This window comes from Shewanella submarina, assembly GCF_042646185.1.
GTDB classification, from domain to species: Bacteria; Pseudomonadota; Gammaproteobacteria; order Enterobacterales; family Shewanellaceae; genus Shewanella; species Shewanella corallii.
Map to the genome: position 1 here is coordinate 172,596 of NZ_JBHRTD010000012.1, position 230,686 is coordinate 403,281.

At 50.4% G+C, this 230,686-nt stretch carries 199 protein-coding genes, 1 tRNA gene and 2 pseudogenes (2 of these 202 only partly in view); 95 read left to right on the forward strand and 107 right to left on the reverse strand.

Annotated elements, in window-relative coordinates; all coding sequences use genetic code 11:
* Both ACFOE0_RS09760 and ACFOE0_RS09765 read right to left on the reverse strand, forming a co-directional pair.
* Positions 1-750, reverse strand: the 5' portion of a protein-coding gene (locus ACFOE0_RS09760) for a CobW family GTP-binding protein (RefSeq protein ID WP_248935697.1). 336 nt of this gene lie to the left of the window's left edge; 750 of the gene's 1,086 nt are visible here — the first part of the coding sequence; it begins with the start codon at positions 748-750; its stop codon lies beyond the left edge, outside the window.
* A gap of 46 nt (positions 751-796) precedes the next feature.
* On the reverse strand, positions 797-2,125 hold the full coding sequence (locus ACFOE0_RS09765; RefSeq protein ID WP_248935698.1) for a DEAD/DEAH box helicase: 1,329 nt from the start codon (positions 2,123-2,125) through the stop codon (positions 797-799).
* Positions 2,126-2,362: 237 nt separating this feature from the next.
* Here ACFOE0_RS09765 and ACFOE0_RS09770 point away from each other — a divergent pair, with 237 nt between their 5' ends.
* Positions 2,363-3,043 (forward strand): glutathione S-transferase, encoded by a 681-nt coding sequence (locus ACFOE0_RS09770; RefSeq protein WP_248935699.1) that lies wholly within the window; start codon positions 2,363-2,365, stop codon positions 3,041-3,043.
* Positions 3,044-3,142: 99 nt separating this feature from the next.
* Here the strand turns inward: ACFOE0_RS09770 and ACFOE0_RS09775 are convergent, their stop codons facing one another.
* Positions 3,143-5,011 carry a choice-of-anchor I family protein gene (locus ACFOE0_RS09775; RefSeq protein WP_248935700.1) on the reverse strand — a complete coding sequence of 623 codons (1,869 nt, stop codon included), beginning with the start codon at positions 5,009-5,011 and terminating at the stop codon, positions 3,143-3,145.
* A 150-nt stretch (positions 5,012-5,161) separates the two neighbouring features.
* On the opposite strand from ACFOE0_RS09775, the gene ACFOE0_RS09780 reads away from it, so the two are divergent.
* Complete coding sequence (locus ACFOE0_RS09780; RefSeq protein WP_283106425.1) at positions 5,162-6,370, forward strand: multidrug effflux MFS transporter; 1,209 nt, start codon at positions 5,162-5,164, stop codon at positions 6,368-6,370.
* Between the two features lie 77 nt (positions 6,371-6,447).
* Here the strand turns inward: ACFOE0_RS09780 and ACFOE0_RS09785 are convergent, their stop codons facing one another.
* Positions 6,448-6,681 carry a hypothetical protein gene (locus tag ACFOE0_RS09785; protein ID WP_248935701.1) on the reverse strand — a complete coding sequence of 78 codons (234 nt, stop codon included), beginning with the start codon at positions 6,679-6,681 and terminating at the stop codon, positions 6,448-6,450.
* A gap of 271 nt (positions 6,682-6,952) precedes the next feature.
* Here ACFOE0_RS09785 and ACFOE0_RS09790 point away from each other — a divergent pair, with 271 nt between their 5' ends.
* Positions 6,953-7,366: an OsmC family peroxiredoxin gene (locus ACFOE0_RS09790; protein ID WP_248935702.1), complete on the forward strand. Its 414-nt coding sequence runs from the start codon at positions 6,953-6,955 to the stop codon at positions 7,364-7,366.
* Positions 7,367-7,418: 52 nt separating this feature from the next.
* The gene (locus tag ACFOE0_RS09795) at positions 7,419-8,780 is read left to right on the forward strand and encodes a tetratricopeptide repeat protein (protein WP_248935703.1); all 1,362 of its coding nucleotides are present in this window, start codon (positions 7,419-7,421) and stop codon (positions 8,778-8,780) included.
* A gap of 9 nt (positions 8,781-8,789) precedes the next feature.
* Here ACFOE0_RS09795 and purU read toward each other — a convergent pair whose 3' ends face one another.
* Positions 8,790-9,623 (reverse strand): formyltetrahydrofolate deformylase, encoded by an 834-nt coding sequence (purU, locus tag ACFOE0_RS09800; RefSeq protein WP_248935704.1) that lies wholly within the window; start codon positions 9,621-9,623, stop codon positions 8,790-8,792.
* A gap of 370 nt (positions 9,624-9,993) precedes the next feature.
* On the opposite strand from purU, the gene ACFOE0_RS09805 reads away from it, so the two are divergent.
* Positions 9,994-11,715, forward strand: a complete 1,722-nt coding sequence (locus ACFOE0_RS09805; protein WP_248935705.1) for an acetolactate synthase 3 large subunit — start codon at positions 9,994-9,996, stop codon at positions 11,713-11,715.
* Positions 11,715-12,212 carry an acetolactate synthase small subunit gene (gene ilvN / locus ACFOE0_RS09810; RefSeq protein ID WP_115139012.1) on the forward strand — a complete coding sequence of 166 codons (498 nt, stop codon included), beginning with the start codon at positions 11,715-11,717 and terminating at the stop codon, positions 12,210-12,212. Before ACFOE0_RS09805 ends, ilvN begins: the two co-directional genes overlap by 1 nt.
* Positions 12,213-12,279: 67 nt before the next feature.
* On the opposite strand, the gene ACFOE0_RS09815 is transcribed toward ilvN, so the two are convergent.
* From ACFOE0_RS09815 to ACFOE0_RS09825, 3 genes are all read right to left on the reverse strand, one after another.
* A complete protein-coding gene (locus tag ACFOE0_RS09815; RefSeq protein ID WP_115139013.1) occupies positions 12,280-12,729 on the reverse strand; it encodes an Hsp20 family protein in 450 nt (149 codons plus the stop codon).
* Between the two features lie 253 nt (positions 12,730-12,982).
* Positions 12,983-14,698: a bifunctional UDP-sugar hydrolase/5'-nucleotidase UshA gene (ushA, locus tag ACFOE0_RS09820; protein ID WP_248935706.1), complete on the reverse strand. Its 1,716-nt coding sequence runs from the start codon at positions 14,696-14,698 to the stop codon at positions 12,983-12,985.
* 490 nt (positions 14,699-15,188) lie between these two features.
* Entirely contained in the window at positions 15,189-16,286 is a 1,098-nt protein-coding gene (locus ACFOE0_RS09825) for a hypothetical protein (protein WP_248935707.1), read from the reverse strand.
* A 362-nt stretch (positions 16,287-16,648) separates the two neighbouring features.
* Here ACFOE0_RS09825 and ACFOE0_RS09830 point away from each other — a divergent pair, with 362 nt between their 5' ends.
* The gene (locus ACFOE0_RS09830) at positions 16,649-17,308 is read left to right on the forward strand and encodes a response regulator transcription factor (protein ID WP_115139016.1); all 660 of its coding nucleotides are present in this window, start codon (positions 16,649-16,651) and stop codon (positions 17,306-17,308) included.
* Positions 17,309-17,371: 63 nt separating this feature from the next.
* On the opposite strand, the gene ACFOE0_RS09835 is transcribed toward ACFOE0_RS09830, so the two are convergent.
* Positions 17,372-18,322, reverse strand: a complete 951-nt coding sequence (locus tag ACFOE0_RS09835) for a hypothetical protein (RefSeq protein ID WP_248935708.1) — start codon at positions 18,320-18,322, stop codon at positions 17,372-17,374.
* A gap of 389 nt (positions 18,323-18,711) precedes the next feature.
* On the opposite strand from ACFOE0_RS09835, the gene ACFOE0_RS09840 reads away from it, so the two are divergent.
* The 3 genes from ACFOE0_RS09840 to ACFOE0_RS09850 all read left to right on the forward strand — a co-directional run bounded on the left by ACFOE0_RS09840 (position 18,712) and on the right by ACFOE0_RS09850 (position 20,619).
* Entirely contained in the window at positions 18,712-19,062 is a 351-nt protein-coding gene (locus tag ACFOE0_RS09840; RefSeq protein ID WP_248935709.1) for a hypothetical protein, read from the forward strand.
* A gap of 85 nt (positions 19,063-19,147) precedes the next feature.
* A complete protein-coding gene (locus tag ACFOE0_RS09845; protein WP_248935710.1) occupies positions 19,148-19,603 on the forward strand; it encodes a GyrI-like domain-containing protein in 456 nt (151 codons plus the stop codon).
* A 620-nt stretch (positions 19,604-20,223) separates the two neighbouring features.
* Positions 20,224-20,619: a VOC family protein gene (locus ACFOE0_RS09850; protein ID WP_248935711.1), complete on the forward strand. Its 396-nt coding sequence runs from the start codon at positions 20,224-20,226 to the stop codon at positions 20,617-20,619.
* 8 nt (positions 20,620-20,627) lie between these two features.
* Here ACFOE0_RS09850 and ACFOE0_RS09855 read toward each other — a convergent pair whose 3' ends face one another.
* A complete protein-coding gene (locus ACFOE0_RS09855) occupies positions 20,628-21,788 on the reverse strand; it encodes a GNAT family N-acetyltransferase (protein ID WP_248935712.1) in 1,161 nt (386 codons plus the stop codon).
* A gap of 129 nt (positions 21,789-21,917) precedes the next feature.
* Here ACFOE0_RS09855 and ggt point away from each other — a divergent pair, with 129 nt between their 5' ends.
* A complete protein-coding gene (gene ggt / locus ACFOE0_RS09860; RefSeq protein WP_248935713.1) occupies positions 21,918-23,702 on the forward strand; it encodes a gamma-glutamyltransferase in 1,785 nt (594 codons plus the stop codon).
* A gap of 215 nt (positions 23,703-23,917) precedes the next feature.
* On the forward strand, positions 23,918-26,110 hold the full coding sequence (locus ACFOE0_RS09865) for a M3 family metallopeptidase (RefSeq protein WP_248935714.1): 2,193 nt from the start codon (positions 23,918-23,920) through the stop codon (positions 26,108-26,110).
* 71 nt (positions 26,111-26,181) lie between these two features.
* On the opposite strand, the gene ACFOE0_RS09870 is transcribed toward ACFOE0_RS09865, so the two are convergent.
* Positions 26,182-27,036: a M23 family metallopeptidase gene (locus tag ACFOE0_RS09870; RefSeq protein WP_248935715.1), complete on the reverse strand. Its 855-nt coding sequence runs from the start codon at positions 27,034-27,036 to the stop codon at positions 26,182-26,184.
* Positions 27,037-27,126: 90 nt separating this feature from the next.
* Complete coding sequence (locus ACFOE0_RS09875) at positions 27,127-28,014, reverse strand: 6-carboxytetrahydropterin synthase (RefSeq protein ID WP_115138502.1); 888 nt, start codon at positions 28,012-28,014, stop codon at positions 27,127-27,129.
* Positions 28,015-28,536: 522 nt separating this feature from the next.
* On the opposite strand from ACFOE0_RS09875, the gene ACFOE0_RS09880 reads away from it, so the two are divergent.
* Entirely contained in the window at positions 28,537-29,622 is a 1,086-nt protein-coding gene (locus tag ACFOE0_RS09880; RefSeq protein WP_248935717.1) for an AI-2E family transporter, read from the forward strand.
* Positions 29,623-29,674: 52 nt separating this feature from the next.
* Here the strand turns inward: ACFOE0_RS09880 and ACFOE0_RS09885 are convergent, their stop codons facing one another.
* A complete protein-coding gene (locus ACFOE0_RS09885) occupies positions 29,675-30,256 on the reverse strand; it encodes a GNAT family N-acetyltransferase (protein ID WP_248935718.1) in 582 nt (193 codons plus the stop codon).
* 122 nt (positions 30,257-30,378) lie between these two features.
* Complete coding sequence (gene yejK / locus ACFOE0_RS09890) at positions 30,379-31,407, reverse strand: nucleoid-associated protein YejK (RefSeq protein WP_115138504.1); 1,029 nt, start codon at positions 31,405-31,407, stop codon at positions 30,379-30,381.
* 75 nt (positions 31,408-31,482) lie between these two features.
* Between yejK and ACFOE0_RS09895 the strand changes: the two genes are divergently transcribed.
* The 12 genes from ACFOE0_RS09895 to ACFOE0_RS09950 all read left to right on the forward strand — a co-directional run bounded on the left by ACFOE0_RS09895 (position 31,483) and on the right by ACFOE0_RS09950 (position 39,535).
* Positions 31,483-31,698: a YejL family protein gene (locus ACFOE0_RS09895; RefSeq protein WP_248935719.1), complete on the forward strand. Its 216-nt coding sequence runs from the start codon at positions 31,483-31,485 to the stop codon at positions 31,696-31,698.
* A 68-nt stretch (positions 31,699-31,766) separates the two neighbouring features.
* On the forward strand, positions 31,767-33,551 hold the full coding sequence (locus ACFOE0_RS09900) for a DUF3413 domain-containing protein (protein WP_248935720.1): 1,785 nt from the start codon (positions 31,767-31,769) through the stop codon (positions 33,549-33,551).
* Between the two features lie 154 nt (positions 33,552-33,705).
* Positions 33,706-33,782, forward strand: a tRNA-Pro gene (locus tag ACFOE0_RS09905).
* A 520-nt stretch (positions 33,783-34,302) separates the two neighbouring features.
* Positions 34,303-34,518, forward strand: a complete 216-nt coding sequence (locus ACFOE0_RS09910; RefSeq protein WP_248935721.1) for a hypothetical protein — start codon at positions 34,303-34,305, stop codon at positions 34,516-34,518.
* A gap of 764 nt (positions 34,519-35,282) precedes the next feature.
* On the forward strand, positions 35,283-35,888 hold the full coding sequence (locus ACFOE0_RS09915) for a hypothetical protein (RefSeq protein WP_248935722.1): 606 nt from the start codon (positions 35,283-35,285) through the stop codon (positions 35,886-35,888).
* 110 nt (positions 35,889-35,998) lie between these two features.
* Positions 35,999-36,514: a DUF695 domain-containing protein gene (locus ACFOE0_RS09920; protein ID WP_248935723.1), complete on the forward strand. Its 516-nt coding sequence runs from the start codon at positions 35,999-36,001 to the stop codon at positions 36,512-36,514.
* A 234-nt stretch (positions 36,515-36,748) separates the two neighbouring features.
* Positions 36,749-37,018: a barstar family protein gene (locus ACFOE0_RS09925; RefSeq protein WP_248935724.1), complete on the forward strand. Its 270-nt coding sequence runs from the start codon at positions 36,749-36,751 to the stop codon at positions 37,016-37,018.
* A 291-nt stretch (positions 37,019-37,309) separates the two neighbouring features.
* Entirely contained in the window at positions 37,310-37,579 is a 270-nt protein-coding gene (locus ACFOE0_RS09930; protein ID WP_248935725.1) for a M13 family metallopeptidase, read from the forward strand.
* A 77-nt stretch (positions 37,580-37,656) separates the two neighbouring features.
* Positions 37,657-37,878 (forward strand): hypothetical protein, encoded by a 222-nt coding sequence (locus tag ACFOE0_RS09935; protein ID WP_248935726.1) that lies wholly within the window; start codon positions 37,657-37,659, stop codon positions 37,876-37,878.
* Between the two features lie 214 nt (positions 37,879-38,092).
* The gene (locus ACFOE0_RS09940; RefSeq protein WP_248935727.1) at positions 38,093-38,488 is read left to right on the forward strand and encodes a hypothetical protein; all 396 of its coding nucleotides are present in this window, start codon (positions 38,093-38,095) and stop codon (positions 38,486-38,488) included.
* A gap of 112 nt (positions 38,489-38,600) precedes the next feature.
* The gene (locus tag ACFOE0_RS09945) at positions 38,601-39,050 is read left to right on the forward strand and encodes a hypothetical protein (RefSeq protein ID WP_248935728.1); all 450 of its coding nucleotides are present in this window, start codon (positions 38,601-38,603) and stop codon (positions 39,048-39,050) included.
* Between the two features lie 158 nt (positions 39,051-39,208).
* Positions 39,209-39,535, forward strand: coding sequence for a hypothetical protein (locus tag ACFOE0_RS09950; RefSeq protein WP_248935729.1), 327 nt, complete (start codon positions 39,209-39,211; stop codon positions 39,533-39,535).
* Positions 39,536-39,631: 96 nt separating this feature from the next.
* Here the strand turns inward: ACFOE0_RS09950 and ACFOE0_RS09955 are convergent, their stop codons facing one another.
* Positions 39,632-39,811 (reverse strand): hypothetical protein, encoded by a 180-nt coding sequence (locus ACFOE0_RS09955; protein WP_248935730.1) that lies wholly within the window; start codon positions 39,809-39,811, stop codon positions 39,632-39,634.
* Positions 39,812-40,298: 487 nt separating this feature from the next.
* Here ACFOE0_RS09955 and ACFOE0_RS09960 point away from each other — a divergent pair, with 487 nt between their 5' ends.
* On the forward strand, positions 40,299-40,574 hold the full coding sequence (locus ACFOE0_RS09960) for a hypothetical protein (protein ID WP_248935731.1): 276 nt from the start codon (positions 40,299-40,301) through the stop codon (positions 40,572-40,574).
* A 52-nt stretch (positions 40,575-40,626) separates the two neighbouring features.
* The gene (locus tag ACFOE0_RS09965; RefSeq protein WP_248935732.1) at positions 40,627-40,965 is read left to right on the forward strand and encodes a hypothetical protein; all 339 of its coding nucleotides are present in this window, start codon (positions 40,627-40,629) and stop codon (positions 40,963-40,965) included.
* A 288-nt stretch (positions 40,966-41,253) separates the two neighbouring features.
* Here the strand turns inward: ACFOE0_RS09965 and ACFOE0_RS09970 are convergent, their stop codons facing one another.
* Complete coding sequence (locus ACFOE0_RS09970; protein ID WP_248935733.1) at positions 41,254-43,248, reverse strand: PKD domain-containing protein; 1,995 nt, start codon at positions 43,246-43,248, stop codon at positions 41,254-41,256.
* 1,130 nt (positions 43,249-44,378) lie between these two features.
* Here ACFOE0_RS09970 and ACFOE0_RS09975 point away from each other — a divergent pair.
* Together ACFOE0_RS09975 and ACFOE0_RS09980 are read left to right on the forward strand one after the other, a co-directional pair.
* Positions 44,379-44,783, forward strand: a complete 405-nt coding sequence (locus ACFOE0_RS09975; RefSeq protein ID WP_248935734.1) for a VOC family protein — start codon at positions 44,379-44,381, stop codon at positions 44,781-44,783.
* Positions 44,784-44,928: 145 nt separating this feature from the next.
* Entirely contained in the window at positions 44,929-47,091 is a 2,163-nt protein-coding gene (locus ACFOE0_RS09980) for a sensor domain-containing diguanylate cyclase (RefSeq protein WP_248935735.1), read from the forward strand.
* Between the two features lie 21 nt (positions 47,092-47,112).
* On the opposite strand, the gene ACFOE0_RS09985 is transcribed toward ACFOE0_RS09980, so the two are convergent.
* On the reverse strand, positions 47,113-47,946 hold the full coding sequence (locus ACFOE0_RS09985) for an alpha/beta hydrolase-fold protein (protein ID WP_248935736.1): 834 nt from the start codon (positions 47,944-47,946) through the stop codon (positions 47,113-47,115).
* Positions 47,947-48,007: 61 nt separating this feature from the next.
* On the reverse strand, positions 48,008-51,436 hold the full coding sequence (locus tag ACFOE0_RS09990) for a hybrid sensor histidine kinase/response regulator (RefSeq protein ID WP_248935737.1): 3,429 nt from the start codon (positions 51,434-51,436) through the stop codon (positions 48,008-48,010).
* A gap of 189 nt (positions 51,437-51,625) precedes the next feature.
* On the opposite strand from ACFOE0_RS09990, the gene acs reads away from it, so the two are divergent.
* The 3 genes from acs to ACFOE0_RS10005 all read left to right on the forward strand — a co-directional run bounded on the left by acs (position 51,626) and on the right by ACFOE0_RS10005 (position 55,988).
* A complete protein-coding gene (gene acs, locus ACFOE0_RS09995; protein WP_248935738.1) occupies positions 51,626-53,575 on the forward strand; it encodes an acetate--CoA ligase in 1,950 nt (649 codons plus the stop codon).
* Positions 53,576-53,944: 369 nt separating this feature from the next.
* Positions 53,945-55,681 carry a DEAD/DEAH box helicase family protein gene (locus ACFOE0_RS10000; RefSeq protein WP_248935967.1) on the forward strand — a complete coding sequence of 579 codons (1,737 nt, stop codon included), beginning with the start codon at positions 53,945-53,947 and terminating at the stop codon, positions 55,679-55,681.
* A gap of 46 nt (positions 55,682-55,727) precedes the next feature.
* Complete coding sequence (locus ACFOE0_RS10005; protein ID WP_115138522.1) at positions 55,728-55,988, forward strand: GrxA family glutaredoxin; 261 nt, start codon at positions 55,728-55,730, stop codon at positions 55,986-55,988.
* A gap of 92 nt (positions 55,989-56,080) precedes the next feature.
* Here ACFOE0_RS10005 and nadE read toward each other — a convergent pair whose 3' ends face one another.
* Positions 56,081-56,911, reverse strand: coding sequence for an ammonia-dependent NAD(+) synthetase (gene nadE / locus ACFOE0_RS10010; protein WP_115138523.1), 831 nt, complete (start codon positions 56,909-56,911; stop codon positions 56,081-56,083).
* A gap of 249 nt (positions 56,912-57,160) precedes the next feature.
* Here nadE and ACFOE0_RS10015 point away from each other — a divergent pair, with 249 nt between their 5' ends.
* From ACFOE0_RS10015 to ACFOE0_RS10025, 3 genes are all read left to right on the forward strand, one after another.
* Entirely contained in the window at positions 57,161-57,964 is an 804-nt protein-coding gene (locus ACFOE0_RS10015; RefSeq protein ID WP_248935739.1) for an AraC family transcriptional regulator, read from the forward strand.
* Positions 57,965-57,993: 29 nt separating this feature from the next.
* Positions 57,994-58,626, forward strand: coding sequence for a LysE family translocator (locus tag ACFOE0_RS10020; RefSeq protein WP_248935740.1), 633 nt, complete (start codon positions 57,994-57,996; stop codon positions 58,624-58,626).
* A gap of 81 nt (positions 58,627-58,707) precedes the next feature.
* On the forward strand, positions 58,708-59,043 hold the full coding sequence (locus ACFOE0_RS10025) for a hypothetical protein (RefSeq protein WP_248935741.1): 336 nt from the start codon (positions 58,708-58,710) through the stop codon (positions 59,041-59,043).
* Between the two features lie 76 nt (positions 59,044-59,119).
* Here ACFOE0_RS10025 and ACFOE0_RS10030 read toward each other — a convergent pair whose 3' ends face one another.
* Together ACFOE0_RS10030 and ACFOE0_RS10035 are read right to left on the reverse strand one after the other, a co-directional pair.
* On the reverse strand, positions 59,120-60,466 hold the full coding sequence (locus ACFOE0_RS10030; protein ID WP_248935968.1) for a sigma-54-dependent transcriptional regulator: 1,347 nt from the start codon (positions 60,464-60,466) through the stop codon (positions 59,120-59,122).
* Between the two features lie 35 nt (positions 60,467-60,501).
* Positions 60,502-62,079, reverse strand: coding sequence for a sensor histidine kinase (locus ACFOE0_RS10035; RefSeq protein ID WP_248935742.1), 1,578 nt, complete (start codon positions 62,077-62,079; stop codon positions 60,502-60,504).
* A 319-nt stretch (positions 62,080-62,398) separates the two neighbouring features.
* Here ACFOE0_RS10035 and ACFOE0_RS10040 point away from each other — a divergent pair, with 319 nt between their 5' ends.
* Entirely contained in the window at positions 62,399-63,088 is a 690-nt protein-coding gene (locus tag ACFOE0_RS10040; RefSeq protein ID WP_248935743.1) for a hypothetical protein, read from the forward strand.
* Between the two features lie 22 nt (positions 63,089-63,110).
* Here ACFOE0_RS10040 and ACFOE0_RS10045 read toward each other — a convergent pair whose 3' ends face one another.
* The 3 genes from ACFOE0_RS10045 to ACFOE0_RS10055 are packed head-to-tail and all read right to left on the reverse strand — an operon-like array spanning position 63,111 to position 66,125.
* A complete protein-coding gene (locus ACFOE0_RS10045) occupies positions 63,111-64,598 on the reverse strand; it encodes an ABC transporter permease subunit (RefSeq protein ID WP_248935744.1) in 1,488 nt (495 codons plus the stop codon).
* Positions 64,591-65,271, reverse strand: coding sequence for an ATP-binding cassette domain-containing protein (locus tag ACFOE0_RS10050; protein ID WP_248935745.1), 681 nt, complete (start codon positions 65,269-65,271; stop codon positions 64,591-64,593). Before ACFOE0_RS10050 ends, ACFOE0_RS10045 begins: the two co-directional genes overlap by 8 nt.
* A complete protein-coding gene (locus ACFOE0_RS10055) occupies positions 65,271-66,125 on the reverse strand; it encodes a putative selenate ABC transporter substrate-binding protein (protein ID WP_248935746.1) in 855 nt (284 codons plus the stop codon). The genes ACFOE0_RS10050 and ACFOE0_RS10055 overlap by 1 nt, the downstream gene beginning before the upstream one ends.
* A 195-nt stretch (positions 66,126-66,320) precedes the next feature.
* On the opposite strand from ACFOE0_RS10055, the gene ACFOE0_RS10060 reads away from it, so the two are divergent.
* Both ACFOE0_RS10060 and ACFOE0_RS10065 read left to right on the forward strand, forming a co-directional pair.
* Positions 66,321-66,995 carry a response regulator gene (locus tag ACFOE0_RS10060; RefSeq protein ID WP_248935969.1) on the forward strand — a complete coding sequence of 225 codons (675 nt, stop codon included), beginning with the start codon at positions 66,321-66,323 and terminating at the stop codon, positions 66,993-66,995.
* A gap of 27 nt (positions 66,996-67,022) precedes the next feature.
* A complete protein-coding gene (locus ACFOE0_RS10065; protein ID WP_248935747.1) occupies positions 67,023-68,363 on the forward strand; it encodes an ATP-binding protein in 1,341 nt (446 codons plus the stop codon).
* A gap of 4 nt (positions 68,364-68,367) precedes the next feature.
* On the opposite strand, the gene ACFOE0_RS10070 is transcribed toward ACFOE0_RS10065, so the two are convergent.
* The 10 genes from ACFOE0_RS10070 to sdhC form a co-directional block, all read right to left on the reverse strand.
* A complete protein-coding gene (locus tag ACFOE0_RS10070; protein ID WP_248935748.1) occupies positions 68,368-69,066 on the reverse strand; it encodes a 2OG-Fe(II) oxygenase in 699 nt (232 codons plus the stop codon).
* 67 nt (positions 69,067-69,133) lie between these two features.
* Positions 69,134-70,033, reverse strand: coding sequence for an AEC family transporter (locus ACFOE0_RS10075; protein WP_248935749.1), 900 nt, complete (start codon positions 70,031-70,033; stop codon positions 69,134-69,136).
* A 62-nt stretch (positions 70,034-70,095) separates the two neighbouring features.
* Positions 70,096-70,968, reverse strand: coding sequence for a succinate--CoA ligase subunit alpha (sucD, locus tag ACFOE0_RS10080; protein WP_115138536.1), 873 nt, complete (start codon positions 70,966-70,968; stop codon positions 70,096-70,098).
* Positions 70,968-72,134: an ADP-forming succinate--CoA ligase subunit beta gene (sucC, locus tag ACFOE0_RS10085; RefSeq protein ID WP_248935750.1), complete on the reverse strand. Its 1,167-nt coding sequence runs from the start codon at positions 72,132-72,134 to the stop codon at positions 70,968-70,970. Before sucC ends, sucD begins: the two co-directional genes overlap by 1 nt.
* Before the next feature lie 97 nt (positions 72,135-72,231).
* Positions 72,232-73,428: a 2-oxoglutarate dehydrogenase complex dihydrolipoyllysine-residue succinyltransferase gene (odhB, locus tag ACFOE0_RS10090; RefSeq protein ID WP_115138538.1), complete on the reverse strand. Its 1,197-nt coding sequence runs from the start codon at positions 73,426-73,428 to the stop codon at positions 72,232-72,234.
* Positions 73,429-73,456: 28 nt separating this feature from the next.
* Positions 73,457-76,279, reverse strand: coding sequence for a 2-oxoglutarate dehydrogenase E1 component (sucA, locus tag ACFOE0_RS10095; protein WP_248935751.1), 2,823 nt, complete (start codon positions 76,277-76,279; stop codon positions 73,457-73,459).
* A gap of 187 nt (positions 76,280-76,466) precedes the next feature.
* Positions 76,467-77,174: a succinate dehydrogenase iron-sulfur subunit gene (locus tag ACFOE0_RS10100; protein ID WP_248935752.1), complete on the reverse strand. Its 708-nt coding sequence runs from the start codon at positions 77,172-77,174 to the stop codon at positions 76,467-76,469.
* 15 nt (positions 77,175-77,189) lie between these two features.
* Positions 77,190-78,956: a succinate dehydrogenase flavoprotein subunit gene (gene sdhA, locus ACFOE0_RS10105; RefSeq protein WP_248935753.1), complete on the reverse strand. Its 1,767-nt coding sequence runs from the start codon at positions 78,954-78,956 to the stop codon at positions 77,190-77,192.
* Entirely contained in the window at positions 78,957-79,304 is a 348-nt protein-coding gene (sdhD, locus tag ACFOE0_RS10110) for a succinate dehydrogenase, hydrophobic membrane anchor protein (RefSeq protein WP_115138542.1), read from the reverse strand. It lies immediately after the preceding gene.
* Complete coding sequence (gene sdhC, locus ACFOE0_RS10115) at positions 79,298-79,693, reverse strand: succinate dehydrogenase cytochrome b556 subunit (protein ID WP_248935754.1); 396 nt, start codon at positions 79,691-79,693, stop codon at positions 79,298-79,300. Before sdhC ends, sdhD begins: the two co-directional genes overlap by 7 nt.
* Before the next feature lie 412 nt (positions 79,694-80,105).
* On the opposite strand from sdhC, the gene ACFOE0_RS10120 reads away from it, so the two are divergent.
* The 6 genes from ACFOE0_RS10120 (at position 80,106) to ACFOE0_RS10145 (ending at position 93,776) form a co-directional block, all read left to right on the forward strand.
* Complete coding sequence (locus ACFOE0_RS10120; RefSeq protein ID WP_115138544.1) at positions 80,106-81,395, forward strand: citrate synthase; 1,290 nt, start codon at positions 80,106-80,108, stop codon at positions 81,393-81,395.
* A gap of 159 nt (positions 81,396-81,554) precedes the next feature.
* Positions 81,555-82,433 (forward strand): ABC transporter ATP-binding protein, encoded by an 879-nt coding sequence (locus ACFOE0_RS10125; RefSeq protein ID WP_248935755.1) that lies wholly within the window; start codon positions 81,555-81,557, stop codon positions 82,431-82,433.
* 11 nt (positions 82,434-82,444) lie between these two features.
* Entirely contained in the window at positions 82,445-86,005 is a 3,561-nt protein-coding gene (locus ACFOE0_RS10130) for an ABC transporter permease/M1 family aminopeptidase (RefSeq protein WP_248935756.1), read from the forward strand.
* A gap of 340 nt (positions 86,006-86,345) precedes the next feature.
* Entirely contained in the window at positions 86,346-87,452 is a 1,107-nt protein-coding gene (locus ACFOE0_RS10135; protein WP_248935757.1) for an efflux RND transporter periplasmic adaptor subunit, read from the forward strand.
* 13 nt (positions 87,453-87,465) lie between these two features.
* Positions 87,466-90,723 (forward strand): efflux RND transporter permease subunit, encoded by a 3,258-nt coding sequence (locus ACFOE0_RS10140; protein WP_248935758.1) that lies wholly within the window; start codon positions 87,466-87,468, stop codon positions 90,721-90,723.
* Positions 90,720-93,776 carry an efflux RND transporter permease subunit gene (locus ACFOE0_RS10145; protein WP_248935759.1) on the forward strand — a complete coding sequence of 1,019 codons (3,057 nt, stop codon included), beginning with the start codon at positions 90,720-90,722 and terminating at the stop codon, positions 93,774-93,776. Before ACFOE0_RS10140 ends, ACFOE0_RS10145 begins: the two co-directional genes overlap by 4 nt.
* Before the next feature lie 50 nt (positions 93,777-93,826).
* On the opposite strand, the gene yfcC is transcribed toward ACFOE0_RS10145, so the two are convergent.
* From yfcC to ACFOE0_RS10180, 7 genes are all read right to left on the reverse strand, one after another.
* Entirely contained in the window at positions 93,827-95,362 is a 1,536-nt protein-coding gene (gene yfcC, locus ACFOE0_RS10150) for a putative basic amino acid antiporter YfcC (RefSeq protein WP_248935760.1), read from the reverse strand.
* Positions 95,363-95,482: 120 nt separating this feature from the next.
* Positions 95,483-96,928, reverse strand: coding sequence for a sodium/pantothenate symporter (panF, locus tag ACFOE0_RS10155; protein WP_248935761.1), 1,446 nt, complete (start codon positions 96,926-96,928; stop codon positions 95,483-95,485).
* Entirely contained in the window at positions 96,925-97,116 is a 192-nt protein-coding gene (locus ACFOE0_RS10160; RefSeq protein ID WP_248935762.1) for a hypothetical protein, read from the reverse strand. Before ACFOE0_RS10160 ends, panF begins: the two co-directional genes overlap by 4 nt.
* A 191-nt stretch (positions 97,117-97,307) precedes the next feature.
* Complete coding sequence (locus ACFOE0_RS10165) at positions 97,308-97,487, reverse strand: Trm112 family protein (protein WP_248935763.1); 180 nt, start codon at positions 97,485-97,487, stop codon at positions 97,308-97,310.
* Entirely contained in the window at positions 97,474-98,487 is a 1,014-nt protein-coding gene (lpxK, locus tag ACFOE0_RS10170) for a tetraacyldisaccharide 4'-kinase (RefSeq protein WP_248935764.1), read from the reverse strand. Before lpxK ends, ACFOE0_RS10165 begins: the two co-directional genes overlap by 14 nt.
* Positions 98,488-100,311, reverse strand: a complete 1,824-nt coding sequence (msbA, locus tag ACFOE0_RS10175) for a lipid A export permease/ATP-binding protein MsbA (RefSeq protein ID WP_248935765.1) — start codon at positions 100,309-100,311, stop codon at positions 98,488-98,490. It lies immediately after the preceding gene.
* Positions 100,312-100,346: 35 nt separating this feature from the next.
* Complete coding sequence (locus tag ACFOE0_RS10180) at positions 100,347-102,662, reverse strand: DNA internalization-related competence protein ComEC/Rec2 (RefSeq protein WP_248935766.1); 2,316 nt, start codon at positions 102,660-102,662, stop codon at positions 100,347-100,349.
* A gap of 32 nt (positions 102,663-102,694) precedes the next feature.
* Here ACFOE0_RS10180 and ACFOE0_RS10185 point away from each other — a divergent pair, with 32 nt between their 5' ends.
* Positions 102,695-103,219 (forward strand): DUF2062 domain-containing protein, encoded by a 525-nt coding sequence (locus ACFOE0_RS10185; protein WP_248935767.1) that lies wholly within the window; start codon positions 102,695-102,697, stop codon positions 103,217-103,219.
* Between the two features lie 57 nt (positions 103,220-103,276).
* Here ACFOE0_RS10185 and lolE read toward each other — a convergent pair whose 3' ends face one another.
* From lolE to ACFOE0_RS10200, 3 genes are read right to left on the reverse strand one after another with little or no spacing between them, the layout of a single operon-like run.
* A complete protein-coding gene (lolE, locus tag ACFOE0_RS10190) occupies positions 103,277-104,527 on the reverse strand; it encodes a lipoprotein-releasing ABC transporter permease subunit LolE (protein WP_248935768.1) in 1,251 nt (416 codons plus the stop codon).
* Positions 104,524-105,216, reverse strand: a complete 693-nt coding sequence (gene lolD, locus ACFOE0_RS10195; protein ID WP_248935971.1) for a lipoprotein-releasing ABC transporter ATP-binding protein LolD — start codon at positions 105,214-105,216, stop codon at positions 104,524-104,526. The genes lolE and lolD overlap by 4 nt, the downstream gene beginning before the upstream one ends.
* 10 nt (positions 105,217-105,226) lie before the next feature.
* Complete coding sequence (locus ACFOE0_RS10200) at positions 105,227-106,459, reverse strand: lipoprotein-releasing ABC transporter permease subunit (RefSeq protein ID WP_248935769.1); 1,233 nt, start codon at positions 106,457-106,459, stop codon at positions 105,227-105,229.
* An 83-nt stretch (positions 106,460-106,542) separates the two neighbouring features.
* On the opposite strand from ACFOE0_RS10200, the gene ACFOE0_RS10205 reads away from it, so the two are divergent.
* Positions 106,543-107,112, forward strand: a complete 570-nt coding sequence (locus ACFOE0_RS10205) for a hypothetical protein (protein ID WP_248935770.1) — start codon at positions 106,543-106,545, stop codon at positions 107,110-107,112.
* On the opposite strand, the gene ACFOE0_RS10210 is transcribed toward ACFOE0_RS10205, so the two are convergent.
* On the reverse strand, positions 107,109-107,660 hold the full coding sequence (locus ACFOE0_RS10210; RefSeq protein ID WP_248935771.1) for a GNAT family N-acetyltransferase: 552 nt from the start codon (positions 107,658-107,660) through the stop codon (positions 107,109-107,111). The two genes, ACFOE0_RS10205 and ACFOE0_RS10210, sit on opposite strands and share 4 nt — an antisense overlap.
* Before the next feature lie 137 nt (positions 107,661-107,797).
* On the opposite strand from ACFOE0_RS10210, the gene mfd reads away from it, so the two are divergent.
* Both mfd and ACFOE0_RS10220 read left to right on the forward strand, forming a co-directional pair.
* On the forward strand, positions 107,798-111,274 hold the full coding sequence (gene mfd, locus ACFOE0_RS10215) for a transcription-repair coupling factor (RefSeq protein WP_248935772.1): 3,477 nt from the start codon (positions 107,798-107,800) through the stop codon (positions 111,272-111,274).
* Positions 111,275-111,276: 2 nt separating this feature from the next.
* A complete protein-coding gene (locus ACFOE0_RS10220) occupies positions 111,277-112,245 on the forward strand; it encodes a peptidoglycan binding protein CsiV (protein WP_248935773.1) in 969 nt (322 codons plus the stop codon).
* A gap of 68 nt (positions 112,246-112,313) precedes the next feature.
* Here ACFOE0_RS10220 and ACFOE0_RS10225 read toward each other — a convergent pair whose 3' ends face one another.
* The 3 genes from ACFOE0_RS10225 to nagZ all read right to left on the reverse strand — a co-directional run bounded on the left by ACFOE0_RS10225 (position 112,314) and on the right by nagZ (position 114,820).
* On the reverse strand, positions 112,314-112,589 hold the full coding sequence (locus tag ACFOE0_RS10225) for an acylphosphatase (protein ID WP_248935774.1): 276 nt from the start codon (positions 112,587-112,589) through the stop codon (positions 112,314-112,316).
* Positions 112,590-113,243: 654 nt separating this feature from the next.
* Entirely contained in the window at positions 113,244-113,786 is a 543-nt protein-coding gene (gene ycfP, locus ACFOE0_RS10230; RefSeq protein WP_248935775.1) for an alpha/beta hydrolase YcfP, read from the reverse strand.
* Between the two features lie 11 nt (positions 113,787-113,797).
* Entirely contained in the window at positions 113,798-114,820 is a 1,023-nt protein-coding gene (gene nagZ, locus ACFOE0_RS10235; protein WP_248935776.1) for a beta-N-acetylhexosaminidase, read from the reverse strand.
* 321 nt (positions 114,821-115,141) lie between these two features.
* On the opposite strand from nagZ, the gene ACFOE0_RS10240 reads away from it, so the two are divergent.
* A complete protein-coding gene (locus tag ACFOE0_RS10240) occupies positions 115,142-116,518 on the forward strand; it encodes an L-serine ammonia-lyase (protein WP_248935777.1) in 1,377 nt (458 codons plus the stop codon).
* A 64-nt stretch (positions 116,519-116,582) separates the two neighbouring features.
* Here ACFOE0_RS10240 and cysB read toward each other — a convergent pair whose 3' ends face one another.
* A complete protein-coding gene (gene cysB / locus ACFOE0_RS10245) occupies positions 116,583-117,557 on the reverse strand; it encodes an HTH-type transcriptional regulator CysB (protein ID WP_248935778.1) in 975 nt (324 codons plus the stop codon).
* 230 nt (positions 117,558-117,787) lie between these two features.
* Between cysB and ACFOE0_RS10250 the strand changes: the two genes are divergently transcribed.
* Entirely contained in the window at positions 117,788-118,567 is a 780-nt protein-coding gene (locus ACFOE0_RS10250) for a hypothetical protein (RefSeq protein ID WP_248935779.1), read from the forward strand.
* 227 nt (positions 118,568-118,794) lie between these two features.
* Here the strand turns inward: ACFOE0_RS10250 and topA are convergent, their stop codons facing one another.
* Positions 118,795-121,458: a type I DNA topoisomerase gene (gene topA, locus ACFOE0_RS10255; RefSeq protein ID WP_248935780.1), complete on the reverse strand. Its 2,664-nt coding sequence runs from the start codon at positions 121,456-121,458 to the stop codon at positions 118,795-118,797.
* A 382-nt stretch (positions 121,459-121,840) separates the two neighbouring features.
* Between topA and astB the strand changes: the two genes are divergently transcribed.
* A complete protein-coding gene (astB, locus tag ACFOE0_RS10260; protein ID WP_248935781.1) occupies positions 121,841-123,175 on the forward strand; it encodes an N-succinylarginine dihydrolase in 1,335 nt (444 codons plus the stop codon).
* Positions 123,176-123,228: 53 nt separating this feature from the next.
* Here astB and ACFOE0_RS10265 read toward each other — a convergent pair whose 3' ends face one another.
* A complete protein-coding gene (locus ACFOE0_RS10265; RefSeq protein ID WP_248935782.1) occupies positions 123,229-125,706 on the reverse strand; it encodes a hypothetical protein in 2,478 nt (825 codons plus the stop codon).
* 225 nt (positions 125,707-125,931) lie between these two features.
* Here ACFOE0_RS10265 and ACFOE0_RS10270 point away from each other — a divergent pair, with 225 nt between their 5' ends.
* Positions 125,932-127,248, forward strand: coding sequence for a dicarboxylate/amino acid:cation symporter (locus ACFOE0_RS10270; protein WP_248935783.1), 1,317 nt, complete (start codon positions 125,932-125,934; stop codon positions 127,246-127,248).
* 65 nt (positions 127,249-127,313) lie between these two features.
* Here the strand turns inward: ACFOE0_RS10270 and ACFOE0_RS10275 are convergent, their stop codons facing one another.
* From ACFOE0_RS10275 to ACFOE0_RS10340, 14 genes are all read right to left on the reverse strand, one after another.
* Positions 127,314-128,618 carry an inosine/guanosine kinase gene (locus ACFOE0_RS10275; RefSeq protein ID WP_248935784.1) on the reverse strand — a complete coding sequence of 435 codons (1,305 nt, stop codon included), beginning with the start codon at positions 128,616-128,618 and terminating at the stop codon, positions 127,314-127,316.
* Positions 128,619-128,887: 269 nt separating this feature from the next.
* Positions 128,888-129,532: an adenylate kinase gene (adk, locus tag ACFOE0_RS10280; protein WP_115138193.1), complete on the reverse strand. Its 645-nt coding sequence runs from the start codon at positions 129,530-129,532 to the stop codon at positions 128,888-128,890.
* A gap of 153 nt (positions 129,533-129,685) precedes the next feature.
* Entirely contained in the window at positions 129,686-130,534 is an 849-nt protein-coding gene (locus ACFOE0_RS10285; RefSeq protein WP_248935785.1) for a tetratricopeptide repeat protein, read from the reverse strand.
* Positions 130,535-130,626: 92 nt separating this feature from the next.
* Positions 130,627-132,540, reverse strand: a complete 1,914-nt coding sequence (gene htpG, locus ACFOE0_RS10290) for a molecular chaperone HtpG (protein WP_248935786.1) — start codon at positions 132,538-132,540, stop codon at positions 130,627-130,629.
* Between the two features lie 151 nt (positions 132,541-132,691).
* Positions 132,692-133,291 carry a recombination mediator RecR gene (gene recR / locus ACFOE0_RS10295; protein ID WP_115138190.1) on the reverse strand — a complete coding sequence of 200 codons (600 nt, stop codon included), beginning with the start codon at positions 133,289-133,291 and terminating at the stop codon, positions 132,692-132,694.
* 12 nt (positions 133,292-133,303) lie between these two features.
* Positions 133,304-133,633 (reverse strand): YbaB/EbfC family nucleoid-associated protein, encoded by a 330-nt coding sequence (locus ACFOE0_RS10300; protein ID WP_115138189.1) that lies wholly within the window; start codon positions 133,631-133,633, stop codon positions 133,304-133,306.
* A 134-nt stretch (positions 133,634-133,767) separates the two neighbouring features.
* Entirely contained in the window at positions 133,768-136,731 is a 2,964-nt protein-coding gene (dnaX, locus tag ACFOE0_RS10305; protein ID WP_248935787.1) for a DNA polymerase III subunit gamma/tau, read from the reverse strand.
* 116 nt (positions 136,732-136,847) lie between these two features.
* Entirely contained in the window at positions 136,848-137,399 is a 552-nt protein-coding gene (gene apt / locus ACFOE0_RS10310) for an adenine phosphoribosyltransferase (RefSeq protein WP_115138187.1), read from the reverse strand.
* Between the two features lie 145 nt (positions 137,400-137,544).
* Positions 137,545-137,940 carry a response regulator gene (locus ACFOE0_RS10315; protein WP_248935788.1) on the reverse strand — a complete coding sequence of 132 codons (396 nt, stop codon included), beginning with the start codon at positions 137,938-137,940 and terminating at the stop codon, positions 137,545-137,547.
* A 135-nt stretch (positions 137,941-138,075) separates the two neighbouring features.
* Complete coding sequence (locus tag ACFOE0_RS10320; protein WP_248935789.1) at positions 138,076-138,450, reverse strand: YbaN family protein; 375 nt, start codon at positions 138,448-138,450, stop codon at positions 138,076-138,078.
* Positions 138,451-138,528: 78 nt separating this feature from the next.
* Positions 138,529-138,651 carry a hypothetical protein gene (locus tag ACFOE0_RS10325; RefSeq protein ID WP_283106427.1) on the reverse strand — a complete coding sequence of 41 codons (123 nt, stop codon included), beginning with the start codon at positions 138,649-138,651 and terminating at the stop codon, positions 138,529-138,531.
* 99 nt (positions 138,652-138,750) lie between these two features.
* On the reverse strand, positions 138,751-139,494 hold the full coding sequence (locus tag ACFOE0_RS10330) for an HvfC family RiPP maturation protein (protein WP_248935790.1): 744 nt from the start codon (positions 139,492-139,494) through the stop codon (positions 138,751-138,753).
* Positions 139,494-140,321, reverse strand: coding sequence for an HvfB family MNIO-type RiPP peptide maturase (locus ACFOE0_RS10335; RefSeq protein ID WP_248935791.1), 828 nt, complete (start codon positions 140,319-140,321; stop codon positions 139,494-139,496). The genes ACFOE0_RS10330 and ACFOE0_RS10335 overlap by 1 nt, the downstream gene beginning before the upstream one ends.
* A 69-nt stretch (positions 140,322-140,390) precedes the next feature.
* Positions 140,391-140,813 (reverse strand): HvfA family oxazolone/thioamide-modified RiPP metallophore, encoded by a 423-nt coding sequence (locus ACFOE0_RS10340; protein WP_248935792.1) that lies wholly within the window; start codon positions 140,811-140,813, stop codon positions 140,391-140,393.
* A gap of 337 nt (positions 140,814-141,150) precedes the next feature.
* Between ACFOE0_RS10340 and dusC the strand changes: the two genes are divergently transcribed.
* On the forward strand, positions 141,151-142,110 hold the full coding sequence (gene dusC / locus ACFOE0_RS10345) for a tRNA dihydrouridine(16) synthase DusC (protein ID WP_248935793.1): 960 nt from the start codon (positions 141,151-141,153) through the stop codon (positions 142,108-142,110).
* Between the two features lie 101 nt (positions 142,111-142,211).
* Positions 142,212-142,553 carry a TraR/DksA C4-type zinc finger protein gene (locus tag ACFOE0_RS10350; RefSeq protein WP_248935794.1) on the forward strand — a complete coding sequence of 114 codons (342 nt, stop codon included), beginning with the start codon at positions 142,212-142,214 and terminating at the stop codon, positions 142,551-142,553.
* Positions 142,554-142,646: 93 nt separating this feature from the next.
* Here the strand turns inward: ACFOE0_RS10350 and ACFOE0_RS10355 are convergent, their stop codons facing one another.
* From ACFOE0_RS10355 to trmJ, 13 genes are all read right to left on the reverse strand, one after another.
* Positions 142,647-145,295 carry a TonB-dependent receptor gene (locus ACFOE0_RS10355; protein ID WP_248935795.1) on the reverse strand — a complete coding sequence of 883 codons (2,649 nt, stop codon included), beginning with the start codon at positions 145,293-145,295 and terminating at the stop codon, positions 142,647-142,649.
* A 420-nt stretch (positions 145,296-145,715) separates the two neighbouring features.
* Positions 145,716-148,337 carry a TonB-dependent receptor plug domain-containing protein gene (locus tag ACFOE0_RS10360; RefSeq protein ID WP_248935796.1) on the reverse strand — a complete coding sequence of 874 codons (2,622 nt, stop codon included), beginning with the start codon at positions 148,335-148,337 and terminating at the stop codon, positions 145,716-145,718.
* A gap of 432 nt (positions 148,338-148,769) precedes the next feature.
* Positions 148,770-151,427, reverse strand: a complete 2,658-nt coding sequence (locus ACFOE0_RS10365) for a TonB-dependent receptor plug domain-containing protein (protein WP_248935797.1) — start codon at positions 151,425-151,427, stop codon at positions 148,770-148,772.
* Positions 151,428-151,863: 436 nt separating this feature from the next.
* Complete coding sequence (gene ndk, locus ACFOE0_RS10370; RefSeq protein WP_115138177.1) at positions 151,864-152,295, reverse strand: nucleoside-diphosphate kinase; 432 nt, start codon at positions 152,293-152,295, stop codon at positions 151,864-151,866.
* 296 nt (positions 152,296-152,591) lie between these two features.
* Positions 152,592-152,927: an ISC system 2Fe-2S type ferredoxin gene (fdx, locus tag ACFOE0_RS10375; protein WP_115138173.1), complete on the reverse strand. Its 336-nt coding sequence runs from the start codon at positions 152,925-152,927 to the stop codon at positions 152,592-152,594.
* A 12-nt stretch (positions 152,928-152,939) separates the two neighbouring features.
* A complete protein-coding gene (hscA, locus tag ACFOE0_RS10380; RefSeq protein ID WP_248935798.1) occupies positions 152,940-154,802 on the reverse strand; it encodes a Fe-S protein assembly chaperone HscA in 1,863 nt (620 codons plus the stop codon).
* 70 nt (positions 154,803-154,872) lie between these two features.
* Positions 154,873-155,397, reverse strand: coding sequence for a co-chaperone HscB (gene hscB, locus ACFOE0_RS10385; RefSeq protein ID WP_248935799.1), 525 nt, complete (start codon positions 155,395-155,397; stop codon positions 154,873-154,875).
* 5 nt (positions 155,398-155,402) lie between these two features.
* Entirely contained in the window at positions 155,403-155,726 is a 324-nt protein-coding gene (iscA, locus tag ACFOE0_RS10390; protein WP_248935800.1) for an iron-sulfur cluster assembly protein IscA, read from the reverse strand.
* An 11-nt stretch (positions 155,727-155,737) separates the two neighbouring features.
* On the reverse strand, positions 155,738-156,121 hold the full coding sequence (gene iscU, locus ACFOE0_RS10395) for a Fe-S cluster assembly scaffold IscU (RefSeq protein WP_115138169.1): 384 nt from the start codon (positions 156,119-156,121) through the stop codon (positions 155,738-155,740).
* A 33-nt stretch (positions 156,122-156,154) separates the two neighbouring features.
* On the reverse strand, positions 156,155-157,369 hold the full coding sequence (locus ACFOE0_RS10400; protein WP_248935801.1) for an IscS subfamily cysteine desulfurase: 1,215 nt from the start codon (positions 157,367-157,369) through the stop codon (positions 156,155-156,157).
* An 80-nt stretch (positions 157,370-157,449) separates the two neighbouring features.
* A complete protein-coding gene (gene iscR / locus ACFOE0_RS10405; protein ID WP_115138167.1) occupies positions 157,450-157,911 on the reverse strand; it encodes a Fe-S cluster assembly transcriptional regulator IscR in 462 nt (153 codons plus the stop codon).
* A 476-nt stretch (positions 157,912-158,387) separates the two neighbouring features.
* On the reverse strand, positions 158,388-159,230 hold the full coding sequence (gene cysE / locus ACFOE0_RS10410; protein ID WP_248935802.1) for a serine O-acetyltransferase: 843 nt from the start codon (positions 159,228-159,230) through the stop codon (positions 158,388-158,390).
* 241 nt (positions 159,231-159,471) lie between these two features.
* Entirely contained in the window at positions 159,472-160,194 is a 723-nt protein-coding gene (gene trmJ, locus ACFOE0_RS10415; protein ID WP_248935803.1) for a tRNA (cytosine(32)/uridine(32)-2'-O)-methyltransferase TrmJ, read from the reverse strand.
* Between the two features lie 154 nt (positions 160,195-160,348).
* On the opposite strand from trmJ, the gene suhB reads away from it, so the two are divergent.
* The 4 genes from suhB to ACFOE0_RS10435 all read left to right on the forward strand — a co-directional run bounded on the left by suhB (position 160,349) and on the right by ACFOE0_RS10435 (position 163,399).
* A complete protein-coding gene (suhB, locus tag ACFOE0_RS10420; protein WP_248935804.1) occupies positions 160,349-161,152 on the forward strand; it encodes an inositol-1-monophosphatase in 804 nt (267 codons plus the stop codon).
* Positions 161,153-161,301: 149 nt separating this feature from the next.
* Positions 161,302-162,474: an NnrS family protein gene (locus ACFOE0_RS10425; protein WP_248935805.1), complete on the forward strand. Its 1,173-nt coding sequence runs from the start codon at positions 161,302-161,304 to the stop codon at positions 162,472-162,474.
* A gap of 107 nt (positions 162,475-162,581) precedes the next feature.
* A complete protein-coding gene (locus ACFOE0_RS10430) occupies positions 162,582-162,983 on the forward strand; it encodes a phosphate-starvation-inducible protein PsiE (protein WP_115138162.1) in 402 nt (133 codons plus the stop codon).
* A gap of 113 nt (positions 162,984-163,096) precedes the next feature.
* Positions 163,097-163,399, forward strand: coding sequence for a PilZ domain-containing protein (locus ACFOE0_RS10435; RefSeq protein ID WP_248935806.1), 303 nt, complete (start codon positions 163,097-163,099; stop codon positions 163,397-163,399).
* Here ACFOE0_RS10435 and ACFOE0_RS10440 read toward each other — a convergent pair.
* Complete coding sequence (locus ACFOE0_RS10440; RefSeq protein ID WP_248935807.1) at positions 163,393-163,635, reverse strand: YecH family metal-binding protein; 243 nt, start codon at positions 163,633-163,635, stop codon at positions 163,393-163,395. The two genes, ACFOE0_RS10435 and ACFOE0_RS10440, sit on opposite strands and share 7 nt — an antisense overlap.
* Positions 163,636-163,753: 118 nt before the next feature.
* On the opposite strand from ACFOE0_RS10440, the gene ACFOE0_RS10445 reads away from it, so the two are divergent.
* The 7 genes from ACFOE0_RS10445 (at position 163,754) to ACFOE0_RS10475 (ending at position 170,040) form a co-directional block, all read left to right on the forward strand.
* Complete coding sequence (locus ACFOE0_RS10445) at positions 163,754-165,436, forward strand: sensor histidine kinase (RefSeq protein WP_248935808.1); 1,683 nt, start codon at positions 163,754-163,756, stop codon at positions 165,434-165,436.
* A gap of 2 nt (positions 165,437-165,438) precedes the next feature.
* Positions 165,439-166,149 carry a two-component system response regulator BtsR gene (gene btsR / locus ACFOE0_RS10450; protein ID WP_248935809.1) on the forward strand — a complete coding sequence of 237 codons (711 nt, stop codon included), beginning with the start codon at positions 165,439-165,441 and terminating at the stop codon, positions 166,147-166,149.
* 249 nt (positions 166,150-166,398) lie between these two features.
* Positions 166,399-167,835, forward strand: coding sequence for a carbon starvation CstA family protein (locus tag ACFOE0_RS10455; RefSeq protein ID WP_248935810.1), 1,437 nt, complete (start codon positions 166,399-166,401; stop codon positions 167,833-167,835).
* Positions 167,836-168,016: 181 nt separating this feature from the next.
* Positions 168,017-168,301, forward strand: coding sequence for a DUF3861 domain-containing protein (locus tag ACFOE0_RS10460; protein WP_248935811.1), 285 nt, complete (start codon positions 168,017-168,019; stop codon positions 168,299-168,301).
* Between the two features lie 244 nt (positions 168,302-168,545).
* A complete protein-coding gene (locus tag ACFOE0_RS10465) occupies positions 168,546-168,944 on the forward strand; it encodes a MerC domain-containing protein (RefSeq protein WP_248935812.1) in 399 nt (132 codons plus the stop codon).
* 71 nt (positions 168,945-169,015) lie between these two features.
* A complete protein-coding gene (locus ACFOE0_RS10470) occupies positions 169,016-169,597 on the forward strand; it encodes a DUF6151 family protein (protein WP_248935813.1) in 582 nt (193 codons plus the stop codon).
* Positions 169,598-169,683: 86 nt separating this feature from the next.
* Positions 169,684-170,040, forward strand: coding sequence for a VF530 family protein (locus ACFOE0_RS10475; protein WP_248935814.1), 357 nt, complete (start codon positions 169,684-169,686; stop codon positions 170,038-170,040).
* 70 nt (positions 170,041-170,110) lie between these two features.
* Here ACFOE0_RS10475 and ribA read toward each other — a convergent pair whose 3' ends face one another.
* The 5 genes from ribA to rssA form a co-directional block, all read right to left on the reverse strand.
* The gene (gene ribA, locus ACFOE0_RS10480) at positions 170,111-170,725 is read right to left on the reverse strand and encodes a GTP cyclohydrolase II (protein ID WP_248935815.1); all 615 of its coding nucleotides are present in this window, start codon (positions 170,723-170,725) and stop codon (positions 170,111-170,113) included.
* A gap of 305 nt (positions 170,726-171,030) precedes the next feature.
* Positions 171,031-171,387 carry a YibL family ribosome-associated protein gene (locus ACFOE0_RS10485; protein ID WP_248935816.1) on the reverse strand — a complete coding sequence of 119 codons (357 nt, stop codon included), beginning with the start codon at positions 171,385-171,387 and terminating at the stop codon, positions 171,031-171,033.
* Positions 171,388-171,549: 162 nt separating this feature from the next.
* Complete coding sequence (gene nrdG / locus ACFOE0_RS10490) at positions 171,550-172,023, reverse strand: anaerobic ribonucleoside-triphosphate reductase-activating protein (protein WP_248935817.1); 474 nt, start codon at positions 172,021-172,023, stop codon at positions 171,550-171,552.
* A gap of 85 nt (positions 172,024-172,108) precedes the next feature.
* On the reverse strand, positions 172,109-174,226 hold the full coding sequence (gene nrdD, locus ACFOE0_RS10495) for an anaerobic ribonucleoside-triphosphate reductase (RefSeq protein WP_248935818.1): 2,118 nt from the start codon (positions 174,224-174,226) through the stop codon (positions 172,109-172,111).
* A gap of 396 nt (positions 174,227-174,622) precedes the next feature.
* Complete coding sequence (rssA, locus tag ACFOE0_RS10500; RefSeq protein WP_115138150.1) at positions 174,623-175,570, reverse strand: patatin-like phospholipase RssA; 948 nt, start codon at positions 175,568-175,570, stop codon at positions 174,623-174,625.
* A 180-nt stretch (positions 175,571-175,750) separates the two neighbouring features.
* Between rssA and ACFOE0_RS10505 the strand changes: the two genes are divergently transcribed.
* Together ACFOE0_RS10505 and ACFOE0_RS10510 are read left to right on the forward strand one after the other, a co-directional pair.
* Positions 175,751-177,097 carry a DEAD/DEAH box helicase gene (locus tag ACFOE0_RS10505; protein WP_248935819.1) on the forward strand — a complete coding sequence of 449 codons (1,347 nt, stop codon included), beginning with the start codon at positions 175,751-175,753 and terminating at the stop codon, positions 177,095-177,097.
* 146 nt (positions 177,098-177,243) lie between these two features.
* Positions 177,244-178,113: pseudogene (locus ACFOE0_RS10510) on the forward strand (alpha/beta hydrolase).
* A gap of 41 nt (positions 178,114-178,154) precedes the next feature.
* On the opposite strand, the gene ACFOE0_RS10515 reads toward ACFOE0_RS10510, so the two are convergent.
* The 6 genes from ACFOE0_RS10515 to rnm form a co-directional block, all read right to left on the reverse strand.
* Positions 178,155-179,081: an exo-alpha-sialidase gene (locus tag ACFOE0_RS10515; protein WP_248935820.1), complete on the reverse strand. Its 927-nt coding sequence runs from the start codon at positions 179,079-179,081 to the stop codon at positions 178,155-178,157.
* Positions 179,082-179,212: 131 nt separating this feature from the next.
* On the reverse strand, positions 179,213-180,091 hold the full coding sequence (gene rluB / locus ACFOE0_RS10520) for a 23S rRNA pseudouridine(2605) synthase RluB (protein WP_248935821.1): 879 nt from the start codon (positions 180,089-180,091) through the stop codon (positions 179,213-179,215).
* Positions 180,084-180,677, reverse strand: coding sequence for an SMC-Scp complex subunit ScpB (scpB, locus tag ACFOE0_RS10525; protein ID WP_115137938.1), 594 nt, complete (start codon positions 180,675-180,677; stop codon positions 180,084-180,086). Before scpB ends, rluB begins: the two co-directional genes overlap by 8 nt.
* Positions 180,677-181,465, reverse strand: coding sequence for a segregation and condensation protein A (locus ACFOE0_RS10530; protein ID WP_248935822.1), 789 nt, complete (start codon positions 181,463-181,465; stop codon positions 180,677-180,679). Before ACFOE0_RS10530 ends, scpB begins: the two co-directional genes overlap by 1 nt.
* 70 nt (positions 181,466-181,535) lie before the next feature.
* Positions 181,536-182,156 carry an L-threonylcarbamoyladenylate synthase gene (locus tag ACFOE0_RS10535; RefSeq protein WP_248935823.1) on the reverse strand — a complete coding sequence of 207 codons (621 nt, stop codon included), beginning with the start codon at positions 182,154-182,156 and terminating at the stop codon, positions 181,536-181,538.
* The gene (gene rnm, locus ACFOE0_RS10540) at positions 182,153-183,013 is read right to left on the reverse strand and encodes an RNase RNM (RefSeq protein WP_248935824.1); all 861 of its coding nucleotides are present in this window, start codon (positions 183,011-183,013) and stop codon (positions 182,153-182,155) included. Before rnm ends, ACFOE0_RS10535 begins: the two co-directional genes overlap by 4 nt.
* Positions 183,014-183,529: 516 nt before the next feature.
* Between rnm and ACFOE0_RS10545 the strand changes: the two genes are divergently transcribed.
* The 12 genes from ACFOE0_RS10545 to xthA all read left to right on the forward strand — a co-directional run bounded on the left by ACFOE0_RS10545 (position 183,530) and on the right by xthA (position 199,049).
* Entirely contained in the window at positions 183,530-185,110 is a 1,581-nt protein-coding gene (locus ACFOE0_RS10545; protein ID WP_248935825.1) for an anthranilate synthase component 1, read from the forward strand.
* Complete coding sequence (locus ACFOE0_RS10550; RefSeq protein ID WP_248935826.1) at positions 185,107-185,709, forward strand: aminodeoxychorismate/anthranilate synthase component II; 603 nt, start codon at positions 185,107-185,109, stop codon at positions 185,707-185,709. Before ACFOE0_RS10545 ends, ACFOE0_RS10550 begins: the two co-directional genes overlap by 4 nt.
* Positions 185,709-186,785, forward strand: coding sequence for an anthranilate phosphoribosyltransferase (gene trpD / locus ACFOE0_RS10555; RefSeq protein WP_248935827.1), 1,077 nt, complete (start codon positions 185,709-185,711; stop codon positions 186,783-186,785). The genes ACFOE0_RS10550 and trpD overlap by 1 nt, the downstream gene beginning before the upstream one ends.
* Entirely contained in the window at positions 186,782-188,173 is a 1,392-nt protein-coding gene (gene trpCF, locus ACFOE0_RS10560; RefSeq protein WP_248935828.1) for a bifunctional indole-3-glycerol-phosphate synthase TrpC/phosphoribosylanthranilate isomerase TrpF, read from the forward strand. Before trpD ends, trpCF begins: the two co-directional genes overlap by 4 nt.
* A 242-nt stretch (positions 188,174-188,415) precedes the next feature.
* A complete protein-coding gene (gene trpB / locus ACFOE0_RS10565) occupies positions 188,416-189,639 on the forward strand; it encodes a tryptophan synthase subunit beta (RefSeq protein ID WP_248935829.1) in 1,224 nt (407 codons plus the stop codon).
* Between the two features lie 17 nt (positions 189,640-189,656).
* Complete coding sequence (trpA, locus tag ACFOE0_RS10570) at positions 189,657-190,457, forward strand: tryptophan synthase subunit alpha (protein ID WP_248935830.1); 801 nt, start codon at positions 189,657-189,659, stop codon at positions 190,455-190,457.
* 293 nt (positions 190,458-190,750) lie between these two features.
* Positions 190,751-192,799 carry a right-handed parallel beta-helix repeat-containing protein gene (locus ACFOE0_RS10575; protein ID WP_248935831.1) on the forward strand — a complete coding sequence of 683 codons (2,049 nt, stop codon included), beginning with the start codon at positions 190,751-190,753 and terminating at the stop codon, positions 192,797-192,799.
* A 170-nt stretch (positions 192,800-192,969) separates the two neighbouring features.
* Positions 192,970-194,871 carry a monovalent cation:proton antiporter-2 (CPA2) family protein gene (locus tag ACFOE0_RS10580; RefSeq protein WP_248935832.1) on the forward strand — a complete coding sequence of 634 codons (1,902 nt, stop codon included), beginning with the start codon at positions 192,970-192,972 and terminating at the stop codon, positions 194,869-194,871.
* 674 nt (positions 194,872-195,545) lie between these two features.
* The gene (locus ACFOE0_RS10585; protein WP_283106428.1) at positions 195,546-197,240 is read left to right on the forward strand and encodes a methyl-accepting chemotaxis protein; all 1,695 of its coding nucleotides are present in this window, start codon (positions 195,546-195,548) and stop codon (positions 197,238-197,240) included.
* Positions 197,241-197,389: 149 nt separating this feature from the next.
* The gene (locus tag ACFOE0_RS10590; protein ID WP_115137926.1) at positions 197,390-197,935 is read left to right on the forward strand and encodes a septation protein A; all 546 of its coding nucleotides are present in this window, start codon (positions 197,390-197,392) and stop codon (positions 197,933-197,935) included.
* Positions 197,935-198,234, forward strand: coding sequence for a YciI family protein (locus ACFOE0_RS10595; RefSeq protein ID WP_248935833.1), 300 nt, complete (start codon positions 197,935-197,937; stop codon positions 198,232-198,234). Before ACFOE0_RS10590 ends, ACFOE0_RS10595 begins: the two co-directional genes overlap by 1 nt.
* 8 nt (positions 198,235-198,242) lie before the next feature.
* Positions 198,243-199,049 (forward strand): exodeoxyribonuclease III, encoded by an 807-nt coding sequence (gene xthA, locus ACFOE0_RS10600; protein WP_248935834.1) that lies wholly within the window; start codon positions 198,243-198,245, stop codon positions 199,047-199,049.
* Positions 199,050-199,133: 84 nt separating this feature from the next.
* Here the strand turns inward: xthA and ACFOE0_RS10605 are convergent, their stop codons facing one another.
* From ACFOE0_RS10605 to ACFOE0_RS10615, 3 genes are all read right to left on the reverse strand, one after another.
* Positions 199,134-199,406: a hypothetical protein gene (locus ACFOE0_RS10605; protein WP_248935835.1), complete on the reverse strand. Its 273-nt coding sequence runs from the start codon at positions 199,404-199,406 to the stop codon at positions 199,134-199,136.
* Positions 199,407-199,629: 223 nt separating this feature from the next.
* Complete coding sequence (locus ACFOE0_RS10610) at positions 199,630-200,181, reverse strand: J domain-containing protein (protein WP_248935836.1); 552 nt, start codon at positions 200,179-200,181, stop codon at positions 199,630-199,632.
* A 426-nt stretch (positions 200,182-200,607) separates the two neighbouring features.
* Positions 200,608-202,422 (reverse strand): PKD domain-containing protein, encoded by a 1,815-nt coding sequence (locus ACFOE0_RS10615; RefSeq protein ID WP_248935837.1) that lies wholly within the window; start codon positions 202,420-202,422, stop codon positions 200,608-200,610.
* A gap of 531 nt (positions 202,423-202,953) precedes the next feature.
* Between ACFOE0_RS10615 and ACFOE0_RS10620 the strand changes: the two genes are divergently transcribed.
* On the forward strand, positions 202,954-203,649 hold the full coding sequence (locus tag ACFOE0_RS10620; RefSeq protein ID WP_248935838.1) for a helix-turn-helix domain-containing protein: 696 nt from the start codon (positions 202,954-202,956) through the stop codon (positions 203,647-203,649).
* An 86-nt stretch (positions 203,650-203,735) separates the two neighbouring features.
* On the opposite strand, the gene ACFOE0_RS10625 is transcribed toward ACFOE0_RS10620, so the two are convergent.
* On the reverse strand, positions 203,736-205,604 hold the full coding sequence (locus ACFOE0_RS10625) for a peptidase U32 family protein (RefSeq protein WP_248935973.1): 1,869 nt from the start codon (positions 205,602-205,604) through the stop codon (positions 203,736-203,738).
* A gap of 264 nt (positions 205,605-205,868) precedes the next feature.
* Positions 205,869-208,619, reverse strand: coding sequence for a heavy metal translocating P-type ATPase (locus ACFOE0_RS10630; protein ID WP_248935839.1), 2,751 nt, complete (start codon positions 208,617-208,619; stop codon positions 205,869-205,871).
* 147 nt (positions 208,620-208,766) lie between these two features.
* On the opposite strand from ACFOE0_RS10630, the gene cueR reads away from it, so the two are divergent.
* Complete coding sequence (gene cueR / locus ACFOE0_RS10635) at positions 208,767-209,174, forward strand: Cu(I)-responsive transcriptional regulator (RefSeq protein ID WP_248935840.1); 408 nt, start codon at positions 208,767-208,769, stop codon at positions 209,172-209,174.
* 12 nt (positions 209,175-209,186) lie between these two features.
* Here cueR and ACFOE0_RS10640 read toward each other — a convergent pair whose 3' ends face one another.
* The 3 genes and pseudogenes from ACFOE0_RS10640 to ACFOE0_RS10650 form a co-directional block, all read right to left on the reverse strand.
* Positions 209,187-209,381 carry a hypothetical protein gene (locus tag ACFOE0_RS10640; protein ID WP_115137916.1) on the reverse strand — a complete coding sequence of 65 codons (195 nt, stop codon included), beginning with the start codon at positions 209,379-209,381 and terminating at the stop codon, positions 209,187-209,189.
* A 138-nt stretch (positions 209,382-209,519) separates the two neighbouring features.
* Entirely contained in the window at positions 209,520-210,008 is a 489-nt protein-coding gene (locus ACFOE0_RS10645) for a toxin-antitoxin system YwqK family antitoxin (RefSeq protein WP_248935841.1), read from the reverse strand.
* 482 nt (positions 210,009-210,490) lie between these two features.
* Positions 210,491-211,289: pseudogene (locus ACFOE0_RS10650) on the reverse strand (phage integrase N-terminal SAM-like domain-containing protein).
* Between the two features lie 327 nt (positions 211,290-211,616).
* On the opposite strand from ACFOE0_RS10650, the gene ACFOE0_RS10655 reads away from it, so the two are divergent.
* The 9 genes from ACFOE0_RS10655 (at position 211,617) to ACFOE0_RS10695 (ending at position 216,570) form a co-directional block, all read left to right on the forward strand.
* Positions 211,617-211,985, forward strand: a complete 369-nt coding sequence (locus ACFOE0_RS10655) for a hypothetical protein (RefSeq protein ID WP_248935842.1) — start codon at positions 211,617-211,619, stop codon at positions 211,983-211,985.
* 118 nt (positions 211,986-212,103) lie between these two features.
* Entirely contained in the window at positions 212,104-212,460 is a 357-nt protein-coding gene (locus ACFOE0_RS10660) for a hypothetical protein (protein WP_248935843.1), read from the forward strand.
* On the forward strand, positions 212,461-212,793 hold the full coding sequence (locus ACFOE0_RS10665) for a DUF5076 domain-containing protein (RefSeq protein WP_380711946.1): 333 nt from the start codon (positions 212,461-212,463) through the stop codon (positions 212,791-212,793).
* Between the two features lie 94 nt (positions 212,794-212,887).
* Complete coding sequence (locus ACFOE0_RS10670; protein ID WP_248935844.1) at positions 212,888-213,361, forward strand: hypothetical protein; 474 nt, start codon at positions 212,888-212,890, stop codon at positions 213,359-213,361.
* 93 nt (positions 213,362-213,454) lie between these two features.
* Positions 213,455-213,748, forward strand: coding sequence for a hypothetical protein (locus tag ACFOE0_RS10675; protein ID WP_248935845.1), 294 nt, complete (start codon positions 213,455-213,457; stop codon positions 213,746-213,748).
* A gap of 115 nt (positions 213,749-213,863) precedes the next feature.
* The gene (locus tag ACFOE0_RS10680) at positions 213,864-214,520 is read left to right on the forward strand and encodes a hypothetical protein (protein ID WP_248935846.1); all 657 of its coding nucleotides are present in this window, start codon (positions 213,864-213,866) and stop codon (positions 214,518-214,520) included.
* Positions 214,521-214,653: 133 nt separating this feature from the next.
* Positions 214,654-214,866 carry a beta-lactamase family protein gene (locus tag ACFOE0_RS10685; RefSeq protein WP_248935847.1) on the forward strand — a complete coding sequence of 71 codons (213 nt, stop codon included), beginning with the start codon at positions 214,654-214,656 and terminating at the stop codon, positions 214,864-214,866.
* A 12-nt stretch (positions 214,867-214,878) separates the two neighbouring features.
* Positions 214,879-216,024 carry a serine hydrolase domain-containing protein gene (locus ACFOE0_RS10690; protein ID WP_346347857.1) on the forward strand — a complete coding sequence of 382 codons (1,146 nt, stop codon included), beginning with the start codon at positions 214,879-214,881 and terminating at the stop codon, positions 216,022-216,024.
* A gap of 69 nt (positions 216,025-216,093) precedes the next feature.
* Complete coding sequence (locus ACFOE0_RS10695; protein WP_248935849.1) at positions 216,094-216,570, forward strand: DUF4265 domain-containing protein; 477 nt, start codon at positions 216,094-216,096, stop codon at positions 216,568-216,570.
* 216 nt (positions 216,571-216,786) lie between these two features.
* Here ACFOE0_RS10695 and ACFOE0_RS10700 read toward each other — a convergent pair whose 3' ends face one another.
* From ACFOE0_RS10700 to ACFOE0_RS10730, 7 genes are all read right to left on the reverse strand, one after another.
* Positions 216,787-217,554 (reverse strand): SDR family oxidoreductase, encoded by a 768-nt coding sequence (locus ACFOE0_RS10700; protein ID WP_248935850.1) that lies wholly within the window; start codon positions 217,552-217,554, stop codon positions 216,787-216,789.
* A gap of 33 nt (positions 217,555-217,587) precedes the next feature.
* A complete protein-coding gene (mmsB, locus tag ACFOE0_RS10705; RefSeq protein WP_248935851.1) occupies positions 217,588-218,508 on the reverse strand; it encodes a 3-hydroxyisobutyrate dehydrogenase in 921 nt (306 codons plus the stop codon).
* A 90-nt stretch (positions 218,509-218,598) separates the two neighbouring features.
* A complete protein-coding gene (locus tag ACFOE0_RS10710) occupies positions 218,599-219,723 on the reverse strand; it encodes an enoyl-CoA hydratase/isomerase family protein (RefSeq protein ID WP_248935852.1) in 1,125 nt (374 codons plus the stop codon).
* Between the two features lie 10 nt (positions 219,724-219,733).
* Complete coding sequence (locus ACFOE0_RS10715; protein ID WP_248935853.1) at positions 219,734-220,507, reverse strand: enoyl-CoA hydratase; 774 nt, start codon at positions 220,505-220,507, stop codon at positions 219,734-219,736.
* Between the two features lie 159 nt (positions 220,508-220,666).
* A complete protein-coding gene (locus tag ACFOE0_RS10720; RefSeq protein WP_248935854.1) occupies positions 220,667-221,824 on the reverse strand; it encodes an acyl-CoA dehydrogenase family protein in 1,158 nt (385 codons plus the stop codon).
* A gap of 151 nt (positions 221,825-221,975) precedes the next feature.
* On the reverse strand, positions 221,976-223,469 hold the full coding sequence (locus ACFOE0_RS10725; RefSeq protein ID WP_248935855.1) for a CoA-acylating methylmalonate-semialdehyde dehydrogenase: 1,494 nt from the start codon (positions 223,467-223,469) through the stop codon (positions 221,976-221,978).
* Positions 223,470-223,641: 172 nt separating this feature from the next.
* A complete protein-coding gene (locus tag ACFOE0_RS10730) occupies positions 223,642-224,826 on the reverse strand; it encodes a thiolase family protein (RefSeq protein ID WP_248935856.1) in 1,185 nt (394 codons plus the stop codon).
* A gap of 357 nt (positions 224,827-225,183) precedes the next feature.
* Here ACFOE0_RS10730 and ACFOE0_RS10735 point away from each other — a divergent pair, with 357 nt between their 5' ends.
* From ACFOE0_RS10735 to ACFOE0_RS10750, 4 genes are all read left to right on the forward strand, one after another.
* Positions 225,184-226,356, forward strand: a complete 1,173-nt coding sequence (locus ACFOE0_RS10735; RefSeq protein ID WP_248935857.1) for a serine hydrolase domain-containing protein — start codon at positions 225,184-225,186, stop codon at positions 226,354-226,356.
* Between the two features lie 230 nt (positions 226,357-226,586).
* Positions 226,587-227,213 (forward strand): hypothetical protein, encoded by a 627-nt coding sequence (locus tag ACFOE0_RS10740; RefSeq protein ID WP_248935858.1) that lies wholly within the window; start codon positions 226,587-226,589, stop codon positions 227,211-227,213.
* Positions 227,214-227,268: 55 nt separating this feature from the next.
* Entirely contained in the window at positions 227,269-227,715 is a 447-nt protein-coding gene (locus ACFOE0_RS10745; RefSeq protein WP_248935859.1) for a hypothetical protein, read from the forward strand.
* 56 nt (positions 227,716-227,771) lie between these two features.
* Positions 227,772-228,410, forward strand: coding sequence for a LysE family translocator (locus tag ACFOE0_RS10750; protein ID WP_248935860.1), 639 nt, complete (start codon positions 227,772-227,774; stop codon positions 228,408-228,410).
* 81 nt (positions 228,411-228,491) lie between these two features.
* Here the strand turns inward: ACFOE0_RS10750 and metA are convergent, their stop codons facing one another.
* Positions 228,492-229,430: a homoserine O-acetyltransferase MetA gene (metA, locus tag ACFOE0_RS10755; protein ID WP_248935861.1), complete on the reverse strand. Its 939-nt coding sequence runs from the start codon at positions 229,428-229,430 to the stop codon at positions 228,492-228,494.
* A 48-nt stretch (positions 229,431-229,478) separates the two neighbouring features.
* A complete protein-coding gene (locus ACFOE0_RS10760; protein WP_115137888.1) occupies positions 229,479-229,883 on the reverse strand; it encodes a YbaY family lipoprotein in 405 nt (134 codons plus the stop codon).
* Positions 229,884-230,024: 141 nt separating this feature from the next.
* Between ACFOE0_RS10760 and ACFOE0_RS10765 the strand changes: the two genes are divergently transcribed.
* Positions 230,025-230,686: the 5' portion of an SDR family NAD(P)-dependent oxidoreductase gene (locus ACFOE0_RS10765; protein WP_248935862.1), read on the forward strand. It continues 91 nt past the right edge of the window; only the first 662 of its 753 coding nucleotides appear in the window; the start codon lies at positions 230,025-230,027; its stop codon lies beyond the right edge, outside the window.

The window sequence follows — 230,686 nt, forward strand, 5'->3', positions numbered from 1 at the left end:
AGCAGCCTGAGTCTGTCCCCAGCCATTGTGCTGATTAGCGGGCGGAAACAGTAAAGAAGTAGAAGCTGACAGCATGCCAGTTTGAGCCTGTTTTGCCGCTTTTATGGACGCAGGTTTCTTTGCCGTAATATTCAGCGCCTCAGTAATCCGGTCGTCCAACTCATACTGATTATCCAAGGGCAGACACATTTGAGGATTCACCCCCTGTCCAGCCAGAAAGTCGGTTAACTGTGCCATTTGTTGTGGCGAAGACTCATAGGTATCCGCTTTGCTGGCCAGCACCACATCAGCGACACTCAGCTGCTGACGGAATATTTCATGCTCAGAATAGCGGCTGTCTGCCAGCTTGCGGGCATCCACCAGACAGAAAGTGGATTTAATAGACAAGGCATTGCTCAGGAAGTCGCTGCCCAGCATTTTGAGGATTTCGGCTGGATGTCCAAGCCCTGTAGGCTCAATCAGCAGCCGATCCGGATTTACCCGACTCAACAATTGGGTAACCGCAACTTGTGTTGGTACCCCGGCAGCACAGCACATACAGCCACCCGGCACCTCTTTAATGGTCACCTTCCCTGGGCTATCTTCATCAGAGAGAAGCGCGGCATCCAGTCCAATTTCACCAAATTCATTCACCAGCACGGCCCACTTCTCACCTTCAGGACGGCTGGCCAACAGGCGTTTGATAAAGCTGGTTTTTCCGCTGCCAAGAAAACCGGTAATTACATTCACCGGAACGGATTGAATCAACATGTCGTTTCCTTACTCTCGCCTCTGATGATATCTGTCTTCCCGCGAGCTATCGTTTCCAGCCGGATTGCTGTCCGGACTTGCGGTTTGAGCTGGATTTAGCCCCACTTTTCTGGCTGCCTCTTTGACTGGCTCCACGACCAGAGGCTCTGTGCTTGTCACCGTTATGGCGTTTTTTGTGACCACTGCCAGTGTGGGCGGAATGCTTGCTGTCCATCATCTCATAACGGGCTGGCAGAGGCGCCCCCGGCTCGTAGCCCTCAGCATGAGTAATATTCAGCTTCTCTCCCATATGAGACTCAATCGCTTTAAACGCCAGGCGCTCAGAGGGTGACAGCAAGGTTAGCGCCTCACCTGAGTGTCCTGCACGGCCGGTACGGCCAATCCGGTGCAAATAGTCTTCCGGGTTCATTGGCAAATCGAAGTTCACCACCAATGGCAGTGCAGCAATATCCAGTCCCCGGGCGGCGACATCTGTGGCCACCAATGCGCGAATTGCACCGGATTTAAAGTCTTCCAGCGCCTGAGAACGTCTGGCCTGAGTTCTGTCGCCATGGAGCACAGCACAAGCGATGCCATCCAGCTGCAGCTCACGCAACACCTGATCTGCCAGCTGTTTGCTGCCGGTAAATACCAGCACCTGTTTCAGGTTCTGCTTGCCTATCATCTCTGCCAGATATTCTGACTTACGGCGTGGATCCAACAACACACCACGCTGAGTAATTTGCTGGTTGGCTTTATTGGCTTCCAGGTTAACCTGGACAGGCTCAGCCAACATGGTTTTGGCCAATACGCCGATCTCAGGTGTGAGAGTTGCTGAGAACATGGCACTTTGATGCTCCAGCGGCAGATTACGCTTTACCCTTTGAATATCTTTGACAAAGCCCATATCCAGCATGCGGTCGGCTTCATCGATAACCAGATATTCAACCTGAGACAGAGACACATATTCCTGATACATCAAGTCAAACAGACGCCCCGGCGTGGCAATTAATATATCCACGCCCTGGGCCAATAACTTGCGTTGGGGGGAGATATTCACGCCGCCAAACACCATAGCCACATTCAAAGGCTTATCGCCGATAAATAGCTTAAAAGCCTCGCCAACCTGAATGGCCAACTCGCGGGTTGGGGTCAATACCAATACAGTGGGTGCATTGGCTTGCTTGCTGTCGCGCCCAGAGGGGTCAGACTGGAGCAACTTTTCCACCAGAGGCAATGCAAAGGCACCGGTTTTACCTGTACCAGTCTGAGCACAGGCCAGCAGATCCCGCCCCTTCAGCAACAGAGGAATGGCCTCCCGCTGCACAGGTGTTGGCTCACTGTAACCAGAGTGAGAAATGAGTTCAGGACTTAGCCCCAAAGTGGAAAAAGACATGGTGAATACCGCCGAAAAAAGAGGGACGAGAGTGTAGCAGAGAAGCGCGGACGAACCCAGTCAAACCCGCTGAGTTTACACACAGAGACAATGCAGCAATATGCGACTGGCTTGACTGGTATCATCTGGGTTTTCACAATGCCTTCTGCTGGCATATCAAGCTACGACAATCTGAGCAAATTAACAGTGCCAGCCAATCAAGAACACATACCTGAAGGCCATAGATTAAGGAAAACCATGACCAATAGCCTGCCGCTACTCTACAGCTTTCGTCGTTGCCCCTATGCCATGCGTGCCAGACTGGCCCTGCTGACCTGTGGTATTCAGGTAGAGCTAAGAGAGATACTGCTGAAAAACAAGCCTGAACACATGCTGGAGCTGTCTCCCAAAGGTACAGTACCCGTAATGCTGTTGGCTGATGGTAAAGTATTGGAAGAAAGTCAGGATATCCTTTTCTACGCCCTTAACCATATGGCGCTGGAACATCTGCCCGCCTCCGACGACAAACTTTGGCTGGAAAGTCATAGAAGCTCCACTCAAAGTTGGCTGTGCGCCTGTGATCAGGAGTTCAAACCCTGGCTGGATAAATACAAGTATGCAGACAGGTTTCCGGAGCAAGCTGAGACATGGTATCGGGAGCAAGCCTGCAGGTTTCTCACTAAACTGGAGAGCGGGTTGACCACACAAGCCTACCTTGATGGTGATAAACCCAGCCTGTCTGATTGGGGCGTAATGCCCTTTGTCCGCCAATTTGCCGGTGTTGATAAAAACTGGTGGCAAACACGCCCTCTGCCTCACCTGGCCGATTGGCTGCAACGACTCATTGATACCCATACATTCAGACAGTGCATGCAAAAATATCCGGAATATATAGAGACAGGCGAAACCTTTGAGTTTCCTCCCTGTACCAGCAAGTAAGACAGACCAAGGATATATAAGAAAACGGCGTGCCTGTTGCAGACACACCGTTTTGCGTTAAGCCAATTCAGTACAATGTCATTGGCCTGGTATCAAATATTACTCCAGCACCAACTGATACACCGAAGTGGTACCACTGACCTCATTGCTAATAATCAGCAAAGGTTTGCCATTCGGGCTGTCGACCGCGTCGACAAACTTCATTCCCTCCGGGCCAAGATCGCCAGCCAGTCCGGGCTGGCCGGTAATGGTGTCGCCATCAATCTCAAAATCCACACTGAAATCACGATTCACCACATAATCCACGTACCTGACAGCAAACGGGTTTGATATGTCGTAAATCATAAAACCTGAGGTACGCTCCAACCCGATAAAGGCGAAGGTTTTACCTCCGATGGTGCCGACGGCCAGCGCCTCAGGTTCAGGGCCTTTATCATCACTGCGACTGTCGCCCTTATTCTGCTCGTTGTGGTTATTGAAGTCACTGCCCAGCAAAGCTGCTGTAATCCGTTCAAAGTCGCTGCCGCTGTCATAGACAAGATTGCCGTTGGCATCACGAATAGAGAAAGACCGCCCACCATAAGAAACGATAGTGTCGTAATCTCCGTCACCATCCGTGTCGCCCATTGAGGTCGTCACCTTCAAACGGCCCAACTGGGTCTTATCCTGAGCAGCTGCAAGCTGGGGGTGGTTAGGGTCCAGAGTCAGATCATCGGCTCTCACCTCTTCCGAGAAGCCAGCATAGTCACGGGCATCTCCTTCATTGGCGGTAATGTAAAAATCAGCGCCTTTGTAGCTGAATGACACCAAAGTATCAGGTTGATACATACCGACCACCTGCTCCCAGCTTTGAAAGCTAATGGCGTCATCCTTATCACTGGCATCAAGGGCATTGTCCGGCAGGCTGAAATCCTTAAACCCCAATGGCTGGAGTGCGACCACTGAGCTATCGGTCAGATCCAGTTTGGCCACAGCGTTATTTTCCTGCAGGCTGACCCATGCGGTTTTACTGTCGCGGCTGACGGCGATGTACTCAGGCTCCAGATCCTGAGCCACGCTGCTGCCGGGACCATTAATCTTTATAAGCTCGGAGACTTCATCCGCGCGGCTGCCATCGAGATTAAAGTAGGTAAAACCAATATTTAATGCGGTATCTACAGGTATCCCATCGGTAATGGCAATCACAGACACACTGCCCTCGGGGTCAAGGGTATAGGCGTTATTGGGTTCACCTTCATTGGCCACCAGCAACTTACTGCCATCCGGCGTAAAAGCAAGATTGTCCGGCAAAGCGCCAACTTCAACCGCCTTTAAATACGTGGCCTCCCCTGCATCGCTCAGGGTGTAAAAGGCGGCATAGCCATTGGACTGCTTGCTGTTGGTGCCATCGCCGCGCTCAATCGCTGCCGCCAACAGATTGCCTGAAATAGCGACACTGTTAACCCCACCCAGATTCGGCAAATCAATGTCGGCAGCCACATCCAATGAATCGAGTTTATTGATGTTATCAAGGTCAATGCCGTTGTCGTCAGCGACTGCAGCATTGGCCAGCACCTCAGCATTCAGTATATCGAGCTGACCACTGGCAGCATTAACTACAAAAATACGTCTGGAAGCGGGGTGATAAGCGACAATCTCCGCAGCGCTGGTGCCATACTCACCGGACTGATAACGACCAATCAGCTGAGCATTCAGCTCAGGTGACGCGCCGTTACAGATGACCTGAGTCGCATCCGCATTCACTTCATCATCTTCAAGAGTATCGTTGCGGTTGGCATCCAGCCCGGTTTCGATTAACTGCCCGCCCAGAGCACACTGCTGATGCCCTGCAGGCAAAGCAGTTGTGCTAATAAGCGCATTCAAACCATCATTGCCACTCTGCCCATCGGTGCCATCACGACCGTCATCCCCATCACAGCCCATCAACAAGGCGGTCAGCACACCGATCACTATCACTTTATTGTTCATTGTTATCTCCCTGTATTCATTTAGCTCCAGCAAACTAAGGAATAGAGAAGACAAAAAGGTGACAGACAGATGACCAAACAGTGACAGCGTGACAACTTATGACGGCAAAGCTACCATAGCGCCACTCCCCTAACCTCCCAGGGATATAAATTGAACTCAAGCGCTGTTCCAGCTTCGCCCCACGCCAGTTTGAAAATTCTGCTGCCCATGCTGGCAGCCGTTATCGCCATTAGTCCTCTGGCAATTGATATGTACCTGCCCGCCATGTCCAACATCGCAGCGGCATTTCAGACTGAGCTGCCTTTAGTACAGCAGTCTATGAGTGTCTATCTGGCGGGTTATGCGGCGGGTATGCTGCTGTTTGGTCCATTAGCCGACAAGCTGGGCCGCAGAGTGATGATGCGCGTGGGACTGACAGGTTTTATGCTGGCCAGCGCAGCATTGGCTATGGCTCCGGATATCGGCAGCTTTTTGGTTGCCCGCGCTGTTCAGGCATTCTTTGGCTCGGCAGCCACTGTGGTGGTGCCAGGTTATGTGCGTCAGCTTTATGGGCAGGAGACCGCCAAAGGGATGTCCTACGTGTCCCTGATTATGATGCTCGCGCCGTTAATTGCGCCAACGTTGGGCAGCGGCATTATGCACCTGTGGCACTGGCAGGGTATTTTTGTACTGCTGACGGTTTATGCAGCCATTCTGATATCCATGAGCTGGCTGATACGTATGCCAGCGGAACCTCAGCGGGATCCCAACCAGGCACCGGTCAGCTTCTTTGGCCGCTATAAAAGAGTATTTGGCAGAGAGCATATTGGACCCAAAATCGGCGCAAGTATGCTGACATCCTTTGCGTTTTTCACTTATCTCACCGGCGCTCCCATGCTCTACATGGAAGTATTTGGGCTGAGTAGCAGCACCTTTGCAATTATTTTCGGCTGCAATGTTGGCGCACTTATGCTGGCAAACCTTATCAACACCCGATTGGTGTCACGGCTGGGTTCCAAATGCATTTTAAAACTCGCTTCAATGCTGGCCTGCAGCCTGGCGATATTACTGCTGCTCAGTGCCTGGCAATCCTGGCATATCTGGCTGCAGATGATACTGGTCGCCAGTCTGATTGGCGCAGGCGCTGTTGCCTCGGTCAATGCCGATGCCTTGATTCTGATGCAGTTCAGTGAAGAAACCGGTACAGCGACAGCGGTAATGAGCACCCTTAAGTTTGGCGGTGGTGCGCTGGCAGGCCCCATTCTGGCGGCGTTTCACAGTACCAATGCAATGCCATTCGCTGCAATGATGATGACAACCCAATTACTGGTACTAAGCTGCTACTTCCTCGGGTACAGCAAGCATAATCCTGCGAAATAAATAACCCCCTGCAATACAAAAAAGCCTGACCAGGTCAGGCTTTGTTCTGTTACCCAAAGAGCTTGAGCTTTAAAGCATCAGGCTTCAAATTCCAGTTCAATATCAGTGCACTTCTTCGGGCAGTATATGCCGTACTTCTGCTCTCCTGATTTGTTCTCTTCAGCAGCCTGCTGCTTACCGGGCACTCTCAATTGCAGTGACTGACCACATTCAGGGCAGCTCACCCTTTGCCCCTTACCCATACGTTTAATCAGATTCTTCTGCTCATTAAACGACCTGGCACTGTCTTTATTGATTTGAGTGAAGTCCATCATAGGCTCTTTATACCAGTCATATTCTCATACAGTTCGCTGGCAGCAGCTTCAAGTCAAACAGCTCGCGCTCCTGCCCCCAAGATAGAAAACCTATTTCGGGAATCAATTTATTCTGCTTCGTCACAGACGTTAAGGCTGGCTATTCTAGGTCATCAATAACGCTCAAGCCAGTAAAACAAGCCTTTGCCCGACAGGGTACTCAGCGGTTTTATCTGATCAGCTTGATGAGAGATTTGTCATTAGCGACCTCGAAACCAAGGAGCACAATATGCCAGTACAACAAGCACAGTCGAAGTGGGAAGGCACTCTTAAACAAGGTAAAGGTGTGATGCAATATGGTGACGTCACAGGCCCCTTTACGTTCGCCTCACGTTTTGAACATGGCCCGGGTACCAACCCTGAACAGCTTTTAGGCGCTGCCCACTCAGGTTGTTTTTCTATGTTTCTGTCAGCATTGCTGTCTGAACAAGGGTTTGTCCCCTCGATAACCACCACGGCAAAAGTTCACCTTGGTGAAGATGATGGTCCCAAAATCACCAAAATTGAACTCCTTTCCTCAGTGTCTGCCGATGGTCTGACAGATGATGTTCTGCAAGTTCATGGTGCGACAGCCAAACAAAGGTGTCCTGTTTCCAGGCTATTTGCCGGTACAGAGATCACCCTGTCACTGACCCTGGCGTGAATATGATCAGCATGGAATAACCCGGACACAGCAATATTAAGTGAGGATGCAAATGGAAACGGATATAAGGGGCCTGGCCCTTACAGGCCTGGATGTTGATGGCGTGTCAAAATATGACGCTATGATTCAGGCGCTTTTCGACTACAGGCCAAACATAGCCTCTTATCTGCAACCCATTATCGATAGCTATCCTGAATGCGTTATGCCCGGCGTGATTCTGGGCTACAGCATGGCTTCTGAAGGCAGATTTTCCACTCTGCCCAGGGTCGCCATCATCGCCGCGGATCTCTGTGAACGTTATGGCACAGTCACCAGGCGGGAGCAGATGCACATAGATGCGGTTTCATCTCTGGCAAAAGGTAATCTCAAGCAGGCGATTGAAATCTGGGACAGTCTGCTGGCGCTGTGGCCTCTTGATCTGGTGGCGTTCAGGCAGATGAGCCTGAATCTGTTCTGGTTAGGGCAAAGGCGCAGGCTCGCAGATCTCTGCGCCAGATTAATGCCGGCCTGGGGCAAAGACACGCCACAGTATGGTTTTTTTATCGGACCATTGGGTTTTGCCCTGGAGGAAATCGGGCAGTACGCCAGAGCCGAAGAGTATGCCCGTGAAGCCGTTGAATTGAATCCGTCAGATATGTGGGCAGTGCATGCCGTTGCCCATGTGCTGGAAATGCAGGGGCGCAACCGGGAAGGAATTACATGGCTCCAGCCCAAAAGTAAGCAGTTTCATCAGCACAACGCTTTTGTGGGGCACCTATGGTGGCACCTTGCACTGTTTCACCTGGAGTCTGGCGATATTGATCAGGTACAGTCCCTGTTCGATGATCAAATCTACCCACAACATTCAGACTTCTATCTGGATATCCAGAACGCCGCATCACTGCTGACTCGCCTCGATTTCCTCGGCGTCAATACAGAAACCCGATGGGCCCAAATGGCTGATGCCGTGATTAAGGCCCATGGCGACTATCTCTATGGGTTTACCGAGCTTCACTCCGCTATCGTCCTCGCCCGCAATGGTGAGTTTGGCCGACTTGGGCAGCTTAACGATGACCTGGAACAGCGACTCAGCCCATCAGCCAGCGAACCCTGGCTCACAGCTCAATTGACCAGAGCGATTACTGAATTCCACTCGGGGCAATCATCCAATGCGGCAAAGCGGATGGCACCGCTACGATATGATCAATTGGCACTGGGGGGCAGCCATGCCCAGCAGGATCTGTTACTGCAATACCGGATAATGGCGTACCGGCAAGCATCGGATTTAGCAGGCATGAAATCCGCATTAAAAGAGCGGCTGTCCAAACGTATGCCGCTGGATGATATGACTGAGTTCAGGAGCAGATTGAGCGAGATAGATAAGCTCACACTGAACAGTGATATCAGGCAGTATCTGCAAAAAGTATCAGCATAAAAGCGCTTATTACAGGATCACAGTTCTGTTGCCATAAACAAATACCCTATCTTCCAATACCAGATTAAGGGCTTTGGAGAGCACGGTTTTCTCAACATCCCGCCCGGCCCGGGCCATATCTGCAGCACTGAAGTTATGGTCCACCGGGATCACTTGCTGATGGATAATCGGACCTTCATCCAAATCATCTGTCACAAAATGGGCGGTGGCACCGATAATCTTCACACCACGCTCAAACGCCTGCCGGTAAGGGTTAGCACCTATAAACGCCGGTAAAAAGCTATGGTGAATATTGATGATGCGGCTGGCATAGCGGCTCACAAATGTCGGCGTTAAAATCCGCATAAACTTGGCCAGCACCAGATAATCAGGTTCGAAACCGTCCACCACCTCGGCGATCGCCAGTTCGTGTTCATCACGACTCATATTTTCGTGGGATACCGTCACATAGGGAATACCAAACTTTTCGGTCAGCTCGCCGAGATCCGGATAGTTACCCACCACAGCGGCAATCTCCACGTTCAGGCTGCCATCAAAGGTTTTAATCAGCAGATCGCCCAAACAGTGGGCCTCTTTCGTCACCAGCACCACAATGCGCTTACGCTCTGCCCCAACCAATTGTCTGTGGCTCCCGTTGGGCAGAACCCGGTCAAGATCCAGCATCAGGGTATGGTCGTTAAAAATACCTTCCAGTTCAGTCCGCATATAAAACTGACCACTGGCATGGTCCACATACTCGCGGTTGTTGATGATATTCAACTGATGCTTGTAACAGATATTGGTGATCTGAGCGATCAGGCCGGTGGAGTCCGGGCAATCGGTCAGCAGAATTTTGCGCTCCATGGGTCATCCTTAAGATTTTATTTGCTTCTTTGTATCTCAGAAGGTCATCTGTGGTCAAAAATCCTGCGGGCAGAAAATCGACGCAATTTACTGAAACTGTGGCTTTCTGAATATTTTTCATACTCAGGTATTTCCTGCCAATTGCGGCTTGTAAATTAATCCCCCCAAAGGTACGGTTAATTTTCGCCCACAACGCGCAAAACGTAAGCACTCGGTGCGGCGAATAGAGCCTGGACGCAAAATACCTTTTGCCAACAGGTTCACACGGATAACGGGAGTTTGTTTACCGACAGGTTCCTTTGGCTATGGCGACTACCGTCGTTGTAACACATTGCTGGTTTACCAACACGGTGATGACAAGGAGATACAGATGGAGATGCTTTCCGGCGCCAGTATGATTGTGCGCTCTCTTATCGATGAAGGTGTAAAACACATCTTCGGCTACCCGGGCGGGTCGGTTCTCGACATATATGATGCCCTGCATGAAACTTCTGGTGTTGAACATATTCTTGTACGCCATGAGCAGGCCGCAGTGCATATGGCTGATGGCTATGCACGCGCAACCGGCGAGGTTGGCGTGGTGCTGGTTACCTCAGGCCCAGGCGCAACCAATGCCATAACCGGTATCGCCACTGCTTATATGGACTCGATTCCTCTGGTGGTGCTGTCTGGCCAGGTGCCCTCCAACCTGATTGGCAACGACGCCTTTCAGGAATGCGACATGATAGGTATCTCCCGTCCAGTGGTGAAACACAGCTTTCTGGTGACAGATCCAAAAGATATTCCCGAGATTATCAAAAAGGCATTTTATATCGCCGCCTCCGGTCGTCCCGGCCCGGTAGTCGTGGATCTGCCCAAGGACTGTCTCAGTCCTCAGCAGAAGTATGAGTATCAATACCCTGAGTCCATCAGCATGCGCTCCTACAACCCGACGGTTAACGGCCATAAAGGCCAGATCCGCCGCGGCCTTAAAGCCCTGGTCAACGCCAAGCAGCCTGTGCTCTACATAGGTGGCGGTGCCATTATGGCCAACTGTGGCGAACAAATTAAACAGTTGTCGGAAAAACTTAATATCCCGGTTGTGTCCACCCTGATGGGGCTTGGAGCTTTCCCCGGCACCCACAAAAACGCCGTCGGCATGCTGGGTATGCATGGCAGTTATGAAGCCAATATGACCATGCACAACAGCGACCTTATTTTTGGTATTGGCGTGCGCTTTGACGACAGAACCACCAACAATCTGGAAAAGTACTGTCCCAATGCCACAGTGCTTCACATTGATATTGACCCTTCATCCATTTCCAAAACCGTGGCGGTGGATATTCCCATCGTAGGCAGCGCTGACAATGTGCTGGATGAGATGCTGGCTCTGCTCAATGATCAGGGATTAGGCGACAGAAGCCCCAATGCGCTGGAAGAGTGGTGGCAAGACATTGACAGCTGGCGTGAACGCAAGAGCCTGGCCTATGACACCAGCGGCGAACGCATTAAGCCACAGCAGGTGATTGAGACGCTGTACAAGCTGACCCATGGTGATGCTTACGTCACCTCGGATGTTGGCCAGCACCAGATGTTTGCTGCCCTTTACTACCCCTTTGACAAGCCCCGCCGCTGGATTAACTCTGGTGGTCTGGGCACCATGGGCTTCGGTCTGCCTGCCGCCATGGGCGTGAAGATGGCCCTGCCCGATGAAACCGTGGTGTGCGTGACAGGTGATGGGTCTATTCAGATGAATATTCAGGAGTTGTCCACGGCCCTGCAATACGACACGCCGGTTAAAATTATCAACCTCAACAACCGTTTCCTGGGGATGGTAAAACAGTGGCAGGACATTATCTATGCCGGTCGTCACTCCCATTCCTACATGGACTCAGTACCCAACTTTGCCAAGATCGCTGAAGCCTATGGCCATGTTGGTATCACCATCAGTTCACCGGATGAGCTGGAACCACAGCTGAAAAAGGCACTGGAGATGAAAGACAAACTGGTGTTTGTCGATATCAGTGTCGATGAGACAGAGCACGTTTACCCCATGCAGATCCGCGGTGGTGGTATGAACGAAATGTGGTTGAGCAAAACGGAGAAAAGCTGATGCGTCGGATTATTAGTTTATTGTTGGAAAACCAGCCAGGCGCACTTTCCCGGGTTGTGGGCCTGTTTTCCCAGCGGGGATATAACATTGAAAGCCTGTGTGTGGCTCCCACTGATGATGCCACCCTGTCACGGCTGAATATTACTGTAGAAGCGGACAACTCAGTGCTTGAGCAAATAGAGAAGCAGCTGCACAAGTTGATTGATGTGCTCAAGGTATCGAACATTACCGATGGCGAACATATCGAGCGGGAGTTGGCACTGGTCAAGGTCAAAGCCCGTGGTGAAATGAGGGAAGAGATCAAGCGGATGTCTGATATCTTCCGCGGCCAGATAGTGGATGTCACTGCAAACCTTTACACCATTCAGATAGCTGGCACCACAGAAAAGCTGGATGCCTTTGTCCGTAATCTGGGTGAAAGTACCAAGGTGGTGGAAGTGTCCCGCTCCGGAGTGGTGGGTCTGTCCCGTGGTGAGAAAGCCATGAAGGCAAGCTGAGACCTGAGCAAAAAACGACAAAGGGAGCCGAATGGCTCCCTTTTTAGATTCTTAGTTGATGACCGCCTTATTCGGCAGCTTCAGACTCCAGCATGCGGCCGCTGGCAATCTCAATTTTGCGGGCTTTCATCGCCTCAGGAATTTCACGTACCAGCTCAATGTTCAGCAGGCCATTTTCCAGATTGGCACCGGTTACAATCACATGGTCCGCCAGTTGGAAAGTGCGCTCAAAACCACGCTCAGCAATACCCTGATGCAGGTACTTGCGTTCAGTATCAGATTCTTTACGAACGCCTTTAATCAGCAGCTTTTCGCCTTCGCTGATGATATCCAACTCTTCCATTGAAAAACCGGCTACGGCCATAGTGATTCGGTAGCGGTTCTCGCCCAGCAGCTCGATATTGTATGGAGGGTAGCTGGAGTTACCATTGTTGGCTGCTGCATGCTCGGCGATACGTGCTAAACGATCAAAACCAATGGCGCTACGGAAAAGTGGAGAAAAATCATAATTACGCATAGTCATATCCTTTTATAAAGCAATATGTTGGAAACCTTTTTCGGTTTCAGAACCCGGGCCGAACCATTTCGCACCCGCTAAATTGACTGCCCCGAAGGCACAGTCGGTTGAGCCTCTCGCTCAATATAATAGATGAGGTCGCAGAATCAGCTTTCAAGAGAAAAGCCAAAATATTTTTATCGTGACCAGGTAACTGATTGAATAAATAGCATAAAAAAAGCAGCCCTGAGGCTGCTTCAAGTTTTATTGCTGTTTAGTTAGCAGCACAGGAGTTTACCTCAGCCCCATTCAGGGTGTAGGTCAGCTTGCCGGGGACAGGCTCAAAGTCAGCGGCATGAATATTCGGGTGCTTCACAAAGTATTCGCGCAGCACATCTGCGTCAGTGCGCTGGGTATCCATCACCTGAATTTTCGGATAGTCATCACCACCGGCAGCAGAGAAACTGATCACCGCAAAGCTGTAGCTGGCTTCCGGGTCGAATCCCTTGCCGGCAATGTCACTGATCTCCACCGACTGGGCATCACAGTCAACCGCCATGCTGATATTATTCAGCTGAGCATAACCGCCACCTGTCTTGGTTGCGACCACACTCAGGTACTCCTGTACTTCAGCACCTGTCATCGTCGCCTTGGTCACAAAGTTGCCAAATGGCTGTACTGTCAGTACATCACGGTAGGTTACGTCACCGGCCTGAATCGAAGCGCGTAAGCCGCCGGAGTTCATCACAGCAAAGTCAGCATTAACCAAATCAAAACTGCGATAGGCAGTGCCCAGCAGATGGCCAAGATTGGTTTGCTGAGTGCGTACCACATTGCGCTCACCATTCAGCAGGCCATCAGTGTGAGAAATCACCTCATCCAGCAACTCCTGGCCTTTGTTCTGATACTGGCTCAGGACTTCCTTCACCATAGGATCAGGCGCAATTGCCTCGCCCACAAGAACCTTATCACCGGCTTCATTTTTAACTTTGAGGTTAACCGGGATCAGTTCATAGCTGGCGAGATGCAGCTTACCGTTAAAGTATTCAAAGTCAGCACGACCCACATACTTGCCCCACTCATAGGCCTGCATGATCCAGGTGCCATTTTGCTGATCCGGAGTACAGTCATCTCCCGGGTTGAACTCAGCATAATCATTGGTGCCCGGCTCCATACAAACAGGGTTTTGCGAGTGTCCACCAAAGATAGCCTGGAGTTCACCCTGCTTCAGACCACGTGCCAGCTTAACGTCTCCCGGAGCTTCACTGCCGTGGTTACCGTCAGCGTAGTGCCCCATATGCGTCGTCGCGAATACCAGATCAACCTGCTCTTTAGCTTCAATCTCAGCCAGGGCTTTGGTGATCTCCTGCTGAGGATCGGCGAAGTGGATGCTCTGGATATTGTCCGGATTAACCAGATGAGCTGTATCCTTGGTGGTCAGACCGATAACAGCAATCTTTAGGCCATTAACCTCAAAAACACGGTAGGCATCAAACAGACGCTTGTCTGTCACCTTGCCATCACTGTCTTTCAGGTAAATGTTGGCGGCCAGCATAGGGAAGTCAGCCAAACCTGCCTGCATCTCGAGTACATCAAGAGCGTTATCAAACTCATGGTTACCCACTGCCATGGCGTCGTACCCAATCAGGTTCATACCGATAAAGTCAGGCACAGCATCCTGCATATCTGACTCAGGTACGCCGGTATTGATGTCACCGCCGGATAGCAGCAGAGTATCGCCACCCTGGGCAGCCACTTCATCACGAATGGAGTCGATCAGGGTTTTACGGGCAGCCATACCATATTCGCCGTCCTTGTTTTCCCAGAAGCGACCATGGTTGTCATTGGTGTGGAGAATGGTAAAACGGGTGCAGGCTTCGCCAGCTTCAGCACAAGTTGCCGGAGTGATTACGGTTTCAGATTCGCTGCAACCGGCTAATGCTGCCAGAACAGCAGACGCGATCAGGCCTTTGGCCAATTTGTTGGTCATATCCAACTCCATTTTATTATGGTACCAACGCCATTAATGGTCTGAACGATTCAGAACACTTCAAAAAGTGAGTTGAAGTACAGGGCGTCGCTGAACGGATAATGCCGATTAACAGTGACATACGCTCTGCGCGGGCCTCAAAGCTCCCGCTGAACCAAATCAACCACTAAATGAACTTGGTACAGGTAGGTATTTATTCCATCATCTTTTATTGCGACTGAAAGTCGCGGGTCGGAGTGTATCAATCAGTGGGATGATCACCTGCTTAATTAGTCCGCAGTTAACCAGTAGATCTTGATATATGGAGCTCAGTCACAGGATTGGGCCTGTCATCCTTGTGACCGGATGGCAAAACAGGAGTGAAATGTCCGACAGAAAAAGCGGCCAGGCAAACGTTAAAACGCGGATGAAGTCTTACGCAGTACAGTGCATGGAGCAAGTGTCGGTCTTCGCCCCTTCGTCTCCCGGGAGAGCATCAATATGGGAGCATTCAAGGAGCAATATTTACTGAAGCGCCAAGCACCAGGGGTTGAATAACCCGTTCACCACTATCAAGCAACAACTGCAGATGAATGGTCTCTCTGGCATGCTGCTGTTGATAATTCACCACGGGTCCAAAGTCATCCGGAGTGTTATCCAGATCAAAGTCCCATGACCAGGCATCAACCTGAATACCTTTTACAAAATAGGTCAGTTGATGAGCGTCCAGAGTCACGATACCACCAGGTACCTGTTCGCCCTGAACGCTGATACTTGCCAGCACCTTGTGTTGATGTGTCTCCTTAATCTCACGGTTAAGTTCATCCACAAACACCGTCAGCCCTTCAACCAATGCCTCCATCATCCAGACATGGCCCCCTGTCGCCAGCGCCACCAGAGAATATTCTGACCTGATGGCAACCGCTTTGGTGGGGTTTCGTTTTGTCGTCGCCAGAGATTCAGATTCTCCACTGACATCCAGCACCATCAAAGACTGTGGGCTGTAAGCATCCTTCACACTGTGTTTGTCGAACATGTCATCAGCAACAAAGTAAGCCAGCCTCGTAGACGTTTGAGAAGGGTTTCGGTAGGAAATTGAGGTATCCCGTCGCTCGACTACTGTGTGGATCACCACTCTTTGCTGTAACGCCCTGGCAGCCACATCCCGCCAATTCAGGAGCTGCTGCTCTGTCCTGAGCTCATCGGTTATCAGCAGTATATGAGCATTGGCCACTCCCCTGTCCAGCAACTCACTAATAGCGGCCAAACCATCTTCTTCATTGCCGCCGACGGGCAGTTGTGAGGCAGGCTCACTGAATGCAGTACCGAGAACGATTGATTGCTCCGACTCAGATGGGAAAGGCACCAATATGCTCCTGGATGGATAAATTCGTTGGGTATCTGCGGGAAATGAACGGTAAAACTGCTCCAGCAGAGCATCAAAAGGAGCGGCGATGCTGTCATAATTGGAGTTCATGGATGAAGAGGTATCCAGAATAATGTAGAGATTACCCGACTCTTCAGCCGCCGAAGGGGGAGAAGCCAAAGCCTGACTCCCGGAACTACCGGAAAATATCAAGGCCAGAATTACCGCAATCGCTCTGAACATATTCAGACTGCTCTCATTATCGATGCAAATACCCTGATCCAAGTTTCCCCACTTTGACTGGTGGAGCAATTACACTTTCAGGTGATATTCGTTCAATGGTCCGCTCACATTTTTTCCACTCCTGCACGAGCAAAATATTATGCGCAGGAGATAGTACTTTAGTCGAACCCCAATAATGCGCCCGAATTATCAAATCCAGAATTTAAGGTTATGAAACAGTAAATTTCATCAATTTCGGCTTCATCACAATTTTGCTAACTATCGCATTCCCCGAGATTTTTATTCATTTCCAATAGGAATGGCGGTCACTTTTCTGTTACATTGTCGACATCTTCACGTGCAACCATAATCACTATTAAGCCATGAAGCTGGAAAACCTGAATATAATCATCGCCGATGATCATCCCCTGTTCCGGAACGCACTTCGGCAGGCTCTGACCACCACATTTGGTGATACCCGTTGGTATGAGGCCGACTGTGCCGATGCCCTGCAGCAACTTCTGGATGCTGCAACAGACTATGATCTTGTGCTGTTGGATCTGCAAATGCCGGGCTCTCACGGTTACTCCACTCTTATCCATTTACGTGCCCACTACCCTGAGCTGCCTGTCGTTGTGGTCTCTGCCCATGAGGATGCCGCCACCATAAGTCGCGCCCTGCATTATGGCAGTGCCGGTTTTATCCCTAAATCAGCTTCGATGGAAACTCTGGCAGAAGCCCTTCACGCTGTGCTCTATGGTGATATCTGGCACCCGGAAGGGATTGAACTGCTTGAGATCGATGATAACAACCACGAGCAAATGGCCAACAAGCTGGCGGAGTTAACACCGCAACAATATAAAGTGCTGCAGATGTTCGCCGAGGGATTGCTCAACAAACAGATCGCCTATGATCTCGGCGTATCTGAGGCCACGATTAAGGCCCATGCCACTGCAATTTTCCGTAAACTTGGGGTACGCAACCGCACACAGGCAGTCATCGCCCTGCAGCAGTTGGAAATGGAAAAAACTGATATCAGCTGAGTTGAACCCTTTTCAGAAAAAACCGGCCACATCAGGCCGGTTTTTCATTGGATGATACCCAGCTCAATGCCAGATGATGTATGGCTCAACCCAATAGCTGCCCCAGCCAACCCGGCGACCTTTTTTGTTGTACCAATTGCTATCGCCCTCGGCCCATGCGGTCTCCTCACCAATAAAGAAGTTATAGGCTGGCACTGCGACCACGGTAATCTGCTGAGCAACTGCGCCGGCTTCATTTCGGCACAAGAGCACCAGGCCTTCAAAGCTGTCAGCTTGATAATCGCCGCCGTTGGCAATGGCCAACGCTACAATGGCAAGCGCATTGGCTTCATTCCAGCTGATGCCTCCGGCACCGCCTACAGGATTGGTGTCATCAGTCAGTTTCCATATCGCCCCCTGAATATCCTGCCAGGAGTACTGAGGGTACAGACTCCATTCCTGGTTCAATATCCAGGATACATAGCCAAGGTTTTGCTCCTGATCCACTATGCCCAGGTCAGGGTCATTGAGCGATCTCAGCTCACAATTGGTATAAGTAGTACCTGAGCGAATGGTGCGCCCCAAATCCATACACCAGGCGTTATAGGGGCCATCACCGTCAATGGTGGCATCAAAATAGGAATTATCCCCCGGGAAGTTAACCTCATAGGAGACTGTGCCGCCGATTGGAAAGCTGGATTGCTTACTTTCAGCGTGATACGCCACGTAATGATCAACAGCATTGACATCAATGGTGTAGGTATCACTCAGTGCGCAACCCAGCTCATGGGAATAAGGAAACTGTCCGGGTGCCGATGATGCGGGTTCAGTTTCACCAACATAAAGGTGAGATCTCGCCAAACACCAACCCACTTCTGTCACTGTCGCATTGACCACCAACTGTGTTCCCTGATAGTAGGTTTCAACCTCCCCGATTTGGTGGTGTTGACCTGCAAACAGTGGGCGTGTCGATGCCTCAGCCCATCCCACCAGCACACTGGTCAGCAATATCATTAATCCGATAATCGACTTCATTTTTTACCCCGTATTCTTGTCCGAAAGCAAAATGAACCTACGAGGAAGCAATTCCAATGCCGTTGCTAACTATCTGATTTTATTAAGCTGGCCAGTTTCTTTGTCTCACTTTTAAAACTCAATATCAGCCAATTGCTACACCAACTGATCTAACCTTCTGATTCCGTGCTTATTAAGCCAGTCTCAACATTGAGACAAACAAGATAATGAGCACTCCCACTAACCCGCCAAATGTCCTACAGACAAGAGCTGGTCAGCTTGTTAGCCTGCATCCAAGGCTTGGGTTCCGGCTGTTAAAAAAGACTGGCTTATACTGGAAAGAACCTGAGCGCGACCTGAATCAAATCATGCTTTGGCACTGGCGAATTCGACAAGACAAGGAACATACAATGAAGTCTTTTCTCCCCCTGATACTTTTCCTATTGATGTTGACCAGCTTTGCTGGCTGCGCCGAAACGCCTGCCAGGGAAACTCCTGCAGCGCCGGTTTGGAGTGAAGACACAGATATCGAAAGCTTCTGGCAGGGTTATGCTGACAGCAAAGGTGGGCTCACCTGGGGAATGTCGACTGAATATCCTGAGTACGACAAGGTCAGCGAAGGAGATACCCTGTTGATTCTGTTACCTCAGGGGCCTTGTTTAATGGAGTTTTTTCACAGTCGCTGGCGTCGGGCCAATGATGTCAGAAGATGGCATCCCTCAGTCAATGAGTTCGGTGGCTGCCCATATGTTTTTGATTGACAGGCAACCACATTTAAATGAGCCCTGCGTCATCGAAGCGACAAAAAAATTGCAAAGCAACAAACCTCAAAATACAGGAACCACTATGGACGTTCAGTCACTTGGACCATTAACCATTACCGGGCTTAAAACCCGCACTACGAACGCCAATGAAACCAATCCCCAGACAGCTGCCATTAAACCACTTTGGGAACGATTTTTTATGCAGGCCGGACAACAAATGGCGCCGAGTGACACATTTTACGGCATATACACTCACTATGAGTCTGACGTAAATGGTGAGTACGACCTGATAGTAGGCAGCCCATCCCTTTCCTCTTCATTTGCTGAAGATTCGGTTACCCATGAGATACCTCAGGGCAGATATCTGGTGTTCTCTGCCTGCGGCGAAATGCCCCAGACAGTAATCACACTGTGGCAGCAGATCTGGCAGTACTTCAGCGCAGCGGACTGCCCTCACACCCGGGCCTATACATCTGACTTCGAGTCTTATGTTATGAATGAAAGTCGGGTAGATATCGCCATCGCGCTGAAAGATTAACCCATCACATGCCAGGCCGCCCTATCTCCTTCATCAGTCAGGTTCGGGCTCATCCCTATCGGTTGTGCTGGCTGTTGGCGGGCATTCTCGCACTGACGGTATCGATGCTGATGTTATACGCAGCCTGGCAACATAATCCTCAGCAGGAGTTTCATAGCCCTGACCATATTAACTGGCGCTACTTATCTGTCCTGTTCGGTGCCTGGTATCTAGTGTGCTTAATAATCCTTGGGATGCTGTTTTCTGCCCTGACGCTTTTGCTGAGGCGGTTATTATGAATGAAAGCAAGTGATTGGCTATCCGGCAATACTTTAGCGCCGCGGACGGCCCTCACACCCGAGCCCATACCTCTGACTTCGGGTCTTATGTTATGAATGAAAGTCGGGTAGATATCGCCATCGCGCTGAAATCGTGAACCTGGGCGAAGCAGGGTTAAATCTGAGGCTTTCACTTCAGCCAGATTGTCATGTGAATTATCCTTCGCAGCCGGAACAGAAGATAAACGGACAACCATGAAGTTGTCGATTCGGTGAAAAGATATTCAATCTCGCAAGCCGAAACCAATGTCTTTCAGTCTTTATATCCAAGCCTGCTGACATATAAATATAAGGATGGGAAAAATGCACAAAAGCAGACTCTCTACTCTAGTCATTGATTGTCAGGTTGAAGATATAGAGCAAGCTAACCTGTTTTGGGAAGCCGCATTGGGGATGGCTTGTAACCGCTCTGAAGAGGAGTGGGCTGATCGATATTCAAGCCTTCAAACCAATGAAAGTCAGCCCCATATACTCATTCAAAAAGTCTCCCATGAGAGCCGTGTCCATCTGGATATTGAAACAGATAATATCGATGCTGAAGTAAAACGGTTGACTGAGTTGGGGGCTCAGGTGGTTAAACGCCTGGAGCGATGGGTCGTGATGCAGGCCCCCACAGGACACAGATTTTGCGTGGTGAACCCTCAACGGACTGATTTTGACACAGCTTCCGATGTGAACCAGTGGCCAGATAACGACTGAAGCTACCTTCAGCACTTAAAGGGAAGATGTGCTCTGGCCTTATCCAGATAGCGTTGAGTCATCTCCCCCTCCTGCTGACAAAAGCCCTCTACGGCATCCCTGAATTCAGCGCGGGCAATCCAGTGGGATGAGTGCACGGCTACCGGCTCAAAGCCACGGGTCAGCTTGTGCTCGCCCTGAGCACCGGCATTAAACACTTGCAGGCCATTGGCAATACAGTATTCGATTCCCTGGTAATAGCAGAGCTCAAAGTGCAGGCCCGGAATATCCTCCAGCGCGCCCCAATAACGACCATAGAGATGAGTACTGTCTTTAAAGTAAAGCGCCGATGCCACCACCTCTCCATCACGACTGGCCTGCAAGATAAGCGTGTTGTCTGGGCACGCGTCACTTAGCCCTGCGAAAAACTCCCGGGACAAATAGCCCTGATGCCCGGAGCGCTTTAAATAGGTAACCCGATAACAGTCCCACATCAATTGCCAGTCCCGGGCACTCATCTGTTCGGGGCAAAGCCAACGGCACTCAATACCGGCCTGAGTGACGGACAACCGTTCTTTGCGCAGTGTTTTTCGGCGAGATGAGCGAAATCGCGACAGGAAATGTTCAAAGCTGGAGTAGCGATCTCCTTCATTGTCACGGTTAAACCAGTGAAACTGTGGGGTGATACGGCAGGATATCGAGTCACCGGACAAGGGTTCGGAATGGCAAAGGAGGTGCCAGGATGAACATTGATGTTCAAGGCTCCACTGACTGAGAAAGTGAAATATCTCCCCTTGAATTTGTTCCTTTATCTCCTCACTTACGTCTGCCGAGATAGCTTTCCTCGGACCGGAAACCGGTGTAAAAGGTACGGCTGAGACCAACTTGGGGTAGTAATCCAGACCGTAACGCTCATAGGCTTCGGCCCAGCTCCAGTCGAAGATATATTCACCATAGGAGTGGTATTTCAGGTACAAAGGCATTGCGGCCAGCACCCGTCCCTCTTGCTCCACCAGCAGATGCCTGGGGAGCCAACCGAATTGCCCGCCGACGCTGCCGCTGTCTTCCAGTAATTTTAAAAAGGCATGGCTCACAAATGGGTTGTCCGCTGAGCCTGAATTAAAAAGCGCATCCCAGATTTCAGCATCTACTTCACCCATTGATTCTACCAGCCTGATACTGAAAGACATTTTCCCTTTCCCTGTGTTCCTGATGACCATCACTGTCTGCCCCACTCTATCGAGCTATTGCATTTACGAAGGGACAGCGGCACATTGTTCAAAAATATTACAAAATTAAAGCAAGCATAAGGAATCTGTGTGCCTACTCTCAATCACTTCTTGCCCAAACACCTGGGCCGTAAATCTCTGTTGAGCCTGCTCAGCCTGTCTATTCCCTTTGCTGCCAGCGCCAATACCGGCTCGGTATCAGTCTTACCTCTGAGCCTGGGCAATCAAGCCATCTTCAGCTATCAGGCAACGGCTCAACCCGAGTGGGCCCAAAATGGCATGGTCGCCAGCCAGGAAGCGGTCGCCACTCAGGTTGGGGTAGACATACTGAAGCAGGGAGGCAATGCAGTGGATGCGGCAGTAGCCGTTGGTTTTGCCTTGGCAGTCACCCTGCCCAGAGCCGGCAACATTGGTGGTGGTGGCTTTATGCTGTATCACTCACCGGACAAAGCGGTTAGCACGGCCATTGATTACAGGGAGATGGCACCAGCAAAAGCCCATAAAGACATTTTTCTGAATGACAATGGTGACGTTAACCCCAGGCTGTCCAAGTTTCACGGGCTGGCCGTTGGAGTACCGGGCACAGTTGCAGGGTTTGAGCTGGCGCTGGATAAGTATGGCACCATGAGTCTGGCTGAAGTGATCGCACCGGCTATCAAGCTGGCAGAAGATGGCATCATCGTCACCCCGGATCTCGCCAGTTCCCTTGCCGGTTTAAGTAAACGTATGCAGCAGTGGCCAAGTACTGCCCGTATTTTCTACAAAGCTGATGGCAGTAACTATCAGCCGGGCGATCTGCTTAAGCAGCCTGAATTGGCAGAGTCACTAAAACGTATCGCCAAACAGGGCAGTAAAGGTTTCTATGAAGGAGAAACCGCACAGAAACTGGTGACCGCAGTCAATCAGGCCGGTGGCATCATGTCTCTGGATGATATGAAGAACTACAGGGCAGTAGAGCGCACACCAGTGTCCGGCACTTACAGAGGTCGCACCGTGCTGTCCATGCCACCGCCATCATCCGGCGGCGTCCATATCGTGCAGATGCTGAACATTCTGGAAAATTTCCCGCTGGCAGAATCCGGACATAACAGTGCCGAAACCCTGCACCTGATGGCGGAAACCATGAAGCTGGCCTATGCCGATCGCAGTGAGTATCTGGGCGACCCGGACTTCTACCCTGTGCCAGTGACAAAACTCACAGATAAATCCTACGCCGCGCGCCTGGCCGCCTCCATTAACCCGGATAAAGCAAGACCCAGCGCGGATATTAAGCCCGGCGCTCTGCTGGATAAAGAAAGCCCGCAAACCACCCACTACTCAGTGGTGGACAAATGGGGCAATGCTGTTTCCAACACCTATACATTGAACTTCAGCTATGGCTCGGGCCTGGTTGCTGAAGGAACCGGTATTCTGCTGAACAACGAGATGGATGACTTTTCAGCCAAACCTGGCGTGCCCAACGGCTTTGGCCTGGTTGGTGGTGAAGCCAATGCTGTCGAGGGTGGCAAACGTCCGCTGAGTTCAATGAGTCCAACCATAGTGCTGGAAGGTAACCAGCCCTGGTTGGTTACCGGCAGTCCGGGGGGCTCCCGCATTATCAATACCACGCTGCAGATGATTCTGGGCACTGTGGATTTTGACCTGAATGTTGCGGAAGCTACCAATGCGCCCAGAGTGCATCACCAGTGGCTGCCGGGTCAGCTGAGGGTTGAGCGCAGCCTGAGTCCGGACACCATCAGGTTACTGAAAGAGAAAGGCCATAACGTTGAGGTGAAAAACGCCATCGGCTCCACCCAGAGCATAATGAAAACCGAATCAGGGCTTTACGGCGAGTCAGATCCAAGACGTTCCGGCTCAGCAACTCTGGGTTACTAACCGGGATTTTCCCCAACTGAAATCAACAGGGTCGGCGTGTCCGGCCCTTTTGTTTTGTTACATTTCCCTGGTTGCCATTTAGTGATCTCATTGGCGTTGCAGTGCCATTTTGTGATAAATAACACAACCTAAGCATGACTTCAGCGGAGCCAATGCAACATAGCTGGCGTCAATGCAACAGAAAACAATATGGAAGCAAGCAAGGGAAAACGACTATGAAGGGATTAACCCTCAAACCACTGGTGTCTGCAATGGCACTGGCTCTTACCCTCAGCGCCTGTGGCGGTGATGAAAAACCTCAAACTCAGGCAGCTGCCGAAACCAAAAAGCCAGCGGCTGAGCAGCAAGCAGAGAATGTTCAGGTAGCTGCAGCTAACCCATTCTTTGAAGAGTACAACACCACCCACGGCATTCCTGATTTTGCCGTTATCAAAACTGAGCACTATCTGCCAGCATTTAAAGAGGGGATTGCCCTTCAAAGGCAGGAAGTACAGGCGATCGCCGATAACCCAGAAGCCCCAACTTTTGCCAATACCATCGAAGCGCTTGAGCGCAGCGGTCAACTGGTAAGCAAAGTGGCCAGCGTGTTTTATAACCTGACCAGCGCAGACACCAACGAAGAACTGCAGGCTATTTCCAAGGAAGTGGGCCCAATGCTCTCTTCCGCCCGTGACGATGTCATGCTGAATGACAAACTCTTCCAGCGTGTTAAAGCCGTTTACGATCAGCAGGACAAGCTGGATTTGAACACTGCCCAGGCCAAACTGCTGGAAGACACCTACAAGTCTTTCACCCGTGGCGGCGCAAACCTGAACGAAGAGCAAAAAGCCAAACTGCGTGACCTGAACGAAAAGCTCGGCAAGCTGAGCCTGGAATTCGGTGACAACCTGTTGGCTGAAACCAATGCATTTGAACTGGTTATCGACAACAAAGAAAATCTGGCCGGTCTGCCCCAGGACGTGATTGATCAGGCTGCAGCGACTGCTGCCAAGCGTGGCCATGAAGGCAAGTGGGTCTTTACCACTCACCGCCCTTCTATCACACCTTTCCTGACCTATGCAGAAAACCGTGACCTGCGTGAACAGCTGTTCAATGGCTATATTGAGCGCGGTAACAATGGTAATGCCAACGACAACAAAGAGATCCTGGCCAAGATGGCGGCCCTGCGCGCCGAAAAAGCTGCGCTGATGGGTTACCCAACCCACGCTCACTTCGTGCTGGAAGAGCGCACCGCCAAGACGCCTGAAAATGTCTATGAGCTGCTGAACAAGGTTTGGCCCGCAGCATTGGATCAGGCCCGCGCCGAAGTGGCTGAAATGCAGAAGCTGATTGATGCCGAAGGCAAAGACTTTAAACTGCAGGCATGGGACTGGTGGTATTACGCCGACAAGATCCGTGTCGCCAAGTACTCCTTTAACGAGCAGGACACCCGTCCTTACTTCTCACTGGAAAACACCATTGAAGGCGTGTTCTACACAGCCAACAAGCTGTTTGGTATCACTGCCAAGGAGCGCACTGATCTGCCCAAGTACCACGAAGATGTCCGCACCTGGGAAATCTACGACAAAGACGGCAGCCTGATGGCAATCTTCTTCGGTGATTACTTTGTTCGCGACAGCAAGCGTGGTGGCGCCTGGATGAACGACTATCGTTCCCAGGAAAAAGTCGACGGTGAGAATGTTATCCCTGTCGTGGTTAACGTACTTAACTACACCCGTGCCCCTGAAGGTGAGCCAACACTGCTGACCTTTGACGAAGCCAGCACCCTGTTCCACGAATTCGGTCACGCCCTGCACGGCATGATGTCTGATGTGACTTACCGTTCTCAGTCCGGTACTTCTGTCCCCCGCGACTATGTGGAGTTCCCATCTCAGGTGATGGAGAACTGGATGACTGAGCCGGAAGTACTGGCCCAGTTTGCCAAGCATCATGAAACAGGTGAAGTGATCCCACAGGAGCTGGTTAAGAAGATTCAGGCTGCCAGCAAGTTCAATCAGGGCTTTGCCACTGTAGAATACCTGGCTGCAACCAAGCTGGATCTGGACTGGCACACTCTGACAGACACCAAGCCACAGGATGCTGCCAAATTTGAAGCTGAATCCCTGGCCAACATGGGTCTGATTGAGGAGATCGCACCACGCTATCGCAGCACCTATTTCGCGCACATCTTCTCAGGCGGATACTCAGCCGGTTACTACAGCTATATCTGGTCTGATATTCTCGGTGCCGACGCCTATGAAGCCTTTAAAGAAAAAGGCATCTTTGACAAGGCCACTGCTGATGCCTTCAGAAGCACGGTACTGTCTCAGGGTGGTAGTCAGGACCCGATGCAGCTCTACAAAGAGTTCCGTGGCAAAGAAGCAGGCATTGAGCCTCTGCTGCGTGCCAAAGGTCTGCTGAAAGACTAATCCCTGCTCCACAAAAAAGCCGGCATGTTTGCCGGCTTTTTTATTTTCAATAACAGTGCGTTAAAACGTATTCATTTGGCAGCCTGTTGCTGCTTTATGTAACTCTTCATGGAAGGCACTACAGTGGCTGGGTCCAATCGCATCTGATACCAGTTAATCCGCCAGTCCAGATGTGGTCCTGTTGAACGACCGGTACTGCCCACCTCAGCCACAACCTCACCCTGTTTCACCTCAGTTCCTACGGGCACCAATAGCTTACTCAGGTGCAGGAAAGTGGAGCTGACACCAAAACCGTGATCAATGATCACAGTGCCGCCGGAATAAAACATATCCGGAACCGACAGCGTGATCACACCGTCTGCCGGCGCGACCACCTTGGTGCCCCTGGGCGCGGCGATATCTATACCGTAATGGGGACGGCCCGACACATCGTTATATACCCGCTGGCTGCCATAAACTCCGCTGATGCGGCCTGTCACCGGCCAGATAAAGTCCTGACTGAAGTCCAGACGCTGTGAATCCGTGTCTCTGGCAGCCCTGACCTGAGCAGAGTCCTGTTTGGCGCGGGCAACATCTTCAGGCTTGGGCTGCATAATCTTTTTGGCAATGCCTTCAATACGCTGAATGCGATAGTCCTGCTTACCTATCGCCAGCTTCACTGTTTCCCTGCTGCCATCGGCATGGGTCAACTGCAGGATCTGCTCACCTGTCGCATCCCTGTCAAAACCAAAGGCCAGCTTTCCCTCTTTACTGACATTCAAAGGTTTTCCATCCAGAGATACCTGAGTGCCTGCCGCAACCTGAGCCCGGATTAAAGCCCCTTGTTTCAGCTCACCCTGAAGCTTAATCCCTGCCGTGTCCGCAACACTGACCTGAGACACACCAGCCAGCAGACAAAGGCCCAGTATCGACCATCTTTTATCCATTCTACTTTCCTGCAGCTATTCACGTGCAGCCCTTGCTGCACATCCCCAAAAGAAAAGGCCCTCACCCAATGGTGAAGGCCTGAATTCAATTTAATCGGCGACGGCCACTTTGGCTGAGGCGATTGCCCCTTTGCCAACACCTTCATAGGCTATGACCTTGAACTCGACGCCAGGTTCCGCTTTGGCCAGCTCACCGGAAATATATCCAGCCAACAACTCGACCGTAGTGTCATGGGGGATCATCTCAGTAACGGCCCTGGGAATGGCCAGCTGAAAGCGTCCCTGAGGCGCGGTGTAATCAAATCCCCAATGGCTGTCAGCGCTGATATTCAGGCCCGCAGACAGGTTCAGGCTCTCCAGTTCGGCCTGATCTTCTGCGGTGCCCAGGTAAATATCCTGCCAGCGCTTTGCCCATGTGGCTTCAAGCTCAGGGGCTGGCGCCGAATCGCGGAAAATCTTAATTGGACTGCGGTGACCATGGGCGATTCGCTGGCAATTACCATCATGCTTTTTCAGCCCATGGCTGTAATGGTAATAAGGGGTTTCCAGCTGCTCATTGCGCAATGTCAGGCTGATATGCTCCACATTGCCCGGCAACACATGGGTCAGGGCATCAATCAAAAAACGATTAACGCTGTCAAAATCTATGGTTTGGGTATCGATAAGCGCAAACGCCTGCTCAGGGCAGTACATGTGCATAGAGCCAACGCGGGAATCAAAATCCAGCCGGACCATCTCATCCTGGGACTCCAGGCTTACGGCGTCATTAAGTACTGGCACCAGCAAACGATGATCACAAACCTCATCTATGGTGTGCTTAATGGAACGTTTCACCTTGGCGAAATCCAGCACCATGTTCTGATCGTCAAGTCCGCCATCCAGCAGTACATCAACAATCCAGCTCTCACCAACCATGCCGCGGATCGGGCACAAATAGGAAAAATCTATGACGGTTAAATCATTGACAAAGAGTTGCATTTTTACTCCAGTGCAGAGAAACAGTCTGCATCATTAAATGTCTGTCCCCGGCCCCGGCTGACATCCGGCGGGGTAGTTGTCGGCTATTCTAATTCATTGTTCCCATTGGGGCGACCTGAGACGGGAAAAAGCTTGATAGTTAGGGTCTGTTGACCTTTGAAGATGGTTTTTACAGCACTTTGTCGTTGTTTTATACAAAGCAATGCGATTGCGGTGTAGTTGTTCTACATAAATGAGCGTTAATGCAGTAGAAAGCGACGACAAACGCTGCCCGAAGGGCTCGGCTATACGCGCTTTACTCTTTGTTGCAAGGTATTTGCTTAGGCCCGCTAGGCGGCACACCTTGCGTCGCGATTAAAACACGTCTATCTCGAGCAAAATTCAACCATGAAAGGTCAATAGACCCTAGTCAGTTTATGACATTGGCCGTCTCTTTGACCTTATTGTCACAGTAAAGCCATGACCACTGATGTTACTTAAGTTATTCTGTTCGGGCTTATTTAATTCCCAAGGATAAATTGCGTGACCAAACCTTTTAAAGCTGAGCCGAGACACTGGATCCTCATCTTTGCTCTGTTTGTTGCGGCCTATGCCTGTTACCTGCTGATTGCCCCCTATCTGGGTTCTATTGTGCTGGGCTTTATTGTGTCCCTGCTGTTTTTGCCGATTCACAATCTGATTCAAAAGCGTATGCCAAACAGCCCGAATATGGCCTCAGTGCTCTCCTGCACCCTACTGACCTTTATTGTGCTTATTCCTCTGTTTGTAGTGTTTATTGCTATTGCCAATCAGGGACTCACTTTCTTCAACAGCGCCTACCAATGGCTGGTCAGCGGCGAAGCCAAAGAGTTGCTGCATCACCCCTGGGTGCACAGCCTGATCGCCTTTGTCGATAAGTGGCTGCCCTTCGACAGTATCAACCCACAGGAGCTGATCCAGAAAGCGGCGACGGCCGCCACCAATATCAGTACCGAACTGGTCGCCCTCAGCACCCAGTTCCTGGGGGATATTACCGGGGTCATGGTGGACTTCTCTCTGATGCTGTTCGTGCTGTTTTTCTTCCTGCGGGATAACGACAAGCTGATTGATGCCCTGCGTCATGTGGTGCCACTGTCCCGCAGTCAGGAAGATCAGATATTTCATGAAATCGAGCAAGTGGCCAAATCAGCGGTATTGGGCTCCTTCCTGACCGCAGTCGCTCAAGGCATCGCAGGTGGTATTGCCATGGCGCTGGCTGGATTCCCAGGCCTGTTCTGGGGCTCTATGATGGCCTTCGCCTCCTTCATTCCATTCGTGGGCACAGCGCTGATCTGGTTGCCTGCGGCGCTTTACCTCGCATTGACCGGAGATTGGGGCTGGGCTGCCTTCCTGGCTATCTGGGGGGTTGTAGTGGTGGGTTCCATTGATAACTTCCTCAGACCTTTGCTGATGCAGGGCGACTCTGGCATGAATACCCTGATGCTGTTCTTCTCTTTGCTGGGAGGTCTGCAGCTGTTCGGTCTTATCGGTTTGATTTACGGCCCGATTATCTTTGCCGTCACTCTGGTGCTGTTCCGTCTTTATGAGGCTGAATTCAAGGACTTCCTTGAACAACAGGACAGTCAGTAACAGCCACAAGCTAAAAAGCCCTGCAATGCAGGGCTTTTATATCTGGGTCACATTACACTGACATACCGTAAATAACCAACTCCTCCTCAAACAGAGGGTCTTTCACGACATCTTTGCGAATAAACTTCATCCCCAACTTTTCCATAATCCGGGTAGACGCCTGGTTTTCTTCCTCAGCAATAGCGCACAGTGTTGTGACTTCAACCTGTCTGGAAAGCGCATCAGCGACAGCCCGGGCGGCCTCGGTTGCTATTCCTTTCCCCCAGCTTGAGCGCTTGAAGCGCCAACCCAGTTCAAGATTATGATGCTCAGGATTGTCACTGAAAAACGCCCAGGGACGCACCAGTATCCAACCATAGTATTCGCCGGAGGCAGTGTCGGTGACCTTCCAGATCCCCCAGCCTTTTTCAGGATTGCGGTACTTCGCCATCCTCGGCATCAATACCTCTTCAATCATCTGCATGCTGGAGGTCTTCCCCCCTGTGATATAGCGCATCACTTCAGGGTCCTGATCCAGGTCATACATATCCTGCTTATGCTCTTGGTTATGCTCCGGATCAAACAGTTCAAAACTCAATCTGTCTGATGGAGGTACAACCAAGCCTTGCTGTTCAGACATCTCCCTATCGGCCATATAACCTCCCTTTATGATTCGCTTTGTTACTTATCGTTCGTATTTTCCCTGATTAAGGAGTTCTAATTTAGCCCACAAAAAAGCCGCTGACTACAGCGGCTTTTCGTTACTGGCTGACCGAGTTACTCGCCTTTCAGGCGACGGTCCAGTTGATCTTTCAGGTTGGCAGGAACGCCTTTAATCAACAGAGTGTCAGACACAGGGTCGTAGATCACACGCTCACCCAGGTGACCACCGTCAAAGCTCACTGTCACCCCACCACCAGTGCCTGAAAACTTCTTCAGTTGGCGCAGTGTGGACTTGTCTGCAGGGAACTCTTCATCCAGCTCATAATCACCGCCGGTGGCAAAGTCATAGAAAGAGTCCATCCCTGAATCGGCCAGCTCATCAGCCAGGTCTTTCAGTTGGATATCATTGCCCGAGTCAAATTTTTCAGAGCAGAACTCAAACACCTTGTCACGACACTGCTGGCGTTCCTCTTTGGTCAGCTCGCTGCCGGCAACAAAGTCTTCTACGGCATTCATCAGACTTTTGTTCTGAACCTTGGGGTTTACACCCTCAACACACCCCATAAAGTCCAGGAAGAAATCGGCCACTTTACGACCAGCACGACCACGGATAAAGGAGATATATTTACGGGACTCTTTGTCCTGTTGCCACTCGGTCAAATCGATACGGGCAGCCAGCTGCATATTGGACAGATCCAACGAGTTCACCTGGGTCAGTTCCATATCATCCAGTACTGTCATAGATGACTTGGCGTTCAGCAGTGCCACAAACAGATAGTCAGAGGCCAGTGCTGTGTAGCTGGCCAGCAGCAGAAAACCACCCTGACTGAAGTCATATTTACCCAGCTCTTCCTGCAGCAATTTACCCGCTTCGGCCGAAAACTCAACAAAGCCCATTTCATTGCTGCGGTAGCGGTTCAGCGCCTCTGAAAATGCCGGATTGGCTTCACCGTCATCGCCATGAACCCCAAAGAAACCAAAGCCCTTGCCGCCTTTACTTGTGTATGTGCTGTGCAGCTCTTCCAGCATGGCCTCAACTGCGGCCCCATTCAGCAGAGGCTGCGGACGCAGACGACAGTTCAGCTGACCGTCGCTGTTTTGTGCGATTTCATGAATAATCGCCTGGTCTATTTGAATACTCATAAGCCCTGATAGTGATACTGTAGGAAATCCGCTATTATATGCCGCTAATCCTTTCCTTTGTGAATCATTTTTTATATGGCTATCCAATCAAAATACACTAACACCCAAGTTGAATCCCTGATCGCTGAGTTATTGATGGTACTGGAAAAACACCAGGCACCGACTGACCTGAGCCTGATGGTACTGGGCAACTGTGTGTCTCACCTGCTGGAAACCAAAGTAGGCGACAAATCCCGTGCTGACGTTGCAGCCCAATTTGCCCGCGCACTGGAGCAATCTGTTAAAAAATAACGCCTCTCTGTATAACAGGGAAGAATAAAAGTAAGATACACAGGAACTTCGGGAAACAACGCGACAATATGGTAGAGCGACAAAAGCAGATGAGCCGGGACAAGATCTCCCGCTTGGTGAACTGGGGCCACTGGTTTGCTTTCTTCAATGGTATTTTGGCCATGTTGATAGGCAGCCGTTATCTGGACAGCATAGGTTATCCCGACTCCGTCATAGGCTGGGGTTATCTGGCTATCAGCACCATAGGTCACTTCAGTTTTCTTGCCTTTATGGTGTATCTGGTTTTTCTGTTTCCTATCAGTACCCTGCTGCCCTACTCCAAAATTTTGCGGGGCTATGCGGCACTGGTGGCAACCGCCAGCCTGTGTATCTTGCTTTATGACACCATAGTCTTTGACGACTATGGTATGCACCTCAGCCCCTTTGCCTTCGACCTGGCCTGGGCTGACTTGAGTGCGCTGCTGCACGGCACCTCTTATATAGCCACTCCAATTGCCATACTGGCGATTGAGCTCACCGCAGCCAATTTCATTTGGAAACGAATCGACAAAATCCAGAAAAAGCACTGGGGCCCGAAAGTCGTTGCCTTTGTGGGACTCTGTTTTGTTTCCAGCCACCTTATCCATATCTGGGCCGATGCCAAAGATATCACCCAAATCACCCGATTCGACGACACTTATCCTTTGTCCTATCCGGCCACAGCGAAAACCTTTATCGCCCGACATGGCCTGGAAACCCAAAAGCCAAAGGCTGAGATCAGCAATGTGACCACACTGCATTACCCCAAGTCACCATTGCAATGCAGTGCAGATGAGCACCCTAATGTGCTGATAATCGCCATCGACAGTCTGAGATATGACATGGTGACCAAAGAGACCATGCCATTCCTGACCCAGTATGCTGCGCAAAATCAGCAGTTCAGCCATCACCTGAGTGGGGGTAACCACTATGCATCCGGAATGTTCTCTTTGCTTTATGGCTTACAGGGCAGCTATCAAGACGCAGTAGACTTTAACGTCACCTCGCCACTGCTGACACAGACATTCAAACAATCCGGCTATGAAATGGGACTGTTTATCAGTCAGTCCGATCTGGACGAAGTGCAACCAGCAGCCATGATGCAGGACTTTACCCCGACCACAGCCAACGACAAAGACAGCAACGCCGGGGCAGATATTCAGTTAACCGGCGCATTTGAGCAGTGGCAACAAACGCAAACTGCGCCTTGGTTTGCCCTGTTGGATCTTAAATCCCCTGAAAACTATGACACCCCAATTGGCTTTCTGGGTGTTGAAACCATTAAGGCGCCGGAAGGCATGAAACCGGCAGAGCGAGTGCTGTTCAACCAGTACCGTCAGTCCCTTAACTTTATCGATAAGTTGCTGGCAGAGACCCTGGCTAACTTGCCTGAAGATACTCTGGTGGTCATTACCGGTATCAAGGGTAAGGTATTTACCAGTAACAGCTCTGAAGCGCGTCAGGACCTCTCCCCTGCCAATGTCCGTGTGCCTATGATTATTCACTGGCCTGAGGGCAAACAGGGCAATATTCAGTACCGAACCACTCATGCGGGATTGGTACCAACCCTGATGACTCAGGTACTTGGCTGTACCAATCCACCCACAGACTACAGTGCCGGTCGTCACCTGCTGCATCCGGACGACCAGAAATGGAACTATGTGGGTGACAACAAGGTGTTTGCCATCTATCAGCCTGACGAAATTACCGTGATCAATCGTCATGGCCAGTACTATATCTATGATGTGGACTATCAGCAGAAGTTAAAGAAAAAGCTGAGCGCGCCTGAGTTAATCCAGGTGATGCGTGAAAGCCGACGCCTTTATAAAGAGTAAGGCTGCAAGCCTGTAGATGAGCCAAAGTTAACTTGCACGATTAGAAACTAATCAAACAGTTAACTTTATCTATCAGAGCACTTGCCATGCCCACCTCAGCTTGTTAAAGTTCGCCACATCGGAACGGCAATTGATGTTGTCGACCGGTTTGTCTCGGTATGTAGCGCAGCCTGGTAGCGCACTGTCATGGGGTGTCAGGGGTCGGAGGTTCGAATCCTCTCATACCGACCAAATTCAGCGGAAAGGCCTAATCGTAAGATTAGGCCTTTTTGTCATTTGTAGATTTGAAAGCCCAAGAGCGGATGGGGTATCAGGGGCCATCGGCCGAGTGTCGGACCATCGCATCCCTCACACCGACCCAATTCAACGGAAAAGCTCAGCAGAAATGCTGAGCTTTTTTGTTATGGTTGCCTTTAAAATCAAAAGCGAATGGGGTGTCAGCGGCCATCGGCCGGAATCCCGGACGATCGAATCCCACATACCGACCAAATTCTAGAACGGAAAAGCCCGTAGTCTTAAAGACTTACGGGCTTTTTTGTTTCTACCCATTTTTATCCACAGGGTCAAAAGGGGGTCAAAAGGGGGTCAAACCCTGTCGCAAAACACCCCGACCTATCACCCTAATTCTGCCCTTCTTCTATTAGAAAATCTCATAACCATTTCTTCCAATAGATCGCGGTAAAACTTCCCGTATCCTAAGAGGTTAGCCCGAGATCAGTCCATCCCCCTCGAAAACCGTCAGGAGAGCTCCATGCATATCATCATTATGCTTGTTCTGATCATCGTTGGTTACATGGCCGGTACCAAAATCAGCTGGCTACTAGGGTTGCCAATCATGGCCCTGGGCGCTTTAGCAGCAACGCTTATGGGCTCTACCCGATGGCGACATGAACAGGAGGACATTTGGATATTGCTGGGGTTGCTGTCGATGGTTGGTGTCGTGGTCGCGGCGATCTTTGGGCTGTGATGGTGATGAAAGTATCCCTTGCCTCAAAGTTGCTTTCGCTGTGCATGGCACGGTTTCTTTGAGTGGAAATATTTAATAACCCATAAACTCAGTGTCTTAGGGCGCTTTGAAATGTAGATAACAGGCGACAGGCAGGCAGATAATGTGCTGGCACGCTTTTGCTCAAAGTTTAATCTGGACTTATGTTGCCAAATTGCTAAATAATCATTCAAAACAGTGGCACGGTTTTCACTGGTCTGATGTGACAAACGAGCATGCACACTATACAAATGTTATATGCTTTAGGGAAGTCTGCGAATGAGAATAGTGGAGAGGATTTGGAAGTGGCTTCTAATTCTAGGAGCACCTTTTTTCTTTTGCTCGGTTTTTGAAATACTAATTCTAACAGCGATTAACGGACCTCAAATGCTGTTCTTTTCCCTTATGCACGGAGCGTATGGGCCGCTTACCTATATAATTTTGCCATCGGCACTTTTTTATGCATTGTCACTTATCGCGTCTATCCTCGCGATTATAATGCTAGCAATTCCAAAATTTCGTCCAACTGTTACTCTCGGCAAGCACTTATACGCGGGATCGGTGTATATTATTAATGGCGTGCTTTTGGCCACATACAATGATTGGGCATACTTCATATTGCCAAAAAGCACATAACAAGCGGCAGCAGTCGGATTCGGCAAAAGCTGTCACTAAATTTGCATTCGCAAATTTACCGCCAGTTTTACCTCGCCGCTGTGCCGGGCGTTAGCTTCAACGGAGGATAAATGGACTATTCACGTTACTCTATACAGGAATTACAAGAAAGCTTAAACAGCATTGATGAAGATGCGTATCCTGACAGGTATCAAAAACTACTGGCAGAATTTGAAGCTAGAAAAGAAGAAGTTGAACAGCACCGGGAGGATGAAGAAGAGAAGTTCTATGTCACTGTAAATAGTCGACTAAATATTCTTGCTTGGCTCCAGATTATCACGTGTCTCGGGTTTATATATGCTGGAGTGACTAACCTATTTGACCAATTTACATTCTTTAACCTTGCGATATTTTTGGGAACATCCGTACTAAATGGGCTGGCTGGTTATTTACTGCTCAAACGAATTAAGCTAGGCTTTCACTTATCTTTTTTCAATCAGATAGCTCAGTTGTTTGCGTTTAATTTGGGTTTCATATATTACTCATATTCAGGTTTAGGGTATTTGATGGTTGTTATACAGGATGGTATTGCACTAAAAGCTTCAACTCTCAGCCCTTCATTCCAATTTTTATGGGGGAGTAATCTAGGTCTTGGTGTCGGCCTAGATTTAGTGGCACTTTTCTTTATTTACTTGTTGAACACCTGTCGTAATGACGATCAAATATGGAAAAGCTAACAAACAAAGTCATCGGAAAACCACTCGCTGGGCGTCGCCCAGAACGCTTGCGTTTTCCGTTGCTTTGAAGCGTTAGGCTCTGAATGAGGCGTTAGACTCTTGGGAGAACAATGAGAAAAATAGCAACCTTGGCACTTTTATTACTAATCACCATGAATGGTAATGCTCGAGAAACTAAAGACATGTATGCATTTGATCGCAAGGCTTTAGAAATTGAAGATAATTGGAGCGCAAAAGAAATTGGCTATAAAGACTCTGAATTAATCACATTATTCAGAAAAAATATCGGTGCATCAGAGATTTCTGGACATCCCAAACTCAATAATTTGATATATCTTACCGTTTCTTATATCCCGGATAACGAACAAGGATTCCCTTCAAAAGAAGATTACAAAAAAATAAGTAATTTTGAAGATATCGCTGTTCTAAATATAGAGCTTGAGTCCGATTCGATTCATGTGGCCAGCGTTCTAAAAAATGGGATATATGACTTTCTATTCTACGTTAGTAATCCAGATAGATTCGTTGAATCTGTAAACAATAATAACTCCAAAATTAAGTCATTTAGGATTGATCTAGAGCTGGCTAACGATCCCAAATGGGAAACCTATCATGACTTCCCCTAATAGAGAAAATAAGCCTAACAAGCAGCAACGGACTGTCAATCCGTGACTCTCCGACCATGCCCCAGCTCTCCCCCAAACCTTGCAACCAAACCTTGCAACCAAACCTTGCAACCAAACTAGACTGGACAACATCGCCCACCCCGAGCAATACTTAGTGAAAAATTAAGCGCGCATATCGTCGGTACCAGGTGAACAAGGCTCATGCACACTATACAAATGTTATAGCAATAGGCCATGAAGATAAACTTAGAATCAGTGGAAACTGAAAAGGACCTCCATAAAATCTTAGCGAGCAGCTTTGAATTTCCCGATTTTTATGGAAATAATTGGGATGCATTTTGGGATGCAATAACGGGTCTGGTAGAAATCCCAAAGGAAGTTGAATTTGTTGGATCACTACATCTTCAGGCTACGATCCCTGATGCATATGAGCACCTAAAGAAATGCCTAACGGAGCTTAATCAAGAATATCCGGAATTAGGGTGTAGCGTACAGTGGCGCTAAAAAGCGATAACAAGCGCAGGCTGTCGGAACGCCTTTCCGCTACTTCGTCGCTACAAGTCGTCCGCAGCTGCGGGCGTTGCATCACCACGAGTCCAAAGTAACTATCGTCCCTGCCCCAACCACTCCCCGATACAAACTCCCCGCTCTCCCCCCACCTTGCAACCAAACCAGCCTGGACAACATCGCCCACCCCGAGCGATACTTGGTGAAAAATCAAGCGCGCATATCGTCGGTACTAAGTGAACAACGAGCATGCGCACGATACAAATCGTTAAGTGTTTCGGATAAATCGTGAGTATTGAGAGTGTAAAAAGCCTTGCCACTGAAATGGTAAGTGATATTAGAAACAATCAAATGAACAGGTATGCAGACTCGCTGTCGGCAGCCGTTGTAATGCTCGATGATCCAGCAACAAAAATTAAAGCATTAGAAAAAATAGAGAGTATGTGCCATGTCAAAGCATATGGAGACCTCTTTTTAGAAACACTGCCTGGTTTTGAGTGGCCAACAAAGGTTAGCAAGCTACGTTCGCTATGCCAAAAACAGCTTTCAGGTGGCTAAATGCAGTCAATACTTAACAAGGTTCAGCAACGGACATCCGGCCGCTGTGCGCGGCGTTTATATGCACAAGGAATCTGATGAAACAATTTTCGGTTGTGAAAATTAAGTCTCTTCATCGAGAATTTAAGCATAGCGAAAATAGCTTTGGCTCTAGGGTTCCACGCGTAGGTGACGTTGCAACAATAATCGATGTTTATGATGGTGCCTTTGACTTAGAGTGCAGCGACCAAAATGGTTTAACTCTTTGGTTAGAGTTGTTTGAAGCCAAGGATGCTGATTTAGAGTTAGTATGCACATAACAAACAATGATAGGCCGCACGCAGCCGCCTATCCATGCCCTGCCACACCCAATACCCCCCCCACTCTCCCACACACCTTACAATCATACCCGCCTGGACAACATCGTCCATCCCGAGCGATACTTGGCGAAAAATTAAGCGCTAATATCATCGATACTAGGCGACCAATGAGTATGCGCACGATACAAATGTTAGCTGCCACTAGGAGAAAAGTTTGGGTTTCAATATCAATGGAAAAGAGCCGAATATTGTTGGTAAATTATGTAAATCGTTGTATTTAATTCAGCAACAAGAAGGTGATACTGTTACTGACCCAGCTAACATGGCTTACTTTAACTTTGATGGCAAATGGTTCAAGTTGTGTTTCGATGGTGAAACCATTTTCTGGAGAGAAAACGAATCACCTAGTGAACCAATAAATCAGGATCTGGCTTGCTGTCTTGTTTTGCTAAATCTTAGCGAACTCCAAGGCGTAGTAGGCCAAAGATTAGAGAGAATTGAATATAGTTGTGATCATGAGTCCGTTTCAGCAAAACTAACATTCAACAGCGGCAAGTTTTTGAGATTAACACATAACGGATTCGATGATTATACCAGCATCAGCAGCTAACGAGGCGCAGTAACGGACTGTCAATCCCTAACACTCTTGCACCACCCCAAGTAGACCAGGCTTTAGAGTTTAGGTACCTTGTAAGACCGCAATATATAAATGTCAGGGCTTTATGAAGATTATCCAAGATTCCCGGCTTGATGAATTCAAGCGAATTGAGCATCTTCTATATGGTATTAATTATGAAGTTTGGTTCAATCTCTATGGCCCCACCGACCCAGATATATCACTAGAGCTAGCTTTAAAATGTCTAATCTCAAAGAACTGTGAGATATCGGATGTAATACCTTCATCTCCGCAGCAAGCCATATCTGACATTATGAAAATGGTACTGCATGAAGGTGATATCGGGTCAGGTCCCTTGGCTCTTAAATCTAAAAAGTCCGAGATTATCGGCTTAATAGGGGCCGTATTCACTCGCATAAGTCTTGAGCAAGCTGATATGGTCTCAGAGTTTGGTTTTAAAGAAGGATTTCCCTCACACTCCGTTTTTTGGGATTTCGCATACGATATACATTCAAATGGCCAGCGCTGGATATTTGTAGGCTCTAGCAGTGATTAGCCCATACAAGCCCCTAAACCAAGAACACAAAACAGCATGCTTGTGCTCCTTTGTCGCTTAGTTTTCGGCAACTGTATTTTTCTCATTAATAGTGTTTCACTGCGCTATGGTGTTTTAGGTTGTATCCGGAGGTAGTTATTAACTCAAATTCAAAACGTGTGAACGCCAGATTGGCCAATTATCCTTTGGGCTTACTGACATTGTCAGTCGTGACTCTTGGTACAGGATTGTGGGAGATAGGCCTGATAGCCTCCCTGTTTTTTATTCTGTCATTTTATCTGGATCCTGTGTTTAGGTTCTATAGAGTCAAAGTGGAAGGATTCCATAGATTCATGCTGACTGCCTTTGGGGCTGGACTGGGGATCGCAGTCCTGGCACTGCTAAACCCTGAGCATTACGGTAAGTTGCTGGCGGTTTGGGGCATTCCAACTTTTGTCATCAGCTTCAAAAATATCCCAAAATTTAAAAAGCTTGAGTACAAGTGAGGCGAGCCGAACTATTGAATAAAGGAAACACCACAACGCCCCCCTATCAAACTAAATTCTGTACCACAGTCGTGCTGACAACCTTTAGCACGACAGCTAATACTCCACCAAACTCAATCTCAGATAGCCAGCTTGGTACAGCCGGTTCTTTTCACTCGTAATCTCATCCAGCAGTTGGCGCTTTCTGGCGCCACTGATGCTATGCCCTGCAACCCGTTTGGCCTTCTTATTCAACGCAGAGAGCTGCCGCTGAATACGTCCAGGCGCAAGTCTCATGTTGAGCTTGTGACCATGGCTTTCTAACAACTCACGCGCTCGAGAGTTGTCCCCTTCCTCCGTCGCCCTTTTATTAAATTCCATAAGCTTGAGAACTCACCTCCAGCGCATCATGAAACTCCTGCTGAAACTTGATGCCCAACTTAGGTGCTGAGCCTCCGTAAACGGTTCTGAGGACTGGGTATCAGTTCTGTGATGCGTAAGCTAGTGTTGGACACACGTCTGACTACCAATCACATCCCTCACACCGACAAAATTCTTCAAGGTACAAGTCGCTGGATACTAGACATACCAGCTCTACTGGTTCTGCAAGTTTCCCTCCACAGGATTAGAAAAGGGGTCAAACTCTGACGCTTAACATCCCTTCCAGCTTTTCATAAAAAGCCTAATAACCTTTTCTTCCAATAGATTACGGTAAAACTATCGGTATCCTAATAGGTTAGCTCTAGATCAGTCCTTTCATATCCCAAACTGGCAGGAAAAATCCATGCACATTGTCATCATGCTTGTTCTGATCATTGTCGGCTACATGGCCGGCAGTAAAATCAGCTGGTTACAGGGGTTGCCTATTATGGCGCTGGGCGCTTTAGCTGCCACACTCATGGGTTCAACCAGATGGAAACACCAACAAGAGGATGTTTGGATACTTCTGGGCTTACTTTCAACCGTAGCGGTCATAGTGGATTTGGGTTGTGATGATGAAAGTCGCCAGAAGACTATTGCTAAGCTTCGGGTCTTGGTGCGCGCAGCAACTCAATACTAAACTCGATTTGATAACAGCTCGGTAGTGCCAGTCATCGACATTGGGAGGGGCAATGAGGGACCAACTTCTAAAATTAAATTCACTGACGGGTTGGGACTGCCACTTCTCTTCATTTGATGGGTACAGGTTGGTATTGAGCTCTGGTAGCAGTAACGAGTATGCCACTCCTCTCGTTGCATTTTTAGGCGTCTCATATATGCATTGCCCTTTCGAGTTTAGCCACCCAGTATTTAGACTTGGCACCGAAAAAGAAAGTTTACAGGTTGAACAGCTATCGACAATCGAGGAAGGTGAGAGACTTTTTGTTATAGAAGCAGAGACTCAGGCTACCCTTGATAAGCAGCTGTTTTTCATTGTCGCAGAGGGGCTTGACCTTATTGGCATGGCTTAAAAAGTCACAGCAACTTCACACGTTGGTTTATTCCTGAAGTCGTACGATGAGCTTATCAAAGAAGAAGCGCCGACCCGACACCGTAAATGGAGATGCCCCCAAACTTCAGGTTCCTGCGTCTAAATTAGGTGAGGCTCTTTAAGCCCCAGCTCTGGGTGCAGGAATATCAGGCCTGACGGGAATCCCTGATGCGAGCACATCAGAAGCGCGGAGCTTTATCTTTCAAACTGATTGCCATTACACATAAAAAAGCGCCGGAAGCGTCCGGCGCTTGAGACATGTTGAAATTTAGATGATACCGCCGTCTCCCTGGAGATATTGATTACATCTCACGGTGATGTATCTGAAATCACTCCAGCCAACGCTGTTCTTAGCCCGGGCTTTGAGGTTCACATAGCTTGGGCTGTAATCGAAGTTACGGTAGAAGTGTTGGCTCGAACCTGAGTAGATCAGTGAGCTTCCCATATAAACTTCATATTGGGTTGGAGAGTTGCTTGCGTACACTGAACCGGAAAGCCACATTCCCTCTTGCGGAATTCTCTTCAGCTCCAATTCACTTTTCTCAGCACCAAGCGGTATTTCACCATCTGCGTAACACTCTGCCACTGCGGTGAAATTGGTCACCACAGGAACGGCAGTAGAACCAGTCACATTCACACTGCGATTGGTGGCTGCGCCATTGCGGTGCCTAACAGAAATCTGATAAGTACCTGAAGAAGAATAATTATGGCTCAGTGTTCTGGTACCGCTCAGGTTATGGATGCTGGAAGAACTGCCGTCACCCCAATAAACAGTGAAATCCTGATACCCCTGATCTGCTGATTGAATACAGGAGCGCAGACTAACCGGTAAAGTCACGGTTTGGTTGCTTACCGAAGGACGGATAATGGGTGAAAATGCGGTGCTGTATGGATTCACCAGGTCAGCAAAATAGACATCGGTGCGGTAAATCTCCCAGTATCTTTCATTGAAGTACTTAACCTGCGCAACAACCCCTGCCCGGAAGTCGATATCCAGTACACCTGCCGCTACCGTTTCATTACCGCTTAAGCCATCACCGTTACCACACATATTGCCGTAGTAACCTGACAGCTTGATCGGCAGTGAAGGTTTGATACCAACCTTGGCCCAGATAAGTCCCCAATAAATCCGGCCCTTAATGGCAACTTCCGCCCAAGGCTCAATAGTGGCTGATGCCAGCAATTGATATTGGATATTGTCCATCCTCAAGGTGCCGTTATCATTGAATGAACTGGAAACTTTGGCACAGTTATTTTTGTCACAGGCATATTCATAATGACCAGTGATATCGAGCATTTTTTCCAGCCCTACATCACCACTGGCACTGAGGGTCAGATCACCGGTACCCGCACGGATTGGCAGTTTAACGTCATATTGAACCGGTATAACACCGATCATAAACCAGCCGTTGGCAATATTGGGCTCAGCGATATTCCAGGTGTATCCGGTAAAGGTGTGAGTTGCTTCACCATGGATTTCTATGTCACCCGTCACACTATAATCAGCCCGGGCGTTGAGCTTTTTCATACGTACTTTGTAAGGGACACAAAAGGCGCTCTTATATTTGTAATCAAGCGTAGCTTTACCGGAACCGGCAGTGGTTGCATTAATTTCCACTTCAACAAAAGCGTTGTCATTACCAAAACGCTTGGACTTATTGAAGGTTTCATTAAATGATTTCTGCCAGTTTTTACTTCTATGGGTCCAGCCAAAACAGCCTTTGGTCTCGTAGTCAGCCTTACTGAGATCAACGCCTTCGATCTTCAGCGAGCTATATTGCTCTTGCTGAATCCCCTTCCAGCCACGCTTTTCTATCAATGCTTCCATTTGACTATAGGTGCTGGCGTTTGCAGCATCCCGGTCAACAACAATAACATCGAACTCATCATCAGCTACTGCGGCCTCCGGCTCAGGAAAACAAGGCTCCTCAGCTTTGCCACATGGAGTGGGTGAGCTTCCCTCAAACTCAGATACGATATCATCTCGCTCGCTAAGCGGCAGCCCAGCATAAAGGTATGCATTATTGGCACCTTGAGCAGAATAGAGGAAATAGAAATCTGACTGCTGTGGAATGCCTCGTCCATCGGTATAACTTAGCTGTTTTAACTCATAATCCTCCCCTGCCATTAATACCAAGGTTTGGACATCGCTTCCCTTCGCCGGGCCATATAAATCCGCAGCGGTCGTATTTGCCAGGCTCATAGGTGAGGCCACCACAAGCCCCGCCAAGCTGACTCGTTTAAAAACGTTTATCAAATTCATTGTATTATCCTTATACGAGTTCATCCTCTGCTGGATTTAGCGCCGGGAAATTAAACCTTATTGTTTATTCACTGTATTCAATTGCATTCAGCATCAACAATTGAAGTTAATGAGAAACTCCGTCGTTTCTCAACCAATAAAAAAACTCAATAACATAACGCCTATATCCCAGACCTTGAACCAAAGATAGAGATATATAAATTCTCTGAACTTATGAAAACAAAGTCACGCTCACAATTACAAACACGGTCAAACATAAAAACCTGCAGTTATGAACTTCCGCAATTAGAACGCTCATAAAAATCTTGAGAACTACATTGATTTTCTGAGTATTCATAACGAACTCAGTATTTGAAAGTTAATTAATTGGGTTATAACGCGGTTACTATTTATTTCTGATACTTAGTTCAGGAAACAGGACCATCTGCAGATACCCGCACCACACAGGTCGAGTTGAACGTTATCTGCACCTGCTACGCCACCCGAAAGCTAAGTTGGTGGAGCCTTTATCTTTTCAACTTTGCATTGAGTATTCACAATGAAATCCTCATTAGTTCATTTACAGAATTTGGAGTTAAGCTTTATCGTTTCAGCCTTAAGGTTGCCCTGCCAGCTGAGTCTATTTAGCGGATATTAGATTTTTAATAACAGGTTATTTTCGGGATAGACAGGGGCATTTGGAGGGAAAATCCAGCGGTAGCTTTAACATGCAAGACATTGTATTGGATGAGCTATTTGACAAACTTCCCCCCAAAACACCCCAGACTTTGAAAGCATTTTTGGCAAGTATTTGAGGAACAGAGCGTTATGGTTTCTACAGTAGGTCCCATACAGGTAACAACCTGTCTGTTGTTGGGAAACACCCATCAATTTAGAACAGAATCAACGAGGGATTTTAAATCCCTTACAACATTCAACATTTTTAATAAGTTAGACAATATCCGCCTAATACAACCAGTTTTCTGCCAGGCTATCTCTCCAAGCGGCTCCGACTTGCTGTTGAGATTGACCTAAGAGACGGGCTTTCCTACTCAACCCCAAAAGCGCTCCGGCAGCCTGAAAATATCACTTCTTCTCACTCATAAAGGTTGCTAGTCTCCCCCTTATTCCCTTCTGACAAGCCCTAAAAAATGAACAAGATAAAACAGAATATCGCGCAAGTTGCCCTGGTCGTCCGTGACTATGACGAGGCAATTAGCTTTTATGTGTCTTCCCTTGGTTTTACCTTGATTGAAGATACAGACCTTGGTGATGGTAAACGCTGGGTGATTGTCTCTCCTACTGGGTCAACCGGCACCGCATTACTGCTGGCCAAAGCGGATGGCGAGGAGCAACTGGCTGCTGTCGGGAATCAGGCTGGAGGACGGGTATTTTTGTTCCTGCAAACTGACAACTTCTGGCGGGACTATCACAGTATGGCGGATAAAGGCGTCAGTTTCTGCGAAACACCCAGGGAGGAAGTCTATGGCACGGTGGTCGTATTTGAAGATCTCTACGGCAACCAGTGGGATTTAGTCGAGCGTAAGAACGCCTGAGATAGCTTGAGAAAAGTTGCTGGCGCGAGATTTAGTCCTTGAGATACACAAGCCTCAGGAGTTAACATTTATTAAACAAATCGCAACCAATGTTAGAACAGCAGCTTCGTCCGGTTTTCGGACGTTCCTATAAAAAGGTCGTTGATTGCAAAATATAAAGTTCAATTCCATTTTGTTACAGCTGTCATTGCTGTTTGGGCTTATAGGATACCTGATTAATCTGTATCCCATACCGCTGTTTGCCAATGTCGAGCTGATTGTGGGCAATGTCTGTTTGGTCATAGTAGCCGCTATTGCCGGTCCTTATTATGCCCTGCTGACGGCGTTGATGTGCGCCACAGGCCTTTACGTCAGTTGGGGGTCCTGGTATCCGTTTCTGATCTTTATGATAGAAGCTCTCTGGCTGGGGCTTGCTGTTCGCCGCGGCTATTATCTGTTCTACTCTGCTATCGCATTTTGGTTCTTAATCAGCCCTGCGCTGTTTATTCTCTACGCCTCGTTATTTACCGAACTCAACGAAGAACACATACTGTTTATCGTCATCAAGCAGGCAATCAATGGTATGCTCTATGCCAGTGTTGCCTGTCTGCTGGTCATGCTGATTCGGCCGCTGTCAAAACTGTCGCTGAAGCAAAATACGCGTAAGCGCAGCTTCAAACAGCAACTTAATTACCTGTTTGCACTGCTTATTACTTCAGCCATGCTGATCTCATCCCTACTGTACAACCATACTTACCTGAGCGACCAGCAAGTGATGGTGCAAAACAACTTGCAGGACTCAATGGGGTCGATGAGCAAGGCTGCTGAGCGCTACCTCAAGACCCACCAGCAAGCTATACGCAATGCTGCTCGTTGGCTGAGTCTGGCCAATACAGATAAAGATCACTGGCAATCGATGTTGACCCGGTTGAATCAAACTTATCCCAACTTCCTGACCATGCTGATCGCCGACCACAAAGGAAATATCCTCCACGCGAGCCCGGCATCTATGCTGGCCGACAAGCCAGTGCATAAATTGAATGTGAGCGATCGGGATTACTTCCGGGAAGCCCTGTACAACCAGAACGACTATATTTCTGATGTGTTCCTTGGCCGTGGCTTCGGTAATGATGTGATAGTGGCCATGAGCTCCCCGATTTACCTGAATGAGAATTATCAAAGACCTCAGGCAATTATTGAAGGCTCGCTGGATCTCAGTGGGTTTGCCCAGATAGAACATGGGGCGATGCAAAGAGAATCCATGAGCATTGTGCTGACCGATGCCAAAGGAAATATCATCTACGCCTCTGACAATCTCGGACTCCCCCCCCTTTCCACCTTCCTGTTCAGCCGCAGCGGCAGCTACTACAGCATGTCCATGCCGATGATGAACCTGAAAAATACCGCCAGTGAAGTGCCCGAGTATCTATACAGCCAGCAAGAGCTCAGCAACCAGTGGCAACTTTATCTGCTCAAGCCATTTGCCCCTATGGTCACCATGGCACAGCGTCAGTACCTTACCTCTGTGGCAATGCTGGCGCTGTCATTGCTGGTCACTCTCGGCCTTTCCTCACTGCTTGCAAAGACCCAAACCAGGCCGCTGGAGCTGATTGCCCAGCAGTTCAAGTATTCAGATAAAGACAGGGCAAGACCCGAGTGGAATGAAGAACAGATATCCACAGAGGTGGAGCAGCTTTATGACCAGCTCAAGTTGTCACAGCAAGAGCTGATCCGGCAACAATTGCAGCTTGAAGAGCAAGTAGCCCTGCGCACCTTTGAACTTGAAAAAGCCAATGGTGAACTGCAGAAACTGGCGGAAAGAGACTCTCTGACCAGCCTGTATAATCGCAGATACGCTGAGAATCAGTTCAAACAGGCTCAAACGCTTTGTCAAAGGGGCGAACAGGCAATGGCCGTGGTACTGCTTGATCTTGATCACTTTAAGATGGTGAATGACGAGTTTGGCCATCTTGGCGGAGATGCCAGCCTCAAGACTGTAGCAGGCCTGCTATCCAATCATTTCGTCCGGGAGACAGACATTGTTTCCCGTTATGGCGGCGAAGAGTTTTTGCTTATTCTGCCTATGTGCAATCCGCTGAAAGTCGAAGCGCACCTGAAGGATTTTACCGCCAAGCTGAGAAACACCCAGATCACCAACCCGGAAGATGGCAGGCTGTTTTCGCTGTCAGTGAGCGTAGGTGCAGTTATCGCCAATGCAGGTTATTCCAGCAGGATAGATACCTGGATAAAACGGGCTGATGACAACCTTTACCGTGCCAAGAGTGCCGGGCGGGATAAGGTGATTGCCACCATTATTGAGGATATCTGAAGCCAGCCCGGATCTGAGAGGTCAGAGGTACAGGCTGTGGAACTTCAGTTGTTGACCGATAAAGCTGGCCACAAAACCAGTAGAGGCTGTGTATTCCCGTAATCCCACCAACTCCAGAGGGTAGCCCCGCGCTTTAGCGGCTTCCAGAACCTGTTTTTGTCCTGCCGCCAGCGCCGGAGTCAATGCGGTTTCTGCCTGATGTAAAAGCACCGGAAGCTGCGCTATCCCCAGAGTCAGCAACTCAGCAATATCGTACTGACGCCTGGCATCCTGACTCTCCCCCATCAACAGCTCCAGCATAGCGGCCACATGGGAATCAGCCTGAGGCGCAAACTCAGGATTAAAGCCAGATATGCTGGCATATTTCTGCGGCTGGCTCAGGGCCAGTACCATAGCACCATGAGCCCCCAGCCCGAGACCACTGATTGCTTTGCGATCACTTACCGGAAAGTGGGATTCAATTAAGGCCGGCAGTTCAGACTGCAGATAGTCGAACATTCTGAAATGACGTTGCCATGGCATACAGGTGGCATTGAGATATAAAGAGGGGACAGTGTCACAGCCAAGGCGGGATGCCAGATCCGGTACATATTCCCCTCTGGGCAGCACATCCGGACAGATTAACGCAAGCCCCAGTGATGCCGCATGGGATTGAGCCACGTATGCATCAAACAAACTGGTATCTGTCTGTCCTGAGTCCCCAAGCCAATACACAGCAGGAACAGACTCAAGATCAGCCTGTGGAGGCAAATACAGGCTGAAGGACATGTCACAATTCAATACTGAGGAGCGGTGGGAAAAACGCTTAACCCAGCCTCCGAAACACTTCTCGGCAGACAGCTTGGCAGTAATCATTATCCCTCCATCCTTGAACGACGACTCTATTGGCAAGTATAGCCAGACTGGTGTCCGGTTTTCAGCCCGCTTTCAATAAACTGGACATCAAAGCCCTCAGCGCTGCCGGTTTCACCATTTTCGCCATATAGTGATAGCCACGTTGCTGAACATCTTCTATCAGGGTTTTACGGGTATTGGCGGTAATTAAAATACCCGGGATATGTTCCCCGTACAGACTGCGTATCCCGTCCATGGCATCTACACCATTCTGGCCATCATCCAATTGATAATCTGCCAGCACTATGTCCGGAGCCATTCCCTTGAGGCCCAGCTTAATACGGGCGTCAGCCAAATCTTTTGCACAGACGACTTCGCAGTGCCATCGACTGAGCAGACTTTCCAATCCTGCCAGAATTGCTTCTTCATTGTCGATACAAAGCACCTTGACGCCGGACAGAGGCTGCAAGTTACCGGGACGGCTGCGCTGGGCAATATAGGCCTGCTTTTCGCCCAGAGGCACCCGTACTGAAAATACCGACCCTTTGCCCAATACCGAGCTGACACCAATAGGATGATGCAGCACACGACTTATTCTGTCGGCAATAGCAAGCCCCAGTCCCAGGCCTCCCGCCTCTTTTGAGCTGGGGGTATCAAGGCGACGAAACTCTTTGAAAATCTCCTGAGTTTGCTTTTCATCGATACCACATCCGGTATCCAATACCTGGATCTCCAACTCTTTACCCCGGCGACGACAGCCCAGCAGCACGTTACCACCTTTGGCGTAACGATAGGCATTGGTCAGGAAGTTCTGCAGCACTCTGCGCAGCAATGAAGGATCGGTGTACAGGGTGGAACCACACTGCTGATAACGGAAACTGATTTTGTGGTCCTCGGCCATGGCATCAAACTCGACCGCCAGACTGTCCAGCACTTCAGATACCGCCACCTGCCTGAGATTAACATCCACCATGCCGGAATCCAGCTTGGATATATCCAGTAAGTCCGTCAGCAGTTCACCGGCCGTTTTCAGCGAGCTGTTGATATGGGAAAGCGTGGTTTGAGACTCATTGTCCAGCGCCGGATATTGGGACAGCGAGGCGGTAAACAGGCGCGCAGCGTTCAATGGTTGCATTAAGTCATGCCCCACGGCCGCCAGAAAGCGACTCTTGGAGGCGTTGGCAATCTCCTCTTGCGCCTTGGCCTCCAGCAGTTCGCTGTTTAACTTGGCCAGCTCGAAGGTACGCTCTTTGACCCGGGTTTCCAGCATTTCATTGGCTTCCCGCAGCGCCTGCTCCTGCTGCCGATACTGGGTAATATCGGTAAAGGTCATCACAAAGCCGCCTCCGGGCATGGGATTGCCCTGAATCTTGATCACCTTGCCATCGTGGCGATAACGCTCGGACACATGTGGGGTTCCCCGGCGCATATGTTCCAGACGGCGGCTGACCTTCTCTTCCACCTCGCCGTCGCCGCAATAACCCCGTTTGGCATTAAAGCGAATCACATCAGCAATAGGCATACCCGGCTGCAGGAAGTTATCTGGGTACTGGTAAAGCTCGATATAGCGATTATTCCAGGCAACCAGATTCAGGTCCTGATCCACCACGCTCATGCCCTCATAGGCATGTTCAATGGCTGCTCTCAACATATCCTGGCTGAGAATAATCTTGGACGAGGCCTCATCCACCAAAGAGAACACTTCATCCAGAGCCAGATCCCTGCCCCGCAGCACTGAGTCCATCACGAGTGCAGCACTGGACGCCCCCAATACACCTGCCAACAAGTGCTCGGTATGGGCAACCAGTTCCGGTGTCGCCGCCCGGTTACGGTTATCCGCGCCCACCGCTTCAGGCATAAAGCGACTGAAACTTTCGTAAGCGCGTCCGGGAGACACGAAGCGACTGGCCAGAATCAGCAAATCCTGCTGACTCACACCGCCGGTTTTACGGTTGCTGTTATCCTTAAGGTCGCCCGGGCTGACAAAGCTGCTGGCCTGAATACGCTCTGCCACGCCCGCCCTGAACCAAAGTGAACCCAACACATAACAAAGGCTGTTCACCAACAACGCCAGCAGGGCATCATTCACGTCGGGATTGATAAACTCCAGCACCATCACGCCATCAGGAAGCAGTCGTCCGCTGGCCATCACATCCTGCGCCAGAATGTAGCACCAGAGCCCAAAACCGACTACAAGCCCCAGGTATACCCCGCCCCGGTTGCCATGCTTCCAGTAAAGGCCCCCCACCAGCGCGGGAGCCAACTGGGCAAAAGCCCCAAAAGACAACATGCCCAGATGGGCCAGTGAGTCGCTGTCAGCGAAGATCAGATAACTTAAATAACCCAACCCGAGAATAATGACGATGGAGAGGCGTCGGGCATTGAGCAGGAAATTGGAAAACTGATTGAAGTTCTTACGGCGTATTTTGCCTGAGCGCAGCAATACAGGTACCAGCCACTCATTACTCACCATAATACTGATGGTCACCACGGCGACTATGACCATACCAGTGGCCGCCGACAAGGTTCCCAGCAAGGCAATGACCGCCACCACAGGCATATCCAACATCAGCGGCATGTTAATGACATAGGTATCTGCCGGTACTGTGTCACCCAGCATGAGTCTGCCCGCCTGCCCCAGGGGTACAACAAACAGCGTAAACAGTGCCAGATAGATGGGCAGCATCCAGCGCCCTTTGCGCAATGTCTTCTCATCGGCGCACTCCACCACCATGACGTGGAACTGCCTTGGCATACACAAAAAGGCGGCAATACCTACAATCAACTCAGGCAGCAGTGACGCCCACCTGAGCTCAGCGCCCTGGATTAAATCCGCCTGCTGCGCCTTTGACCAGATATCACCAAAGCCATCATATACGCCGAAGCTGATCACCAGCCCCACCAGCAAAAATGCCCCTATCTTCACCAAAGATTCGAAAGCAATGGCCACCATCATGCCGGGATTATGTTCAGTGGCGTCCAGCTTACGGGTACCAAACAAAATGGCGAACACCGCCAGAATACAGCTGATAAGAAGGGGAAGCGTAGTATCGCCGAGGGAGCTTTCAGGAGTTTCAAACAGTCCAAGGGCCATTACCATGGCTTTTAGCTGCAGTGCGATATAGGGCATGATGCCAAACAGCGCGATCAGGGTAACCAGCGCAGCCAGAAGCTGGGACTTGCCGTAACGGGCGGCAATAAAGTCAGCCACAGAGGTGATGTTCTGACTCTTGGACACCACCACCATTTTGCGCAGCATGCCAAAGCCCAGAGTAAATATCAGTATCGGGCCAACAAATATCGGCAGATAGGACCAGAGATCGGTAGAGGATTGACCGACTGTTCCCAGAAAACTCCATGATGAGCAGTAAACCGCCAGACTCAGGCCATAAATGATCACCTGCAGGCCCGGCTTGATACGGCTGACATAACGTTCAGCTCCCCAGGCAAGCAGAAACAGCAAAAACACATAGCCGATGGCAATCACAGCCACCAAAAGGGTCAGATTCATGAAGGTTCCGATTTTTTGATTTTATTGTGCGTTATTTCGGCAATATGATCCAGCCTAGATAACTCGTGCAACCCATTAATCCATAAAGCAATTTATGACATATACCAAGGTCTAATGGAGGCAAGTGGCTTTTCCCACGCATACTCATGCAACGCATTGTAATTATTTTCAAAGAAAGGGAAGCCACCCATGAGCACGCAGTCTCTCTATAAAGTATCGGATTCCATCGCTGCCGATGCCCATATCAATAATGAAAAGTACAAGCGCATGTATCAGGAGTCCATCGTTAATCCCGAGGGTTTCTGGCGTGAACATGCACAGCGCATCGACTGGATGACGCCTTTCACCAAGGTTAAAGACACCTCTTTTGATGACCACAATCTGTATATCAAGTGGTTCTACGACGGCACACTCAATGCCTCAGCCAACTGTCTCGACCGCCACCTGGAAACCCGTGGCGACAAGCCCGCCATTATCTGGGAAGGTGATGATGCCAGCGAGCAGCGTACCCTCACCTACGCTGAGCTGCACAAAGAAGTGTGTCAGTTTGCCAATGCCCTGAAGAGCCAGGGCGTGCGCCGCGGTGATGTCGTCACCCTGTATATGCCTATGGTGCCTGAAGCCGCCGTCGCCATGCTGGCCTGTGCCCGTATCGGTGCCGTCCATTCAGTGGTGTTTGGTGGTTTCTCCCCCGACTCTATTGCATCGCGCATTATCGATGGTAAATCCAAGGTGGTAATCACTGCCGATGAAGGTGTTCGCGGCGGACGTATCATTCCACTTAAGGACAACATAGATCAGGCCCTGAATAACCCCAATGTGACCACTGTAGAGCGGGTTATCGTACTCAAGCGCACCGGTGGTGATATCAAGTGGGAAGATAACCGTGATGTTTGGTGGCACGATGTTGCTGCCACTGCGTCCGAGCACTGCGTGGCCGAAGAGATGAACGCGGAAGACCCACTCTTCCTGCTGTATACCTCAGGTTCTACCGGCAACCCTAAAGGTGTGTTGCACACAACCGGCGGTTACATGGTGTACGCCTCCATGACCCATGAGTATGTGTTCGACTACAAAGAAGATGAAATTTACTGGTGTACTGCCGATGTAGGTTGGATTACCGGTCACTCCTATATGGTTTATGGCCCACTGGCCAATGGTGCCACCATTCTGGTACATGAAGGTGTTCCAAACTATCCAAGCCCTGCCCGTCTGGGCGAGATGATCGACCGCCATAAAGTCAACATCCTTTATACCGCTCCGACTCTTATCCGCGCCCTGATGGCGGAAGGTAAAGAGCAGTTTGAAGGTTTTGATGGCAGCTCCCTGCGTGTGATGGGTTCTGTGGGTGAACCAATCAATCCTGAAGCATGGCGTTGGTACCATGAGGTGATCGGTCATGAAAACTGCCCGATTGTCGATACCTGGTGGCAAACCGAAACCGGTGGCATTCTGATTACCCCACTGCCGGGCGCGACAGATACCAAACCCGGCTCTGCCACCCGCCCATTCTTTGGTGTTCAGCCGGCTCTGGTGGACAACATGGGCAATATTCTGGAAGGTGCCACCGAAGGTAATCTGGTGATGCTGGACTCCTGGCCCGGACAGATGCGCAGCGTATACGGCGACCATGAACGCTTTGTGCTGACCTACTTTAAAACCTTCCGTGGCATGTACTTTACCGGTGACGGTGCCCGCCGTGACGAGGATGGCTACTATTGGATTACCGGGCGTGTGGATGACGTCATCAATGTGTCTGGCCACAGACTCGGCACAGCAGAAGTAGAGAGTGCGCTGGTTGCCCATGATCTGGTTGCTGAAGCCGCAGTGGTGGGTTACCCCCATGACATCAAGGGTCAGGGGATTTATGCTTACGTCACTCTGACCAAAGATGCCCAGCAGTCTGAAGAACTTCGTCAGGAACTGCGTCAATGGGTTCGTAAAGAGATTGGCGCACTGGCAACGCCGGATCTTATCCAGTTCGCCGGTGGCCTGCCAAAGACACGCTCCGGCAAGATTATGCGCCGCTTCCTGCGTAAGATTGCTGCCAACGAGATCACCAATCTGGGTGATGCCTCTACCCTGGCAGATCCTGCGGTTATCGATGTGCTGATTGAAAGCCGTCTGAACCGTAGCTAACCACAACCTGCTTCCCAGCCGGGGGGATAACACAGATAAGTGTTATCCCCTTTTTTCTGACTGAACCCCCAAATAAAGTTGCGAATGACTGACGACTCTCAACCTCTGGACTGAATCTGGCCAAATCCAACCAATGGACCATTGGACCGGGCCATTAACCCGGTAGAGTGGAATGTGGAAGCCGGGTTATACCTGCCACGTTGACCGGCCTCTTAAGAGTTAGAACTACAAGTCTCTTATGTTTCAATGTTTTGGCCTTAGGACAGGGATGCAGTCCTCCCGGGTTCAACCCCACCCTGTCCGGGGCCGTTTTCTTTTAGTACACTCCCCGCAATAGATTTCCCCGTCATCCAAACCACAGTGACCAAAATACAGCTTAGAGATTATCAACAGCAGGCAGTCGATGCCGCGGTCAGCCACTTTCGCCAATCCAGCGAATCTGCCGTACTTGTGCTGCCTACAGGAGCAGGAAAGAGCCTGGTTATTGCTGAACTTGCCCGGGTTGCAAGGGGTCGGGTATTGGTGCTGACTCATGTCAAAGAGCTGGTTGCCCAAAATGCGGAAAAGGTTGGACTACTCACTGAACAAGCAGGTATTTACTCTGCCGGGCTTGGGCAGAAAGCCACTGATGACAAAACCCTGGTGGCCAGTATCCAATCGGCGGCCAGAGCACCGGAAAAATTCGACAAGCCTTTCTCACTGGTGGTCATCGATGAGTGCCACAGGGTCAGTAATGAGACCGCGAGTCAGTATCAGCAACTGCTGTCACACTTGAAGAGCATCAACCCCGGAATCAAAGTGCTGGGGCTGACAGCGACGCCCTACCGGCTGGGGACAGGTTGGATATTCAGAACTCACTATCATGGCAAGGTGGGTAACACTGAAAAGCCTGTATTTGATAAATGTATTTTTGAGCTGCCGTTGAGGCCGCTTATCCGCAGAGGTTACCTGACTGAGCCAAGACTTTATGATGGTTTGGCGGCACAGTATGACTTTGACCTTCTCAGCCGCGACGCGTCCGGCCACATCACTGAAGCTCAGATTGACTCCCTGCTGTCCCAATCCGGCCGGGCCACCAAATCGATTGTCAAACAGATACGTCACCTCGCAGAAAACCGTCAGGGCGTCATTATCTTTGCGGCCACAGTCAGACACGCCAAAGAGATTATGGATCTGCTGGATGAAGAATCATGTGCCCTTATCACAGCCGATACGCCGGGAGATGAGCGGGACAGCTTAATTGCCGGGTTCAAGGCTCAGCAGATTAAATTTCTGGTGAACGTGGCGGTACTGACCACGGGCTTTGACGCTCCCCATGTGGATTTCATTGCCATATTAAGGCCCACAGAGTCTGTCAGCCTGTATCAGCAAATGGTGGGACGCGGCCTGCGTCTGGCTGAAGGTAAGACCGAATGCCTGGTGATTGACTATGCAGCCAACGGCTTTGACCTCTACTACCCTGAAGTGGGCCACCCCAAGCCCAGCTCAAAGTCAGTACCAGTACAGGTGCACTGTCCTGTCTGTGACTTTGCCAATATTTTCTGGGGCCTCACCGATGAAGATGGCGACATTATTGAGCACTTTGGCCGCCGCTGTCAGGGCCTTGATGACCATAACCAACAGTGCAGCTTTCGCTTTCGTGCCCGTCTGTGTCCAGATTGTGGCGCTGAAAATGATATTGCCGCCAGAGTCTGCCAAAGTTGCAGTTCGACTCTGGTCGACCCTGACACCCGGCTAAAGCAGGTGCTCAAGCAGCAACACCATCACCTGTTCCGCTGTCAGGATATGCTGCTGACGGTGGATAAGGGCATGCTGAAAGTCAGCTATCTGGATATTGAAGGCAACGACTATGTTCAGCGTTTCCGTATGGACACCCAGGCGCAAATTCGGGCTTTGTATGCCCTGTTTATCCATACCCACAGCAAAACGCCCGGATTAAAGTTGCCAAAAATCAACAAAGCTGAGGATATATTGGCCATCGCAGACCACTTCCGGCACCCGGATCTCATCTTGCTTAAGAAGGGAAAAAAGGGCTGGGATATGGTGCAGCAATTCTTCGACTATCAAGGCCGGTATCAGACTGATAATCGTGAGTATGTTTCTTAGAAAGTGTGTGGTATAACATCGGCCATGCCAACGTAAAGGAGCAATTATGCACGTAGTAATTTTTGGCCGTCCTGGCTGTCCATATTGTGTTCGCGCCGTACAACTATCAGAACAACTGGCGGAAAAGCGCGACGATTTCAAATTCAAGTATGTGGACATTCATGCTGAAGGCATCAGCAAGGCAGATCTGGAAAAAACCGTCGGCAAGCCGGTTGAAACTGTTCCTCAGATCTTCGTAGACAAAGCCCACGTAGGCGGCTGCACTGAGTTTGAACAGTACGTTCGTGATAACGAGCTGCTGGGTTAATTCCAATTCAACATCAGACTTATCAAGACCGATTTGGGATTAGAAATGAAAAGGCTGCCATTGGCAGCCTTTTCTTATTGCGATACAAACGCTCAGTCATAAATGGTCGGTATTGCCTGACGCTTATGCTGGGTCGCCAGATAGATACTCACCAGGCGCTTTTCAACTTCAGGCGCCACATCTTTACCTTCCAGGAAATCATCAATCTGGTCATAGGTCAGCCCCAAAGCCACTTCATCTTCCAGTTGAGGCTTATCATCTTCGAGATCTGCTGTCGGCGCTTTATGCACCAGAACTTCCGGCGCGCCCAGATGTGAAGCCAGCTGTCTGACCTGACGCTTATTAAGACCAAACAGGGGGGCCAAATCACAGGCTCCATCGCCCCACTTGGTGTAAAAACCGGTAATGTTCTCAGCACTGTGGTCTGTTCCCACCACCAGGCCACCAACCAGTCCACCAATCTCATACTGGGCAACCATACGCATGCGGGCCTTAACATTGCCTTTGACGAAGTCCACATTGGCGTTGGCCGCCAGATCAACTCCGGCATCTGCCAGCGCATTCAGAGTTTCAAAGTGAATGCCATCCACTCCGGCATGAACGTTCACGGTCACCTGACGGCTGGGTTGGATAAAGCGACAGGCCAGCTGGGCTTCATCTTCATCTTTCTGCACGTCATAGGGCAGACGTACCGCAATAAACTGGTACTCTGTGGTTTGCTGCTCACTGTTGAGCTCATCCACGGCCAATTGGCACAGTTTACCCGTTACCGAAGAGTCAACACCGCCGCTGATCCCCAGCACCAGTGACTTACAGTTTGCCTGCTGTAATTTACTCTTGATAAAACTCACCCGACGTTGCACCTCCAACTGAGGGTCTATCGTCGGCTGTACCTTCATTTCACTGAGAATATGTCCTTTCACGGGCAAAGCTCCAAAGTGGTTTCCGCTAATATTCGCTGAGGCTATTATGGGATAAAAGCCGATGAAACATAAGTCTTTATCGAGTATTACCGGCATGCTGTTACGTTTTGCTCAATTCAAAGGCGATTAATTTGTTAATGTGATAATTCAGCACGGTGCAACCATTTACTGGTCGCAGAATAATGAATCACAGTAACATTTGACCCAGATTCAGGTTATAAGGAAAACAGCTTGGCGATACAGGAGACCATGGAATACAGACATCTGCCGCAACTGCCGGATGTTGAACTTAGCCTGGGCAAGTTTAAACACTTCAGCTTTGCGCCTCATGTGCACCTGGATTTCCACATAGGAGTGGTAACCCGGGGTGCCCAGCGCTTTGCGCACAAGGGCGAACAGTTGCTGCTGAGCCCGGGATCACTGGCCACCATGAATCCGGATATGGTGCACACAGGTCAAAGTGCCGATGCATCGGACTATGTCACCCGGGTCTTGTCTGTGCCAGTAACCCTGGTTGAAGAGCTGGCCAATAATCATGGACACAGTGAGTGGTTCTTCGGCTCGGGCCTGTTACAGGATGAGCAGCTATTCAAGGATTTCGTTCAGTTGCACCAGCAACTGAGTCTGCCCGGAACAGCCACGCTGGACGGTGAATCGGGACTGCTGGGATTTGTCGACACCCTGATGCAACAGCACGGCGAGCGTTGCAGTCAGCCAAAAGAGTACAGGCTCTCTTCTGACGCGCAGGGCAGGATACATGAGCTGTTTCATCATGCCCCCGGCGACGATTACAGCCTGCAAACCCTGGCGGATCTTGTTGGACTGGGTAAATACCAATTGCTGCGACAGTTTAAACAGGCCACAGGCATGCCGCCATTCGCCTATCTGCAGCGTATCCGACTTGAGTATGCCAAGAAGGCACTGCACAACGGACAAAGGTTGTCCGATCTGGCCTGCTCACTGGGCTTTTTTGACGAGGCCCACCTTAATAAAGCCTTTAAGCAGGCTTATACTCTGTCGCCCTCTGCCTATCGGCAGACGCTGGCCAGCTAACTCCCATCTTCCAACAATAAAAAGAGACTATGGAAACTCAGTTATTTATTACACTTGCGGGTATCCACCTGCTCGCCCTGATGAGCCCTGGACCAGACTTCGCGCTAATGCTGACCAAAGCCACAGGGCCAAGGGCTACCGCAGTGGCAGCTGCCGCCGGGATCAGTGCTGCAATCCTGGTGCATACCCTGCTCAGCCTCAGTGGTATCAGTTTGTTGATCCAAAGCAGTCCAGCTCTGTTTACTTTGGTCAAAGTCGCAGGCTCCCTTTATCTGGGCTGGATGGGGATCAGTATGCTCAGGGCCGGGATGGCACCGTCAGCAGCCGCCACAGACGACCCGGCTCCCGCCCCCGAGATATCGGGTCGCAGCGGCTTTATGCAGGGCTTTTATACCAATATGCTCAACCCCAAGGCACTGGTGTTCTTCCTGACCCTGTTCTCCTCACTGGTCAGCGTCGATGCCGGTTGGGATGATAAATTGATTATCTGCATTATCATGTTCGGCCTGTCGTTTGCCTGGTTTGGACTGCTGGCGTTTGGGCTTACCAGTGGCGGCCTGCATACCTGGCTTAAACGCAAAGCCTGCTGGCTCAACAACCTGTCGGGTATCCTCTTTGTGGTTGTCGCCATCAGCATACTCGCCAATCTTCTTTATTACTGATTTACAGAAATGTGAACTTGCAAACTAAATACTGCTTTAAGCTTTGTTAATCTGCCGCCATATAACAAAGGAGACAGATTTATGTGGTGGCGAGTCATTTTGACGGTTTTGGCATTCTGGCTAATTGGAGCCCACTTCCTGCGATATGGTGACACCCTGCTGTGCGCAGCTGCAGCCGCGCTGCCATTGCTGATGTTGTTCAAGCACTCAATGGCACTGAGGTTTTTACAACTGGCTCTGGTCATTTCGGCTATTGGGGTATGGGGGATCAGTGGCTTCGATTATGTGCAGATGCGTTTGGCGGTCGATGCCCCCTGGATGCGACTGGCAGCCATTATGACAGGTGTCGCCCTTTACACTCTGGCAGCCGCTTACTGGGTTGAAGGCATAGGCCGTCGTCGTAAGCTGTTTGCATAAACCGATATCAGAAAAATGCCCCGAGTAATTCCGGGGCATTTTTTATGGTGACAAGCTAGAACGGTGAAGCCGTCAGTTACACCAAAGCATGCTTCTCCAGTCGATACAGGAACGCCTTATAACTCATACCCAGCCATTTGGCAGCCTGGGTTCGGTTGGAATCACACCTTTGCATTGCCTGCTGTAAGCATTGCTTTTCAAATTCGTCCCAATTCACCCCTACATCCGGTAACTGCAATTGACCCGATACTGCCAGCGTCGATTGCGCCGACAATTTAAGTTCGTGAAGCAGTTCCTGCTCATCTCCCAGCAATACAAAACGTTCGATGCGATTTGACAGCTCCCTGACATTGCCTGGCCAGTGAAAATCCAACAGCTGTTTCATTACTGGCTTGTCCAGAACCGGAACCTCAAGGGAATAGGCTCTGGAGTGTAGCTTAAGGAAATACTCAATCAGCCTGCCGATATCCTCCCGACGCTCTCTTAAGGCCGGCATTCTCAAGGGAACAACATTCAGTCTGTAGTAAAGATCCTCTCTGAATCTGCCTTCCGCCACTTCAAGCTGCAGGTCCTTGTGAGTCGCCGCAATCACCCTGACATCAACAGACATTTCACCATGCTGACCCAGTCGGCTAATCACGCCTTCCTGCAAAAACCTGAGCAACTTGGTCTGCTGCAGCTGAGGTAATTCAGCGACCTCATCCAAAAACAGCGTACCGCCATTGGCGGCTTCGAGTTTGCCGATTTTTAAACTGGTGGCGCCGGTAAAGGCCCCTTTCTCAGCACCAAAAAGTTCAGCCTCAGCCAAAGACTCGGGAATTGCACCACAGTTAATGGCAATAAACGGCTGCTCATGTCTGTCTGACAACTGATGCAGGGCTCTGGCTGCCAGCTCTTTACCTGTACCGCTCTCGCCGCCAATCAGCACGGTCACATCAGTGGCGCTGACCCGCTTAATCCTTTCATAGACCTTCTGCATGCAGGGCGCCTTACCCACCAGCCCCACCAACTCCCTTTGTTCACTCAAAGCACTGGACAAAGCTTTGTTCTGCCGCCTCAGCTCCTGAGTTTTAGCCACCTTGTCTATCGCCAACAGCAGCGCCTGTCTTTGGTAAGGCTTGGCCAGATAGTCATCAGCACCAGCCCTGATCGCCTCAACAGCGTGACTGATGGTGCCGTAGGCCGTTGCAATAATAAACCCAATATCTCCCTGCTCCCGCCGCACATAATTGAGCAGATCCATGCCTGACAACTGTCCCAGCTTCCAATCTGAAAAAATCAGATCCGGCTTCGATTGTTTGATTGCCAAAATCGCCTCTTCCACACTGCCACAGTCCGACACCTGGTAGCCTTCACCGGAAAGCATGGCGCAGATCAACTCCCGCTGCTCCTGTTCGTCCTCCACCACCAAAATGTGGGGCATCCGTTCCTGTTGCGGGGATTTCACCGACGTTTTACTCACTGACTTTCCTCCCTGAATTTGATAATTGCCACTGTGCCGCCTTCCGGGTTATCTGCAAACTCTATCTTTCCGCCATAGTGGGTTTCCAGCAAACGCAGGGCAATATATAGCCCCATACCTGTGCCTTCAGCCTTGGTGGTAAAGTGCGGTTCTCCCAGGTGTTGTTTCTGTTCGGCTGTCAGGCCTTTGCCCCAGTCCGTTACCCTAAGTTCCAACCCGGTTGTTGTCCGCTTGCCCTCCACCTTTATCCGGGTGTTATCCTCAGGGCTCGCCTCACAGGCGTTGACTATCACGGCGTGGAGAATACTGCGAAGTTCTGACTCGGCACCTGTCAGAGTCAACCCGGCCTCCAGTTCAAGTTCTGATGAGACTTTTCGCCCGGTCACCGACAGCTCCAACAAGATATCCTGCACTATCGCCTGTACAGGTAAGGCATCGGTGCGAGACAACCCATTGGCAGAGAGCGTCAACAGGGATTGGATCTGCTTATCCATCATCTCGATTTTTTTGCGCATCTTCTCCATCAGCCTGGCTTTGTCCTGCTGGGTGTCACATTGCTCAACCGAGTCAGACAGCATTCCCAGGGTCTGCAATGGATTCCGCAGGCTGTGAGCGATCCCCCGGGTGATTTGCCCAAGCTCAGCAAGATGCTGCTGCCCTGCCATCAGTTGCTCTTTCTGGCTCAACTCAGCCAGCTTGCGACTCATACTGTTGAACCCTGCCAACATACGTTTGAGCTCTCTGACACCTTGCTCACGGATCTGAACCCCCAAATTGCCATCCCCCAACTGTTTATGGCCATCAGCCAACTCCGTCAGCGGCCGACTGACCCAGGTGATCACCCATGAGGCAAGCAAGATAGCGCCAACACCCGTGACTGAAATCAGCACCAACATCCACTCAACATAACGACTGAGCAGATCATCAGTATGGCGGCTGGTCAAATCGACCTGATGCACCACCCCGGGTGAAGCAATAAACTCCACCCGGCCTTTGCTCATATTGACCTCCTCCAGGCGCGCCAGCACTTCATCGGCTTTTTCGCGGTAACGCTCGGCTGTAGCCCTTTGTACTTCTTCTGCCCAAAGCTGTTGTAACTCCTCCAGCTCCCGCTCTTTCTCCCTGAGCGTGTCCACCTGAGAGGACCTTGCCTGCAGCAGCGCTTCCTCTATCTCCTTTTGAGCCTTGGCTATCGCCGCTTTTTGCTCAGCCAACGCCTTGGTACTGGCATCTGCTGAATCAAGATTAATTGAATACTGATCACCTCCCGCGCCCTGAACTATGGTGAACACTTCACTGAGCTCACCATATTGCTCCCCCAGCTTTTCCAGCTCCATCACCAAAGCACGGTTCTCCTCCCGTGCTATCCAATCCAGTTCGGGAGCCGGTGGCGGACCAAACTCAACTGTGGAGTCAAACACCACACTCACCAGTTCCCGCGATAACGCTCTGGAGTCAGCCTGTACCTCTTGCTCCAGCTGCCCCTTAAAAAACCAGGCCAGGAACAGCTGGCTGATACTCAACAGAACAATCACTGCACTGAGCAGTAAAAACAGGTATCTCCTGATCGACATTGATTTCCCTCGATTCCACACTTGGACTCCTGCATTGACCAATTCAATTTTCAGGCCACAAATCAATTACCGCCATCAAACCAAATAACAAGGAGTTAGCCCTAACTGCAGGCAACATTTCATTAACCTTCAACGCTAAGCGGCAGATCTGTCAAGGGAATTTCCGCATATGGGGAATCCCGACTGCTGATTTCAGTAAGACATTGTGGAACACCACCAGGCACAACCAACCAAACCTTTATATTTCAACAGCTTAAATTATTGGCACGCTTCTGGCTCTACCCTGATTGACCTACAACTCGATGATAAGGAAACCACAATGAAAAATTTAGCTATGGCCATGGGCCTGACTGTCGCCACCGCATTAAGCATGGGATCTGCTGCAGCCGTTGATGTTCGCACCCTGCATATTCAATCGCTGGCTGATGAGCAAAGCGGTGGGACTACCAGGGTGAAGGTTAGTCATGAAGGAATTGAGGTGGACGAGAAGTTTACCGAAGAGGAGCTGAAAGACAGGGACCTGCTTGAAAATCGTCTGGCGGCACTGCCTGAAGATAAGCGCAATAAAATCATTGATATGCTCCAAAGAGCCAGCGACGGCAATTTAATGTTTAACTTCGATTTTGACCCCGAACTCCACAAAGAGATGATTTTCCTCACTGATGAATTTCACCGTGAACATGCCGACAAGCTGCGCGACATGGATGTGCTGACTGAAGAGATGGAAGCCAGAACAGAAGAGATGGAGCTCAGGGCCAAAGAGCTGGAAGAAAAAGCCCGTGAAATGGCAGGTAAAATTGAGCAACACGTGGAATTTGTTACTGCCGGGGTCGACGATGGCTTCATTATAGAAATGAATCAGGATGATGATGGCAAAGTAATGATTATCAAAGAGATTGAAACGCCTTCCATGTCCAATCACATTGTCAGAATGCTTGAAAGCAGCAAACTGACCGATGAGGAAAAACAGGCGATACAGGACGCTCTGGACAAAGCGGACGAAAAGTGACGGCCAGGTAAAGTTCTTCCTGTCAGCAGTGTAAAGGCTTGTCGGTTCGGGTAAGGAACGCCCTGCCGACAGCATCCACCACAATATTCAGGGCCGCCACAGCCAGTAAGAGTATCAGGGCATTGCCATACCTGAGTTCTGAAAACGCGCTGTCGACATAAAAGCCCAGTGTTGCCACACCAATAATGCCAAGGATGGCGCTCTCTCTGAGTATCACTTCAAACCTATAAAACAATAGTGCCATGGCATTGGGATAAATCGCTGGCAGCACTCTGAAATACCAGTCATCCATTGCCCTGATCTGAGTCACCTCAGCAGGCAAGGTATCGGCCTGACGGGATGAAAGAAATACCAACAGGGCTGCATTGTGCAGAGCCAGCGCCAAAATTCCGGGCAGCATTGACGGCCCAAACAGAAGCACAAAAATAAATGCCAACAGATATTCAGGCGTCGATCTCAGCGCCAGAGACATTCCGCGACCAACAAACCAAAGTCGCCAAAAACGGCGACATGCCAAAGGCATTGCCAGTAGAGAAAGCAAATGTGTCAGCACCAAAGCCGCCAACGCGAGCAGCAAAGTTGCCATTAACCCGGGCCAAATCTGCTCGTTAAACAGGGGCAACAGCCAGGCTTGCAGCGCAATCAACACCCCTTCTCCCCCGCTGGCGTTAACTACCGCCGAAGGCAGCAGATCTGAGATAAAACCGGCGAGCAATGTCAGACTGTCCAGTTGCGGGGCCTGGGGCAACCAGATCAACGCCAGTAACAGCATCAGCGGAATAAGCATGCGGCGGCACCAGTATTTCAAGGTCCCAATCAGCAGAATAAACAACAGCAATAAGGCGCCACCAAGATGATAGTGCCCCTGGGAATAAGCAGACTCAAGATAGAAACCCAGAGTAGGCAGACCAATAAATCCCAGCACGGCACTGCTTCTGAGAGCACACTCAAATCGGTACCGGATATAACTTTCCATTTGCGGCCACACATTGGCCATCTGGCCATAAACGTAGCGGCTGAGCCTGTCACCTGGGATAGACTGCTCCAGTGATGAGGGTGTCAGCCTTAACATGTCATGAAAAACCCGGGCAAAGGTCACGGCAAAAGGCAGGGTTATTGCCAAAATCCCGGTTAATGGAGATAAGCCAAAAACCTGCATCAACAACAGCGCCCAGAAGAGCTCATGTATGGCCCGAACAAAAGCACACACAGCCGCAACCAAGGGGTGATGGTAAATCAGCGCCAGAGGTAAACCGATAAGCAGAGAAAGGGCTACACCCAGCAGCGCAAAAGCCACTGTCTGCCAAATCGCAGTCAGCAGATACTCCATTTTGCCAAGCTCGGGTGTCAACAACCCCGCAGCCATCAACTTCAGTTCGTGCCAGGGATCGATGACAAGCACGGCAATATCCGCCAGCCACCAGGCAAGCATGCCAATCAGATAGAGCCACATTGCCTGCTTTTGCCAAAAGCCGGGGCGCCATCCGGCGGGTTTGACTGTCTCAGCCATCAAAGCACTCTAACTTGTTTTCCTGCTTATACAGCCTCGCCAACACAGATTCATTCACCTCAGCAGCCGGCAGATCAAACAGAACCCTTCCCTGAGCTATCCCCACTACCCGGTCAAACGCCTCACGGGCCAGGTTGGCGTCATGCATCACCACGACTTGCGTTGAAAATGATGCTTTGAGCGTCGCCAATAGGCGACGACTCATCTCACCGTCCAGAGCTGAGAAAGGTTCATCGGCCAGCAGAACAGGCGCCTTTTGATAAAGGGCTCTGCCGATGGCGACACGCTGACGCTGGCCGCCGGAAAGTTGGGTTACCGGTTTATGGAGCGGAAGGTCCAGCTCCAATTCCTGACACAGCAGACTGATTGCGGAACCTTGTTTGGGGAATGGCCAAACCAGATTAAGCAGGTTGTAAAGCCATAAATGGCGGTCCAGCGCGCCCATATAGATGTTATGAAACACACTCAGGTTATCTACCAGCGCTTTGGATTGAACACACAGTGCGGTGCTGCTTTTGGGCAGGCTTTGATAGATGTGGTGCAGCAGAGTGGTTTTACCACCACCGGAAGGCCCAAGGATAGCCAGCTTCTCTCCCTGTCTGAGCTTAAGGTTAACGCCTGTCACTACAGGCGTATCACCATAACTCAGCTTAAGATCAACCAGCTCAAGCATTAATCCAGCAGGCCTATGCTCTGGGCCAGCTCTTCGATGGGCAGGTAGTCCTGATTGACTGCAGGGACAAATGATTTACGCGGGAAACTGGCCAGCAGCTCAGGGTCATTCATATCCAACAGGGTTTGAGTCAGCCTGGTTTTAAAACCCTCACCATAAACATCATTAACGCCCGCCCTGACTGTCCACTGATAATCCGGGTAGGAAGGGGTTTCCCACACAATCTCCACCTTGTTGGTATCGACTTTGCCTTTGGCTACTGCGGTTTCCCATACCTTATAGTTCACCGCCCCGACCTGATAAACACCAGACTGCACCAAAGCGATAGTGCGACTGTGATCACCGGAAAAACCTATACGACTGAATATCTCTTTCGGCCTTTTACCCAGATTACGCTCGATATAAAACTGCGGCATCAGGCGACCTGAAGTTGAGTCTTTGGAGCCAAAGGTGAAAGTTAGCCCACTCATACCGGGGAAACCCGTGGTTGGCGTGAGTCCTGCACTTTTGTGGGCGATAAAGTAGCTTTTAAAGAACTGATCTTCGAAACCCTGAGCAATCGCGTCGGAACCCGGCACCAAACGTCTGGCCTGCACGCCCGACAATCCCCCGAACCAGGCGAGTTGCACCTGATTATTACGAAACGCGGTGACAGCTGCAGAGTAGGATTTCACCGGGAGATACTTAACCTCTACCCCGAGTTCTTTTTCCAGATAACGTGCCACCTTTTCAAAACGCAGTTTCAGCTGTGTTTCGTCCTCATCCGGAATGGCAGTAAAGGTAAACACCTCTCCCCGGGCGATTGAAGCAAAAGCAATCAAAGCTATAAAAAGACAGTGTTTAAACAGTTTCATCACATGTTAGCCGTATAATTTTTTACGCAACTTTAACCACCACGCCATCAAACTCAAGCAATTTTTTCTCAACTTGGCTGTTTATTCTCGATTCAGCCCGGGTTCAGCCCTTGTACATTAAGCTAACAACTTGTTTTTACAGCGTCTTGTTCAAGATGTAAGATGACGGCTAACTAGAAGGCGTGGAGTATGACAATGAGAATCCTGGTAGTAGAAGACGATCCTATTTTGTCTCATCATCTGAAGGTGCAGCTCAGTGAATTGGGCAATCAGGTTCAGGTTGCGCCAACAGCCACAGAAGGCCTGTATCAGGCATCCGATTACCCCATAGATGTCGCCATTGTCGATCTTGGCCTGCCTGATGGCGACGGCGTGCAGCTAATTCAACAGATGCGGGCTCAGGGAGTTAAAGCGCCTGTGCTGGTATTGACCGCCAGGGTTAACTGGCAGGATAAGGTGACCGCCCTTAACGCCGGTGCCGACGATTATCTGGTTAAGCCTTTTCAGAAAGAGGAGCTGGTCGCCAGACTCGATGCCCTGGTACGCAGAAGCTCCGGCTTTGTCCGCCCTGTCATCATCAGTGGCGCGATAAAGTTGGATCTGGCAGCCAAACAGGTGTTCTGGCAAGAAGATGAACTGGAAGTCACCGCCTTTGAGTATCAGATCCTGGAATACCTGATGCGCCATCATGGCGAAGTAGTGGCCAAGCAGCGTCTGCTGGATGTCCTGTATGGCGACAAAGAAGGTGATCCCAACACCATTGAGGTGATGATAAGCCGCCTGCGTAAGAAGCTGACCCGGGATGATATTGAATGCCCTATCGTCACCATACGCGGACAGGGCTACCGATTTACTCAAACTGTTGAGTAAACTCCTGCCATTTAAGCGACAGCCACTATGCCATTGAAAATGAAAAAGCGCCTGATGGCGCGCATGTTCTTCACCTCTTTAACCATCATAGCTTTGGTTGGCCTTGGCCTGGCTGTCCTTATCAATGTGCTCCATGAGCAGAATGCCTATAACGAAGAGACAGCCGAGCTTATCGCCGAGATCCCCTCAGTGGCAGCAGAACTCAGGGAGAGTAAACAACTCCCCCCCAATGTGGATTGGCTGGAGCGAAACCGGTTACCCAAACGCTATGTGATGGCGGCCTGTGGGCCTGACTTCTCCCAACTTTGGACGTCAGCCAAAGCCACAGAATTAAAGCTTTTTGATGCCTGCGAGAAGTTTGACGAAATACGGAGTGACTCTCCCCCCTACTTTATCGAACCGGCCGGTGGCAAGGGCTACTACGCCTATCTATTGGCTGTTGAGCTGGGTGGTAAGAAATACAGTCTGCTGGTGATGAAAGATGCCGCCAAGATCCAGCAGGAGAACCGGGAGTTCAGTGAACGCACCTATTGGCGACTGGCGCTGGTTATGGGGGCTGCTTTTATCCTGCTGGCCAGCGCTGGCTATTGGGGGCTTAGACCTCTGGTCACCATGCGCAATGAACTGCTGGCCATTAATCAGGGCAAATCCAGCGAACTGTCAGCGGACTACCCTACCGAACTGGAGGGAGTCAGTGCAGCCCTGAACCAGCTGCTCAGGCAGGCAAGCGATCAGCAGCAACGGGTTGAACATTCCATGAATGATCTGGCCCACAGCCTTAAAACACGGTTGGCAGCTGTGCATGCGATTACCGACGATAAAAGCCTATCCCGTGAAGAAGCTAATGACAGGATTATGGCGCAAATTGGCCAGATGGATCAGTTGGTGAAGTATCAGTTGAAGCGAGCCACCATGGGCCGCAAAGGTCTCAAGCAGGAGGCGGTTCTGCTCACGCCTATGCTGTCTCAAATCACAATGATGCTGGACAAGGTCTACCGTGAGAAGCAGGTAAAGCTGACCAGCTGTGTGAGCGAGGATGTGATGTTTCCCGGTGGTCAGGAGGATTTGATGGAGCTGCTGGGCAACCTGATGGAAAACGCCTATCGTCTTTGTATCAGTGAAGTCAGAGTCAGCGCAGTCAGCCGTGATGGTCAGTTTGAACTCGTGGTCGAAGATGATGGCCCCGGCATTGAAGAGAGCCTGAGAGATAAGGTACTGCAGCGAGGTGTCAGGGCTGACAGTCGCTCACCGGGCCAGGGCATTGGGTTGGCGGTGTGTGATGAGATTGTCTCCAGCTACCAGGGCACCCTGACCATTGAAAATTCAGTACTGGAAGGCGCCCTGTTCAGAGTCAGACTACCGGTATAACCCACTATTTTCCTGGCTGACCATATAACTGCTCAGCCCGGTTAAACATAATCCAGGAGGTGGCAATATACTTGTCACCGCTCAGGGGCTTGTTACCTCTGTGGGAGTGGGTAAATGCCGCAGGGGCAATCACCATGGTGCCTTTGGTAGGACGTACTTTACGGCCCTGATAAAAAAACTCTGTCTCGCCGCCCTCTTCCACATCGTTGAGATAGAACATATAGAGCACCACTCTGTGCAGAGCTTCGTTATGGCCTGCCTGGGGAAACTGCTCTGAGTGCCAGTGAGGGTAACCGCCCTTTGCCTGCTCATACTTCTGAATATTAATGGTGCCACTGCGATACAGGTAGCGGATTAGCGCCTCAGTTCTGGGTCGTCCCAACTGCTCAAAGTTCTCCGGCGTAAGGGTTACCGGCTTTCCCGCTTCATCCGCGACCTGAACCGCCACAGCTCCCATCATGGCCAGCGGATATTTATTGAAATAGTCTACTGATGTGGCAAGGGTGTATTGCAGCAGCTCATTTCGAACACCATCCAGCTCACGGTGCGCATCCAACATCAGATCCATACTGAGCTTCTTTTCCGGATCGACGCCGTGACCCGTATGTCCCGGCGTCACCCCCTGATGCTTGTCAAAGGTCTCAATCAAGCGATCACAAAATTCATCCGGCAGCGCGTTGGGGTAAACTTCAATAAAATCCATGGTGTTACCTGTTTGTTATAGTCCCTGTCTGGCTCCACTATAATGAGACAACCCCACAGCTGCAATCTCAGGTCAGTACCCAAAGCCAAAAACTGACGCTCACAACGGCCAGCGTGCTTGACAGTACCACAGCACCGGCGATCTCTTTCTCATGCTGTTTGACCTGGACCGCTATCAAATAAGCATTCACTCCCAATGGACTGGCGGCCAACAGCACGGTGACAGCCCGCTCAAGCGAACTCAGCTCAAGGCTACTGCCAAGCCAGTAGACCATAGCGGGCAACAGCATCAACTTAACCATCGACAAAGATACAACCGACGTCATGGCACCGGACAATCGATATTGATTCAGATTGGCGCCGAGCACAAACAGGGCACAGGGAATAGCAGGCTTGGCAAGCATCTCGAGGGCTGCGTCCAGCGTCACAGGTAAGCTCAGTCCCAACACATTCCCAAGTAAGCCCAACCCTATGCTGGACACCACAGGGTTAAACACCAGGCTTTTAATCAGCTCCAGCGGCTTACCAAAGCCACTTATCACAAAAGTCAGCCCAAACAGCACAGCGCTGTGAAACGGAATAATCAGGAACACATTGGCCATCTGCGCCTCGCCGTACGCGGCGATAATCACAGGCAAACCTACGAGCAGTGTGTTGGAATAACTGCCCCCCAACCCCAGCACTGCACTTTGTTTAACGCCCCTTGTGCCAATCAGCGCAGCAACCGCAAGAGTCACCAGAAACACGCTGACCACAGGCAGATAAAACGCCATCAACACAGCGGGATTGAGGCTGGACTCAAGCGGCACCTTGAGCATGGCTGAAAATAACAGCGCAGGAATACAGATGTAAAAGGCCAGTACACTGACGCCTTTGACCATCTCAGCAGAAAACCAGCGACTGCGGGACGCGCCATATCCGCAGGCAGCCACCAGCAGTAAGGGAAGAATTATCTCGACTATCGACATAGGTCTAAAAATCCCACAAAAAAGGCGCTCATCACAGAGCGCCTTTCTCTATTCCGGTTGGATTACCAACCAGTCTTCTCTCGCAGTGCGCGACCAATGTCAGCCAAAGAGCGAACAGTGGTTACACCGGCAGCTTCCAGCGCCGCAAACTTCTCGTCTGCAGTACCTTTACCACCGGCAATGATGGCACCGGCGTGGCCCATACGCTTACCGGCTGGCGCAGTAACACCCGCGATATAAGATACCACTGGCTTGGTTACGTTAGCCTTGATGTACTCGGCTGCTTCTTCTTCAGCAGTACCACCGATTTCACCAATCATTACGATAGCTTCAGTCAGTGGGTCGTTCTGGAACATTTCCAGTACATCGATAAAGTTGGTACCTGGAATTGGGTCACCACCAATACCGACACAGGTAGACTGACCGAAACCTTCGTCAGTGGTCTGCTTAACCGCTTCATAGGTCAGAGTACCAGAGCGGGAGACAATGCCCACTTTACCTGGCTTGTGAATGTGACCTGGCATAATGCCAATCTTACATTCACCTGGAGTGATAACACCCGGACAGTTAGGGCCAATCATGCGAACGCCGGTTTCTTCCAGCTTAACCTTCACGTCCAGCATATCCAGCGTTGGAATACCTTCGGTGATACATACGATCAGCTCAATACCACCGTCGATAGCTTCGAAGATGGCATCTTTACAGAAAGGTGCAGGCACATAGATAACAGTGGCAGTTGCACCAGTCGCTGCAACAGCTTCTTTTACTGTGTTGAATACAGGCAGGTCCAGATGAGTCTGGCCACCTTTACCCGGAGAAACGCCACCAACCATTTGAGTACCGTAGGCGATCGCCTGCTCAGAATGGAAAGTACCCTGTCCGCCGGTGAATCCCTGACAAATGACTTTGGTATCTTTGTTAATTAATACAGACATTATTTGCCCTCCGCAGCTTTTACAACTTGCTCGGCCGCGTCAGTCAGACTGGTTGCCGCAATGATATCAAGACCTGAACCCGCCAATACTTCACGACCCAGCTCAGCGTTGGTACCTTCCAGACGAACAACCACTGGAACGTTAACACCAACTTCTTTCACTGCACCGATAATGCCTTCAGCAATCATGTCACAACGCACGATACCACCGAAGATGTTAACCAAAACCGCCTTCACATTGTCATCAGACAGAATGATCTTAAACGCTTCAGCAACACGCTCTTTAGTTGCACCACCACCTACGTCAAGGAAGTTGGCTGGCTTGCCACCATGCAAGTTAACAATGTCCATGGTACCCATGGCCAGACCCGCACCGTTCACCATACAACCAACGTTACCGTCCAGCGCAACATAGTTCAGTTCGAACTTGGCTGCATGGGCTTCGCGTGGGTCATCCTGAGAAGGGTCGTGCATTTCTTTGATTTTAGGCTGACGGAACAGAGCGTTACCATCAACACCAATTTTGCCGTCCAGACAGTGCAGGTTACCTTCGTCGGTAATCACCAGAGGGTTAATCTCCAGCAGTGCAAAGTCATAGGCGTTAAACATGTTCGCCAGACCCATGAAGATCTTGGTGAACTGCTTCATTTGAACTGGATTCAGGCCCAGTTTGAAGCCAAGGTCGCGAGCCTGGTATGGCTGAGGGCCTACCAGTGGATCGATAATGGCTTTGTGGATCAGCTCAGGTGTCTCTTCAGCCACCTTTTCAATCTCTACACCGCCTTCGGTGGAAGCCATAAATACAACGCGGCGAGTACCACGGTCAACGACCGCACCCAGGTACAGCTCATTGGCAATGTCCGTGCAGCTTTCTACCAGGATCTTGGCAACAGGCTGACCATTCTCATCTGTCTGATAAGTCACCAGGTTCTTGCCCAACCAATGCTCGGCAAATGCTCTGATCTCTTCCTTGTCGCCAGTCACTTTCACACCACCAGCCTTACCACGGCCACCGGCATGAACCTGACACTTAACAACCCACATATTTCCGCCAATCCGGCCCGCTGCTTCTACCGCTTCTTGAGGGGTATCACAGGCGAAACCTTCTGACACAGGTAATCCATATTCGGCAAACAGGGCTTTTGCCTGATACTCATGCAAATTCATGATGATCTATCCATATACTACTTTGTCAGTTCCAACTGGCCCTGGGGACCAATCACGAGGGTTGGCCCGCCGCTTACGGCAGGCCTTGTCGGCTTGCTTAGAGGTCAAGCAGCAGACGGGTTGGGTCTTCCAGGAATTCCTTAATGGTTACCAGGAAGCCCACAGACTCACGACCATCGATAATGCGGTGGTCGTAGGAAAGTGCCAGGTACATCATAGGCAGAATTTCTACCTGGCCATTTACTGCCATAGGACGGTCCTTGATGGCGTGCATGCCAAGGATCGCACTCTGGGGCAAATTCAAAATTGGGGTGGACATCAGCGAGCCAAATACGCCGCCGTTGGTCACTGTGAAGTTACCGCCAGTCATATCATCAACAGTCAGCTTACCGTCACGGCCTTTAATCGCCAGTTCACGGACTGCTTTCTCGATTTCAGCCAGGGTCATGGTATCGGTATCACGCAGAACCGGAGTCACCAGGCCACGTGGAGTCGATACAGCGATGCTCACATCGAAGTAGTTGTGATAAACCAGATCGTCGCCGTCGATTGACGCGTTAACTTCAGGGAAGCGCTTCAGTGCTTCGGTCACAGCCTTCACGTAGAAAGACATAAAGCCCAGACGGATACCGTGCTTCTTCTCGAACTCTTCCTGATACTGCTTACGGATGTTCATAATCGGCTTCATGTTCACCTCATTAAAGGTGGTGAGCATGGCAGTCGAGTTCTTGGCTTCCAGCAGGCGGTTAGCGATGGTCTTACGCAGACGCGTCATAGGCACACGCTTCTGACTGCGCTCACCCAGAGGTGCAACCGCTGGAGCTGCTGCAGGTGCAGCACCTTTGTTCTTCACAAAGCTTTCTACATCTTCTTTGGTGATGCGACCGCCTACACCTGTACCCTTGATCTGGCTGGCGTCAACCCCGTGCTCGGCAATCAGACGACGTACAGATGGGCTCAGAGCATCATTGCTTTCATCGCTTGCAGCTTCTTCAGCAGCTGGCGCCGGTGCGGCAGCCTGAGCTTCGGCTTTGGTCACTTCCTGACCGGCAACGGCACCTGGCGCAAAGGCAGCAATCACTTGCTCCGCCAGTACTGTGTCACCTTCCTGGGCCAGGAATTCTGTGATTTGGCCATCTTCAGGGGCAACCACTTCCAGAACCACTTTGTCAGTTTCAATATCAACCAGGTTTTGATCACGGGAAACCTGCTCGCCGGGCTGTACATGCCAGGTTGCGATGGTGGCATCGGCAACAGATTCTGGCAGGACGGGTACCTTAATTTCGATACTCATGGATCAATATCCTTTTTATAAATGTCTATTACTTTAGATTCAGTGCGTCATTGACGAGCTGCTGCTGTTGCATATTGTGCAGCTCAGGGTAACCACAGGCCGGGGCGGCAGAGGCTTCACGCCCTGCATAGGTCAAAGTTGCGCCCTTGGGAATGGCTGTCCAGAAATGGTGCTGACTACAGTACCAGGCGCCCTGATTCTGAGGCTCCTCCTGACACCAGACGAACTCCTTCACGTGCTGGTATTTCTCCAGCTCGGCGTCCATTTCTGCATGTGGGAATGGATATAACTGCTCCACCCTGACAATGGCGATATTATTCAGACCTTCCTTGCGGCGACGTTCCAGCAGTTCGAAATAAACCTTACCGCTACAGAACACCACACGATCCACTTTGCTCGGATCTTGCTCATCAATCTCGCCAATCACATTCTGGAAGGTACCGTTTGCCAGTTCTTCCATGCTTGATACCGCCAGCGGGTGACGCAGCAGAGATTTTGGTGACATCACAATCAGTGGACGACGCATAGGACGCACCACCTGACGACGCAGCATGTGGTATACCTGCGCCGGAGTCGACGGCACACACACCTGCATATTGTGGTCGGCACACAGCTGCAGGAAGCGCTCGAGACGGGCACTGGAGTGCTCTGGTCCCTGACCTTCATAACCGTGTGGCAGCAGCATGGTCAGGCCACACAAACGGCCCCACTTCTGCTCGCCTGATGAAACAAACTGATCGATAACAACCTGAGCACAGTTTACAAAGTCACCGAACTGAGCTTCCCAGATAGTCAGACCACCTGGCTCTGCAGTGGCATAACCGTACTCAAACGCCAGCACGGAAGCTTCAGACAACACAGAGTCAGTAATGTCGATTGGCCCCTGCTCATCCGCCACATTACGCAGAGGCAAATAGGTAGTGCCATCATTCTGGTTATGCAGCACAGCGTGACGATGGAAGAAGGTACCACGGCCGGAATCCTGACCTGTGATACGAACCCGCTTTTTATCTTCCAGAATAGTGGCGTAAGCCAGTGTCTCGGCAAAACCCCAGTCCAACAGCTTTTCGCCGCTTGCCATGGCAGAACGGTCTTTGTACAACTTGGCGACGCGGGACTGCAACTTGTGGCTTTCAGGCACGTCGGTCAGACGGCTGGCCAGACTCTGCAGGCGCTCCATCGGTAACGTAGGCTCATAAGCGACATCCCAGTCATGACCGATAAAGGGAGACCAGTCCACTGAGTGCAGCGTCATTGGACGCCACTCTTTAACCACGCACTCGCCCTGGTCCAGAGCTTCACGATAGTCATTAATCATGCCGGTAACGTCATCTGCGCCCAGGGAGCCTTCAGCGATCAACTGATCCGCATACAGCTTGCGCGGGGTTGGGTGCTTTTTGATCTTGGCATACATCAACGGCTGGGTTGCGCTTGGCTCATCAGCTTCGTTGTGACCATGACGACGGTAACAAACCAGATCAATCACTACGTCACGACGGAAAGTATTGCGATAGTCCACAGCCAGACGTGAAACAAAGGCAACCGCTTCAGGGTCGTCTGCATTCACGTGGAAAATAGGCGCCTGTACCATCTTGGCAATATCGGTACAGTATTCAGTAGAGCGAACATCCTGATGCAATGAAGTGGTAAAGCCCACCTGATTGTTCACCACGATGCGGATGCTGCCACCAATTTTAAAGCCACGGGTCTGAGACATGTTGAATGTCTCCTGCACAATACCCTGACCGGTAATGGCGCTGTCACCATGGATAGTAATTGGCATCACCTGCAGGCCAGAATCACACTTGCGGCGATCCTGACGGGCACGCACAGAGCCCATCACTACTGGGTTTACAATCTCCAGGTGAGATGGGTTAAAGGCCAGTGCCAGGTGCAGGTTACCGCCGGGTGTTTCGAAGTCGGATGAGAAGCCCTGATGATACTTCACATCACCTGAGCCCAATTCCGCTTTGTGCTTACCGGCAAATTCATCAAACAGTTCGCCCGGACGCTTACCCAGTACGTTAACCAGGAGGTTCAGACGGCCACGGTGAGCCATACCGATAACAATTTCTTTAGTGCCGGCTTCACCAGCCTGATACAGGATTTCCCGCATCATAGGCACAAGTGCATCACCACCTTCCAGCGAGAAACGCTTGGCACCGGGGAACTTGGCACCCAGGTACTTTTCCATACCTTCAGCGGCGTTCAGACCTTCAAGAATGCGGGTCTTCTCTTCTTTGGAAAGTTGGGCTTTGCCCATGGTCGGTTCGAGACGTTGCTGGATCCAACGCTTCTCTTCCGTATCAGTGATGTGCATGTACTCGGCGCCGATGGAGCCGCAGTAGGTAGCCTTCAGAGCGTTAATCAGCTCGGAAAGCTTCATGGTCTCGCCGCCGTGAGCGAATGAACCCGTGTTAAATTCACGGTCCATATCGTCGGCGTCAAGGCCGTGGAATGCTGGATTCAGTTCTTTGACAGGTTCACGCTTCCACAGGCCCAAGGGGTCAAGGTTAGCGTTCTGGTGACCACGGAAACGGTGTGCGTTGATCATCTGCAGCACCTTAACCTGTTTGGCATCCAATTCTGGATCCGATACCCGGCTTGCGCCGCCTCGGCGAGTATCCAGTGCCAAACTACGGAAGTAGTCGCGAACTTTGGAATGTGCGGCTTCCGGGGCATCTACAGCTGACCCGTTAACCACTGGGAGATTATCGAATACCGCCCGCCAGTCGTCAGTGACCGATGAGGGATCGTCCTGATAGGCCTCATACATCTCTTCGACATAGGTCGAATTAGCACCACTCAGGTGAGATGAATCGAGCCAGGCTTTCATAGTGCCTTGGTGCATTGCTATTCCTTTCAAACTTGATACACGTGCTTAGCTTTTTGGCCCAGCGTAATACTATATTCTGCCGCCCCGGATTCCCGTCCAATGGCGCGTGTCATCCCTGACACAAAAGAGTCACTTTCCCATAATGAGGAAAGTGACTCTCAATGAGCTACCTGATTATAGGTTGTTGCTCAGTATCTTGCATCTATACCGCCCGGTTTAACAGCATTGATCTGATATGACCAATCGCTTTGGTAGGATTCAGTCCCTTTGGACATACATCCACACAGTTCATGATGCTGTGGCAACGGAATACACTGTAGGCGTCGTCCAGATCAGCAAGACGCTCATCAGTCGCAGTATCACGGCTGTCGATCAGGAAGCGATACGCGTGCAGCAAACCACTTGGGCCCACGAACTTGTCCGGGTTCCACCAGAAGGATGGACAGGCGGTAGAACAGCAGGCACACATGATGCATTCATACAGACCATCAAGATGCGCACGCTCTTCAGGGCTTTGCAGGTGCTCACGGGCAGGCTTCTTCTCATCGTTAATCAGGTACGGCTTGATACGCTCGTACTGCTGGTAGAACTGAGACAGGTCCACTACCAGGTCACGCACTACCGGCATACCGGGCAGTGGGCGAATCACCACCTTCTTACCTTTGAAGGTAGAGATAGGCGTGATACAAGCCAGACCGTTCTTACCGTTCATGTTCATGCCATCAGAGCCACAAACCCCTTCACGACAAGAGCGACGGAAAACCAGGCTGGTATCCTGCTCTTTCAGCAGTAGCAGAGCATCCAGCACCATCATGTCGACGCCTTCGTCCACTTCCAGGGTGTAGTCCTGCATACGTGGCTTGGTATCCACATCCGGGTTGTAACGATAGATAGAAAATTCAAGTTTCATCGTTTCATCCCCTCCTTAGTAGGTGCGCTTCTTGGGTGGGAAGGCTTCGCGGGTCTTGGGTGACATATTCACTGCGCGGCGATCCATCTCTTCGCTGACTGGGTCAAACAAAGAGTGGCACAGCCAGTTGTCATCATCACGCTCAGGGAAGTCTTCACGGGAGTGAGCACCACGACTTTCAGTACGGAAGTTAGCCGCATAAGCAGTAGCAATCGCCGTTGCCATCAGGTTGTCCAGCTCCAGACACTCAATACGCTGAGTGTTGAATTCACGGGAGTTGTCAGACAGCTTGGCGTTGTTCAGACGCTCACGGATCTTCTGCAGCTCCTGCAGACCTTCCTTCATGGCACCGCCGCTGCGGAATACAGAGAAGTTCAACTGCATGCACATCTGCAGGTCTTTACGGATAACCGCCGGGTCTTCACCGTCTTTGTTGCTTTCCCAACGCTTAAGGCGCTCAAGAGATTTTTCAACTTCTTCAGTGGAAGCCGCTTTCGGGTCTGGCGTCTCATCAAGTGCCTTACCCAGGTGCTGACCGGCCGCACGACCGAATACCACCAAATCCAGCAGAGAGTTACCGCCAAGACGGTTGGCGCCGTGTACAGACACACAGGCAATCTCGCCCACTGCAAACAGGCCAACGACATCAGATTCACTGCCGTCATTATTCTTGCGAACAACCTGACCGCTGACTTTGGCAGGCAGACCACCCATCATATAGTGACAGGTTGGGATAACCGGAATTGGGCCATCGGCCGGGTCAATGTGAGCAAAGGTACGGGACAGCTCACATACGCCTGGCAGACGTGCTTCCAGGGTTTCTTTACCCAGATGGTCCAGCTTCAGCTTGATGTGTGGACCCATAGGACCATCACAGCCGCGACCTTCACGAATTTCAGTCATCATTGAGCGAGCAACCACGTCACGACCCGCCAAATCTTTGGCATTCGGTGCATAACGCTCCATAAAGCGCTCGCCATCTTTATTCAGCAGATAACCACCCTCACCACGGCAACCTTCAGTTACCAGTACACCGGCGCCTGCAATACCTGTTGGGTGGAACTGCCACATTTCCATGTCCTGCAGCTGCACACCGGCACGGGCCGCCATACCAACACCGTCACCGGTATTGATGTGAGCATTGGTGGTCGAAGCGTAGATACGACCTGCACCGCCTGTGGCCAGTACAGTCGCTTTCGCTTTGAAGTAAACAATTTCACCGGTTTCGATATCGATAGCAGTACAGCCTACCATGGCACCGTCTTCGTTCTTTACCAGATCCAGGGCGTACCACTCAGAGAACACCTGGGTTTTGTTTTTAACGTTTTGCTGGTACAGACAGTGCAGCAGTGCGTGGCCGGTACGGTCAGCGGCAGCAGCGGTACGGGCCGCCTGCTCACCACCAAAGTTCTTGGACTGACCACCGAATGGACGCTGATAGATAGTGCCATTATCAAAACGGGAGAATGGCAGGCCCATGTTTTCCAGCTCGATGATGGCCTCAGGGCCGGTCTGGCACATGTACTCAATGGCGTCCTGGTCACCGATAAAGTCGGAACCTTTTACCGTGTCATACATGTGGTATTCCCAGTTGTCTTCGTGGGCATTGCCCAGTGCAACTGTGATACCACCCTGTGCAGACACAGTGTGAGAACGGGTTGGGAATACTTTAGACAGGAGCGCACAGCTCTTGCCTTCCTTGGAGATTTGCAGTGCAGCGCGCATACCCGCACCACCTGCGCCGATTACCACGGCATCAAATTCGCGAACTGGAATACTCACTTAAACACCCCACACGATAATCAAGCCTGCAGCCAGGTAAGAAAGGGCTGCTACAACAAAGGCGAATTGCAATACGCCGCGCAGTGCAATGTTCTTTACGTAATCGGTGAGCACTTGCCAGATACCGATCCAGGCGTGGATCAGCAAGGCAACCAAAGCTACCAGGGTGTAAATCTTCATCGGCAGCGAGGCAAACAGACCACTCCAGACTTCATAAGTCAGCGGAGAGCTCAGTGCAATAAAAGCAACCAGAAAGATGGCGTAGGAAGCCAGCACCACGGCACTGGCACGTATCAGAATAAAATCATGGACGCCGCTGCGACCAAAGCTTGCTGCATTCGTTACCATACCCAGATCCCCACGATAACTGAGAACACAATCGCCAGAACCATAGCGGCTTTGGCACTTGCTGCACCCGATTCCAGTTCTTCCCAACGACCAGTGTCCATCACGATATGACGGAGGCCCGCCAGAATGTGATAGCCCAGTGCGGTGAGAATACCCCAGACGATGAACTTCACCAGTAGAGTATCAAACAGCGCCTGCACCTCGGCGAATCCCTGAGGGGATGACAAGGATGTGTTAAGCAACCAGATAAGGATGCCTACAGCAAACAACATGATGACACCGGAGATACGGTGAAGAATGGATGCGATTGCAGTCGCAGGGAAACGAATAGTCTGCAGATCTAAATGGACAGGTCTTTGCTTTTTCACGTTCTGCTCACTCAGCTCCATTGAGCACTATTTTTGTTATTTGAATCGTTAGTAAAACTACTTTCCATGACGAACGTCACGAACACTGGCTTTAGATACGATGTTTTTAAACAAACGGTTTACCAATCGGAATATCATCGCCTTCGCTTGTAAAAAAAATGATATTCAGATAAGTGCGTTTGCAACCCTAGATGGGCGCTCAAAGTATACAAGTGCTAAATGTCAAATACAAACATCACATTATCGAAATATTGTTTTTTTTGAGGCATTAACCCGATAAGTCTAGACTGGGTATAGTAATCCTCAAGCTTTCAGACCAAGGTCTAATCAATTTAAACGCTTATTTAAATTGAAATGTGATCTGTGTTGCCTGTAAAGTATGGCTGGTTTGATATGCCGCACTCACATAAGAATGAAGTAAGGAGAACGGGGTATGGCTGATTTGAAAGCCAAATTGGAATTGCCTGAAAATGGCTCAATTGAACTACCGGTAAAACAAGGGACCGCTGGACACGATGTCATTGATATCAGCAAGTTAGGAAGCTCAGGTTACTTCACTTTTGACCCAGGCTTTTTGGCGACAGCATCCTGTGAATCAGCAATTACCTACATTGACGGCGACAAAGGTGTACTGTTACACCGAGGTTACCCGATTGACCAACTGGCTGAAGAGTCCAACTATCTGGACCTTTGTTATTTGCTGTTTTACGGCGAACTGCCTAATAAAGAGCAATATGCCCAGTTTGTCGAAACGGTAAAGACCCACACCATGGTCCACGAGCAGTTGGCATTTTTCTTCCGTGGCTTCCGTCGTGACGCTCACCCAATGGCCATGCTTTGTGGCGTAACGGGAGCACTGTCTGCTTTCTACCAGGATTCGCTGGATGTAAATGATCCCAAGCACCGCCGTATTGCTGCTTTCCGTCTGGTATCCAAGATGCCGACCATTGCGGCCATGTGCTACAAGTACTCTCAGGGTCAACCCTTTATCTATCCGCGTAACGAGCTCAGCTATGCAGGTAACTTCCTGCAGATGATGTTTGCTGTGCCGTGCGAAGACTACAAGGTTAACCCAATCGTTGAACGTGCTATGGACCGCATCTTTGTATTGCACGCGGACCATGAGCAGAACGCATCAACGTCTACTGTTCGTCTGGCCGGCTCTTCCGGCGCCAACCCATTTGCCTGTATCGCAGCAGGTATTGCGTCCCTGTGGGGACCTGCACATGGTGGTGCTAATGAAGCCTGTCTGAACATGCTGGAAGAGATTGGTACTGTTGATCGCATTCCTGAGTTTATCGAACGCGCCAAAGACAAGGATGATCCTTTCCGTCTGATGGGCTTCGGTCACAGGGTTTACAAGAACTTCGACCCACGCGCCAAAGTGATGCGTGAAACCTGTCATGAAGTTCTGGAAGAGCTGAAAATTGATGATCCTCTGCTGGATGTTGCTATGGAGCTTGAGCGTATCGCGCTGAACGATGAGTACTTCATCTCCAAGAAGCTGTATCCAAACGTAGATTTCTACTCTGGCATCATCATGAAGGCCATTGGTATCCCAACCAGTATGTTTACCGTAATCTTTGCCCTGGCACGTACCTCGGGCTGGATTGCACACTGGAAAGAGATGCTGGATCAGCCTGGTCACAAGATCAGTCGTCCACGTCAGCTCTACACAGGTAAAGACTCCCGTAACTTTGTTGAACTGAAAGACAGAGATTAATCCGGGGTTAAACCTTAACGAAAAGCGCCTTCGGGCGCTTTTTTATTGTCTTTTCTCAGGCTAACCATCACCAATACAAACAGTTACATTTATTACATTTAAGAAACATGGCAATTTGGTAACTTCGGATAAATTTAATTCTAATAGCCGGATACCAGCATGCTCAGCATAAAAAACCTCAATAAAACCTATGATAACGGTGTAAAAGCGCTAAACGACGTCAATCTTGAGATCCCCACCGGGCTGTTTGGCCTGCTCGGCCCCAACGGCGCAGGTAAGTCCAGCTTGATGCGCACCATCGCCACGCTTCAATCCGCTGATAGCGGCAGCATCACCTTCGACGGCATTGATGTATTTGCCGATCCCATGGCCATTCGTAAAACTCTCGGTTACCTGCCACAGGATTTCAACGTCTACCCGCGGGTTACCGCTATCGACTTACTTGACCATCTGGCAGTACTCAAGGGCATAAACAACACCAAAGAGCGTAAAGAGATTGTCGAGGGGTTGCTGGCACACACCAACCTCTATCAACACAGATTAAAGTCTGTCAGCGGCTACTCAGGTGGTATGCGCCAAAGGTTCGGTATTGCCCAGGCACTGTTGGGGGACCCCAAGCTGCTTATTGTTGATGAGCCCACTGCGGGTCTGGACCCGGAAGAACGCAACCGTTTTCACAATCTGCTGGTCAGCCTGGGGGAAGAGCGAGTGGTAATCCTGTCAACTCATATTGTGGATGACGTTGCCGAACTGTGCCCAAATATGGCGGTATTGGCATCCGGCAGCATCTTGCTCCAGGGCAACCCACAACAACTGGTGAGCCAGCTTGAAGGCAAAATCTGGCAACGTACCGTGTCCCAGCAGGATGCGGCAGAACTTGAGAATCAGTTGCCGGTTATCTCAAAACGCCTGTTTGCCGGTCGCACTGTGTTGAATGTGATGGCCGATACCTGCCCGGATCAATTTGAAGCTACCGATGCCGGACTTGAGGATCTTTACTTCTCGACGCTACACAATCATCGTCAACAAGTGGCATAAGGAGCGGCATCATGTTCTTACATACCCTGTCGTTTGAGTGGCGTTACTATCTGCGTCAGCCCTCATTCTATGTCGTTGGCCTGCTGCTGTTTCTGGTGTGCTTCTTTGCGACAGCATCAGATACAGTGCAAATAGGCAGCGGCGGCGAAGTACTGAAAAACAGTCCCTTCGCCATCGGCCAAACCTTGTTGATTACCGGCATCATCGCCATGTTTGCTGTAGTGAATTTTGTCGGCAGCTCCGCCGTGCGTAATCAGCAATCCATGATGGAGGAGCTTCTTTATGTAAAGCCTCTGTCTCCACTGCAATACCAACTTGGACGCTTTTTCGGTAGCTTTCTGGTGGTACTGACTTTGTTCTCTCTGGCCCCCCTGGGGCACCTGCTGGGCTCATTAATGCCCTGGGTTGACTCCAGTCGCTTCGGGGAAATCTCGTTGTGGTTCTATATCAAGCCACTGCTCCTATTGGTTACCCCTACCCTGTTTTTCCTGTCGGTGCTGTTTTATGCCATGGCACAGAAGTTCCGTTCCATGATGGCGCTTTACCTCACAGCAGTCGCCTTGTTTGTGCTCTATGGCTTTGCCGGACAGCTTGCCAGTCAACCTCAATACCGTGAGATTGCCGCGCTGCTGGACCCATTTGGTCTGCGAACCTTTGCTCAGGTCGCTCGCTACTGGACCATAGAGGAGAAAAACACCATCAGCATGGGGCTGGAAGGGCTTATGCTGCAAAACCGACTGCTTTGGCTGGGATTGTCTTTGACTGTATTGGCGTTGAGCGGCGTTCACCGCCAACCGGCGATGACACGTAAGACTGAAGCTAAAAAGAGCCGGGCCTACAAAAATCCAACGATGCCGCCACTGCAGGAGCTGGCAAGACAGCCGGTAATCAGCGGCAGCAAACAGTTCTGGACCCGGGTGGGTTTTGAGATCAAACAGGTGTTTTTCAGCGCGCCTTTCTACATTCTTGGCGCACTCACAGTGATCAACCTGATTGGCCCCATGCTTACCGGAGATTTGGATTGGTATGGCACCAGTAACTGGCCACTGACCCAGGATATGGTAAGCCTGATTGTCGGCTCCACCGGTCTGCTGATGGTCATCGTGCTGGTTTACTATTGTGGTGAAATTGTCTGGCGCGAGCGAAATACCGGGATTGGCGACATCATTGATGCCATGCCTGTGTCCAACAACATCTTTCTCAGCTCAAAATTTGTTGCCCTGAGTCTGGTGATGTTACTCCTGTACCTGTTTGCCATGGCCACCACAATCAGTTTCCAGTTAATCAAAGGGCAGATGGAGCTGGAGTTAACCCAGTACGCTATCAGTCTCGGCTTTTTAATCCTGCTTCCTCTAATGATGTCTGTGGTGCTGGCTTTCTTTCTGCAGGTACTGGCGCCCAACAAATATGCCGGGATGGGGCTGTTCGTTGGCTACTACATCATCAGCCTGGTACTGGCCACCTGGGGTTATGGTCACAGTCTCAATAATTTCGCCGCATCACCCTATATGCCGTATTCAGATATGAACGGCTATGGCTGGCAGCTTGAAACCCATGGACTCTATATGATCTATTGGGGAGCCTTTACTGTCCTCATGTTTGTAATCGCCTATGGCCTGTATCGTCGCGGCCCGGAAGTTGGCCTCAAAGCCAGGCTAAAACTTCTGGGTTACCAGTTGGGGAATGGTGGCAAATTGCTGGCAATTAGTGCCTCTCTGGTATTTGTTTGCATGGGGGGTTATCTCTTCTACCAAACCACCATACTGAACCATTACCTGACAGATGAAGCCCGATTGGAACGGCAGGCCAATTACGAGAAACGATATCGTCAGTATCAGGATATGCCCGAACTGTCTCCCAGGAGTGTCACCGGGTACTTCGATATTTTCCCCGAAGATCGACAGATACGAGCCAGAGTCGAAATGCGTTGGCAGAATAATACCGACGAAAACATTTCCCGTGTACTGGTCGCCTTACCTGATCATACAGACCCTGAAAGCATCAGCTTTGATATAGCCGGAGCCAGATTCGGCGAGTTGGACCCGGATCTTCCTGTGGGCTGGCTCAGCTTCGATTCACCAGTAGCACCGGGTGCAGAAGTCTCAGGGGAAATCTCTCTGGTCCGGGACTCCAATGGCATAGCGGAAACAGACTTCGACTGGGAAGTTGTCGACAATGGCACTTTTATCAATAACTTCTCGCTGTTGCCCATATTTGGCTATCAACCAAACTCTGAACTGCTTGACCGTCATGAGCGTGAAAAGCGTGGGCTCGAGCCTAAAGACAGAGCCAACAAACTGGAGGATACCCAGTTCCATAATGAGAACTTCTTCGGTGCTCAGGGTACATTTATCGACTTTGAAGCCACAGTCAGTACCGCTGCAGATCAAACAGCCATAGTGCCAGGCTACCTTATCAACGAGTGGCAACAGGATGGTCGCAACTATTTTCACTACAAAATGGACAGCCCTATGGTGAACTTCTTCTCCATAGTATCGGGCCGGTTCGCAGTGAAGAAAGAGGAGTACAAAGGCATAAACATTGAAGTTTACTACCATGCTGCACATCCCTGGAACGTAGACCGAATGATGGAGTCTGTGCGCGATTCAATCGATTACTTCAGTGAAGCCTTCGGCCCCTATCAGCACCGCCAAATGCGTATCATGGAGTTCCCGGGATACCGCAGCTTTGCCCAAAGCTTCGCCAATACAGTCCCCTACTCCGAGCGTATCGGCTTTATTACCGATCTGCGTGACCCGGACAAAATTGACCCTGTCTACTATGTCACTGCACATGAAGTTGCTCACCAGTGGTGGGGACATCAGGTAGGTGCGGCAAATGTTCAGGGCAGTGCTGTCATTTCTGAATCCCTGTCGCAATACTCGGCCCTGATGGTCATGGAGCGTCAATACGGTGAGCATATGCTGCGCCGCTTCCTGAGGTATGAGCTGGACCGCTATCTCAGTGGTCGTGCGTCAGAGCGAATTGCTGAAATGCCTCTGCTTCGCAGCGAAAACCAGCAATACATTCACTATCAAAAAGGCTCTGTGATCATGATGGCAATTAAGGATGCCATCGGCGAAGCCCAGCTCAATGCCAACCTGGGTGCATTTGCCGAGCGCTTCCGCTATCGCAGTGATCCCTTCCCGACCACAATGGATTTGGTGGACTACCTCAAGCGGGGACTGAATGCCGAGCAACAGGCCTTTATCGATAGTTCATTCAAGGAGATAACCCTTTATGACCTGCGTCTGGAAGATGCAACCCTGACCACTCTGGAGAATGGTAAGGTGCGGGTAGATCTGATCATCCACGCAGGCAAGCTGAAGGCTGATGACGAGGGTAAAGAAAAACAAGCCGAGCTCAGCGAGCGGGTTGACATAGGCCTGTTTGCAGCCGACCCGGATACCCTGTCCAATGCGGAAGATGTGCTTCTGCTCGAAAAGCACCTACTGCAAAGTGGCGAGAATAAACTGTCATTCGAGCTGGATGCGGCCCCGACCTACGTCGGTGTTGATCCGTTTGTGAAGCTGGTCGACAGAGACAGTAAAGATAATATTTTCAAACTCTGACCCTGAAAATACAGGCGCTGATTAGCGGCGCCTGTATTCCTTCCCTGCCGGAAAATCTGTCTTACACAACAACCAACTACCACTTCTATCCCATCCCGGCCCAAGGCATTTTTTACGGGCACATGAATTGTTGCAATTACGCCGTGCGCTCAACTTGCGTTTTTAGCCATGTGGGTATTTAGTCATATTCATCACTTAATCAACATTTAAGCTACATATTTTGCACAGGCAACACAGATAGCACAAACACAACAACAGTAAGCAACTGTATTAAAACGATTTTCACATTTGGCACACTACCTGCTAGATGTTCCTCAATCGGAACATACAGGTAATCAAGATGGAATTACGAACTATGCGCAAATCACTACTGCCCCTCACCGTTTCATTGGCACTGCTGGGAGGGTTGACAGGATGTCAGCAGGAAGAAGCCAAAAAAGAAGAAAAGGAATATGCCATTCCGGTTGAAACAGCTTCTGTCGCCCGCGGTGATATCACCTCTTTTTACAGTACTACAGCTACGCTTGAAGCCCCTGAAGAGGCCAAAGTGGTGACCCGTATTGCAGGCATGATTGAATACCTGCCGGTCGAGGAAGGGATGAAAGTGAAAAAAGGGGATCTGCTGGCTGTGATCGATGCAGACCGCCAGCAGTATTCACTGGACGCCAAAATTGCAGAAGTGTCCATTATTGAGCAGGAATTGGACCGCCTGAAAAAGATCAGTAACAAGAACTTTGTCAGCGCCGAGCAGATAGCTAAGTTGGAGTACAACCTGCAGGCAGCCAAGGCTCAGCGAGATCTGGCTGCACTTCAGGTTGAAGAAAGCCGGGTACTCTCCCCTATCGACGGCACCATTGCTGTTCGCTATGTCAAACAGGGCAATATGGCCAAAGAGTTTGACCCGCTTTTCCACATTGTGAATCAGGAAGAGTTGCACGGCATTGTGCACCTGCCGGAAAAGCAGCTACAAAGCTTAAAACAGGGGCAAACTGCTGATATCTACACCAGCCGCGATCCTAATCGTGCCTATGCTGCCAGTGTCCTGAGGATAAGCCCTGTGGTGGATGCCTCCAGCGGCACCTTTAAAGTGACCCTGAGTGTTCCCAATAGTTCGCGAGAGCTGAAAGCCGGTATGTTTACCCGGGTTGAGCTCAAATATGATACCCATGAAGACGTGATTACCGTGCCCTATCAGGCGGTGATTAATCAGGACAACCGCCAGGCCCTGTATGTAGTAAGTGAAGGCAATGCCGAGCGCCGAGAAGTTGAGCTGGGCTACCGCAATGGCGACACAGTTGAGATCCGCAGTGGACTGGAAGCGGGAGAGCAACTGGTTATCCGTGGTCAACAAAACCTGAAAGACCAATCTTTGGTAGAGATCATTAATCCGCAGGGCATGGCCGCTGTCGCCACTCCTGTTGTTGCCAACAGCGCCGGCAACCAGTAAAGGAGAGGCGGATATGTCAATGATTGAAACGGCTGTAAAAAGACCGGTCGCCGTGTGGATGATGATGTTGGCCATTATGCTGTTCGGCATGGTCAGCTTCTCCCGCCTGGCTATTAAACTGCTGCCAGACCTCAGCTACCCCACCCTCACGATTCGCACCATGTACGACGGTGCCGCACCTGTGGAGGTGGAGCAACTGGTGTCCAAGCCCGTTGAAGAGGCGGTAGGCATAGTTAAGGGACTTCGTAAAATCAGCTCAGTATCGCGCTCCGGGATGTCCGATGTCGTGCTCGAGTTTGAATGGGGCACCAATATGGATATGGCCAGTCTCGATGTGCGGGAAAAGCTGGACACCATCATCCTGCCTCTGGATATCGATAAGCCACTGCTGCTGAGATTCAACCCAAACCTTGACCCCATCATGCGTCTTGCCCTGTCTCGGGAGGAAGCGTCAGGTTCTGACCTGAAACAGATGAGAACCTACGCAGATGAGGAACTAAAGCGCCGTTTGGAAGCTCTCACCGGCGTGGCAGCGGTTCGTTTGTCAGGTGGTCTGGAGCAAGAAGTGCATATCTTGCTGGATCAGCAAAAGCTGAGTCAGCTCAATATCAGCGCCGATGACATTAAACAGCGTATCGCCCGGGAAAACGTCAATATCTCTGCCGGTAAAGTGGTACAGGGTAAGAAAGAGTACCTGGTACGCACCGTCAACCAGTTCAAGACTCTGGATGAGCTGGGTCAGGTGATCGTATATCGGGACAACCAGCGTCAGGTACGACTGTTTGAAGTGGCGTCCATCGTAGATGGTTTCAAGGAACGCACGGATATCACCCGCATCGGAGACCGTGAGTCCATTGAGTTAGCTATCTACAAAGAGGGCGACGCCAATACCGTTGCGGTAGCCAAAAAGCTCAAACAGGCGATCAATCAGCTTAACGAGCGTAATAATGGCGATCAGCTTGAAGTGATTTACGATCAGTCTGAATTTATTGAAAGTGCCGTCAGTGAAGTCACCTCCGCCGCGATTCTCGGCAGTCTGCTGGCAATGCTGGTGATCTACCTGTTCCTGCGAGACATTATCCCAACCCTGATTATCTCTGTGTCTATCCCCTTTTCTGTGATAGCCACCTTTAACATGATGCATTTCTCGGACATCAGTCTGAATATCATGTCCCTGGGGGGCATCGCCCTGGCGGTAGGCCTCCTGGTGGATAATGCCATTGTGGTGCTGGAGAACATCGACAGATGCCGTAAACAGGGGCTCAGTAAGGTTGAAGCCGCCATTCAGGGAAGTAAAGAGGTATCCGGTGCCATTTTCGCCTCGACACTGACCACCCTGGCTGTGTTTGTCCCACTGATTTTTGTCGATGGCATTGCAGGGGCCCTGTTTGCCGATCAGGCGTTAACCGTCACCTTCGCCTTGCTCTCCTCTTTGCTGGTGGCACTGACTGCCATCCCTATGCTGGCCTCCAGAAAAGGCTTTCAGTCTCTGCCGGCACCGACGGCCAGGGCTCCCAAACCCAAGCCGACCACTCTGGGTGGAAAGTTCAAGCGATATGGCGCCACGGTATTCAGCTTCCCCTTTGTATTACTGCTGAACTATATCCCAAGCGCCCTGCTCACTATTGTCGTCACTCTGGGTAAGCTGCTTGCCTGGCTTGCGGGCCTGGTGATGCGTCCCCTCAGCAGCGCATTTAACTGGGTTTATGCGTTACTGGAAAAGCTCTACCACGGCCTGCTTGAACTGGCACTGGCTCACAAGATGGGCGCACTGATATTGGCAATTGCCGTCAGTGCAGGCAGCGCCAGCCTGCTGCCGCGGCTGGGGATGGAACTGATCCCACCGATGAATCAGGGTGAGTTCTACACTGAAATCCTGATGCAACCCGGTACAGAGGTGTCTGAGACAGACAGAGTACTGCAGGCACTGGCTCGCTCTATCAGCGACCGTGAAGATGTGAAGCATGTGTATTCACAAGCAGGCAGTGGTGGCCTGATGACCTCAGATACCAACCGTGGTGGCGAGAACTGGGGCCGTTTGCAAGTCGTGCTGGCGGATGCCAACGCCTACGATGCGGTCACCACAGAGCTGAGACGCGCTATCAATCGAGTACCTGAACTGGAAGCCAATATCAAACACCCAGAGCTGTTCAGCTTTAAAACTCCTCTGGAGATTGAACTGTCGGGCTATGACCTTGAAGTACTGAAACGTACCGGCGAGCAGTTGGTTAATGCCCTGGACCGCTCAGACCGCTTTACCGACGTTAACACCAGTCTTAAAGATGGTCAGCCTGAGTTGACTATACGTTTTGATAACGCGCGTATCGCAGCGCTGGGACTGGATGCTCCGGCTATTGCCAACCGAATTGCCCAGCGGGTAGGCGGTACTGTTGCCAGTAAATACACAGTTCGTGACCGCAAGATCGACATCCTTATTCGCAGCGAAGAGGATGAACGGGATCAGGTGACTGATATCGAACAGATGATTATCAACCCAGGTAGCAACCAACCTCTGCCGCTACTGGCAATTGCCGATGTGGAACTGGCAACAGGTCCATCTGCCATTAACCGTATCAGTCAGCAGCGTGTGGCCTTGGTTACCGCTAATCTGGGCTGGGGAGATCTGAGTGATGCCGTCGCCGAAGCCAGGCAGATACTCGCTCAGGAACAACTGCCAAGTTCAGTGCAGGCACGCTTTGGCGGTCAGAACGAAGAGATGGAAGCCTCCTTCCTGTCCCTGAAAATCGCACTGGCACTGGCTGTCTGTCTGGTGTATCTGGTGATGGCCAGTCAGTTTGAGTCCCTGCTGCACCCGCTGTTTATTCTGATAGCTGTGCCTATGGCGATGAGTGGCAGTGTGCTGGGCTTGTTCCTGACACAGACCCACCTGAGTGTGGTGGTATTTATCGGCCTGATCATGCTGGCGGGTATTGTGGTCAACAACGCGATTGTGTTGGTGGACAGGATTAATCAACTCAGAGCCGCCGGTGAAGATAAAATCAGTGCAATTCGAGACGCGGCCCATTCCCGTCTGCGCCCCATCATTATGACGACAATGACCACAACTCTGGGCCTGTTGCCCATGGCCATTGGTGTGGGAGATGGCAGCGAAGTACGTGCCCCTATGGCAATTACCGTGATTGCGGGTCTGTCGTTGGCCACTCTGTTAACCCTGGTGGTAATCCCTGTGCTTTACGGTCTGTTTGACCGCAAACAGTTTGAGCCGGAAGATCCGGGCTCAAATCACCAGACACAGGAGGTGACCCAATGAGTCTGACTAAACTGGCTATTAAACGGCCTGTCACCACCAGCATGTTCTTTCTGGCCATAGTGCTGTTTGGCATGGTTTCCAGCCGACTGCTGCCGCTGGAGCTGTTTCCCGGGATTGATATCCCCCGGGTGTTTATCGAGGTGCCCTACCCGGGCTCCACCCCTGCTGAAGTAGAGCGCGAAGTCACTGAAGTATTGGAAGAAGCCCTGGCGACCATGAGTGGAATCGATGAAATGCGCTCCAACTCAAGCCAGAACGGCGCCAATGTACAGTTGCGTATGAAGTGGGGGGAAAACGTTGCCACCAAGGCGCTGGAAGCCAGGGAGAAGATAGACTCGGTTCGGCACCTGCTGCCGGATGATCTTGAACGTATCTTTATCCGTCAGTTCTCCACCTCTGACATGCCGATTTTGACCCTGCGACTGTCCAGTGAGCGGGAACTGTCCGGTGCATTTGATCTGCTGGATAAACAGCTGAAAAAGCCGCTTGAGCGGGTTGCCGGTGTATCTCAGGTTACCCTTTACGGCGTTGACCAAAAGCAGATTGAGATACGTGTCGACGCCAACAAACTGGCTGCCAGTGGCATCACGGCACAGGAGCTGAACCAGTTGATGCGCAGGGCCAATTTTATTGTCAGCGGCGGTACCATGAGGACCGGTGGTACGGTTTATCAGGTTTCTCCCAAGGGAGAATATCGTTCAATCGATGAAGTCGCTGCTCAGGTACTGCGACCGGGATTGAACCTGGAAGATATTGCAAGCGTGACCTTTTCCCTGCCGGAGCCGGTCGAGGGCAGACATCTGGATCGTAAGTATGCTGTCGGGCTGGATGTCTTCAAGGAGTCCGGTGCCAATCTGGTCGAGGTTTCCGAAAGAGTCATGAAGGTGGTTGAGGAGATTAAACAGGACCCTCAGTTTACCGGTATTCGCCTCTATGTGATGGATAACTCGGCAGATGGCGTGAAATCCTCCCTGCAGGACTTGCTGGCAGCGGGGCTTATCGGCGCTCTGATGTCATTCGCCGTGCTCTACCTGTTCCTGAGGGATATTCGTATGACCCTGGTGGTGGTTAGCTCAGTGCCTATCGCTATCAGCATGACACTGGCAGCCATGTACCTTCTCGGGTACAGCCTGAATGTACTGTCCATGATGGGACTGCTGCTCGCCGTAGGTATGCTGATTGATAATGCCGTGGTAGTGACAGAAAGCGTGTTGCAGGAAAAGCAAAAGCCCCATGCCCATGACACTGAAAGCGAGAAAGATGCGGTAATCAAAGGCGTGGATAAGGTGTCACTGGCCGTGCTGGCCGGAACCCTGACCACAGCCATAGTGTTCCTGCCCAATATTTTTGGGGTTAAGGTTCAGCTGACCATCTTCCTTGAACATGTGGCTATAGCTATCTGTATTTCGTTGCTGGCGTCACTTCTGGTGGCTAAAACTCTGATCCCTTTGATGCTGAGCAGGCTTAATATTCAGCCCAAGGCCAGCGCCGAATATCCAAAACTCATCGCCTTTTATCGTAAAACTCTGGGATGGATCCTTTACCATCCCTGGAAAAGTGCAATTGGCGCCGTGGTCATTCTTGCTTCCACAGCCTTCCCGCTGAGTAATGTCAAAGAAGACCAAAATGAGGGTCAGTCGGACAATCGCCTGTTTATCAATTATCAAATTGAAGGACGTCATACTGTTGCCACAACAGAAGCGATGATCGACAGAATGGAGGAGTATCTGTATGCCAACAAAGACGCCTTTTACATAGACTCTGTTTACAGCTATTACAGCCCTGATGATGGTCAATCAACTCTGATCCTGCAAAAGGACCTCCCAGTCAGCATGACTGAGCTGAAAGAGAAAATACGTGAGGGCTTTCCGAAGTTTGCCTATGCCAAGCCGCAGTTTGGCTGGGGGAATGATGACAATGGCGTTCGTATCACCCTGATTGGGCGCTCCACCTCAGAGCTGATCCGTATCAGTGAGCAAGTATTGCCACTGCTGGAAACCATCGAAGGGCTTGAAGACGTGCGCTCTGAGTATAACGGTGGACAGCAGGAGGTGATTGTCAGACTGGATCCCCAACTGGCTTCCCGCCTTGGGATAGATACTCAAACTCTGGCAAGCACCATTTCACTGGCTTTGCGGGGAAATGCTCTGCGCTCTTTCCGTCATGATCCCAATGGTGAACTGAGAATCGAGCTGGGCTATGACAAGCTGTGGCGTGAATCCCTTGAGCAGCTTAAAGCCTTACCGGTTATCAGGTTCGATGACAGGGTGTACAGTCTGGAAAGCCTGGCAGATATCTCCATTCAGCCAAGATTCGACACCATACGCCACTATGACAGACAAACCTCATTGCAGATTGGTGCCAACCTCAATGAGCTGACCACAGAAGAAGCCCGGGAACAGATCACCGCGGTGATGGATGCAGTCTCCTTTCCTCCCGGATATCGCTACTCTCTGACCGGTGGCTTCCAGCGCCAGGATCAGGAGCAGCAGATTATGATCACCAATATGATTCTGGCCATTGCCATGATCTACATTGTGATGGCGGCCCTGTTTGAATCCCTGCTGTTGCCAAGTGCCATTATCACTTCAATTCTGTTCGCAATCACGGGCGTATTCTGGGCGCTGCTGTTCACTGGCACCCCAATGGAAGTGATGGCGATGATCGGCATACTGGTACTGATGGGGGTTGTAGTGAACAACGGGATTGTCCTTGTGGATCAGATCAACCAGATGACCCCCGAGCTCGACCAGCTGTCAGACACTATTCTGGAAGTCTGTCTGACCCGCCTGCGTCCGGTACTGATGACAGTGGGCACAACAGTATTGGGGCTTATCCCACTGGCCATGGGTGAAACTCAGATAGGAGGCGGCGGTCCACAGTACGCGCCAATGGCAATTGCCATTATTGGTGGCCTCACCTTCTCGACTGTGACCAGTCTGTATCTGGTCCCACTCTGCTATCAGGGGCTTTTCCATATGCGCCACGCCAGTGCAGTGAGGCTTGGTCAGGCAGAGCGCTTCTCAAGACGTGCCCTGCCCTGGATAAGCTGATAAAGACGAAAAAGGCGCCATCCGGCGCCTTTTTTATTCAGTCCTTGCTATCAGGCAAAGCCCAACACATGACCGCCAATCACCATCACACTGGAGCCTGCCACCAACATCAGCATAAAGCGCCAGATAAACTTCACCCAGTCGCCCCAGTCAACGCGGCACACACCCAGAGTCGCCATCAAAGAGGCAGAGGTTGGTACCAGAATATTGGTAAAACCATCACCCAGCTGGAATGCCAGTACAGCCACCTGACGGCTGACACCCACGATATCGGCCAGTGGCGCCATCAATGGCATAGTCAGTGCGGCCTGGCCGGTGCCTGAGGTCACAAAGAAGTTAAATACTGACTGGAACAGATACATAAACCAGGCTGAAACCACATCCGGCAACTGACCAATCCCCTGACCGGCAGCGTTCAATATGGTGTTCAGCACACTTGGTTCTGTCGCCTTGCCACCACCGAGCAGCAGCAAAATACCGGATGCACAGCCAACCAGCACGGCAGGTTCAATCATGGTTGCTGCGCCCTGCTTAAAGCTGCGGGCGATGGTATTCATGTTCATTCCATTTAAGCGGAATACCACACCGATAATACCGACGATAATACCCATGGTGAAAAACTGGCTGGCAATTTCAGGGATAAACCAGGCATGGGCCACCACTCCCCAAACCACCCAGAAAATGGTTCCGGCAATGGCCGCCAGTACCAACCAGTCACCCAGATTAAAGCGGCTTTCCAGGCTGGAATTGGATTGTTGCTCTCTGAAATGCGCATCGGAGTGATAGCTGTATGACAGCTCGGGAGTTTTCTGGATCCTGGATGCATAACGCATAGTGAAAAGAATACCCATCAGGGTGAATCCCATCCACATAGGCAGACGCACTTCGGTACCTGACAGCACAGGTACACCGGCAATCCCCTGCGCGATAGCCACGCCAAAAGGGTTCATCCAGCTACTGGCAAAACCAACCTGGGTTGCGACATAGGTCACCATCACTGTGGTCATGCCGTCATAGCCCATACGTATCATCAAAGGGCAGATAATAATGGCAAAAGCGATGGCTTCTTCGCCCATCCCAAAGACGGCGCCCCCAAGAGAGAACAGGGTAAACAAGGCGGGAATAAACAGCTTCTCGTTGCCGCGGGTTTTGTCAATCAAACGCAAAATGCCGTTGTCTATGGTACCTGTGGCCATCACCACACCGAAGGAACCACCAATCACCAACATAAACATAATTACGCCGATGGCGCTGCCCCACTTGGAGCCCGAGGTCAGGCCTTCAAACGCAAAGTTAAGAAAGCCAACGCCGCCACCGCCCTCGAACAAGCCTACAGGCTGCGTCAGCGGTTCCCCGGCGTCATCGAGGGCAAATTGGAAGGAGTCCGGGTTAACCACATCCCGGCTTTTCTCGACACCATCGACCACATAGGTGATCTCCTGAGTCTGAAATGACCCAATGGGAACAAAATAGGTCAGCAGTGCAGCGGCAAAAGCCACAAAAAAGATAATCACCAGAGTATCTGGCATTTGCCATCCGCGGGATGGCGCCTGACTCGGGGCAGCAGTTTGTTGATGCAAGGACATTTATATTGCCGATTATTATTTTAAAAAACGGCAATATAAACCAAAGCTGCGGCCCCGCCCAGAGTGAAAGGTACAATTCTTTGACTTTCTGCGCATAAACAATCAAAGAATGTGCATAGTCTACAGTGAAGCTGGGCGACGGGTTCGTCTGCGCTCTATCCAGACAACCGATATCATGGCCATGGCAGACAATAAAAGCGCAGGCACGATCGGATGAACCTTCGCTGGCAATGGCGCCAACTGCAACATCGCCAGATACCCCACCAAACCTGTGACCATGGCGGCAAAGGCAGCATTACCCGATACATTTTTCATAAAGAGTCCGGCAATGACCGGCCACAGGAATACCGCCTGCAAGGCGCCGAATGCCGCCAGATTCAACCACACAATCATATCCGGTGGTTTCAGCGCCCACCAGGCAGCCAGAGCAGTAATCACCACCATAGCCCCACGGGTCAACAGCAGCTGGCGCTCCGCGGATAAAGCCTTGGCTCCGGATTGTTCACGCTCTCTCACCAGGGCATCACGTATCATGGTCACTGCAGATTGCAGCAGCATGGAATCCACCGAGGACATAACAGCGGCAATGGGCGCCGCCAGTAGGATACCTGCCACCCAGGGAGAAAACAGATTACTGATAAGAGTCGGCATAATGGTGTCAGGTACCTGAAGCTCAGGATATAACGCCCTGCCAAAGAAGCCGCACAAATGAGGTACAAGGGTCATAAAGGCGCTGATTAACGTCCCCCATAAAATTCCCCTCCCCAGCGCACTTTTGTCTTTCACCGCCAGCAGACGAACCAGAGTGTGAGGCAGGCCCATGGTGCCGAAGCAGATAAGCACCCAGAACGAAAGCATCATGGGCCAACCCAATTGCTGCTCTCCTCCCATGGGAGAAAACAACGCAGGTTTTTCTGTGGCCAGCAAGGTCAACTTGTCGCCAAAACCAGGCGCTGACACAGTAGCGAACAGCAGCAGCAACACGCCGGCCAGCATGACTACGCCCTGCACTGCATCCGTTGTCGCGACAGCCCGAAAACCACCTGTCAGCGTGTAGGCCAGTACTGTCAGCACAAAAATCGCCAATCCGATTTCATAACTGATGCCACTGACACCGGCAAACAGGCGGGCCCCGCCTATAAACTGAACTGTGATCATGGCGATAAAACCCAGTACCAGTGACCCTATGGCAAGCCGGCTCAACCAGGGGTGATTAAACCTGGCATCCAGCCATTCCAGCAAAGTACTGTGCTGGCTTTTCATCGCCACAAACTTAGGCCCAAGCACCCCCATGGTCAACATGGCGACCGGCACCTGTATCAGGGCTAGCCAAACCCAGCCCAGACCTATGTTGTAAGCCGCACCCGGACCACCGATAAAAGAGCTGGCGCTGGTATAAGTGGCGACCAGAGTCAGCGCCAACATGGGCCCATTCAGAAAACGCCCGCCGATAAAAAACTGTTTGGCTTTGTCCTGATGTAACCCTGCTGAAAAACGGCGACTGAGTACCCTGCTGATAAGCAAACTGAGCACCAGATAAAGCAAAATAGGGATAAGTGTGGTCATAGCTTGTTGCCCGCTCTCAAGCCAATCAATGCCAACAGCAGGATTGCTGGCGCCATCAAACAGGAAAACCAGAACCAGACAGGCAAGCCATGCCAAAGAGGAAGGTCGCTGAGCAGCAAAGGCCCGGCGCACCAAAGCAGAAAGTAGCCCAGGGTCAGTAAAAGAGTAAGTCTGGGAAGCGAAAACATATTATCCCCGAATATTCATCCTGCATTGCACCGGAAACTGACTCAAAGATCAGACAATGACCTCTGATACAGCAGGATTTCCTTAAAGGACGCGGATTCTAGATCACATCTGGGTTGTGAGCAACGTCATCACGTCCCCTGAAAACGACAAACGCTCCCATGGGAGCGTTTGTGACTCAGCGTACGGCTTATCAGGCTTGTTCCTGATACTCCTCAGCACGGTTTTCCAGCAGGACCGGAATGCCATCCTCGATTGGATAGGCCAGCTTATCCACTTTACAGATCAGCTTCTGAGCTTCTTTTTGGTACTCCAGTTTGCCCTTGCACACAGGGCAAGCCACGATTTCCAGTAGTTTTTTATCGAACGCCATGGGTGGTTCCTTGTTTTCCCGCTTTTGCTGCCGCGACTTTTTGCAGCAGCTGTGTATCAAATTCTGGCGCTAGCTTGGCATCAACAGCCAGATACCACCAGTTTTGTTTTGCAAAACCGCGACACTTGATCGCATCTTTTTCTGTCATCAGTATCGGCAGCTCCTGTGACAGGGTATCAATATCCCCGGCGGTGAACGCCTGATGGTCGTTAAATGCTCTGGTCTTTGCCAGCTCAAACCCCTGTTGCCTCAACGTGGTAAAGAAGCGTTCCGGATTGCCTATCCCCGCCATGGCGGCAACTTTATCGCCGGCGACAGGAGCGTGGGAATTGTCACCCGCAGCCAACTCAATCAAGCCTGAGGGTTCCAAGGTCATGGCAAACTCACCGGTTTGCGCAGTGCCGCCATTGCACAGGCGAAAATCCACACTGTCCAGACGCCATGGTCCCTCACGCAGCGGACCTGCCGGGATCAGCATACCGTTGCCAAATCGTCTTTCACCATCGATAAGGGTGATTTCGATATCCCGCCCCAGAGCATAGTGCTGCAGACCATCATCGCAGATAACCAAGTCCACATCGCCCTGCTCCAGTAAGGTTTCCAAAGCGGCTACCCGATTAGGTCCCACTACCATAGGCACCTGGGTACGAGCAAAGATCATCGCAGGTTCATCACCGACATCTTTACTTGAGTGTTCAGGTGTGACGCGCAAAGGGGATTCAATCTCAGCGCCATAGCCCCGGCTGATCACCCCGGGCTTATATCCGGAGCGACGCAGAAGCTCAATCAGGTACAGGACTGTCGGCGTTTTACCGCTGCCACCAGCAGTAATATTGCCCACCACAATCACGGGAACCGGGCTGCGGTAGACGGGCTTAATGCCAAGGCGAAACAGGCTGCGGCGAACCGAAGATATCAGGGCAAACAGCCAGGACAAAGGCCAGAAAACCCATTTCAGCCAATGTCCTTGGTACCAGATTTTATGAACGAACTGCTGCATTTAGCTTCCAAATTGCATCTGATACAGCTTGGCGTACATACCACCGTGTTCCAGCAGGGATGCATGGTTACCGGCTTCAACTATCTTGCCCTGCTCCACCACCAGAATCTTGTCGGCGCTTTCAATAGTCGACAGTCTGTGCGCAATAACCACAGAGGTACGGTTATGACGCAGATTATCCAGCCCCTGTTGAATTGCCTTTTCAGACTCAGTATCCAGAGCAGAGGTTGCCTCATCGAGGATCAGTACAGGTGCATCTCGCAATATCGCACGTGCGATAGCGATACGCTGACGCTGCCCGCCGGACAGCAGTACACCGTTCTCACCCACCATGGTGTCCAGCCCTTCCGGCAACTGCTCAATAAACTCCATGGCGTGAGCAAGTTTGGCGGCATTAACTATCTGCTCACGGGTTACATCGCCTGGATAGGCATAGGCAATATTGTTAGCAATGGTATCGTTAAACAGGGTCACCTGCTGAGACACCAGCGCCACCTGCGAACGCAGATTCTTAAGGTCGTAATCGTAGATGCTTGCGCCATCCAGTTTGATACTGCCCTGTTCCAAACCTATATAGAAACGGGTGATCAGACTGGCAATGGTTGACTTTCCTGAGCCGGAACGTCCCACCAGCGCCAGGGTTTCACCGGGCTTAACCTCGAAATCTATATGCTCGAGGGCAAGCCTGTCCTGCTCTGGGTAGCGGAAGGAGACATCCTGGAACTGCAACAGACCTTTGACACGGTCAGCCTTATGGGTACCAAAATCTGGCTCAGGCTCAGTATCCAGCAGCTCAAAAACTGCGGTACAGGCAGCAATACCACGCTGGAACTCGGCATTGACCCGGGTCAGGTTTTTGATGGGTTGCAACATGGCCAGCATGGCACCCAGGATGGTAGCGAAAGTACCGGCAGTCAGCTCAGTTTTCATGCTGTCCAGGCTGGCAGCATAAAGCACAAAGGCCAGCGCGAAGGAACCGATAATCATAATGGTTGGCTGGCTTATTGCCTGAGCCACAGCCAGCTTCATATTCTGCTGGCGGTTACGATTATTGATCTGGGCAAAGCGGTTAGATTCAGTTTCCTGGCCACCAAAGGCCAGCACGTTTTTGTGTCCTTTCACCATCTGCTCTGTGGTGGCGGTTACCCCGCCCATGGCAGACTGAATTTCCCGGGAAACCTTGCGGAAGCGGCGGCTCACCACTGTCATCACCAGCCCCATCATAGGACCGATCACCAAAATGCACAGGGACAGTTTCCAGGAATACCAGAACATCAGAGCCAACATGCCGATTACGGTAACACTGTCGCGCACAATAGAGATCAAGGCACTGCCCGATGCACGGGCGATCTGTTCGGTATCAAAGGTCACCCGGGAGATCAGGTTACCCGAGTTTTCACGGTCGATGTAGCTGACCGGTAAGCTCAGGTAATGCTCAAACACCTGCTGACGCATCTTCATGATCAGCTGAGCACTCATATAAGAGATGCTGTAGGTCGAGACAAAGTTAGCCAGTCCACGAAGAGTGAACAGACCTATCACAACGAAAGGAGCCAGAGTCAACACATCACTACTGGCCTGGAAACCACCGTTTGAGACCACATCCATGGCACCGCCCATACCGGGCATACTGGATGCGGAGCTTGCCTGACCGGCAAAACCTTCGTCGATAAATGGTTTGATAAAGGCAATAAAGGTCGCGTCGACAAGGCCATAGGTGATAAGTCCGGCAACCGCCATGGCAAACATACCTTTCATAGGAGTGATGTACCCCATCAGGCGTTTAAATACGGTCCAGACTTCATTTTTCTCAGCAGTGCTCATGAGGAAATCATACTGTTGACAACAAAGGCGCCATTCTACCCCCCTTTTTTTGCCACTCCAAACTCAAACCGTCTGTTGTACCAAAAAGGCGCCATATCTGCTCGATAACTGAACACCTGCCAGGTTTTTTCAGCGGGCTCAATCACAAAGCTGATCTGCCCCAAATCACCGGAAGTCAGCGTTCGCACACCCGCCTGCTGGTATCGGGCGACAATATCCGGCTTGGGAAACCCATACTGATTGCGATAACCCGCGGCGAACAGCGTAATATCCGGACTGACAGACTCAATAAACTCCCGGGATGAAGAGGTTCTGCTGCCATGGTGAGGTGCTACCAAAATATTGCTGCTTAACGCGACGCCAGCGCCCAACAAACTGGTCTCAGCTTTAGCCTCAATATCCCCGGGCAGTAACACACTGAATTGGCCGTCACTGATTCTGAGTACGCAGGAACCATCATTATCATCCGACGGTGTAGACGGCCCCAGAATATCAATATCCAGATGCTGCCAACTCAAGTGTTGAGGGCGGCAATTGATGGCGGCATTGGGCCAGCTGTCGCTGATAACGCTGGCGTCAGGAAATCTATGCAATATCTTGTCTGCACCGCCGGCATGGTCGTTATCACCATGACTCACTACCAGGTAATCAAGATGGGTCAATCCGCGGTCGTCGATAAAGGGCAATATGGTGCGGGCCGCATAGGTAAAGTCACCGTAGGCAGCCCCGGTGTCGTACAAGATAAACCTGTCATTTCGGGATACCAGCACAGACAAGCCCTGCCCCACATCAAGCAGGTGTACCTGCCAGCTCGAGCTTGATTGCATCTGTGGAGTCAGTTGGATGAGCAGCCATTGGGCTGCTGCAACAACCACCGGCAGTGCAGGGATAAATGCCAACATTCGCCACCCGGGCGCCCGCCACCATATGACAGCAGCGCATACTATGACGGGTAATGCCCACTGCCATTGTCCCGGGACATTCAGCAGCACAGCAGGCCAGCTATTACTTTGTTCCAGTAACCAGGTGAAAGGGGTAAGTCCCCACTGCGCGGGAAACAGTGGCCAAACCGCATCAACACCAATTAACGCCAGCAGATAGGCCACAATCCCCCCAAGCAAAGCAGCTGGAATTACCAGCAAACTGAACCAGGGCACCATCAGCAGATTGACTACCATACTGTAAGGACTGAGAGAGCCAAAAATCAGTGCCTGTACGATACCAAGCCCCAACGAAAGCAGCAGTTGCAACCTGATAAACCCCAGTACCAGCTGTTTTATCCCGGACTTCCTCTCCAGCGGCGACTCGCCTTTCGCTCCCAGAGCCAACAAAATGATAGCCAGCGCACTGAAGGATAACCAAAACCCTGCACCCAATGGCGACACAGGGTCGACCAATAACACCAGAGCCATAGCATAGAGCAACCTTTCCCAGGCCGAGGCGTAGCGGGTACTCACCATCAACAGCAGCACCATGAGTAACATCACCAGCGCCCGGGTTGTGGGCAAAGCAAAACCGGCAAGCGCGGCATATACGGCAGCGCCGCAGGCCGCCAAAGAGATAGCAACGACTTGATTTCGCCGGGACTCTGAGGGCAGCAAACGATTTAACGTCAGGCTGGCCAACAGATAAATCCAGCCGCTGACCACACTCAGGTGCAAACCGGAAATCGCAATCAGGTGACTTGTGCCCGTCTGCCTTAACTCTTGCCATCTCTCATCTGATATCAGGCTTCTGTCCCCCAGAAGCAGGGCCAGCAAAATATCCCCCGATGCCATGGACGAGATATCGGACTTGAGATGCGCCAACACAGACTCAGGGGCATCGCTTATCAGAGTGGCTTCAGTAACCCGACCTTTGGCTATAATGTGGCGGCTGATAAAGTACTTCTGTTGATTGAATCCTCCCTGATTCATCACAGAGGTAATCGCCTTGGGTTTGACCTCCAGCAGCCATACCTGACCGGGTTTCACGTTTGGAGGTTTGGGCCAGCTCAGGCGCATCCCTGGTCGTAATGGCCAATAGCTTTCAGGTCCAATCAGGCGGATATTCGCCCCTATCCAGTCGCCCTCACCCGATACAAGTGATATGATCTCGCCCCGCACCTGCACCCGGCCTGACTGCTGATATTGATTTTGGTCAGCCAGTGTCTGTATTGGCAGGTCAAACAGCAAAGTGATATACCCGCTAAAATAGATGACAGCGAAGAGCGAACCTGAAATCAGGGGCTGTCGTTTACATGTCAACAAAACAAGGCAGAATAGTCCGGGCAACCAGACAAGCCCGGGGAGATCAGGCCACAGGACAGTGGAAATAAGGGTGAGACAAAACCCGAACAGGAAATAGTTCATACGAGATACAGTAAAGACAGTAAATTCAGCCTATGCCAAAAAAACTGCTCGAACGATTTATCCCCAAACCGGAAACACTGAAGCAACACAAGCATTTAAAAATGTTTGGTAGCCTTCTGCACAACACTAATCTGTGGGTGCTCAACCGCAAGTCTGTACCGGGCGCGTTTGCAGTTGGTCTGTTCAGTGCCTGGATGCCCATTCCGTTCCAAATGGTGCTGGCTGCGGCGCTGGCGATTTTCTTCAGGGTTAATGTCCCTGTCTCTGTGGCGCTGGTATGGATTACCAACCCTATCACCATGCCAGTAATGTTCTATCTGGCTTATCTTGTTGGCGCCAGCCTCCTGGGGATAGATGCCAGCACTTTTCACTTTGAAGCCTCATGGGCCTGGCTTAAAGCCTCTTTGACCACTATTGGCCCAAGCTTCCTGCTGGGATGCGCCGTCATGGCTATTACCTGGGCTGCTGTCGGTTATTTTATCCTGCGCAGCCTGTGGAAATACGCCACCATGCTCAAATGGCAAAACAGGCGTAACAAGGCAGCCGCAAACAAATAATGACCATCAAAAAGCCGGGATTAACCCGGCTTTTTGATGTTTGAATTTATGTTGTGATTACCGACCGGACAAGGCCCTTGCCGGCATTATCTTACTGGCTTTAAACGCCGGATAAAGTGTTGCAATCAGGCTCATCAACAATGCCATTCCCAACACCAGGGCCACATCTGACAGCTCAAGCTGTGATGGCAGGAAATCAATAAAATAGATGTCTCCCGCCAGCAACTGCACAGAAAACAGGGATTCAATCCCCTTGGCAATGCTGCTCAGGTTCATGGCGACCAAAGTACCTATTGTCCCACCCAGCAAGCACCCCAGAATTCCGTTAAGCGCCCCCTGAACCACAAAAATAGTCATCACTGCGCCCCGGCGTACACCCATTGTCATCAGGATGGCAATTTCTGATGCTTTGTCTCTGACAGCCATCACCAGAGTAGACACGATATTGAAACAGGCCACCGCAATGACCAGAGCCAGCACCAGATACATCACCACGCGCACCAGCTGAATATCCTGATACAGGTGCCCCTGCGTCCGGGTCCAGTCATTCATATACAGGTATTGATCCTGCTTAAAGCCCAGCTCGCGGATCAGCGAAGGGGCCATAAACACGTCGTCGACCTTAATGCGCAACCCGGTCACAGTATCTCCCATATTCAGCAGACCTGCTGCATACGCCATGGGGATATAAGCATTGGCAAGCTCAAGCTCACCACCGAGTTTAAAGGTCCCTGTGATCACAAATCTGTGGCTTTTGGCGCCCCCCAACCGAGTACTCTGACCATTGCTGACACTGGGCACATAAAGGGACAACTTGTCGCCTATCTTTAACCCCAACTTACGCATCAGCCCTTCACCAAGCACAATATGATTTTTATCACTCTCAAGAGATTGCCAGGCCTGGGGAGACATATAATCGCGGATAACGGAGACTTCAGGCTCAAATCTGGTATCAATGCCGGTCACCGCCAATCCCTGAAAACCACCGGGCTTCTGCACCAAGCCTTCGATTCGGATAAATGGGGCGGCGCCAGAGATCCCCGGAATCACCAGCGCAGACTGGAGCATGCCAGGCCAGTTATGAACAGGTTCAGCCGCGCCAATCAATTCACCATGGGGAACCACGCCGAGAAAACGATTTTGCAACTCACGCTCAAAACCATTCATGGCGGAAAGCACGATAATCAGAACCGCTACGCCCAGAGCAATACCCGCCGTGGAGGCAAAAGAGATAAAACTGATAAAACCGTTGGCCTGCCGGGCACGGTAAAAACGCCAACCAATCCAAAAGCCCATTAAGGATTTCATGCACTCGCCTCATCAGGCACGATCAGGCCATCATGCATTCGAACCCGGCGGTCCATTCTGGCAGCCAGTTGGTTGTCATGGGTCACTACCACAAAGGCGATCCCCAGTTGTGATGCCAGATCCCGAATGAGCTGATAAACAGCTTCACCACTGACGGCGTCCAGGTTACCGGTTGGCTCATCGGCCAGCACCACCCGGGGTTGATTGATCAAGGCCCTGGCAATCGCAACACGCTGACGTTCACCACCTGAAAGTTCAGATGGCGCATGTTTACCCCTGTGTCCAAGCCCAACTTTTTCAAGCAACTCCTGAGCCTTTTCCATCGCCAGCCTGCGCTTGGTACCGGCTATCAGCGCTGGCATCGCCACATTCTCCAAAGCCGAGAATTCAGGCAACAAATGATGAAACTGATAAATAAATCCAAGCTCAAGGTTACGAACCTGAGCCTGTCTTGCTGCATCCAGGCTGAACAGCTCCTCTTCACCCAGATAAACCTCACCACCACAGGGTGTATCCAGGGTGCCGAGAATATGCAGCAAAGTACTTTTGCCTGAGCCCGAACTGCCGACAATGGCCAGCTGTTCCCCCTGGCGCACCTCAAGGGTGACACCTTTAAGCACGGGAGTTTCTGCCGCACCATCACGATAGGTTTTGGTTATATTGCTGCAGCGCAGCACAACTTCCTGCATTTTCTCTTCTCTATTCATATCTCAGGGCTCCGGCCGGCTGTACTCTGGCGGCTCGCAACGCCGGATAAAGTGTCGCCAGCAGGCTGACTACCAGGGTGCCCACGGCAATCCAAACCAATTGAGGGACGCTCAACTGAGCGGGCAACATGGTGCCGGCACCAAGAATCGCTATCCCCAGAGAGCTGAGCACAGTATTGATATTCAGGGTCACCAGTACCCCGGCTCCGAGACCGAGTATCAGGCCAATCATGGCGTTCAGGCTTCCCTGAAACATAAAGATCGCCATCACCTGACCATGGGTCATGCCCTGGGTCTTAAGCACGGCGACATCAGAGGTCTTGTCCACCACCATCATCACCAGTGCGGAAACGATATTAAAGGCGGCCACGGCAATGATCAGACTCAGCATCAGGGACATCATATTCTTTTCCATCTTCACCGCACTGAACAGGTGGCCATAGTCCTGTCGCCAGTCACTGACCTGCACTTTAATGCCCAACTTGTCCGCTACCGCGCTGACTTCTGCTGCCAGCGCGGGCGCATTGAAAGGATCGGCCAGATACAGCCTTAACTTATCGACACCATCCGCAGACTTGCGCATGAGTCGTCGTGCATCCTGATATTGAACATAAGCCACGGAAGCATCCACCTGAGAGCCCATCTCAAACAGGCCACTGACAGTGAATTTTCTTTGACTGGGCACCGGCCCCAAAGGCGAATAAACCACGCCCTCGCCACTGAGAATACGCACCTTATCTCCCGGGACCACTCCCAGAGTTTGAGCCAGTTGGCTGCCGAGGATGACGTGATACTCCCCGGCCTCAAGGCTGGAGAATGAACCGGCATAGGTATGACGGGCAACGTCTGAGACAGTGCGTATCTGTTCCGGATAGACCCCATACAGTTGCACGGCCGCGATATTGGATGGTGACTGCAACATGGCCTGGGTCGATGCGCTGTCAACCACAGCCTTGACCCCCTGTATCTCTGACAAGGCTTTGCGCAATGATTCAGGTTGGCTGAAGCCTTCAGCAGCAGAGACAGTCAACTGAGGCACAGCCCCGAGGATACGTTGCTTCAGCTGTCCCTCCAGACCGTTCATGACGCTGGATACGATAATCAGGGCGGCTACACCCAGAAAGATGCCACTGACGGCAAAAAAGGTAATAAAAGAGGCAAAGGCATTGGCCTTGCGGGCGCGCCAGTAGCGATAACCGATAAAAAATGGTGTGGAGAAGTTCATTGGCCCCTGGCGGCTAAACTTGCTAAATCAAAGGAATGGGCACGATAATAGGTGGAATACCGGCATAAATAAAGAGGCAAGCCTTGATATCCTCAGACAATTCATACTTTAACGTGCCTCACGAATTCACGGCCTACCTGGAACCCTGGCAGCAGGAGTCGCTGCCGGACGAAACCGCTCTGAAAGAGATGCAGTCAGTGGGTTTGAAACTGATCACTGAAGTTAAAGAGTTGGAAAACGCCTGCCTTCTGCAATTGCGGAATCTGGATAATGAAGCCAAAGCTGTGGTGGATTTTCTTAAACTACAGTCCCGTAAAGTGGATCTGGTTCTGCAATACGTACTGGAGAAAGAGACTCAGCATGGACAGAAGCATCCGGGTCTGAGCTTCGGTGGCAGCGGGTTTACCATCTCATCGGCAACACCTTTGACTGTCGGCCAGCAGTTTAAAACCACACTCTATATCCGCGAAGAGCTGATCAACATTCTGTGTATCGCGACAGTCACAGCAACCAGCAGTGAAGATGGCATCCACCGAGGCCAGCTTGAGTACAGTGCCATTCTGGAGTCAGATATCGAGCAATTGGTACAGGCAAGCCTGAGAGTGCAGCAGAAACAACTCAGAGCCAGAAAACAGGCTCAGGCGGGCAGCTAAACTGACGAGCTGTGCCACTCTTGGGCCAGCAAACCATAAACGGCATGGTCCACCACCCTGCCGTCAATATTTTCAGCCCTGCGGATAACCCCCTCCAGAGTAAAACCCAATCTCTGTGCCACCTTCCGGCTGGCAAGATTCTCCACTGCTGCCGCAATTTCCACCTTCTCTAACTTGAGCTCGTCAAAAGCAATATGCAACAACTCAGATACGGCGCGGGTGACCAGCCCCTGGCCCTGGCATTGTTCGCTAAGCCAGTAACCTATATCCGTCTTGCTCAACTGTCTGTCAATTTTGTTTAAACTGACATTCCCCACCAACTCCCCCTGGTATAGAATGCCGCAGGTCAGTGACTGGCCAGCTGAATACCCCTGCAGCGCATTGGTAATAAAGCTCATAAAGAACTCACGGTTATGAGCGTTATGGGGCCATGCCAGCCAGCGTCCCAGGTATTCTCTTTCAGCGTCCACTATTTCCAGATAGCGAGCAGCAAATCCCGGCTCTACCAGCGCCAGCATCAAAGACTCGTCCACTTCTCTTACGAACATAATTTTCCCTTCTCATCCCTAACAAACCAATAAACGGCGGGCAAACTCTGCCCGAAGGCCGCTAAAAACTGGCACAGGTCACGCCAAAACTCTACAATGTCGGCAACTTGCCGTGATAACAACAGTAAAGCATTTCAATGACTGAGTTTTCCGTCCTTACGCCACCCGGCCAACTAAAAAACGCAAGAATTCAAGCTCTAAGCGCCCCGACCAGTGTGGCCAAAGCCATGACGCTGGCCAGTATCAGCCGTCAACACCCGGGCACGACCCTGATTGTCACCCACGATACCCCAAGTGCACTGGCGCTGGAGGCAGAGCTCAGTTATCTGCTCAAAGGAACTGAACTGCCGGTACGACTGTTTCCGGACAGAGAAACCCTGCCCTACGACAATTTTTCCCCGCATCAGGACCTGATCTCCGCCAGACTGGAAACCCTGTCAAGATTGGGGGGCGAAAGCCACTCTGTGCTAATCGTGCCGATTTCAACCCTGATGGTCCGTCTGCCCCCCCAGTCTTTTATGGCTGGCAATGTGCTGGTACTGAAAAAAGGTGATAAGTACGACCTGCAAACCATGCGGCAAACCCTGACGGATACAGGTTACCATCTGGTTGACCAGGTCTACGAGCACGGCGAATTTGCCATTCGCGGCTCGATTCTGGATATCTTCCCCAGCGGCAGCAACAAACCCGTACGAATTGAGTTATTCGATGACGAAATTGAGTCATTGCGTTTCTTTGACCCTGAGACTCAGCGCTCCAGCATTGAGATGCCACAACTGAGGATGCTGCCTGCAAGGGAGTTCCCAACCGATAATCAGGCTATCGAAGGTTTCCGTCAGCGATATCGCCGCCGCTTTGAAACCATCTCCAAAGAGCCGGAATCTATTTATCAGCAGGTGAGCCGTAAGTTGATGCCAGCGGGCATAGAAAACTATCTGCCACTGTTTTTCGACACCACTGCCACCCTGTTTGATTACCTTCCGCCGGATACTCAAATTGTCACCTGTGGCGATATTGAAGCGGCCGCCAGAAACCATCTGACAGAAGTGGAACAAAGATACGAAGACAGACGTATCGATCCTTTGCGTCCGCTGCTTGAGCCGAAAGAGCTTTACCTGCTGACTGAGCAACTGTTTGGCGCATTCAAACCTTTGCCCCGGTTTGTGGTCACCCTTGATGCCAGTGATGAAAAGTATAAGTACAAGTTTGCCAAGGCAGCAGCCCTGCCGGATATCACGGCCAACCATAAGCTAAGACAGCCGTTAATCTCGCTCGCTCAGTACCATACAGACCACCCCAAAGTTCGCCTGCTCTTTTGTGCGGAATCTGAGGGGCGTCGTGAAGCACTGCTTGAACTGCTGGCCAGGATTGATATTCGCCCCAGGGTGCTTGAGCACCTCAATGACTTTATCGACAGTGATGACCCCCTTGGTCTGATAGTCTCTCCCTTGTCTCAGGGGTGCCTGCTGTCCGACAGCAAAGTTGCCATTATTTGTGAGACTGAACTCTTTGGTCAGCGCATTGCTCAGCAACGCCGCCGGGACAAAGAACGTCAGATCAGCAGCGACCTGTTGATTAAGAATCTGGCAGAGCTGAAAGTGGGTCAACCCATTGTCCATCTGGAACACGGTGTGGCCCTGTATCAGGGGCTGGAAACTCTGGATACCGGAGGCCTGGTCGCTGAGTACCTCAAGCTGGAGTATGCCGGCGGAGACAAACTTTATGTGCCTGTCTCCTCTTTGCATCTGATCAGCCGCTACAGCGCAGGGACAGAGGAGTCGTTGCACCTCAATAAACTGGGCAATGAAACCTGGGCCAAAGCCAAGCGTAAAGCCATTGAGAAGATACGTGACGTTGCCGCTGAGTTGCTGGATGTCTATGCCCGTCGGCAGGCCCGCCCCGGTGATGCCTGTCAATTGGATGAAGAGGAGTATGCACTCTTCTCCCAGGGCTTCCCATTTGAAGAAACCGTGGATCAGGAAACCGCCATTCACGCCGTACTGGCAGATATGCGCTCCTCTATCGCCATGGATCGTTTGGTCTGTGGTGATGTGGGCTTTGGTAAGACAGAAGTCGCTATGCGTGCCGCTTTCGTTGCGGTCAACGATGGCAAACAGGTTGTGGTATTGGTTCCCACCACACTGTTGGCCCAGCAGCATTATGAAAACTTCAAGGACAGATTCGCCGATTGGCCGGTTAGCATTGAAGTCATGAGCCGATTCCGCACCGCCAAAGAGCAAAATCAGGTGCTGGACAACCTGGCAGCAGGCAAAGTGGATATTGTGATCGGGACTCACAAATTACTGCAATCCGGCGCTCAGTTTGAAAACCTTGGATTACTTGTCATCGATGAGGAGCACAGATTCGGCGTTCGTCAGAAAGAGAAAATCAAAGCGCTCAGAGCCAACGTAGATATCCTGACGCTGACCGCAACTCCTATCCCGCGGACACTGAATATGGCTATGTCAGGTATGCGGGATCTGTCCATTATCGCCACGCCTCCGGCCAAGCGACTGGCAGTGAAGACCTTTGTGCGAGAGTATGACAAAGCCACTGTTCGCGAAGCCATCATGCGTGAAATCCTTCGTGGTGGTCAGGTCTATTTCCTCCACAATGCGGTAGAAACCATAGAGAAGTGTGCGGCAGACATTCGCGAACTGGTTCCGGAAGCCCGTGTCGTTACCGCCCATGGGCAGATGCGTGAGCGGGAACTGGAACAGGTCATGTCGGACTTTTATCACCAGAGATTCAATGTGCTGGTTTGCACCACCATTATTGAAACCGGTATCGATGTTCCCAGTGCCAACACCATCATTATCGACAGGGCCGATCACTTTGGACTGGCTCAGCTACACCAGTTACGTGGTCGGGTTGGGCGTTCGCATCACCAGGCCTATGCTTATCTGATGACGCCTCATCCCAAGCGCATGACCAGTGACGCCCGCAAACGTCTTGAGGCTCTGGAAGCACTGGAAGACCTTGGTGCAGGGTTTATGCTGGCCACTCAGGATTTGGAGATCCGGGGAGCCGGTGAACTGCTGGGGGATGAGCAAAGTGGTCATATCTCAAAAATCGGCTTCAGCCTGTATATGGAGATGCTGGAGGGAGCGGTTAAAGCTCTGAAAGAAGGTAAAGAGCCATCACTGCAGCAGATGTTGAAACAACAGTGTGAAATCGACCTTCGAATCCCTGCCCTGCTGCCGGAAGACTATGTGGGCGACGTAAATATGCGTCTGTCGCTGTATAAGCGCATCGCCAGCTGCGAGACAGATTCAGCCCTGGATGAACTCAGGGTCGAGCTTATTGACCGTTTTGGGATGCTGCCCGATGCCGCCAAAAACCTGCTGACGCTGACTTTGTTCAAGCACAAAGCCACTGAGCTGGGTATCAGCAAAATTGAGATGCATGCCAAAGGCGGCAGCATGGAATTCGCTGACAATCACTGCATAGATCCGGGATTTATCATTGGTTTATTGCAAAGTCAGCCACAAATCTATCGTATGGATGGGCCTAATAAGTTAAAGTTCCTAATCCCGGCTGAAACGCCGAAAGACAGGCTGGAATTGGTCAAAACCATACTGGACCAGCTGTCACAAAATCGTCTTGGAGAGTAAACGTGTTTCGTTTAATTGGGGTTTCCCTGCTGCTTGCCACTCTGGGTTTAAGCCAGAATGTCTCAGCCAGTGAAGAGAACTGGTTTGAAGTTGAAGTCTATGTGTTCAGTCGCCAGGCTGCGGACAGTGAACAATGGCCTGAACAGGCTGTGCCCGCTGACACCCGCAAAGCGATAGACCTGATCACTCCAGTGGTATCTACCGATGTGTCAGGGTTGAATTCAGCGCTGAACGGCTGTACCGCCGCCGACTGGGCCACCAGACCCGATTGGTGTAATCAGCAGATGTTGCAAACCAGCCGAACCCACCCGGAACAAGTTCCTGTGACCATAGGTGCGGCACAAGAGACCTATGCCAACACAGATGAATCAGCGGTGCTGCTGGCAGACAGTCAAAGCCAGTTTCAGGAGCTGATCAGCAAAGTTTCCCGGGAGCCTGGCGTGACAGGTCTGTTGCATATGACCTGGCAGGAAAATATGAAACCCCGCCGTCAGGCCAAGCCTATCCGTCTATATGCCGGCAAAGATTTTGGCAAAAATTACCGCGCCGACGGGTCTGTCATCGAAGCTGATAATGATCTGGTACAACACTTCACCTATCTTAACGATTTTCTCACCCAGGATAGTGAAGACCCTGTGTGGCAATTGGATGGCACTCTCAACATCTATCTGAATCACTGGCTCTACATTGAAACCGATTTGGTACTGCGTGAAGAGGGAGACAAAACCCTGGCGAAACCGGAGCCGGAACTGACAGAGCAAAGCGTCGTTGCTGATGACACAGCTGAAGAAGCCAAACAGGTTCCCTATCTGTACGCGATTCACATGAAGCAGAATCGGCGGGTAAGAAGTAATGAAATGCACTATTTTGATCACCCGAAACTGGGGCTGCTGATTCAGATCCGAAAAATGGAACAGCCATCGGAGAGGGAAGTTAATCAGGAAAGTGAAGCCAGCGTCACTGGGCAGTAACCCATCAACATTCAGGGCGGTCGTGACCGCCCTTTTTTACGCCTGTTTGCCAGCCAAAAGAGAGGAACCTAAAGTGCAATGATTGAAAAATCCAGATAGATATCATTGTCCTGATCTTCATCAACCAGAACCTGCTCGACTTCTGCCGCCGGCGCTCCCTGATGGCACCAGTCAATCAGCTGAGCCACCGCACCATCGCCCCCCTGCACCAGAATCTCGACGCTGCCATCATCCCGGTTACCCACGTACCCGGTCAACCTCAGCTCATTGGCTTTTTCCAGGGTATAGCGACGAAAACACACGCCCTGCACCTTGCCGATAACCTTTATCCGAACCCTTTTCATTGCAGACTCCTGCAACACAGTGTTAACGGAAACATATACCAAGGTTGGGAAACAGGCAAAAAAAACAGCTAGCGAAACTGCTGCTAGCTGTTATCGGGCGACATACGCAAACTACATCAAAACCGGCAACATCCGCATCAGGATGTAACACGGCTCTGACGGTCGTCACTCTACAGAGATTATAAAAATCCGCAACCATTTTTTAGTGCATTTACACGTTTTATTAACCCTTTATCAGCACAATATTCCACACAAAGATCTTGCGGCAGTAAGTTGAAATACATAAGGCTTTGATAATTTGAGGAAGTGTTGTCGCCTGCAGCAAACAATCCGGCTATTTAACGAACAGAAAAATTTAAAATTAATATCATGACTTGTTCTGCCAATATGCGCTCAGCCCGGCTCAAGCGGCGATTTTTTAAGCAGTTAATATGCTTTCTGGAGTGGCTTAAAAATGACTGAAAATAATGGGTGGGGCTGTCTCACAATATAAACAATCACCCTGACAGATTGTTAATTGACCATCTTATAGCAGGGGAAAAGGAACCGTTTCCCTTGCCATCAACAGGTTTTATCCGGTTAAGCAAATGTAAAAATGCCACTGGCGATAAGCGAGTGGCATTGTCTGTTTCTTCGGGCCGTTTTCGGTCAGTATCAGGTCAAATCCCGGAAGGCTTTTATCGCCATAAGATGGGGTCCCAAAGAGGGAAACTTATGCAGCTGCTCCTCATCCCAGATAACCTCGTAAAACTCCCCAAGAGCATCTGAGATCGGTTTTTGATCGAAGACTTCATCCTTGCGTGACAGTATCACCAGGCTCTTGCCACGATTTTTATCTCTGAACTGGCTGACACACTTACTGGCAATATCTGCGTACTCTTCAGGTCTGTCTATCTTGCCCAGCATATTTTGCTCAGGCCAGAGATTGGGGTTGATCAATACACTGCGAAGCCCTGACAAAAATCCGATACGCTCACACCAATAGGCCCCTAAACCAACCCCAATCATAATGGGATTTGGGTCGTCACTCAGCTTCAGTTGCTTGTCCACCTCATTAAGCAGGTGCTGCATATCATGTCTTGGGTGCTGAGTACTGTAACTGACCAGCCTGACGTCATCATCAATAAAAGTAAGCTGGCGAATTTTGTCATGATTCCCGGGACTGGTAGCATCATATCCATGCAGATAAAGGATCATTATTCCTCCTGTTACTGACGAGAAAAATCATTAATCAATTTGGCAAGCTCCCTTCCCCGCTGCCAGCGGGCTTCATTATCAAGAGCTTTGATTGCATCCATCGCATTGGCTTTCAAACGATTGGCGGGCCTTATTGAGGCCTGCTCCGGCCAGGGAAAATCCTCCAATACTTCGGATACGCCATCAGGGTTATTGCACAGCAGAATCATGTCACAACCTGCATCCAGCGCCGCTTTTGCTCTCTGGCGGAATCCTCCGGCAAAGGAAGCCCCATGCATACCCAAATCATCGGAGAAGATCACCCCATCAAACTTAAGTTCTGTCCTCAGGATTTCCTGCAGCCAAAAACGGGAGAAACCGGCAGGGTTGGGATCGACCTTACTATAGACCACATGGGCGGGCATCATGCCATCCAGCATTTGTTCACCACACAGGGTCACGAATGGCGGCATATCTTTGGCGCGGATATCGGCAAGCGGTCTGTCATCAACCGGCATGGCAACGTGGGAGTCAGCCTGCACGCTGCCATGACCCGGGAAGTGTTTACCCACACTGGCCATCCCCGCAGAGCGCATCCCTTTGATCCAGGCTCTGGCAAGCTGTGTGACTTCTTCAGGCTTTGAGCTGAAACTACGCTTGCCTATCACTTCACTGATACCGTTTAGATCCAGCACGGGCGCGAAGCTTAAGTCGATATCACAGGCCATTAATTCAACCGCCATAACAAACGCCAGGTCTCCGGCCCACTGACAGGCCAGCTCCATATCGCCCCGGGCGGCGGCAAGAATATCACCCATGGCAGGAATTTCAGTAAAACCCTCTTTGAAACGTTGAACCCGACCACCTTCATGATCCACAGCGATCAGTAACTCTTTGTTCGCCGCACGGATCTGCGCGACCAGTTCACACAACTGTTGCCGGCTTTCAAAATTGCGGCTAAAGAGTATCACGCCGCCAACCGCCTCATGCTGCAGTTGAGGCACTTCGGTTTCACCGACGCTCAGGCCGGCAACATCCATCATCAGGTAACTCATCCATTCCCCTGTTACAGGCCAATATCAACAAACCTTGGGATTAAAATAAGCGATAGTGAAAAAATGCTTTTCCCGGATAAGCTTATCTGACTTGGCTCATCAAAAAATCTAATGCTAAAAAACGGTAAAACTTGTGGGATACTGACAACTCACGGTTCACATTGAATAACACAATGCCTGTCCCACGGTGCATTTCAGCCCAAGAGTAACCCGAAGCGCCGGGCAGCGCGAGTGATACAGTTCAGTTAGGTCAGCTTTAGTCCAAACATTCATCTGACATACAGCGACCTTTCACCGAAGCAACAAAACAAGGCGAGTCTCATGATTAGTGTTTTTGATATGTTCAAGATCGGCATAGGCCCTTCCAGCTCCCACACCGTAGGCCCCATGAAAGCGGCCAAGGTCTTTGTCGATATTCTCCAGGAGAAAGGATTACTTGCCCAAACCGATGAGTTGCGCTCAGAACTCTTTGGCTCTCTGGGTCAAACAGGCAAAGGACACGGCACAGGTAAAGCTGTGATCCTGGGCTTAATGGGTGAAGACCCTGAAACCGTTGATACAGATAGTGTTGATGCCACATTATTACGGGTCGAAAAAGAGCAGCAGATGGTAGTGACCGGTGGTCATATCGTGAAATTTACCCGGGAAAACGGCATTACCTATCACAGACGCAAGTCTCTGCCCGCTCACGCCAACGCCATGACACTCTACGCCTACAAGGACGGCGAATTATTGTATGAGCGTACCTACTACTCAGTTGGCGGCGGTTTTGTACTGGATGAAGATGAGATTCAAGCCAAAGATGCCTCTCCCGCTACTCCCATCACAGCCGCCCCCTATGACTTTGACTCCGCGGCGCAACTGCTCAACCTGTGCAATGAAAATGGCCTGAGCATTTCATCTTTGATGATGGCCAACGAGCGAGCAGTTGCCTCTGATGAGGAGATTAACGCCGGGCTTTGGCGTATTTGGGAAACCATGAAATCCTGCATTGAGCGGGGTTACCTCAGAGAGGGGTTGTTGCCTGGAGGCCTGAAGCTCAGACGCCGCGCCCCGGGACTTTACCGCAGGTTGAAAGCCGAAGGTAAAAATAACGTAGACCCACTCAATGCGATGGATTGGGTCGACCTGTTTGCCCTGTCGGTCAATGAGCAGAACGCCGCCGGTGACCGGGTTGTCACTGCACCGACCAATGGTGCCGCCGGTATTATTCCCGCCGTACTTTGCTACTACCACACCTTTGTACAGCCGGTTGATGAAGATATCTGTGCCCGTTTTTTGCTGACAGCGGCCGCTATCGGCATTCTGTACAAGAAGAACGCGTCAATTTCGGGTGCAGAAGTAGGCTGTCAGGGTGAAGTCGGTGTGGCCTGCTCTATGGCTGCCGCAGGTCTTACTGAGATTATGGGTGGCACAGTTGTACAGGTGGAGAATGCGGCAGAGATCGGGATGGAGCACAACCTTGGCCTGACCTGTGATCCGGTTGGCGGCCTGGTGCAGGTTCCCTGTATCGAACGTAACGCCATGGGTGCAGTTAAAGCCATTAATGCTTCACGTATGGCCCTCAGAGGTGATGGTCACCACAAAGTATCACTCGACAAGGTGATCAAGACCATGATGGATACAGGCAAAGATATGCGCTCCAAGTACAAGGAAACCGCCAAGGGTGGCCTGGCAGTGAATATCGTGGAATGCTGATTCCACGATAAGCAGAAATAAAAAATCCCGCGACCGTGGGATTTTTTTATTTAACCTAGGTGCATCAACGCACCGGCAGATCAAAGTCTGCAAACAGTTTTTCAATCGCCTGTGGATCACGCAGCGCTACGGCTTTTTCCACCACATCGCGGGTCAAGTGTGGGGCGAAACGTTCCATAAAGTCATACATATAACTGCGCAGGAAACTGCCTTTGCGGAAACCGATTTTAGTGGTGCTGTAATTGAACAGATGGCTGGCATCAATCACTGTCAGGTCACTGTCCAGCTGCTTGTCGATAGCCATAGTAGCAATAACACCAACCCCAAGCCCCAAACGCACATAGGTTTTAAGTACTTCCGCACTGGTTGCACTGAACACCACTCTGGGCTCGAGTCCTGCCCGATTAAAGGCTCGCTCAATCTCTGATGCTTTATCAAAACCGAACACATAGGTCACCAGAGGGAAGCGAGCGAGATCTTCTATGGTTAAGTGACTGACATTGGCCAGCGGGTGATCTTTGGGAACCACTATGCTGCGATTCCAGTGATAACAGGGCAACATGATCAGGTCGCTGTATAGATGCATAGCCTCAGTCGCAATAGCAAAATCAGCATCCCCCCTCGCAGCTAACTCACTGATCTGGGATGGTGTCCCCTGATGCATATGCAAATTGACCTTGGGGTAGCGCTCAATAAATTGACGGATGATAGGTGGCAATGCGTATCTGGCCTGGGTATCCGTGGTCGCAATATTCAGCTCACCCTGATCCGGGCGGGTGTACTCTTCCGCCACGCGCTTGATGCTGTCTACCTTGCCAAGGATATCATTGGCAATGGCAATGACCTGCTCTCCAGCAGGAGTCACATGAGTTAAATGTTTGCCGCTGCGACCAAAAATCTGAATTCCCAACTCATCTTCCAGCATGCGTACCTGTTTGCTGATCCCCGGCTGTGAGGTGTAAAGGTTCTCCGCGGTAGCCGAGACATTGAGGTTGTGGTTCACGACCTCGGCAATATACCTGAGTTGTTGCAGCTTCATAGTCTTTCCTTTGAGCTCCGGCCTGTATAAACATCCTGCCTTACAGGTGAAATTGGGATAGGCATCTATAATTACTGGTTATAGTACACGTGAAATATTAAATCAAACTGGAATAAAGAAACAAGAGCTGCACACAAATGGGACAAGTTGGCAGGCTTAGACTAAGATAACTATGCTAGATTATTGATTTATTGTAGCATTGGCACAATTACGCAAACTCTGGATAACCTATGATTTTTTACTTGGTTCTCGCACTCATAGGTGCGCTACTCCTGCTGGTCATTGGGATAAACATTATTCAGCAGCAAAAAGACCGCATGGAGACAGATCGTCGTAACGAATTGATCCGTCAAAGGGCGATTCTCGAAGAGACGGAAACCATACTGTCCAACTCTGCTATGCTGCCCTGCTCCAATCAGATTATTCTGGTGCTATACCGGCGTATGAATGATGCCCTTATCGCTGCTGTGGCCTGTGCCAATGATAAGCAGAAGGGTGAATATGAACGTCGCCAGAAAGATCTGGCAGCCCAAATCGAAAACCTTGCCAAAAATGCAGCCGCAGCACCACCGCTGGAGAATTTCCGCCTGCCGGACAACGACAAACAGATACTGCTGCTGGTTCAGTCGCTGAAGAAATTGAAGGCAATATTACGGGCAGAAAATAATAAAGGCCGGGTTGACCCCAATGTGTTTTCTCAGGAAGAGAAGCGTATTGATAACCTGCAACTGCGGATCAATGTGGATTCCATGCTGAACCGTGCCCGCAGTGCCGTTGGTATTAAGCAGTATGGCAGCGCCAAGCAGATGGTGACCAAGGCACTGACCACCCTGAATGCCCTGAAAGCCCAGTCTCCCAATGACCCATTTATCAGCAAGAAAGCCGACGAAGCTAAAATGTTGTTGGATGAGGTGATGGGCGCTCAGAAGCGTGACGATCCGGCCCCACAGGCCAAAGAGAAGTCAGAAGACGATCTCGATGTGCTGTTTCAGCAGAAAAAGAAGTGGTAACCAGCCACGTGAACTCACAAAGGAGCCTCAGGGCTCCTTTTTTGTTTCGCCATCATTGCGTTGGGAGAAGCAGTTCTCCCACGCAAAACCGTCTATCACTGTTTTTATAACAAGCGTCGTGAATTCGCTTCAGGCCAAAGCTAACCACCAGCCCTATATTGCGGTATCAACCAAAAACAAAGAACCCGGCCTGAGCCGGGTTCTTTTAGTACTTTATAAAATCTGGCTTACTTGGCCTTGGCTTTCGCCTTGGCAGGTGCCTTTTTCTTGGCAGGGATCTCTTCAACCCACTTGCCATCGACGAATTTCGCCACCCATCCAGTTGCTTTGCCGTTAACTTCACTGGCCACATACTGCTCTTTGGTCTTGCGACTGAATTTCACTATCGTTGGATTGCCCTCATGGTCTTTAACCGGAGCATCCGCCAGATACTGATATTTTGGCCACAACTGGTCGCGGTAAGTCACCAGCTCTTCAATCAATGGCGCACGGGTTTCCCGTGATTTAGGGAAAGTGCTGGCCGCCAGGAAGATACCGGCTGCTCCATCTCTGAGCACAAAGTAAGCGTCAGACTTGCTGCACTTCAGCTCCGGAAGATGGATAGGGTCCTCTTTCGGCGGTGCCACTTCACCATTTTTCAGGAGCTTACGGGTGTTCTTACATTCGCTGTTGGTACAGCCAAAGTACTTACCGAAGCGACCGTTCTTGAGCTCCATATCTGAGCCACAGCGATCACACTCAATAAGGGGACCTTCATAGCCCTTGATCTTGAACTGACCCGATTCCACTTCATAGCCGGAACAACTTGGGTTGTTACCACAGACATGCAGCTTACGGGACTCGTCAATCAGATAAGAGTCCATGGCAGTACCACAAATACCACAACGATGTTTGGCACGCAGCGCTTCGGTTTCAGCATCTTCGCTGAGCTGACTCACAGCCTCTTCGCCAGGTGTCAGGTTCATTGTGGTCTTACAGCGCTCTTTTGGTGGCAGAGCATAGCCGCTACACCCCAGGAATACCCCTGTGGTACCGGTACGAATACCCATAGGACGACCACAGGTAGGACAGCTGATATCTGTCAGTACCATCTGGTTAGGCTTCATTCCGCCTTCATCAGGCTCCTGCTCTGCCTTTTCCAACTGGCCGACAAAATCCTGATAGAAACCATCCAGCACCTGCTTCCACTGTTTGCCGCCCTTGGCGACATCGTCCAGCGTCTGCTCCATACCCGCGGTGAAATCGTAACTCATCAGCTCTTTGAAGGATTGCTCCAAACGCTCGCTGACAATCTCACCCATCTTCTCGGCATAGAAGCGACGGTTCTCTACCTTGACGTAACCTCTATCCTGAATGGTAGAGATAATGGTTGCATAGGTGGATGGACGACCAATACCACGCTTCTCCAGCTCTTTAACCAGCGAGGCTTCACTGAAACGCGCAGGCGGTTTGGTAAAGTGCTGCTTGGGATCCAGTCCCTGCAGAGACAAACCTTCGCCGACTTCAACCACCGGCAAGGTGTTGTCTTCTTCGTTTTTCTTTTTCAGTGCTGGCTGAACCCGGGTCCAACCGTCAAAACGCAGCGTACGGCCGTTGGCACGCAAGGTGTAATCACCGGCAGCCACAGTCAGACGAGTCGCGTCATAACGGGCTGGCGTCATCTGACAGGCCACAAACTGACGCCAGATAAGCTCATACAGGCGCTGAGCGTCACGCTCCATGTCGTTCATAAAGGCAGCTTCCAACTTCACATTGGAAGGACGAATCGCTTCGTGTGCCTCCTGAGCGCCCTCTTTGCTGCCATAACGAATTGGCGAATCAGGCAGATAAGCGTCACCAAAATCTTTACCAATCAATTCACGAACGCTGTCGACAGCTTCTTTACTCAGATTGGTGGAGTCGGTACGCATATAAGTGATGTGACCGGCTTCGTAGAGACGCTGGGCCAACATCATGGTCTTTTTCACCCCAAAGCCCAAACGGGTACTGGCCGCTTGCTGCAGAGTTGACGTAATAAATGGTGCAGATGGCTTGCTGGAAGTCGCTTTGTCTTCACGCTCAACAATCTTGTATTGAGCGTTATTGAGCACAGCAACCGCGGCTTCAGCTTCAGCCTTGTTCCTGGGCTCAAAGGCTTTGCCCAGATACTTAACCACTTCCATTCGCAGGTTAGCCTGGCCTTGGGTCAGCAAGTCGGCATGAACATCCCAGAACTCTTCGGGAACAAAAGCTTTAATTTCCCCTTCGCGCTCAACCACCAAACGCACAGCCACAGACTGAACGCGACCGGCAGACAAACCTCGGGCGACTTTCTTCCACAGCAGTGGCGACACCATAAAGCCAACAACCCGGTCGAGGAATCGACGGGCTTGCTGAGCATTAACCATGTTAGTGTTCAGCTCAGAAGGATGGCTGAACGCCTCCTGAATTGCTGTTTTGGTAATTTCGTTGAACACAACTCGCTTATACCGTGAAGGTTCGCCGCCGATCACCTCTTGCAGGTGCCAGGCAATAGCTTCCCCTTCACGGTCCAAATCCGTTGCCAGATAGATCTGGTCAGCGGAGTTAGCCAGAGTTTGCAGTTCTTTAACCACCTTTTCCTTGCCTGGCAGAACCTGATAGTTGGCTTGCCAGCCATGTTCCGGGTCGACCCCCATGCGGGCCACCAGGGATTGTTTCTCTTTCTGTTTCTTGTAGATGGCCTTCTCTTCGGCAGACATCTTGCGAACTTCAGCTGGAGATTTGGACGCGGTCTTTCCTTCAGAGGAGGAAGAAGTTGGCAGGTCACGTATGTGGCCCACACTGGATTTAACAATGAAGTCTTTACCAAGATACTTATTAATCGTCTTGGCTTTGGCCGGCGATTCGACGATAACTAGCGATTTACCCATAGTGTGATTTGCGCCAAAAAGTCTCAGGAAGGTGGAAAATGGCTCCATATATAGAGGGTTGTCAGACGAGTTTCAAGTCTGAGGCCTCTTTAAATGCGCCAGCGACTCACTTTTTAATCAAGCATGAAAAAAATGTAAAAAATAATATTGCGTAATTAAAAACTATTCTTTCATGTTTTACCACAGATACCCCCATACTTATGCAAATCACTGTGTAGATGCAAGTTCTCTGTCCATCCACTGACTTGTTAAGCCTCTTGGCTCCAGTATACTGAGGCCAATATTTCGCCCCGTGAATAGCGTCATAACAGGAATTTTAGCGCTGTTGCAGCCAGGGGCAGTCCCCTTAAAACAATAAAACTTAACCCTACAAGGAAAGACAATGAAGCAATTTGAAGCAAACTTCGACGGGCTTGTTGGACCTACCCACAATTATGCAGGACTGTCTTTCGGCAACGTCGCTTCTTTAAATAATGCAGCACAAAAATCAAACCCTAAAGCTGCCGCCAAACAAGGATTAAAAAAAGCCAAGGCTCTGGCTGATTTGGGTATGGTGCAGGGAATGTTGGCACCTCAGGAACGCCCGGATATCTATACACTAAGACGTATTGGATTCAGTGGCAGTGACGCGCAGGTGCTGGAACAGGCCTATAAGCAAGCTCCTGCCCTGCTCAATGCCTGTTGCAGTGCATCGAGCATGTGGACCGCCAACGCCGCTACAATCTCTCCCAGCGCCGACACAGCTGATGGCAAATTACACTTCACACCAGCCAATCTGGTGGACAAACTGCATCGCAGCATTGAGCCGGAAACCACCGGAAATATTCTTAAAGCGATATTCAACAATGAGCAGTACTTCAGTCATCACCAGCATTTGCCTGAGCACGCCAGCTTCGGCGACGAAGGCGCAGCTAATCATACCCGCCTGTGTCAGGCCTATGGTGATAAAGGACTGGAACTGTTCGTTTACGGACAACATGCAACAAACCCGGATGCCATAAAACCAAAACGCTTCCCCGCCAGACAAACCCTGGAAGCCTCACAGGCAGTTGCCCGCCTGCATGGCCTGGATGAGAGCACCACAGTATTTATGCAGCAAAACCCCGATGTCATTGACCAGGGGGTGTTCCATAACGATGTGATCTCAGTGGGTAACCAGAATGTACTCTTTTATCATGAGCAGGCATTCCTCAATACCGAAAGCGCGTTCGATGAAATTCGCCGCAAACTGGACGGTGATATTCACTTTGTAAAAGTACCTACTGCCCAGGTCGGTATTCTGGACGCAGTGAAAAGCTACCTGTTCAACACTCAGATCATTACACTTCCCAGTGGAGAGATGGCCATTGTTGCGCCTACCGACTGTCAGGAGAATCCTGCAGTACATGCTTATCTACAGGAACTGGTGACACTGGGTACTCCGATTAAAGAAGTTAAGTACTTTGATGTTAAGCAGAGTATGCAAAATGGCGGTGGCCCTGCCTGTCTGCGCCTGCGGGTTGCAATGAATGAGCAGGAACTGGCCGCCGTTAATCCGGGAGCATTGCTCACAGACGAGCTATTCACCTCTCTGAACACCTGGGTCGATAAGCATTATCGTGACGAGCTGTCCAATGCAGATCTTGCAGATCCTCAACTGCTGATTGAATCCCGCACCGCGCTGGATGAACTAACTCAGATTATGAAGCTGGGCAGCGTGTATCGCTTCCAGAAATAAGCGACTGCGAATATAAAAAAGGCGCCAGATGGCGCCTTTTTTGTAACTCATGACTAGATAATGTTAATAGGAATCGTCGCCACTATCGTCTTTAAGCCAAGCGGCGTTTCCACTTCTATGATTAGGGAGCCAGCGTTAGGCTGATCCTCACCTTTCACAATAGCCGAGAATGAGCTTCCTCCATTGTGATTGCTTGAAGGCCACTCAAATGTACTGGAACTGGCAACAGAACCGGCAGTAGCGGTGAAAGTCACTGTACTGCCAGCAGGCATCTGTTGATTATGTAAATCTGAAATAATCACTGAAACTCGACCAGTACTCTTGCCAACTATGGTCATGGTTCCGTCACCGTTATCATTGCCATCACTATCGACCACTTCAGTAATGTTGCCATAAGCCGAACTTCCTGACATCACAATGACTAAACTGCCACGCACATACAATGACTTTTCTTCATTAACTCCATCTGCACAACCATCATGAGCAGGAGCACTGCACAATACACCGTTGTATACAGCATCAGGAACATCAAACAGCCCGTCGGAATCAAAGTCGATCAGTTCTTCATTGTCACCACTGGCTAGACACCTTGAATTATCGTTTGCAGGGTCACCGTCCGTGGTCGCACAACTATAAGTATTACCGTACCCCTGTTGTGGATTAAACAAGCCATCCTCATTGAAATCTTCATAAGCATCAGCAAGATCGTAAGGTTCACCACTGATGTTTTTGCCATTCAGAAACTGGTCATATTCCTCTGCATCAAAACGGCCATTACCATTAGAATCGGGAAACGACTCTTCACCAATAGCGTAAGCAGACACGGTTGCACGTCCGCCAAAAGGTTGTCCCATGAAGGGAATCACCTGAGGCTCGTGACCGTGATAAGTATGGCCATCACCAAAAAAGTGTCCTTCAGGACGAGGCTGCTGGCTTTCCCAGCGCACACTACAGGCGCCATTCAAGGTAGTACATGAATCCTCAATATCGCCGCCTTCAGTAATAAAGTTCACCGCTGTACCATCACGCACCGGGTTATTGAAGGCATCTGCCAGTCTGGCAGTAACGAGCACCTCAACCCCGTCAGTTGTCCAACCTTCAGCGTTCAATATCTCTGCTGACAAGGAAAAACTGTCCTGATCTGCAATACCGGTTGAAACCACCAATTGACTGGACTGACTGGAGATAACTGGATCGCTACCATTAACCACTGCGGTCACCCGGACAGAAGTTGAGACAGTACCGCTGTTAACCACTGTCTGAACAACCCCCAATTCATTAGTCGTTGCAGAAGTTGGATTCAATACTATCCCACCAACATTGGTATTCAGACTGAAATCCACCAGTTTATTGCTGACTGGGTTACCATTGGTATCAAGCACTTTAAACTTAACAATTGAAGATTCATCAGAGCCGGTGCCAAGAATCCCGATTAATTCAGGCTCCGCTGATTGAAACACAATGCTGCCTACGTCAGCCGAAAGCACTGTGATGGCACCTGTTGCAGAAAGGTTTTGCCCCCCGGCATTGGCTGTTACATTAATTGGGTCTTCCCCCTGGCATCCTTTAGCCAGGTAAGTACTGGTTGCGACACCATTGACAGCGACAACCGGAGAGCTAATTTCAGCTTTTGGGGTGCTTGCACTACTGCATGTGGAGGCAAAATTTACTTCGACGGGTTGATTGAAAGGATTACCTTCCTCATCCTGAATCAGCACTGTCACAGTCGCAGTTCCACCAGCAGACAAAGTTCCGATACTTACCGCTGCCTTACCTGACTCAAATGGCTCACCACTGCCCATCAGCACATTAGTGGCACCGATAACGACAATGGCCTCACCTTTTTCGCCGGAAGACAACTCTGCCGAGACTGTTCCTGCTCCCAGGCTATTTCCTGCGTAAATATCGACTGTCGCTACGCCGTCACGGGTAACCGCTGTATCAATTGGCAACTCACCTTTAGTAGTAGAAAAGGTCACGATAACGGGCTTGCTGATACCGGTGACCTGAGCTGTCAGCTTACCGGGAGTAATTGAATTGATTGATTCAATGAGGTTGCCGTTTGAATCTGTGAGATTCAACACCACCTGAGCACCGCCAGTGGCATCACCTCCATCACCGGCCATATTAAAACCTATGGTGTCGCTCTCACCTGTACTGATAGAACCGCTGACAGAACCAGCCCCCTCTACTGAAGCCGTTCTGAGAAGAATTGTGGCAACACCACTACTATCGGTAAGCGCAGTCCCCACGGCTGGGTCAAATGTCCCCATTTGGGCATCATTAAGGTTGAAAGTCACCAGCTCGCCAGCTTTCACAGCCCCGGTGGAATCTGCAACGGTCGCAGTCAGGGTTGCCGGCGCAGCTGCCGTTATATCGGTGTTGGAAATTGCCAGTGAAACTTCAATTGTTGGATCGGGTGGCGTGGTGCCGCCTCCGCCACCATCCTCTGAAATACTTCCCCCGCCACTACATGCGACCAAAACCAGGCTGGCCAAACCAGCCAGAAAGACGTTAAACGCTGACTTCATGTCAGACTCCCTGTCGTTCAAAAATAATATCCAAGCCACAGCTTTTTTACTTATAGGCTAACTCTACACAATTTTCACCCAACAGATCCATGTATATAACAACTTACGTTTCATTAATTCATAGGTTTTCACCACAAACAGACATTTCCTGTTGCGGCGTTTCCTGCTAGTCTCTATCCGCTTACATAAATATAAGAAACGCATAATAAATATACAGGAAGTGCTATGAGTGCGACTGAAAACAGCAAATTTGGATTAACCAGTAAGATATTAATCGGTATGGGTGCCGGTATTTTACTCGGCCTGATTTTGCGCAACCTATTTCCTGGCAGTGAATTTGTTCAGGACTATATTACCGAGGGCGTACTGCATATTGTTGGTACCATCTTTATTGCCAGTTTAAAAATGCTGGTCGTGCCTTTGGTGTTTGTTTCTCTGGTATGTGGAACCTGCTCACTGAGCGAACCATCAAAACTTGGACGCCTCGGTGGTAAAACGTTAGCGTTCTACCTGTTCACTACAGCGATAGCGCTGACTGTTGCCATTCTTACCGCCGTCGCCATTCACCCCGGCAGTGCGTCGCTGGCTTCCCAGAGCATGGAGTATGTCGCCAAAGAAGCTCCAAGCCTGGCCAATGTATTGATCAACATAGTGCCTTCCAACCCGGTCAAAGCCATGACCGAAGGTAACATGCTGCAGATCATCCTGTTTGCCGTGATTTTCGGCTTTGCCATTGCCCATATCGGCGAACGTGGCAAGCGTGTGGCTGCGCTGTTTGAAGACCTGAATGAAGTGATTATGCGAGTGGTCACTCTGGTGATGCAGCTGGCTCCATACGGCGTCTTTGCCCTCATGGGTAAACTGGCGCTGTCTTTGGGCACTGAAACCTTTGGCAGTGTCGTTAAGTACTTCTTTGTGGTTCTGGGCGTATTGCTGCTGCATGGATTTGTTGTGTATCCGGTGCTGCTTAAGCTGTTCTCCGGCTTAAGCCCCTTCACCTTTATCCGCAAGATGCGCGATGTTCAGCTGTTCGCCTTCTCCACTGCCAGCTCTAACGCCACCCTGCCTGTAACCATCGAAACGGCAGAACACAGATTGGGTGCAGACAATAAAGTGGCCTCTTTCACCCTGCCCCTTGGCGCCACCATCAATATGGATGGCACCGCGATTATGCAAGGCGTGGCAACCGTATTCATCGCTCAGGTGTATGGCATTGACCTGTCCATCACTGATTATGTGACTGTCGTCGTCACAGCAACCCTTGCATCCATAGGGACTGCAGGTGTGCCGGGTGTAGGTCTGATTATGCTGGCCATGGTATTGAATCAGGTGGGTCTGCCGGTTGAAGGTATTGCACTTATCATAGGCGTCGACCGTTTGCTGGACATGGTTCGTACCGCGGTCAACGTCACCGGCGATACCGTGGCAACCCTGGTGATTGCCAAGTCCGAAGGCGAGTTTGACGAGCAGGTATTCAACGACACCCAGGCAGGCAAAACCTCTGGTAGTTTTGACAGAGAAGTACACAAAGCCGGTCGATAAAGACTAAGAATGTAAAAAGGCGCCAATTGGCGCCTTTTCTGTTTCTGATCTCGAATTAAAGAGTATTAACGTTCCCAGTAGCTCTCTTCCAGGCTGTCTTCACGCTCCGGCAGGCCACGGGACAAACGTGGGCTGTGCTGTGCCAGCACTTCATAAGCTACGCGGTTGGCGTACTTACAGATCTGGGAGAATGAGGAGTAACACAGACCATCACGCTTGTGCTTGCTTGAACCAGGGACATTCGCCTTATGGAAGGTATTGGCCGAAAGATCATGCAGCAAAGCAGACAGAGCACCATCACCTGCACCATTGGTGTTACGGATACGCTCAGGACCGCCCATGTATGGAGAGATGTGAGCGTATACTTTCAGTGGGTTCTCGCAATCCGCCTTGTTCTTTGGACGGGAGAATTCGTAACGGTTGAACTCAGGGATCGAGCCTGGCAGCAGCTGATGAGAGGTCTCACGCTTTTCGGCATCATCCGCATATCCAGCCGTGTACAAACCAACCGGGCCTGCCGTCAGCAGAATCATATCGCACCACTCCAGCGCCGCTTCACAGGCCAGCAGAGGGTCTTTATGACCTGTCAAAGCCTCAGCTTCATCTTCGTTCATGGCCAGAATAGTCACATGCTCGGAGATAAAGTTTTGCCACCAAACCGGGTCTTCAGCAATCAGGAAACGGGTACCCAGAGTCAGCACAACCGGCACATCGGCCTCTTTGGCGAACTGAATCGCTGTCATGGCTGCATCGGTAATGCCATCGCCTTCGCTGGCACGCATCAGATAAGCAGTTAACACCAAAGCTGAGCCACCCTGTACGACTTCTTTATTGATGTAGTCAGGGGTCAACTTGTCCATGGCGCCTTTACTGATGGCAAAAGTACGCTCACCACACTCAGAGATCAGGGTGAAACAACGCCCGATAGGACCATCAACAGGCTGCAGGTAGTTCAGATCAACTTTGGATGAAGTATGACACAGGTAACGATAGGAGTAGCTGCCTACTTCGATATTCTTTGACATCACGCCAAACAGCACAGAGCGATCGTCGGCCAGAATTGAGTAGTTGTGAACTGTATTGCCAATGGTTCCACCGGCAAACTCATCACTGATGAGGCCATTGGCTTGCAATTCAGTATACAGCGCATGGGCCTGTTCATCATTGATGAGTGTAGAGTTACCCTTGGGCAACTGATAGCGGGTCAGCAGTTCATCTTCTACCTTGGCTTCAATATCAACCAGAGTCTGGTCAATACCGCTGATGTAGGTAGTAAAAGGCTCGGGTAACTGAGTCAGCTGAGCCAACAGAGGATCACGGGTTTTGACTGGAAAGTAGTGCTTGGATTTGCGCTGACCGGGAAACTTCATATCTCATTCTCTGTTGCGGCTTCCTTGCACTACGGATAACGACTCGCTCCTGCCGCCATCTGGAAAATTTAGCTTACGCCAGAATTGAACTGTGCTGCAATCTGCAACCCGTTCTGTGGGGGTCTGGCGTAAAGGCCGCAGATTCTATCACAAAATCCTCAGCGCACCAGTCACCCAGAAGTGATTTATCCCAGAGGCCAGAGATGATATTTGTCAGCCCATAGATACAAAAAAGCCCGCAAATGCGGGCTTTTTGAGCAAAGTAAAACTTACTTCAGTGCTTCTACAACAGCTGCGGTTACGTCAGAAACAGACTGAGTACCATCAAACTTGCTGTACTTGGTGTTACCTTCAGCAGCCATCTTGCCATAGTAGTCAACCAGTGGCTTGGTCTGCTCATGGTAAATATCCAGACGCTTGCGAACAGTTGCTTCTTCGTCATCCGGACGGATAACCAGCTCTTCACCGGTCACGTCATCTTTACCTTCCACTTTAGGTGGATTGAATACCACGTGGTAGGTACGACCAGAACCTGGGTGAACACGACGGCCGCTCATACGCTTAACGATCTCTTCATCTGGCACGTCGATTTCAATCACGTGATCAATGGCGATACCGTTGGCAACCATGGCATCTGCCTGTGGAATGGTACGTGGGAAACCGTCCAGCAGGAAGCCCTTGGCACAGTCGTCCTGGGCAATGCGCTCTTTAACCAGACCGATGATCAGGTCGTCAGATACGAGCTGACCTGCATCCATCACCTTCTTGGCTTCCAGACCCAGTGGAGTACCAGCTTTCACGGCTGCGCGCAGCATGTCACCGGTGGAGATCTGTGGAATACCAAAGTGCTCCATAATAAATTGAGCCTGGGTTCCTTTACCGGCACCCGGGGCGCCCAATAGGATAATGCGCATCTCTGAAATCCTCTCGTTTCGCATTCGTATATGTTTTCGGGCAGCGATCTTCGCACATATAGCTGCCATATAGAAGGGGTTTTACTAAGACCTTAGACTAAGCTCGCTTAATATTTCATCGTCTTATCGAATTAGTTCTGCCCCGACTTTAGATCAGTAAAGCAATGAGTACAGCTTACGGCGATATTGATTGGCCAGCGCGTTGCCTTGCCCTATCGCGGTCAGGATATCCAGAAATGCCTGCTTGACCTCACCATTGCCTGCCGACAGGTCTTTTTGTAGCACTTCAAACAACAGCTCCAGCGCTTCTTCATCGCGGCGAGCCTGGTGCAGCGCTTTAGCTAACGCCTGTCTCACCTGCAGATTTTCCGGTTGCGCTTCAAATTTCTGTTGCAGGTCACGTATCTCCGGCGTATCAGCCGCTTCTTCAGCCAATTGCAGCTTGGCCATCAGGTTTTGATAAAAACTGTCCTGACCGGCAAGACCCACAGATTCGAGCTGAGCCTTGGCGGCAACCAGATCATGGTTTTGCAGATAAGCATCCGCCAACGCCAGGCTGATATCATCACCCGGCTTTTCCTGCTGAGCCTCAATTAACAGGGAAATGGCATTAGTCAGCGCCTGCGCATCTGGCTGTTCGGCCAGAATCTGTCTGGCTTCGTTGAGCTTCAATTCCCAGGCTGCCGGCAAGTGTTTTTCCAGCATAGCGGTCAGCGAAGCCGCATCCTGAGGTCCCACCACGCCATCTACCGGCTGCCCTTTACTCAGCACCATAATGGTAGGCAGCGACTGAATACGAAAATAGGAGACTATCTCCATTTCAGTTTCACAGTTCACCTTGGCCAGGATATAGCGTCCCTGACACATCTGTTCCAGCAAGGCGGTCACACTGAGACTTTCAGGTTGTTGCTGGGCCCAGAATGCCAACACCACCACTTTTTCCATACTGGCGTTGACGACGTCCTGAATATTCTCTTTGGTAAGGTTAACAATGGTTTCCATATTATTCCCCAGCCCCTGTAACCAAGCGATATTTGCTCGGCCATACGGTCTTATTCAACAAAACGGGGCCAAGAGGCCCCGTTAATTCCAGCTTACTTCAGGCCGGCAACCAGCATCTTATTCATCAGTTTAATAAAACTTGATGGGTCTGCCAGATTCCCTTTCTCGGACAACTGCGCCTGCTGCAGGATCAGGTTGGCCCAATCTCCAAATGCCTGCTCATCCTGTTCGTCGTTCAGGCGTTGTACCAGAGGATGGTTCGGGTTCACCTCAAATACCGGTTTGGACTCAGGGATCTGCTGACCTGCGGCCTGCATCAGCTTGATCATCTGGGAAGACATTTCGCCCTCTCCGGCAACCACACAGGCAGGAGTGTCGGTCAGACGAGTTGTCACCTTAACCTCTTTGACCTGCTCGCCCAGCGCAGTTTTAAAGCGTTCCACCAAAGATTCACTCTCTTTGGCCAGCTTTTCCTGCTCCTGCTTTTCCGCATCATCTTCCAACTCACCCAGGTCAAGATCGCCCTGAGTCACGCTGTGCAGTTGCTTCTCTTTGAAATCGCTCAGATGATTAACCAGCCACTCGTCTATACGCTCACTCATCAGCAGCACTTCTACGCCTTTCTTGCGCAGCAGCTCAAGGTGTGGGCTGTTGGCTGCGGCTTCGTAGCTGTCGGCAACAATGTAGTAAATGTGCTTCTGGCCCTCTTTCATGCGACCGATATAGTCGTCCAGAGAGACAGTTGTCGCCGCTGATTCAGTGTGCGTAGAAGCAAAACGCAGCAGGCCTGCAATACGTTCTTTGTTGGCAGCATCTTCTGCCGGGCCTTCTTTCATCACCTGGCCAAATTCGGTCCAGAACTGCTGGTACTTGTCGGCGTCATCTTTGGCCAGCTTTTCCAACATGCTCAGTACACGCTTGGTCAATGCATTGCGCAGAGTACGGGTCACTTTGTTGTCCTGCAGGATCTCGCGGGACACGTTAAGTGGCAGATCATTGGAGTCAATCAGGCCCTGAACAAAACGCAGGTATGACGGCATAAACTGCTCTGCGTCATCCATAATAAATACGCGCTGTACAAAGAGTTTCAGGCCATGTTTACGGTCACGATTCCACATATCCCATGGGGCTTTGGCCGGGATATACAGCAAGCTTGTGTATTCCTGATTGCCTTCCACTTTGTTGTGAGACCAGGTCAGAGGGTCGGAATAGTCGTGGGAGATATGCTTATAGAACTCCTGATACTCTTCATCAGACACTTCTGACTTGGCACGCATCCACAATGCGGTCGCCTTGTTCATGGCTTTCCACTGGCCTTCAGTCGCCGGGATTTTTTCGCCATCAGGACCTTCGCTTTCAGGGCTGCCCTCTTCCCACATTTCTACCGGAATCGAGATATGATCTGAATACTTGGTGATGATAGAGCGCAGACGCCAGTCATCGGCAAACTCTTTCTCTTCTTCACGCAAATGCAGAGTAATCTCGGTACCACGGCTGTTTTTGGTAATGCTTTCCACGGTGAAGTTACCCTCACCCTCTGACTCCCACTTAACCCCTTCATCAACACCATGACCGGCTGCACGGGTGCGTACAGTCACCTTGTCCGCTACGATAAAGGCGGAGTAGAAGCCCACACCAAACTGGCCGATCAGCTGAGAGTCACGGGCCGCATCACCGGACAGATTTTTGAAAAATTCAGCGGTACCGGACTTGGCAATGGTACCCAGGTGCTCAATCACACCATCACGGGTCATACCAATACCATTGTCTTCGATAGTAATGGTGCGCTTCTCGCTGTCAGTGCTGATGCGAACCCGCAGCTGACCATCACCTTCATACAGGGCGTCATTGGTCAATGCCATATAGCGCAGTTTGTCGGCGGCATCGGCAGCATTGGACACCAGCTCACGCAAAAAGATCTCTTTGTTGGAGTACAAAGAGTGAATCATCAAATGCAGCAGCTGTTTTACTTCGGTCTGAAAACCATGAGTTTCCTGATGTGACATGAATATTTCCCTTGTTGTTACACAATGAATTTCGTTGTTGATAAAGAAATGGGGCCTGGATACAACATTTCAAGGGGAAAAATTAACTGAACAAACAAGCGGCTAAAAAAAAACCAGACACAAGGTCTGGTTTTTGGATTCAAGTTTGATGTTACAAAGACTGTCTGCCGGTAAATGCCAGTGCCAGCGTAGTGCTGTCGACATACTCCAGCTCGCCGCCAACGGGAACCCCATGGGCAATACGGCTGATGTTTATCTGATAACGTCTGGCGATATCGGCAATGTAATGCGCTGTGGCATCCCCTTCTACTGTCGGGTTGGTGGCGAGGATCAGTTCTGACACTTCTCCTCCGGCCAGATGCTCCTCCAGCAATGACAATCCCAGTTCTTCAGGCCCGACACCATCCAGCGGTGACAGGTGGCCCAGCAGTACAAAGTAACGACCGCTGAAATGCCCACCCGCTTCAATTGCCAGCACGTCTGCCGGCGTTTCTACCACACAAATGGTATCGGATTTCCCCCGGCGACTGCTGTCGCAAATAGGACACAGTTCCTGTTCGGTAAAAGTTCGGCAGGAACGACAATGACCCACTTCGCTCATTGCTCTACCCATTACATCGGCCAATGCCTTACCCGCAGGTCTTCCACGCTCGAGCAGGTGGAATGCCATACGCTGGGCAGATTTTGGGCCGACACCGGGTAAGCAACGCAAAGATTGGATCAACTCATCCACCAGAGGAGAAAACTTCATTACACCCCCTGCTTAGAATGGCATCTTCATGCCAGGTGGCAGCTGCATACCACCGGTCACCTCAGCCATCTTGGCCTTCTGGTTTTCTTCAATGCGGCGCGCTGCATCGTTACAGGCGGCAGCAATCAAATCTTCCAGCATCTCTTTGTCATCTTCCAGCAGGCTTGGGTCAATCTCGACCTTGCGAACGTTATGAGTGCCGGTCATGGTTACTTTAACCAGGCCTGCACCAGCTTCACCGGTCATCTCCATACGGGCGATCTCTTCCTGCACGCGGGCCATTTTTTCCTGCATCATCTGGGCCTGCTTCATCAGGTTGCCCATTCCGCCTTTTCCAAACATAGTCTACTTCTCTAAAGTTAATGTTAAGCTGGCTAATCTTACTCAAATCATGCAGATTAGCAATCTCGTGCCTGAGGCTGGCGACAGCCGCAGGACAAATCTTTGCGCTTTGAGTCCCGGCGCACAGTCCGCACTCAGGCTGAGGTTAACCCCTGAATACTTCGTCCTCGCAAAGCCAACAACTCCTGAGGGTAAGCGACTGAATCTTCATCCAGCTGAGCCCCCATAAAACTGCTGAGCCAACGAATATTCTCGTCGCTGACCAGTGAGCTTCTTGCCTGTTGCAACAATTCCAGATGGAACCTTGCCCGCACCTCTCTGGGGGTTTCTCTTTGGGGATCACTACCGACCTGAATTTGCAGTGTAAGCTCTCTCCCTGCCAGTTCGACCAGAGCAACCCTGAGTTGTTCAACGGCGGAGGCGGCTGCCAGGTGTTTTTGATCAGGTTTAAGCAGGAGGTCAATCTGATCGCCCCACTCCATACAGATGGAGTTCACCGCCAACTGTCTTACCCGTCCACCTATTTTCAGGCCTGACATCTGCTTATACCAATGCAGATCCAGTTCGTTACCGGTAACAGGTAACAGTTCTGCCGGCAGCATAATGCCAGCTTCTGCATCACAACTTTGCTCAGGAGCAATCTCCTCAGCTTTGGTTACACCTTGCTGTTCAGCGCTTTGCTGTGCCTCATCATGACTGAACTGCACCTGCGCCATCGCCGACTCTGCCGCCATCACATTGGTATCAGCGTTGTCAGACTCATTATCATCTGCATCATCAGCCATAAACTCAGCCGAAAAACTATCACTTGGCGGCGGCATGGCTGCGACAGCCTGAGATTCTTCCCAGGGCGGCCTGTCTTCTTCTGCTTGAGAGACTTCTTCCGCTTGAGAAACCTCAGGCTGAGGTTTTGGTGCTTCAGGTTGCAAAGCAACTTGCTGCGGCTGGTTATCAGTGGTGTCGGTGAATATCTGCTCACCAGCAGTGTTGGCACCAGCAGACTCTTCAGTTGACTCAAGCACATCCTGGAGCTCAGATAATTTCTCATCTGTTTGAGTCTCTGGCGCGTTAGGCTTCTTGTCGGTAGAGCCAGGTCCGGCGACCTTAACACCGGGAGTTTCCTCCTGAGACTCTTCACCGCCAAGCCCCGACATCAGCAGATCTCTGGCAGCCAGCACAGCATCGAGAAAATCATCATCCAGTGGTTTCGCTGCCGGTGGCGTAACCACTGGTGCAGCGGGCACAGGAGTGGCAGGCTCGAACATCAGCCCCGACATATCCTGGGTATCTTCGCTGTCGCTATCGCCGGTGAAGTACTGTTCGTAGGATGAAAGGTCATCCTCACCAAATGATGGAGGAGTAAATTGGGGCTCGGAGCTATCGCTTACCGTGTCAGCAGTCACTGCTGGAGTATCGCTCTCAGTTACTGGAATATCCCCGGTGGTCTCAGCGTCGCCCTGCTTGTCCTCAACCTGGACATTCCCTGCCTGGGTATCGGCAGTGGTTTGTGACCGCTCATCAACACTGTTCAGAGCGCTCTCTTTCTGCACCACTGGCTTTACTGGAGTGACATTTGCACCAGATTCCGGGGCCCTGAATTCAGCAGCTATCGGGGCTGACTCGCCCGGCAAGTCTGATGGGGCTTGAGCATTGGCATAGCCCATGGACTCAGCCTGACTGAGCAGCAGTGTTTGCTCAGCCAGCAGCGCATCTTCCTCATCATCAGAATCGTCAGCTTGCTCAGGCTCTTGAGACGCGCCCGGATTTGAAAGCCCACGGCTTTCAGCTATCACCGGCGTTTGAGCAGCAACCTGCCCAGTCGGCTGAGATTCGAGCTCCTTCGCAGGGCTTTCATCAAGCTTCTCAGGTGCGTTGCTTTCGGTTGAAGACGGGGGCTGAACAGTAGCAGCCGACGTTAAGGTTTCGCTGCCCTCAGTACCGGTCGCCCCACCGGCAGGCTCATCCTTTCCCGGCGTATCACCGCCTCCCTGGGCTGGAGTCCAGTGACCGGCGACAGATTCGGGTAAAAACGCAATGGCTCTAAGCAGTGCCATTTCAAGTCCCGACTTGGGATCCGGCGCATGGGGTAGGTCTTTACGGCCAGTCAATAATATCTGGTAATAAAGTTGGATCTGCTCGGGCTTCAGCACAGAGGCAAATTGCTTGATTTGGTCGCTGTACAATGACATTTGCGCCGCAGCTGGAGCAAACTGGGTCAAAGTAACCTGATGAAGCAGTTCCAGCAGACTGCGCAGCACTTCGTCGGCATCAGCTCCATAGCTGAGGATTTGCGCGGTGAGATGCATCAAGTGGGCCACATCACCTTTCAGCAACGCGTCCAGCAAGGCGACTACCTGCTGCTCATCTATGGTCCCCAGCATAGTTTGCACTTGCTGCAACATGACCTGACCCGCACCGAAAGCGATAGCCTGATCAGTCAGGCTGAGCGCGTCACGCATAGAGCCATTGGCAGATTTGGCCAGCAGCGTCAATGCCTGGGGCTCAAAAGGCAACTGCTCCTGAGTCAACACATGGTTCAGCTGACCGGCGATATCATCCTGAGTCAGACTCTTGAGGTTAAATTGCAAACAGCGCGACAGTACAGTGACCGGCAGTTTTTGAGGATCGGTTGTCGCCAGCAGAAACTTCACATGCTCAGGCGGCTCTTCCAATGTCTTCAACAAGGCGTTGAAGCTGGAGCGCGACAGCATGTGAACTTCATCGATAAGGTACACCTTAAAGCGCCCACGGGTAGGACGATACTGGACGTTATCCAGCAGCTCGCGGGTATCATCGACTTTGGTGCGGGAGGCCGCATCCACTTCAATCAGATCAACAAATCTGCCTTCGGCAATTTCGACACAGCTGGGGCACTTACCGCATGGGTTGGCGGTGACACCGGTTTCACAGTTCAGACCTTTGGCAAACAAACGGGCAAGACTGGTTTTACCCACCCCCCGGGTGCCGGTAAACAGATAAGCGTGGTGAAGACGTTGTTGGCTGAGCGCATTGGTCAGCGCGTGCAGTACATGGGATTGACCAACAACCTGATCAAAGTTGGCAGGGCGCCATTTTCTGGCCAACACCTGGTAAGACATGAAACTCCCCAAAAGTTAATTAGTTCCGGGAGCAAGCTCCGCGTAGTCTGGGCACAATAGCACGCTATTTATGGACATGCTATATGGTGACTACGCCGAGCTTTGGGTGCGCTGGATTATTCGCCTTCAAACTCGCAAAGTTTGAACAATTCCAGGCCCTGAGCCTGCAAACGCTGCTCACCGCCCAGTTCAGGCAGAGAGATAACGAAAGCGGCATGATTAACATCACCGCCCAGTGCGCGGATCAGCTTAACAGTGGCTTCGATAGTGCCACCGGTCGCCAACAGATCATCAACAACCAGCACCTTGTCACCGGCAGAGATGGCATCTTTATGGATTTCCAGCGTATCGTGACCATACTCCAGCTCATAGCTTTCAGCGATGGTTTCGCGAGGCAGTTTACCTGGCTTGCGAACAGGTACAAATCCTACTCCCAACTCCAACGCCAAAGGTGCGCCAAACAGGAAGCCGCGGGCTTCAGTACCCACAACTTTGGTGAATCCCATACCCTGATACTGGGCAACCAACTCAGCAATGGTAGCTTGATAGGCTTTTGCATCTTCCAGCAGACTGGTGACATCGCGGAACATGATTCCCTGCTTAGGATAATCGGGAATGGTTTTAATGCTCTGCTTGATGAGGGTTAAGCTTTCACTGTTCATAGACATATTCAATTACTTAACTCGCCGGGAACAAAAGGAAATTTTGTGCCGGGCGTAAACAACAAAAAAGTCCACACGAGGTGGACTCATACATGCCTTCACCACATTCAAGTCAGGAGAACAAAGTGAAGGTCGCTAATCCGGGACAAGCTTAAGCCGCTTTTTCTTTGGTTGCAACTACAACCGCAGTCAGGCGTTCCACCAGCTGCTGTCTGGCATCACAATTCAGAGGTTTATTCATGAAAAACGCCAATTGTTCTGCATTGGCATGACGACTGACTTCATCAAAACTGCGGGTCGAAAGCATCACCACGGGCATGGATTGATGACGGGGATTGGATTTAAGCAGCCCCAACAAATGAGGGCCGTCAATGATAGGCATAAAAAAGCCGGTGATAACTGCATCGAACGTCTGCTGTTCACAGGCTTGCAGAGCCTGAATGCCATTGTCTCGGACCTCGGTTTCCCAACCGGCCGAAGTCAACAAGTCTTGAAGTGTATCCCGACTGATCCTGTTGTCATCTACGATCAAAACTCTGTGAGTCATCCTGAATTCTCTGCTCCTGTCTCGAAAGGCGCGGGGATCCTATACTAAATAGATGACAATTTCATGAGAAAAGACCAAAAAATCGATACAAATCGGAAAAGTATACTGTATCCAAATTTAACTATTTGATGCAGTTCAACTTTCATCGGGGATTACGGGCAGTCGCCACAGATAGATCATCAGGGTCACGCAAAAGCAACTGAGCATAATTTTGACCCAAACCAAAGGCACCACATAGATACTGAGGCTAAAGCTGATTAAGCTGACAATCATAGCCCTGCGCTTCAGCCCGGGTCTGACTGCTCGTTGTTGTTCCCAGTCCTTCAGGCTTTGGGCAAACCAGGGATGCTGATGCAGCCAGTTATGCAGTCTCTCGCTGGAGCGGGCAAAGCAATAAGCAGACAAAAGAATAAAAGGCACGGTTGGCAAGAGTGGTAAAACAATACCCAGCACGCCCAGTCCCAAACTGGTCAAGCCGACAAACAGAAAAAAACCACGTTTTACAATCATCCGTATTCCCAGAAAAGCAAACAGCCACATGAGTGGCTGCTGAGTATAACGATTTCCATCTCCGGGTAAACCTGAGTATCAGAGTACACCGGCTAATTTCAACCAGGAGAGGGTCGCGGGCAAGGTTGGAATCAACAGGGTCAACAAAAACACCGCAACATACAATCCGTTAAATGGCTCTTTAAACTCGGTATCACTCATAACATTCGTCCTTTCGCTACAACTCATTGTGACTTACATCACATTTTAGACGAGATATTATCAGGGAGTCATACTTTCAACTTACCAAGCGAACAAACTTCAACCAATCTTGGCCTGAATGATGCCTTTTTGAGCCATTTGAGTAAGTAAAGGTAAAATCCCCTGCTCTATCGCACTGTCCTCCAGCTGAGGAAAAGTACTTTTGCACCACTCGATGATACTGTCCAATGTCATACCTTCACTCTGCTGCAGCATACCCAGCACCTGGGCAGTCAAAGGTGCCAACGCCAGAAACTGGACTTCATCTTCTTCATCCCGGTAAACGCAGAAACACTGGGGACGCGATGCAGGCTCATCGGGTTGATATTCGGCGCTGATGTGCTGCACCTCAAACGCGTATTGAGCCACCCGGGCACAATCGGATAACAGCAGGAGATCATCCTGGTTGATTAACTCCAGCGTTTGATGGTTGTCTGACTCTTGTGCCACAGCCACCTGAAGTTCCAGATACTCGTAGTGAGCAAGCTCCAGCAAAAATGGAGGATCTGTATCCTGTGGCTGATATTCCGCGACCAGAAACTGAAGAAATTCACCGGCTATCTCAACAAAAATCGGTGTCTGGCAATCATGGATTACAAAGAACTGCTGCACCAAGGCCTGCCACTGCTCATCCCGGTACAGACTTCTCAGCACCGGAAAACCGTTACTGACAAACCCTTCAACGTTATTGAAAAACAGTTCCCGGTATACCTTCATCCGACGGGCATCGGTATCGACAGGCAATGGCCTGCTCGGGTCCCGGATATAATCGATAAAGCTGGACTGAACTTCACGAAACGACATCAGGCCCTCCACTGAGCAGGTTGCGCCAACTGCTGCAACTTATGAATCCTGTCTATCTCCTGCATCAGCACCTCGGTAGCCGGGATATTAAAGTCACGCTCCAGTAATGTCGGATGGACACCATGGATGGCATAACAATCCGCCAGCAATTGCCACACAGGGTCAATCACATCGGCGCCATGGGTATCCACGATTAAGTCTTTATCTTCCTCATAGTGCCCAGCGATATGAATATAGCTGATACGCTCGGTAGGCATGGCCTGCAGGAAGGCTCTTGGGTCATATTGATGATTAACCGAGTTAACATAGATGTTGTTAACGTCCAGCAACAGCTGACAGTCGGCCTCGTCCAGCACAGCATTAACAAATTCAAGTTCGCTCATCTCCGCGCCGGGGGCGGCGTAAAAGGAAACATTTTCGAGGATCAGCGGACGCTCCAGAATATCTTCTACCTGCCTGACCCGGTCTGCCACATAGCGGACCGCTTCCTGGGTGAAAGGAATAGGCATCAGGTCGTACATATGACCGGTTCCGGAGCAGTAACTCAGGTGTTCTGAGTACCTGTCGATATTATGCTCCTCGAGGAACTTCTTTACCCCTTTCACAAATCCGGTATCCAGGGGCTCAGGTCCACCTATAGACAAGGACAGGCCGTGGGCAAAAAAGCGATTGGCCTCTGTGAGCTGACGAAATTGACGACCATACTTGCCTCCAAGGGTCATCCAGTTTTCCGGCGCAACCTCAAAAAAGTTAATCCCTTCGGGCACACGCTCGCAAAACTCATCCAGCATTTCACGTCGTAAACCGAGTCCAGCCAGTTTATTCATGCTATTTCTCCTTGTCAGACAAAACAGGGCCAGCAATGCCGGCCCTGTTTTCAGCAGGTCATTTAAGTATTAGTGAGCGCCACCGCACTTACCTTCACCACACTTACCTTCTTTGCCTTTCTTGTCGCCGCCGCACTTGCCTTCGCCACATTTACCTTCTTTCTTGGCTTTATGATCGCCGCCGCACTTACCTTCACCGCACTTGCCTTCTTTGCCTTTTTTGTCGCCGCCGCACTTACCTTCGCCACATTTACCTTCTTTCTTGGCCTTGTGGTCGCCGCCGCACTTACCTTCACCGCACTTGCCTTCTTTGCCTTTCTTGTCGCCGCCGCACTTGCCTTCGCCACATTTACCTTCCCCGCCAACCAGCTGGTAACCGGCTGACATCTGCTCAAATCCAAATGGGCTGGCTTCAACTTCAGACGCATATACACTGCCAACAGCAACGGCACCCAAAGCAGCTGCAACTACGGTTTTTTTAACTGAACTCATACTCTATCCCTCGCAAAATTTGCTGATTGTGTTTTTGGGGTCAGCGCTTTTGGTTAACGCCGACTTGTTCAAACAGACCCGAACAACTACGGATATATTTCACTTTTTGCCCAACTTCACAAAAAATCATCGCGATTTTTGATAGGCATGCATTCTGTTATCTCACATTTAGCTGCAAAATCAAGCCTCAAAGTGTATAGATCCCCCTTGATATCCACCCTCATTCGCCGCCAGCCCCATACTCAGGTAAGGCCAGCACCAGTATTCCTCAGGTACTTTGTCTGTGGCCTGTGATGGAGTAAAATTGCCGCCCTTTAACGGCAACAACGACAATCTAATGACCCCAAAAGTAGTACTGGCCCCCATGGAGGGTGTGGTCGATAACCTGATGCGAGACCTGCTTTCCACTATCAATCCTTATGATCTGCTGGTGACAGAGTTTGTGCGTGTCGTTGACCTGCCTCTGCCGGACAAAGTGTTTTACCGCCTGTGTCCGGAACTGGAAAACGGCGGCAAGACGCCCTCCGGTACACCTGTAAGAGTTCAGCTGCTGGGACAGAATGAAGAGATGCTTGCCTGGAACGCCAACCGTGCCATCGAGTTGGGTTCCCACGGCGTGGATATCAATTTCGGCTGCCCGGCTAAATTGGTTAACCGCAGTAAGGGGGGCGCGGCGCTGCTGCAATATCCTGAGCAGATGTACCGTATTGTTAAAGCAATGCGAGACGCAGTGCCGGCCGAGCACCTGGTGACGGCCAAGGTTCGCCTGGGTTACGAAGATAAATCCATGTATATGGAGATCGCAGATGCCGTGGCCCAGGGGGGAGCGAGTGAAATTGCCGTGCACGCCCGCAGTAAAGTCGATGGCTACAAACCCCCGGCATACTGGGAATATATTGCCGATATTCGCAATAAACTGAATATTCCGGTGATTGCCAACGGTGAAATCTGGTCTGCGCAGGACGCCAAACGCTGCGTTGAGGTAACAGGCTGTGAGACAGTCATGATAGGTCGCGGTGCCATATCCCTGCCCAATCTGGCCGCCAGCATTAAAACCGGAGAAGCGCCATACGACTGGCGCCAGACTCTGCAACTGATGCTGGATTACAGTGAGCGGGAGTTGAGTGGGCGCAAGAGTACCTACTACCCGGCGCGCATCAAGCAGTGGTTCAGCTACCTGAACAGGCAATATGCTGAAGCCAGTGAGCTGTTCAGAGAGCTTAGAGTCCATAAAGACACCCAGAGCATAGTGTCATGCCTTGGCCATGCGATGGATAATTTGTCGGCAAAAGACTGATCTTCAGATTAGTTAGTTGGGAGTTGATCTCTATCATGGTTAGGCAGGAGTCAACTCGTAGACTGTCGACATCCGCCCTTTTCAGATAAGCGCCCAACAAAGTGAACGATTCTGATATTCATCATCGCCTGAACGCGTTGGCTCTTGAATTGGAGCAGCAGGCAATCGCACTCTTGCCATCAACGTCATCAGAGTACAATCTACAGCAGCTCATCAACGCCCTGGTTCAACATAAGCTGACTCAGCACAGTGTATACGTGCAACTGCTTAAACTTGACGCAGCAAGGTGTCAGCTGGAGCTGGGGCTGTTTGGTCTTTGTGCCGACTGTGAAGAAGAAATCCCCCAGCATTTACTGGATGCAGATATTACCGTGCAGCGGTGCCATCAGTGTCAGCTCAAATATGACAAAGAGCAAAGACATGAGTTAAGGCTGGCACTATAGCAGCCGGTGGTACCGGAGATGATTCTCCTGAAACCGAACTGGAAACAAAAAACCCCGCGATGCGGGGCTTTTTCATTCAGATTCCTGTGATTATCAGAACTTCTGGTTCACACTCAGGAACCAGGTACGACCCAGTACGTCGTACAGACCAATGTTCACGTCACGATAGTCGTAGAAACCGTCATACCAGGTTGGAGCCTGCTTATCAAAGGCGTTGTTAACACCCATGGTGATAGAGCCGTCCCAATCGTGGGTATAGGTAAACTGAACGTTGTGCTTGAAGTAGTTAGGAATATCGGCCAGATAAGTCACGCCGTATTCTTCGTTACCTGATTCCTGAGCACCAATCCAGTATGTTGCCCATGCCGCACTCCAGTTATCCATGTCCCAACGCAGGGTGGCGTTACCACGCCAGTCAGGACGATCCTGCAGACCGGACTCTTCAAACCAGTCAGACTCTGGAGTTGACTTGCTCTTGTACTCCAGTACATGAGACAGCTCAACCTTCAGGCTGAAGTCACCAATACCGGTTTCCTGGCTGTAGCGGGACACAAAGTCGAAGCCTGAAGTTTCCAGACCACCCAGGTTACGGTACTCAGAGTGGATAACATCGATGCGACCGTCAGCATCACGCTCGATAATATCAGGGTTGTAGCCGTTAGCTGCTTCTTCAGCGATCAGACGGTTAACACCAACTACTTCAATCTTGTTGTCATAGGTGATCTGATAGTAAGAAGTCTCGATGCTCCAGTTATCCAGCGCATCCCACACAAAACCAGCGGTCAGAGACTCACCCTCTTCGGCTTCCAGATCCGGGTTTCCACCGTACAGAGTTTTGTGCTGGTTGCTTGGCTGACAGTAGTTTTCATCAGCGCCTGGGTTAGCGTCACACCATACAGTATCCAGTGCACGTTCAAAGCTCAGGGCTTCACCGGCGAACATCTCACCCATGTTTGGTGCACGGAAGGATTGACCCCAGCTTGCACGCAACAGCAGGCTGTCTACTGGACGCCAGCTGGCACCCAGCTTAGGTACGACTTTGTCAAAGGTTGATGAAGCGTAACCAGAGGCAATATTACCGTCCTGTTCATAACGCTCATAACGCAGTGCGGCAGACAGGTCTACATTACCTGGCAAAGTAGACTGCAGCTCAATATAAGCACTGCTGCGGTCACGCTCAGCGTTCACATCATCACCACCTGAACCACCAGAAATGATACCCAGAGCAGATTGAGGGTCGCTGGTTTGAGTAAATTCAATCATCTCGTACTCAACACCACCCACTGCGGCCAGCAAGAAGTCACCATCATCAATCAGAGTGCCGGATACCAGACCGTCAAACTGAGTACTGTTGAACTGCGCCTGATAAACACCAGTGTGAGCAGCCTGACTGTACATATCAGTCATCATGCTGTTCCACGCATCCAGGCTCATACCTGTGGTGTTGAAAATATCGTATTGCTCAGAATCAATCAGATCCTGGACGATATCGTCATTGATCAGATTGTAGTTGAAGGAGTTAGTGGTTGAACGGGTATGCTGGGCATTGATTTCCCAGTCAAGACCGTGACCGATATCCGCGTAACCCACCAGGCCCATCAGGAAATCAATCGCATTATTTTCGGTCAGAGTATCACGCTCACCGATATGCACGGAGCGCATGCGGATTTCACTGATGTCGGTATCAACCGGGTTGTACTTGTTGTCTGCTGACATGGTCGGCATGTTGGTCGACACCGGAGTACCAGCGTAACGGGTGTTGGTTTCACTCAGGTTGGCAGACGCACGACCTCTGAACTTGATGTCATCGGTCAGGTCATAACTGAAGTTAGACAGAATACTGTTCTTGTTGACGTTACCAAACAATTTGGTTACTTCACCAAAGCTGTAGTAGCAGCTGCCGTTGTTGTTGCCATCGGTACCGTCAACGACGTTGTCAGATGCCGCACACAGGTCGCTGTTGGTAAAGTACTGAGTCTTGCCGTCAGCATCCTTGTATTTACCGCGGGGAACTACGCTGAATGAGCTATAGCCTGAGTAAGTTGGATCATCCAGGCGCCATACGTCGCGATCGTAGATTGAAGCGGAATCGTAATGTTCAAAGGTAAAGGTGATGTTACCTTTCTCTGAGTTAAAGCCAGCAGTAACGGCAAAACGATTGGACTCACCACCCTCAACATCTGGGGTTTCACCGGTATAGTTGATCTCTACACCGTCGAAATCTTTCTTGGTAATGATGTTGATTACACCGGCAACCGCATCAGAACCATAAACAGCTGACGCGCCGTCGCGCAGAATTTCAATGCGCTCAACAATGGACATAGGAATGCTGGAGGTATCCGCAACAGTACCGGAGCTGGAGCTGGTACCTGGCATACGACGGCCGTCCAACAGGATCAGGGTTGCCTGAGAACCCAGACCACGCAGGTTTACGTCACTGGTAGCACTTGCACCGGCACCATAACCGGACACACCACGCCATGAACCGAAGCTGTTCATACTGGCGTTGTTCAGTACGTCTGCAACAGAGGTTTCACCGGTTACTTTAATATCAGCAGCGCTGATCACAGTCACAGGTGAAGAAGTTTCCATATCAACCTGCTTGATACGGGAACCTGTTACTTCAATACGTTCTACGTTCTTGTCTTCTTCAGCGAATGCTGCACCAGAAAATGCAACACTGGCAGAAGCAGCCAATAATGATACTCGAATAGCTGATGCTGTTTTGGTCAACGAACTCATATCTGTCTCCCAATTTTGACTCAATGTGTCAAAACAATGCTTTTTTATAATTTGTATGTAGTCGAGACGTTAATCTCTGAGATAGATACTGTTAAACGCCGTGATAACCGTCAACGTCATTTACATAACAAAATAATGCGCAACTCAAAACAAACACAAAAATCGTGACACAAGTCAGCAAAACCCACACACACCAAGGTTCACAAAGAGACATGAGCAAATTTCAACCTGTTGATACACAAGCTAAAAAACCCCAAAATAACAGACATTGAACACACAACATAAAAACACCATTAACACAACAGCTCAATATGTATCATTATATATCGACATCACTGTTTAATAATTAATCACCGGTAATCCGTATTTCTCTCAAATAAAAAAAGCCGGCATGAATGCCGGCTTTTTATTTATTTTAATTTACATACTCAAATTAAACTGCAGGTAGAAGTATCTGCCCATAGTGTCGAATGAGTAAGGGTCAGTGTTGGAGTCGTTATAACCTGTGTAATATGGTGGTTCCTTATCAAACAGGTTCTTCACACCAGCCGTAACTTTCCAGCCTTTCGGCAAGTAGTAGCTGGCAGAAACATCGTGATAGAACACACTGCCAGTACTTGGCGCCAGTGCCTCTTCTGGTTTGGACACAAATGAGTAGTCATCCATACCTGAGATAAAGCGAACATTGTAAGCCGCAGACCAGGATTCACCCTGCGCCATCACTTCCATGTTTGTCTTGTTACGGGCGTAGCCACCAGACAACTTGGTAATCAGGCCTGTATAGTCCACTGTGTCACCGGTTACTGTGACTTCATTCTTCAGCAGGAAAGTGGAGTCAACACTGGTTCTCCAGTCAATACCCGCCGCGTCAAAGCTGTACGCCAGGTTGACGTCAATACCAGCGGTCTTCTCAGCACCGATGTTCTGCAATTGGTTGTTAAACTGCAGACGGTTGCCCGGCAGCATCTCAACTGCAGCAGACTGACAAAGTGCACTGCCCTGGTTGATCAGGTTACCCTGAGCATCAACACACTGATCAACAATGTACTGAGAATCTACCAGCGCAATCGCGTTGGTCACTTCAATATCATAGTAATCAACAGTCAGAGACATACCGTCCAACCAGGATGGCGAGTACACCATACCCAGAGTCATGATGTCAGCTTCTTCAGGTGTCAGATTCGGGTTACCACCACGAATAGTGACCGCCTGCTCCTGAGCAACTGGATGAGTGATCATATCCATGGAAGGACTTTCACCACTGAACAGCTCATTAACCGTTGGAGCACGGAATGCGGTAGAAGCAACACCACGGAACATCAGGTCATCATATACACGCCAGGTCAGACCCAGCTTCCAGGTGCTGTCGGAGCCAAACGTGCTGTAGTCGAAGAAACGCATTGCCGCGCTCAAATCAACCTGCTGGGCACCCGGCAAGTCAGCCAACAGTGGCACAGCCAATTCAACATAGGCTTCGTTAACGTCGAACTCACCCTGAGTCGGCTCTACCTTAGGATCGTTGGCCAGTCCCTGAGAAGTCAGAGAATCAGGTACAAACCATGCCTTGTCTTTACGATGTTCAACACCTGCAGCAATGCCCAGATAGCCTGCTGGCAGCTCATACAATTCACCGGCAATGTTGGCAGAAGCAATAAACATTTCGCTGCCACCTGAGTTCAGTTCGGTATAAACGAACTCATTAATGCTCTCACCCTGCCAGGAGGACTGCTGCAATGGGTTGAAGGTACCGGCTTCAATGGCTTCATTAACAGAACCCATGTTCACCAGGTTTTCCAGGTGCTCTACTGAGTCGTTGCGGCCATAGTTGATGGATGCATCCCACTGGAAACCACTGTCCAGATAGCCTTCCAGGCCCAGTACCACGCGGGAGGTGTCAACAACCTGGCTGAACAGGCGGTCACCTACATCGCTCATACGACGGTAGTAAGCAATTTCGTCACCATCTTTGTAACCATGGGAGACCAGGGCATCGCCCATAGTCGCTACATCATAATCAAAGCTGGTGTAGATAGGCTGTGGGGCCATTGACTGACTGGACCAACGCTTGGTGTGCATCGCTTCTGCGAACAGGTTGATATCGTCAGTCAGCTCATAGTTACCCAAAGCAGTAATATTCAGACGCTGCATTGGAGTGTACAGGAAGCTTGATGGTGCGTAGTTGTAGCGGTCTGAGTCTTCAAACTCTTTCCACTCGCCACTGGCACTGCCCTGCAGGTCTGTCACGTTTTTATCTGAGCCGTTATAGATGTGACCGAACTCAGAATACACGCTACCTGCGCAGTAAAGTTCCAACTCACCCTGGTCGTTGGTACGTTCTGCATATGGACAGGCTGAGAAGTCGCGATCACCCTGACCTACACCGCCACGGTCCATGTACTGGATGCCCATCACCACGTTACCGCGGTCAAAGCTGCCACCCATGGTGATGTCGAAGCTCACTTCTTCACCATCACCATGACCGGAAACACCTGTTTGCAGGTTCATTTCCAGACCTTCAAAATCATCTTTCAGGATGATGTTCACTACGCCGGCGACCGCGTCAGTACCATAAACGGCAGATGCGCCATCTTTCAGTACTTCAATACGCTTAATCATGGATACCGGAATGGTGTTCAAGTCAACGCGGGCTGCTGCGCCGGTACCCGAGTTAACCATGCGACGGCTGTTAACCAGTACCAGAGTACGCTGAGAGCCCAAACCACGCAGGTTGATACTGGCATTACCCAGAGAGCCATTGTTAACCGCAGGGTTAGTCATGGCGCCGCCAGCTGAAGTCATCTTTTGCAGTACTTCATCAATGGAGGTCGCACCCGTTGCCTGAATAGAAGCGGCATCGATAGTGGTTACCGGGCTGGCGGTTTCCATATCGGTACGCTGAATACGGGAGCCTGTTACTTCAATACGCTCAACATCCGCACCTGCTGACTCCTGGGCAATGGCCACACCGGAACTGACAGCAGATGAAGCGATGGCAAACATGCTAAAACGAACAGCTTTAGCAACTGCAGTCTGCTTTGACATATCATCTTTCCTTTATAATTTGCTTATATGAATAAAGAGGTTTTCACACAAGCTTATTTTTGGTTACCGAGACCTCTTGGAAAGAAAACTTATCAATAACATCAACAATAGCAACATGGCCATTTGTTGCTTTTTTTGGTGATATATTTTTTTAGTGTAAAACTGATCAGTAATATATATTTTTCAAATAATCACAATATCGAAACCAAAAGACTTTAAAGCCCTATTGCATCAGACTGTATCTTCACATTTAAAAAACATAATTAAGTTGAAAATTTTTCGCCTAGTTCAATGGATTTAATAATTTTGTGACGCACATCACATTTCGACCAGCATATTACTCTGTTACAAGACCTTCATCACATGGTCTGTCCAGATTAAATATCAAACAAATACAAAAAAGCCGGGAAAAATTTCCCGGCTATAATTTAGTTAAAATGTCACTTCAAAGGTCAAATAATATTCTCTGCCAACAGCGTTATAGAAAGCACGAGGGAAGTGAGGCCAGTTCGGATCAGTTCCGTCTAGTTCAGGATCCTGATTGAACAGGTTATTCACCCCACCTGACAGTTTGAACTGATCGGTGATGTAATAGCTGGCCATCCAGTTAACTTCAATGTGACTGTCGACAGTAACATCGTAGAACTCATCCAGTCCCATATCGATGAACAAAGACTCATAGTAGCCGTGCATACCATCGGTATATTTCACCAGGAAGTTGGTTGAGAAGTCATCCTTCTGCCAGCCAAAGTTCCAGTTGGCACGTAGCTTTGGCACAGAACCATCATCGTCCAGCCCATCTTCGACAGGGGCGCTGTCAGAGATCTTTGACTCCCACTTGGTCAGATATGTCCCTTCCAGACGAGTTGTAAAATCACCCAACTCAGCGGTTTCAAAGGTATAGGCCACAGCAAAATCGATACCAGCAGTGTCACGGGATGACATATTCATAAACTGAGAATTAATCAGCTTAAGCTGGCCATTTTCATCGCGAATAATGTTGTCAGCGAACTCACTGGCATTATCCAGAATGTACTGGGAAGTTGGCGCAGACACTATGTTGTCGATTTCAACAACCCAGTAATCCAGACTGATATCAAATCCCTCATAACCCCATACCACTCCCAGGTTATAGTTCTTACCGGTTTCTGCTTCCAGGTTTTCATTTGGACCGCGGACAGAGTTGATAGACTCTTTCTTATCACACTCGCCATAGGCATCGCAGCGAGGCTTATCCACTACTGTTGTAAAACCATGGATCGGCTCACCAAACAACTTTTGCATATCCGGTGCACGGAAGGTTTCAGCATAAAGCGCACGGATCAACAGGCTGTCAACCGGACGATACTCAATAGCGACCTGCGGGCTGAATTCGCCACCTACGTCAGAAGCATCGTCGTAATAGTCATAGCGTCCTGCCAGTGTTGCTGTCAGCTGGTCCATCAGTGGCAATGCGACTTCTGCGTATACGGCATATTGATCACGCTCGCCCGAGGCACTGCTGCCACCTTTACCTATGATGCCACCCTGACTGCTGATGCTGTCACTCTTGTCGTAGAACCACTCTTTAGAGTATTCAACACCTGCAGCGTAACCAATGCTGCCACCGGGCAGTTCCCATGCGTCACCGTTAATGCCGAAGTTGAACACTGACAGTGTAGATTGTCCTTCAGAGCTTTCTTCATAGTTGAGCATCTCTGCCGCATTTGGATCGACCACATCGAGGAACGACTGACCATTCTCACCGGAAGTAAGGTAGTCGAACAGGCCCTGATAAGTAGGGCTGCCGCCAGACAAGCCATCAACCTTCTGACGGGCAACAGACCAGGAAGTATCATACTCAATGTTATCGGTCAGATAACCTTCAAGACCTGTTACAAATGAGAAGTTATTGGTGGTAAATGAACTGGTACGGGGACCCAGCTCTGTCATACGGCGCTTGTAGAAATAGTCGCCATCTGCCAGACCCGCAAAATCACCACCAAAACCTGTAGTTTTATCAAAGGTCTGAGACAAGCCAAATTTGGCTGAATTGATAGAAACCTTATCTCCGTCAACCGAGAACATCATGTCATCGCCGATTGCCGAAGACTCAATCTCTGTGTAGGTTTCAGAGTGGGTATAATCCAGACGGGAGTACCAGGTATGGTCAGCATTCAGCTCCTTGGTAAAGTTAACCATGGTGCTGTAACGCTTCTGCTCAGGCATAAAGTCTCGTTGCTTGGAACGGTCATAGCCACAGCCGCCTCCAGACAAAGGTATCATTCCTCGGGCCTCACATTCCTGTGCGGATAATCCGAGCACCTGATCACCTGTGTTGGCATTCACCAGACCTGCACCATAGGAGCTGTAACCGGCAAAGTAATTACCGGGAATCACGTCAGTTCCCCAATCGGGACGGTCAGTCCCTTTGAGGGCTTCTCTGTCTTCGTACTCAAGGAAGAATGTCAGATTGGATGTGTCATTGCTGACACCTGTCATCAAAGAAAACTGATTATTCTGGTACCCGCCATCATGAGTGTCTGACACACGATACTTAAAAGTCGTTTCGTTAATGTCTTTTTTCAGAATGATGTTAATTACACCACCCATCGCATCTGAACCATAAATGGCCGACGCACCTGTGGTCAGGATTTCAATTCGCTCGATAGCGCCCATAGGGATATTGGCTGTATCTACAAAGCTGTCTGAGCCACCCGCACCAAACGGGTACTTAGGTACGCGCTTACCGTTAATCAGTGTCAGTACACGGCCTGCACCAACACCACGCAGGTTTACAGAGGAAGCGGCAGGGGTAAAGCCATGCACTTCCTGCTGTGTCATGGAACCGCCTGAGTTCTGAGACAAGTTACCCAACACATCCTGAACAGAGTTGAAGCCGCCCTTTTCAATATCATCAGCACCGATAACCACCACTGGAGAGGCATTTTCCATATCGGTACGCTTAATACGCGAGCCTGTTACTTCAATTCTTTCTACATCGTTATCAACTCCGGTGTCCTGTGCAGCAGCAATGCTGGAAACAGACACTGAAGATATTGCAAACAAACAAAAGCTCACCGCTTTTGCAACAGCAGTCTGCGTTGGCATATTCATCATTCCTATATTTGTTGTATTAGCTTTTATTAAATGTGACACAAATGCGCACCACAACAGAAGTATCACTAAATATTAAAAAATCAGTCAACAGACAAAGAACGATAAATTGGCGACCCATCGCAACATAATAACCCACATATTCAAACAACAATGCTCAGCCAAAAATACACACCCAATCTGCGTGCGGCATACAGCAAGAATGAGAGTTAACAAATAACAAACAATATTGTTTATTTAGTGGTTGGCAAAATAAAAAAGCAAGAAGTGGGTCACAAGATCATCTGCATAAAACCGCAATATAAATGCTGATAGGTTGTTAAGAATAAGGCTTATTAATTATGAAGAGAAACTGTGATTATCAAAATATGGCGGTAGGACAATAAAAAAGGAGCCATCAGGCTCCTTTTTATTAATATTCAGCGAAGAATTAGCGAGTGCGTGGGCACAGCTCTTCAGCGCTAAAGAAGTAAGCAATTTCACGCTCAGCAGAAGTCAGAGCGTCGCTGCCGTGAACAGCGTTCTCGTCGATGCTGTTGGCGTAATCTGCACGCAGAGTACCACGAGCAGCTTCAGCTGGGTTGGTTGCACCCATGATTTCACGGTTAGCCAGAACCGCATTCTCACCTTCCAGAACCTGAACCATGATAGGGCCAGAGGTCATGAACTCAACCAGTGCGCCAAAGAAAGGACGCTCGCTGTGTTCTGCATAGAAGCCTTCAGCCTGCTCTTTTGACAGGTGAACCATCTTGGAGGCGATGATCTTCAGACCAGCAGACTCGAAACGGTTGTAGATGGCACCAATGTGGTTCTTGGCAACTGCATCAGGCTTAATGATAGAAAAAGTGCGTTCGATCGCCATAGTAACAAGCTTCCTTTGTTAGCGAATGTAATAAATTCCGCGCGAATTATACGAAATTTGGTTGTTAAAGCCTATCTTTATAACGCATTAATATGTGATTTTTATCACAGCCGGGATTTTGCAAAGTTTTATGCAGCGCAAATAATTTAGGGTTTACTGATTTTCACACAATAAGAAAGGGTAACAGCCTGGTCAATGTCACACTTCCCCCGCATCAGTAGCCTTGATAGCCTACAAGCTACAGACACAAAAAAGCCCCTGAAACGGGGCTTTTAAAAGGAAGCTGGCGGTTAGCCTTAGCCTTCACTCACCATATTGATGGTGTACTTTGGAATATCCACTACCAGATCACAGTCGACAACCTTGGCCTGACAGGACAAACGGCTTTCCGGCTCCAGTCCCCAGGCTTTATCTAGCATGTCATCTTCCAACTCGTCACTTGGCTCCAGTTCATCGAAGCCTTCACGAACGATACAGTGACAGGTGGTACAGGCACAGGACTTCTCACAGGCGTGTTCAATCATAATGCCGTTACGCAGGGCAACGTCCAGAATGGTCTCACCGACTTCAGCTTCAACCACCGCACCCTCGGGGCACAGATCTTCGTGTGGCAAAAATACTAACTTTGGCATAACTGCAATTACCTATATTTGATCGACCGACTGACCCGCCAGGGCCTGACGAATAGAGTTGTCCATTCTGCGCGCGGCAAACTCCTGAGTTTTAACGTCCAGAGCTTCAATCGCCTTGGTGATGGCGTCAGAGTCTTCGCCACCGGCCAGGTTCGCTAAATCAGCCATAGCTGCATCAATGGCACTACGCTCCTGCTCAGACAGCAATTCGGCGTCTTTAGCCAGCGCAGAATGTAATGATTCAAGCACCCGCGCAGCTTCAACCTGCTGTTCGGCCAGCATACGACGGGAGATATCATCCTTCGCATGCTTCATAGAATCTTTCAGCATGGTGGCAATTTCGGTATCAGACAATCCGAAAGAGGGCTTCACCTGAATGCTGGATTGTACGCCGGTTGATTTCTCCATGGCGGTCACACTCAGCAAACCGTCAGCATCAACCTGGAAAGTAACGCGAATGTGGGCAGCACCAGCTGCCAGAGGCGGAATACCTTTAAGCGTAAAGCGCGCCAGCGAGCGACAATCGTCAACCAACTCACGCTCGCCCTGGACCACATGGAAGGCCATCGCTGTCTGGCCATCTTTAAAGGTGGTAAATTCCTGTGCACGGGCGACCGGGATAGTGGTATTACGGGAAACCACCTTTTCCACCAAACCGCCCATGGTTTCAATACCCAGAGACAGTGGCAGTACATCCAGCAGCAACAGGTCAGATTCAGGCTTATTACCCACCAGAATATCCGCCTGAATAGCCGCGCCAATCGCCACGACTTTATCAGGATCAATGGAGGTCAAAGGCGTCTTTCCAAAGAAGCCGGCCACCTGCTCGCGAACCAGAGGTACACGGGTAGAACCACCCACCATCACGGTTTCCAGCACTTCATCCACAGATACTCCTGCATCACGCATAGCGCGGCGGCAGGCTGCGATAGTTTTACGTACCAGAGAGCTTATCATCTCGTCGAACTGAGTACGGCTTATCTCTGCTTGTAGTTCGCGGCCGTCATCCAGCGAGATAGTCGCAACTGTGGTGTCTGCATCAGTCAGAGCTTCTTTAACCCGGCGTGCTTCAATCAGCAACTGGCGATTAGTTTGAGCGCTGCACTCCTGCAGATTCCACTCAAGCTTGAGGTGCTGTTGCAACAGATGATCGAAGTCATCGCCGCCCAATGCCGAGTCACCGCCGGTGGCCAGTACCTCAAACACGCCTTTGTTCAGGCGCAGGATTGAGATATCAAAAGTACCACCGCCCAGGTCGTAAACGGCGATCACGCCTTCCTGTTTGGAGTCCAGACCATAAGCAATCGCTGCAGCGGTTGGCTCGTTCAGCAAGCGCAGAACTTTAAGTCCCAACAGTCCGGCTGCATCCTTGGTGCCCTGACGCTGGGCATCATCAAAGTATGCAGGGACGGTAATCACCACACCTTCGAGCTGGCCACCCATGGTCTCTTCTGCGCGGCTAATCAGCGGTCTGAGGATTTCTGCACTGACCTGAATAGGGTTAACCTGCCCCTGACGGGTGTTAAATACCGGCAATCCATGTTCACTGGCACTGAACTCATAGGCGTGTTGGTGCTCACTGGACTGAATATCAGCCAGGCTGCGGCCCATAAAGCGCTTAACGGATACTATGGTGTTGACGGGGTCTTTGGCAGAGTGAGCTGCGGCCTCATAGCCGGTCTGAATGTCAGCTTCGCCATAATGCACGATAGATGGCAGGGAATGTCTGCCTTGCTCATCCGGCAGGGTCGCCGCTTCGCCGCTGCGTACAGCAGCAACCAGAGAATTGGTGGTGCCAAGGTCAATACCGACGGCCAATCTGTGCTGATGTGGCGCGGCACTTTGACCTGGCTCTGCAATCTGCAATAGGGCCATAATGCTTAACTCTTAAAAATTTGGCCCAATATTAAATTGAGCCAAAGAAAATGAAAACAGCTACAGCGAACTATTCAAACAAGGCGTCTTCGGCCCGGGCGAGTTCATCCTGTAACTTAGCCATAAATTTGAGCTTACGGATCTGATCAGCGGCCTTGATGTCGTCGCCCTCGGCTTGACTTGCCAAAAGAGCGGAAAGGCTGGAAAAAACATCTCGCTGGTAGGCAGCAAATGAGGTGTGCAGCTCGTCAATCATGGCATCGGGCTGGCTGCTGTGAGCAATATCTTCCAGCGCCTCACGCCATTCCATTTGCTGCATCAAAAAGCCAGTGTCTTTCACTGTCGTGGTTTCGTGACTAATGTCCAAACCACGAAGGGCCAGTATATGTTCTGCCCTGCGAAGAGGATCTTTCAGCGTTTGAAAACCATCGTTAACCTGAGCCGTTTTTTGCACAGCTAACATGATCTCCTGCTCGCTGCCTCCTGCAAATTTATCAGGATGCACCGCCCGCTGCAGCTCCCGGTAACGGGAAGACAGCTCAGCGGTGTCGAGCTCGAAGGACTGGGGAAAATCAAATAACTCGAAGTAGTTCATAGACGTCAGACAGTGAAGCTCTCGCCACAACCACATTCGCCTTTGGCGTTGGGGTTATTGAACTGGAAACCCTCGTTGAGGCCTTCCTTAACAAAATCCAGCTCAATACCCTGCAGGTAGATAAAGCTCTTGGCATCAATAATGATATTCACACCTTCCACTTCATATACCTCGTCATCGGCATTCAGCTCATCAACGAACTCAAGCACATAGGCCATACCACTACAACCCGAGGTTTTCAGGCCCAGGCGCAAGCCCAGACCTTTTCCTCTGTTGGCCAGGAATGACTTAACCCGCTCAACTGCTGCCGGTGTCATTGTAACTGCCATATAGACTCCGCTTATTCGCCTTGTTTGGCTTTGTAATCATCCAACGCTGCTTTGATGGCATCTTCTGCCAAAATTGAGCAGTGGATTTTTACCGGTGGCAAGGCCAGCTCTTCAGCGATGTCGGTGTTCTTGATAGCAGCAGCTTCATCGATGCTCTTACCTTTCACCCACTCAGTCACCAATGAGCTGGATGCGATTGCACTGCCACAGCCATAGGTTTTGAACTTGGCGTCTTCAATAATGCCTGCATCATTGATCTTCAATTGCAGCTTCATCACGTCGCCACAAGCTGGGGCGCCAACCATACCGGTTACTACGGATGGATCGTTCTTATCGAAAGAACCTACGTTGCGAGGGTTCTCGTAATGGTCAATTACTTTTTCACTGTATGCCATGATACTGCTCCAACTCTAATATTCTGCTCAGGATTAGTGGTGGTTCCACTGCACCTTGGTCAAATCCACACCGTCTTTGAACATTTCCCACAGCGGCGACATTTCGCGCAACTTGCCGATGGAGTTCCTGATGGTTTCAATGGCGTAATCAATTTCTTCTTCAGTGGTAAAACGGCCGATGGAGAAGCGAATGGAACTGTGAGCCATCTCATCGTTCAGACCCAGAGCACGCAGCACATAGCTTGGCTCCAGACTGGCGGAAGTACAGGCGGAACCTGAGGATACTGCCAGATCTTTCAGGGCCATCATCAGCGACTCACCCTCAACATAGTTGAAGCTGACGTTCAGGTTGCCGCAATAACGCTGGTCCACATCACCATTGATATAGGTTTCTTCAATATCTTTGATACCGTTCCACAGCTTATCGCGCAGGAAACGGATACGTTCGTTGTCTTTTTCCATGTCGGCTTTGGCGACGGCTGCGGCTTCACCCAGACCCACGATCTGATGAGTTGCCAGGGTACCACTGCGCATGCCACGCTCATGACCACCACCGTGCATTTGCGCTTCCAGACGGATGCGAGGCTTACGGCGAACATACAGCGCACCTATGCCTTTAGGGCCATACATCTTGTGACCGGAAATTGAGAGCAGGTCTACTTTAGTTTTCTGCACGTCGATTGGCATTTTGCCAGCACTCTGGGCAGCATCTACGTGGAAGATAATACCTTTGCTGCGGCACAGTTCGCCGATAGCATCGATATCATGAACAACACCAATTTCGTTGTTAACGTGCATCAGAGTCAGCAGAATGGTGTCATCACGCATTGCCGCTTCCAGACGCTCCATCGGAATAATACCGTTGGCAGCTGGCTCCAGATAGGTCACTTCATAACCTTCACGCTCCAGCTGACGACAGGTATCCAGCACAGCTTTGTGCTCAGTCTTACTGGTGATGATGTGCTTGCCCTTCTTCTGGTAGAAGTGAGCAATGCCTTTGATAGCCAAGTTATCAGACTCGGTCGCACCAGAAGTCAGTACGATTTCACGATGGTCTGCGTTAATCAGTTCAGCAACCTGAGCACGGGCGTTATCAACCGCCTCTTCTGCCTGCCAGCCGTATCGGTGAGAACGGGAGGCCGGGTTGCCGAAGATGCCGTCCATAGTCATGTACTGCATCATTTTTTCTGCGACACGTGGGTCAACAGGGGTTGTTGCTGAATAGTCAAGGTAGATAGGAAGCTTCATCACTCACTCCGTACTTGGCATTGCCATACAGGCCTTACTGCCGACAACGTACTTCAAAAATTTGCTTTATAATCCGGGGCTCAAGCGGTTACCCGCTGGTCTTGCTGGATTTTATCCTGTTGAATCGAGATAAATTGCACATCCCGCTTCTGCATCAGTCCAGCCAGACTAATACCGTTTAAAAACTCTGAAATTTGCTTGCTGAGGTCACCCCACAGAGAGTGGGTCAGGCAGCGGTTACCACCCTGGCAGTTGCCTTTGCCGTGACAACGTGTGGCGTCGACGGTTTCATCGACCGCCATCACTACCATGCCGACGGAGATTTCATCTGCCTCCAGACCGAGACGATATCCGCCTCCGGGTCCACGTACACTGGCTACCAGCCCCTGCTTTCTCAGCTTGGCAAAAAGTTGTTCGAGATAGGACAGTGATATCCCCTGTCTTTCAGAGATATCTGCCAAAGGGACGGGTCCCGCAGTAGAGTGAATCGCCACATCTAACATGGCGGTAACTGCGTAGCGACCTTTAGATGTCAGTTTCATAACTCAATATTGCTCCCCTGTTGATATGGAAGCAGTTAAACATACCCAAGTAAAACAGTCAAGTATTTAACCAACCAAATTACTCAAGTATTAAAATCCTCGCCACAATCCTACCTCACCTTCAGGCGCACGTATTTAACCTTATTTCGCTGCCACTATTCAATGGCAGGAGATTAAAATCACAGCGATTAGGTCAGATAATGAGATCAAACTCATCCAGAAGCTTCAGGTGCTTCCTCGCGGCTTCGCATTCAGGGGCACAGAACCCGGCTACATCCGGCTCAGATAACCAGCGGCGGAACTGCACAAATGCCAGCTTCTGGCCAAAGGCATTGGCGGCCAGCCCAGGATGTTCTGAATGGCAGAGCAGTCCATATGGAGATGAAAGAGCTGAAACTCTGCACCAGCTCTTTATCGTATTCAGTGCTTGTTATTCAGACGGCTTAAGCAGAGTTAAGCTGAATCAGCGGCACCCGTCAGATACCGCCGCCCTCCATAAAGCCAGAATTACTGATGTTCTGGTCCATCTCAAGGGAAGGTTTGTCTGTCGCGGGCTTTCCAATGATCTTGGCTGGGACACCTGCAGCAGTGGTGTGTGCAGGAACCGGAATTAACACCACAGAACAGGCTGCGATTTTTGCTCCTTCTCCCACTTCGATGTTACCCAGTACTTTAGCCCCCGCGCCAATCATGACACCGGTACGAATTTTAGGGTGACGGTCACCACTTTCTTTGCCCGTACCACCCAGGGTCACATCCTGCAGGATGGATACATCATCTTCCACCACTGCGGTCTCACCAATCACAATGCCGGTCGCATGGTCAAACATGATCCCCCGACCAATTTTCGCGGCCGGGTGGACATCAACCTGACAGGCAACTGATATTTGATTTTGCAGATAAACAGCCAGTTCACGACGACCTTGCGACCACAGCCAATTGGCCACCCGAAAGCCCTGTAGTGCATGAAAACCTTTCAGATAAAGAAGTGGCGTGGAATAGAGCTCGATAGCCGGGTCTCGCTCTACCGTTGCGCAGATATCACAAGCTGCAGATAAAACGATCTCTTTGTCCCCGGCATAAGCCTCTTCCACGACTTCACGGACAGCCATTGCTGGCATACTTGGCGTTGCCAACTTGTTCGCCAGAATATAGCTCAGTGCTGCAGCGAGCGTATCGTGCTTAATGATGGTTGCATGGAAAAAGCTCGCCAACATGGGCTCACGTTCAGTTTGCTCTTTTGCTTCTCGCTTAATTGCTTTCCAGACGTTGTCTTGCTGACACTTTTTTTCCCGACCTTCGCCACATGTCCTTTGCATGCCTGTACCCTACTTATTTCACTTACACTATTAAGAACCAGCTTCGCATCGTTATGTTTCATTCAATAACAATGCTCACGCTTAACATTGGCTCATTTACGTTCGCAGCTGACAGCAACTTCCTTTTGCACGCCCTCGCCATCCATTGAAGAATCTTAAACCAAGTTGAACAAACAACCCAGTCGCCCCTCTAACGGTGAAGCCTTGAGCATGGCGTTGGCGACTGCACGCATATTCGCTATTACTTGTCGCCGCCGACTTTCTTGTCCACTGAAGTCAGAATGCCACGCAGAATATTCATTTCCTGACTTTCGATACGTGCCTTGGTGAACAAACGTCTCAGCTTGGTCATCACCTGGCCCGGATGGTTCTTAATAATAAAACCGGTGCGGGTCAAAGTTTGTTCCAGGTGAGTGAAAAAACGCTCATGGTCTTCGTTGGATGGATACTCAACGACGTCAGCTTCCTGCTCCTGACTAGCCAACCAGGCCATTCGGGTTTCATAACACACCAATTGCACTGCCTGAGCCAGGTTCAGTGAGCTGTATTCTGGGTTGGCAGGAATAAACAGGTGGTAGTTACAACGCTGCAATTCTTCATTGTTCAGGCCATGATTTTCCCGACCAAACACAATGGCAACCTGCCCCGATGCAGATTCAGCAGCCATCTTCTCGCCGGCCTGGCGAGGGTCCAGCATAGGCCAGTCCAGAGTCCGGCTACGGGCAGAGGTCGCGATCACCAGGCTGCAATCTTTAATGGCTTCTTCCATTGAGTCGACAGTTTTCAGCGACTTGAGAATATCGCAGGCACCAGCAGCCAGGGCCACGGATTGACCGTCTGGTTCGCACCTTGGTTCGGCAAGATATAGATTGGACAAACCCATGGTTTTCATGGCGCGGGCAACGGAACCAATATTTCCCGGGTGAGAAGTACCGACTAAAACAACGCGGATATTACTGAGCATGGAAGATCTTAATTTAATTCACAAACACTGAGGCGGAATACTAACATGTTGGCGAGGGTTTACTTAACAACAAAATCCGCATTTGATATGTCCTTCGTTTCGGGTATAATCGCGCCGCTATTTTTACTCGTTCTTTAACATCCAGGGGATTGCAATGCATCCAATGCTGACCATCGCTGTCCGCGCTGCCCGCGCTGCCGGCCAAACAATTATGCGTGCTTACACTGACTTCGATCGCGTTGAAGTTAGCGCCAAAGGTATTAACGATTACGTGACCAGTGTAGACAAGGAAGCAGAAGCAGCTATCGTGTACCAGATCCGCAAATCCTACCCTGACCACACTATTGTGGGCGAGGAGAGCGGCGAAAACCGTGGTACCAACAAAGATTATATCTGGGTAGTAGACCCTCTGGATGGCACCACCAACTTCGTGAAGGGTATCCCTCACTTCGCGGTTTCCATCGCTCTGCAATACAAAGGCAAAACTGAAGTTGCCGTGGTATTCGATCCTGTTCGCAATGAAATGTTCACTGCGGTACGTGGTCAGGGTGCCAAAATGAATGACTTCCGCGTTCGTGTTTCCAACAACACAGATATCAGCACCAGCATTGTTGCGACCGGCTTCCCTTTCAAGGCCCGTCAGCACACTGAAACCTACATGAACATTCTGGGTGAAGTTTTCGCTCACTGCGCAGACCTGCGTCGCAGCGGCAGCGCAGCACTGGATCTGGCTTATGTTGCAGCCGGTCGTATGGAAGGTTACTTCGAAATCGGCCTGAAGCCATGGGACATTGCTGCGGGCGATCTGATCGTGCGTGAAGCCGGTGGTACTGTCACTGATTTCACCGGCGGCCACGGTTACCTGTTGTCCGGTAACATCATTGCCGGTAACCCGAAGAGCACAATGACTCTGGTTAAGACTGTACGTCCTCTGCTGAGCGAGGCGCTGAAGCGCTAATCAGCTCCAGCTGAAAGAAAAAACCGCCTGTTGGCGGTTTTTTTATGTCTGTTGAAAATAAAATCTCTCTCTCCACTTAACATGCATTAATTTTGCAGCTTATAATATCCGAGTATTTTACTCGGCTTTATAACCCAGTGGGAGCGACTATGCTGCAAATTCATGATCCCAAAGCAACCGAACGCACTATGCCTTTATTCAGGCTTGGCTTTCGTCCCCTGTTTTTGTTTGGCAGTGCCTTCAGCATTCTGGCGTTGAGCTTATGGGTGCTGCAGATGCTGGGGCTGATAAGTATTCAGCCTCACGGTAATCTTCTTTGGTGGCATGGCCATGAGATGCTGTTTGGTTTCACCGCAGCTATCATAGTTGGCTTTCTGCTAACCGCTGTGCAGAACTGGACAGGCAATCCGGGGCTGTCAGGTACCCCATTAAAGGCGTTGGTACTCTTGTGGCTTTTGCCAAGAGTCATGCTGATCAACAACAGCTGGGTACCATTTGAAGCTGTCATGCTGCTGGATCTGGCCTTTCTGCCAATTTCAGCCTGGGTACTGGCTGAAGCGGTCATCCGGGTAAAACAGTGGCGCAATCTTATCTTTGTGCCTGTGTTACTGCTGATGACGCTGGCCAATGCCATCAGCTACTACGGCCTGCTCTCTTCAAACCCAGGTTTGAGCCACAATGCGCTGTATGGCGCCGCCTTTATCGTGGTATTTCTGATTGCCCTCCTGGGTGGCAGGGTGATTCCCTTCTTTACCGAACGGGCGACCAAATGGCAGAGAAGACCCAACCTCCCCTGGCTGGAGGCGGCAAACTTCATCGCCATTGGGGCTTTGGTTATCACAGTTATTACTCAGTTCAACACTGCACTGCCCTGGGCTGCGGGTATATCTTCGCTATTGCTGTTAGTGCGTTTTTGTCGCTGGGGAGGCCAGCATAGTCTTGGTACACCACTGCTGTGGTCACTGCATTTAAGTTACCTGTGCATTCCCCTTGGGCTCATGCTTATTGCCTCAGGCCTGCCGGTATCTGCCGGGTTTCACCTTGCTGCAGTCGGCGGCATGGGAGGGATGATTCTGGCAATGATGGCGAGAGTCTCCTTAGGCCATACCGGCCGAACGTTAACCCCGCCCAAGCCGATGACAGTCTGCTTTGGATTAATCCTGCTGGGCGCAGCCTTGAGAGCGACCGCCAGTCTGGTGCCCTCTTTCTATCTGACCGGGATCTGGATGGCGGGAATTGCCTGGGTATTGGCTTTCGGTGGCTTTTGCTATTTTTATGGAAAACTGCTGTGCCAACCAAGACTTGATGGTCGTCCGGGCTGAAAAGAAGATTCGTGACCAATACTGTGATTTTTGTCACTCAGTTTTTTCAATTTCAAAGCGTGAAATCCTGATAAGATCCCGATTAAGTTCCGCTGACAGGACTAACTATGGGTATCTACAGGAAAGTTGGATTAAAGAGCGTCAAAATTGTCGAGCACATGGTACTGGTCGTGATCGCAATCGCGACTGTGTTCGCAATTGGTCAGGAAATTCACCATATCTTTAAAATGGGCACAGTCGCCCTGGCAGACCTGCTGCTGTTGTTTATCTATCTGGAAGTGTTGGCCATGGTCGCCAACTACATTGAATCCGGCAAATTGCCGGTGCGGATGCCACTCTATATTGCCATTGTGGCATTGGCACGTTATCTGATTCTGGATATGAAAAGCATGGATGACTGGCGCATTATCGGTATTGCCATGGCCACACTGGTGCTGGCAGCAACAGTGATAGTGATCCGTTGGGGTCAGCTGAAACTCCCTTACCCCAAGTCTCATGACGAAGACTGACGTAATAAGTTGCTTGCAGGGCGCATCACAGGGTGCGCCTTTTTTATGCTTGCGCAAAGGTGACTGAGATCAATAAGATAGTATTTTCTAATGGACTCAGGAGTGAGAAGGATATGTCATCTCCCGTCAAAGGATTTGAAGAACGTCGCCAGTCCCGCCGTGTAGATATGGAAGAAGCGGACATTATCATCAACTGGCAGGACAAAGATGAAAGACGTCAACAGACCGCAGGACGTTGCCTTGATCTGTCCCGTAGTGGTGCCCTGCTGGAAACCGCCGACGCTATCGGTGAGGGTTATCAGGTAACAGTGAGCCTGAATCCCAACTCAGAGTTGGAAAACCAGATCAGCGGTCAGGTATTACGGGTGACGCCAAAGGGCGAGTGTTTCCACATCGCCCTGAAACTGGATCAGTGATTACAGATACGGCGGGCATCAACTTCCCAGCCGGACTCAGATTCCAGAAACTTCTTCTTGCTGCGCAGAAAGTCGATCAACTCATCTGCGCTCATCCCCTCTTTACTGCAGGTGTGATACTGGGTGTCTGCACCGAACTCAGCAATCATCAGCGCTCTTAGCTCTTTAGCAGAAACAGGCTTCTGCTGCGCCTGCATCAAGGCCATCACATCATGGCCGTGGACAGATTTAATCATTTCAACCTCAAACATTCATATAATTTAAACCTTATAAGGGATATCTAATCAGTAAACACTGATTTGGCGCAAATTCTCTGGCAAAATACGCCGATATCTTAGTTTGGGTTATTCATTCATGTCCCTGATCTTGCTGCTGACTCAACAGATGTGTGTTTATCTGGTGCTCGTTTATCTGGTCAGCAAAACACCGCTCTTCAAACTCTTCACCGAAGAGGCGCCACGCTTCCCCCATAAGCTGTTTATCTATCTGGTATTTTCCGGATTCTGCATCATGGCTACCTACTTTGGTGAGCAGACCAATGACGCCATTGCCAACACCCGGGCCATGGGCGCTGTGCTGGGTGGTCTACTGGGCGGTCCGGTAACCGGGTTCTTTGTGGGATTAACCGGTGGTCTGCACAGATATTCCATGGGCGGGTTTACTGATGTCGCCTGCGCCATCTCCACCACCATGGAGGGATTGAGTGCCGGACTTATCAGCCTCTACCTGAGAAGTAAGGGTAAGCGTGAGCTTATTTACAGCCCGGTATTGGTCGCCATGGTCACCCTTTACGCAGAGGTGATGCAGATGGGACTCATCATGCTCATCGCCAAACCCTATGACCAGGCCTGGGAATTGGTGCGTCAAATCGCCCCGCCCATGCTGCTGGTCAACTCATTGGGTGCGGCGGCGTTTATGAGTATGATCCGCGACCAGAAAACCATGTTCGATAAGTTGTCATCGGCCTTTTCTGCCAAAGCACTGAAGATTGCCGAGCGCAGTGTTGGCCTTCTGTCCCGGGGATTCAACGAAGAAACCACGGCTCAAGTCGCACAGATCATCATAGAAGAAACCAAAGTCGGTGCTGTTGCCATTACTGACAGGGATAAATTACTGGCATTTATCGGCTCAGGGGCAGACCACCATATTCCTGGGACGCCCATCGCCTCACAAATCACCAAAGACGCCATTGAACAGAATAAAGTGATGTTTGCCGATGGTGTTGAAACACCCTATGCCTGCTCTATCTCACGTCAGTGTAAGCTCGGCTCCAGCCTGGTCATTCCGTTGAGAAATGACACTGAGGTGATCGGCACCATCAAGCTGTATGAGCCCAAGAATAAGCTGTTTCTGAACATTAACCGTACCCTGGGCGAAGGTATTGCCAGGTTGCTGTCCAACCAAATCCTCTATGGCCGCGTTGAACAACAACAAAATCTACTGACCCAGACGGAGCTTAAGTTGCTGCAGGCGCAGGTAAACCCTCACTTCCTGTTTAATGCGCTCAATACCATCAGTGCCATTACCCGCCGTAATCCGGATATGGCCAGAACCCTGCTGCAACAGTTGTCCCAGTTTTTGCGTATCAACCTGAAACGGACGGCAGGCCTGGTTACTCTGGCCGACGAGCTGGATCATATCGACGCTTACCTGAATATTGAAAAGGCGCGCTTTATTGACCGCCTGCGGGTAGAGATAGATATCCCCAACGAGCTGCATAAAGTCCGTCTACCGGCTTTTACCCTGCAGCCCATCATTGAGAACGCCGTCAAGCATGGTACCTCTCATATGCTGGATACAGGTCATATTCAGGTAAAGGGACAACTGGAGGGCGATGAAGTTGTCCTCTCCATCACAGACAATGCAGGCCTTTACCCGGAGAATCCCGTGGAGGACCCAGAGCAAAAAGGTCTGGGAATGAATCTGGTGCACAAGCGCATCCAGAATCAGTTTGGCTGCCAATATGGCATCCAGGTGAAGTGTCAACCTGAGCAGTTCACCACAGTCACTATTCGAATTCCGCTGGAGGAAGTGTAGCCATGATCAGCTGTTTGATTGTTGATGACGAGCCATTCGCCCGGGAAGAACTGGCCGACATACTTGAGGCCGCTGGAGATATTCAGGTCATAGGTCAGTGCAGCAATGCCGTTGAAGCTCTGCAGGCTATCCATAAACAAAAGCCTGACCTGGTGTTTCTGGATATCCAGATGCCCCGGATAACCGGCATGGAGATGATAGCCATGCTGGATCCTGACAATATGCCACGGGTGGTGTTTGTCACAGCTTATGATGAGTACGCCATCAAAGCCTTTGAAAATCATGCCTTTGATTATCTACTTAAACCAGTTGATGAGCAGCGTCTGGCCAAGACTCTGGATAAGCTTCGCAAAGATCTGCGCCCCAAAGATATGACAGTGATTGCCCCTGACAGTCTTGAGATACTGCCCTGTTACAGCGGCAACCGCCTTAAAGTGGTGCCGGTCAAAGATGTGGAGTTTGTATTCAGCGATCTGGGGGGAATTCATGTGGCCACTGCCACCAGTCAGGTGCACACCCAGATGACACTGAAACTGCTGGAGGAGAAAACGCCTCTGGTACGCTGTCACCGTCAGTACCTGATTATGCCCTCTGCAATTCGTGAAATCGTGTTACTGGATACAGGAGCAGAGGTGATCACTCCCAGCGGTGCCAAGGTACCTGTATCACGACGTTATCTGAAAAGCCTCAAACAGATGCTCGGGTTTCAATAAGCCTGATAAAGTAAAAACATCCGGTGCCGTCATTGACGGCACTTATTTATCATCCTCGGGTTAACCACTCAGCCCTCAAATCCTGCCGCTGAGTATCTGCCTGTCACCTTTCATCCTCAGACTCAATCCTCTTGGCCCTGTATTTCGACCGCTCAGGTAACCGGATGAGCCGCTCAGTCATTCCTGCCACCACTTCAGCTTTCACAGAAGTAAAATCCGCGGCAGTCATATAATTACGAGAATGATGCTATGAGTTGGTTCTTCCTGTGTGTCGGCCTGTTGGTCGCCGGCTACTTTATCTACGGTGCCTTTGTGGAAAAGGTATTTGGTATTAATCCCAAGCGTCAGACCCCGGCTTTTGCCCAGACTGACGGCGTAGACTATGTGCCTATGTCCAAGGGCCGTGTGTACCTTATCCAACTGCTGAACATTGCTGGTGTGGGTCCTATCTTTGGTCCTATCCTGGGTGCCCTCTATGGCCCGGCAGCCATGTTGTGGATTGTTATCGGTTGTATCTTTGCCGGTGCAGTGCACGACTACTTCTCAGGTATGTTGTCTGTGCGCAATGGCGGCCAGTCAATCCCCAACCTGACCGGTAAATATCTGGGTAAAGGTGCCAAGCACTTTATGAACGCCTTCGCCATCATTCTGCTGTTGCTGGTTGGCGTCGTGTTCATCTCTGCCCCGGCAGGTCTGCTGGCTAAGCTGACCGGTTGGAGCATGCCGGTATTCGTTGGCATCATCTTCTGTTACTACCTGCTGGCGACTATCGTGCCGGTAGATAAAATCATTGGCCGCCTGTACCCATTCTTCGGCGCACTGCTGGTATTTATGTCTGTGGGTCTGACCGTGGCGCTGATCGTATCCAGCGAACACACTTTGCTGCCGGGCGTTCAGGCTTCTGACTTCCTGTCCAACCTGAACCCGAATGATATGCCTCTGTGGCCAGCTCTGTTCATTACCATCGCCTGTGGTGCCATCTCCGGCTTCCACGCCACTCAGTCCCCGCTGATGGCCCGTTGTATGGAAAATGAATCCAATGGCCGTTTCGTGTTCTACGGCGCCATGATTGGTGAAGGTATTATCGCTCTGATCTGGTGTGCTATCGCCCTGTCCTTCTTCGGTGGTGTTGAAGGTCTGAACGAAGGTATGGCCGGTAACCCTGCCAACGTAGTATACGAGGCATCAACCGGTCTGCTGGGTGTTGTCGGTGGCTTTATGGCGGTTCTGGGTGTAATCGTTCTGCCAATCACCTCAGGTGATACTGCGTTCCGCTCTGCCCGTCTAATCCTGTCTGAGTTCTTCAAGCTGCCTCAGAATGAACTGCCAAAACGCTTGATTCTGGCTCTGCCTCTGTTCGCTCTGGGTGGCATCCTGACTCAGGTAGACTTTGGCATCATCTGGCGCTACTTCGGTGTGGCAAACCAGGCGACCGCGGTTCTCATGCTTTGGACTGCGTCAGCCTACCTGCTGCGTCACAACAAACTGCACTGGATCTGTACCGTACCGGCGATGTTTATGACTACAGTGGTTATCAGCTTCCTGCTGAGCTCTGCGACCCTGGGCGCAGGCCTGCCAATGATGGTCTCTACAGTTGCAGGTATTGTGGTCACTCTGGTTGTCACTGGATTGATCATCGTGAAATCCAAAGGCAAAGGTGTGGACAATTTGGCCGAAGACGCCTGATAAGCAGCACTGACACCAATAAACGCCGGGCTATGCCCGGCGTTTTTGTTTTCTCCAACCCAAGATGAAACTTGTCTCACAAAAGACCGCAGCGCGCTTTGCCATGGTATAAGCCTATCTGTGTATATCCAGCCTTTGGGCTGGAACTTGAATCAATGCAGCAATCAGTATGGAGAGAGCAATGAAAGGCCATCTTTATCAATTTACTGTCGAGCATCTTGAGGACCCCTGGGGTCAGGCAATTGATTCCGCCCCATTGGAGTTTAAAGTCCGTAACCACGATGATATTTTTAAGATCGTAGACGCGCTCAAAGCCAGGATGCCACTGGATGAAACCGATGCAACAGCCTTTGCTATTGGTATTAAACTGTTTGGAGAGGTGATGTTAAAAAACCGCGACAATCCGCTGTTTAAAGAGTTTAAGCCTCAGTTCACCGAGTTTATGAAAGCCCTGAAAAAGCAGTAGTCCTTTAATGAGCCGGCAATAGTCACATACAGTCCCGTCAGTGTTTTTTCGTGGCGTTGGCCATGTTCCGGCGCCACAGCCGATAGCTCTCCAGTCTCCTTCTCTTATCCCTCCAAAGACAACACCAGGCTCAGCGGCTCAAGCAGCCAATCGCCTGTTGAATAGAAATATGGGGGATTTTCAAGCATATTAAGCAATGCTAAAACATCCATTGATTCCTTAATATCAAGATTGGATTGTCACCATGGAAAAAGCCAATGTTCAAACTATGATGGATCGTTTGGCCATATCAGCATCCCTGCTTTGTATGCTGCACTGCATAGTTACCCCATTGCTCCTTGTCGCTGCACCGGTAATCTCCTCAACTTTCCTGGCCGACGAGGCATTTCACCAGGCACTGGTCATATTTGTACTCCCAACCAGTTTGCTGGCACTGTTTCTGGGATGTAAGAGTCACAAAGACACTCAGGTACTGCTACTGGGAGGATTCGGTCTGGCAGCGTTAGTCTCGGTCGCTTTTTTTGGCCATGACCTGCTGGGTGAAACCGGAGAGAAAACAGCGACTGTGGTCAGTGGTGCCATGCTGGCCTTCGCCCACGTCAGAAACTATCGTCTGTGTCGCAAAGACAATTGCGACAACTGATCAAACTCAAACCTGATCCTGGTCAGGCCTTTGACAGGCAATATAAATGAGCAGAATTCTTCGGGGGAAGCATGGCAGCAACAGTACAACTACAGTGCGCGTGTGGAGAAGTCAAAGGACAGCTAAAGGTCGTTCCCGGTCACTTTTTTCATGTTCACTGCCTGTGTTGTGATTGTCAGCAGTTTGCCAATGAACTGGGCAATGCTGACAAAATTCTGGATAAACATGGTGGTTCAGAACTGTTCCAAACCTACCCTGCCTATATGGATATTACCCAGGGAAAAGAGAATATTGCCTGCATGCAACTCCACCCGAAAGGACTTTATCGTTGGTACACCAGCTGCTGCAATATGCCGCTGGCCAATACCATGACTTCAGGCAGTGTGCCTTTTGTTGGTATCTCGGTAAAGCTGATGCAATTCGCCGATGAGCAGACGCGGCAAGACACTCTTGGGCCTGTCACTGTTAAAGCCTTCGGCAAGTACGCCATAGGTGAAATGCCACAAGACGCCCACGAGCGTTTTCCACTATCCTCTATGCCTAAAATTATCGCCTTTATGGTGAAAGGAAAGTTCAATAAAAGGCATCAACCCAACCCCTTCTTTATAGACGGTGTCCCAGTCGCCAGTGCAGTAGCAAGCTTAAAGGGATAACTGCAAAAACATTCAACGGCCGGGAGATCACGGCCGGGTTTAGGGTATAATCCCGCCGGAATCCACTTTGAAGTAGCTAAAACACCATGACACAGGCCAATAATCCACTGCACGGTATCACCCTGGAAACCCTGTTGACCGAACTGGTCGATAGATTAGGCTGGGAAGAGTTAGGCCGGCTGGTTGCTATCCGCTGTTTTACCCATGACCCAAGTATCAAATCCAGTTTGAAGTTTTTACGCAAGGAGCAGTGGGCACGGGATAAAGTCGAACGGCTTTATATCAAGATAAGTGGCTTGCCTGTACCTGAATACCGCTCTTTGCGAGTTCAAGCCCCCAGGAGCAGTAAACCGGGCAACAAACCCGCTGCGGCCAAAAGCCCAAAACGCCCCGAAGATAAATCTCAGGGTAAAGTGGTTAATGCACATATCTGGGGTAACTAGCCGGGTTTTCTCGCATTAAATAACAAAAAAGCACTCCTCGGAGTGCTTTTTGGGTTTTGCTCTAACGAGATTAAAACTCATCGTCGGCAAAGTGATGCTCGGACATCAGGTGTCCCAGCTGAGTCGATTTGGTTTTCAGGTAAGCCTCGTTGTACTGGTTCTTACCCACCTGCAAAGGTACACGCTCAGCCACATCCACACCTACATCCTGCATGGCCTTTACCTTGCGCGGGTTGTTGGTCATCAGGCGTACACTGGTGATACCCAGATGTTCAAGCATAGGCTGGATCATATCGTAGCGACGCATATCCGCCTCGAAACCCAATTGCTCATTGGCTTCGACTGTGTTGGCACCTTTATCCTGCAGTGCATAGGCACGGATTTTGTTCAGCAAACCAATACCACGGCCCTCCTGACGCAGATAAAGAATAAAGCCCTGGCCCGCCTCGGCAATACTCTGCATCGCCGCCTGTAATTGGAAACCACAGTCACAACGCAAGCTGAACAAGGCATCACCTGTCAGACACTCGGAGTGAATGCGCCCCAGCACAGGCTGGTCGCCACTGAGTTCACCGAATGTCAGTGCAACATGCTCTTTCCCGGTTTCTGTGTCTTCGAAGCCATGCATGGCGAACACACCCCAGGGGGTTGGCAGCTTGGACGTTGCGATATATTTAATCGACATGAATTAACCTTTACGACTGCTCTCACTCCCTGAGACAGTTCTCTTCCCTGATCAGTAATACTAATACCCCGTGGGATAAACCTTTGTTTCAACCATAGGTTGATATGGGGACGAATGCGGTATTCTAAGTGTTTTTTTACCCGACCGGAATAGTCTGATTTAATTGCCTGCCGGTCTGTACTTCCCGTCACACTTCAGGCAATCCCCTGTCGGGGCGGCGAATAATCCCGCAGAGACAAAAAAGGCACGAATCAATTCCGTGCCCTTTAAGCTGTTCCGGGCCACAAATGCAGCATCGGATTGGTTTAGAAAGCCTTAGGTGCGAACCCGGTGACTTTTTCCAGACCCATTTCACGGCCCAGTTTGGTCATAGGGTGAACCACCACCAGACCTTTCACTGACTTTTTCAGCTTACCCATATCGGCCTGCTCAGCCTTGGTCAGCTCGCGGCGAAACGCCATATCTTTCAGCTGCTGGCCTTCTTTACCCAGCAAACGGTTCTGCTGGCCTTTAATAGCATCGATACGCTTGGTGGTCGCTGCGATTTCGCGCTTGAACTGCATAACAATGGCGGCATCGCCACGCTGCTCCGCAGCAGCCAGTTTGCGGCGGAATTTATCCAGCTTGTCGTGCATCTGCTGCAGTTCTTGTTTCAAATTCATTGGTAAACCTCTGATAGCCTGACGGCAAATAGCAATGCAGGATTGGGGTGACACTATTTGCCCGACATTTAGCTGAACATCAACTCAAACCGTCCGGGAAAGCACCGCATACCTGCTGAAGATTGGCGGGATTATATCAGTATCCCCCGATAGTTGCAGAGCTTATTCGACCTGTGTCAATGGAATAATACGTTGGTTACTGCTGCCCCTGAAAGCCAGTGAAGGATCATGCAGTTGCTGTTCAAACTTGCCGTCCACCAAAGTATCAACCAGTGCGACCACAGCGCGCTGCTCCGGGCTTAAGTTTTCAAGTGTATAACCGGTCCACATCCACACATCTTTCCCCGGGCACTGCGCACGCACCCGCTCCAGCAAAGTTTTGATGGCAGACAGGTTACCGGGAAACAAAGGGTCGCCTCCTGAAAGGGATAAGCCCTTACGCTTCACTCTGGTGTCATTGAGATCTTTGATAATGGTATCCATCATCGCCTCATCAAACAGATGACCCGAACGGGGATCCCAGGTGCTCTGGTTGTAGCAGCCGCGGCACTGGTGCTCACAACCGGCTACAAACAAGGTGGCACGCGTACCCGGACCATTGATCACATCAATCGGATAATACTGGTGATAATTCATCTCATTTCTCCTGACGGGAAAGGACAAAAGGCGCCCCTTTACAAGGAGCGCCTTTAAAACTAAATGCTTCAGTGAAGTCTGACGATTACAGGTGTTTAACCCGACGCTTCACTTCTTCCTGCTTACCGTGGTTGAACGGACGCGCATCCGGGCTACCCAGGTAACCACATACGCGGCGGGTTACCGACACACGGCTTGGTTCGTGGTTACCACATTTAGGGCAGGTAAAACCTTTACTGGTACAGGTAAACTCACCTGTGTAACCACAGTCATAACACTCATCGATCGGCGTGTTGGTACCATAATATGGTACGCGGCTGAAGCTGTAGTCCCATACGTTTTCCAGCGCTTCCAGGTTGTGCTGCATGTTCGGGTATTCGCCGTAACAGATGAAGCCACCGTTAGCCACTTCCGGATAAGGCTGTTCAAAATCCAGCTTATCGTAAGGGTTCACTTTCTTCTCAACATCCAGGTGGAAGCTGTTGGTGTAGTAACCTTTTTCAGTCACACCATCAACCAAGCCAAACTCTTTGGCGTCCAGTTTGGCAAAGCGACTACACAGGCTCTCACTTGGCGTGGAGTACAAGCTGAAGCCATAACCGGTTTCTTTCTTCCAGGCTTCAGTGGCAGCTTTCAGACGAGCTACAATGGCAACCGCCTTCTCACGCAGCTCTTCGCTGTCAAATACATGAGTCTCAGTGCCGTACAGGGCATTGATGGTTTCATGCAGACCAATATAACCCAGGCTGATCGATGCACGGCCATTTTTGAAGATTTCAGACACTTCATCATCCGGCTTCAGGCGCACGCCACAGGCACCTTCCATATACAGGATTGGTGCAACTCGGGCTTTTACCCCCTGCAGACGTTCGATACGGGTATCCAAGGCCTTGCGGGCAATCGCCAGGCGGTCTTCCAGTAAACGGTAGAACTCGGCTTCATCACCCTTGGCTTCCAACGCGATACGCGGCAGGTTCAGGCTCACTACACCCAGGTTGTTACGACCTTCGTGGATCAGTTCACCATTCTCTTCATAGGTACCCAGGAAGCTGCGACAACCCATTGGCGTCTTAAAGGAACCTGTGACCTTCTCAACCATTTCATAGTTGAGGATGTCCGGGTACATACGCTGGGTGGCACACTTCAATGCCAGTTGCTTGATGTCGTAGTTACAGTCGCCAGCTTTGTGGTTGATACCATCACGGATAGCAAACACCAGCTTAGGGAACACTGCAGTTTTCTTGTTCTTGCCCAGACCACCAATACGCACCTTCATGATGGACTGTTGGATCAGACGGGACTCCCAGCTGGTACCCAGACCAAAACCAAAGGTCACAAATGGCGTTTGGCCATTGGCGGTGTGCAGAGTATTCACTTCATACTCCAGCGACTGGAATGCGTCGTAACACTCTTTTTCGGTACGGGCACGGGCATAGGCTTCGGCATCGGGAATGGCCCACTCACGGCCAATCTCCAGGTGCTTTTCATAGCTCTTGGCCACAAACGGCGCCAGTACTTCATCTATACGGTTAATCGTGGTACCGCCATAGATATGGCTGGCTACCTGAGCAATAATCTGCGCAGTGACCGCAGTTGCAGTAGAGATAGACTTAGGAGTCTCAATCTCAGCGTTGCCCATTTTAAAGCCCTGGGTCAACATGCCGGCCAGGTCGATCAGCATACAGTTGAACATAGGGAAGAATGGTGAGTAATCCAGGTCGTGGTAATGGATTTCACCGCGCTCATGAGCACCAACAACATCCTTTGGCAGGATATGACACTTGGCGTAATGCTTCGCCACGATGCCAGCCAGCAAATCACGCTGGGTTGGGATCACTTTGGAGTCTTTGTTTGCGTTCTCGTTGAGGATAGAGGCATTGCTCTGCTCAATCAGACCACGAATTTCAATGTTCAGGCGGCTTGAGGTCTCACGACACACGTCACGGTCGTGACGGTATTCAATATAGTGACGGGCTACCTGCTTGTATGGACCTTCCATCAACTGGTTTTCCACCAGAGACTGCAGGTGAGAGATCTCCACTTCGTCCAGATGTGCTACGGCCTGACTGACACCATCAGCCACGGTCTGCGCATAATCAACGTCTGTAATCCCTTCAGATTTTGCGGCTGCAATTACCGCGTCCCTAATCCTGGAACCGTCAAAAGAGGTACGGCAACCGTCCCGCTTAATCACAACTGGCATAAGGCTTTATCACTCCCGAGGTAGACAAGACACTTACTATATATAGTGCCTTGCATGTACTAGAACACAAGATGTTGCGTATTAAGCGCCAAGCAACCGGCTTTTACCTTGATCTGGATCAAGTTCCGGGGATGACAGTTCAAAGCGTGAGTGATTAGTGTTGCCAGCCCCAAAAAGTGACCAGGATCTCCTTGACCCCATGTTTCTTTGGCGCTAGTCGGAGGCCGAATGTGCGTTCAAGCTCAGAAAGAAAATTTAATGACTGTTCACTTACTTCAGCTTGCAGGTATAACGAAAACACCCGGTAAAAAACCGGGTGTTTTATGCAGGCATTGTTAATCAGCCGATGCTGATATGGCGACTAACGTAGCCTTTTGTAGCCAGTTATTTGTGATGCTACTTACCAAGTACCACTTCAATCTGGTGTTGGGCTTTCAGTACAGCTTGTTCACCGGCAGCGATCGCCTCTTCTGCACGGTGGAACTCCATAATCCCAATATCAGACACCTTGGGCAGAATACAGACATCCGGTGGGTCGCCCATCAGACGGGCACGCTTGTGCCGTTGCTCCAGAATATCCATAGACTGAGACATTACCGCCAGCATGCCAGGGTCTTGTTTAGGTTTGCTGGTGAATACATCGGTTAGCCCGGTCAGGTAGTCCCGGCCTCTGGCCAACAAATCTGTAAAGCCGGTAGCACTGTGTTCATCCGCTTTGACCAGCTCAGCTTCAGTAGGTTGCTCACTTTTCAGGTTCACAGGTACAGCCTGAATTCGACGGCGACGCTCACCACTCAGGTCAACCGCGATAACGACATCTACGTCCATAGCTCGGGCAACAGACACTGGAACCGGATTCACTACTGCGCCATCCACCAACCAACGGTCTCCCTGTTGAACCGGGGACAGAATGCCCGGCATGGAGCAGGATGCCCGCACCGCATGACGAAGTTCCCCCTCACTGAACCAGATCTCCTGGCCTGAATACAGGTCGGTCGCCACGGCAGTAAACGGTAACTTCAGATCTTCAATACGCACGTCACCAATATGAGACTCGAGTACATTGAACACCCGCTCGCCTCCAATCAGCCCACCCTTACGCCAGCTTAAATCCATCAGCCCCAGAACATCCCAGTGAGAAAATCCTCTTACCCAGGACTCCAGCTCTTCCAGGTTGTCATTGGCATAAGCTGCGCCAACCAAGGCACCAATCGAGCAACCAGCGACCTTGTCGGGATAGATCCCCAGCTTCGCCAACCCTTTCAGCACCCCTATATGGGCCCAGCCTTTAGCCGCGCCACTCCCCAGAGCCAGTCCTATCGTCAGCGGTTTTTGTTCGCTCACAGGCAAGTTCTCCTATCTCTTTGTTCGATCTAACAGGGGACGCAGTATACGCAGATGCTGAGTCACCACCAAGTCAGCAGGATGACAACATATATTGTCAGGTGCGAAAATTCTGCCGGTACATACCCCTTGTCACGGTTTGGGTATACAATAGCGCGTCAAATTTATAGGAGTACACCTTTGCAATTTTCCGATTTCTCTCTGGACAAGCGTTTATTGGCCAGCCTTGAGCACATGGGTCTCAGCACCCCTACCCCAATTCAGGAACAAGCCATTCCTGTGGCCATGTCCGGCCGTGACTTGATGGCATCATCCAAAACGGGCTCAGGTAAGACACTGGCGTTCCTGCTGCCGGCCATGCAGAGAGTCATTTCCACCAAGGCGCTGTCAAAGAGGGATCCCCGTGTACTGATCCTGCTGCCAACCCGGGAGTTGGCGCACCAGGTATACAGCCAGCTGCGTTTGCTGATCGCCAATACCCAATACAAGGCGGTATCAATTCTCGGTGGGGAAAACTTCAACGATCAGGCCAAAGCCCTGGCCAAAGATCCACACTTTATTGTGGGTACTCCGGGTCGTGTGACCGACCATCTGTTCCAAAAGCAACTCTACCTGAATGGTCTGGAGTTGTTGGTACTGGACGAAGCTGACCGTATGCTGGATTTGGGCTTTGCCCCCCAGCTGAAAGCCATTCATGAAGCTGCAGATCACAGACGTCGTCAGACTCTGATGTTCTCTGCCACTTTGGATCATGAAGAGGTTAATGAAATCGCCGCCCAGTTGCTGAAACAACCTGAGCACGTCGCTATCGGAGCCAGCCACACAGAGCATGGTGATATCACCCAGCGTATCTTCCTGTGTGACAACCTGACCCACAAAGAAGCGGTATTGATGGAACTGCTCAAGCAGGAGCAGCACAAACAGGTGATTCTGTTTACCGCCACCCGGGGTGATACTGACCGTCTGGCGACCTTACTGTCTGAGCAGGGCTTCTCTACCGCCGCCCTGAGTGGCGATTTGAAACAAAGCGCCCGTAACCAGATTATGGACAGCTTCAGCCGCGGTCAGCAGCAGATCCTGGTGACCACAGATGTGGCCAGCCGCGGGCTGGATTTGGCCAACGTCTCTTTGGTTGTGAACTTTGATATGCCCAAGTTTGCTGAAGAGTATGTACATCGCATCGGCCGTACAGGTCGTGCCGGTGCCAAAGGTGATGCTGTTTCTCTGGTGGGCCCAAAAGACTGGATGAGCTTTAAAAAAGTGCAGGTATTTATGCGCAAGACTTTTGACTTCAGCACCCTGCCCGGTCTTGAGCCTAAGTTCAGCGGCCTGAAAGACACCCCTCAAAAGAAGGCTGCAGCCAAGAAAGGTTCAGCTAAGCCTGCGGCCAAGCGCCCTGCCAAAAAAGCCAGTGATAAACCGGCACCCAAGCGCGACAAACGCTTTATCACAGGTGTGGATGTGGGTGATGCGCCAATGCGTAAAAAGGCCAAACCGAATCTCGACTTTATGGATGATGATGAGTAATCATCCCTGAATAGAAAATCCCCGCCCGGCGGGGATTTTTTGTATCTGCGCCCAATCAAGCTCAGCGGCAAACACTTTTGGCTGAGAGACATGACGCCATCCTGCTGTTAGCCTGAACTTATCTTTCATCAGTTGCTTAAATGCCTATGAAGCAGATAACTCGTTGGTTCCGACAATGCTCGCCGCTGTTGATTCTGGCGGCCTTATTCAGCTCCTGTCTGGCTGCTAACAATCCCCCGCTGCGACAAACAATCACCACTCAGGATGGTGATCAGATTGCCCTGTATCTGTTTCCTCCCTCTGAGCCTCACAATAAAGCGTTACCCGCTATTCTCACTATCCATGGTGGTGGCTGGACTGTCGGAGAAGCAGCCTGGACTTTTGACTCAGCAAAGAAATTCGCAGACCAGGGAATCCTGGCTGTCGCAGTGGAATACCGACTGACCAAAGGTGAAATCACCCCTATAGATGCAGTGCAGGATATCTGCGATAGCCTGAAGTAGGTTCGTAACCAAACCCAGTGGCCGGTAGACCCGGAAAAAGTCGCTACCTTTGGGGTATCCGCCGGTGGCCACCTGGCCGCGATGACTGCGACCAGAGGTTGCGGTAATAAGGAGGGCAAGTATAAAAATGGCGGCACAGATCTTTTACTGCTTTGGTCGCCGGCATTGGATATGGAACATGACAACTGGTTTGCAGGTTTGCTGGCAGGAAAAGCTAAAGTCGCTGATTACTCACCTGTCTATACGCTGACATCTTCCATCGCACCCAGCATGATAATTCAGGGGGAACAGGACACACTCACACCAACATCCGGCGCCCGTAAATTTTGTCAAAAGGCGACTGACTTAAAGAGCCATTGTGAATTAAAACTGTATCCTGGCGTGGGGCACCTACTCACCCGAAATCTGAAGGTTCAGGAGCGAAATTTCGACCCGGACCCAGAGTTTGTAAAGGATGGCTTTAGCTCACTGCAGGATTTCCTCGAACATTATGGGTATACCAGCTCTCGCTAAACAAACTTATGGACGTCAGTTCCCGGTTAGCCCCAGTTAGATTAAGCCAAGGCAACCGTAGCAAAATAGATATTGGTTTTATCCTCATGGGATGAGTAGTAGCTGATGTAGAGCCTATTGCCTTCAAGCACCACTCCTGCGTAGCTGGTATCGCCGCCTGAGGGCAGTGTCAGATGCTCGGTGACCTCACCGCTGACTCTGTCGATTTCCACCAAAGAGGTTCTGACGTTATCGTCATAGAGGCGCACTACGGCAAATAACCTTGTTTGCCACTCAAACATCACAGGGCCGCCGATACGGCAACTCAGTTCAAGCCAGCTCCACTCTTGATATGGAGCGTCCGCAGTCCCCAATAGACCCGTAAATTCCGGGCCCCATACCGGGTCGCGGCGGAGCAGGATCTCAGCCTTGCCATCTTCAAACAGCATATCGGCTTCATTGACATAACCGGATGAATTTAAGGGCGCAACAGCACCGTCAAAGTCAAGGCCATTGTCGCTGTGATACAGACGAACATCCCCTTCCGGTCCAGCTCGATAGGCTACGCCATAAAAGCCCGATTCATCCTGGGCTTGCCTTACCCGCCACAGCCAGTAGTTATTGTCTGAAATGGTTATCTCAGGTTCACTGAAATCAACACCATCAGCGCTTTGCCACACCCAGGACTCCAGACAGTTATGTGGATCAGCGCTGTCACTGCGGTCTACTGCTGCGCCATAAACCAATAATCTGGCTTCCTGAGCCAGTAGTTTTCCGTCCCGTAAATCCTTGCCTGGCATCTTGAGCAGGGCAATAGAATGCCAATCAACTCCATCATCAGAACGAAGAATACGCAAGTCGGCCTCATCGCTCACATGGACGCTGGCTTCGCGGAAAATACAGTAAAATTGGCCCTGAAAACGGCACAGGTCGGTAAAGGCGTTGTGCTCACCTTTATCCCAGATACAAGCAACAGACTGGAGTTTCATATTCATCCCTGGGCAATTGGCCGTTTAAACAGTGTCGAGTCCTGTTATCAGTCTGTCTGAAAAACAAAAAGGCCGCAAATGCGACCTTTTTAATCAACAGGATAAAGCCTTAAGCTTATCGTCAGCAGAGATTAGCTGCGCTGGCGACTTGGCTTTTGACGTGGCTTACCGGTTGTGGTTTTGTGCTTGCGTACCGCACGTTTAATCTTGGCACTGCGTACCTTGGCACGGGCAACACTGTGCTTGTCAGCGCCCAGCAGAGTACGGGTTTCAGGATCCATGCCCGCCAACTGACGCAGATAGTTGACCTGCTCCAATGGCAGCTCCATCCAACCGCCGCGAGGCAGTGTGGTTGGCAGCTCAATCATACCGTAGCGAACACGGATAAGACGGCTGACCTGGATCTCCTGAGATTCCCACAGGCGACGCACTTCACGGTTACGACCTTCACGCAGGCCTACGTGCCACCACTGGTTGATACCTTCACCTCCGGCAGCCTTGATGTAATCAAACTGGGCAGGGCCATCTTCCAGCATTACACCGCCACGCAAACGCTGCACGGCCGCTTCAGTGACTTCACCAAAGGTACGTACTGCGTATTCACGCTCAACTTCGTTGGATGGGTGCATCAAACGGTTGGCCAGTTCACCGTCAGAGGTAAACAGCAACAAACCTGAGGTGTTGATATCCAGACGACCTACAGCTACCCAGCGTGCATCACGCACCTTGGGCAGGCGGTCGAATACGGTAGGACGACCTTCTGGATCTTTACGGGAACAGATTTCACCTTCAGGCTTGTGGTAAGCCAATACACGACACACGATGTCGTCGGCAGACTTCAGAGAAACTGCACGACCATCTATACGTACCTTGGCGTCAGCCTCGATACGGTCACCCAAATTTGCGATTTGTCCGTCAACACTAACTCGTCCTGCAGCAATCCATGCCTCCATCTCACGACGGGAGCCATGGCCTGCGCGGGCCAAGACTTTCTGCAATTTTTCACTCATTAGTAGACTCTTCTAACTGCTCTGCTGCCTGCTCCCGGTTGGAAAACAGGGCAGCCAATGACTCAGGATCAGTCAGCGGGGGCAAATCCGCCAGGGTATCCAGGCCAAAGTATGATAAAAATTCCGTGGTGGTGGCATAGAGAGCGGGTCTGCCCGCTACCTCTTTATGGCCCACAACACGGATCCAATTCCGTTCAGAGAGCACCTTGATGGTATGGCTGCCTACGGCGACGCCGCGAACCTGCTCAATATCGCCGCGGGTCACAGGTTGTCTGTAGGCAATCACAGCCAGTGTCTCCAGTGTCGCCCTTGAATATTTGGGCGCCTTTTCCTGCCAAAGTACCTGCAGGTAAGGACTGAGCTCTTCCCGGCTCTGGAATCGGTAGCCACCGGCGACTTTCACCAGTTGCACACCACGGGGAAGATAATCCTGCTGCAGCTCTTCTACTGCGGCCCGGATACGCTCTCTGGACACACTGAAAGGTGCCAGTACAGTTTCCCTCAGTTCCTTGAGGGTGATAGGTTTGGCCTGCACAAACAAACAGGCTTCAATCAGTTGCTTTAGCTGCTCGGCATTAATCTGCATCAGCGCGCCTTTACATAAATCATAGCCAGAGGTTCGCGCTGGTAAAGCTCCACCAGCAACTCTTTAACCAGCTCCATCAGTGCCAGAAAGGTCACCACGGCGCCAGCTCTGCCCTCTTGCGCCTTAAACAAAGACGTAAAAGGGATAAAATTCTCGCCATCCAACATCGCCAGAATCTGGCTCATCCGCTCACGGGTCGACAGGTTTTCCCGTTTCACCTCATGATGGGCGGTATGCTCAATGCGTTTAAGCACTCCGGCAAAGGCTCTGGCCAGTTCAGCCAGCGTCACGTCCGGCGGCAATATTTCTGGTTTTACCCCAGGCCCCACCTTGGCGTTGGCCTGGAACAGGTCCCGCTCCATTCGTGGCAGAGCATCCAGAGATTCAGAGGCATACTTAATCACCTCATAGGCTTTCAGCTGCTTAATCAGCTGGGCTCTTGGGTCCAGCTCCTCATCATCTTCTGTGACCATTTTGGGCAGCAACAAACGGGATTTAATCTCCGCCAACGTCGCCGCCATCACCAGATAGTCCGCCGCCAGTTCTACTCTGGCGTCGGTCAGCAAAGTGATATATTCCAGGTACTGAGCCGCAATCTGTTGCAGTGGCAAGTCCACCACATCCAGCTTTTGCTTGCGGATCAGGTAAAGCAAGAGATCCAGCGGTCCTTCGAAGGCTTCCAGGAAAACTTCCAGCGCCTCCGGAGGAATAAACAGGTCTGCGGGCAGCTCGGATATTGGCTCGCCGCGAACAACAGCTAATGGTAAGACTTGTTGTACGCTCTGCATGAGCTCTCCAAAGTTAACCTGCAATCAGGCGTTTTATCGCCAAACGCGCGATTATACCTGCTATCTGAACTTAAAGAAATGGGGTCAGATCTCCAGCGCCTTCACGGATAATTTCCACTTCGCCTTCAGACAGATCCACCACGGTAGTTGGGTTCTCACCCAAATAACCGCCATGCACAATGGCATCCACCTGATGCTCCAGCATATCGCGAATTGCCTCAGGATCTGACTCGGTAAAATCCTGACCCGGCATAATCAAACTGGTGGACAGCATTGGCTCACCCAAGGCCTCCAGCAGTTCACGGGCAATCACATTGTCCGGCACACGAATACCGATAGTTTTGCGCTTATCGTTAAGCAGGCGCTTGGGAACTTCCTTGGTGCCTTTAAAGATAAAGGTGTAAGGCCCCGGGGTGCAGTGTTTAAGCAAGCGAAACGCCTGGTTGTCGACCCGGGCGTAATTGGAGAGCTCGGACAAATCCTGACACATCAGGGTAAAGTTGTGGTCATGCTTGATATTACGAATACGGGCAATACGTTCCATCGCGCCTTTATCGCCAATCATGCAGCCCAGGGCGTAACCCGAGTCGGTTGGATAAACAATAACACCGCCGCTTTGAAGAATATTCACCGTTTGGCTAATCAAACGGGCCTGAGGATTGACCTCATGTACATAGAAAAACTGACTCATGATCTGGTTTCCCATTTTTCTGATTCCCAGACCCAGGAGAGTCCCTGAGGCCGGTATAAGTTTTTGCCCAGCTCGATCCATCGGCCGGGGAAATGAAAGTCGCTGCCCACAGAGGCCAGCAATCCCTTTTGAATACTGAGTGCAGCCAGATTGGTTCTGTCATCCAATGTTTGCTGCCCCATGACCACTTCCATGGCATCACCACCGGCTTCTTTAAATTCTCTCAGCAAGCGTTTAAGCCATTTCGCCGAGAGTTTATAGGCACTTGGATGAGCCATCACAGCAACGCCGCCAGCGTCATGTATTATCTCGATCGCTGTGGGAATATCCGCCCAGTTATTGGGTACGTAGCCGGTTTTTCCCCGGGCAAGGAAGCGCTTGAATACCGCCATGGAGTCAGGTGCATGACCATGCTCCACCAAAAAACGAGCAAAGTGACCACGACTGATGGCGGCATCCCCAGCCAGTGATTTAGCCCCTTCATAGGCGCCCTCAATGCCAGCTTTGGCTAAACGCACCCCTATCTCACGGGCGCGTTCCTCTCTCAAGCTCCGTTGATTTTCCAGAAAATCCAGCAGTGGCTGATGGTGAATATCGACATTCAGTCCCACTACGTGGATATCGAAATGATTCCAACGGGTGGACACTTCAACGCCATTAATCAAATTAAGAGGCTCACTTTGGGCATTATTGTATTGGTGAGCTTCACCCAAACCGTCAACGGTATCGTGATCGGTAATTGCCAGCATCTGCACGCCCTGCTCAATCGCACGGGCAACCAGGTCCGCTGGAGCCAGACGGCCATCGGATGCTGTGGTATGGCTGTGTAAATCAGCCAGTAAGGTATCTGTTGTCATGGTGGCAATTGTACTCTTTTCTTTCAGGAAAAGCGCGAACTTAGCTAATGTCAGACAAACTCACTAAAGCCGGTCACAGGTAGGCTGCACAAATATCGGGTTTGCAGTGTAATTGCGGTAGCAGATACTCAGAGTTCAGAGGGTAAATCTCAGGTCTGTTTTTACAGGCAAAGCTTGCCAAAATCTCACTTTGCCGAAGAAAAAAGCAGTTATCGTTAAAAATGAGCATTATTCAATTGACAAAGTTTCCACGATTGGTTTTTCTATAGGGCATAGACAACAGAGATGACACGTTAAATGAACAAGCATACTTTCATCGTTAACAATAACTGGTGGTGGCACTATCCAACTTGCGGGTAGTGTGTTGTGCTGCACTCATTTAACTGAGACAGAATTCGACAAAAGGCCCGCACAATGCGGGCCTTTTTTGTATCTGAGTTAAATCTGCATCTACAAAAAGACCCGCAAGGCAGCAGGTCAAAAGGTCAGCAAGACTGGCGAAAACAGGATAGACAGATGAAAAACACAGAAAATACGGGACTCCCTACATTTCCCGACGTTTTTACCCAAAAGCAGGCGATAAGCTATCACAGTGATCCACTGAGTCTGTACCAGCATTTGTGCAATGACAGCGCCAACACCCTGCTGCTGGAATCTGCCGAAATCGACACCAAGGATCATTTAAAAAGCCTGGTGATGACAGATGCGGCTCTGATGATCCGCGCCGACGGCTACCGCTTAACCTTCACCGCCTTAAGTGGCAATGGCCGCGCCCTGTTCGCCCCTATCGCCGCTTACTTCAACACTGAGCAGTTCCCGGGCTCGAGCAAGAGCGAAAACGGTGACACACTGACAGTAACTTTGGTGCGGCCAACCGGCGTCATGGATGAAGACTCCCGCTTAAAAGCCTGTTCGCCACTGGAAGGGCTGCGGATGCTGGTCAAAGAGATAGGCGGCGTGGATGCCTTTGAAGATCTCTTCCTCGGCGGCGTGCTGGCCTATGACCTGATAGATACGGTCGAACCCCTGCCTGCCACTGCCAATGGCGCTAACCACTGTCCTGATTACCTCTTCTACCTTGCTGAAACCCTGCTGCTGATTGACCATCAACAAGCGTCTGCCGAGCTGATTACCCATGCTTTCACCCGTGACGATCTGGTCCTCGGTAAGCTGGCCAATCGCACCGCCAACCTTATCGACAAAGCCAAAGCTCATTGCCCGGCCCAGGAAATCTATCCCGTCACAGCCGAACTGAGCGTGAATATCAGCGACAGTGATTTCTGTGCCAGAGTTGATGAACTTAAAGAGCACATTGTCGCCGGTGATATTTTCCAGGTAGTGCCATCCCGCCGTTTCAGCTTGCCCTGCCCAAATCCTCTTGGCGCTTACCGGGCGCTGCGGGCCAGCAACCCCAGCCCCTATATGTTCTATTTCCGTGGACCAGATTTCACTCTGTTCGGCGCATCGCCGGAAAGCGCGCTGAAATATGAAGCTCAGTCCAATCAGGTTGAGGTATACCCCATTGCCGGTACCCGCCCCCGTGGCAAAGCACTCGACGGCAGCATTGATGCCGATTTGGACTCCCGCATTGAGCTTGAGCTCAGATTAGATAAGAAAGAGCTATCTGAACACCTGATGTTGGTGGACCTGGCCCGTAACGATATTGCGCGTATTGCCCGCGCAGGCAGCCGCAAAGTGGCCGAGCTTTTGAAAGTCGACCGCTACTCCCATGTGATGCACCTGGTAAGCCGGGTCACCGGAGAGCTGAGAGATGACTTGGACGCCCTGCACGCCTATCAGGCCTGTATGAATATGGGCACACTTGTGGGCGCTCCCAAAGTCAGAGCCTCTCAGTTGGTACGTGAGTGTGAAGGTGAGCGTCGGGGCAGCTATGGCGGCGCAGTAGGGTACTTAAACGGCCTGGGGGATATGGATACCTGTATCGTTATCCGCAGCGCATTTGTTGCAAGCGGCATAGCGCATATTCAGGCCGGTGCCGGCGTGGTATTTGATTCAGTGCCACAACTGGAAGCCGACGAAACAAGACAAAAGGCTCAGGCCGTTATTAATGCCATCAAGCAGGGAGGTGGCCTGTGAAACTCTATCTGCTGGATAACTTCGACTCCTTTACCTACAACCTGGTCGATCAATTCCGTTCCCTTGGCTGTGAGGTGGTGATCTACCGTAACGAGATCGATGTGGACTTTCTGACGGACAAACTGCTGTCAGAGACCAATCCCACCGCCCTGATATTGTCTCCCGGTCCGGGAGCCCCTCATCAGGCTGGCTGCATGATGCAACTGCTGAATAAAGTTGCTGGCAAGTTACCCATTCTGGGGATTTGCCTAGGCCATCAGGCACTGGTTGAGCATTATGGCGGCACTGTGGGGCGCGCGCCGTTCGTGGTTCATGGCAAGGCGAGCAATATCATCCACAATGGCAACCCGTTATTTGATGGTCTGCCTACCCCGCTGCCGGTAGCCCGCTACCACTCTTTGGTGGCTACCTCGGTCCCGGATTGTCTGGAGATTATCGCCACTACGGAAGGTTTGCCTATGGCCATCAGTCATCAGCAGCATCCATCAGTGGGCTTCCAGTTCCACCCTGAGTCCATCTTAACCACTGCCGGTAGCCAGTTGCTGGTGCAAACACTCAATTACCTGAAGAGTCAGTCAGAAGTAAAAGGAGGCCTGTGATGGCACAATCTCAGCAAAGCCTGTTCGAACAAAAAGCCCTGCTGGAGCAGCTGTACCAGGGTCAAAGTCTGACTAAAGCCGAAAGCCAGTCACTGTTTTCCTCCCTCATTCAGGGCGAAATGAGCCAGGCCAATATTGCAGCTATGTTGATTGCCCTGAAGATGCGCGGCGAGACCATTGATGAAATAACCGGGGCCGCCAGCGCTTTGCGTGCAGCCGCCAGGCCTTTTCCCAAAACCGACGAGGTGTCCGGCATTATTGATATCGTCGGCACAGGTGGCGATGGCTACAACACCATCAATATCTCCACAACCGCCTCTTTTGTTGCTGCAGCCAGTGGTGCCAAGGTCGCCAAACATGGCAACCGCAGTGTGTCCAGCAAATCAGGGTCATCGGATCTACTGGCCAAGTTTGGTATCGATCTGACCATGTCCCCTGAAACCGCAGCCAAATGCCTGCAAGAGCTGGGCCTGTGTTTCCTGTTTGCCCCTCACTACCACGCAGGCGTAAAGCATGCGGTGCCTGTGCGTCAGGAGCTGAAAACCCGCACCCTGTTTAATATTCTGGGACCGCTGATCAATCCTGCCAGCCCTGACTTTATGCTGCTGGGTGTGTACACAAATGAATTGCTGGTGCCCATTGCCGAAACCCTTAAAGCACTGGGCGTCAGCCGTGCCATGGTGGTTCATGGCAGCGGTTTGGATGAAGTAGCCCTGCATGGTGAGACGACCGTGGTTGAGCTTAAAAATGGCAAGCTCTGCCAATACACATTGACCCCGGCAGACTTTGGCGTTGAAAGCGCTGAAATCAAAGATCTGGAAGGTGGAGAGCCGGAAGAGAATGCCGCTATCACTCAGGCAATTTTGCAAGGCAATGGCGAGCAGGCTCATACCAATGCCGTGGCCATCAATGCCGGTTGTGCCCTGTACCTGAGCGGTCTGGCTCCTTGCGTTAAAACAGGTACGGCGCAGGCACTGGCAACCCTGGAAAGCGGCAAAGCCTGGAGCTTGCTGCAGGAGTTAGCCAACATCGATGACAACACCAAAGCCACTATCGCTCAGGAGAAGCAGGCATGAGCAATGTATTGACCCGAATTGTCGACACCAAGGCCGCACATATCGACGCCCTTAAAGCACGCTTTGGTGAAGCGCTTGAGCCCAAAATTTCAGACCGCAGCTTATATGATGCCCTGGCCGCCCCTGCTGCAGGCTTTATTCTGGAATGTAAAAAGGCCAGCCCATCCAAGGGACTCATTCGTGATGACTTTGATGTGGCCCAAATCGCATCCATTTATCGCCGTCACGCCAGTGCGATTTCGGTGCTGACCGACGAAGAATTTTTCCAGGGGGATATGGCCTACATTCCGCAAGTACGGGAATTAGTCCACCAGCCTATTTTGTGCAAAGACTTCTTTGTCTCTCCCTATCAGGTGCAACTGGCTGCCCATCAGGGAGCCGACGCTATCCTGCTGATGCTCTCCGTGCTGGATGACCAGGAGTACCGGAGCCTGGCCGCTGAGGCTGCCAAATATCAACTGGATATTCTGACCGAAGTCAGCAATGAGCAGGAGCTTGAGCGCGCCATTGCACTGGATGCTCGCATCATTGGTATCAATAACCGTAACCTGCGGGATCTAAGTACAGATCTCGCCACCACAGAAGAACTGGCGCCACGCATTCCGGCTGGCACCCTGGTGATCAGCGAATCCGGCATCTACACCCATCAGGATGTCCGACGCTTAAGTCCTCTGGTGGCAGGCTTTTTGGTAGGCAGCTCACTCATGGCTCAGGACGATTTGGATATGGCTTGCCGCAAACTTATTCGTGGCGAGCATAAAGTCTGCGGCCTGACCAGAATTGAAGATATGCAGGCCGCAGCCAGCTCAGGCGCAGTTTATGGCGGCATGATTTTCGCTGACAGATCCAAACGCAAAATCACTCTGGAGCAGGCCCAATCACTTGCAGCCGCCAATGCACAGGCTGAGCAAAGGCTGGCACTGGTGGGTGTGTTTGTAAACCAGAGCCCAGAGCTGATTGCCGGGTACGCCAATACGCTTGGGCTTGCAGCAGTGCAGCTGCACGGTCAGGAAACACTCTATGAAATTGCCCAGCTTAAAACGCTGCTGCCAGGCGCCACCCAGGTCTGGAAAGCAGTCAGTGTCGATACTGACTCGGGTGAAGTGGGCAACTGCCCGGATGAACTTATTCAAAGCTGTGATCGCCTGCTTTACGACAGCAAGGGCCAACTGGGCTTTGGCGGCAGTGGAGAGCAGTTTGACTGGCAGCAGAGCCTGCCAAATAAAAGCAGCGCATTGCTGGCAGGCGGCCTGAATGCCGGTAATGCCAAAGACGCAGATGGCGCAGGATTTCTGGCACTGGATTTCAACTCAGGTCTGGAGTCCATGCCAGGCATCAAAGATCCGGAATTAATCGAGCAAGCCTTCAGCGCCCTGAGATTGTATTAGACGCTGAGCAAAACGAACCGAATAACAAATATCAATGAATTAAAGGCACAGCCAAATCGCCCAGGCTCAAGTAGAAATTGGGTGATATGGCAAGCCAAGTAACGAATACCAGTAAATTAAGGCGCAGCCAAATCGCTCAAGTTCAAGGAGAAAGCGCGGAGTTTATAAATCATAAATGAGCACTTTCCCTGTTCGAATAAAGAAATGAAATTGGGTGATATGGAAAGCCAAAAGGAAAAAAGATGAGTCACTTTAAATTAGATGCCTACTTTGGCGAATACGGCGGGGCTTTCGTTCCGCAGATCCTGATGCCAGCTCTGGTACAACTGGAGCAAGCCTTTATTGAAGCCATGGCGGACGACAGCTTCAAGGCAGAATTTATCGACCTGCTTAAAAACTATGCCGGTCGCCCAACTGCGCTGACCCTGACCAAGAACTTAAGCCCTAATCCGCTGGCAAAAATTTACCTCAAGCGTGAAGACCTGCTCCACGGCGGCGCCCATAAAACCAATCAGGTGCTGGGACAGGCTCTGCTGGCCAAGCGCATGGGCAAAAAAGAGATCATTGCCGAAACCGGCGCCGGTCAGCACGGCGTGGCCACTGCACTGGCCTGTGCTCTGCTGGGTCTTAAGTGTCGCGTCTACATGGGTGCCAAGGACGTTGAGCGCCAATCACCCAATGTATTCCGTATGAAGCTGATGGGCGCAGAGGTAATCCCTGTGCACTCCGGCTCATCAACCCTGAAAGACGCCTGTAATGAGGCGCTGCGCGACTGGTCGGCCAGCTACGACGATGCCCACTATCTGCTGGGTACCGCTGCCGGTCCTCACCCTTTCCCCACTATCGTGCGTGAGTTCCAGCGGGTGATTGGCGAAGAAACCAAGAAACAAATTCTGGAAAAAGAAGGTCGCCTGCCCGACGCGGTTATCGCCTGTGTGGGTGGCGGCTCCAATGCCATCGGCATGTTCGCTGATTTCATCGATGAAACCTCAGTCCAGCTGATCGGTGTCGAGCCTGCCGGTAAAGGGATAGATACAGATGAACACGGCGCGCCGCTGCACCATGGCAAGACCGGCATCTTCTTTGGCATGAAAGCCCCGCTGATGCAGGATGAAGATGGTCAGATTGAAGAGTCCTACTCAGTCTCTGCAGGTCTGGACTTCCCTTCTGTGGGGCCACAGCATGCCTTCCTGCACGCATCCGGCCGTGCTCAATACGGCTCAGCTACGGATGATGAAGCGCTGGAAGCTTTCCAGTTGCTGGCACGCTCTGAAGGCATTATTCCCGCACTGGAGTCTGCCCACGCCCTGGCTTACGCCGTGAAAAAGGCCGAAGAAGCCACAGAGGAAACCATTCTGGTGGTTAACCTGTCCGGTCGCGGCGACAAAGATATCTTCACTGTATCTGACATCCTTGAGCAAAAAGCTCAATCTGAAGCATCAACAAAGCAAACAAGCAATCAATAAGGCGGCAGGAGCACACCATGACACGTTATCAAACTACCTTTGCCCGCCTGCAGGACGAAAAACGCGGTGCATTCGTTCCCTTCGTGACTCTGGGCGATCCAAGCCCTGAGCTGTCACTGGCGATTATCGATACCCTGGTACAAAACGGTGCCGACGCGCTGGAACTGGGTTTCCCTTTCTCTGACCCTCTGGCCGATGGCCCTGTGATCCAGGGCGCCAATCTGCGTGCCCGCGCATCGGGAACCACGCCATCGGTTTGCTTTGAAATGCTGACTCAAGTACGCGCCAAATACCCACAATTACCTATCGGTCTGCTGGTCTATGCCAATCTGGTATACGCCAACGGTATGGATAACTTCTATGCCAAAGCTAAAGATGCCGGTGTAGACTCTGTACTGATAGCTGATGTGCCGGTTGAAGAAGCCGGGCCGTTTATCGAATCTGCCAGGGCTCATGAGATTGCCCCTATCTTTATCGCCCCGCCCAATGCCGACAGCGAAACCCTCAAACGCGTCAGCGAAGCAGGCAGTGGATACACTTACCTGCTGTCCCGCGCTGGGGTAACAGGTACAGACTCCAAAGCCGGCAAGCCGGTGGGCGAGGTGTTAAAAGCGTTGGCGGAGTTTAATGCGCCACCACCACTGCTGGGCTTTGGCGTAAGTTCTCCGGATCAGGTTCGCGCCGCTATTGAGTCCGGTGCAGCCGGTGCCATTTCAGGCTCGGCTGTGGTGACGATTATTGAGCAGCATCAAAATGAACCGGAAGTGATGCTGGCCAAACTGGCCGAGTTTACCTCAGCGATGAAAGCTGCCAGCTGATAAAAGCGCTCAACTCAACCAATATAAAAGGAAGGCCGTGGCAACACCGCCTTCCTTTTTATTTAAGAACCTCGTTCGCTGTCCTAAATTGTCTCGTACTCGAAAGAATGACAAGACTCTGAAACGCTCTATCTTCCACTGGAGCTGCAAAAACATCCCCGTAACACCCTAGTTGCAATCACCCCAACAACCACGTATAAGAGAATATAAGTATGATAAATAATATCAATAAGCAGCGATGTAAATTTAAGTTCGGTCCTTGACAAAAGGCCTGGAAACTACGGGGGAAGCAAATGAGAAAAATAAACGTTATGGTGCCCTTACTGACGCTGTCAGCTCTAACCATGGCACACAATGCACACGGGGCAACTGGTTGCAACACAACACCAGCGTGCGATGCAAGCGATCAAAATACCTGTCTGTTAGCCGTTGAGACATTTGGGATCAGTAGCACCAGTTCAGACAACAGCCAGTGCTTCAAAGAGATCGTTGAATTGGCTATAACAGAGTCCAGCGCCCGCCCCGTTGAAATCAGTTTTGGTGCAGAAACCTACCCATTTGTCGACCCCGTGGAAGCCAAGGTAACCAGTCTCCATTCCGGGAACAGTTTCACCAACAGTTTTCCCGTAAATAACTCACGTATCGCCATTGCGAATAAAACCTCTACCAATGTCATCACCATCAGGGGTGAGCTTGATTCAAGCGGAAAAAGCCTAACAACATTACAATTTGTTGGTTTCAATCAAACCATCAATGATTCTACAGTTGGCCTAAATGCGCTTGGGATATACAGCAGTCAATATATTAGTGTTCACGATTTGAGAATGACCTACGACAAGTACCCTTTTACTCAGGGGGTATTAGATAAAACCTCAATCACCGCAGACGGAGACAGCGTTACTATCGACTTGGATAATGGCTATGGTGCTCCCCAGCAGTTTATTCATCAAGACAAAGATAAGAGCTATCTGGTCACCTATAAGGATTACAGTACAGATGCCAACTCGCCGGATTATCAAACCTATGAAAAAGTCCCCTCTGACTTGAAGTTTACCTCGAGTGAAGAACTGACAAGCGGACGATATAAGCTACAAGGGTTCAGCGCAGAGGATATGAAATACCTGAATGACCACCATAAAACAAAAGCAGGGCTAAAGGTTGCGCTGTCTCCTAAAATCGGTGGTGAAACCCTCTACTTTTTTAACAGCAACAATATTGATATTAAAAATGTTGAAGTATCCAACTGTCCGGCTGTAGCGGTTCGCGGTCAAAATGGTGGTCACGATATCAGTTTGGATAATGTTAGATATGTGCCCCGCCGTCTTAATACAGATCATGAAAAACCACTCATGGCGGGCACTGCCGGAGGCTTTATTTTCCAGGCTATCCGTGGAGGGCTGACAATTAAGAACTCAACCGTTGATCACAATGCTGACGATACCATCGGCTTGTTTGCAAGAGGCACAGATATTCTGAATGTGAACGGCGATAAGACTAAGATTCAGGTCAGCGAAAAGAAAGCACAATTTCTTCGCGAAGGGGATTCTGTCGACACGTATAAAGCATCAGACTCCTCCCCATTAGATATCGACCTGACCATTGAAGACATCACCCCCTTATCGGAAACGCCTTATAATAGCGTGGTCGAAATTACCTTGGACAAATCATTAGAGAACACCGAAATTGGCGACTTTATTGGCAGCCGAAATGCCACTATTGGCGTGGATGGTAATCGCTTCCTAGTAGAGAACAATACTCTCAAACACAATAAAGGACGTGCAATCCGCACTAATGCTTCCTACGGCGATATTAAGAATAATATAATTATCCGCAACGGAAACGGTGGTATTTGGCTAGGTGGTGATGCCACCCATAACTCACAATGTAGTGAGCATGTAGTAATATCCGGCAATACTGCTAAATACCAACTTTCGGGCCCAGCATTTATCGTTTACAACGCCATTAAAAAACTGGATGGCAAAGGTACTACCTGTAACAGGAACCTGACTTTCAAGGGCAATGTCGTCAGGAATCAGGCAAAATCAGTCCCAGCGTTTTTCATCGATAATACGCAGGATAGTGAAATCAGCGGTAATAAATTCAAATCTGAATACTCAACCAGTAGCATCATTAAAGATGTGCTGGAAGACAGACTGAACGACTTTAAGATTAGAGGAGATGAGCGCAATAACACCGTTATTATATCCAACCACACCTTGGATCTTGATGTGAAGAATAATAAGACCAATGATGACACCGGTAAGAAGTATATATACAAGTGCACCAAACACACCAAATACACCGAGGATACGAATGTAATTGAACCGTGCAAACCTGATTAAGACGCCGCTTCAGGTGCCTTTCCTTTTTAAACTCTTCTTCGATACAGCTTGATACATGATATAATCCCGCCGCTGCCAAGGTAGCGGCTTTTTTCTGCCCGCAATTTCCTTCATTTCTGCTCCGACTTCACAGGAGCAATATCCGCGGGCTTTTCATCAGAGGAGAATTCATGACAGCTTATTTCCTGCAAGCTTTTATCTATTTGTGCGCGGCGGTGATTGCCGTGCCATTGGCCAAACGACTGGGACTGGGCTCAGTGCTCGGGTATCTGGCGGCCGGGGTAATTATTGGCCCTGTGATTGGCTTGGTTGGGCAGGAAACTGTCGCCATTCAGCATTTCGCTGAATTTGGCGTGGTCATGATGTTGTTTCTGGTGGGATTGGAGCTGAACCCCAAATCACTGTGGGATATGCGCCATAAATTGATCGGCCTGGGTGGTTTGCAAATGGGGCTGACCACGGCAGCGATTACCCTGATTGCAGTTGCCCTTGGTCAAACCTTTACGGTCGCGCTGAGCATAGGCCTTATCTTCTCACTGTCATCCACCGCCATTGTGCTGCAGACCTTCAACGAGAAAGGGCTCAACCGCACAGAAGGTGGACGGACGGCATTTTCGGTACTCCTGTTCCAGGATATCGCTGTTATCCCTATTCTGGCCCTGCTGCCTTTACTCGCGCTTCCTGAGTTAGTGGCCCAGGCGCAGCTGCAGGCCGCAGAGGCAGCTTCTCACTCCGAGCACTGGAATCTGGTCGCTGAGTTGCCGGGTTGGGTCTACGCCATAGTGATAGTACTCACCATCACCGGGCTGGTGACTGCGGGTCACTACCTCAGCCGCCCCCTGTTTCGTTATGTGGCTGAATCCGGCCTGCGGGAGATTTTTACCGCCACCGCTCTGATGCTGGTGATTGGTATCGCAGCCCTGATGAGCCTGATTGGCCTGTCACCGGCATTGGGAACCTTCCTGGCTGGTCTGGTATTGGCCAACAGTGAGTTCCGCCATGAGCTGGAGTCAAACATAGAGCCCTTTAAAGGCCTGTTGTTGGGCCTCTTCTTTATCACAGTCGGCGCAGGCATAGACTTTAGCGTGTTGTGGCAAGACTTTGGGGCCATCATTGGCCTGACACTTGGTGTCATCCTGATTAAAGCTCTGGTGCTGCTGTGCCTTACTATAATTTTCAGAGTGAAATACAGCGACCGCTGGCTATTTTCTCTGTCACTGGCGCAAGCCGGTGAGTTTGGCTTTGTACTGCTGAATTACTCCCAACAAAACCATGTACTGCCCACGGATTTAAGTCAGATGCTGGCGTTGGTGGTCACCTTCTCCATGTTCCTGACTCCCGCCCTGTTTATCTTTTTCGACAAAGTCATTCTGCCCCGATATGAGGCCGAAGCTGAGCAGCGGGATGCAGATGATATTCAGGATCAGGCCAGTGTGATTATTGCCGGGATAGGACGCTTTGGTCAGATAGTCAACCGCATGTTAACGGCCAATAATATCCGTACTGTGATTCTGGACCACCAGCCAAGCCAGATAGATTTGATGCGGCAAATCAAAGTTAAAGGCTATTTCGGCGATGCAACCCGTCCGGACTTACTGCATACCGCAGGCATAGAAGCCGCCAAACTGTTGGTGATCGCCATTGACGATAAAGACAGAGCAGTGGAACTGGTCACCTACGTTAAACATCACTACCCACAGGTTAAAGTGCTGGCTAGGGCCTACGACAGAGGCCATCTTTATGCGCTGCAACTGGCCGGTGCAGATATGGTGATCAGTGAAACCTTCCTTTCTGCAGTACAAATGGGCACAGAGGCATTAAAGGTAGTGGGTATGCCTGCCCCCAAAGCCGATATGATGCGCGATGCCTTTGTTCGCCGGGAGCAACAGAGTAAAGAGGTGCTCTACCAAACCTGGAAAGCAGGTGCCGATGACAACAGGTTCAGCAATACCCATTATCGCGATCTGTTCCTGCAACTTGAGGAAACTATGAAACAGGCGATGGAAGATGAAAAAGCCAGCTATCGAAAAGCGCAACAGCAGCAAGACCTGCCCCGCTGTGATCTTGAGTAGACGTAATCTTGAGTAGCTGAAGTACCGAACCGGGGGAACCAGCCTGAAGCTCAGGCTGGTTTCCTCTGGTTGGATTGAGGACCCCTGCCAATAAAAATTTCTTCAAAACATTCGGTAAACACTGGATTACACCTTCAAGATCGAGAAAACCCATCTGGTAAACAAAAAACAACACCCACCAAAGGTGTTTTTTCACCTTTTAAAATTATATTTTTAACATTTGGCCTTGCGACTGCTTTGGTCATTTAATATACTGCGCGCAACTTTTAATCCGGCAGCGAGAAAAACAATGAGCGCAGACACTTTTGCATACATGGTAGGTGGTTTCTTTTCCTTGATAGTTGTGATGAGCCTGATGGTTGGCGTCTATCTGGACAACTGTAAAAATCAGGAAAAGTAAGCTTTCATTGTAGAAATACGCCAGATCTCTGCCGGGCACAAAAATGTCCGGCTCCATCCTCGCTTTTCCCATTACTTATCTGCAACTTTACACTGACTAAGTGAATACCTATTCATCAGTCAGCCCCTCTTCCGGGCAAACTTTCCCGGATTGAACTAAACTCATGGTTATTAAAAGAAAGCTAACTACTTAAAGGGAACAGGCTTAAAACGGTTTCTTTACCTGAATCTGTACGCCCTTTATTTGTTGTCCTGCACAATCGACTGAATGAAACATGATGACAGCCAAAGCTAAGGTACTGTTATTTATATTCATTATGCTTATCTTCGGGTTGGCAGGCACTGCTGCCCACTATTGGTTATCACTACAATCCCTTAAATCTCAATTCAACCAGATCTCCACCCTTCAGCAGCAAGTATCAAAATTACCTCAACCTCAGCGCCAGGCATCCGGGACGGATGAATATGCAGTGCTGGCTCCAAAAGATATTCCACCGGCACTGCAGGAGCTTGCTCCCGAACAATGGCAGCAATCCGGTCGGTTATTTGATCAATACCAGGTGTTATCCCTCAATCTGGGAGAAAAACAGCAGCAGCTGAACTTTGTGAAAGGTCAGGCAGTGCCGCAGGCTGCAGATGCACTGGTGGCCATGCTGGATACCATCACCAAAGATGCCAGGGCGGACAACGATATTATCTCCCTCTATTACAGCAACCGGGTTCAAAGCCAAATACGATGGGATAGCTATCAATACAGATCTGTCGGCGATTCAAATGAGCGGAATCAACTAGCCGGAGCACAAAAGCTGGCCATAGCCCTGATGGCCACGGATAAACCTCAGGCACAACAGGCGTTGAATAAAGCCCTTACCCGCTACCACTTGAGTCATTCGCAAGCGCAATCGTTAATAGTGGAAGTGGCGGAACTGAAACTAAAGCACGCGCAAAGTGAGCAACAGCTGTTGTGGGCTTTTGATACTGCACAGCAAGTTACCGAACTCAGATTGTCGACCCGCGCCAGAGCGGTTCTTGAGCAGTCACAGCATGCAATGCACAGCCTTAATCTCACACTGGTTATCAGCTTATTACTGGCACTGGCTGTCAGCCTGCTTTGGTGGAGAAGTAGCATCAGTCGCAAACAGACAGCAGAGGACTATAAGCAGCAAGAAGAGCGAATGAGTGAGATGCAAAATCAGCTTGAAACGCTGCAAGACTTCCAACAACAGCATCAGGTATACAGGCAAAGTTGTGAGCAGGCGATGCAGCGGCTGCATGAAATCGTACGCAGCAGTGATTGGACGCTCCCCTCTTCTCCTCAGCTGATAACCCCGGACACCTCAGAGCTTGAAACCAGAGTACAGACACTGTCCCAACTCGTGCAAACCTTAAGCACGCAGCTTGAAGAGTTGGTGGTATCTAAACCCACAAATGAAGTGAACCACCAATCCGATTGCGCAACCAAACTTCTGGACAGCTGCCAAAAAATGACACAGATGCTGAAGGACAACCAGGCAATCGCCGAGCAAACCAATATGCTGGCGCTTAATGCTGCCATTGAAGCCGCTCGGGCCGGAGAGATGGGCAGAGGTTTCGCCGTGGTGGCTGATGAAGTCAGAGCACTGGCTACCCGCTCGGGCAACAACAGTAACCTGGCTCAGGATGTTCTGAGTGAGCTTGCGGCGCAGGCTGAATTGTTGCTGGAGTTGGAGCCGGAAAGCCCCCTTACCACAGTCGATACCCGACAAAGTCAGGCAGTATTGCAGCATTTGGCATCAGAGCTGGACAGCCTGAGTCAGGCATTGGAGTCAATGAATCGCTCCGCCAAGCTCAGTGAACAGCAAACTGAATCCGTCCCCCAAATTCATCCCGCGGCGGGAGAACTGCAAGCCGAATTGGCGCGTTGGGACAAACAGATATCCTCAGAGGTGACACAGGCCACCACACCAACTGAGCTCAGAGCACAAAGATAAGCCAGAGAGCCAGCTATACTCCCCTTTAATGCCAACCGGGATTAGATTGTTACAATCCCTGATATCATGGGCTTCAGCCCACATTTGCCTGTAAACCCTGCCGTGCTAAACTCGGGCTCCATACTTAATAATTACATCTTGATTTACCCATGAAGCAGTTACTGGATTTTCTCCCACTAGTCATATTTTTCGCCTTCTATAAGTTCTACGACATTTACACGGCGACCGGCGTACTGATTGCGGCAACAGCAGTACAGATTGGACTCACCTACGCCATCTATAAAACCGTAGAGAAGATGCACCTGATCACTTTCGCCCTGGTCACAGTTTTCGGCACCCTGACACTGGTGTTCCACGACGACGCCTTTATCAAGTGGAAGGTCACCATAGTTTATGCACTGTTTGCCTCAGCACTGATTGTTGGCCAGTTCATCAATAAACCCATTTTGAAAAGCATGCTGGGTAAAGAGATGAAGCTGGACGATGCCATTTGGGCAAAGGCGACCTGGTATTGGGTTGGCTTCTTTGTAGTCTGCGGTCTGGCCAATATCTATGTGGCTTTCTATATGTCTCAGGACACCTGGGTAAACTTTAAAGTTTTTGGATTAACGGCATTGACCCTGGTAAATACAGTGGCCACTGTGTTCTACCTGTTTAAACACCTGCCGGAAGATCAGAAAAAGGAACTCAAATAATGTGGTATATGATTTCATCTCAGGATGTGGAAAACAGCCTGGAAAAGCGCATGTCTGCGCGCCCGGCTCACCTGGCCAGACTTCAGCAATTGGCGGATGAAGGCCGCCTGATGTTAGCTGGACCTCACCCGGCTATCGATAGCGATAACCCAGGGGAAGCTGGTTTCACAGGTTCATTGGTGGTTGCCGAGTTCGCCTCTCTGGAAGCCGCACAAAGCTGGGCCGATGAAGACCCTTATATTGCCGCCGGCGTTTATCACAGCGTTATTGTCAAACCTTTCAAACCAGTGCTGCCCTGAGAATAACTATGAAAATTGTATCGTTTAATATTAATGGTCTGCGTGCCCGACTTCACCAGCTGCAAGCTTTGATTGACGCTCATCAGCCAGACATCATCGGCCTGCAGGAAACCAAGGTTCACGATGAAGCCTTTCCCGCTGAAGATGTGGAAGCCATGGGCTACAAGGTTCACTACCATGGTGGTAAAGCGCACTATGGAGTGGCCATGCTGTCAAAGGCTGAGCCAGAATCCGTCCAGAAAGGCTTTCCCACTGATGAAGAAGATGCTCAGCGTCGTATGATCATGGGTAAATTCAAGCAAGCTGATGGCCGCACTCTGACAGTACTGAACGGTTACTTCCCTCAGGGTGAGAACATCAACCACGAGACCAAGTACCCGGCCAAGCGCAAGTTCTACAAGGACCTGATGCAGTATCTGAATGAACACCACAGTAGCGACGAAGATATTGTGGTGATGGGTGATATCAATATTTCGCCACTGGATTTGGATATTGGTATTGGTGATGCCAACGCCAAGCGCTGGCTCAAGACAGGTAAATGCAGCTTCCAACCGGAAGAGCGCGAGTGGCTTAAGACACTGCTGGACTGGGGCTTTGAAGATACCTTCCGCAAACTGCACCCGGATATGACCGAGCGTTACTCCTGGTTTGACTATCGTAGTAAAGGTTTCGATGACAACCGCGGCCTGCGCATTGATGTGATCCTGGCGACCCCATCATTTGCAGCCAAAGCAACAGGGGCTGATGTGGACTACGTGCTGCGTGGTATCGACAAACCTTCAGACCACGCACCTATCTGGACTGAATTTAAGTAAAGTCTTACTGGTTTACTGAACCCGAAATAAAAAATCCGATGAACCTGTGTCATCGGATTTTTTTGTATGGGCAGTTAACCGGGGTTACTTGTTGCTGGCAGCACAACTGTCACAGCACTTGTGCCACTGCGGGAACTGCTCCATATATTGTTCAGGTGTCAGGGATTTCAGATCCGCAGGCAGCTTCACATCAAAGTGCTTTTCGCAGTTTGAATTCTGAGCATGGTAAAGGGGGCACCTTACATCGTCATACCATCTCAGCCTTTCACCTGTCAGCTCTGGGCTGACGGAATTATTAAAAGAAGATTTTGCGTCAGCAACCTGCTGACCATTTGCATAGGCGGTTTGGCCTGTCATTCTGCAATTCCTTCAGTCATAAATTTCGTGCTGCACTACAACATTCATCCGACACAGAATCAAGAAATCTGAAATCTGAACTGTGTACATCCAGATTTCCACCGCCCAAAATGACAACAACGCCCGTATCATCAAATTTACACAGAGGTTAATCATTGCCCCGAAAGCCCATGAAACCGTCGATAATGACAGCTGACCAATAACCTGCCGCCACAATCAGCTATCACTGAAGTAACAGATTAATTCCCATCCATGAAACCAGCCAGGTGAGATTGGCAATCCAAAAGAGACGTTTGAAGTTCACTTTTTGGGCTGCGCCATTTACTGACTCAGATTGGCCTGTCATCAGTTCCGTCGCAATGCTACGCACTATATTGGCCGCGCCCAAATACTCACGGGAACTCAGCAATTCTCGCCGGAAAGCCATTGAAAGTGTCGGAGACAGGCTCTTTAAGCTGGTTTCCAGCAGGCGCACTTCCGGATAGCTGGACTCAATACTGACCCAATCTTCATAGCTTCGACGCTCGCTGTATTGCAAGTCATGGGTGTTGATAAACAGCGCCTTGTAAGACTCATCATAGGCCAGTCTGAGTTCAGGTTGTGACAATACCCTGTAAGCTTCGTTGATATCCTGCAACATCAATCCGGCAAATACAGGAGAGCCCCTGAAACCGGCATCAGCATAATGGGCATGACGGATTTGATAAGCTGTTTCAATCTGGGACTGAGTAGCACCTAAATCGATTTTCAGGGTGAGGTAGTGGTTTTTGTTCATTGTTACTTCATATCAATAACAGGATTCGGGCAATAACCACTCCATTCCCCAGGCCTGTCTGCTACATATTCACTGCCATCCCGGCAGTGTACTGTTCTTCTTTGTGTAATCTCTTGATGAGTAAGTCTTTCTCTAGGCATAACCGGGAACAAAGAGCATTACCGTGGCAAAATTGCACAGAAGCTTAAAATTCAGGCGGATTGTAGTCAGCTCACTGTATTTACAAATAAAATTCGAACAGGATTGTGATGTCGAGCTCAATATTTCGGCACCTGTAGTTGGCGCAAGAACTCCCCCGACTTAAATTGAATGAATTGGGGGTAACATCATGATTCATTGGTATTTACGCTGGTGTTTCAGCACTGCAGGCCAGGACAAAAAACGAAAACCGGTACCAACAAACATCCCCGGTTCAGATTGCAAGTATCAGAATCTCAACTTAGCCTTCCCTTTCAGTCCGTCGTTGTCCTTAACCACAAGTTTCACTCTGGATGCCCTGTGACCAAACTTAAAGGCAACGGGCCCCTGAACACGGCTGCCATCATTAAAACGCCACTTTTGAGAAACTATGTAGCCATCCGGGTCATAGCTCATCGAGATAAACAGGTGCATAAACCACAGATCCAGATGCTTAATACGAGCTTTGGGTTTCTTACCCCGTTTAACCCTGATGGTCTCCATCACAGTATTGGTCAAGCCGCCATCATCAGTAACGGTCAGGCTCACCTGATACTCACCCGGACTGCTGTATGTATGCTCGACGCTCTCGCCTTCAGCAGTGTTGCCATCGCCCAGATCCCACTGGAAGCTGACAATCTCACCATCAGAATCAACCGAAGTACTTTGCAGGCTCACCACCAGCTTTTGCGTCTCGTAACTAAAGCTGGCCTGAGGTGGCTCATTGGGAGTAACAGGCGTTGCATTTATGGTAATGGCGTCCACAGATGCATCACCCTTTTCGCCATCCACCTGATAGTCGAGCCGCAATTGCACCTTCTTGCCAACATAGTCAGCCAGGTCCACTTCTGCCTCTTCCCAGTCACCATCAGCGTGTTGCGGCCCCACCATCTGCCACAATGACTGCCAGCTGCTGCCATTATCAACAGAAGCCTGCAGTGACAGGGTGCCCATATCAGCGCCGTACATGTTGAAGAAGAAATTGACAGAAGGATCGGTAACCTGAGTTAAATCAAAGCAGGGACTCAACATCACCACATGGTCTCCGGCCCCGATAAAGTCATCCATACGGCTGGTGTCTACATGGATAAAGGTGTGACCATCGACAGGTTCATCGGCACCGGTTCGCGAGGATGAGGTGTCACTGTCAAAACGCCAGTTATACCTGTTGTGAACGACATCCTGGACCCAGGGTGTCTCGGCGACTTCGTCATTGACGTTAAAGCCCTCATGGTGGGGGAACTCTGTCACCTGAGTTGAATTATCACAGGTTGGCAGTACCCTGCCCTCACCATACTTGTTGAACAGGTGGTACTTATCTGTCGACAGCAAGCTCTCCATGCGGGTGTACTGCTGCGCGGAGAAGCGCGTTCTGCATTTGTTACTGCCTCCACTCATGTAGTTTTTGGCATCGGGATCGTAAGCAACCCCTTCGTCATCCACCACATCACCGAAGTAAACACAGTTTTCAATCAGATCATCCCGGTCAGGATCCGGTGGCGTATCTATGATGTGATCACCATATTTCCACCCTTCAGGTCCCTCCAACAGTGAGATAGGACCATCACCATTACTCTGATAGGTATGTCTCAGGCTCAGGTTATGACCAATTTCGTGTACCGGAGTGGTACGGACCAGATCAGTGGGGTCAACTTCAATGGCATCCGTCGCTTCATAGGGCCACCATGCGTGACCATTCACACCTCTGACTTCGGTCACTATGATGTTATAGCTGTCCAGAGCAAAAAATGGCCTTAGCAGCTCCTCATCGTCATAATCCCAGCCATTATCAGGATCATGAAATCCCGGCACCTCTTCATTGGTCACATAGACAATATCGTTGAGTTCAAAAGTGACCCCAATCGGCGCATAGCCAATATTCAGTTTATCCAATCCCTCCTCTATCATGGCCTCACTGGCCTGGGCATCTGTGCCCTGTTTATCTTCCGCAGCTACAAGAAAACGGACTTTGAGTGCTTTGCTTTCCTCTCCCCAGGCCATAGTCGAGAGGCTTAAACTGCCTATCGTCAATAACCCTGCAAGGTGCAACATTAGTTTATTCACCTGGCTTCCCCTTTTTGTTTTGATGGTCTTGTTGTTTTTATTGACCACAGTTAGTTGACTCACTTTTGACAAGTCGCTGTGATGAGCTATCCGCCCGTACTCCATCAAACACGGCAAAGGGGATTGAACAAATAATGGCAAGTTCGTTTTTGCATCTGTTTTACATCTATCCCGCGCAACTGATTGAATTGCAAAAACAACATGCGACAGAATATAACGCCAGGCATAAGACAGGTCGCACAATAAGCCACCACCAAGAAGACCTTAAATCGATGATAACTCCAACCAATTAGATGCTAAGGTGACTTAACCTAAAGGCAAAACGGAAAAATCCCCTCCAAATCCGATATTCGCGCCCAGTCCAAGGGCTCAGTCATAAAAATCAAAAAAGAACAATATTTTCATGGTGTTGACACTAATTACGTAAAACTGTCAGGGTAAAGTCTTTGCCGTTTCAAACCAAAGCACTCAGGCTTTAATCACATAAGAGGTGACACAGGCGGTGTAAGCCTGAAAACACAGGGAAGCGATATGCAGTTATCAGCACAAAAAATTAAACGCTGCCGGGAGCAGAAGGGTTGGTCTCAGGAGGTGTTGGCTAAAGCCACCGGCTTATCGCTGCGAACCATACAAAGGATTGAGGCTGATAAACGGGCCTCTGCGGAATCTGTATTGGCCATAGCCTCTGCCCTCGAGGTAATGCCTAATCAACTGCAATCAGCAGACGATGAAATTCAGGTCAACTGGACAAGGAGAATGATAATGACGGGCGCCATAGCGATTGCAGCTTTACTGGCAACATTAATATCCCTGTTTAACCTGGTGTCTGATGTCAGCCACTATCTGGATCTGCCGACACTGATGTTTATGTCAGGGTTTACTGCGCTGTTTTCTTTGTTGTCATTCGGTACTTCAGGCTTCAAAAAAGTGATGACAGGACTTAAATACCTGTTTGCCCGGGAAGTGATTGGCGGCGAGAGTGCCAGACTGCTGGGCAAATTGTACGGCCAGCAAATCACCTACCTCTACGCCAGTGCCGTCGTGCTGCTATTGATTGGCCTGATTGCCGTCATTAAGGATATCGCCACCGATCCGGCCACCAGCAACCTGCTTTACCTGCTGGATAACATCTTGCCTGTGTTAATACTCCCCTTCCTTTATGCGGTCGTTATCAACGAAGCCATACTCAGGCCGTTGAAACATAAACTTGAACTGCACTCCGGCTGACAGACATATCACCTTCTTTGACAAAAAACGGATACAAAAAAGCCGACGCAACTGCGTCGGCTCTGGATTTGAGTCACCGGTGGGACTTAACCCACCACCAGCATTTCACATTTATGGCAGTCGAACACCAGTTTGAACTGCTTGCCACCCAGTTCCATCTCCAACGGCTCGGCTTTCAAACCCGGCACTTCCTTGGGGCACATATTGTAGCTATAGCGGATACAGTGCTTGGTGATCATCAAGGGGGCATCGCCCTTTACCGGACGCACTTCATAGGCATCCCGGATAGACACCACACCATGACGGGTATAGAAGTCTTTAGCCTTCTGGTTGGAGACGTTGCCCAGATAGGTCAGGCTGCGCTGTGGGTAGCGCACATTATCGTCACGTTCCCATGGCGTAGGTCGCTGGTAACCTTCCACCCTGGCTTTATCCAGTGCTTCAAGGGCATCCCGGCGCAGTTGATTGATGACAGACGCTGGAGCAAACAATTCAGCGGCAGCAGCGTAATCCAACTCACCGGCCATAAAGTCGGTACCACCCAGCTTGCTCAGGTTCTTTCGCAGCCCCTCACAGTTACGGGCGACATCCTTGGCTACCTGCTTATCAAAATCGCTGCTGACAGATGCACTGTTGCCATGGCGATCAGCGGCTGTCAGCTCCAGTCCGCCAGCGGTTTCTGTCAGGGTGAAATCCACCGGGATCAGTCGCTCAGCAGACTCTTTGGAGAGCAGATCTTCGAAGCCTTTGTCACGATTACGATAAAGCGTGGTACCCACACTCAAATCTTTCGGCATCACCTTGAGATAAAGAGTATTGCCATCAGCACGGTTGATCCTGAAGCCGGTCAGCTTGTCATCGGACAAACGAGCGGTTTCAAAGTTCCTGGCAAAGAAGCCCAGGCCATCGCCATTATGAAACTCGACCTGTGAGTCCACCACAATATGGTCTTTACCTATTCTGGTGACTTTACCCACTTCAATACCCAGATACTTAGGGGTGCGGAAGTCTGCGATACCAGGCTTGCGGTCATGCAGGAAATAGTCTGTCTTGCCACGGTTAAAGCTCTTGTCTGGGTCCGGTTGGAAACTGTAACTGCAGCGGCCGTGAGACGCGGTTTCAAACTCAGGGCGACGGGCAATAATCTCGTCCAGTTTCTGGCGATAGTGAGCCGTCACATTCTTCACATAGCTCAGATCTTTCAGGCGGCCTTCAATCTTGAAAGAACGGATACCTGCGTCGATGAGGGCTTCCAGGTTATCTGTCTGGTTGTTGTCCTTCAGCGACAACATATGATCATTGGTGGCAATGGTTTCGCCCTTACGGGTTTTCAAATTGCCCGGCATACGGCACTGCTGCGAACATTCACCCCGGTTGGCACTGCGATCGGTATAGGCTTCAGAAATGTAGCACTGACCACTGAATGCCACGCACAGCGCACCATGAATAAAGAACTCAAGGCGAGTCTGGGTTTGGGACGCCACGTCACGGATCTGCTCCAGTGTCAGTTCACGCGCCAACACCACCTGAGAAAATCCCACGTGCTCCAGGAAGGCAACCTTTTCAGGTACCCGGTTATCCATTTGAGTACTGGCATGCAGGGCAATAGGAGGTAAATCCAGCTCCAGCAGTCCCAGATCCTGCACAATAATGGCGTCAGCGCCGGCTTCATACAGCTCCCAAATCAGGGCTCTGGCATCCTCCAGTTCACTGTCCAGCAGAATAGTATTAACGGTGACAAACACCTGAGCATGGTACTTGTGGGCAAACTCACACAGGCGGGCAATATCGGCAACACTGTTACCGGCGGTATGACGGGCACCAAAGGCTGGCGCACCAATGTATACAGCATCGGCGCCATGACGGATCGCCTCTATACCAAAGTCGGCATTTTTTGCCGGTGCCAGCAACTCCAGCTTGTTATCAGCCAGCGCTACAGGCGCGGAATGCTGCACAGCAGAAGTTGTTTCCTGTGCCGGGTTAAATATTTCTACGACTTGCTTATCCACTCAGTCCACCTTGCGAGCCAGCTCACATCTGAAAAATCGGCGAGAGTATAACAGAGCCAGCGTATCTGAAAAATTCCAATCTCTATAAAAATTGCCTGCCTGAATCCCAATGGGCTTAGCCAATGATTGAGTCACACATGGCAAATAAAAAGCCGACCTCAGAGTGTTGTCTGAGATCGGCTTGCTCAATAGCTTAGGTGTAACCAGGTGTTATTTCAGCTTCACCACTTTCAGGCGGTTGGCATTGGTCACCACAGTCAATGAAGACAAGGCCATGGCTGCACCGGCAACGACTGGGCTAAGCAAGATACCTGTCAGGGGAAACAGCACACCAGCCGCAACCGGGATCCCCAAGGTGTTATAGATAAAGGCACCAAACAGGTTCTGCTTGATATTACCCATGGTAGCCCGTGACAATGCCAGCGCGTCACCCAAAGTGGTCAGCTGATGGGACAACAAGGTGAAGTCGGCGCTTTCAATGGCCACTTCAGTGCCACTGCCCATGGCAATCCCCACATCGGCGCTGACCAGTGCAGGCGCATCATTGATACCGTCGCCCACCATAGCCACAATACGACCTTCAGCTTTCAGTCGCAGCACTGCAGCCTGCTTTTCATCCGGCAGCACATTGGCGACAACATCCTCGATACCCACCTGCGCAGCAACGGCTTTTGCGGTTTTCTCATTGTCACCTGTCAGCATCACCACCTTGATACCGTTGGCTTTAAGTCTGGCAATCGCCTGCGCCGCATCAGGTTTAATTGGGTCACTGATAGCGATTACCCCCACCAGCGCGCCATTACGGGCAACATAAACAGGGGTTTTTCCCTGAGCTGCCCATTCTGCCAGCAGCTCATCGACCTGACTTAACCCACTGACGCCCTGCTGTGCCATCAGCTTGGCGTTACCTATGGCCCAGCTGTCACCATTTAACTTACCGGAAATACCCCGGCCCTGATGGTTATCAAAACTCTCGGGCTCTTGCATCACCAGACTCAGGGCTTTTGCTTTGTTAACCATGGCCGAAGCCAGCGGGTGCTCTGAGTGCTGCTCCAGCGAACCAATGGCCTGTATAAGTTGGTTTTGGTCCAGCTCTTCATCATGAGTCAGCACTTCAATTTCGGTCACATCCGGTTTCCCCAGAGTCACTGTGCCTGTTTTATCCAACACCACAGTATCGACTTTGGAGGCGGTCTGCAGCGCTTCACCATTTTTCACCAGCACGCCCATCTGTGCAGCGCGGCCCACTGAGACCATGATCGACATAGGTGTTGCCAACCCCAGAGCACAGGGACAGGCGATGATCAGTACACTGGTCAACACCACCAGCGCATGAGACAGCGCAGGGGCCGGACCAACCTGATACCAGATAAGACTGGAGATCAGCGCAATCAACACCACTGCGGGCACGAAATAGGCGGCAATCTTGTCGGTCAGGCGGCCAATAGGCATTTTGGAGGTTTGCGCCTGCTGCACCAGAGCGATAATTTTCGCCAGTTTGGTGTCTTTGGCCAGCGCCGTCACCTGATAGATGATGGCACCATTGCCATTAACTGTACCGGCACTCAGATTATCACCCGCCTGTTTCACCACAGGTACAGGCTCACCGGTCAGCATGGATTCATCCAGCGGCGAACTGCCGCTTTCCACAATACCGTCCAGTGCCACTCTGGCACCGGGTTTCAAACGCAGTCTGTCACCGATCACCAAAGAGCTAATCTCAACCTCTTCATCGCCCTGTTCAGTCACTTTAATGGCGGTGGTGGACTGCATACCTATCAGCTTTTGCACTGCTTCACTGGTCTTCCCCCGGGCACGCAGCTCAAGCGCATGTCCAAGATTAATTAAGCCCAGAATCATCACACTGGCTTCAAAGTACACATGACGGGTACTGGCCGGGAACCACTGGGGAAACAGCACCACCAGCATGGAGTACAGCCAGGCTGTGGTAGTGCCCAGCACAATCAGGGTATCCATATTGGAGCTGCCCACTTTCAGCGCGCGCCACATACCCTGATAGAAATGCTTACCTGTAGTGACCAGCAAAATACCAGTGATGATACCGACTATGCCCCAGCCAATTTGCAGCTCAGGGGAGTTAATCATCATCTCACCCCCGGCGAGGCCCCAGATCATTAAAGGAATACCCAGGCCAAGGCCTAAAACCGCTTCTTTAATGCGGGTACGGTACTCTTTTTTATCGTTCAGCTGCTTCTGCTCTGCCGCCTTACGGGCATCAACCACCAGCTCAGCCCGGTAACCCGCTCCGGCAATCAAAGCGATCGCCTTTTCACTGGAGATACCTGCCGCCACCAGCACCTGTTTGTCGGCCAGATTCACCACGGCAGTGCCGACATCAAAGGCCTTCTCAATTTTAGCGACACAGGAGGCGCAGCTCATATCCGGCACATAGAAGGTCATGGCATCAGCCATTGCTGTTTGAGATTGCACCTTATCAACCTGAGTAGCCAAAGCGGTATCAGCCTCTGTTTGTACTGCAACTTGCTCAGTGACAGCGTCAGTCACCTTGGCAAAGTCATAGCCGCCAATCGCCAATCTGGCTTTAACCTCGCCTTGTGAAATATCACCAGTCACAGTCAGGCGCTTGGTGTCGACATCCGTCTGCGCGGTGACACCATCAAGCGGTTCAAACAGCTCACGAATACGCCCGGCACAGCCGCCACAGCGCATATTGGTAATAGTCAGCTCAATAACAGGCAGCTGTTTTTCCGGCATGACGAGTTCTGCCTGATAGCCAGCATCAATCAAAGTTGCCAATACAGATTCAGCATTCTGCTCTCCCGAATAACTCAGGGTTTTGACTGGCAGGTCAAAAGCAAGAGACTCAGATTCTGTGGGGAACAAAGCGGTAATTTTGCGCACACAGCTACCGCAATTCATATTGCTGATATGAAATTGAGAATCAGCGTTATTGGCAGGCGCCAGTGAGGACTTATCCATGACTATCACTCCCCCGGTTGATTCATTTTGCCGGGACATTGAACTATTGATGGAGCAAGGTTAAAGTCTCCCCTAACTGGAGAGTCAAGCCTCTTTAAATCGCACTTAATCCAATCTGTGACAAACCCTTACTTATTTGGAGTCAGGATGAAAATCGGTGAAGTCTCAAAACGTACCGGTATGACCATCAAGAGTATTCGCTATTATCACGACATCGGCCTGATTAAAGCCCAACGCGGTGACAATGGCTACCGTGTTTATCGTGAGCAGGATATTGAGGCACTGGCCTTTGTACATCACTGTCGGGAGCTGGGATTTACACTGGAAGACTGTCAGGCACTGCTGTCACTGAGAAACGACGAGGCAAGAACCTCAGCTGAAGTAAAAAGGCTAGCCAGCCAGCATCTGCTGGAGGTAGAAACCAAAATTAAGAAACTCAAAGCACTGAAGCAAGAACTGAAAACTCTAGTGGACGAGTGTAAAGGCGATGAGGGGTCAGACTGCGCCATTATCAAAGGTTTAGGAGGTCAGTGCGGGAAAATAGAACCCGTTTGACGCCCGTCAGTTTCAACGTTTGAACTTGGCAATAAACCAAACAAGGGTGCGGCGCTGCTCAGCTTCAGACAATCCGAAGAAGATACAGATCCAGGGACTCAGCAGGAAAAACCAGGGGATGGCAGAGGTGTCACGACCGTTGAAGAAGAGATAAAAAAAGCCCCCGTAAATCACAACGACCCCAAGAATGCCAACAAACAGCATCATTCTACGGGTCCACTTTTCCAATCCATTCGCAAACGACAAACCTGATTACTCCTTGAAAACGTGTCGGTCATCATTGGAATTGTGACAGAAATTCAACCTTTTTGCGTAACTAATCTTCAATCAGATAGAGGGGTTAGCCTAAGTTTGTCGCCACAGACTGCCGTCTTCACGGTACCACACCTCACTTTTGAACTTGTCATTCTCAAACAGCATCACCATGCGCAGCCCTCCATTGGGATAATACTCGCGAGACTCCAGGCGCTTTCCGTTATCGTGTTGGCAAAGGGAGCTGATCGCGCCATCCTCATACCAGGTTCGGCATTCACCATCCAGCTTTCCGCTCAAGAACCACTCCTCAGAGGAGAGTTGACCATTGGCATGATAATGGCGACAAACTCCTTCCTCCTTGCCCTTATTGCCGTAGGTGCACTCCTGCATCAACTGTCCGTCAGCATGGTAGTGCTTCCAGGGCCCAACCTTCACGCCGTCGATACACTCCCCTTCGCCATAAAGATTGTCGCCATGAAACAAACGGGCATAGCCGGTATATCGCTCCATCGACTTAAGGGTGCCGGTATAAACAATCTCCAGCCGACCTTTAATGGTCCATTTCAACTTGGGTGACATTAGGGTTCCTTGAATGCTTATGTCTTTACAAAGGCAGCTACCGACTATGCCTTGGGGACGCATGCTCAAGCAAGGCTCAATCTTATGACTTAATGCCCCAAAGTTGCGTGCGGCATGGTAAAAGGTACGGCCTTGCAGGCGATGAAAAGTCGTGGGTTCCACCCACACGGGGCAAGAGGGGATCAAGAGCTGCTAACAACATCCTTGTTTAACAGCTAACTCACCATCCATGCTTCGCGCTCGTAAGCACATCGCTGCCCGATACTCGCCTTTGATTCGGCAGAGCCTGCGAGGAATCTGCCGGACAAGAGTCCAAATGCCATGTGATAGCTTGCAACCTTGGGAGTGAGCTGCAAATATGGCTTATTGTGGTGACTTTTGAACACGAATTTTCAATCACCAAGCTAAAGGATGAAACACTTTTGGCCGTGCGGTAGCCATGCCAAAACATACGCCTTATTATTGTTTACCCACGCTATCATCTATTTCAGCCTGTCCAGTGGACTCACGGTACCAGCGTAATGCTGGCCTAACACATGTGTGTAGATTTGCGTCGTTCTAACATCATTATGCCCAAGCAACTCCTGCACGGTGCGAATGTCATAACCCGCCTGTAATCGATGCGTGGCGGAAGGTATGGCAATTAACTTTTTTATTCACTTTGGCTTTGCGATTAGGCAGTGAAGGGCCAACACCAATATGATTATCATTGCTTTGAATCGCAATGGCGTGTGCAACTTGCTCAGGTAGCCAGGTCACACAGGAACGGCTTAATAGCGTCTGCCTGTCTTTATTTCCTTTACCGTCACGCACTGTGATGGATAGACGCTTTAGATCGATATCCTGCACACGCAAACGCAGACACTCAGTCACTCTCAGACCACTGCCATAAAGCATCTGAATAATTCTTAAGGTAGCACCATTCAAATAGCTGAGGATGGTGACGACTTCATCTATGGACAGCACGGTTGGTATTTGTCTTTGCTTATGTGCAAGAGCGAATCTCAAGTCGCCAAGCTCAGTATGCAGAAATTTCTGATATAGAAACACCAGCGCATTTAGCGCGACTTTCTGCGTATTCACTGACACATGGCGTTCAACTGCAAGATAAGTTAAAAACGCAGTGATCTCTTGCGCGCCCATTGTTTCAGGATGGCGTTTTTGATTAAAAAGAATGAAGAATCGAATCCAGTAGAGGTAAGTCTTTTCAGTCCGAAGACTGTATCCTCTTAGACGTATGTTGTCTCGAACCGCTTTCAGGAATGGACTACTGGTCATCATATGCTCCAACAAGCCTTTAATACTGTATAAACATACAGTGTTATTTCGATTCTAATGGATTGCAATTAATTTGTGTACAGAGGTTTGCACGGTTTGCACATAAGGGAGTTTTAAAAATCTTTTCTAATCATATCGATACATGAATGGCCTGAGAAATAACAGGCCAATGAAAAGGAGATAATGTGCCGGCACGCTTTTGCTCAAAGTTTGATCTGGACTTCTATTGCTAACCTGTTGAATAATTAGCCAAAACAATGGCACGGTTTGCACTGGTCTGATGTGAAAAACGAGCATGCACACTATACAAATGTTAGGCCTTAGGAAAGTATGAGCAATCTTCGAAGTCTTGACTTAAGAACACGAGATATACGAAAACTTGTGAGTTATAAGTCACAGGATATTTCCTGGGACAAAGGTTGCGACGAAACGAGTGAGTGGGTTCTGGCATCTCTTGAGAATGAAGAATATAAAGAGAAGCTTAAAAATTGGCTGGCAAGTAAAAATATATCTCCTGAGAATCAAGGATTAAAGATTGATTCTGGGTGGAAAGAGCCAAAGCGAGTGGTATGGCAGGAATTTTTAGTAACTCCAGAAAATCACTTTGGAAAAGAAATGTTTGAACTCTATGATATCGATTTAAAGTGGATCATGGAATTTCAACCACAAGAGATTGTAAGGTTTGGGCGTTACAAATAATCGGCAATGGCCTAACAAGGCGCAGCAACGGACTGTCAAACCTGTCATTTTTTGTGCTTGCAACACAAAAACCGCCAGCTTTGCCTGCCGCTGTGCGCGGCGTTAGGTGCGCATATATATGAGTTCAGGTATTGTTTTTAGAGGTGTGGATTATGACTGTACAAACGGGATGGCAGAATACCTGCTCGACTTGTGCATCCAAGAATTTTCCGAGATCGAAGAATATGAAGAATATCCACATGTTCTTGAATTCTTTTCAGATTATAGAGAAATGTTTTTTGGAGGATTGATCATTTTTCTGAATGAGGAGGACTTTGAAAAGAAATCGGACTATATATTCTTATCAAAGCTCTTCGCTAGAGTATTTGATTTTGCCGAGTCAAATGAATCTGAGCTTACCGATATAGGAAAGGCTAAAGTTAGTTCGTCTTTTCGTAATTTGGTTGAGGAGCTAAAAAAATATGGTGCGTCCTAATTGGCTCAGCACCTAACAAGACGATGCACCAGACCTATACCTACTGGAACTGCTGGAGATGATGCAGCTAGAGAAATGATCAGAATATGGCTAGCACATGACAGCCTGAATGTTTCACTTCACCTCGGAATGTGGGAAGACGCAGAGGACTGCGATATTGATGAAAGAGATGCATGGGGAGAACTTCTTGCAGATACAGTTCAACATATTGCAAATGGAATGCACCAAAGTCACGGCTGGGACAAAGAGCAAACTATTGCTCGAATTACTCGTTCTCTTATAAAGCATTCCAAATGTCCAACAGGCACTATCACAGGTAATTACGTTGAATAGTGCGTATAACAAGTTAAAGCAGCGGAAACGACTCGCTACGCTCGCGTTTTCCGCTGTTTAAAGTGTTATGTGTCTCTGAGTAGTAGGTAGTAAATTGAAAAAGGTCATACCAGCTGAATTTGGATTCAAGTTAAAATCTCACAGGACATTTGGAGAATCTGTAAGTAGCGTTGATAGCGTCAAAGAGAAAATCCTCGAAAAAATAAATGGAGAGGTGCTGATTTCCTTTGAATTCAATGGAGAAGCGCTATCGTTGCAATTCAAAAACGAACTGTTCTTGAATGTAAAAGTAGGACTTGATGCGATTGAATGGCAAGTATCAGAGATACCAGATGTGACGACGTCATTATCGGAACAATCGAATATACTTTTTCAATTTGAGAACGATGTACGAATAGAGTGGGATATTCTAAACATATTAGAAGGTTTTATTGGTAAACAGGTAGCGGCATCATCAAGTGATCAACTTTTGTTTATATTCACAAAAGGTGGGGTTGAATATATGTTTTCTTCAGCTTGTGAAATGGGTGGTAGAAAAAAATCTTACTTGTGTTTGGGAGAAGTGTAGTGATGTCTACACATAACAAGCGCAATCACGTGGATCAATTTTACGCTGTGCTCCAAATTTCCCTGTGTTGCGGGCGTTATGTTGCATAGGGGTATGATCGAAAAGTTTAAGAAAGTAAGCTTTACTGCCGTCTTAGTTAGTTTGGCTGTAACGCTAGTACTTCACCTATCCGATGCTCAGTATGCGTTGCTAAGCGGATATGTGTTTTTAATATTATGGAGCTTAGATAAAGTTTTTTTGTGGTATTTTAACTTTGATTTCGGTATCGCTAGTCAACTAACTATTAAAAAAGATGCTCCCAAAATATTAAGGCTGGCAGGTCTAATATTTGCTCTATTTGTTTTATATATTGGTACTAAAGGTATATTGGAGTTGCCTGCAACATAACAAGGCAAATTAAAAAGTGCGGACAAAAACCAGTTGGCTTTGTTCGTGCCTCACAAATTTTAGCCAACTAATTTTTGCCGTTTATTTGTGGCGATACACCTCAAAAGGAATTACGATGTTTAAAATAGCCACTTTAGTATTATCACTATTTGCATTCAATGCATATGCTAGTTTTTCAGCCATTGTTATTGCATACGGTACTGGTGATGTTCCAGTAAATAGCTCCATTGATATTGAAGCCGAATATGTCGCTATGTCTGTGACCCTATCAAGCGATGCGAAGTATCCCGCTGAAAGAGCAAAACTCATTAAAAGTCTGCAGAGTTCTATAAAATCAGCTGCATTAAAATCTGAAGGCATAGATTTTCAACAAGGTGTTATTTCGCTTTCACCTCAAGAAAAATCATCTTTCTCTATATCTAAGTCCTATGGCGGGAGTGCTGGCTCTAGCTTTTATATACTTTCTAAGTTAGGCAAAGGAAAAGATGTCTACTCGGCCACTCAAGATATTTACGCCTTCATAGGTCGTATCAAAAGGCCTGAGGATACTAGCTTAAGACTGGGTAATACTTCACTGGCCATAAGCTCGCCTAGTGAGTATCGGGCCCCTTTGCTTGAAAAAATAAAATCAGAGATTAGCACAACAAAGGAAGCCTTAGGATCAGGCTATAAGGTGTCTATATCAGGTCTTGAGAACCCTGTAATCGTAAGGCAAAAAAACGATAAGCAGGTAACTCTGTTTATTGACTACCGAGTTCAGCTTAGTGAATAGGTGTAACAAGTGACTGACGGCTACTCCGTCGCTTGCTTATGTGGCGGTCGCTACGCTGCCACAGCAAACTACATAATCACAGCTTACCGCGGCGTTAAATTACTTCACCAACCCTCTCAGTACAAGGATAGTAATGAAAAACTTTTTAATGTGTTTTCTTTTATTGAGTACGCTCTTTGCAACTGCAAAAGCCGAAACTGAGACAGGCTTTGCTGATCTTATCGTGCAATACAAACAGCACTATAGTTTTTCGGGTGCTGTATTAGTTCTAAAAAATGGCAAGCCAATATTCACAGAAGCTCACGGATATGCGGATGATGTTGAGTTGCAGGAAGTAACTTTGTGAACACGCTTTGATATAGGTTCGATTCAGAAAGATCTTACAGCAATGTTGGTGCTGCAAGCATATGACAAAGGACTGCTGAATCCAGAAGATACGCTTGACAAGTTTTCCTTGGAATTTACAGACCCAAGAGCAATGAATATCACGATAAGACAGTTGTTGGAGCATCGCTCTGGCTTTGCTGACATCTTCACTGCTGAATACCGAAGCAACCCAAGTAGATACACTAACATCTCCGAAAAAATGGAAATTTTGCGCCCACGGCCTCTGTTATTTGAGCCAGGAACAGACCGAAAATACTCAAACTACGGCTACATAGTACTTGGGGCGGTTCTCGAGAAAGTAACTAAGCAGGATTATTGGACGTTGCTAGAAAAAAGTGTGTTGCACCCCTCTCGAGGGTCGCTTGAAACCAAGCAATCAGGTCATGATTTCGTGGCATTGCCTTATCATTTCAATTATGCAGGGAAGCGGCAGCTGGTAGATCCGAGCATGCTTGAGCATAAAACACCTGATGGTGGAGGAGAGCTGACAGTATATGAGCTTTACGCCGTCTACCAACAATTATTCAATCAAAAAAAATTGCTATCTGACAGTAGCTTGCAAATTTTCAGAATGCTGCAGAAAGATCAAGGGCAGTGGTTGGCATTTGGTGGTGGGCTTGGTGTAAGTACCGCGGTTGAGATTGATTTTACCAATGATGTTTGGATTTTTGTATTAGCAAATACAGATCGGTTGGTTGCTGAAGAGCTTTCTTCAAGATTAAGAAGTTTGGCACTATCAGGGCAAATCACCAAAGTACAGTCGCCAGCAACGTTATTTGCTTATCAGCAATTTCAGGAGCTGGGAGGTAAATTGTTTGGTATGCAATTTGAAGCTGTTTATAAAAATGCAGGTTATCAAACATTTATTGGTAAGACTATCACAGATCTGGCTAGAGAACTCATTGCAGCGGGTAAAGCTGAGGATTCCATATACTTTTTCAAATACCTGACTAATAGATTTCCAGAACATGCTGCAGTATATGATGGTTTAGCATATGGATACTTTAGTGCCGGTCGCTTTGATGACGCGAAAGCTGCCTTCGCAAAGGCAAAAGCATTAAATCCACATTACGACAGTCAGTTTAATGCGAGCAATTATGAAGCGGAATATCAATAAACCATGCAATTTAACAAGCAAAGTCAGTCGACGCGCACCGCGCAGCGGCTTTGGGCGTTAGGCCTCTAAATGAGCAACAACGGATTAGTTAAAGTTCACGTATCTTTACCCAATCACTGGATGGTTGGGGGCGAGTCTATGTGGGCAGAGCCCCTAGGAAATAATATCTATCGGCTTGAAAATGTCCCTTTCTTTACGTACTCGTTAAATTTCAAGGATGAAGTACAAGCTTTTGAAGACGATAACGGCATTTTGGAAGTTGAAAATGTCATAGCAAGAAGCGGTAACCGCACTCTCAGAATAATCTTTGACAAATCAATTGATAGAAACAAACAAGATTTTTATATCGAAAAAATTCGCGATTTGGATTGTTCATTGGAAAGATGGGATGAAACATACTTAACGGTCAATGTTCGTAAGTCTGCATGCTATTTAGATGTAATCAAACAGTTTGATATCTGGGATGCGGAAGATATTTTTGCTTATGAAACATGCGACGAGCAAATTCCAGGTTCCTTCGATGCAGAGCCGGATGACGATGCCTGACAAGTACGTCCCCCCAGTGAAACAGCAAACACAAAAATGCCCGGAGTGTCCGGGCATTTCTTTTTCTGACATAGGTTCTGCTGACTCACAGCCAATGGCAGGAGTGGATTTTCTTTTCCAACAAAGCCGCCGTGCCGACGTGTAGTTCACCTACACGAGAAGCGGCAATGCCGTTGGGGAAGAAAAGGCGCCCTGCTCCCCCCATAACGCCACCCATTAAAGGCGGATGCCACCATCAACTTCTAGCACTCGTCCATTGATGTAATCATTCTCAACCGCAAACATCACAGTCTTAGCCACTTCTTCCGGCTTACCCAAACGACCAACAGGTACCATTTTTTCCAGACGCTCCAACGCTTCCGGCTTCATGGCTGCTGTCATTTCGGTTTCAATCACGCCCGGGGCAACTGCGACGCTGCGAATACCATGACGAGCCAGCTCTTTGGCCCAGCCTACCGACATGGCTGCTACACCGGCCTTGGAGGCTGCATAGTTGCTCTGTCCCATATTACCGGCGCGGGCCAGGCTGGAGATATTGATAATGATGCCCTGCTGCTTTGAGGTAATCATGGCGGCTGCCGCTTCACGACCACACAGGAAGCTGCCGGTCAGGTTCACATTGATAACAGACTGGAACTGAGCCAGAGACATACGGTCAGTGACCTGACCTTCTTTGGCCTTCAGCAGCATGCCATCACGCAGGATACCCGCGTTGTTAACCAGCACGTTGACCTGGCCCAGGTCTTCCAGAATGTACTGGAAACCGGCAACCACATCTTCCTCGTCTGTGATATCCAGTGCATAGCCCTGAACTTCAGTCTGAGGGAAGCTGCCGCCCATATCGGCACAGGCACGCTCCAGTTTGTCCTGATCGACATCGATAAGTGCCAGACGGGCACCGGCCGCCGCAAATTCCTGAGCCATGGCCAGACCCAAACCACCTGCGCCACCCGTAATGACGACCACCTTATCTTTTAAATCCATCCACTTATCCTCAATTCTTGTACGTAATTCGGCTTACTCGTCGTTGGCAGGCACTGCAAACTGTTCAAAAATACTGGAGAAATCCCGCTTGCCATGGCCGCCCTTGGCGTGGCTGACATACAGGCTGCGGGCCAGTGCCCCCATAGGTGTGCTGGATTGACTGGAAAGTGCCGCATCCATCGCCAACCCGAGATCTTTCACCATAAGATCCACCATAAAGCCACCCTGATAACCTTTAGATGATGGTACAGCGTCCATCACCCCTGGGCAGGGATTATATTTATCCAGCGTCCAATTGCCACCACTGCTGACCTTCATGATGTCGGACAACACCTTGGGATCCAAGCCATTATCGATTCCCATCGACAGAGCTTCACTGGTACCAAGCATGAGTACAGACAACAGCATATTGTTGCAGATCTTGGCAATCTGCCCTGCACCTGCGCCTCCGGCATGGAAGATATTGGCGCCCATGACATCCAGCACAGTTTTGGCCTGCTCAAAGGCTTTGTCGCTGCCGCCGCAGATAAATGTCAGGGTACCGGCGGCCGCACCGGCTGTGCCACCGGATACCGGCGCGTCGATAAACTCAAGCCCTTTGTCTGCAGCTGCTGCCGCCACTGTGCGGGCGCTGTCCGCATCTATGGTAGAGCAATCTATCAGCAGGGTATCTTTACCCACGACATCCAGAATACCTTTTTGGTCATTATTGCCACTGTTATTGCCAATATAGAGACTGCGTACATGCTTGCCTGCAGGCAACATGGTAATGACAATGTCTGCCGCCGCGGCCGCGCCACAGGCAGTGTTGGCACTCAGACCACCGATATCGGTCAGGGCCTTTAATGCAGCAGGGTTAAGGTCAAAACCTGTGACTGTCATACCGGCTTTAACCAGGTTGGCCGCCATAGGCCCACCCATATTACCCAAACCAATAAATGCTACTGTCGCCATTTGGGCTCTCCTTATTTATCTTCCATGTGATTGGCGCAAACTCGTGATGTTCGCGCCAAAGGCAAATTATCTCCTCTGGTCAGAGGATATTCAGAGCGTATTCAGTGGATGGGACGCCTCATCCCAGGGGGAAGTCATCAGCTTATCCATCGCCTCCTGAGTCACCGCTTCCAGAGATGCAAACTGCCACTGAGGGTTTCTGTCTTTATCCAGCAGCAAAGCACGCACGCCTTCACAGAAATCTCCGTGAGCACAACAGTTAACGCTCCAGCCCAGCTCCATGCGGAAACAGTCCGCCAGCTCCATCTCGGTACCCAGTTGCATCTGAGCTTCAATCAGATTCCAACTCAGCGGACTGCCGGCCAGGAATGTATCTCTTGCGCGCCCAAGCCATGCCTCGCCGCGCTCTTGCAAATGGTCATCATCCAGCGCCGACAGACAGGAGTGAATGTCAGCCAGAGAGCCAGCCATCAGCTCATCAATACGCGCCTGATGCGCCTTAAGACGGCTGTTGTCGGCAATATTGTCATCGCTGAAACCATTGAGTGCCTGACTCAGCAGATCATGGTTGGTATTGGCATCATCCTGCCAGTGAACTTCAGCCAATGCGTCCCACAAAGATTCTTTGTTGTCTCTGTCGATGGCAAAGTTGGCCAGATCCACATACAGGGCATCAGCGCCATTCATGTTGTAACCGGTCAGCCCCAGGAACAGCCCGGTTCTACCCGGCATACGATTGAGAAAGAAACTGCCACCCACATCCGGATACAGGCCTATGGTGACCTCAGGCATGGCAATTCGGGAGGTCTGGGTAACCACTCTGTGGCTGGCACCGGCCATAAGTCCCAGGCCACCGCCCATGACAATACCGTCACCCCACACCATCACTGGCTTACCCAGAGTATGAATGAGGTAATCCAGCTGGTATTCCTCGGTAAAAAAGGTTTGGGCTTCAGGCGCTATCTCACCCGGGTTAGCGCGGGATGCTTCGGTAATCGCCCGCACATCGCCACCGGCACAGAAGGCCTTCTCACCGGCACCATCAAGCACTACACAGACAATTTCATCCTGCTCGCGCCAGGCTTCCAGCTGCGCCTTAAGCAGACGTACCATATCCAGATCCAGCGCATTCAGCGCTTTCTCAACGTTCAATGTGGCAATACCTATCTGCTTGCCGCCTTCACAGCCCAGGGTTTGAAATACTACTTTATCCATGTTCAACCCCTTATGCGTTCTTCCACTCTGGCTTACGCTTTTCAAGGAAAGCATTCACCCCTTCCGCCTGATCTTCAGTATCGAACAGGCCGATAAAGAGTTCACGCTCCAGTGGCAGCGCCTGAGTGCGTGGTATAGCGCGACCCGCCTGGATCAGCTGCTTACACACAGCTACACTGGATGGGCTCTGGTTGGCGACCTTGGCCGCCAGCTCAATAGCTATTTCCAGTGCCTTGCCGGTTTCAACCACTTCTTCCACCAGGCCAATGCTGTGTGCTTTGTCAGCCTTGATACGCTCACCACACAAAATCATACGCTTGGCCCAACCTTCGCCCACCAGAGCTGTCAGGTTCTGAGTACCACCGGCGCAAGGCAGCAGGCCAACCGTGGCCTCTGGCAATGCCATCTGAGATTGAGACTCAGCGATACGGATATCACAGGCCAGGGCGACTTCCAGACCGCCGCCCATGGCATAGCCATTGATCGCGGCGATAGACACCCCACGGAACGCGCTCAGGGTCTCGAATGCTTCACCAAATGCCATGGCCATAGTGGCAGCATTGCCTTTGTCGCCATCGGCAAACAACTTAAGGTCGGCACCTGCAGAGAAGAACTTCTCCCCCTCACCTGTCAGCACCAGGGCGTAGATTTCCGGATCGGCATCCAGCTCCAGAATTTTGTCACGCAGGTTATACAGGCCTTCCTGTGTCCAGGTGTTGGCCGGCGGGTTACTGATGGTGAGAATGGCGGTGTTGCCTTCGATACGTTCAATCAGTTGAGTCATTATTCCTTTCCTTCGAATTCGTGGCTTGGCTGTTGTGCAGTGCTGCGCTGTAAATCAACAGCTCCCCTGATGCTTATGCCGCTTAGCTTGTGGCACATATCTTATGGCTCTCTTAGTTTGTGGCTCTGGGCGTCAGTGGGAGCGAATAGGGTCAGTGCCTTACTTGATTTCCCCCACATGCTCGTCCAGCAGACGGCGGGCGATGATCAGACGCATAATCTCGTTGGTACCTTCCAGAATCTGGTGTACACGCACATCACGGAAATGACGCTCCAGCGGATATTCGCGGATATAACCATAACCACCATGCAGCTGCAGTGCAGCATCACATACCTGGAAACCCACATCTGTGGCAAATCGTTTGGCCATGGCGCAGTAGGCGGTCGCTTCAGGATCACCCGAGTCCAGCTTAAATGCAGCCAGACGTACCATTTGGCGGGCTGCCACCAGCTCGGTCGCCATATCGGCCAGCTTGAACTGCAGTGCCTGGAATGCCGCCAGAGGCTTACCAAACTGCTTACGCTCCTGCATATATTCAGTGGCGCGCTCGAGTGCAGCCTGGGCAGTGCCTACAGAGCAGGTGGCGATATTGATACGGCCGCCATCCAGGCCCTTCATGGCGAAGGTAAAGCCCTGGCCTTCTTCACCCAGCAGGTTGGCCACAGGCACACGTACCTCTTCAAAGGTCACCAAACGGGTTGGCTGGGCGTTCCAGCCCATCTTGTCTTCAGCTTTGCCATAAACAATACCGGCAGCATCGGCAGGCACAGCAATGGCTGAGATCCCCCTGGGACCTTCACCACCGGTGCGGCACATTACCACCAGCATTTCAGTGTCACCTGCGCCTGAGATAAACATCTTGGAGCCGGAGATCACATACTCATCGCCATCGCGAATCGCTTTGGTCTGTAACGAGGCTGCGTCACTGCCTGAGCCCGGCTCAGTCAAACAGTAAGATGCCAGCTTCTGACCAGTGGTCAGGGCTTCGCTCCACTCTCCACGCAGGGTTTCGCTGCCCCAGGTGGTGATCATCCAGGTGGCCATATTGTGAATGGTCAGCATGGCAGTGGTCGCCGTACAACCCATCGACAGCTCTTCGAAAATAATGGCGGCATCAAGACGACTCAGGCCCATACCACCCTCGCTTTCCGGGGAGTACAGAGAGCAAAAACCCAGCTCTCCGGCCTTTTGAATAACGTCCTTGGGGAAATGATGTTCTTCATCCCAGCGCGCTGCGTGGGGAGCCAGCTCTTCGGCTGCAAACTGACGGGCCAGCTCGGCAAACTGACGTTGATCTTCGTTGAGATTGAAATCCATCTGACAACTCCTGTCACTTGTGTTCTTTGACCCGACTCACTCGTCAATCAAGAGGCCGGGTTCTTATTGTCATTATTGGTATGAGTCACAAGGCCAGCTAGTCAGTCCTTGTAACCAACAGATGCCGCAGGGGCGGCATCTGTACTGTCTATTACTTGAGGGCAATGGTCATGTTGGGACCGGACGGGATATCGTCCTCAAACCAACGGGCGGTAATCGTCTTGGTTTCGGTAAAGAAACGCACCGCTTGCTTGCCGTAGGCGTGCTGATCGCCATAAAAGCTGCCCTTCCAACCTGTGAAAGAGAAGAATGGCAGAGGTACAGGGATAGGCACATTGATACCCACCTGGCCCACTTCAATCTCGTGCTGATACTTGCGGGCAGCGGCGCCACTGGCAGTAAAGATAGAGGTACCGTTACCATAAGGGCTGGCATTCACCAGCTCGATAGCATCTTCCAGCGAGTCAGACTCAACACAGCAAAGGACCGGGCCAAAGATCTCTTCTTTGTAGATGGTCATTTCAGGGGTCACTTTGGTGAACATGGTTGGGCCAACCCAGTTGCCGGACTCATAACCTTCCAGAGTGAACTCAGAGCCATCGAGCAGACACTCGGCGCCCTCTTCCTTACCCTTGGCGATAAGGCTCAGCACACGTTCTTTGGCCTGAGGGCTGATCAGCGGGCCATAACCGGCCTCTGCGTCATCCCATAGACCCGGACGGACTTTGCCCAGGCGCTCTTTCAGCTCAGGGATCCACTCTTTGGCTTCACCAACAAATACCGCTACAGAAATTGCCATACAGCGCTGACCGGCTGCGCCCACAGAAGCGCCCACCAGGTTGTTAAGCACCTGCTCTTTGTTGGCATCCGGCATAATCACACTGTGGTTCTTGGCACCGGCAAAGGCCTGCACTCGCTTAAGGTGATCAGTACCAGTCTTGTACACATACTGGCCAACACCCACAGAACCAACGAAAGAGATCGCCTTGATATCTTCATGGGTCAGCAGAATGTCCACGGCGCTCTTGTCGCCATGTACCAGCTGCAGTACGCCTTTTGGTGCGCCAGCCTGTTCAAACAGTTCAGCCAGACGCAGCGGCGTCATGGGATCTTGCTCTGAAGGCTTAAGTACAAAGGTGTTACCACAGGCAATTGCCAGCGGGAACATCCACAGCGGGATCATTGCCGGGAAGTTAAAGGGGGTAATACCGGCACATACACCCAGAGGTTGGGTGTAGCTGTAGGTGTCAATTTTGCGGGCTACGTTCTCAACGGTTTCGCCCATCAACAAAGAAGCGATGCTGCAGGCGTGCTCAGCCACTTCAATGCCACGCCATACATCGCCTTTGGCATCTTCAAAGGTCTTACCGGTTTCTTTGGCCAGAATCGTGGCCAGCTCATCATGGTGTTCTTTCAGCAGGTGCTGATAACGCAACATCACACGGGCACGCTCAGAAACCGGCGTCTCTTTCCAGGTCTGGAAAGCAGACTTGGCACTGGCAATGGCGCCCAGGACTTCGTCGTCAGTGGCACATTTGATTTCGGCAATGGGCAGGTTATTGGCAGGGTTGGTCACTGTGATCAGGCGATCTCCAGAGCCTGTCGTGAATTCACCGTCGATGTAATGTTTGATTTGCGTGGTCATCTTCAAGTCCTGTTGATTATCCCGCTGAGCCCAGAGCAATAGGTCATTACTCTGTACGCCTGTTTTTAATTGTTACGTCTGTCAGCTCACCGGTGTTGAATTTTTTATAACGCTTTGATGAAAATGGCTGCACACCCGTGTTCCGGGAACAGGAAAGTGTACAGCCAGGGGATTACTCGATTTCAATGGCCATAGCCGTGGCTTCGCCGCCGCCGATACACAGGCTGGCGACGCCGCGCTTCAGCCCCTGATTACGCAAGGCGTGGATCAGAGTAACCAGAATACGGGTGCCGGAGCAGCCAATGGGGTGACCCAGAGCGCAGGCACCACCGTGCACATTCACTTTGGTCGCATCCAGTCCCAGCTCAGAGATAGCCAGCATAGTCACCATGGCAAAGGCTTCGTTGATCTCATACAGATCCACCTCATCCTTGCTCCAACCTGTTTTCGCAAACAGCTTGTTCATGGCACCAACAGGGGCTGTGGTAAAGGCCGCAGGCTCCTGAGAGTGAGTTGTCTGACCGCGGATCACCGCCAGCACATCCAGGCCCAGCTCTTTGGCTTTGGCGCGACTGGTGACCATCAATACGGCGGCACCGTCGGAGATAGAAGAAGAGTTGGCAGCAGTAATGGTGCCATCTTTGGCAAACGCCGGACGCAGCGCCGGGATCTTGTCAGGACGGGCATTGCCCGGCTGCTCATCGATAGCCACAGTCACCTCACCCTTACGGGAGGAGATGGTCACAGGCACGATTTCATTGTTAAACGCGCCAGAGGCGATGGCTGCGTTGGCTTTTTCCAGCGAGGAGAGTGCAAAGGCATCCATCTGCTCACGGGTGAGGTTAAAGTCGTCAGCTGTCTTTTGCGCGAAGGTGCCCATAGCACCGCCGGTGTAGGCATCTTCCAGGCCGTCGAGGAACATATGATCCAGCACCTTGCCATGGCCCATACGCATGCCGCCACGGGCTTTGTCCAGCAGATATGGCGCCTGACTCATGCTCTCCATACCACCGGCAATCACCAGATTGGCACTACCGGCTTTAATCAGGTCATGGGCCATCATTACCGTCTTCATGCCGGAACCGCACACCTTATTGACTGTGGTCGCACCGACAGACAAAGGCAGATCAGCACCCAGTGTCGCCTGACGTGCAGGTGCCTGCTTGAGGCCTGCTGGCAGCACACAGCCCATCAGCACTTCATCCACCAGCTCACCAGCTATACCGGCGTCCTGCATCATGCCTTTAATAGCAGTTGCGGCCAGCTGAGGCGAAGGCACAGAGGATAAACTCCCCTGAAAACCACCCATGGGGGTGCGCTTGGCTGCGACAATGACAATATCCGTTTCAGTGCTCATAACCACTCCAGTCTGTTTGACCAGGCCCTCTGCGTGAGGCGCAGAAAGCCCTTGGTTGTTCAAATATTAGCACTGTGACGTTTACGCGAACGTAAAGCAAGTGTTAATTGGTCTAATGAGCAGCAAATTCGACAGTACAAATGTCACTCAGGATTTACAAAACCCTGAGCAGCATAAATGATTGCTTTGGTGAAATGCCCCAGGGGCTTCAGCGGTTTGAATTTGGACTAAGCACAGCAGAAATGAGATCCCGGTTACATCAGAAAACCCTGTTTTTATACTTGGAGTTCAATAACTTTCAAAGTTTGCTGTAATTTGGCATCATCAGCGGTTTTAAAATCCGGGTATTTTATTTTCATGCGTCTTGCCTTCTTTGCGCTTTCCTCCTGTCTTCTTGCCCCTGTGGCCGCTGTCGCAGAAGATCTGCAGTCACTCAACAAAGCGTACTCAAGCCTGGTTAAGCGTGAATTGAACAACAAGAGCATTCCCGGTATCGCCTACACCATAGTCAAGGGCGAAGACGTGATTGCACTGGAAACCTTTGGTCATCTGGATACCAGCAAAAAGAAGAAAGTCGATAAAGATACTGTGTTTCGCCTCGCTTCTGTTTCCAAACCCTTTGCCGCCACCCTGACCACCATGATGGCCCAGGAGGGTCAGCTGAGTCTGACCGACCCTGTCACCAAATATGTTCCTCAGTTTGAGCTGGCCAAACCCGGGGCGGCAGACAAGATTCAACTCCATAATCTGCTGAGTCACTCTGCGGGTTTGATGCCCAACGCCTACGACAATCTGCTCCATGAGAACTGGAGTATGGAGAAAATCATCAGCCAGTTTGACCGGGTCACACCCATTTGTGAGCCCGACAACTGCTACGGCTACCAGAATATCGCTTACTCTATGGTGCAACCTGCCATTGAACAGGTTCAGCCCCTGTCCTATGCCAGGCTGCTGGAAAGCCGGATTTTTCAGCCATTGGGCATGACCAATGCCTCCGTTGGTATCGACGTATACAAAGACAACCCCAACACCGCCAAGCCCCATGTGCTGATTAAAGCCAGCAAAACGGGCAAGAAGGACAGTAATGGCAGGGATATTCGCCGCTATGTGTGGCGTACAGTGAAGGTGGAACCAGATTATTACAAGGTTGAACCGGCGGCCGGAGTGAATGCCAGTATCTCAGATATGGCCAAATGGCTGACCGCTAATCTGGGCTATGCACCGGACGTGTTGTCGCAGGAGTTGCTGACAGAAGTCACGGAACCCAGAGTCAGAACGGCAAAAGATCTGCGCCGCCTGTACTGGCGAGGACACCTGCTTGATGCTCACTATGGCTATGGCTGGCGTATCTACCAGTTTGACGGTATTCCTCTGGTGTACCATTCAGGCTGGGTATCAGGGTTCCGGGCCGATGTTGCCTACGCCCCCACTCTGGATATAGGTTTTGCCATGTTGATGAATGCCGAAGCCAACGAGATCAACAAACTCTCCGCCAAATTCTGGGATATGGTGATTCAGGACTCCAACTAGTTTTATTTTTAAAGCCGAACCTCAATGTTCGGCTTTTTCTATGAACAGCCTTCTGTCTCTGTTACAGCTCGCCTCTCCAAAGCACCTCCAATTATTTTCAAGCTCATAATAGTAAGAACGACCAACAGACAAATGAGTCGCCCAACAGTTAGTGTAAGCCTTCAACATAATCACAAGCTGATTGTGCCAACCAGAAGTCGCTGACTTAATACGGGAAACAGGGAGTCACCATGAGTAAATACCTCTACCTTTTAATCTGCGTAGCCTTGATAACAGGCTGCTCCGCTACTCAGGTGACAGACGAATATCCCAAAGTACAGGATGCCATTGTCCTGCAGGCTGAGGTGGTAAATGACCCACTATTCACTGAAATTCTGACCGAATTGGAATCCAATGGTGCCATCAACTGGGATGACAATCGAACAGGTTCGGTAAAGGAAGATTTAAGCCGGTACCAATCAAACCTTGCCTGGGCACTGGAGCAGTTTTCCACTCGTGGCCCCTATTCTCAAAATGATGTATTTCTGTGGCGAAAGTGGAATCCCCCTTGGTCCCCGACTACAGCGGTAACCGACGCCTGTGAAAACAGCACTAAACTGAACAAGTGGACGCTCGACCGTGACAAACTCAAGATAGCCAATACTCTGGTGCATGAAAGAGGACACTCTTTTTGCCTGACCCATCCCTCTCAGAATCGTACACCTAACCAATGTGACTTTACCTACATTAGTGGTGATCTGGCTGAAGCCATTTTGGTTCACAGGCAAAACCTAAAGACACGTCAGTTTGACAAGCCCATGTGCCCGGCACTGTGCGCCAGTCTGGAAGCCAGAGGTATGCTCCATGGCTGCAAATAGCCATAGATTAAGTCACTGAAGGCTAAGGCAGGCATTCAAATAAATGGAAACTGAGATGAATTGGACAGACTTAATCACCAACCCTCAAGCTGTTATAGGTATCTACAAACAGGCACCATCGCTGGACAGTTTCATCATAGAGCGACTGATCATCAATGCCGGTTCGGTCGTCATCTCAGGAGATCTCGCCGCACTCCCCTCTCCGCTTCCCAAGCGGTGGCAGCGCAGTGGTGTCAGTCGCTGCTCCGCAAAGATAACGCTAAGCGGTATTGCGAAGCTGCAATTGGATGGTGTACCCAGCATTCAGATTGATAGTGACAACTGCCTTATCGGACGCGGTGCCAAGCTATCAATCGAACAGGCTGACAGCTGCTGGCAAGCCGCCGATGGCACCTCCTTCCCACACAGATTGATCGTCTGCCAGAGCGACTTCATCAATTTCAGGATTGTCAGCCAGGTTGTTGCTGTCAGCCTTGAAGGCTATGGGCCGTCGGCAGTTTAACTCCCGCAATTAACAAGGTAGTGGTATCGCTTGCGGGCAATAAAAAGGAGCATCAATTGGATATAAACACCATCATGACATTCACAGTCGTTGCGACTCTGCTGGTCATCTCGCCCGGCCCCAACGGTTTTTTACTCGCAAAGACAGTACCTGTGTCAGGTAATAAAGCGGGCTTTGCCAATGTTTTCGGTTTCGTGGCCGCTTTTTACATTCATGGCACTTTGTCAGTATGTGGAATATCGATACTCCTGCTGCAGTCTGCCAACGCATTCTTTGTATTTAAGATGCTGGGGGCGGCTTACTTAATTTGGATTGGTATCAAGGCGCTTATCAGAGCATTTGGCACCAGTACTCCTGCTCAAGTTCAGTCACAGACTAAGGTTCAGGGAACGTCTTCCCTTAAAACCGCCTTCATGGAAGGTTTCCTTACCAATGTGCTCAATCCCAAAGTCTCTATGTTCTATTTGGCAGCCTTTCCCCAATTTGTCAGCGCCGATGACAGTGCGTTAGCTGCTTACACTCTGGTGACCACACATGCTCTGGTCAATTTTGTATGGTTTGGTGCCATGGTGCTGGCCCTGTCACAAGCTAAACAACTCGCCACTTCAGGCCGCTTCAAAAAGTGGTTGGATGTGACCACAGGCACCATATTTATAGGGTTTGGAACCAAGCTGGCGCTAATGCGGAATGCGTGAATACCTATAAAACAGCCTGCGTTAAATGCAGGCTGTTTTATTAATGGGTCATACTTGCTGTGAATGCTGAGGCACTGACAATCAGGACTCCCAGGGCGTCATCGCCTGCATATCATTGAGATCGTAGGGAGTCAGCTGGTAAACATAGTAGTTAAGCCAATTGCTGACGAGCAGGCTGCCATGGCTGTGCCAACGGGCTACGGCGGCGTTATCCGGGTCATCGCCTTTAAAGTAATTCTTCGGCAATTCTGGTTCCAGCCCCTCTCCCAGATCTCTGAAGTACTCATCCCGCAAGGTGTGTTTCTGATACTCAGGATGTCCGGTCACAAACAACTGGCGATTATCTTTAGACAGCACCAGGTAAGCACCGGCTTCACCTGAGTGGGCGAGAACATCCAAATCCGGATGGGCTCTCAGCTTCTCCAGCGGGATTTCAGCAAAGCGTGAATGGGGTGCGAAAAACTCATCGTCAAATCCCCGGAGCAAGGGGTAAGGCTTACCGGACCTTTCATGAGCGAATACCCCGGAGCGTTTTCTGGGCAGCAGTTCGCGTTGCAGCCCATAGAGATGGTAAAGACCAGCGTGGGCGGCCCAGCACAGAAACAAAGTTGATGTCACATGGGTTTGCGACCAGTCGATAATCTCCTGAATCTTGTCCCAGAAGGTGACCTCGGTAAAGTCAATCTGGCCGAGCGGCGCGCCGGTAATAATCAGGCCATCATAGTTTTTGTCCCTCACCTGGGAGAAATCCCGGTAAAAGGTATTCATATGATCGGTGGGAGTATGTTTGGAAACCTTATCGTGAATACGTAGCAGATCCACGTCCACCTGCAGTGGTGTGTTACCCAGCAGACGCAGAAGTTGGGTTTCGGTCTCAATCTTATTGGGCATAAGATTCAGAATAAGCACCCGCATGGGGCGAATATCCTGATTGGCTGCCCGGGTTTCTGACATCACAAAGATGTTTTCGGAAACTAACACCCCGGCAGCGGGAAGGTTATCTGGGATCCTGACCGGCATACTGCGCCTCTTCCTTAATCACGGCAGGCGCAACTTTACCTTGAGGTATCAGTGGCCAACCTTATTCAACAGTACTGACATCGGTTCGGACGAATCCAAATCGACGTTATAAGCCTGAGTATTAATGAACAACAGCTGATCGCCCAACATAATGCGTGCGCCAATAGCGTAGGTATGACCCGGTTCGAACTGATCTCTGTCCATTACAAAAGAGAAAGTGGACGGAGTACTGACATCAGTACGCTCCATTTCGCCGATCACCTCAGCAGGTGCGTCGGCACGGGACACATCTTTTAACTGCACCACCAATACAGCTTCAGGCGGCAGGGCGATACGTTCGCGATACCAGACCTCACCATGAACATTTACCAGTGCATTATTGGTTGCGCAGCCACTCATCAAACCTGTTACCGCCAACAAAGGCACAGCCAGGATTTTGGTCCACTTGTTCATATACTCTCCTAAATCATACAATAAGACTTCTGGATGTCTATACATCCAATTAGAAATCTTCTCATGCTTGTGAATTCGGCATCTTGAAGTCACTTGGGTATCCTCCTATGATAAGCGCCCCAAGGTTTGCCCGAAACCCATATGACTCAAGCAACTGCAATTATTATTGGTGCCAGCTCACAATTGAGCCGGGAAATCGCCAAACAGCTCTCAGAGCAACAGGTAGAACTGGCTCTGTTGGTTCCCGCTCCCGAAGCTTTGTCAGAGTTCGCCCAATCTTTGCCCGGCAAAGTAACTGTGCATGCTCTGGATATCTATCAGCCTCAAACCGCGATTGCTCAGCTTGAGCAGGTATGGCAACAACTGGGTGGTGCTCATCTGGTGTTGGTGAATACCGGCGTAAATCACTATGATCCTGAGCTGCCCTGGGGTCCCGAAGATGACATTATCAATGTCAACGTCAAGGGGTTTGCCGCCATGTGCAATACCGCCTTCCGTTTACTGCGGGAACAGGGGTATGGCCAGCTGGGGGCAATCAACTCAGTCGCGGGACTGCGTGGCGGCCCAAGCGTCTCTTACCACGCCTCCAAAGCCTTCGCCCAGAACTATCTGGAAGGCCTGAGCATGCACGCCCAACGCCTGAAACTGCCGGTCACTATTACCGACATCCAGCTGGGTATGTTGGATAAAGCCGCTATGCAAGGTGCCAAAATGTGGCTGGCTCCTTTGCCCGTGGTGGCCAGGCAGATATTGTCGGCACTGGCCAAAGGCAAGCGCCGCGCTTATGTTCCAAAGCGCTGGAT

Excerpts from the sequence above, each read along its gene's own strand:
- ACFOE0_RS09765 (WP_248935698.1), bottom strand. The coding sequence starts at position 2,125 with ATGTCTTTTTCCACTTTGGGGCTAAGTCCTGAACTCATTTCTCACTCT.
- ACFOE0_RS09770 (WP_248935699.1), top strand. The coding sequence starts at position 2,363 with ATGACCAATAGCCTGCCGCTACTCTACAGCTTTCGTCGTTGCCCCTAT.
- ACFOE0_RS09775 (WP_248935700.1), bottom strand. The coding sequence starts at position 5,011 with ATGAACAATAAAGTGATAGTGATCGGTGTGCTGACCGCCTTGTTGATG.
- ACFOE0_RS09785 (WP_248935701.1), bottom strand. The coding sequence starts at position 6,681 with ATGGACTTCACTCAAATCAATAAAGACAGTGCCAGGTCGTTTAATGAG.
- ACFOE0_RS09790 (WP_248935702.1), top strand. The coding sequence starts at position 6,953 with ATGCCAGTACAACAAGCACAGTCGAAGTGGGAAGGCACTCTTAAACAA.
- ACFOE0_RS09795 (WP_248935703.1), top strand. The coding sequence starts at position 7,419 with ATGGAAACGGATATAAGGGGCCTGGCCCTTACAGGCCTGGATGTTGAT.
- purU (WP_248935704.1), bottom strand. The coding sequence starts at position 9,623 with ATGGAGCGCAAAATTCTGCTGACCGATTGCCCGGACTCCACCGGCCTG.
- ACFOE0_RS09805 (WP_248935705.1), top strand. The coding sequence starts at position 9,994 with ATGGAGATGCTTTCCGGCGCCAGTATGATTGTGCGCTCTCTTATCGAT.
- ilvN (WP_115139012.1), top strand. The coding sequence starts at position 11,715 with ATGCGTCGGATTATTAGTTTATTGTTGGAAAACCAGCCAGGCGCACTT.
- ACFOE0_RS09815 (WP_115139013.1), bottom strand. The coding sequence starts at position 12,729 with ATGCGTAATTATGATTTTTCTCCACTTTTCCGTAGCGCCATTGGTTTT.
- ushA (WP_248935706.1), bottom strand. The coding sequence starts at position 14,698 with ATGACCAACAAATTGGCCAAAGGCCTGATCGCGTCTGCTGTTCTGGCA.
- ACFOE0_RS09825 (WP_248935707.1), bottom strand. The coding sequence starts at position 16,286 with ATGTTCAGAGCGATTGCGGTAATTCTGGCCTTGATATTTTCCGGTAGT.
- ACFOE0_RS09830 (WP_115139016.1), top strand. The coding sequence starts at position 16,649 with ATGAAGCTGGAAAACCTGAATATAATCATCGCCGATGATCATCCCCTG.
- ACFOE0_RS09835 (WP_248935708.1), bottom strand. The coding sequence starts at position 18,322 with ATGAAGTCGATTATCGGATTAATGATATTGCTGACCAGTGTGCTGGTG.
- ACFOE0_RS09840 (WP_248935709.1), top strand. The coding sequence starts at position 18,712 with ATGAAGTCTTTTCTCCCCCTGATACTTTTCCTATTGATGTTGACCAGC.
- ACFOE0_RS09845 (WP_248935710.1), top strand. The coding sequence starts at position 19,148 with ATGGACGTTCAGTCACTTGGACCATTAACCATTACCGGGCTTAAAACC.
- ACFOE0_RS09850 (WP_248935711.1), top strand. The coding sequence starts at position 20,224 with ATGCACAAAAGCAGACTCTCTACTCTAGTCATTGATTGTCAGGTTGAA.
- ACFOE0_RS09855 (WP_248935712.1), bottom strand. The coding sequence starts at position 21,788 with ATGTCTTTCAGTATCAGGCTGGTAGAATCAATGGGTGAAGTAGATGCT.
- ACFOE0_RS09865 (WP_248935714.1), top strand. The coding sequence starts at position 23,918 with ATGAAGGGATTAACCCTCAAACCACTGGTGTCTGCAATGGCACTGGCT.
- ACFOE0_RS09870 (WP_248935715.1), bottom strand. The coding sequence starts at position 27,036 with ATGGATAAAAGATGGTCGATACTGGGCCTTTGTCTGCTGGCTGGTGTG.
- ACFOE0_RS09875 (WP_115138502.1), bottom strand. The coding sequence starts at position 28,014 with ATGCAACTCTTTGTCAATGATTTAACCGTCATAGATTTTTCCTATTTG.
- ACFOE0_RS09885 (WP_248935718.1), bottom strand. The coding sequence starts at position 30,256 with ATGGCCGATAGGGAGATGTCTGAACAGCAAGGCTTGGTTGTACCTCCA.
- yejK (WP_115138504.1), bottom strand. The coding sequence starts at position 31,407 with ATGAGTATTCAAATAGACCAGGCGATTATTCATGAAATCGCACAAAAC.
- ACFOE0_RS09895 (WP_248935719.1), top strand. The coding sequence starts at position 31,483 with ATGGCTATCCAATCAAAATACACTAACACCCAAGTTGAATCCCTGATC.
- ACFOE0_RS09900 (WP_248935720.1), top strand. The coding sequence starts at position 31,767 with ATGGTAGAGCGACAAAAGCAGATGAGCCGGGACAAGATCTCCCGCTTG.
- ACFOE0_RS09910 (WP_248935721.1), top strand. The coding sequence starts at position 34,303 with ATGCATATCATCATTATGCTTGTTCTGATCATCGTTGGTTACATGGCC.
- ACFOE0_RS09915 (WP_248935722.1), top strand. The coding sequence starts at position 35,283 with ATGGACTATTCACGTTACTCTATACAGGAATTACAAGAAAGCTTAAAC.
- ACFOE0_RS09920 (WP_248935723.1), top strand. The coding sequence starts at position 35,999 with ATGAGAAAAATAGCAACCTTGGCACTTTTATTACTAATCACCATGAAT.
- ACFOE0_RS09925 (WP_248935724.1), top strand. The coding sequence starts at position 36,749 with ATGAAGATAAACTTAGAATCAGTGGAAACTGAAAAGGACCTCCATAAA.
- ACFOE0_RS09935 (WP_248935726.1), top strand. The coding sequence starts at position 37,657 with ATGAAACAATTTTCGGTTGTGAAAATTAAGTCTCTTCATCGAGAATTT.
- ACFOE0_RS09945 (WP_248935728.1), top strand. The coding sequence starts at position 38,601 with ATGAAGATTATCCAAGATTCCCGGCTTGATGAATTCAAGCGAATTGAG.
- ACFOE0_RS09955 (WP_248935730.1), bottom strand. The coding sequence starts at position 39,811 with ATGAGACTTGCGCCTGGACGTATTCAGCGGCAGCTCTCTGCGTTGAAT.
- ACFOE0_RS09960 (WP_248935731.1), top strand. The coding sequence starts at position 40,299 with ATGCACATTGTCATCATGCTTGTTCTGATCATTGTCGGCTACATGGCC.
- ACFOE0_RS09965 (WP_248935732.1), top strand. The coding sequence starts at position 40,627 with ATGAGGGACCAACTTCTAAAATTAAATTCACTGACGGGTTGGGACTGC.
- ACFOE0_RS09970 (WP_248935733.1), bottom strand. The coding sequence starts at position 43,248 with ATGAATTTGATAAACGTTTTTAAACGAGTCAGCTTGGCGGGGCTTGTG.
- ACFOE0_RS09975 (WP_248935734.1), top strand. The coding sequence starts at position 44,379 with ATGAACAAGATAAAACAGAATATCGCGCAAGTTGCCCTGGTCGTCCGT.
- ACFOE0_RS09985 (WP_248935736.1), bottom strand. The coding sequence starts at position 47,946 with ATGATTACTGCCAAGCTGTCTGCCGAGAAGTGTTTCGGAGGCTGGGTT.
- ACFOE0_RS09990 (WP_248935737.1), bottom strand. The coding sequence starts at position 51,436 with ATGAATCTGACCCTTTTGGTGGCTGTGATTGCCATCGGCTATGTGTTT.
- acs (WP_248935738.1), top strand. The coding sequence starts at position 51,626 with ATGAGCACGCAGTCTCTCTATAAAGTATCGGATTCCATCGCTGCCGAT.
- ACFOE0_RS10005 (WP_115138522.1), top strand. The coding sequence starts at position 55,728 with ATGCACGTAGTAATTTTTGGCCGTCCTGGCTGTCCATATTGTGTTCGC.
- ACFOE0_RS10015 (WP_248935739.1), top strand. The coding sequence starts at position 57,161 with ATGGAATACAGACATCTGCCGCAACTGCCGGATGTTGAACTTAGCCTG.
- ACFOE0_RS10020 (WP_248935740.1), top strand. The coding sequence starts at position 57,994 with ATGGAAACTCAGTTATTTATTACACTTGCGGGTATCCACCTGCTCGCC.
- ACFOE0_RS10025 (WP_248935741.1), top strand. The coding sequence starts at position 58,708 with ATGTGGTGGCGAGTCATTTTGACGGTTTTGGCATTCTGGCTAATTGGA.
- ACFOE0_RS10030 (WP_248935968.1), bottom strand. The coding sequence starts at position 60,466 with ATGCCCCACATTTTGGTGGTGGAGGACGAACAGGAGCAGCGGGAGTTG.
- ACFOE0_RS10035 (WP_248935742.1), bottom strand. The coding sequence starts at position 62,079 with ATGTCGATCAGGAGATACCTGTTTTTACTGCTCAGTGCAGTGATTGTT.
- ACFOE0_RS10040 (WP_248935743.1), top strand. The coding sequence starts at position 62,399 with ATGAAAAATTTAGCTATGGCCATGGGCCTGACTGTCGCCACCGCATTA.
- ACFOE0_RS10045 (WP_248935744.1), bottom strand. The coding sequence starts at position 64,598 with ATGGCTGAGACAGTCAAACCCGCCGGATGGCGCCCCGGCTTTTGGCAA.
- ACFOE0_RS10050 (WP_248935745.1), bottom strand. The coding sequence starts at position 65,271 with ATGCTTGAGCTGGTTGATCTTAAGCTGAGTTATGGTGATACGCCTGTA.
- ACFOE0_RS10055 (WP_248935746.1), bottom strand. The coding sequence starts at position 66,125 with ATGAAACTGTTTAAACACTGTCTTTTTATAGCTTTGATTGCTTTTGCT.
- ACFOE0_RS10060 (WP_248935969.1), top strand. The coding sequence starts at position 66,321 with ATGAGAATCCTGGTAGTAGAAGACGATCCTATTTTGTCTCATCATCTG.
- ACFOE0_RS10065 (WP_248935747.1), top strand. The coding sequence starts at position 67,023 with ATGCCATTGAAAATGAAAAAGCGCCTGATGGCGCGCATGTTCTTCACC.
- ACFOE0_RS10070 (WP_248935748.1), bottom strand. The coding sequence starts at position 69,066 with ATGGATTTTATTGAAGTTTACCCCAACGCGCTGCCGGATGAATTTTGT.
- ACFOE0_RS10075 (WP_248935749.1), bottom strand. The coding sequence starts at position 70,033 with ATGTCGATAGTCGAGATAATTCTTCCCTTACTGCTGGTGGCTGCCTGC.
- sucD (WP_115138536.1), bottom strand. The coding sequence starts at position 70,968 with ATGTCTGTATTAATTAACAAAGATACCAAAGTCATTTGTCAGGGATTC.
- sucC (WP_248935750.1), bottom strand. The coding sequence starts at position 72,134 with ATGAATTTGCATGAGTATCAGGCAAAAGCCCTGTTTGCCGAATATGGA.
- odhB (WP_115138538.1), bottom strand. The coding sequence starts at position 73,428 with ATGAGTATCGAAATTAAGGTACCCGTCCTGCCAGAATCTGTTGCCGAT.
- sucA (WP_248935751.1), bottom strand. The coding sequence starts at position 76,279 with ATGCACCAAGGCACTATGAAAGCCTGGCTCGATTCATCTCACCTGAGT.
- ACFOE0_RS10100 (WP_248935752.1), bottom strand. The coding sequence starts at position 77,174 with ATGAAACTTGAATTTTCTATCTATCGTTACAACCCGGATGTGGATACC.
- sdhD (WP_115138542.1), bottom strand. The coding sequence starts at position 79,304 with ATGGTAACGAATGCAGCAAGCTTTGGTCGCAGCGGCGTCCATGATTTT.
- sdhC (WP_248935754.1), bottom strand. The coding sequence starts at position 79,693 with ATGGAGCTGAGTGAGCAGAACGTGAAAAAGCAAAGACCTGTCCATTTA.
- ACFOE0_RS10120 (WP_115138544.1), top strand. The coding sequence starts at position 80,106 with ATGGCTGATTTGAAAGCCAAATTGGAATTGCCTGAAAATGGCTCAATT.
- ACFOE0_RS10125 (WP_248935755.1), top strand. The coding sequence starts at position 81,555 with ATGCTCAGCATAAAAAACCTCAATAAAACCTATGATAACGGTGTAAAA.
- ACFOE0_RS10130 (WP_248935756.1), top strand. The coding sequence starts at position 82,445 with ATGTTCTTACATACCCTGTCGTTTGAGTGGCGTTACTATCTGCGTCAG.
- ACFOE0_RS10135 (WP_248935757.1), top strand. The coding sequence starts at position 86,346 with ATGGAATTACGAACTATGCGCAAATCACTACTGCCCCTCACCGTTTCA.
- ACFOE0_RS10140 (WP_248935758.1), top strand. The coding sequence starts at position 87,466 with ATGTCAATGATTGAAACGGCTGTAAAAAGACCGGTCGCCGTGTGGATG.
- ACFOE0_RS10145 (WP_248935759.1), top strand. The coding sequence starts at position 90,720 with ATGAGTCTGACTAAACTGGCTATTAAACGGCCTGTCACCACCAGCATG.
- yfcC (WP_248935760.1), bottom strand. The coding sequence starts at position 95,362 with ATGTCCTTGCATCAACAAACTGCTGCCCCGAGTCAGGCGCCATCCCGC.
- panF (WP_248935761.1), bottom strand. The coding sequence starts at position 96,928 with ATGACCACACTTATCCCTATTTTGCTTTATCTGGTGCTCAGTTTGCTT.
- ACFOE0_RS10160 (WP_248935762.1), bottom strand. The coding sequence starts at position 97,116 with ATGTTTTCGCTTCCCAGACTTACTCTTTTACTGACCCTGGGCTACTTT.
- ACFOE0_RS10165 (WP_248935763.1), bottom strand. The coding sequence starts at position 97,487 with ATGGCGTTCGATAAAAAACTACTGGAAATCGTGGCTTGCCCTGTGTGC.
- lpxK (WP_248935764.1), bottom strand. The coding sequence starts at position 98,487 with ATGCAGCAGTTCGTTCATAAAATCTGGTACCAAGGACATTGGCTGAAA.
- msbA (WP_248935765.1), bottom strand. The coding sequence starts at position 100,311 with ATGAGCACTGCTGAGAAAAATGAAGTCTGGACCGTATTTAAACGCCTG.
- ACFOE0_RS10180 (WP_248935766.1), bottom strand. The coding sequence starts at position 102,662 with ATGAACTATTTCCTGTTCGGGTTTTGTCTCACCCTTATTTCCACTGTC.
- ACFOE0_RS10185 (WP_248935767.1), top strand. The coding sequence starts at position 102,695 with ATGCCAAAAAAACTGCTCGAACGATTTATCCCCAAACCGGAAACACTG.
- lolE (WP_248935768.1), bottom strand. The coding sequence starts at position 104,527 with ATGAAATCCTTAATGGGCTTTTGGATTGGTTGGCGTTTTTACCGTGCC.
- lolD (WP_248935971.1), bottom strand. The coding sequence starts at position 105,216 with ATGCAGGAAGTTGTGCTGCGCTGCAGCAATATAACCAAAACCTATCGT.
- ACFOE0_RS10200 (WP_248935769.1), bottom strand. The coding sequence starts at position 106,459 with ATGAACTTCTCCACACCATTTTTTATCGGTTATCGCTACTGGCGCGCC.
- ACFOE0_RS10210 (WP_248935771.1), bottom strand. The coding sequence starts at position 107,660 with ATGTTCGTAAGAGAAGTGGACGAGTCTTTGATGCTGGCGCTGGTAGAG.
- mfd (WP_248935772.1), top strand. The coding sequence starts at position 107,798 with ATGACTGAGTTTTCCGTCCTTACGCCACCCGGCCAACTAAAAAACGCA.
- ACFOE0_RS10225 (WP_248935774.1), bottom strand. The coding sequence starts at position 112,589 with ATGAAAAGGGTTCGGATAAAGGTTATCGGCAAGGTGCAGGGCGTGTGT.
- ycfP (WP_248935775.1), bottom strand. The coding sequence starts at position 113,786 with ATGATCCTTTATCTGCATGGATATGATGCTACCAGTCCCGGGAATCAT.
- nagZ (WP_248935776.1), bottom strand. The coding sequence starts at position 114,820 with ATGAGTTACCTGATGATGGATGTTGCCGGCCTGAGCGTCGGTGAAACC.
- ACFOE0_RS10240 (WP_248935777.1), top strand. The coding sequence starts at position 115,142 with ATGATTAGTGTTTTTGATATGTTCAAGATCGGCATAGGCCCTTCCAGC.
- cysB (WP_248935778.1), bottom strand. The coding sequence starts at position 117,557 with ATGAAGCTGCAACAACTCAGGTATATTGCCGAGGTCGTGAACCACAAC.
- ACFOE0_RS10250 (WP_248935779.1), top strand. The coding sequence starts at position 117,788 with ATGATTTTTTACTTGGTTCTCGCACTCATAGGTGCGCTACTCCTGCTG.
- topA (WP_248935780.1), bottom strand. The coding sequence starts at position 121,458 with ATGGGTAAATCGCTAGTTATCGTCGAATCGCCGGCCAAAGCCAAGACG.
- astB (WP_248935781.1), top strand. The coding sequence starts at position 121,841 with ATGAAGCAATTTGAAGCAAACTTCGACGGGCTTGTTGGACCTACCCAC.
- ACFOE0_RS10265 (WP_248935782.1), bottom strand. The coding sequence starts at position 125,706 with ATGAAGTCAGCGTTTAACGTCTTTCTGGCTGGTTTGGCCAGCCTGGTT.
- ACFOE0_RS10270 (WP_248935783.1), top strand. The coding sequence starts at position 125,932 with ATGAGTGCGACTGAAAACAGCAAATTTGGATTAACCAGTAAGATATTA.
- ACFOE0_RS10275 (WP_248935784.1), bottom strand. The coding sequence starts at position 128,618 with ATGAAGTTTCCCGGTCAGCGCAAATCCAAGCACTACTTTCCAGTCAAA.
- adk (WP_115138193.1), bottom strand. The coding sequence starts at position 129,532 with ATGCGCATTATCCTATTGGGCGCCCCGGGTGCCGGTAAAGGAACCCAG.
- ACFOE0_RS10285 (WP_248935785.1), bottom strand. The coding sequence starts at position 130,534 with ATGGAAACCATTGTTAACCTTACCAAAGAGAATATTCAGGACGTCGTC.
- htpG (WP_248935786.1), bottom strand. The coding sequence starts at position 132,540 with ATGTCACATCAGGAAACTCATGGTTTTCAGACCGAAGTAAAACAGCTG.
- recR (WP_115138190.1), bottom strand. The coding sequence starts at position 133,291 with ATGAAGTTTTCTCCTCTGGTGGATGAGTTGATCCAATCTTTGCGTTGC.
- ACFOE0_RS10300 (WP_115138189.1), bottom strand. The coding sequence starts at position 133,633 with ATGTTTGGAAAAGGCGGAATGGGCAACCTGATGAAGCAGGCCCAGATG.
- dnaX (WP_248935787.1), bottom strand. The coding sequence starts at position 136,731 with ATGTCTTACCAGGTGTTGGCCAGAAAATGGCGCCCTGCCAACTTTGAT.
- apt (WP_115138187.1), bottom strand. The coding sequence starts at position 137,399 with ATGTCTATGAACAGTGAAAGCTTAACCCTCATCAAGCAGAGCATTAAA.
- ACFOE0_RS10315 (WP_248935788.1), bottom strand. The coding sequence starts at position 137,940 with ATGACTCACAGAGTTTTGATCGTAGATGACAACAGGATCAGTCGGGAT.
- ACFOE0_RS10320 (WP_248935789.1), bottom strand. The coding sequence starts at position 138,450 with ATGATTGTAAAACGTGGTTTTTTTCTGTTTGTCGGCTTGACCAGTTTG.
- ACFOE0_RS10325 (WP_283106427.1), bottom strand. The coding sequence starts at position 138,651 with ATGAGTGATACCGAGTTTAAAGAGCCATTTAACGGATTGTATGTTGCG.
- ACFOE0_RS10330 (WP_248935790.1), bottom strand. The coding sequence starts at position 139,494 with ATGTCGTTTCGTGAAGTTCAGTCCAGCTTTATCGATTATATCCGGGAC.
- ACFOE0_RS10335 (WP_248935791.1), bottom strand. The coding sequence starts at position 140,321 with ATGAATAAACTGGCTGGACTCGGTTTACGACGTGAAATGCTGGATGAG.
- ACFOE0_RS10340 (WP_248935792.1), bottom strand. The coding sequence starts at position 140,813 with ATGAGTTCAGTTAAAAAAACCGTAGTTGCAGCTGCTTTGGGTGCCGTT.
- dusC (WP_248935793.1), top strand. The coding sequence starts at position 141,151 with ATGACCCCAAAAGTAGTACTGGCCCCCATGGAGGGTGTGGTCGATAAC.
- ACFOE0_RS10355 (WP_248935795.1), bottom strand. The coding sequence starts at position 145,295 with ATGAGTTCGTTGACCAAAACAGCATCAGCTATTCGAGTATCATTATTG.
- ACFOE0_RS10360 (WP_248935796.1), bottom strand. The coding sequence starts at position 148,337 with ATGTCAAAGCAGACTGCAGTTGCTAAAGCTGTTCGTTTTAGCATGTTT.
- ACFOE0_RS10365 (WP_248935797.1), bottom strand. The coding sequence starts at position 151,427 with ATGCCAACGCAGACTGCTGTTGCAAAAGCGGTGAGCTTTTGTTTGTTT.
- ndk (WP_115138177.1), bottom strand. The coding sequence starts at position 152,295 with ATGGCGATCGAACGCACTTTTTCTATCATTAAGCCTGATGCAGTTGCC.
- fdx (WP_115138173.1), bottom strand. The coding sequence starts at position 152,927 with ATGCCAAAGTTAGTATTTTTGCCACACGAAGATCTGTGCCCCGAGGGT.
- hscA (WP_248935798.1), bottom strand. The coding sequence starts at position 154,802 with ATGGCCCTATTGCAGATTGCAGAGCCAGGTCAAAGTGCCGCGCCACAT.
- hscB (WP_248935799.1), bottom strand. The coding sequence starts at position 155,397 with ATGAACTACTTCGAGTTATTTGATTTTCCCCAGTCCTTCGAGCTCGAC.
- iscA (WP_248935800.1), bottom strand. The coding sequence starts at position 155,726 with ATGGCAGTTACAATGACACCGGCAGCAGTTGAGCGGGTTAAGTCATTC.
- iscU (WP_115138169.1), bottom strand. The coding sequence starts at position 156,121 with ATGGCATACAGTGAAAAAGTAATTGACCATTACGAGAACCCTCGCAAC.
- ACFOE0_RS10400 (WP_248935801.1), bottom strand. The coding sequence starts at position 157,369 with ATGAAGCTTCCTATCTACCTTGACTATTCAGCAACAACCCCTGTTGAC.
- iscR (WP_115138167.1), bottom strand. The coding sequence starts at position 157,911 with ATGAAACTGACATCTAAAGGTCGCTACGCAGTTACCGCCATGTTAGAT.
- cysE (WP_248935802.1), bottom strand. The coding sequence starts at position 159,230 with ATGCAAAGGACATGTGGCGAAGGTCGGGAAAAAAAGTGTCAGCAAGAC.
- trmJ (WP_248935803.1), bottom strand. The coding sequence starts at position 160,194 with ATGCTCAGTAATATCCGCGTTGTTTTAGTCGGTACTTCTCACCCGGGA.
- suhB (WP_248935804.1), top strand. The coding sequence starts at position 160,349 with ATGCATCCAATGCTGACCATCGCTGTCCGCGCTGCCCGCGCTGCCGGC.
- ACFOE0_RS10425 (WP_248935805.1), top strand. The coding sequence starts at position 161,302 with ATGCTGCAAATTCATGATCCCAAAGCAACCGAACGCACTATGCCTTTA.
- ACFOE0_RS10430 (WP_115138162.1), top strand. The coding sequence starts at position 162,582 with ATGGGTATCTACAGGAAAGTTGGATTAAAGAGCGTCAAAATTGTCGAG.
- ACFOE0_RS10435 (WP_248935806.1), top strand. The coding sequence starts at position 163,097 with ATGTCATCTCCCGTCAAAGGATTTGAAGAACGTCGCCAGTCCCGCCGT.
- ACFOE0_RS10440 (WP_248935807.1), bottom strand. The coding sequence starts at position 163,635 with ATGATTAAATCTGTCCACGGCCATGATGTGATGGCCTTGATGCAGGCG.
- ACFOE0_RS10445 (WP_248935808.1), top strand. The coding sequence starts at position 163,754 with ATGTCCCTGATCTTGCTGCTGACTCAACAGATGTGTGTTTATCTGGTG.
- btsR (WP_248935809.1), top strand. The coding sequence starts at position 165,439 with ATGATCAGCTGTTTGATTGTTGATGACGAGCCATTCGCCCGGGAAGAA.
- ACFOE0_RS10455 (WP_248935810.1), top strand. The coding sequence starts at position 166,399 with ATGAGTTGGTTCTTCCTGTGTGTCGGCCTGTTGGTCGCCGGCTACTTT.
- ACFOE0_RS10460 (WP_248935811.1), top strand. The coding sequence starts at position 168,017 with ATGAAAGGCCATCTTTATCAATTTACTGTCGAGCATCTTGAGGACCCC.
- ACFOE0_RS10465 (WP_248935812.1), top strand. The coding sequence starts at position 168,546 with ATGGAAAAAGCCAATGTTCAAACTATGATGGATCGTTTGGCCATATCA.
- ACFOE0_RS10470 (WP_248935813.1), top strand. The coding sequence starts at position 169,016 with ATGGCAGCAACAGTACAACTACAGTGCGCGTGTGGAGAAGTCAAAGGA.
- ACFOE0_RS10475 (WP_248935814.1), top strand. The coding sequence starts at position 169,684 with ATGACACAGGCCAATAATCCACTGCACGGTATCACCCTGGAAACCCTG.
- ribA (WP_248935815.1), bottom strand. The coding sequence starts at position 170,725 with ATGTCGATTAAATATATCGCAACGTCCAAGCTGCCAACCCCCTGGGGT.
- ACFOE0_RS10485 (WP_248935816.1), bottom strand. The coding sequence starts at position 171,387 with ATGAATTTGAAACAAGAACTGCAGCAGATGCACGACAAGCTGGATAAA.
- nrdG (WP_248935817.1), bottom strand. The coding sequence starts at position 172,023 with ATGAATTATCACCAGTATTATCCGATTGATGTGATCAATGGTCCGGGT.
- nrdD (WP_248935818.1), bottom strand. The coding sequence starts at position 174,226 with ATGCCAGTTGTGATTAAGCGGGACGGTTGCCGTACCTCTTTTGACGGT.
- ACFOE0_RS10515 (WP_248935820.1), bottom strand. The coding sequence starts at position 179,081 with ATGAAACTCCAGTCTGTTGCTTGTATCTGGGATAAAGGTGAGCACAAC.
- rluB (WP_248935821.1), bottom strand. The coding sequence starts at position 180,091 with ATGAGTGAAAAATTGCAGAAAGTCTTGGCCCGCGCAGGCCATGGCTCC.
- scpB (WP_115137938.1), bottom strand. The coding sequence starts at position 180,677 with ATGCAGATTAATGCCGAGCAGCTAAAGCAACTGATTGAAGCCTGTTTG.
- ACFOE0_RS10530 (WP_248935822.1), bottom strand. The coding sequence starts at position 181,465 with ATGCAGAGCGTACAACAAGTCTTACCATTAGCTGTTGTTCGCGGCGAG.
- ACFOE0_RS10535 (WP_248935823.1), bottom strand. The coding sequence starts at position 182,156 with ATGAGTCAGTTTTTCTATGTACATGAGGTCAATCCTCAGGCCCGTTTG.
- rnm (WP_248935824.1), bottom strand. The coding sequence starts at position 183,013 with ATGACAACAGATACCTTACTGGCTGATTTACACAGCCATACCACAGCA.
- ACFOE0_RS10545 (WP_248935825.1), top strand. The coding sequence starts at position 183,530 with ATGAAAAACACAGAAAATACGGGACTCCCTACATTTCCCGACGTTTTT.
- trpD (WP_248935827.1), top strand. The coding sequence starts at position 185,709 with ATGGCACAATCTCAGCAAAGCCTGTTCGAACAAAAAGCCCTGCTGGAG.
- trpCF (WP_248935828.1), top strand. The coding sequence starts at position 186,782 with ATGAGCAATGTATTGACCCGAATTGTCGACACCAAGGCCGCACATATC.
- trpB (WP_248935829.1), top strand. The coding sequence starts at position 188,416 with ATGAGTCACTTTAAATTAGATGCCTACTTTGGCGAATACGGCGGGGCT.
- trpA (WP_248935830.1), top strand. The coding sequence starts at position 189,657 with ATGACACGTTATCAAACTACCTTTGCCCGCCTGCAGGACGAAAAACGC.
- ACFOE0_RS10575 (WP_248935831.1), top strand. The coding sequence starts at position 190,751 with ATGAGAAAAATAAACGTTATGGTGCCCTTACTGACGCTGTCAGCTCTA.
- ACFOE0_RS10580 (WP_248935832.1), top strand. The coding sequence starts at position 192,970 with ATGACAGCTTATTTCCTGCAAGCTTTTATCTATTTGTGCGCGGCGGTG.
- ACFOE0_RS10585 (WP_283106428.1), top strand. The coding sequence starts at position 195,546 with ATGATGACAGCCAAAGCTAAGGTACTGTTATTTATATTCATTATGCTT.
- ACFOE0_RS10590 (WP_115137926.1), top strand. The coding sequence starts at position 197,390 with ATGAAGCAGTTACTGGATTTTCTCCCACTAGTCATATTTTTCGCCTTC.
- ACFOE0_RS10595 (WP_248935833.1), top strand. The coding sequence starts at position 197,935 with ATGTGGTATATGATTTCATCTCAGGATGTGGAAAACAGCCTGGAAAAG.
- xthA (WP_248935834.1), top strand. The coding sequence starts at position 198,243 with ATGAAAATTGTATCGTTTAATATTAATGGTCTGCGTGCCCGACTTCAC.
- ACFOE0_RS10605 (WP_248935835.1), bottom strand. The coding sequence starts at position 199,406 with ATGACAGGCCAAACCGCCTATGCAAATGGTCAGCAGGTTGCTGACGCA.
- ACFOE0_RS10610 (WP_248935836.1), bottom strand. The coding sequence starts at position 200,181 with ATGAACAAAAACCACTACCTCACCCTGAAAATCGATTTAGGTGCTACT.
- ACFOE0_RS10620 (WP_248935838.1), top strand. The coding sequence starts at position 202,954 with ATGCAGTTATCAGCACAAAAAATTAAACGCTGCCGGGAGCAGAAGGGT.
- ACFOE0_RS10630 (WP_248935839.1), bottom strand. The coding sequence starts at position 208,619 with ATGGATAAGTCCTCACTGGCGCCTGCCAATAACGCTGATTCTCAATTT.
- cueR (WP_248935840.1), top strand. The coding sequence starts at position 208,767 with ATGAAAATCGGTGAAGTCTCAAAACGTACCGGTATGACCATCAAGAGT.
- ACFOE0_RS10640 (WP_115137916.1), bottom strand. The coding sequence starts at position 209,381 with ATGATGCTGTTTGTTGGCATTCTTGGGGTCGTTGTGATTTACGGGGGC.
- ACFOE0_RS10645 (WP_248935841.1), bottom strand. The coding sequence starts at position 210,008 with ATGTCACCCAAGTTGAAATGGACCATTAAAGGTCGGCTGGAGATTGTT.
- ACFOE0_RS10655 (WP_248935842.1), top strand. The coding sequence starts at position 211,617 with ATGAGCAATCTTCGAAGTCTTGACTTAAGAACACGAGATATACGAAAA.
- ACFOE0_RS10660 (WP_248935843.1), top strand. The coding sequence starts at position 212,104 with ATGAGTTCAGGTATTGTTTTTAGAGGTGTGGATTATGACTGTACAAAC.
- ACFOE0_RS10675 (WP_248935845.1), top strand. The coding sequence starts at position 213,455 with ATGATCGAAAAGTTTAAGAAAGTAAGCTTTACTGCCGTCTTAGTTAGT.
- ACFOE0_RS10680 (WP_248935846.1), top strand. The coding sequence starts at position 213,864 with ATGTTTAAAATAGCCACTTTAGTATTATCACTATTTGCATTCAATGCA.
- ACFOE0_RS10685 (WP_248935847.1), top strand. The coding sequence starts at position 214,654 with ATGAAAAACTTTTTAATGTGTTTTCTTTTATTGAGTACGCTCTTTGCA.
- ACFOE0_RS10695 (WP_248935849.1), top strand. The coding sequence starts at position 216,094 with ATGAGCAACAACGGATTAGTTAAAGTTCACGTATCTTTACCCAATCAC.
- ACFOE0_RS10700 (WP_248935850.1), bottom strand. The coding sequence starts at position 217,554 with ATGGATTTAAAAGATAAGGTGGTCGTCATTACGGGTGGCGCAGGTGGT.
- mmsB (WP_248935851.1), bottom strand. The coding sequence starts at position 218,508 with ATGGCGACAGTAGCATTTATTGGTTTGGGTAATATGGGTGGGCCTATG.
- ACFOE0_RS10710 (WP_248935852.1), bottom strand. The coding sequence starts at position 219,723 with ATGGATAAAGTAGTATTTCAAACCCTGGGCTGTGAAGGCGGCAAGCAG.
- ACFOE0_RS10715 (WP_248935853.1), bottom strand. The coding sequence starts at position 220,507 with ATGACTCAACTGATTGAACGTATCGAAGGCAACACCGCCATTCTCACC.
- ACFOE0_RS10720 (WP_248935854.1), bottom strand. The coding sequence starts at position 221,824 with ATGGATTTCAATCTCAACGAAGATCAACGTCAGTTTGCCGAGCTGGCC.
- ACFOE0_RS10725 (WP_248935855.1), bottom strand. The coding sequence starts at position 223,469 with ATGACCACGCAAATCAAACATTACATCGACGGTGAATTCACGACAGGC.
- ACFOE0_RS10730 (WP_248935856.1), bottom strand. The coding sequence starts at position 224,826 with ATGAGCACTGAAACGGATATTGTCATTGTCGCAGCCAAGCGCACCCCC.
- ACFOE0_RS10735 (WP_248935857.1), top strand. The coding sequence starts at position 225,184 with ATGCGTCTTGCCTTCTTTGCGCTTTCCTCCTGTCTTCTTGCCCCTGTG.
- ACFOE0_RS10740 (WP_248935858.1), top strand. The coding sequence starts at position 226,587 with ATGAGTAAATACCTCTACCTTTTAATCTGCGTAGCCTTGATAACAGGC.
- ACFOE0_RS10745 (WP_248935859.1), top strand. The coding sequence starts at position 227,269 with ATGAATTGGACAGACTTAATCACCAACCCTCAAGCTGTTATAGGTATC.
- metA (WP_248935861.1), bottom strand. The coding sequence starts at position 229,430 with ATGCCGGTCAGGATCCCAGATAACCTTCCCGCTGCCGGGGTGTTAGTT.
- ACFOE0_RS10760 (WP_115137888.1), bottom strand. The coding sequence starts at position 229,883 with ATGAACAAGTGGACCAAAATCCTGGCTGTGCCTTTGTTGGCGGTAACA.